This window comes from Sporosarcina sp. FSL K6-2383 (assembly GCF_038618305.1).
Lineage (GTDB): Bacteria > Bacillota > Bacilli > Bacillales_A > Planococcaceae > Sporosarcina.
In genome coordinates this window covers 3,188,556-3,417,500 of the sequence record NZ_CP152017.1, presented here as the reverse complement: position 1 = coordinate 3,417,500, position 228,945 = coordinate 3,188,556, and the positions used below count along the sequence as shown (strand labels likewise).

Genomic DNA, 228,945 nt, shown 5'->3' with positions numbered 1-228,945 from the left:
AAGTATAGGGGCTGACGCCTGCCCGGTGCTGGAAGGTTAAGAGGAGAGGTCAGCGCAAGCGAAGCTTTGAATTGAAGCCCCAGTAAACGGCGGCCGTAACTATAACGGTCCTAAGGTAGCGAAATTCCTTGTCGGGTAAGTTCCGACCCGCACGAAAGGCGTAACGATCTGGGCACTGTCTCAACGAGAGACTCGGTGAAATTATAATACCTGTGAAGATGCAGGTTACCCGCGACAGGACGGAAAGACCCCGTGGAGCTTTACTGTAGCCTGATATTGAATTCCGGTGCAGCCTGTACAGGATAGGTAGGAGCCTAAGATTCCGGAGCGCCAGCTTCGGAGGAGGCGTTGGTGGGATACTACCCTGGCTGTATTGGACTTCTAACCCATGCCCCTTATCGGGGCAGGAGACAGTGTCAGGTGGACAGTTTGACTGGGGCGGTCGCCTCCTAAAGAGTAACGGAGGCGCCCAAAGGTTCCCTCAGAATGGTTGGACATCATTCGTAGAGTGCAAAGGCATAAGGGAGCTTGACTGCGAGACCTACAAGTCGAGCAGGGTCGAAAGACGGGCTTAGTGATCCGGTGGTTCCGCATGGAAGGGCCATCGCTCAACGGATAAAAGCTACCCCGGGGATAACAGGCTTATCTCCCCCAAGAGTCCACATCGACGGGGAGGTTTGGCACCTCGATGTCGGCTCATCGCATCCTGGGGCTGTAGTCGGTCCCAAGGGTTGGGCTGTTCGCCCATTAAAGCGGTACGCGAGCTGGGTTCAGAACGTCGTGAGACAGTTCGGTCCCTATCCGTCGCGGGCGCAGGAAATTTGAGAGGAGCTGTCCTTAGTACGAGAGGACCGGGATGGACACACCGCTGGTGTACCAGTTGTCTTGCCAAAGGCATCGCTGGGTAGCTATGTGTGGACGGGATAAATGCTGAAAGCATCTAAGCATGAAGCCCCCCTCGAGATGAGATTTCCCATTACGCAAGTAAGTAAGTTCCCTCAAAGAAGATGAGGTTGATAGGTCTGGGGTGGAAGCACGGCGACGTGTGGAGCTGACAGATACTAATCGAACGAGGACTTAACCTTCTAGTAAAAAGGGCAGGTTGGCCCTGATTTGTGAAACACATTGTCTGTTTTATTCAGTTTTGAGTGCACAAAATTAATTATTTTGGAAAAGCGCTTGTAATAATTCACAAGTTTTGATACAATAATTATTGTCTTGTGAAAACAGTCTAGTGATGATGGCGAAGAGGTCACACCCGTTCCCATCCCGAACACGGAAGTTAAGCTCTTCAGCGCCGATGGTAGTTGGGGGTTTCCCCCTGCAAGAGTAGGACATCGCTGGGCTGTTATTCTCAAAGAACATACTGAATGTATGATCTATAGTATTATTCCGCAGTAGCTCAGTGGTAGAGCAATCGGCTGTTAACCGATCGGTCGTAGGTTCGAGTCCTACCTGCGGAGCCATTTAGGAGAGCTGTCCGAGTGGCCGAAGGAGCACGATTGGAAATCGTGTAGGCGGCTAACGCTGTCTCAAGGGTTCAAATCCCTTGCTCTCCGCCAGTTAAGCCTTTATAAGTATGGCCCCTTGGTCAAGCGGTTAAGACACCGCCCTTTCACGGCGGTAACACGGGTTCGAATCCCGTAGGGGTCACCATTTTATTTTAACAACTTTTAAAAAGCAAAGAAAACTCCCGGTAAAAGTGGGAGAAGCGAATAGAACAAAGAAACGATTGAGAGAACGAAGGAGCGTACATAAGTACGTGACTTAGTAAGCGAATGAAGTTGACGCAGTAATGCGAAGCTTATCGCACTTTTACCCAGGAGGATTAGCTCAGCTGGGAGAGCACCTGCCTTACAAGCAGGGGGTCGGCGGTTCGAGCCCGTCATCCTCCACCATTATCTTTTAATAAATAGTATTGTCGCGGGGTGGAGCAAGTCGCATAACGAAGAATGCGATTTGTATAATTTCCTGAAAGGAAATTATAGTGAAGTCCTAGATCAAAAATGAATTGCGTGTACTTTTTATTATTACGAATAGTATTGTCGCGGGGTGGAGCAGTGGTAGCTCGTCGGGCTCATAACCCGAAGGTCGCAGGTTCAAATCCTGCCCCCGCAACCAAATGGTCCCGTGGTGTAGCGGTTAACATGCCTGCCTGTCACGCAGGAGATCGCCGGTTCGATCCCGGTCGGGACCGCCATTTTTTTTGAAAAATGAATATTTGTATGGCTCAGTAGCTCAGTCGGTAGAGCAAAGGACTGAAAATCCTTGTGTCGGCGGTTCGATTCCGTCCTGAGCCATCGTTTCAATTCTATGTGCCGGTGTAGCTCAATTGGTAGAGCAACTGACTTGTAATCAGTAGGTTGAGGGTTCAAGTCCTTTCGCCGGCACCATTACTTCATATTGGTGGGGTAGCGAAGTGGCTAAACGCGGCGGACTGTAAATCCGCTCCCTCCGGGTTCGGCGGTTCGAATCCGTCCCCCACCACCAATTTACAGGGGCATAGTTTAACGGTAGAATAGAGGTCTCCAAAACCTTTGATGTGGGTTCGATTCCTACTGCCCCTGCCATTTTTCTCACATATTGTGGCGGTTGTGGCGAAGTGGTTAACGCATCGGATTGTGATTCCGACATTCGGGGGTTCGATTCCCCTCAGTCGCCCCATGATTTTGATAAATGAATAGTTATTATGGCGGTCGTGGCGAAGTGGTTAACGCATCGGATTGTGATTCCGACATTCGGGGGTTCGATTCCCCTCGTCCGCCCCATTTTTTTGGGGTATAGCCAAGCGGTAAGGCAACGGACTTTGACTCCGTCATTCGTTGGTTCGAATCCAGCTACCCCAGTAGTTTCGCGGAAGTAGTTCAGTGGTAGAATACGACCTTGCCAAGGTCGGGGTCGCGGGTTCGAATCCCGTCTTCCGCTCCATTAATCTACGGCGGCATAGCCAAGCGGTAAGGCATGGGTCTGCAACACCCTTATCACCGGTTCGATTCCGGTTGCCGCCTCCAATTTTATAAATGAATAGTAACATGCCCGAGTGGTGGAATGGCAGACACGTCGCACTCAAAATGCGATGCCGCGAGGCGTGCCGGTTCAAGTCCGGCCTCGGGTATCAAGTAAAAAAGACATGACTTCGGTTGTGTCTTTTTTTATGTATTCTTTTATCTAAGACGCTACTGTGCTACAGTAAAAGTTAGCATGGTGAGTGGAGGAATGGTCATGCCATTAATTGAACATCATGAATTTATTAAAGCACCAATAGAGCGCTGCTTTGATCTTGCACGAGATGTGGAGATTCATACGCAAACAACAGCGGATACACGGGAGAAAGCTGTTGGTGGAGTTACGACGGGTTTATTGCAGGCTGGAGATGTCGTTACGTGGGAAGCAGTTCATTTAGGTATTAGGCAAAGACTTACTGCTAAAGTGACGGTTATGAATAGGCCTTATTTGTTTGAAGATATTATGATAAAAGGAGCTTTCCATTCATTTCACCATATCCATGAATTTATAGAGCAGGATAATGGGACACTGATGATTGATCGTTTTCAATATCAATCCCCTTTAGGGCTGCTGGGGGATCTTGCAGATAGATTGTTTTTAGAAAATTATATGAAAAGGTTTATTGTTAACCGGGCAATTGCTTTGAAAGAGATTGCAGAACGTATGTAAATTAAACTGAGACGCTCCTTTTGTAATACGAAGGGAACGTTTTTTTGATTTTGGTGCTGTAATATTTTACGCAGTAAATCGTCTAATGAGTAAAGGAGGGGAGAATGAGTGACGGATCATAGAATCGAGGAATGGTTTCAATTGTATGAGAGGGATATTACTAGTTTTCTAATTTACTATACAGGCTCGATGGATGTTGAGGATCTTGTGCAAGAAACATTTATGATTGCTATAAAAAAGATACCCGGTTTTAAAGGCCAGTCACATCCGAAGACATGGTTGGTTTCTATTGCAAGAAATAAGGTTATCGACGACTATCGTAGAAAGAAAGTGTGGGAAAAGATTAAGCACTCGGTTTTTCGAGAACAGCAACTGTCGAATGAATTAGAAGAGAAAACGATTATGAATCAAGAAATCCTTCATTTATACAAAGCGATTCATCAGCTTTCTCCTCGCTATAAGGAAGTAGTTATCTTAAGAGGAATTTTGGAGTTAACACCAAAAGAGGCTAGCGAAGTATTGAAAAGTAATGTGAACCGCGTAAATGTCATGTTCCATCGAGCATTAAAAAGACTGAAGGAGATACTTGTAGAGGAGGGACTGGATTATGAAGGGTATGAAGACTTTACAAGAAAATCTAAGAAGCCTTCCTAAATATACATTGAGCGAAGAACAGAAACAAAGAGTCAGCATGGCTTTGCAAAAGGAAATGAATCCTAAAAAGAGAATAAAATTTGTTAAACCTTTCGTTGTATTTACCTTAATGTGTGCGACAGTATTTACCCTTGTTCTGTCGAGCGATAGTGATCGTTGGTTTAATGAGCTGCGGCAATCATTTCAGCCTCAGATAGAATTAACTGCACCAGAAGCAACTGTTTTTAAAAACCATTATGACGTGATTGGGGTAGAAGGGAAATTCGGGATATTAGTTTCCAATGAACAATTTGTAGCCGAAGATGCTAGGAGAGGTAGTAAATTGATGCTTTATTTCTGGGGTGATCCGTCGCAACTTATTGATAAAAATTTTCGGGTTGAAGCTAGGAATGGCTATAATGAAAATCTTGTCTTATCTGAAGGCGTTCTATCTACCCCACTGATTAACGAAGATGCGCATTCGTTAGCAAGTTTTTTGCCATTTCCTGCAGACGGTAAATGGCAGTTATCTATTTTTGTCGAGGATCGTTTATTTGAAGAATTTACGGTTGGTGTTCTACCCTCGTTTCCAAAAACGGAAGATTATTCGTTGATTAGCCATCCAATGGAGCTTGCGGTAGGAGAGGAGACAGAAATTACTATCGAAAGCTCAGTGGATAGCGAGAAGGGGATAGAAGTAAAATTATTAAATGAGCAAGGGAGTATTGTGTCTGAACATATTTTTAATCAGGATGGTTCATTTATCGAGGGCTCAGGAGGATATATATATCACTATAGTGGAAATATGATTTTCCCGGAAAATGGTACCTGGACATTGCTGATTGAAGGAGAGAAAACAAAGCCATTTAAAAATCGACCATAAATAAAATCGCTCCTTGCCGTCTAAGCGGAAGGAGCGATTTTCATAGGGGGGACTCGATGACACTCGTAAGGGTTGTCAATTGCAATTGCCTTAGTTGGTCATTGGGGATGGGTCACAAAGTAAATGGGGACTGGTTATTGGTTTGCCAGCAATTTAAATTGTGTCCCCGCTCTATGCCTTGGAAAGGAGTCTCACCTTGCCAAGGGATTAGAAATATTTACTATCATCAAAATCGAGCGTGATAGAATAGTTTTTAGCATTAATCGCATTGGACAACTTATGAGCATCCTTTTCAGCCTGCAATGATTTCACTCGATAGTCTTCTGGATCAAATAAGGCGACACGGTAGACAATTGTACCTTCGGAGTAACCGAATTGGATTTCTTCTTTTTGGGACATGGAAAGTTCCTTGTAAAATCGAGCTTTGGCACGTAATTGAGTCGCAAGTTCAATTGCTTCTACAATGGCTAGTGGTTGCCCTTGGAAGTCGATGCTGTGGTCAATATTGGCCCGATACATCAGACGGTCAAGTACGCGACTATCAGTACGCACTACATCTAGTTCCGCTTCTACAACTTGAAGGGAGCGAGGTCCTTTTATAGGTTCATTACCTTTTTCTACAGTCGTAAAGGCAGCGCGTCTCATTTCATCTTCCAGCTCATGAATGCGCTTCGTTAAAATACTTTTTAATTTAACTGCTTCAGCAAGTGTAATGTTAGCCATCTCATCAATCCCCCGATTCTTTAATCCAATTATTCAATTGTAATGGAAGTTTGTCCCTCATGTAAAACATACGAGCGAACGTCACCGCCGCTAATACTAGTGAACATATTACCACATGCAGTTGTTAGTTCAAGAGCTTCTTCTGCGTTCATGGATGGGCGGATAAAGAAGACATGAAGCGCTTCGGTCGTCTCTGTTGTGACAGCTGTTCGTACAGAATCGACGAATGGGCTACCAAACGGGCTATAATCATCCTTTAGGAGTAAAATATTGTGTAATGAATTGAAACGACCATTCAAGCCATCATAGCCAGTCTCTTCTGATCCAACAGAAATACGGACATTACCGACAATTTTGTTGAAGTCATAAATACCAGCCGGGATTTCATGTTGCAAAGAGAAGAAGTTATTTAAATCGACTGCAGAGTGAAATGGGTTAATATAGTTTTGTTTTTTTACACGTCGCATAAGCGCTTCTGTGGAGTGACGATAGCGATTAGGGTCTGAACCAAGCATTTTCCAAACTGCTCGCCATTCTTGAATGCCTAGAAAGTCAGTGACGGATTTGTCTTCTAGTTCAAAGAAAAGTTGTTCTTGGAATAATTGTAGTCGACCTTTTAGCATTTGAGGAGATTCTGATACGGTAATTTTGGTATAATGATTAATGCCTAATTTTAATCCGGGTACAGCTTGTACAATTTTTTCGGCCATTTCGATATACAATGACATCACCCTTTATATAATTTTAACATTCGCCGGAGGCTTAACTTGATTCGGCAGAAGAAGTTAATTCAATACTAGCATAAAGGAGGCGCTAGGGTGTGAATGCTGTTCAACTGCAACAGGCGGTGAGAGACTATGCGGCTTCGATTGGCATAGATAAGATAGGTTTTACAACTGCCGATCCGTTTAGTGAGCTGAAAAATCGCTTAAAGCGTCAACAAGAACTTGGCTTTCAGTCAGGGTTTGAAGAGAAGGATCTAGATAAGCGAACGGAGCCAGCGCTACTTCTTGATCAAGCAGAAAGTATTATTGCGATTGCAATTGCCTATCCGTCCAAGATGGTGAACACGCCCAAAGGTAAGAAAGGGCAGAGACGTGGCATGTTTAGCCGTGCATCATGGGGGATGGATTATCATACTGTTTTACGAGAGAAGCTAGGGCTTCTTGAAGAGTTTATCTTAACGAATGTGCCTAACGCAAAGCTTCGCTCGATGGTTGATACGGGGGAGCTTGCTGATCGTGCGGTTGCCGAGCGGGCAGGCATTGGCTGGTCGGCAAAAAACTGTGCGATTATTACACCAGAGTTTGGGTCGTACGTCTATTTGGGTGAAATGATTACGAATATACCGTTTGCCCCCGATGTGCCGATGGAGGATGAGTGTGGGGATTGTACGCTATGCCTAGACGTGTGTCCGACAGGGGCATTGATCCAAGGTGGGCAATTGAATGCACAGCATTGTATCGCATTTTTGACGCAGTCGAAAAAAACAATCCCTGAGGAGTTTCGTGAGGAGTTTGGAAATCGGGTATACGGCTGTGATACATGCCAGACCGTTTGTCCAAAAAATAAAGGGAAGTATAATATGCATCAGGCTGCTTTTCAAGCGGAGCCTGAGCTTGCTAAACCATTATTACAACCGATGCTCAGGTTATCGAATAGAGAGTTTAAAGAAAAATTTGGTCATGTAGCAGGCTCATGGCGTGGTAAAAATCCGATTCAACGCAATGCAATTCTAGCACTTGCTCACTTTAAAGAGGAATCTGCAGTGCCGGAGCTAGTAGTCATGCTAGAGCAAGATCCACGTCCGGTCATACGAGGAACGATTGCATGGGCACTTAGTCGAATTGGTACAGACGAGGGCTATCAAGCAATCCAAGAAGCATTAATGAAAGAGCAAGATGAGGAAGTACTTGTGGAATTAAAAAAAGCCGTAGATAATTGGACATATCAAGTGTAAGGGGAAGTGTTGAAATGGCAATACATGTTGCGTTATTTGAACCGCTTATTCCGGCGAATACAGGAAATATTGCACGGACTTGTGCAGGAACTAAAACGAAGCTCCATCTAATTAAGCCACTTGGATTTTCGACAGATGATAAAATGTTGAAGCGGGCTGGCCTTGATTATTGGGAGCATGTTGATATTACGTATCACGAAGGCATTCGGGAAATGTTTGGGGCTTATCCGGAGGCAGTATTTTATTTTTTGACGAAGCATGGAGACAAGCCCCATACTGCATTCGATTACTCGGATACGGCACAGGACATATTTTTTGTGTTTGGCAAGGAAACGAGCGGATTGCCAGATGATATTATCGAAGAGAACAAAGAACGCTGCTTGCGAATTCCGATGAATGACCATATTCGCTCGTTGAATCTATCGAATACAGCAGCGATACTTATTTATGAAGCACTCAGACAGCAACATTACCCAGGATTAGCCTAAAAAAACGGGACAGCCATAAAAGGCTAGTCCCGTTTTTACATTGTATTAGGTTGGCTGATGGCCACGGCTCTTCTTGCTTTTATGGCTATTGCCTTTGTCTTCATAGCCACCTGTAAGGATTGCAGAAAGGAATGCTACGCTAACACCCATGATAAGAATCAGATTCATCAGATGATACCTCCTGTAAAATCAGTAGTTCTTAGTACAGTATACCTTATTGACAATCAAATTGAAATGATGGCAAGAAAAAATTGTGACAAAAACGGTAACACCATTCACTTGATTCAGCAGAAGTCCACCATTTTTATAAGTGGCGGGATGAATGCCAGAAAAGCATTTCAATTAGAGGAAGTTCAAACTCCCTGTAGCTGACGCTTTGCTTTCAGTACAAATACATTTGCTGATTCAAGTTAAGCCTCCGACGTACAGGACGTGGCGTTATTGTCGGCCAGAGGATGTTAGGGATTTTAATGCGGCAAAAAGAGTAATTGATAGGTAAACAATACTGCGAAAATATATAAGAGAACCGGAACTTCTTTCCCTTTGCCTTTTACAACTTTCAACAAAGGATAGGTGATGAATCCAAGCGCGATTCCTGTAGCAATGCTAGATGTGAGTGGCATTGTTAAAATAACGAGAAAGGCTGGAAATGCCTCGTCAAATGAATCCCAGTCGATATGTTTGACCGTGCCAATCATCAAGCTACCAACGATAATCAAAGCAGGAGCAGTAATTGCAGCCACTCCTGAAAGTGCACTAACAAGTGGACCGAAAAATGCGGCGATGATGAATAAGATAGCTACCGTTAGTGTTGTTAAACCAGTACGTCCACCTACTGCGACGCCAGAAGACGATTCAATATAAGCGGAGGTAGGGCTTGTTCCGAACATGGCACCTGCTGCAGTTGCTACTGAATCAGCAAGCAAAGCATGACGTGCACGCGGTAGGGTATTTCCCTTCATTAAGCCAGCCTGCTTTGCAACACCAATCATCGTACCGGTCGTATCGAATAAGGTAACAATCAAGAATGCAAAGACAACACCATATAGACCATGTGAGATGACATCGCCGATTGCATGAACTGGATTCCAAACGAGAATACCTTCGGGTAAGTGAGGCATTTGCCACAGACGACCTTCAAATTTAAGCTGATCTGTAAAAAATGCTACAATCCCTGTTAGGATCATTCCGATAAAAATTGAACCATAGACGTTTAACGTCATTAAAATGATAGTCACAAGCAATCCGAAGAGTGCTAGTAGAACCGGTGGTGAAGTAAGATCCCCGAGCTGCACAAGATTCCCAGGATGTGGAGCAACAAGCCCTGAAAGGCGTAATCCGATGAAGGCGATGAACAAGCCTATCCCAGCAGTAATTCCTAATTTCAAGCTCTCAGGAATAGATTGGATTAATTTTTCACGGAACGATGTCAAAGACAATAAGACAAATAATAGTCCAGCGACGAATACCGCCGAAAAGGCAGTCATGTAGTCCAGTTGACCATCTGATGCAATGATGATAGATGTGAAATAAGCATTCAACCCCATACCGGGTGCAATAGCGATTGGATAATTAGCGAATAATGCCATCCAAAGTGTACCGATAACTGCCGCAATAATTGTCGCAAGGAAAACTTGGTCAAACGGTACGCCGGCATCAGCTAAAATAATTGGATTGACAATGACAATATAAGCCATTGTTAAAAAAGTGGTCACACCAGCTAATAATTCAGTTTTTACGGTTGTTTTCAGTTCTTTTAAATGAAACATCGTAGATCTCCTTTCAAAATACGAACAAAATTAAGTACATGTACAATAATATTCGTTTTTTGATTTGAATTCAACTGTTAATTTCATTATCCCCACAAATTTAAGTCTCCCATCACAACTCCGTACAAAATTTGTGACATCTCCCGAAAATAAAATATAAATCAGCGAATGTACGTAATCGTTACGAGCATGCAGTTGTCGGAAATTAATCCCTTTTGAGTGAATAGATTCTTTGATTGGGGAATTAGTATGATATAATTAAGAAAAGAAATTAGGAGGAATAGACTTGTTCTCAAACAAAAAAAAGAATATTCAAGATAATGGTTTGCAATTAGAAATTGAGCGCCTAAAAACGGCGTATTCAGATAAAGAGGTGCAAGATAAAAATCGCTTAACTGATTTGAAAAGTGAATTAAATGCAGCAGTTCATCAGCATGAGAAGGTTAATGCACAGCATAATACAATGGGAGAAGCGGTTAGTCAGATTGAAGTCAGGTTTAATAGAGTCGGAGATTTGAGTGAAAAAACGTCAGAGAAATCACATGAGTTGTTTGAAAAAGGACTTTCACTTGAGACAAGATCTCATAGTATGGTTGCTGAAGCATCAGAAGGTACGAAGGAAGTTAATGCGACAGCTGAAGTTATTAAGGATTTAGGGGTTCAGATTCAAGCGTCTGAAAAAAATATGACCAATTTGAGTGCTCGATCTGTTGAAATTCAGTCAATTGTTGGTGTTATTGAAGGAATTGCAGCACAGACCAACTTGCTAGCGTTAAATGCATCTATCGAGGCGGCGCGTGCAGGGGAATCGGGCAAAGGGTTTGCGGTTGTTGCACAAGAAGTGCGGAAACTTGCGGAAAGTACTTCTGATAGTACGGCTAATATCCAAACATTAACGTCTTCATTGCGTGATGAAATTGAACAAGCACTTGCCGCAACAAGGAAGAGTGCCGAACTTGTTGAAAAAGGCGTAGCCGTTAGTTTCGAAACAGCTGCTAAAATCGAAAATATTCTTGGGACGATCGAGCATAGCCAAGGAGATATCGGTGCAATTCAAGGGATGATTGAAGAACAGAAGCGCTTGTCCGAAGAAGTAAAGAGCGAGTTGCTAGGTGCGAAAGAACTTTTTGCACAAGCGCACGATTTGATTATTGAACATATTGAAGATGCTAAAGAAGTAGACGAGCGTCTTGAGAATGGAATTCGTCAATTGACGTTTTAATCAAAAATATGTTTTAATCAAAAATAAAATCCATGGAGATATTCTCTCCATGGATTTTTTAATTCATTTCAATAGTTGTCTGTTGTTCAGTAAATGGGTGAATGAAGCTTAGTGTGGTGGCAGTCAATCGATAGTGACCATCCGCCGTTTCACTGCCATCATACAATGTATCACCTGTAACGGGATTACCAATATGGGCTAAATGAACGCGAATTTGATGTGTGCGACCTGTTTCGAGCTGGGCTTCAACAAGAGTCGTGTCTTCTTTACGTTCGATGACCTTGAAGTGAGTGACAGCGGCTTGCCCGGACATGGACACTAGTCGTTTGGCAGGATGATGGCGATCGCGACCAATCGGCAGTTTAATAGTACCTCTAGGTCTTTTTAAATAACCATCGACCTCCGCAACATACTGGCGAGTGAGATTGTTCTGTTCAATCATTCGATCGAACAGTGATTTAGCAATCGGATGCTTGGCGATGAGTACAAGCCCGGAAGTCCCTTTATCCAAACGGTGAATATGCTCAGCGTAATCACCGCCATTGTTGCGAACATGTGCCATGACACGATTCATCAGCGTACCCGTTTCTGTCGGACCATCAGGATGGGTCGCTATACCAGCTGGTTTCACAGCAGCGAGAATATGTTCATCTTCGAACAGAACTGTCAGTTCATCTTTGTCATCTGAAATATACGTGGAGGCAGCGTCGGGAAATGTGAATACCAACTCTGTTCCTTCCACAAGTGGCGCACGCCAGTCGTCTACTGGATTACCCGTGGAATCGAGCACACTTTTTGCCATTCGCATGAGGTGAACTGTTTTTTTACCGCCTTGCCATTGTTCTTTCAGTAACTGCTCGACAGTTAGACCATCTTGTTGGGTTTTATAATGAAATAAAGCCATTTACGTCATTCCTTCCAGCTATCTTTCATTATTTAATTGCGAATTCAGTGAAGAATGCTCGTATCTCTTCAGCAGGGCGTTCACCGCCCATTCTTACAACTTCTTTTCCATCCTTATACTGGACAAGCATAGGCCATGATGCAACATCAGCAGGATGGGGGTATTCCATCATATTGTATTGTAATACGTCAACCCCCATCTCTTTAGCAATCGGCATCATAACAGGTGTCATCGCCATACAATACTGACATTCTGGGTGGAAATAGTATGCTGTAACTGATTCGCCAGAAGTAATTTTTTCGTTGAGTACTTCTGGTAGAACAATATTGTCGTAATGCTCATTGCCGATTAAAGCGATTGTAGATTTAGATAACTTATCTGTGTCATAAGGATTATCCTTTAGTTTTGCCTTATCTGATTGATTTGACAAAACAACGATGAGGATGAAGACGGCGACAATGGCACCGCCAATGATCAATAGTTTTTTCAAGTTACTTCGACTCCTTCTGCCATTTCATGATGAAAAGGCTTGTGATTAAGATGATGACAAATGCAACGAGTGCTAAAAAAGGGATCGTGATGAACCCAAGGTAGTTGATGTACTGTCCTGTACAAGATACTGATCCGCAAGAAGGTGCACTATCGCCTAAGATGCTTAGCTTTTGGATGCCGTAATGATAAAGGGAAATGCTTCCGCCAACTGTCGCAAAGACAGCGGTTGTTAGGGCGATTCGTGCATTTTTCTGGAACAAGGCGATACCTGAAATGAGGACGATTGGATACATCAAAATACGTTGGTACCAACAAAGCGTACATGGCTCATATCCGCGAACTTGTGAAAAGTATAGCGAGCCGAGTGTCGCAACAAGCGATACGGTACATATTAAAATGAGGCCGTTTTCTATCCGTTTATTCACATGACCAGCTCCTAAATCGTTAACTACTTATTTGATTATAGAGGGTCGACTGGAGCAAGTAAATAGTATTGACTTGCTTCAGTGAAGCAAGTTCTCCCCCGATGGCTGCTATAAAAATTGGACATAATTTCGCCTTGGCGTAATTGATTCATAAGGGTTGTACGATATAATAAAGAAAAAGGGGTGATTCGAGTGAGTGAAGAATTCGATTTGTCATCATTTGAAGTAAGCATGGTGATTCGCCAGATGGAATCGAGTGATATTAAGAAGCTATTAGCCATGCAGGAGCTTTGTTTCCCCGGAATGGAACCGTGGGAGGAAGGGCAGTTAAAGAGTCATTTGGCCATCTTTCCAGAAGGTCAGCTCATTGCAGAACTGGATGGTGAAATTATCGGTTCGTGTTCGAGTCTCATTATTAACTTTGATGAGTATGATGACCGGCATACTTGGGATGATGTCACGGATGAAGGCTATATTACGAACCATAATCCGGATGGCTATAATATGTATGGCATTGAAGTCATGGTACACCCCGGCTATCGGCGTATGAAGGTGGGTCAGCGTCTTTACGAGGCGCGCAAAGAGCTGGCTAGGGAATTGAATTTGAAGTCTATCATCCTGGGTGGGAGGATTCCAAATTATCATAAACATGCTAAGGAGATGTCGCCCCGTGAATATGTAGATTCTGTGTCACGCCATAAAATATATGATCCTGTACTGACTTTTCAGCTGATGAATGACTTTACGTTAATGCGTGTCAATCCTAATTATTTGCCGGATGATAAAGCATCGAAGAAATATGCGACACTGATGGAATGGAATAATGTCGATTATAAGCCACTAACGAAGCGTCATTTTAAGACGAGCTATCCTGTACGAATTTGTGTCGTACAATATTTGATGCGCAAGATTTCATCATTTGAAGAGATGGCTCACCAGTGTGAGTACTTTGTTGATGTTGCAGCAGATGCTAACTCTGACTTCGTTGTGTTTCCGGAAATATTTACAACGCAGCTGATGTCCTTTTTGGATGAACGATCGCCGAGTCAGGCAGTGCGTAGGATGACGGAGTACACGCCACAATATATTGAAATGTTTACGAATCTTGCAGTACGGTACAACATCAATATTATTGGTGGTTCTCATTTTGTCGAGGAAGAGAATGAGGAAATTTATAATATCTCTTATTTATTCCGCCGTGATGGTTCGATTGAGAAGCAATATAAAATTCATATTACGCCAAATGAGCGGAAGTGGTGGGGGATTAGTGCGGGAGATGCCGTTCGCGTCTTCGATACAGACTGTGGAAAGATTGCTATTCAAATTTGCTATGATATTGAGTTTCCAGAATTGGCACGCATTGCGACCGATATGGGCGCTAATATTATCTTTACCCCATTTTGTACAGAAGACCGTCAAGGCTATTTACGTGTTCGTTATTGTGCACAAGCCCGTGCGATTGAAAATCAAATTTATACCGTTATTTCGGGAACAGTCGGTAACTTGCCGCAGACGGATAATATGGATATTCAATATGCACAGTCTGCGATATTTGCTCCATCTGATTTTGAATTTGCGAGAGATGGCATTGTAGGAGAAACAAATGCCAACTTGGAAATGGTTTTAATTGGTGATGTCGACCTTGAAATTTTGCGTCGTCAGCGTCAGGATGGAACGGTCAAGCAGTTGAAGGATCGAAGGCATGATGTGTATCATATTGAGTATAAGAAAGATTGAAAAAGTAGCCGTGCCCACTGAAATAATCAGAGGACACGGCTACTTTTATTTCTTTTTAGAGGGATGCTTGCGCATACTCTTGGTGATACTTTTCCACTTATTCCGCTCTGCAGATTGCGCGGCACGATCCATTTTACGCTCCAAGAAAGCTAATTCCTTTTGCAGTTTTAAATAGCTTGCATAGCGGTCTGCAGGTAATGTACCTGTGGCAAGTGCTTCCTGTATGGCACATCCTGGTTCATTATTATGCTGACAATCATTGAATTTGCATGCGTCTGCAAATGCTTCGATATCTTTAAAGCCTGAATCTAGACTCTCGTTATTCTCCCAAAGCTGAAATTCCCGCATACCAGGTGTGTCGATGAGGACGCCTCCACTTGGGATTTTAATAAGTTCTCGGTGAGTCGTTGTATGACGACCTTTTGCATCATCTTCGCGAATCTCTTGTACAGCCATCATTTCATTGCCACAAATGGCATTTGTCAGCGATGATTTTCCGACACCAGAAGATCCAAGTAAGGCTGCTGTTTTCCCGCCAGTTAACAGTGCAGTTAATTCATCAATGCCTTCACCTGTTACATTGCTAACGGCAAATATATCCGCTCCAAATGCAATGTTACGAGCTTCTTCCATATAGGATGCAGGATCTTCGCAAACGTCTTTTTTCGTTAAGACAACAACGGGATTAGCACCCGAGTCATAGGCGGCGACCAGATAGCGTTCAAGTCTTCTAGCATTGAAATCCTTATTCATTGACATGACGAGGAAGACGACATCGACGTTTACCGCGATAATTTGTTCAACAATTGTTGTACCCGCTGCCTTCCTTGAAAAAAGGGATGTTCTCGGTAGAATTGCATGGATAACTCCGCGTTCTTCCCCAGGCATCTTTTCGACTGCAACCCAATCTCCGACGGCGGGGAAATCACGCCGTTCTAAAGCGTCATGTTGCATAGCACCAGAACAGACAGATAGCCATTCCCCGTCAGCTGTGACTACCCGATACATATGTTTATGTTCAAGTGTGACACGCCCAGGTGTACACTTCTTTATTTTTTCGTTGTCATTCATTGCTTCCCAGTTAGATTCATGGGATGTATTCCAGCCGTATTCTTTTAAATTAATCAATTTATATTCCTCCTGTTATGTGCGTGCTAAAAGTATATAAAAAAGCCGTGAGTCCTGATCGGACACCACGGCTTTCACGCGCATAACAGAATAAGCATACTTTTATCTTTATTCAGCAGAAGGCTATCATCTCCAAAGGAAGATAAGATGACTTTGATTATGCTTCCTGTTCAACGGGTGTTCGAATGCTTGCTGAACAAAGATAATGCCTCCGGCAGATGTCACAGATTTTGAAAGGAGTTTAGGAAGGCAACTCAAGTTACGCAGCGTCCTGCTGCAACGGTTGCATACCCGCATCCTGCGGGCACAAGCTCGATTCAAAATCTGGACGCAATTACGCCGGGGCGTAATCGATTAAAGTATGGCAGGTGAAAGTATGGGTCCGACCGAATTTGCAATAGGTACGATAATAATAGCCATAAAACTTCACCTTCTTTCTGTAAGATGGATTTACAATAACAAAGTTTGAGAAGTATGTCAATATGAACCTTAGTAAATATACATTTTTAGGATAAACAGGCGTTGCTTTCTTAGGAGTAAGCAACGTTATGGTGAAAGTAGACAACGTTTTCTGTGAAGTAAACAGCGTTTGCTGAAGTTCACAACGTATCGAAAGGAGTAAGCAACGTTATAAAGAAAGTAGACAACGTTTTCTGTGAAGTAAACAACGTTTGCAAAAGTTCACAACGTATCATGAGGAGTAAGCAACGTTATGGAGAAAGTAGACAACGTTTTCTTTGTAGTAAACAACGTTTGCAAAAGTTCGCAACGTATCATGAGAAGTAAACAACGTTATGGAGAAAGTAGACAACGTTTTCTGTGAAGTAAACAACGTTTGCTGAAGTTCGCAACGTATCATGAGAAGTAAGCAACGTTATGGAGAAAGTAGACAACGTTTTCTGTGAAGTAAACAACATCCTAGCAAATATAAAAACGGCTCTCATAGTGAGAGCCGCTCTTCATTAAGATTCGAATGACAATTCGGTCGTGTCGTTGGATTGTTCTTGTTCGAATTTGAATACTTCCAAGTAGAGAATATGGTGACCGTCGACATCTTTAACGACGAACTCATAGCCCTGCTCGATAATTTTTTCACCTTGAATGGCATCGAATCGCTGAGTCATAAACCAGCCGCCAATGGTATCAATATCATCTTCGTCGATGTCGATGCCGAGAATGTCATTGACATTTTCGATGAGCATCTTGGCATCTAAGATATAGTGATCCTCGCCTAGCTTTTGAAGTTCAGGTACTTCATCTATATCGAACTCGTCACGAATATCGCCGACGATTTCTTCCAGAATATCTTCAATTGTCACAAGACCCGAAGTTCCACCATACTCATCCATCAGGATAGCCATATGAATCCGTTCCCGTTGAATTTTTAGCAACAGGTCACCAATCGGCATTGTTTCAATAACATGAATAATAGGCTGCATATAGTTAATAACTGGTTGATGCTCCGTTTCCGGATTCTTAATAAATGCAGTTAGTAGATTCTTCATATTGACGAGACCAATAATATGGTCCTTATCTCCATCTGTTACAGGGTAACGCGTATATTGCTCAACACCAATCACTTCGAACACTTCACGCAATGTCATATCTTTTTCGATGGACATCATTTCTGTTCGTGGTGCCATGATTTCCTTGGCGATTCGGTCGTCGAACTCAAAAATCTTATTGACATATTTATATTCAGATTGGTTGATTTCACCGCTTTTCAAACTATCGGCTAAAATCAATCGAAGTTCTTCTTCAGTATGCGCAACTTCGGATTCTGACATCGATTTAAATCCTAAAAGTCTAATCAGGAATTGGGCAGTTCCATTCATTCCTCTAATAATAGGGTATGCCATGCGATAAAAGATAATAAGCGGTTTTGAAAAGAGCAATGTAATTTCTTCTGCTTTTTGTATCGCAATTGTTTTAGGAGCTAGCTCTCCGACGACAACATGTAGAAATGTGACGATTGAAAAGGCGATAATGTATGAAGCGATGCTTGTTGTACTAGCGGATAGACCTAAGCTTTCCCAGATAGGGGCTAACATGAGATTGACAGTAGGTTCACCGAGCATTCCAAGTCCAAGAGCGGTAATCGTAATCCCTAATTGACAAGCGGATAAGTATTCATCCAAATTACCAATTACCTTTCTAGCGTTGATGGCTTTGTGGTTTCCTTCCGCAACAAGCTGATCAATTCGTGATGTCCTTACTTTTACAATTGCAAATTCACTCGCAACAAAAAATGCGGTGAGGGCGATCAAGACAGCAAATGCTGCCAATCGTATGGGAATTTCCAAATAGTTACTTTGTCCCGCACCCGGATGAGGGGTAGAACAAAGTGTACACCTCCTGTAGGGTAAAATAGTTAGTTAAGACAATGATAATTTATTTACAAGAAAAAAACAAATAGTTTTGCTTGACCACTTGTCGATTCGATTTTGTATTGCGGCTGCATTCAAGCTTGAAGTCGATACGATCGCGGTCCTAGAAGGAGTTATTCATTTCAGTGGATTGTGAATGAAATATAATTTCTGAAAACTATTGACAGTCGGAAAATGGAAATGGTAACCTGTAATAGTTAGATACTCGAAATAGAAAGGGAGGTACGGAATATGAAAAAGCTATACATCACTCAAAACAACTTCATGATCGATCCGTCCTATCCTGCTTCTATTCAATTTTGAATGTGAATATATATGGAATGGAACGGATATCCGTTCCTTTTTGTTAAGCACACGCTTATGTTAAAAGGCGTGTGCTTTTTTGATTTTATGGTATACCATATTTTGGTGTTTTCACGCTTTGCGTGTTACATAAAGTTGGCCTTATTCAGTAGGGTGTTTTTCCCTACTGAATTTAGCCCCAACCAATCGGGCAATTAGAGATCGTTCATTGCCGCTTGAAAAGTGGTAATGTTACGAAGTCTTATTGCGGGATAAAAAAACTGAGAAAAGGAGTGCTGGCTATGTTAATCATGAAACAGCAAAGGAAAATATTGAAAAAGGAATCTCTTGAAAGTGGATAGTTGGTAGAGAAGAAGGAAGAGGGTAGATGGGGTTATGTTTTCGGTTTTATTCAAATTAAAGTGGTTTTTTAAAGAAAATCGTAAGAGGTATACAGTTGCACTCATCTTATTGATGATCACGAATGTGTTAGTTGTGATTCCACCTTGGCTCATTGGTGAAGCCATTGACTCCATTTATATGCAGACGTTGACGATGAAGTTATTAGTCGGATTTATTGGCGCCATGTTGCTCATTATGGTTGTTGGTTATGCATTTAATTTCGTATGGCAATACCAACTATTCGGTGGTGCTTATGTCATTGAAAGGCAGCTCCGTGGGAGACTAATGCGCCATTTCTTAAAGATGACGCCGACGTTTTATGAGAAAAATAAAACGGGTGATTTGATGGCGCGTTCAACAAATGACTTGCGTGCTATTTCTGAAACTGCAGGATTTGGGATTATGACGCTCGTTGACTCAACGCTGTATTTAATGACACTCGTTTTGACGATGGGTTTTCTTGTGTCGTGGAAATTGACGCTGGTAGCGATTATACCGTTGCCGATTTTGGCGTACATTATGCAGGTGCTTGGAAAGAAGATTCATGAGCGATATATGACAGCTCAGCAAGTGTTTGGTGATTTGAATGATAACGTCTTAGAAGCAGTGGCCGGTGTACGTGTCGTTCGTGCTTATGTACAAGAGCGTGCAACTGAAAATGAATTCGCGAAAATGACGGAAGATGTTTTTCAAAAAAATATGCATGTCGAAAAAATTGATGCTTTGTTCATGCCTATTTCAAAAGTGCTAACAGGGTTGACGTATATGATTGGACTCGGTTATGGGGCGTATCTCGTTTCTATAGAAGATATGACACTGGGGAATCTTGTAACGTTTAACGTTTACCTTGGGATGATTGTGTGGCCGATGTTTGCGATTGGGGAATTAATCAACGTTATGCAGCGCGGCAATGCGTCACTTGACCGGGTGACGGAGACGCTCGACTATGAGGAAGACGTTAAAGACCCTGAACAGCCCGTTACGCTGGAGCAACCCGAAAATGTTGGCTTCCGAGATGTTGTCTTTACGTATCCGATGTCGCATTCAGTCAACCTAGATGCGATTAAACTCCATTTGGATCGTGGCGATACACTTGGGATTGTCGGTAAGACAGGTAGTGGAAAGACGACATTTGTGAAACAGCTATTGCGTGAATACCCCGTTGGAGAAGGGGAAATTGTTTTCTCAGGTGTACCATTGCAGTCGATGACCAAAAATCAAGTGAGGGACTGGATTGGTTACGTTCCGCAAGAACATGTGTTGTTCTCACGGTCAGTAAGAGAAAATATTTTGTTCGGTAGACCAGATGCAACAGAGGCAGATATTGCAGAAACGATTCGTCTGTCCTATTTTGAAAAAGATCTTGAAATGTTACCAAATGGATTGGAAACGCTCGTTGGAGAAAAAGGTGTTGCCTTGTCTGGTGGACAGAAGCAACGAATTTCTATTGCACGTGCACTGGTGAAAAATCCAGAAATACTTATTTTGGATGACTCACTATCTGCTGTTGATGCTAAAACGGAAGCAAAAATTATTGAGAATATCCAAGCAGAACGTTCCGGTAAAACGACAATTATTACGACGCATCGACTATCAGCAATCCAACACGCCAATTGGATTATTGTCCTGGATGATGGTCGTGTGGTTGAAGAAGGAACACATGAAGAGCTGCTAGATATGAACGGCTGGTACAAAGAGCAATTCGACCGCCAGCAGATTGGGGAGGTTGAATAATATGGGTACTGGTAAACGTTTATTTCACTATGCGCTTGATTATAAAAAGTTATTGATTACAGGTCTGATTTTTCTTGCCATTGCAGTAGGTGCGGATCTGATGGGTCCGATGATTGCCATGAAAATTATTGATGACCATATTGCGAGTGCTGTAGATGGCGGTATCGATTTTGAGCCGATTATCAAACTGCTTGCTGTCTTTTTCGGGCTAGCAATTGTCACAGCGATTTTTAGGTATTTTCAATATTTATTGCTACAAAACGCTGCGAATCGTATTATCCAGAAAATGCGTAATGATTTGTATGAGCATATCCAAACATTGCCGATCAGTTATTTTGATAATTTACCGGCTGGGAAAGTTGTTGCGAGGATTACGAATGATACAGAAGCAATTCGGAATTTGTATGTGACAGTCGTTTCACAGTTTGCGATTAGTGGGATGTCTATTACGGGAATCTATATTGCCTTGTTTTTTTTAGACCCTAAAATGGGTGCGATTACGCTGTTCGTTTTACCCATTTTGTATATTTGGATGAAGATGTACAGGAATTTCGCTTCTAAGGTGAACCATATTATTCGTGGTAAAGTGAGTGATATGAATGCGATGATTAATGAATCGATTAATGGGATGACCATTATTCAGGCATTTCGTCGTGAAAAGCAGATGGAAGAAGAATTCCGCGAGCTGAATGATGAGCATTACCTCTATCAAAATAGGTTGTTAAAAGTGGAGGCAGCGACGTCACATAACTTGGTCGATATTATTCGGTCGTTGGCGTTTGTATTCTTCATCTGGTATTTCGGTGGCGCATCATTGACTACGGAAAGTGTGATATCAGCCGGGTTGCTCTATGCATTCGTGGATTACATTACACGATTGTTTAACCCTGTAACCGGGGTCGTGAATCAGTTTGCGCGACTTGAACATTCACTTGTTGCTGCAGAGCGTGTTTTCAAACTGTTGGACAGAAAAGGGGAGCCAGTCAGTGATGATAAAATCGCTCGGTACCGTGGAAATGTTCGTTTTGAAAATGTGTGGTTTGCTTATAATGAGGAAGAATATGTGCTGAAGGATCTTTCATTCGAAGCGAAGCAGGGGGAAACGGTGGCGCTCGTTGGTCATACGGGATCCGGGAAAAGTTCGATTATGAATTTGCTGTTCCGTTTCTATGATGCATCGAAAGGGAAGATAACGATTGATGGCATGGACATTGGCGATATGCCTCGTCAGACGGTTCGGGATCATATGGGGATTGTCCTGCAGGATCCGTATTTATTTAGCGGCACGGTTGAGTCGAATGTCAGTTTAGGGGATGCGCGTATTACACGTGAAAAAGTGCAGCAATCGCTTGATGCGGTTGGTGGAGAACGCGTGTTGAAGCATTTACCAGGTGGCATTGATGAGCCGGTTGTCGAGAAGGGTAGTACGTTGTCCTCTGGGCAGCGACAGCTGATTTCATTTGCACGGGCATTGGCATTTGACCCAGCGATTTTGATTTTGGATGAAGCGACGTCTAACATTGACACAGAGACGGAAGAAATTATTCAGCATGCAATGGACGTACTGAAAAAAGGGCGGACGACATTTATCATTGCCCATAGGCTTTCGACGATTAAGAATGCGGATCGGATTTTAGTATTAGACCGCGGAGAAATTGTGGAAAGTGGCTCGCATGATGAGTTGTTAGTGCTTGGCGGGCAGTATGCGCAAATGTATAAATTGCAGGCGGGAACTTCCCCTCAACCGAAAATTGGTTGAGGGGGGTTCCCTCTTTTTTGGTGGCGGGTGGGCTTACTGGTTTGCAAGCGTGGTTACTATCGTTCGAGGGGATTTTCTTCTAAGCTAGTTGAAAAACTATTCCGAAAGACGTATATTTAGTGTATCGAAATATCTGTGTGCGGAAAGTTGGAGTGCCATGGGGAAATGGTTGATGGATTGGAAGAGGAAAATTTCCTCGTTCAATCAAAATGTTAGGCTGTTCATGCTAGCGAATGTGCTCATTCAAATTGGAATGGGTGTTTTTATGGTCATGTACAATCTCTATATAAAAGAATTGGGGATGCCGGAAACCGTAAATGGTAAAGTCATTTCTATGACGGCGCTGGCATCGGCGATTATGCTTGTTCCAGCAGGTTTTCTGAGTGATAAATTTGGTCGAAAATGGATGATTATTGGCGGTGCGTTATTTGGGGCGATGACGTTGTTTTACCGCAGTGTTGCGATTGCGGAAACGCCGATTATTTACGCAGCATTTTTAACGGGTTTGTTCATGGCGTTTGTGCAAGTGTCGGGTGTCCCGTTTTTGGCGGAGAACTCGACGTCGGCTGAACGGGTGCATATGTTCAGCATCCATTTTGCTATGATGACTGTGGCTAATGTCGTTGGTAGTCTGTTTGGTGGTGTGATAGCAGATGTTCTTGAGATTGTTGGTGGCATGGATGCAGCGTCGGCGATTCGATGGGCGTTACTTGTAGGAGCAGCTATTTTTACAGTTGGTTTACTGCCGTTATTCAAACTGCGCAATAAGCCACCGGAGCCTGTGCAAGTGAAACATGATGAGCTAGAGAAAGTGGAGCGTGTTGATAGTAGCTTTAAGCGCAATATTATTCTAATCTTCCATTTCTCGTTTGCAAGTTTGTTGATTGGTATTGGGTCTGGGTTAGTTGTTCCTTATTTGAATTTATATTTCTCGAATCGTTTTGATGCGTCGAATGCTTATATTGGGCTCGTTTTATCGCTCGGATCTGCGATGACGGCGGTGGCAATGCTTATTGGACCGATGCTTGTGAAGAGAGTTGGAAAAGTAAAGGCTCTCATTATTTTTCAAATGCTGTCGATTCCGTTTCTCATCTTGACGGCATATACGACCTCGCTATTGTTGGCATCACTTGGTTTCCTAATGCGTCAGGCACTCATGAACGCAGGGAATCCCATTCAAAGTGCAATTGCAATGGAAATTGTTGCAGATAAATACAAGGGACTTGCGAACTCGGTGAACCAGATGGTGTTCAATATTGGCTGGGCGACGATGGGTCCGGTGGCAGCGGGGCTTGTTATTGCAAATGGCTTCTACTGGGGCTATGCCTATGCATTTACCATCACGGCAGGCTTGTACATTGTGTCGTCTACATACTATTTCTTTGTTTTTGGTAAGAGAAAGTTAGCGGAGGAATAGTAAAATGCCCTGCATAATTGCAGAGCATTTTGTCATTCACCATACCTAGGCTGTGTTTCCTTCCAAGCATTTTGCTCGTTTGGAACCCGGCTTTTATCCTCAAAGACATTTTCGGTTTTCTGATTTTGTACTTGTAACTGCTCTTTTTCCTTACGCAGTTCTTCGGGTGATTTTTCTTTTGTCATACTACGCCTCCTTATTGGTCATAGAGCATAGTATTCCCGAAACAATCGATAATCAATCATAGACGTGGAAAGTCATTAATTCGTGAATCATCTTTTTTACGTTATCTTCTTCGGGCGGCGTCTCTCCGTTCCAACGAATTTCTCCCTCCGGCATATAATCGCCCGTATACCTTGTATTGCGAAAGAAAAATGCAAAAGTCCAACCCGGCAATTTCGTATTGTCATACATGGGCTTATAACTGAAATGTTGTAGCATAGTGATACTCCTCTCATAAGATACTACCCCATCGCATAAAATCAGAGTAAAGATAAGCGAAAGGGTGCTGACTTGTTTGTAAATAAATTAAAGCAGGCCATTGAAGACGAGTACAAAGATTATTATTATTATAAATCAATGTACAGTCTGACGAATGATCCGCTCTGGCAAGATTTCCTCCGTCATATGTATGAAGATGAAAAAAGCCATTACGAAATGTTCCAACAGCTCTATTATATGATGACAGGGACATTTGTTCAAAATCCGAAGAAACCATTACCTTGTTATAACCTGAAAGAATGTGTCCAACGGGCGTTGGTGGATGAGTTAGAGGCTATTGAAACGTACAAGGAAATGTTGCTGACGATTCCAATTCAACAAGCCTATAATCCGTTATTTATCGCAATGAATGACGAAATGGAGCATGCGATTCGCATGTCGACGATGTACAATGCATTATCTTGAATTAACAAAAGACTTCGGTTTTATGGAGGGGTAAAATTGATGATAAGCCTTTGCATTTTTCCGTTTGGTTTCGTTCTGCTATAATTGGGACGTAAAGAAACGGGAAAAGGTGAAGCGATTGGATTTTTTATGGACATTGTTATTTATGACCTTAATTGGTGCGTTGATTGGTGGATTTACGAATCATTTGGCGATCAAAATGCTATTTAGGCCACATGAAGCAAAATATATCGGAAAATGGCGTTTGCCATTCACGCCAGGTTTGATTCCAAAAAGACGTGACGAATTGGCAAGACAGCTAGGGAAGACGGTTACGAATTATTTATTAACACCGGAAACTTTTCGAAAAAAATTATTGACACCTGACATGGAAAAAAAGGCAGAGAGCTTCATTCAACAAAAACTGGAAGAACATGTCCTTCATTCAGATAAAACCTTGAATGATTGGCTGGCGACTGCGGGTGCGACACAAGTTGCGGAAAAAGCAGAACAGCAAGTGTTGGAGTTGCTTAATGCCCAGCTTAACGCCGTGCGTAGAAAGCTGACGACCGGAACGGTGGAAGAGGTGCTACCGGAAAAGTGGCGGGTGGAAGCAGGAGAGCGTATTCCAACTGTGACAACGTACATTTTAAGTAGGTCAGAGCAATACTTCGCATCTGATGAAGGAAAAGCGATGTTCCGTAATCTTATTGATGATTTCTTGGCCTCTAAAGGAACATTGGGTAGTATGGTCAATATGTTTTTTGGCGAATCAGAGTCGCTAGTTGGTAAAGTGCAAAAAGAAGCGATTAAGTTTGTCACTGCGCCTGGTACGATTGCATTAGTGAACACGATTATTTATAATGAGTGGGAAAAGCTACAGCAGCGCCCTGTAGAGGAATTGTTGGCTGGCTTTGATTGGGATGGACTATTCGGGTCGATTTCAACGTATGCGAAAAATGAGTTGGCGTTGGAAGCGCGTTTGAATAAGTCGATTCGTCATTACTGGCCGAATGGGGCAGAATGGACAGCGGTTAATATCACGCCAAAGCTCACTGAATTTGCTTTTTATCAAGCAGAAGTACAATTGGAAAAATCGCTTGGAAAACTGAAATTAGATGATATGGTAAGAGAGCAAGTCGATACGTTTCCAGTGGCAGTGCTAGAGGATTTGATGCTAGGTATCTCCAAGCGAGAGTTTAAAATGATTACCGTTCTTGGTGCATTGCTTGGTGGAGTCATCGGAATCGTACAAGGACTTATCGTCTTTGCAACAAATTTATCGTAGGGGGAATTGGACATGACAGTGAATATTTATGATGACTTGAACAAATTGGAGGCAACGTTCCGTACAACGGTGGAATTTGCAGAAGTAGAGCAAGCAGTAGGCGAAGTGAAAGCGGATGAAGAAGCATTGGCGTTGTTCAAAAACTTCCGTAAAATTCAAATGACACTTCAGGAAAAACAAATGCAGGGTGAAGAAGTTGTTGCAGAAGAACTTGAATATGCACAAAAAACAGCACAGCTTGCACAACAAAATCCTAAAATCATGACGATGCTTGAAGCGGAAATGAAGCTCAGTGGCTTGATTGAAGAAGTGAATCGCGTGCTGATGAAGCCCGTACAACAGCTATATGAAACTATCTAAAAACCGGCATATGCCGGTTTTTTTCGGGCCAAAAGGAAGTCGGTCACGCAACCGTTGCTGTAGGACGCAGCGAACTTAGGTTGCGTTCCATCGTTTGGTACAATTGACGTTATGAGATTGATGAATAGAAAGTTGGTACACATACATGCAGAAAATTATTATTAAACAATCATTCGAGCAGGATTGGATTCGGATGTTCACGCATCTAGCTAATCTGTTTTTCGAGCAGTCGAAAATTATAGATGAAGACGAAGCAGAGGCCATTGCTGTAGTATTTTCACTCGAAAAAAATGCGGATAATCTACTGATAGGGAAAGCGTTTCTTACATGGAATGGCGCAGAGTATGCCGCTGAATTTTCGGAGCTAGAAGAGAATGAGGATGAAAAAATTCAAACACGTCAGCTCAAGCGAATTTATTCACATATTTTGCTAGAAGCACTTGAACAGGCGACGGGTATGCAGCAATCATGGGGGATTTTAACAGGAATTCGTCCGATGAAACTGTACCATAAATACCGTCGGCAAGGGCATAGTACGGAACAAGCGCAGCAATTGCTTATGGACCGTCATCGAATCTCGAGTGAGAAAAGTGAGCTCCTTGCAAAAATTGCAGACGTTCAACTTCGCTCAGTCCCCGATTTATATGACCTGAAAGAAGAAGTGAGTATTTATATCGGGATTCCCTTTTGCCCAACAAAATGTGCCTACTGTACGTTTCCTGCCTATGCCATTCATCGGAAAAATGGTCGGGTAGAATCCTTCCTTGATGGATTGCATGAAGAGATTCGCGAAATGGGCAAATGGTTAACGGAGCGCAATATGGCGATTACGACAATCTATTTCGGTGGAGGGACGCCAACTTCCATTGAAGCTGAAGAGATGGATGCATTGTATGAAACGATGTATGCCTCGTTCCCGAACATGGAAAACGTTCGTGAAGTAACGGTAGAAGCAGGTCGCCCAGACACCATTACGCCTGACAAAATTGAAGTATTGAAGAAATGGGGCATTGACCGTATTAGCGTCAATCCACAATCATATACAGATGAAACTTTAAAAGCCATTGGGCGTCACCATTCCGTGCAAGAGACTGTCGATAAGTTTTGGCTATCCCGAAATATGGGCATGAAAAATATTAATATGGATCTCATCATCGGCTTACCGAATGAAGGGATTGAGGAATTTCAACATTCGCTTGATGAAACCGCGAAGATGCAGCCAGAATCACTGACTGTTCATACACTGTCATTCAAACGGGCATCTGAAATGACACGCAATAAGGATAAATATAAAGTAGCGGATCGTGAGACGGTTGAACAAATGATGAAGCTTGGCGAACAGTGGAATGTGGAAAATGGTTATGAGCCATACTATTTGTATCGTCAGAAAAATATTTTAGGTAACTTAGAAAACGTTGGCTATGCAAAGCCGAATGAAGAGAGTATTTACAATATCGTCATCATGGAAGAAGTACAGACGATTATTGGCGTTGGCTGTGGGGCATCTAGTAAATTCATCGACCCGACAACAGGAAAAATTACGCAGTTTTACAACCCGAAAGATCCCGCTGCATATATCCTGACTTTTGAGGATGCGATTGAGAAGAAGCTAGAATATTTGAATGCAATTTTTCCGGAGACGGTAATTAAATAGAGGGTATATGGAAAAGACATCGAATATAATTAAATGAATGATCATTCATTTAATTAAAAGGGGTGTCTTTTTTATGTATACAACTGTCGAATTGAAAAAAGAAGGGCGTTTAGCAAACCTAACATTGAATAGGCCAGAGTCAATGAACGCGATGGATGATGTCATGATGAAGGAACTAGCAGACGTTTTTGAAGAGCTGAAGAGTGATACAACGGTGCAAGTGCTAGTGATTCAGGGCGCAGGTCGTGCTTTTTCTGCGGGTGGGGATATTAAAGCGATGGTGGACCCCGATAGCCCGCTAGATATCGGCAAGGTTATGGTCGATGTGTCGCGTCTTGCGAAAGCATTGTACACATTGCCGCAAATTACAATTGCGGTCGTTCATGGGGCTGCGGCTGGTCTTGGGTTTAGTGTTGTTCTTGGCTGCGACATTATTATTGCTGAGGAAGACAGCAAGTTGGCGATGAACTTTATTGGAATTGGTCTTGTGCCGGACGGAGCGGGCCACTTCTTCTTAAAGGAACGCGTTGGTGTGCCGCAAGCGAAAAAACTGATTTGGTCAGGTAAGGTGATGAATGGTTCGGAAGCCTTGGCTAAAGGTTTGATTGACGAAGTGACACCGGAAGGTAAGGCGGCTGAATATGGCGAGGCGTATGCACAGAAATTGCTTGCTTCACCTATTGCGTCGATGATGGCGTCGAAGAACATTTTACATGTGCAGAACATTGCTGAACTTGAAAATGTCTTGAAAATGGAAAGTGAGGCACAAGTAGCGATGCGTAAAACGGCTGACCATATGGAAGGCATTCAGGCGTTTGTGGAGAAGCGAAAGCCAGTGTTTACGGGGAAATAAAAGAAGTACCGGATGCTAACCTAATTGAAGGCGAGTAATTTGAACCAGCACTTATTAATATAAATTAGTTAAATTGAAAAACGATACACCTACTCGGCTCGCCGTTGAGTAGATGTATCGTTTTTTATTTATATTTATCGACCGTTTCTCGCCAAGCGAAATCCCCATTTTCGACAGAGCGGAGTAAAAGCTCAGCTGTTGCGATGTTCGTTGCAAGTGGAATACCATAGACATCGCACAATCTCAGTAATGCACTGACGTCAGGTTCATGTGGCTGTGCCGTCAATGGATCACGGAAAAAGAGAATGAGGTCCAACTCGCCTGTTGCTAACATCGCACCAATTTGTTGGTCGCCGCCTAAAGGTCCTGACATGAGTCGGTTAACGGAAAGCTTTGTTTCGTCCATTATTCTTTTCCCAGTCGTCCCCGTTGCATATAACGTATATTGTGAAAAGATATGTTCATAAGCGATTGTGAAATTCACCATTTCATTTTTCTTCTCATCATGAGCAATTAATGCGATTTTCATTTTGGAACACCCCTTTATTCTACTGGTAAGGACTAATCCTATTCACTTATAGATTATCACAATTTGACGATACGTGTATTAAATACTATTGGGTGCTACCAATTCAACCTTCATTCTATCTGGGTCTTCAAAGTAAACCGCGTAATGTTCAGGCCCACCGGCGAATGGATGCTTTTTAGTGTAAAGGATATGAATTCCTTTATGTTGTAATTTGCCTGTCAGCTCATCGACCTGTTGACGTGAGCTTGCGTGAAATGCCAAATGATTAAGGCCTACTCGGCATCTATGATAGGGCACATCCAAAAACCTGTCTTCGGCCTGTACAAAAACAAGATATGTTTCGCCTAATTTCCAACTCCGCCCACTTTCCCATTCCTGAAACGAGCTATAGCCTAATTCCTCGAGCAACCAACCCCAAAAATCAACTGTCTGTTTCAAGTCGGAAACATACAGTTCAATATGATGAATTAGCCCTTGTGTCATTTTTATCCCCCCTATTAGATAAAAAAAGTGCAACCAAGCTAAAAAATGTCCTTGGATGCACTTTTTGTTATGAATGAAACAATAATAATTTCCCAGCTGGGGATGCGAGACGATGTGTTTTTTCAACAAGGTCCTTCTCTTCAAGCAATGCCTGTCCTTGTACTTTTGCCGCCTCATCTGTTTCCGCCGTGAACGTCTCTTCTGTAATCAATGCCCCAGTAGGTTCATATGCAGTCAGTTTGTAAGTTCTCACAACATTCACCCTTCCCATTCTTTTTTATTCATTATACTACAATACTACAAAAGATTCTAAAAATAATTTGTAAAGGTTACTTGACATTTTATGGTTAGTAAAGTAACCTTTACGTAAAGCTACCTTTACTATTTGAAGGGAGGAGCAAAAAAATTGAATAACTTGATTAAGGATATGCGGACAGAGATGGGGTTGACGCAAGATGATCTATCGGAGAAATTAGAAGTTTCTCGGCAGACGATTATCTCGCTTGAAAAAGGTCGATATAATCCATCGCTGACGTTAGCCTTCAAACTTGCGAAGTTGTTCAATTGTCGCATTGAAGATATTTTTACACCGGAGGAGGAATGAAGATGCGGGAGGATTTTCACTTACTAGATTTTATGCTAGGTTTGCCGTTGGGGCTTGGAATCGGATTACTTGTTTGGTATTTCGTATGGAAAAAAGGGAAGAAAGAACGTCGCTATGACGAGCGCTATCAAAGGATTCAGGAGCAAGCAAAATCGCTGTCTTGGAATGTGACGGTATTGGCAATTTTAATTGCTTGGTCGATTATCATTGTTTTTGAAGGGCCTGGACTTTCATTCTTTTTGTTCACTGCACTTTATATAATTGCCATAACAGCTTATGGAATTGGAGCTACCATAGCAGACAAAAGAAATTAATATGAAACTTCAGCTTACTAGATACGTATATGTAGAAGGGTGAAAAACGAAAGGGGTAACAAAATGACTTTATTACTTGAAAACGTTACAAAGCGCTTCGGCGACTTTACTGCCGTTGATAATTTGACGCTATCCGTTGGGGATGGCACGATGTACGGGTTTCTTGGTGCCAATGGGGCGGGTAAGACGACGACGTTCCGTATGATTCTTGGACTTTTGAATGCGAATGAAGGGCGGGTTACTTGGAATGGTAAACCTATTTCTTATGCGACGAGTCCTGAAATCGGTTATTTACCAGAAGAGCGTGGCCTTTACCCGAAAATGAAAGTGGAAGACCAGCTTATATTTCTTGGACAGCTACGAGGCATGAGCAAATCAGATGCGAAAAAAGAGCTTCATAACTGGCTCGAACGTTTTGAAGTTCCGCATTATGCCAATAAAAAAATTGAAGAGCTATCGAAAGGGAATCAGCAGAAGATCCAAGTGATTGCATCCCTTCTGCATAAGCCGCAACTGCTCATTCTTGACGAACCGTTTTCTGGTCTTGATCCGGTGAATGTTGAAATGTTGAAGGCAGCCATTTTAGATTTTCGGAATGACGGTGCCACGATTGTATTTTCAAGTCATCGCATGGATCATGTGGAAGAATTATGCGAGCAGTTAAGCATCATTGATAAGGGCAAACAGATCGTCAGTGGTTCGCTTCGGGATGTTAAAAGGTCATTCAGTAAGCATAATGTTCGTATTCATTCAGATAATGATTTGTCGCAGCTTGCATCCATTTCGGGTGTTATGTCCGTCACTAAAACAGTAGAAGGTGCGGTTTACCAAGTAGAAGCAGAAGCAATCGCTAGCAAACTACTGACAGCTGCTTTGCAAACAGGTCCAATCCGTCACTTTGAAATTGAAGAGCCTTCACTGCAAGATATTTTCATCGAAAAGGTGGGGAAACAACATGCGTGAATTTATGATTATTTTTAAACAGGCATTCGTGACAAAAGCGAAAACGAAATCATTCATCATTACAACTGCTATTATGTTGGGTGCGGTTTTTCTGTTTGCCAATATGGGCAAAATTATTGATGGTGTAAAAAGTATCACGGGTGGCGACAATGAGTCGGCTCAAGTGCTACAAGTGATAGATGAGAGTGGTATTTTAATAGAGCGTTTAACTGCACAGTTTGAGGCAAGTGGCTCGGATATGAAAGTAGATAAAGCAAGTGAATCAGAAGAAGCACTGACTGATCAAGTGAAGGAAGGGGAAATCGACTCCTTTTTGACACTGAAATTGGATGATACCAATACGATTCAAGCAAACTATACATCGATGAGCTCGATGGAATTCTCACTTCCAATGATGCTACAGGAAGCTCTAGAGTCCATTCAAACAGAAATGAAAGCAGAAGAATTATCTCTGTCGGGAGAGCAAGTGCAGACATTGTTTACGCCGATTCAGTTTGACCAACATTCTGTATCACCGTCAGCGAAAACGGAAGAAGAGCTGAGTCAGGCACGTGGTCTTGTCTATGTGCTTATGTTCCTCATTTACTTTGCGGTTATTATGTATGCAAGCATGATCGCAACAGAAGTGGCGACGGAAAAATCATCTCGTGTCATGGAGATTTTGATTTCTAGTGTATCTCCCGCGAAGCATATGTTTGCCAAAGTGTTGGGGATTGGCTCGCTTGGTTTATTGCAAATGGTGCTGTTTGGTCTTGCAGGCTTCATAGCGTTGAAAACGTCCGCAACTGACATGGCAGATGGTTTCTTCTCTGTCTTTGGATTTTCAAATATGAATGTTGGAACAATCGTTTATGCCATCGTCTTCTTTTTATTAGGCTACTTCCTGTATGCGACGCTTGCGGCTTTATTAGGCTCGCTTGTGAGTCGAATAGAAGACGTGCAACAAATGATTATGCCAATGACATTGTTAATTGTTGCAGCATTCATGATTGCGGCGACAGGTCTAGGTAATCCAGAAATGGCGTATATCAAATATGCTTCCTTCTTCCCGTTTTTTGCACCACTCGTCATGTTCTTACGTGTTGGTATGCTTGATTTACCTGTGTGGGAGCCCGTGTTATCCATCGCGATTTTACTCGTAACGATTTTCATCCTCGGCTGGTTTGGCGCACGCGTTTACCGAGGCGGTGTTCTGATGTATGGTCCATCAAGGTCGTTGAAGGATATTAAGAAGGCCATTCAGTTGGGGAAAGAATAAATTTTAAGGTAAAGTCTTATCGCACATGAAATCTCATGCGATAAGGCTTTATTTTATGTGCGGAAAATAACTAACTATGATAAAATAAGAACAAGTATTCGTTGGGTGGGGGAGGAATTCTAGTTGTCGACTATTCGATTTATTCACACGGCTGATTTGCACTTAGACAGCCCATTTAAAGGTATGACCGGCTTGCCAATGGAGCGGTTGAACGACTTGCGGAACAGTACGTTTGTGGCATTCACCAACCTGATTGAACACGCGCTCAACACAAAGCCGGATTTCGTGCTAATTGCTGGAGACATTTACGATGGTGAGGATCGAAGTTTGCGCGCGCAAATGAAATTCCATGAAGGAATGGAAAAATTGAACGAGGTAGGCATACCTGTATTTATTTCACATGGTAATCATGATCATCTTGCTGGCAGATGGACCCGTTTTGCGCTACCACCGAATGTCCATGTTTTCCGTGATCAGGTGGAGGAAGCCCAATTCAGCGTCAATGGACAAGCTGTGTCAATCTATGGATTTAGCTATAAAGAGCGGCATATTCGTGAGCGGAAGATAGAGGAGTATCCGATGGCGCAGGATCAGGATGTATTTCATATCGGAATGCTTCATGGAAGTTTGGCTGGAGATGAAACACATGCAGTGTATGCGCCGTTTACGAAAAGTGATTTACTAGCTAAGCACTACGATTATTGGGCGCTCGGCCATATCCATCTGCGGCGACAGTTACATGAGCACCCTCCAATTGTGTACCCGGGAAATTTGCAAGGGCGACACCGTAATGAGCGCGGCGTGAAAGGCTTTTACGAAGTGGAGTTATCGAAAGTGAGTGCATCACTTCATTTCATCCCTGCGTCTGAGCTTTTTTTTGAACGTCTGGAAGTATCGTGTAAAGGAATCAGTCATGCTAATGAATGGCTGGTCGCTTGTCGAGATGTACTTGAGGCTTTCAATTCGCAGTTTGGGGCAGGCATTGTGGAGCTGTTGATGGTGGATATAGATGTCAGGGCTTCGGAGTTATTTCGGCAATCGATGGAGCAGGAATGGTTAGATGTGTTACGCGATGCGATGGGGGACAGTGAGCCGTTTATCTGGGTGCAGAAGCTGTCATTTGTTCAGTCAGCCACTCTAACAGCAGCTCAGGGAGCGCTTGGACAATCGGTTATCGGGATGATTGACGGATGGCAGGAAAATGACTGGAAGGACGCTTTGAAGGAGCTATATCAGCATACTCAAGGCGTGAAGTACTTAGATATTTTACAAGTAGATGACATAGAAGAGATTAAAGCAGCGGCAATGGCATTAATAGCGGCGGAAATGGAATGAGGTGATGAAATGAAAATTGATAAGCTAATCATTTATGGATTTGGCAAACATGACAATGCCGCAATCGATTTTGGCTTAGGTATGACGGTTTTATATGGGAAGAATGAGGCTGGAAAAACAACAATCCAGCAATTCATCCTGCATATCCTTTTTGGCTTCCCGCAGAAAAATAGTACCTTGCTACGCTATGAACCAAAATCAGGCGGCAAGTATGGCGGACAAGTGCATGTAGTAGATGAAAGATACGGCAAATGTATCGTTGAACGTGTTCGTGGGAAATCAGCTGGTGATGTCACTGTCCATTTTGAAGACGGAACAACGGGTGGCGAACAAGAACTTAGTATATTGCTGCGCCAATATGATCGAGCATCGTTTGAATCAATCTTTTCATTTTCCTTGTTGCAGCTACAAGGCTTCGACAAGATGGACGAGGAAGAGCTGAGTCGAACGCTGCTTGCCTCGGGGACGACGGGTGTAGAATCCTTATTGCAGCTTGAAAAAAGAATGGACAAAGAGATGGCGGAGCTGTTCAAAAAGTCTGGGAAAATTCCAGAGATGAATGTCAAGATGATGGAACTGCGTGAGCTGGAAATGGAGTTAAAAGATGCCCAAGGGAAAGTGGCAGAGTATGCACCAGCAATTCAACGACTGCAAGAAATCGACACGCAATCGAAGGATTTATATGCACGACGCGAAACACTTCAGCAACAGGCAGGGCAGCTAGCGATTACACGACAGCTTCTCCCTTTACATCAGAAGAAAGTGGCTCTTGAAGCAAAGTTAGTGCAATTGCATGTAACTGATTTTCCAGTAGACGGTATCCGACGTTATGAGGCGCTGGTTGATAAATGGACGGAAGCGGATGCAACAAAGCGGAGATTGTCAGAAGAACTGGCACAGTTAACGGCAACAATGCCGGAGCAGCAGGCGGCTAATCGTTTGGTGGATAGTGAGATTTTATTGGCAAAAGAGGCGGAGTGGCATGGTTGGTGTGTGGCAATGAGGTCTGCCACAGATGAATTAAAGCGTTTAACGGATGTGAAAAGCCGCTTGATGGGGAGATTAGGTGTACAGGGCGAACGGGCAGAGCAACGGCTTCTGCAAGCGAATGTCTCCTTACAGAAGGAGGAAGAGATCCATCGTCTATTAGCCGACCTCGCAGCATGTGAACAGCAAATCGGCTATTCAGAGCGTCAGCTTGCACAACTGGAAAATGATTTAGTTGTAGTTAAAACAAAACTCCACGACCTACAACAAACAGCGGCTTCGCCGGAGGAATTGGAGCGTGTCCAGCAATGGCCTACCATTCGCCAGCAGCTCGCGGAGGCGAAAGCTTATGTGGCGATGGGGGGACGGCAACGGGCTAACAATGTAGTTGTTATGCCTACCTTGCTAGTTGTGTTAGCTATCGCGTGTATGCTCATTGGTTTTATTCAAAAAGAATGGCTTATTATCATACTAGGAGCTGTTTGTGGGCTAGCTGGTGTATTTTTGTGGAAGCGTCAAGGCTCACAAGCCGGTGATGCACTGAAAATGCAGGAGATGGAACGTCTCGTCGCCTTGTATGAAGGGCAAGAACAGCAAATGGAGCAGCTGATGGAACGTATTGCAGGTGCTCGACGGGAAAAAGAGGGGCTGCAGCAGACTTTTGATGAGCTTGAACGCAAGCATCAGGTCTTTGTACAGGAGCTCGATAACGGTCATGACGATAGAAGACAGTTGGAAAATCAGCTGGGTCAATTTTTACAAGAGTACGGTTTTGAACGTTTGCCATCAGCTGAAATTATTCCAGAATTATTGCGCTCCATTCGCCAAATTCAAGAAGTAACGAGGGAAATCGAAGAAATTAATAGTGGACAAAAAATAACGCAAAACAATATCTCCATTCGTGTGCAGGAAGTTGAAAAAGTACTGCGAAAAAGCGTGCCACAAGCAGCATTATATGAGATGCTTAGAAGGGAATTTGTGCAGTTAAAGGAACAAACGGAAAGCTTCAAATCATGGCAAGTGAACACTAAGCATAAGAAAGACATGTTAGGTGAAGCAACTGAGCTAGCGGATAGGCTACAAGACCGAATTCAGCAATTACTCGTTGAAGCAGGGGTCGAAACGGTCGAAGCATTTTACGCAGCAAATCATATCGTGCAGGAAGTTGGAAGACTGACTGAGCAGTTGAATGATACACAGCTACAACTGAATGTGCATGGAACTATGGAAGTGCCAGAAGGAATGACTGAGGAGAATGTAGTAACGCAGCTGTCTGACAACGATAACGCGCAGTTGGTAGTCGATGAAAAACTCAAGGAACTCATCAATGAACAAGCGAGCCTCGTTCATAAAACAAATCATTTACTAACGGATGAAACCTATGGACGCAAACTTCAATTATTTGAAATGAAAAAGGCCGAGCTCGCTGAACTTGCAAAACAATGGTCTAAGCGCAAAGCGATTGCCGAGGCTATTAGGCGGACGATGGTGGAATTGAAGGAAAAAAAGCTACCAGAGGTGCTTACCGTTGCAGAAAAATTATTTTGTGAGCTAACAGGTGGGCGATATGAATCGCTAATTGTGACGGGGACTGGTTATTTCGAGGTAGTAGCTGTCGATGGAATGCGTTATCCGATTATAGAGCTAAGTCAAGCGACAAAGGAGCAGGCTTATATTGCACTGCGTTTGGCATTGGCTGCTTCTATACTAGAGACAGCACCATTTCCAATGATTATGGATGATCCATTCGTCCACTTTGACGGACAGCGACTTTCGCGTATGATTGAATTACTCAATCAACTACAACAGCGTCACCAGTTCATTTATTTCACCTGCCATAAAGAAATGACGGAACGCTGGCAGGATGCAACAATAGTAAACGTTTCCGACATCGGAAGCGAACAGGAGGTAAATATTTTATGAAAAAGCTGACAGATTATAAAGTAGGAGAGCCGCTAGATATCTATTTGCTTATCAAGCAATCTATAAAAGGAGTTACGACGCAAGGTAGCCCATTTATGACACTAATTTTGCAGGATAAGAGTAGTGATATTGAAGCAAAGCTGTGGGATACAACAGATGAGCTGGCAAAGACGTATGCTGCAGCGACAATTGTAAAAGTAGGTGGCGAATTACATGAATACCGTGGTAAAAATCAATTGCGTATTAAAAGCATCCGTCCCATTAAAGAGGATGAAGGCATAACAATTGCTGACCTCGTTCCTTCATCTGCTAAAAGTAAGGAAGTATTGTATGAGGAATTAATGCAGTATTTCTTTGAAATGCAAAATCCGCATATTCAACGAATTACCCGCCATTTATTGAAAAAGCACCAGACGGCTTTCATGACTTACCCGGCAGCGACAAAAAATCATCATGATTATGTGTCAGGGCTTATTGATCATGTCGTATCAATGCTTAAACTAGGAAAAGCATTGGCGGATCTGTATCCGTCACTTAATAAGGATTTGCTGTATGCAGGCATCATTTTGCATGACGTTGGGAAAGTCATTGAGCTGTCTGGGCCAATCGCTACGCAATATACAATCGAAGGGAATCTCCTTGGTCATATTACGATAATGGTCAATGAAATATCGAAAGCGGCAGATGAACTTGAAATCGTAGGTGAGGAAGTCATGCTGTTGCAACATATGGTATTGTCTCACCACGGCAAGGAAGAATGGGGAAGCCCGAAACGACCGATGCTGAAAGAGGCGGAAATTCTTCACTACATCGACAATATCGATGCGAAGATGAATATGTTAGATCGTGCGCTAGGGAAAACTGAGCCAGGTGAATTCACAGAGCGAATCTTCCCGCTTGATAATCGTTCATTTTATAAACCATCTTTTGAGTAACAATCAATACAAAGTAAACTTGTGGTTTTTGTCTACTCTTCAGCGAAGGCGCCTTACAGCGGGAGGCATCCGCAAGCGCCGAGCGTTGTTCGGAAGATTCTTTTATTCAATAGATATGAAGAAAGGGCTATCCAGGAAATCAGTTTTCACTGACTTTCCGGATAGCCCTTTCTATATGCGGAAAATATTATTCTTTATCCTTGAAAATGTCTAAAACAGCTTTTAAATCTGTATCTTTTACTTTAATATCTGCTTCTTTAATCAATTGTGCAACTTTTTCGAAGGCAGCGTTTTCGCCCGCTTTTTCAAGAGCTAGTTGTTGACGGATTTGGTCTTCATCTACTTTTGCTTCTTTATCTTTTTCAACATCGCGCTTGCCAAGTGTTTCGATGACGTGAAACCCGTGTGATGATTGTACAGGCTCGCTAATTTGGCTAGGCTCTAAATTGTAAGCAGCAGTCCAAAATTCTGGAACCATCTTGCCGAAACCAAACCATTCGTATTCGCCACCGTTATCTTTAGAACCTGGGTCAGTTGAAAATTCTTTTGCAAGATCGGAAAAGTCTGCTCCGCCTTCAAGCTTTTTGGTCACTTCAAGTGCTGTTTCTTCATCTTCAACTAAAATATGTCTAACATGTAATTCGGTGTTGAGTTCTTTTACGTGATTTGCAATTTCTTCAGCGGTTACTTCGATATCTTCAGTAACTGCTTTGTTATTTAACAGCTCAAATCGAAGTTGTTTTTTGAGGGTTTCCTTTGTTAGACCTTGTTGAGCAAGGACCATGTCAAGGCTTTCACCATACTGTTCTTCAATTTCTTTAAACTTATCTTCAACGTCTTGGTCCGAAACGCTATATTTATCGTTAAGTACCTTCTCGACAGTCATTTGTAGAAGGACTTGTTCGCCACCTGCGCTTTTCATTTCTTCATAAAATTCATTTTTTGTAATATCACCAATTTTAGAAGTGATAATTGCTTCATCAGTGGTATTTTTATCACTACATGCTGAAAGTGCAAGAACAGATGCGGCCATTGTAAGTGCCAAAACAGTTTTTTTCATTTTAAATTCTCCCCTAACTTTTATGTGCAACAGTAGACACTATATCATAAAAACGCATCGAAAACAAAAAGGTTCCCCCAGAGAATTTGCCTATAACAGCACAAAAGTGATGCATAGGATACAGAGAGAGAGAGGGGGTGCTCCAATGAGCGGATATAACCAAGGTTCTTCGGGCTTCGCGTTGATTGTTGTGTTGTTCATCTTACTAATCATTGTCGGTGCAGCCTTCCTGTATTAACATGATTCAGCAGAAGTCCGCCACTTCCATAAGTGGCGGGATGAAAGCCAGAAAGTATTTCAATCTGAGGGAGTCCAAACTCCCTGCTGATTCAAGTTAAGCCTCCGGCGGATGTCAGGGATTTTGAGGAGAGTTAATTGTGAATTGAACAGCAAAGGGTTCGATTTGCCGTGTTTCTGCGTTTTTTGCAGAAATTAAGGCACTTAGATATGCACAATTCAAAATCCCGACGCAATTACGCCGGGGCGTAATTGATACCAAGAGGCCTAAACAATGTAAAAAGTCCATTTCCCGAAAAAGGGAATGGACTTTTCTGTATGCATTATTTTTAGACATTCAATAGGATTTCGACATAGAAAGATAAAATCAAAATGGTGACAAGAATGTTAACCGTTTTATAGATCTTCGGCTGCTTCTCCTCGGGAATTTCCCGTGATTCACATAGCGCATATGTCATCTTATTGATTTGGAACAAGTAAAATAATGAGAACAGAATTGTTATTACAAGGATCAAGTCCATTCCTCCCCTTCAACTTAACAAGGTAATCATAGCAGAAGACTGTATGAAAAGAAATTATTTTTCATCGGAAGGAGTAGAGAGTGATGGGTTACTTTCTCTCTGTTGATCCGTTGGAGACGCCTCTCGTTGGTTATCAAACGAGTTTTCAAGATTTTTAAAGCCTTGTTCGAAAATCTCCATGAAATCTTCCCCGTAAATATTACGAATCACGGATTTTACTTCAAGAAACTCAGGGAATTTCCCGTAAAGCTCCTTAATAGGGAGCGAACCCTCTAAAATATCTCGTTCTGAGTTAAAATAATTATCATTCATTTCAAGGAGCAGTCTCTCTCCTTCTGCTGTTACGGAAACATATGTATTACGTCGATCTTCATCTTTTTTGTAGAAGACTAAGTATCCGCGTTGTTCTAGTTTTTTCGAGAAGTTAAATGCAGTTGAGACATGCATGACTCCAAATTTAGCGATATCAGAAATTGTGGCAGCCTGAAGATGGTATGAAATCCATAAAATATGGTGCTCATTAATATTCAAATCATAAGGTTTGATCCAATTCTGCCAATCTTTTTCGACTGCTTTCCAAAGCGCTTTTGACATTTGTGCAACGCGTTGGCTGAAAATCATTGCGTCCTTTTGGGAAAACTTTTGTTCTGGCACAGAGTCACCTTCTTTCTAGTTAGCTTCATTTCTTTTATTATAGCAGGAAAGCAAAGAAGAGAAAAGTAAGAATTGCAAAAAAACTTTTATCTGAGCTCAAATGGAACCAGAATTCCGACCGGATGTCACAGATTTTTTATTAATAAAAAAGGTTATCCAAGTAGATATGGATAACCAGTTGAATCATTTTTGTTGTGCAGCAAGTGATTGTTCAAGCTCTTCAAGTGCTTTTTGAATAGCCGCAATTTCTTTTTCCATTCGTTCCTTGTTCGGTTCAGTTGCTTGTTGCCATTGTTCAACAGAGCCTTTAATGCCGTCAATTGCAACTGGAATGGCTTCTTTGGCTTCCTTCGTTAGGTGGGCGATGGAATCCTTCAAATCATCGACGCAGCCTTTGACGTCTTGAAATTTGCTTTTCATATCAGTTGTTGCGTTTTTAACGGTTTTTCGCAGTTCGTTTCCCGATTGAGGAGCCGAATATAGTACGGTTACTGCGGCTGCAACAGAGCCTGCCACGAGTCCGAGGAAAAATGTAGATGCTTTCATTTGGAAGGCACTCCTTTCTTAGTGAATAGTATTTATCTTATATCATTATTAAAACATGGAAGCGCAATCTGGGCAATCCAGAACTGAAACTTTCATCAGTGAAACTTGCCGGAGGATGTAGTAAAAAATAAAAAAACTTTCCGCGTAAATTGCGGAAAGCTTGTAGATGGCTATTAATTGGATAATACTGTTTTGAATGAAGTTCGCTTCATCAAGCCTTTGACAATCGGATAGATGATGAAAAATGCGATACAATTCATAGCGATTGCCGGAAGGACAACGGCTACGAATAATGTTGTGAAAGCTACCATAGGAGATGCAAATCCAGGGATTGTTACACCAAGAAGAAAAAGTGCAACTGATAGGAAAATACTACCTGATAGAATAGTTCCTATGCCAGTCATGATAGTTGTAGCTATCATGTTACCAGTGAACTTTTTAAATGTAATAACAAGGGCATAAATCACAAATGCAGTGACAAATTTGTCAACGATATTAGGGACGAAACCACCAGGGAAACTGGAGAATAGACCAGATATCACGCCCGTTGTGACAGCTAGTAAAAATACATTCTTTGTTTGTGGGAAAAGTAATATACCGATAAACATCATCGTTAGCATGAAATCGGGCTTCATACCTTCACCGTAACCTGGAATGATTAAATACAATGCAGCACCTACCGCGACCAACAACGCCATTAACACAAGATTTTTCGTATTCATTTCTCATCTCTCCTCAACTCGACTAGTATTATGAGTTTTTCCTGACGTATCCTCGTGATCGACAGCGAAAAACTTACTATGAATCATACATTATATTCAGTCAGTTAGCAAGCTTGGATTCCTAGTTTTCCACGAATACCTACGGAAAATTCTGTGATTTGTTCAGCAGTATAGGCTGTGTCATTTGTTTTAACAGCCAAATTGAAGCCATCCGCTTCGTCGTAACGTGGGATAAAGTGCAGGTGGAAATGGAATACGGCTTGTCCGGCAAAAGCGCCATTGTTTTGTAGTAGGTTCATGCCTTTAGGATTGAATTCAGCTTGGATAGCATTAGCAATTTTAGGTGCAACCGCAAATAGTTGTGACGCTTGCTGTTCTGTCATATCATAGATGTTTTCACAATGTGTTTTGGGAACGAGTAGGACATGTCCTTTCGAGGCGGGCATAATATCCATGAAGGCATAGACATGATCGTCCTCATATACTTTCATGCTCGGAATGGTTCCTTCAATGATTTTACAAAAAATACATGCAGTCATTTTGGCACTTCCTTTCATTAATGAGACAAGTGTAGCATAATTTAACTTGAATCAGCAGAAGGCCTCTGCTGATTCAAGTTAAGCCTCCGGCGGATGTCACGGATTTTTAGGGGGGGCTTTTCGAGCAAGCTCGAAAAAAATCCGGACGCAATCACGCCGAGGCGTGATTGATCTTGAATCAGCAGATGAGTGGAAAAGCATTTTAAAACATTTTTTGTTAAACTAGAGCAAGATGAATGGGGGATGGACATGACAATTTTAGATATGAAAGATGTAACTGGCGGCTATACACGTAAACCTGTCCTGCATGATTTATCATTTAACATTGGAAATGGTGAGCTTGTTGGTTTAATCGGCCTAAATGGAGCCGGTAAAAGTACGACTATTAAACATATTATTGGATTGATGAATCCACATAGCGGCGAAATCCGTGTCAATGGCGTGACATTTAGTGAAGACCCTGAAACCTATCGCAAGGCGTTCACGTATATTCCTGAAACGCCAATTCTCTACGAGGAGCTGACACTGCGCGAACATCTGGAGTTAACAGCGATGGCCTATGGGGTGGACAAAGAAGTATTTGAAGCGCGTTCAGAAATCTTATTGCATGAATTTCGGATGGAAAAGCGTTTGAACTGGTTCCCGGCACATTTTTCAAAAGGGATGCGGCAAAAAGTAATGATTATGTGTGCATTCCTTGTCAATCCTTCGTTATACATTATTGACGAGCCATTCGTAGGTTTGGACCCCATCGGTATTAAGTCACTACTTGAACAGATGACGGAACGCAAAGACAGTGGAGCTTCAGTTCTCATGTCAACGCATGTTTTATCAACGGCGGAAAAGTATTGCGACAGAATTATCTTATTGCATGACGGACGGGTGCGCGCAGAAGGAACGATGGACGATTTGCGAAAAGCGTTCGGACGCCCGGGTGCATCGTTGGATGATTTGTATATTGCGATGACAGAGGAAGCCGACAATGAATAATTTACGTGAAATATGGGGGTCTCGGTTCGTCCATTATATAACTGAACTCCAAAAGTATTTGAAGTATGTATTTACAGGTCATTTGGCTATTGTTTTCGTTTTTACAATTGGAGCAGGTGGCTACGCCTACAGTGAATGGCTGAAAGAAGTACCAGCAGATTTTCCAGCGGCATTGCTGACAGCTATTGTACTTGGGGCTGCACTCGTTTTTTCGGCACCGGTGACGCTGTTGAAGCCAGCGGATACAGTTTATTTTTTACCTCTTGAAAATAAACTCGAGATGTATGTTACACAATCGTTGCGCTGGACGTTTTTCTCGCAGTTGCCTTTACCGTTACTACTATATATTGTCGCCTGGCCATTATTGGCTGCCACGGGGACAGGCACAAGGACAGAATTTGTAGCTATTGCCATTCTAATGGTACTCCTTAAGCGGGGATTTGTTGTCATTGAATATAATTTCCGGCATGCGCGTGAGGGAAGAAATGTTTGGGGAGACCGGGTGATTCGGTTTGTATTGGCAGGGCTATTCATTTTCAATGGACTTGTTGGAAATATGCTGCTCCTCCCAGTTATTGCTGTATTACTAGGCTTGTATAGCTTTCATTGGGCGAAACAGAAGAAAGAAAAACCGTTCCCATATGATCACTTTATCGAACTAGAACAGAATCGAATGATGCGATTTTACCGTTTTGCGAACTATTTCACGGATGTTCCCCATTTAAAAGGCTCTGTCAGTCGAAGAGGCTGGATTGGTTTCTTATTCGATAAACCAAAATTTGGACAAACTGTGCCACAGGCATACCTTATTAGACGGACGTTTATCCGAACGGATGATATTTTTTGGCTGTGGGTAAGGCTGACGGCTTTGTCCGCGCTAGGTGCATTATTCATTCCATTTCCAATTGTTGTCTTCGTTTTTTCTGGAGCACTAGCATTTGCTTCGGCGGTGCAGTTGATTCATGCGTTGCGTGCGGGAGATGAATTCCGGATGGATATGCTATTTCCTGAAACAGAAGATACACGTCCCGCAGCAATTAAGCGGCTGGTTCGCTCAGTACAATGGATTCAGGCAACAGTCGTTACGGTTACTGCACTGTTACTTTATGGAATAGCCACAACACCTTTTTTGATAGGAGCAGTCGTTGTTATCATTTCAGAAGCAACAATCCGTTTGACGGGGGAAAAGAAAGAATTTGATTGAAGGAAGCCGTTCCGATGATTGATTGGGGCGGCTTTTTTTTGTTGACCTCTTCCCAGTATATAAAATTAAAATAGAATATTCCCAAAAACCTTGCAACTTACCCCGGAAAGTAGATATAATAAATAAAAGGCATCGGGGTGAGTGAGATGGAAAATAATTATTCATATGCAGAGTTTTTAAAAGCCGTTGGGAAAAATAGTTCTTCACTCCAAGCGGAAAAACTGTTGAATGACATTTACATGGACCTATTCCTAAACCATATTCACCGGCAACAAACAATGGAACGACTCATGGGATTGATTGATCTTTCGCTTGACAGTCGTGACGAACAGGCATTTCTAAAGTACACAGAAAGCCTTAAAAAATTAGAAGAAGCTAATTGAAAAAGAGTAAAAACGCCGCATGGAGTTGAGCATGCGGCGTTTTTTTATTGTGTCGAAAAACGTACGTTCGTTTTTATTCGTGAAAATTAACCAGATGTGATAAAATGAAACTAATTCTTCATTGGGAGGGCATGACCACTATGGTTCGAAAATTTAACTTGCAAGCCCCTTATACACCTCAAGGCGATCAGCCTTATGCAATTGCTAAATTGTTAGAAGGACTTGACAAAGGCGAAAAGCACCAGACACTACTTGGTGCGACTGGGACAGGGAAAACATTCACGGTATCGAATGTCGTGAAGGAAATCAATAAACCTACCCTCGTCATCGCCCATAACAAAACGTTAGCAGGTCAATTATATAGTGAATTCAAAGAGTTTTTCCCAGACAATGCCGTCGAGTATTTCGTCAGCTATTATGATTACTACCAACCAGAAGCCTATGTACCACACACGGACACATTTATCGAAAAAGATGCCAGTATCAATGATGAAATTGACAAGCTTCGGCACTCCGCAACATCTGCGTTATTTGAGCGTAATGATGTTTTAATCGTTGCATCCGTATCCTGTATTTATGGCCTGGGTTCACCAGAGGAATACCGCGAGCTCGTCGTGTCATTACGCACAGGGATGGAAATCGGGCGCAACGAATTGCTACGAAAATTTGTCGATGTCCAATATGAACGAAATGATGTTAGCTTCACGCGCGGGACATTCCGTGTTAGAGGCGATGTTGTGGAGATTTTCCCAGCATCTCGTGATGTGCATTGTATGCGTATTGAATTTTTTGGTGATGAAATCGATCGAATTCGTGAAGTGGACGCACTCACAGGAGAAATTCTTGGTGAACGTGATCATATTGCGATTTTCCCTGCCTCCCACTTCGTCACACGTGAAGAAAAGATGGTCCAAGCAATTGATAATATTGAAGCAGAACTAGAAGAACGATTGAAGGAATTACGTGGCAATGACAAGCTATTAGAAGCACAGCGCCTTGAACAGCGGACACGCTATGATCTTGAAATGATGCGGGAAATGGGCTTTTGTTCAGGCATTGAAAACTACTCGCGTCATTTAACATTACGTCCAGCTGGCGCGACCCCATATACGCTACTTGACTATTTCCCTGACGATTTTCTAATCGTTGTCGATGAAAGTCATGTGTCGTTACCGCAAATTAGGGGTATGTTTAATGGTGACCAGGCGCGTAAAAATGTCCTTGTGGAACACGGTTTTCGATTACCATCTGCGCTTGATAATCGACCACTGACATTTACGGAGTTTGAGGGGCATGTCAAAGAAGCCATTTACGTTTCGGCGACCCCGGGTCCTTATGAAATCGAGCATACACCTGAAATGATTGAGCAAATTATCCGTCCAACGGGGCTCCTTGACCCGACAATCGATGTCCGTCCGATTGAAGGACAAATCGATGACTTAATTGATGAAATAAATGAACGAACGAAGAAAAATGAGCGTGTTCTCATCACGACATTGACGAAGAAGATGTCGGAGGATTTGACCGATTATTTAAAGGATATTGGCATTAAAGTACAGTACCTTCATTCGGAAATTAAGACATTGGAGCGTATCGAAATTATTCGTGAGTTGCGTATGGGTACTTATGATGTCCTTATCGGGATTAACTTGCTAAGAGAAGGAATTGATATTCCGGAAGTGTCACTTGTGACGATTCTTGATGCAGATAAGGAAGGTTTCCTCCGTTCTGAACGTGCGCTGATCCAGACAATTGGTCGGGCGGCGCGTAACTCCAACGGTCATGTCATCATGTACGCGGATCGAATGACGGACTCAATGACGAAGGCGATTGATGAAACGGATCGGCGTCGAGCTATTCAAAAAACTTACAATGACAAGCATGGTATTACACCAACGACCATTAAAAAAGAAATTCGTGAAGTCATTCGTGCAACACAAGTAGCTGAAGAAGTCGTATCTTATTTTGACAAGGTAACAAAAGGTAAGAAGCTGACAAAGGACGAAAAAACAACGCTTGTTGCCACGTTAGAAAAAGAGATGAAAGAAGCAGCGAAAGCGCTTGACTTCGAACGGGCTGCGGAGCTAAGAGATACGATTCTGGAACTGAAGGTTGAAAGGTGAGGAACTATGAGAAATAATGAAATCGTTATACAAGGTGCCAGAGCACATAATCTGAAAAATATTGACGTTACCATTCCGCGCGACCAACTTGTCGTGATGACCGGTTTGTCAGGGTCTGGGAAATCCTCATTGGCATTTGACACTATTTATGCTGAGGGACAGCGAAGATATGTTGAATCATTGTCGGCATATGCACGCCAGTTTTTAGGTCAGATGGACAAGCCAGATGTCGATGTCATTGAAGGCTTATCGCCAGCGATTTCCATCGACCAAAAAACGACTAGCCGTAATCCGCGCTCTACAGTCGGTACAGTAACGGAAATTTATGATTATCTTCGATTGCTGTATGCACGTGTAGGGAAACCGATTTGTCCAATTCATGGCACGGAAATATCTTCGCAGACAATTCAACAAATGGTTGATCGACTTTTGCAATTGCCAGAGCGCTCTCGTATTCAAGTTCTTGCACCAATCGTTTCGGGTCGTAAAGGGACACATGTGAAGCTTATTGAAGATATTAAAAAACAAGGCTATGTGCGTATTCGCGTCAATGGAGAAATTATCGATTTAGATGACAATATTGAGTTGAATAAAAACAAAAAGCATAATATTGAAGTAGTCATTGATCGGATTGTGATGAAAGAAGATATCGCAGCCCGTTTAAGTGACTCCCTTGAATCCGCGTTACGCCTAGCAGAAGGTACCGTACTCATCGACGTTATGGACGGAGAAGAATTGCTGTTTAGCGAGCACCATGCTTGTCCATTATGTGGATTTTCAATAGGTGAGCTGGAGCCGCGGATGTTTTCGTTTAATAGTCCGTTTGGTGCTTGTCAGGATTGTGATGGCTTAGGAACGAAGCAAGAAGTCGATCCAGACCTCATTATCCCTGACTGGTCACGAACGTTAAGTGAGCACGCCATAGCACCGTGGGAGCCGACGAGTTCTCAATACTATCCTGAGTTATTAAAAACAGTCGCTGATCATTTTGGCATTTCAATGGACGTACCTGTTAGTGAATTGCCTAACGATGAATTGGATAAGCTATTAAAAGGCTCGCAAGACGAAAAAATTCGCTTCCGTTATACGAACGAATTTGGGGGCACGCGTGATAGCAATATTTATTTTGAAGGGGTTTTAGCGAATATTGAACGTCGCTTTAAAGAAACGTCCTCCGATTATATTCGTGAGCAAATGGAAAAGTATATGGCGCAGCGCCCTTGTCCGACATGTGCGGGCTATCGTTTAAAAGAAGAGACGCTTGCTGTAAAAGTAGCTGGAGTCCATATTGGTAAGGTCACGGAGTTGTCAATTGTTGAAGCGGATCAGTTTTTCAAAAATCTTCAACTATCTGAAAAAGATGCTCAAATTGCCAAGCTGATTTTACGTGAAATTGATGAACGACTTGGTTTCCTTATTAATGTAGGACTTGATTATTTAACTTTATCTAGAGCGTCAGGTACATTGTCAGGCGGCGAAGCGCAACGTATTCGATTAGCTACGCAAATTGGTTCACGGTTAACAGGTGTCCTCTATATTTTGGATGAACCATCTATCGGCTTGCATCAAAGAGACAATGATCGACTCATCGAGACATTGAAAAGCATGCGAGATATCGGCAATACACTCATCGTTGTTGAACATGATGAAGATACGATGATGGCAGCTGATTATTTGATTGATATCGGACCGGGTGCTGGTGTTGCGGGCGGCGAGATTGTTTCCGCTGGCACCCCCGACAAAGTGATGAATGATCCGAAATCGTTAACGGGCCAATATTTGAGTGGTAAGAAGTATATACCACTACCTGTTGAACGCCGTAAAGCAGACGGGCGAAAAATCTCCATTAAAGGCGCTTCTGAAAATAATTTAAAAAATGTTAATGTTGATATTCCACTTGGGCAGTTCATTGCTGTTACGGGCGTATCGGGTTCAGGGAAAAGTACGCTTATCAATGAAGTTCTTTACAAAGTACTTGCCCAGAAACTGAACCGTTCTAAACAAAAAGCGGGTCAACATAAATCTGTTGAAGGCCTTGAAGAACTAGAAAAAGTAATTGAAATCGACCAATCGCCAATCGGACGCACACCAAGGTCGAATCCGGCGACATATACGAGCATGTTCGATGATGTCCGTGATGTCTATGCTTCTACAAACGAAGCGAAGGTACGCGGGTATAAAAAAGGACGCTTTAGCTTTAACGTCAAAGGGGGTCGCTGTGAAGCTTGTCGCGGAGATGGCATTATCAAAATTGAAATGCATTTCCTCCCGGATGTCTATGTCCCTTGTGAAGTATGTCATGGCAAGCGCTATAATCGCGAAACATTGGAAGTACTCTACAAAGGCAAGAATATATCTGAAGTATTAGGGATGACTGTTGAAGATGCACTTGTCTTTTTTGAAAACATACCGAAAATCAGTCGTAAACTACAGACCATCGTTGATGTTGGACTCGGTTACATCCAATTGGGACAACCTGCAACAACTTTATCGGGCGGTGAAGCACAGCGTGTGAAATTAGCTTCTGAGCTACATAAACGCTCGAATGGTAAATCATTTTATATTCTCGATGAACCGACAACAGGACTGCATGTACATGATATCTCTAAGCTTTTGATTGTCCTGCAAAGACTTGTCGATACAGGCAATACTGTTCTCGTTATCGAGCATAACCTAGACGTCATTAAGACAGTCGATCATATTATCGACCTTGGACCTGAAGGCGGCGATAAGGGAGGACAAATTATTGCGACGGGGACACCAGAAAAAGTTGCAGAAAGTGACAAATCATATACCGGATATTATTTAAAGCCAATACTTGAACGAGATCGTCAACGAATGGCAGTTGCAATTGAAGCTGCTGAATCAAGATGAAACCTTTTTGGATGCCAGTCGTATATATAGATAACAAAACGGAGCAATCCGTATTACGATAATACTAGGAGGCGCAACGATGCAAAATGAACGACAACGAATTTTAGCGATGCTAGAAAACGGAACGATCACGACAGACGAGGCACTAACACTTCTAGAAACACTGGGACAATCCAAAGAAACATCAAATCCAGGTGAGACAGAGGAAGTAACCCTAAAGAAAAAAGAGTCTTTCAAACAAGAACAACAAGCGGATCAACAGCAGTCGGCGAAACAGGAATTTGAATTTGAACAAAAAGAAGATGAAGGTCCTTCTATGGATGAATTTCTAGATGATTTACGCAAGGATTTTTCCAATGTCGGTGAGCGCTTCATGCAGTTCATGCAAACAGCTGTCCAGAAAGTGAAATCCTTTGATTTTGATTCGCCTTTTGGCAACGCGATTACATTCAATCACGCACAGACAAAGCCAGCTAGTGGTGTGGATGAAGTGATTATTGATATTGATAACGGTAAAGTGACCATTCATCATGATGAAGTAGATGAAATTCGCGCAGAATTCACGGTGAAAACGTATACGGGAGACTCAGAAGAAAAAGCGAAAGCTGATTTCCTGGAAAAATTATTATTCGTCAATGACGAAGGAAAAGTTAGAATTTCAAGTGATTTGAAAATGATCCAAGTAAACGTAGAATTATTTGTACCTAAAAAAGAGTACGCAAAAATATCTGCACGTCTCTTAAACGGCTCATTCAAGATGAAAGATGCAATCGCAGAAACAGTGCGAATTAAAACAGCTAACGGGAAGATTGAAGTTGCTGGATTGACGTTTAAAGATGGTGAATTTGAAACGGCCAATGGTTCTATCGCATTAAATAATGTGAAGGGGAACAGCATCGAAGCAGAAACGTTGAATGGTCGTGTTTACATTGACGGCGCTGTGAAGGATGTAGAAGCACATTCGTTGAACGGGCATGTAGTTGTCACAACGACGGATCCAGAAGCGGAGAAAATCGATGCTAAAACGATGAGTGGGTCAGTTGAAATTTATATCCCGAGTGGAGTTGCCCTATCGGGTGAAATTGCTTCGAATATGGGACGTCTCGATTTACAGCTAGATGATATTAACCGTACTGCTGAGCAAGAACAATTGCTGCAACGCAGCATTCGTTTTAAAAAAGATGTCGAAGGCAATACAAGCCCACTCCACATTTATGGCGAAGCAAAAACGGGATCTGTTCTCGTTTGTTATAATGCAAAGCAAGAAAAGTGAGCCTAGAAAAGAGACTGCCTCAACACCATTGGATGGTGTTGAGGCAGTCTTTGTTTATCTTCATTCAGCAGAAGACTCCGACCTCCCCATGTGGAGAGATGAATGCTGTTTTGTTTCCTTGTTCAGCGGATGTCCAAACACCCGCTGAATGAAGATAAAGCCTCCGGCGGATGTCTTAAACTTTACCCCGATACACCCATGCTGTAATTGCAAAGGAAATTGCTCTGGCACATTGCTGTCGATAGGCTTGGTTCAGCAATAACGCAGCTTCCTGCCGATTCGTCATGAATCCGCATTCGATAAGTACGGCAGGCATTCGGGTTTCGCGTAAAACAGCGAAGTTAGCCTTTTTCACACCGCGATCTGTTCGGTTGCATGCCGATATGAGTGATCGTTGAACTAGGGAGGCGAGCACTACAGACCCTTTACTGGCAGTCGGATAAATGTAAGTCTCAATGCCATTTGCGCTATTCCAATTAGTTCCATAGGCATTTGCATGGATGGAGATGAACGCGTCGACATTCATTTTGTTGGCATAACTCGTTCGTTCAGAAAGTGGGACATCTTTGTGTTCATTGTGTGCGAAGAAGACTGTCAGCCCTTCTTTAACAAGATATTGTTTAACAAGATTTGCAACAGCGTTATTGAAGCTAAATTCTCGTAATACTTCATCCGGCGACCGTTTACCTGCTGTTTCCGGACCATGGCCAGCATCAATCATTATTTTCATCATATCTTCCCCTCCTTACCCTTTATATAGAAAAAAGAGGAGAAAAATGGACTACTGTAGTGCAAAATTTTTTCATTTCCAAAAGGGCATGTTAAAATGGGGAATAGATGTTTGAAAAATAGAAAAAGGGGGCACTATTATGTCTTTTGTAACAGTAAGAGATGTTCAAGAAGCGTTATTTCTAGAATTGAGTGCTGGAGAATCTGGGCTTGACCAACCAATACATACGAGTGATATTTCAAGACCTGGCCTTGAGATGGCAGGTTATTTTAATTTTTATTTGGCGGAACGCATCCAACTCCTTGGTAAAACAGAATTATCATTTTTTGAGAAATTGACGGATGATGAACGACTAGACCGAATGCAAAGGCTTTGTTCACCTAAACCACCAGCTATTATTGTGGCACATGAGATGGAAATACCGGTAGAATTGTTAGATGCCGCTACTGAGAACGGTGTTCCTTTGTTATTTACGGATGTTCCAACGACTCGTTTCTCGGGTATGCTGACGAATTTTTTGGGTGGTAGACTTGCACCGATGACGGCGCTCCATGGTGTGCTTGTCGATGTCTATGGAATTGGCGTACTCATCACAGGTAGTAGTGGTGTCGGGAAAAGTGAGACAGCTCTTGAACTTGTTAAGAGAGGACATCGACTTGTAGCGGATGACCTTGTGGAGATTAGACAAGTAGCGAAGAATGTACTCATTGGAAGTCCACCAAAGTTGCTTGAACATATGCTTGAAATCCGTGGTGTTGGAATCGTTGATATGATGACACTATTTGGTGCAAGTGCCATTAAAAGTGACAAGCGGATTTTGATAGTTGTTGATTTAGAAATTTGGGATCCAACTAAAATTTATGATCGACTTGGTATTGATGAGAAGAAGTTGAAAATTATGGATTCGGAATTGACGAAACTAACCGTTCCGGTACGTCCAGGTCGAAATCTGTCTGTTATTATTGAGGTGGCTGCGATGGATTATCGGATGAAAAGACTGGGAGTTAATGCAGCAGAAGAATTCGCGAATAGAGTGAATAGCGCCATTGTCAATAATCCAGAGCAGCCTAATGTGGAAGGGGCAGAATAATTTATGTTTGATTTACTAGCCATTAACCCAGTTGCCTTTTCTTTAGGCTCAATCGAAGTCAGGTGGTATGGTATTTTAATAGCACTTGGTATCGTACTGGCATTTATCGTCGTTCAAAAAGAAATGGTCAAACGAGGAATGCATCCAGATTTTCTAACGGATCTACTTATCTGGGCAGTTCCCATTTCAATTATATCTGCGCGTATCTATTACGTTATTTTTTCATGGGATTATTATAAAGACCATCCAGGGCAAATTATACAAATTTGGCAGGGTGGAATCGCCATTCATGGTGCACTCATTGGTGCATTTTTGACAGCATATATATATACGAAACGTCGTGGGATTTCATTTTGGAAAACAGTTGATATTGCGGCGGCTGGACTATTGATAGGTCAAATTATTGGGCGTTGGGGAAATTTTATGAATCAGGAAGCACATGGTGGTCCTGTTTCTGCCAAATTCCTTGAAACGACAATTATTCCGGATTGGATTATGAATCAAATGACCATCGAGGGCGTCACTTATCATCCGACATTTCTCTATGAGTCGATGTGGAATATCGTTGGACTTATTATTATTTTGCTACTACGTAAAGTGAGCTTGAAGCGGGGCGAAATGTTTTTGTTCTACCTTGTTTGGTATTCAGCGGGACGTTTCTTTATCGAAGGAATGCGTACAGATAGTTTATATGTGATTGGTGAGCTGAGAGCTGCACAACTGGTATCTGTTGTGACGATTATACTAGGAATCGCTATTTTTATCGTCAGACGCTATGTTCAAAAAGTTAAAGTGACGTATCAGGATAAATAAAAGGGGTTTACGAAATGGGGACGCTTCAAAATGGTCTGAAAGCAGGGTTACGGACAACGTGGACATTAGGGAAAATTATATTCCCTATTACTATCCTCGTCGTTATTTTACAGCATACACCTGTTTTGCCTTGGGTTATTCAGTTAATTGCACCGATTATGGGGTTATTCGGTTTAAGTGGAGAAGCTGCGATTCCGTTAGTGCTTGGTAACGCACTCAACTTATATGCAGGAATTGCAGGGATTCTATCGTTGGAATTGACGGTGAAGGAAGTATTCATCATCGCTGCTATGCTGTCATTTTCGCATAATTTGTTTATCGAAACGGGTGTTGCGCTGAAAGTCGGCGTGAAGCTGTGGATTGTACTGGTTGTGCGTTTTGGATTGGCAGCATTCTCGGGTATTATCATTAATCTATTATGGCAAGGCGGAGGCGAAACAGCACGTTATGGGATGGCCCCTAAAGTGACAGAACTGCCCGATGGCTGGTTAGAAATCGGCTTGCTGGGTGTCCAAAAAGCATCTTTTGGTGTGCTGCAACTGGCACTTATCGTCATTCCATTAATGATTATCGTGCAATTTTTGAAAGATCGGAATTACTTGCAAAAGTTTTCGGAGAAGCTGGCACCATTTACGAAAGTCATTGGTGTACAACCAAATGCATCTATGACGCTTGTGGCAGGATTAGTGATCGGCCTTGCCTATGGGGCTGGTGTCATGATTCAAGCTGTACAAGAGGATGGCGTTAGTAAGAAGGATGCAACTTTGGCGTTCATTTTTCTTGTAGCCTGTCATGCAGTTGTTGAAGATACGCTGATTTTTATGCCGCTAGGTATTCCTATTCTTCCGTTGCTGATAATCCGCATTGTGACGGCGTTCGTCTTGACCATTATCATTGCGTATGTTTGGAAACGGACCGAATTACAGAAAGAGAAAGAGGTGTCAGTTGCAGATGGCTAAACCAATTACGACATTGTTATTTGATTTTGATGGAACGTTAATGGATACGAATGAATTGATCATGCAGACGTTTGAATATGTTCTTGGGAATCGTTATCCAGGGAAATATGACCGGGTAGATATTTTGCCATTTTTGGGGCCGACGCTGTATGAAACGTTCCACTCGGTTGATCCTGACAGGACAGAGGAACTCATTGCTGAATATAGAGCATGGAATAGAAAGATGCACGATGAACTTGCCAGTGAGTTTGACGGTGTCTCTGAAACGTTGAAGTTGCTAAAGGCGGCGGGTTTGAAAATGGCAGTCGTCTCGACGAAGAGAAATGATATGCTCTTCAAAGGACTCGATCTCCTCGAGGTAGATAATGTCTTTGACGCTGTAATTGGAATGGATGACGTAACAAAAACGAAGCCAGATCCAGAGCCGATTTTACTGGCGCTTGAACGACTGGGAGCTACTGCGGACGAAGCCCTCATGGTCGGTGATAATTACCATGATATTGAGGGTGGAAAAAATGCGGGGGTCCGTACGGCGGGTGTGGCGTGGTCTGCAAAAGGAGAAGCGTTTTTACAGACGTTTCAACCGGATTATATGCTACAGCATATTACGGATTTATTACGCATTGTAAAAGGTGAAGAGGTTTGAGACGTACTGAACGGCACCCGGCAAAAGGCGGAGCAAACTCACTGTGGCATATTTACAAAACAGTATCGTTTTTCAAGGTGGCAAAAAACTTTGCAGTGATTCAATTGTCTAGATATACACCCTTTATCCCGATGAAAAATTTTCTGTTTCGCACATTTTTAAAAATGGAAGTGGGACAAAAAACTTCATTTGCGCTCATGGTCATGCCGGATGTTATGTTTCCAGAGCGAATTAAAGTAGGAGATAACTCGATTATTGGTTTTAACACAACCATTCTTGCCCATGAATATTTGATCGATGAATATCGTATTGGCGATGTTGTAATTGGCAAAAATGTGTTGATTGGAGCGAATACGACGATTCTTCCGGGTGTGGAAATTGGTGACGGGGCAATTATTTCTGCAGCATCTCTCGTTAACCGAGATATTCCACCAGGTGTCTTTGCAGGTGGAAATCCGGTAGCTATCATCTTTACACAAGAACAGATGAGAGAGCGTCAGCAAAATAATTGAAAAAGAATTGCGTTGGTGTAAGTTATGTTATAATAGGCAACAATACGGGAAGGAACGTATAGCGCGTTCCTTCTTATTTTTTCGGGGGAATATGATTGGACAAACAGCGTAAGATGCAGGATAAAAAAATTATTTCGTTCATTCCAGACGGTGAATTTTATTATAATAAAGCACTTCAGGCGATGCAGCGTGACCGTTTTGATGATGCGCATAGATATTTGAAAAGAGCCACGGAATTGAGTCCGAATGATTCCGATATTCTTATGCAATATGGTGTGCTCGTCATGGAGGAAGGCCGTTTTGAGGAAGCCCATGAACTACTGATGACTGCACATACAATAGCACCATCTGAAGAGGAAATTATTTTCTATTTGGCGGAAGTGCATGCGCATCTGGGGATGTTGCGTGATGCTAGAATGTATGCGGAAAAGTATATAGAGCTCGATCCAGATGGTCCGTTTGCAGATGAATCGATGGAGATTATCGACTTTGCAGAACAAGAAGAACCCTTTAATAAAGAAGATGAAATGCCTGATGGCGAAGTCTATTTTCTTCAAGAAAAAGCACGGAGTCTTATGGAGTCAGGTAAGTTTGACGAAGCAGTAGAACTACTTGAGTCGATTATTGTGGATTACCCAGAGTTTTGGGCAGCTTACAATAACCTGGCGTTAGCTTATTTTTATGTTGGTAAAACGGAGCAGGCTAGTGTGTTGTTACATGAAATTTTAAGTAAAAACAAGGGGAATATACACGCTCTCTGCAATCTTGCGGTCTTTTATTATTATGAAAAAAAAGAAGAAGAGTTAGAGTCGCTTGTTGATTTGTTAGTGAAGATTAAGCCTTATCAATTCGAACATCGTTACAAGCTAGGAGCGACATTTGCGCTTGTAGGTAGACATAAAGAGGCTTATAACTGGCTGCGAAGTTTACAAAAGCGTGGTTTTCAAGGAGATGCAGGCTATTATTTCTGGTTATCGCATTGTGCTTACTTTTCCGGACATGAGGAAGTGGCAAGAGAAGCGTATGCAACATTAGTGGAGATGGATCCGACGAAGGTTGGATATGAGCCGTGGAAGGATGTCCAATCAGATATTCAAGCCGATTCACTTGAACAGGATCGGGAGTTTTTGTTGGACAAAATTCAAAATAGTTACAGAAGTGAGCGGATGTTTGGATTTTATTTGCTCGGTAAGTCAGGTCATAAGCAGGAAATTATCTCACATCCTTCTTATATTGATGTGGATAAATTAAGTGATTTGGAGAAATTGTTCTTGGCGAGTGGAATCGATTATGATTTCATGCCAGCAACGACTTTTGACAAATCGTTTTTAAGGGCACTTGAAACGACGGATTTGCTTTATGCCAAGTATCGGCCGTTGGATAAGCAAGCGACACATCTTTTCCAAATGTGGTTTACACTTTGTGAAACGGGACTGAGTCGTTATTATCTGTTCCGTAATCCAGCTGCACTTGCGGCTGCAGCCGATTATATGTTCCAATCATCGCGTTATTCGGGTGTTACGAAAAAGGCAATTGCGCAAGACTTTGGTATATCTGTTCCAACGTTAACGAAGTATGTGGAGGAATTAATCGAATTTCTGCCACATTTTGATGCGTAATCGACTACTTAACAAGCAGAAAAGTTGAACGAGGCTAGCCAATCTTATACGATTTGGAAAGAATCAATGTAGTCAAGGAGGAAATTTACATGACAACCGAAAAAATCTATGATGTCATTATTATTGGTGCTGGGCCTGCTGGAATGACAGCGGCTGTTTATACATCTCGCGGGAATTTGTCGACGTTAATGTTGGAACGCGGAATACCTGGTGGTCAAATGGCCAATACAGAGGAAATTGAAAACTATCCTGGATTTGAAACGATTTTAGGTCCGGATTTATCTACAAAAATGTTTGAGCATGCGAAGAAATTCGGTGCTGAATATGCATATGGCGATGTAACAGACGTAATTGATGGCGAAAGCTTTAAAACAATTGTTGCGGGTGGCAAAGAATATAAAGCGCGTGCCATTATTATTACAACGGGTGCGGAATATCGAAAAATGGGTATTCCAGGTGAGAATGATTTGACTGGCCGTGGTGTAAGTTATTGTGCGGTTTGTGACGGTGCATTCTTCCGCAAAAAAGAGCTTGTCGTTATCGGTGGTGGTGACTCTGCTGTTGAAGAGGGATCGTATTTAACACGCTTTGCAGACAAAGTAACGATTGTTCACCGTCGTGATGAGTTGCGTGCACAAAAGATTCTTCAAGATCGTGCGTTTGCGAACGACAAGATTGACTTTGTGTGGAATTCAACGGTTAAACAAGTGAACGACAAAGATGGTAAGGTCGGTTCAGTTACACTTGTTTCAACGATTGATGGTTCGGAAAAGGAATTTGAAACAGATGGTGTGTTCGTCTATATTGGAATGGATCCATTAACAGCTCCTTTTGAAAAACTAGGTATTCTTGATGAAAATGGCTATGTAAAGACGAATGACATTATGGAAACGTCTGTGCCAGGAATTTACGCTGCTGGGGATGTGCGTGAAAAATTGTTACGCCAAGTAGTTACAGCAACAGGTGACGGCAGTATTGCCGCGCAAGCTGTGCAAAAATATGTTGAAGAGCTGATGGAAAAACTAGGTGCTAAAGCCTAGTACTTTAGGGTAACTTATTTTAACGTAACCTTAATATGGTTGTAACAGGAATGCAACATCTTAAAGGTATACTAGAAGTATCAATTGACCCCCCTTTTGATATAGCTACTTACAAAAAAGGCCATCTACTAGAATTTCCTAGTAGATGGCCTCCTTTTTCGTTTTGTTTATCTCGAATCCGTTGTATAATGAATGTATGCGCTTAAAAAGGTGAGGATAGACAAATGCAAAAAATCGCAAACTTAGTCGTTGTGAAAGACGGTCAAGTATTATTATTAAAAAAACCACGTCGGGATTGGTATGTAGCGCCAGGAGGAAAAATGGACCCCGGCGAGTCGGTATACGAGTCTGCAATGAGGGAGTTCATGGAAGAAACAGGTGCTGAAGCTGTTGAGCCGCATTTAAAGGGCGTTTACACAATGGTTATGATGGATGACGCTGGGCAGCGCGTTTTGGATGAGTGGATGCTCTATACATTTATGGCACGTGATCTAATTGGGGTTCCCTTTGAGACAACGGCAGAAGGGGTGCTTGAATGGCATCCTGTTGCGAGTTTACAAACCCTTCCAATGGCGGAGGGGGATCGCACAAATTTACTGTTTGCTGTCACGCAATATGGCACGCAATATGGTACTTTTTCTTACACGGAAGACTTTAAATTATTGAAAGAAGAAATTCAACGATCAAAGGAAGGTGATGGACGATGACGGAAATAGAAACACCAAATAGCGATGTAGAAATTGTCATTATTACAGGCATGTCAGGTGCAGGTAAGACAGTAGCGATGCAAAGCTTCGAGGATCTTGGGTTTTATTGTATAGATAATTTGCCACCGGAATTGTTAGTCATGTTCCTTGACCTTATGATGAAGTCGGAAAATCGAATGAGACGTATCGCAGCTGTTATGGATACGCGGGGCGGCGACCTTTTCGATTCGCTCATCGGCGCGCTCGATGATCTGCTACGGATGGAAGGTGTATCTTCACGTATCTTATTCCTTGATGCAGATGATGAGACGCTTGTCCGGCGCTATAAAGAAACGAGACGCTCGCATCCTTTAGCGGAAGGTGGATTACTGCTAACAGGTATTCGCAAAGAACGCCTTTTGCTATCTGAATTGAAAGGAAGAGCACGCTCTATTTATCAAACCTCGAGCTTGAAGCCAAGAGCATTACGTGAAAAAATTATGGCTGAATTCTCTACAAAAGAAGGTGCTGGTTTCACTGTAAACTTTATCTCATTTGGCTTTAAGCATGGAATGCCAATAGATGCTGACGTCGTATTTGATGTACGATTCCTGCCGAATCCATTTTATATTCAGGAGTTAAAGGTGCAAACGGGGCTTGATAAAGATGTGTACGACTATGTATTGAAGTGGAGCGATACACAAATACTCATTGAAAAATTGTCCGATTTGTTTAAGTTTTTAATTCCGCAGTATAAAAATGAAGGCAAATCGCAAGCTGTCGTCGCGTTTGGTTGTACAGGAGGGCAGCATCGTTCAGTCACGCTAGCCGAATTTTTTGGAGCGAGATTTAAGGATGAATACCGGACTCTCATAACGCATCGAGATATTGAAAAGAGAAAGGAATGACATCATGTCTCGATCCGGTAAATTGAAAAAAGTAGTTGCCTTCGGTGGCGGAACCGGATTGTCTACACTGTTACGAGGTCTAAAGAGTCATCATATTGACTTGACGGCAGTTGTGTCTGTGGCTGATGATGGAGGAAGCTCGGGTAGACTTCTTGACGAATACGATATCCCCCCTCCGGGTGATATCCGTCAGGTCTTGGCAGCGCTTTCAGATGTTGAACCCCTTATCGAGAGGATGTTTCAATACCGTTTTTCATCCTCGGAAGATTTGAAAGGGCATTCACTAGGCAATTTAATGCTAGCTGCGATGACAGATATTACAGGTGATTTTGCCCGTGCTATCGAGCAAATGAGTTTCGTGTTGAATATTAAAGGAAAAGTGTTACCGGCTGCTAATCAAAGGATTACATTGCATGCGGAACTGGAAGATGGCACAATCGTAACAGGAGAGTCTAAAATTCCGGTATATGGTCGGAAAATCCGTAAGGTGTATATGTCTCCCCAAGAAGCAGAGCCACTCCCAGAAACTGTTGATACGATAATGGGTGCGGACTTACTTGTTTTTGGTCCAGGTAGTTTGTATACAAGCATTTTACCGACAATACTCGTTCCAGCGATACGTGAAGCCGTTCTAGCATGTAAGGCGAAAAAAATATATATTGGTAATTTGACGACGCAAGCAGGCGAAACGTATCGCTATACTGCCTCAGAGCATGTCCAAGCGTTATATGATCACGCAGGCGAAGCATTCCTAGATGCGGTATTATTGAATGGCGCCGACATTGCGGTGTTGTTAGGTAAGAAGGAGCAAACGGAACCACCGTGGTCTGTTATTAACGATTTGGAGAACATTCAACGACTTGTCCCTGATGTCATTGTGAAGAATATAGCGTTGGTGAATGGTAAAAATGTGATGCATGACTCTGATAAAGTTGCTAATTTGCTCATGGATTATATAGATAGTGCTATAAAAACGGATTAGACGTGATCGTCGCCGGGAAAGGGGACTTGAAAAATCATGTCTTTTGCTTCAGAGACAAAGAAAGAAATGACTCAAATTGAGGCGGATGATTGTTGTGTAAAGGCGGAGGTAGCAGCTTTCATTAGAATGAATGGTGCACTGTCCTTTTCAAACAAACAACTAAGCCTTGATGTGCAAACTGAAAATGCCGCGATTGCGAGGCGTTTGTATTCAAATTTAAAACGCTTGTATCCCTATAAGGTAGAACTGCTTGTGCGGAAAAAAATGCGTTTGAAAAAAAATAATGTGTATATTTGCCGAATAAGAGACGGTGCAAAGCCGCTTCTAGAAGATTTACTTATTTTGACCGGCACTTTTCAATTTAAAAATGAAATATCACCGGCAATCGTAAAAAAGAAATGCTGTCAGCGGGCATATTTAAGAGGTGCCTTTCTAGCGGGTGGTTCGGTTAACAATCCTGAGACATCCTCTTATCATCTTGAAATTTTTTCGATTTACAAGGAGCATAGTGAAGCACTTGTTGAATTGATGAATAAGTATCAGCTTAATGGCAAGTCGATTGAACGCAAAAAAGGGTATATTGCCTATTTGAAGGAAGCTGAGAAAATATCAGACTTTCTAAGCATTGTTGGAGCGCATGTCTCCTTGATGAAATTTGAGGATGTGCGAATCATTCGCGATATGCGAAATAGCGTAAACAGGCTTGTCAATTGTGAAACTGCGAATTTGAATAAGACAATTGGGGCTGCTCAGCGCCAAGTTGAAAACATAAAATTTATCGAGAGTACAATTGGTTTAGGGCAATTGCCTGATAGATTACAAGAAATTGCAAGACTACGTGTGGACAATCAGGATATTACATTGAAAGAGCTTGGCGAATTGGTTTCAGGTGGAACGGTTAGTAAGTCAGGCGTGAATCATCGTTTAAGAAAAATAGAGGAAATTGCAGAAAATCTCCGTAATGGGGGCATTGGAAGCTGACAAATAGACAGGAGTTGGGGAATTCATGGCAGAACAAACAGTGGAAGTGAAATTGAAATCAGGTTTACAAGCAAGGCAAGCAGCACTTTTTGTCCAGGAGGCAAATCGTTTTACATCAGATGTGTTTTTGAAGAAAGAAAACCGGCAAGTAAATGCGAAAAGTATTATGGGGATAATGAGTCTCGCAATCGCACGAGGCACATCGGTTACACTCATTGCTGAAGGCATTGACGAAGAACAGGCGTTAAGTACACTTTCCGTCCTTGTTGAAAATGAAAAATAAATAACAAACCTAGCCGTTTTCGTATCGTAATTTGATAGTTGGAGACGGTTTTTTATTATGAATAATGAGAGAAGTTGAGGGCTAAGCTTTTTGGGGCAATAAAATACCCGTCATTGCATACACAATGACGGGTGGGAATGCCCTCGGCGGGAGTCGAACCCACATTTTAAGCTTCGGAGGCTTACGTGCTATCCATTGCACCACGAGGACCCATTATTCATAAACTGCCTTGTAGCAGACAAACTCCATTATACTAATGCGGTTAGACGAATGCAATAGTTATTTTGGGAGCGTTATATTTGACCTTTGTTGACCATACTATGTATGATAAAATTACAGTTGAAGCGGAAGTGCGTTTCAACAGACTGACAACACTATCCACCTTGAAGGAGGAAATGGAATGAATCTAATACCTACAGTAATTGAACAGACGAGTCGTGGAGAGCGGGCTTACGATATTTATTCCCGTTTATTGAAAGACAGAATTATTATGCTTGGTAGTGCAATTGACGACAACGTGTCAAACTCTATCGTCGCACAGCTTTTATTCCTTGAAGCAGAAGATCCAGAAAAAGATATCTCGATTTACATCAATAGCCCAGGCGGAAGTATTACAGCTGGGATGGCAATTTACGATACAATGCAGTTCATCAAACCTGATGTACAAACAATTTGTATCGGGATGGCTGCTTCAATGGGTTCTTTCCTTCTTGCAGCTGGTACGAAAGGTAAGCGATATTCTCTTCCAAATGCGGAAGTGATGATTCACCAGCCACTTGGCGGTGCACAAGGCCAGGCGACAGAAATTGAAATTGCAGCGAAGCGTATTCTGTTCCTTCGTGAGAAGCTAAACAGCATTCTTGCAGAGCGTACAGGACAATCGATTGAAGTTCTTGCAAGAGACACTGATCGCGATAACTTTATGACAGCAGAACGTGCAAAGGAATACGGTTTGATTGACCACATTATTTCAAATAGCGATATGAAAGAAAAAAAATAATCACGTTGAAGCCGATCCATTGAATGGATCGGCTTTTCTTAGATTATTTTTACATATGAAGAAAGTTTAGTGTGGTTTTTAGTAATTGGTGTGTTGTGGAGACAATTATATCGGTTAGGAAAAAGTGAATTTATCCATTGGAAGCGCTTATTATCAATTCTCGGGTATTTATCTGATTTCAGCAAATGCTTTTGTACTGAAAGCGAAGCGTCAGCTACAGAAAACCCCCACTTCCTTAAGTGGTGGGATGAATGTGATGGTTTTACTGTGCAGTGGGGGTTCAAACCCCGGCTGAACTCAGATAAAGCCTCCGGCGGATGTCAGGGATTTTGAAAGGAGTCAAGGAAGGCAGTCTAAGACCGCCACATCCTGTGGCACGGTTGCATGACCAGCATCGTGCTGGCCTCAAGCTCAATTCAAAATCCCGACGCAATTACGCCAAGGCGTAATCGATAATCCGATATTATTCTCTTTTTTAGTGTATATTTTTTAAAATTCAGTTACGATAATGAGTATAGACAAAATTGAAAAGGGAGGTACGGAATTCGAATGAGTATGTTTCCGAAAGATGCAATGCGTGTACTAAAAGAGACGAGTCGTACATTTTATATTCCGATTACTTTTTTGCAGAAAGAGTTAAAGCATTCGGTTGCATCTGCTTATTTAGTATTTCGGGCAATTGATGAAATAGAAGATCATGAAGAATTGACCAATGATGTAAAAAGTACAATTTTAATGCAAGTAAGTGAATTATTTAAACAACCATTTGATAACGAAGCGTATCTAAGAATCCTTGGATCGACAAAAGATCAAATGCCTGAGGTTTCACTTCGTTTAGAAGATTGGCTACAGGCTTGTCCGAAAGATGTTTTGCCAATCGTGATGAATGCTGCGTGTGAAATGGCAACTGGAATGGCAAAATGGGCAAAAGCAAACTGGGAAATCCATACCCGTGAAGATTTGGATGATTATACATATTACGTTGCAGGGCTTGTTGGCGTTATGCTGTCGGACCTCTGGGAGCATTATGGAGAAGCACAAACAGACCGCGAACTTGCAATTGGTTATGGACGTGGGCTTCAGGCGGTAAATATCTTGCGCAATGAGAAGGAAGATTTGGATGAACGTAGTGTAAGCTTTGTTCCTGATGGTTGGAGTCGTGCAGAACTGTTCGAGTATGCAGATGAAAACTTGGCAAAGGCAGATGAATATATGAAATCTCTCAGTAAGAAAACTATTTTATTATTTTGCCGACTGCCGCTTGCCTTAGCTCATAAATCGTTAAAAGCGATGAAAGAGGGACGTGAAAAAATATCACGAGCAGAAGTAGAACAAACGGTGAAAGAAGTTCAACTCCATTAAAGTTTGTAATCTGCTGTATGCAACAAAGAACAACAGCGAAATTGCTTAGAATTTAGATGGTAAAGGCAGGTGTTGGCGTTGGCCAATTCAATCGAGCAAAGAAAATCGGATCATATTCAAATTACGCTAAACGAAAAGGTTACGGGGGAGTCAATCACCACGGGATTAGAGTCGTTTACGTTTATCCATAATGCACTTCCCGAAATCGCATTTGATGAAATTTCCATTGAAACGAAATTCCTCGGATTTGAATGCAAAACGCCGTTCCTTATCAGTTCCATGACGGGCGGGACGGCACTTGCCGAGACAATTAACCGAAACCTAGCAGTAGCGGCTGAAGAAAGGGGCTGGGCGCTTGCGCTGGGATCCACTCGTGCGCTGCTCGATAGTGATGGACATCCTTCTTCTTTCTTAATGAGGAAGTACGCCCCGAGTGTTCCGATCATTGCAAACCTGGGGGCTGTTCAGTTCAATTACGGATATAGTGTCGAGGAATGCAGGAAGATTATCGATATAACTGAGGCGGATATGCTTGTCCTTCATTTGAACAGCATTCAGGAAGTGATTCAGGAAAAGGGAGATACAAACTTTAAAGGGTTATTAAGGAAGATTGAACAACTATGCAGTACGCTAGAGGTTCCAGTCGGAATCAAGGAAGTCGGTTGGGGAATCGATGGTCAGACAGCTAAAAGCTTAAGTGAGGCTGGTGTTGCATTTATCGATGTTGCCGGAGCGGGAGGTACTTCTTGGAGTCAGGTAGAGAAGTTCCGCGCCAAAGATCCAATCCGGCGTGTTGCCGCCGAAGCATTCAGCGAATGGGGAATTCCGACGGCTGAATCTATTAGGTTAGTTCGCAGAGAGATTGGGAATCGTCCTCTGATTGCCAGCGGTGGGATGCGGACGGGGCTAGATGGTGCCAAGACCATTGCATTGGGTGCCGACCTTGTTGGATTCGGTCGATCCATACTGAAGGAAGCGACCCAAAGTCCGCAGGATGTCCTTGAAGTGATGGAAATCCGGGAAATGGAACTTCAGATGGCAATGTTCGGAATCGGGGCGCAGACGATTCGGGAATTGAAGAACACCTCGCGTTTGAAGGAACGATAAGATGAGGACCCTATTGACACTTGAGTACTGACAAACAGGAGTGTCTCTTAGTACCTTAATTTGAATGCAAATGAAAATAATCAAATCGTGAATGAAAATCAAAAGTAAGGTTGCATAATTTATGTAGCCTTTTTTGTATGGATTCATTTAGTAATAAATTCCAAGAGTGAAAATGCATTATCAGTGCATATTAATAGCGGAGGTGAGTATCATGCCAAATGTGGATGTGAAACATATGTAGTGCCTATCAGTCATTTTTCAATTATACTGGGGGTATTCTGAATATCCTGGGGTGTTTGACGATGCATGTAACATTCTATACAAAACCAAATTGTCATCTTTGTGAGGAAGCAAAGGCAATGATGAAACTCGTGCAAGAGGATTATCCACTTACGTGGGATGAGGTCAATATTGAAATGGATGATGAGAGCCATGAGAAATATATGTTGATGATTCCGGTCTTAGAAAAAGATGGTGACGTATTATTGTTCGGTTCGATTGGCTATGTAGAGATCATTAATTTATATGAATTCAGATAAAGCCCCGGCGAATTCTGAAAACAGATTGTTTTTGTTGATTAATGAGAGAAGATGGTATACAATTAGGTTGTAAATATTTTTTTGTTCTACGTGGGACATTTTTCAGTTCTATGGGACAGCATATGTCCTTGAGGCTGAAAGGAGGAACAATTGAACGCTATGATGGAAGCGCAAAGGAAACTCGTACCTGAAATGATGGAACTGATGCAACAAAGATACCGGATGTTGAAACTTATTAAGATGTCTGGTCCTATCGGAAGGCGTCCACTCGGTCAGATTGCTGGTCTTTCCGAGCGAGAAACACGAACAATGATGGATATTCTTCGAGCACAGAATCTGATTCATGTTGCGAAAGAAGGTGCATCGATTACAGTTGAAGGTAGCTCAGTGTTACAAACGCTTGAGTCTGTTATGGAAGACTGGTCGGGTCGCGCATCGCTTGCCAAAAAGTTAACAGAGTTTTTAGGCATTCGTTCTGTCAAGGTTGTTGCTGGAAATTGCGATATAGATGGAGACTCTACTGCTAAAAGTTTATTGGGCATGGAGGCTGCAAAGCAATTCAGCTCTAAAATCGGAGATGGCAAGATTGTAGCCGTTACGGGTGGGAGCACAATTGCAGCAATTCCCCAGCATATCGAAAAGTTTAGTGACACAACGGATCAGTTGTTTATCGCTGCGCGAGGCGGTGTCGGAGACGATATCGGCTTACAGGCAAATGTGATCGCAGCTTTCTTTGCTGAAGCATGTGGGGGAACGTATAGTACGTTTTATTACCCTGAGTCGTTAAGTGAAGAAGCACAAAAAGCGTTTCGCAATGAACCATTTGTTGTCAAGATGCTTAGCCTCTATGAAACGACAGATTGTGTTCTTCATGGAATTGGTGACGCAAAGACGATGGCTGTCCTGCGTAACACACCTGAAGAAGAGCAGCAAGTGCTTCGAAAGAGTGGAGCAATTGGTGAGGCATTCGGTTACTATTTCGATAAAAATGGCAACGTCGTTCATCGACTGCGTACTGTAGGTATTCAGACAAGTCATTTGGAACGGATTCCACTTATCATTTCGGTGGCTGGTGGAAGTAGCAAAGCAGAAGCCATCTTGGCTTATATGGCAAGCGCACCGAAACAAACGATTTTAGTTACAGATGAAGGTGCGGCAAATGAAATGCTGAAACTGCTTATCAATAAATAAATTTTAGGATTAAGGCTTCATTTTTTAGGGAATAGGTAAAAGTGGATAAATGTTTTAAAAAATATAAAAAAACTACTCGGAGGTAATTTATTATGGCTATGAAACTTGCAATTAACGGATTTGGACGTATTGGGCGTAAAGTATTCCGCGAGGCTTTGCAACAAGAGGAAATCGAAATCGTTGCGATCAACGATTTAACGGATGCGGCAATGCTTGCTCATCTTCTTAAATATGACTCTGTACACGGTGTGAACGAAGCGGAAATCAGCTCTGAAGGCAATAGCTTAGTTGTGAATGGTAAAAATATTAAAGTATACGCTGAAAGAAACCCTGCAGATCTTCCATGGGGAGAGCTTGGAATTGATGTGGTTATCGATTCAACAGGTGTATTCACAGACCGCGAAGGACTTAACAAGCACATTGAAGCAGGTGCGAAGCGTGTTATCTTGTCAGCACCAGCAAAAGGCGATATTCCAATGCTTGTTATGGGTGTTAACCACGAAACATACAATGCAGCAGATGATAAAATCGTATCGAATGCATCATGTACGACAAACTGTCTTGCTCCAATTGTAAAAGTATTGAACGACAAGTTTGGTATCGAGCGCGGTATGATGACAACTGTTCACTCTTATACAAATGACCAAAAAATCCTAGACTTGCCACACAGCGACTACCGTCGTGCACGTGCAGCTGCTGAAAACATGATTCCAACAACTACTGGTGCTGCATCAGCAGTTACAAAAGTTATCCCAGCATTGGCAGGTAAATTAGATGGTATGGCAGTTCGCGTACCAACTCCAAACGTTTCACTAGTTGACTTCGTTGCTGACCTTAAACAAAACGTAACAGTAGAAGAAGTAAATGCTGCTCTTAAAGAAGCATCTGAAAACGAATTAGCTGGCGTTCTTGTTTACAATGAATTGCCACTTGTTTCAAGAGACTATAACGGCAACACAGCATCTTCAACAATCGATGGCTTGTCAACAATGGTTCTTGCAGACAACATGGTAAAAGTTATTTCTTGGTATGATAACGAATCAGGTTACTCTGCTCGTTGTATCGACCTTGCACTTTACATGCACGGCAAAGGACTATAATCAGCTGACCTTTTCGCTGATAAATATAGCCAATAAAATAGATACCGCTTATAATAAAGTTGGGTAAGAGGAGCGGGGGATTACCCCGTTCCTCCTTTTTTTGAGATAAATAATATGGAGGTGGGCATGTTTCATGAAGTCAAAAAAGACGATGAAAGATATGCAACTGGAAGGACAACGCGTATTTTGCCGCGTGGATTTCAATGTACCGATGGAAAATGGACAAGTAACGGATGTTACACGAATCCGTGCAGCAATCCCAACAATTGAATACATGGTAGAACAAGGAGCAAAAGTTATTCTTGCCAGTCACCTGGGTCGTCCAAACGGCGAAGTGAACGAAGAAATGCGCCTGACTGTAGCTGGCGAAAAACTAGCCGAGCTAATTGGTAAACCAGTTCTTAAATTAGATACGTCTATTGGACAAGAAGTTGAACAAGCAATCGCTTCTATGAAAAATGGCGATATTGTCCTTCTTGAAAATGTTCGATTCCATGCTGGGGAAGAAAAGAATGATGCTGACCTTGCGAAAAACTTTGCAGACCTTGCAGATGTATTTGTTAACGACGCATTTGGTGCTGCACACCGTGCACATGCATCCACTGCGGGTATCGCGGACTATATTCCGGCAGTATCAGGCTTGTTAATTGAAAAAGAATTAGATGTGCTTGGCAAAGCATTGTCTACGCCAGAGCGTCCATTTACAGCGATTATTGGTGGAGCAAAAGTGAAAGACAAAATCGGTGTCATCAATCATTTGCTCGACAAAGTGGACAACTTGATTATTGGCGGCGGCTTGGCTTACACATTTTTGAAAGCGCAAGGCTATGAAATTGGTAAGTCTTTGCTTGAAGAAGATAAAATTGACTTAGCAAAATCATTTATTCAAAAGGCAAAAGATAACGGCGTTAAGCTATATCTGCCGATAGATGTGACGATTGCAGACGATTTTTCGAAAGATGCCAATACGAAAGTCGTGAAAAATGATGCGATTCCTGCAGATTGGGAAGGTCTCGATATTGGGACTGAAACAGCTGAATTGTATGCAAAAGTAATAGAAGAATCGAAATTGATCATTTGGAATGGCCCAATGGGTGTATTTGAGTTAGAGCCATTTGCAGGTGGCACGAAACGTGTTGCACAAGCAATGGCAGTCACAGCAGGCTATACAGTCATTGGTGGCGGCGACTCAGCTGCAGCTGTTGAAAAGTTCGGCGTTGCCGATAAAATGGATCATATTTCGACTGGTGGAGGCGCTTCTCTTGAATTTATGGAGGGTAAAGACTTACCGGGTGTTTCTGCACTAAACGATAACTGATGAGGGGGAATCGCTTTGCGTAAACGAATTATTGCGGGTAACTGGAAAATGTACAAAACTGTTGAGGAAGCAAGAAGCTTTGTTGAGGAAGTAAAAGGCAAGGTTCCGGTTTCGGATAACGTGGAAGCTGTTATTTGTCCGCCATCTCTATACCTTTCAGAGTTGGCACAGCTAACAAAAGGTTCAGCTTTAGGCATTGGCGCACAGACGATGTCCGATGTGAAAGAAGGCGCATTTACAGGAGAAATCAGCCCAGCGATGCTAGTTGGCATTGATGTTGGCTACGTCGTTCTAGGTCACTCAGAGCGTCGTCAATATTTCAATGAAACAGACGAGTCCGTCAATCTGAAAGTCCATGCAGCATTCGAATACAACCTAACACCACTTGTTTGTGTGGGTGAAACACTTGAACAGCGCGAAGCAGGCCAAACGGTTGAGCTAGTTGCTGCCCAAGTGAAGAAAGCATTTGAAGGCATCAGTGCGGCACAAGCGGAAAAAGCGGTTATCGCATATGAGCCAATCTGGGCAATCGGTACAGGGAAAACAGCAACTGCACAAGATGCCAATGAAGTATGTGGCGCAATCCGTGCAACAGTTAGCGAACTATACAGTGAAACAGTGGCGGCAAGCATTCGTATTCAATACGGTGGTAGCGTAAAGCCAGATAATATTGAAGAACTTCTGTCAATGGAGCATATTGACGGTGCACTTGTTGGTGGCGCAAGCCTTGAACCAGCATCATTCTTAAAATTGGTTGAGGCTGGAGCACATGAGTAAAAGTCCGGTCGCACTAATTATTTTAGATGGATTTGGGCTACGCGATGAACAACTAGGTAATGCAGTTGCGCTGTCGAAAAAGCCAAATTACGATCACCTATGGAATAACTTTCCGCATACTACGTTAACAGCTAGCGGAGAGGCGGTAGGACTTCCGGAAGGCCAAATGGGGAACTCGGAAGTAGGGCATCTCAATATTGGAGCTGGTCGTATTGTCTACCAAAGTTTGACACGTATTAACAAATCCATTAGAGAAGCAGATTTCTTTGATAAAGAAGCACTTTTAGGTGCGATTGCCCATGCCAAGCAACGCGGTACGGCACTTCATCTCATGGGATTGCTATCTGACGGTGGCGTACATAGCCATTATGAGCATTTGTTTGCGCTGTTACGTCTTGCAAAGTTGAATGGCATTGATAAAGTGTTTGTTCATGCATTTTTGGACGGACGCGATGTAGGTCCACAAACGGCTCTTGATTATATCGAGAAAACAGAAACAGTGATGCAGGAAATTGGCGTTGGAAAGTTTGCCAGTATTTCGGGTCGCTATTATGCGATGGATCGGGATAAGCGCTGGGAACGTGTGGAGAAAGCCTATCATGCAATCGTTGACGGCACAGCCTTAACAGCGGCGACGCCAACTGCAGGCGTGCTCGCGTCGTATGAGCGTGGTATCCATGATGAATTCGTCGTGCCATTCGTTATCGAAGAGCTAGGTAAACCTGTTGCAACTGTCGAGGATGGGGATGCGGTCGTATTCTTTAACTTCCGTCCTGACCGAGCGATTCAGCTATCTCGCACGTTTACAGACGCTACGTTTGACGGTTTTGACACAGGCGCTAATAAGTTTGCAGATTTGAAGTTTGTCACGTTCACACATTATAGTGACGAAGTTGCTGCGGATGTTGTCTTTAGCAGTCAAAACTTAGAGAATACGCTAGGTGAAGTGATTGCCCATAATGGATTAACACAATTGCGTATTGCAGAAACTGAGAAATACCCACACGTCACTTTCTTTATGAGTGGCGGTAGGGAAGAAAAGTTTGCGGGTGAAGAACGGATTTTAATTGCTTCGCCGAAAGTAGCAACCTACGATCTAAAGCCGGAAATGAGTGCCTTTGAAGTAACAGAAGCACTGATTGAAGGCATTGAGGCGGATCGTTATGACGCGATACTCTTGAACTTTGCCAACCCAGATATGGTCGGTCATAGTGGAATGCTAGAGCCGACGATTAAAGCGATTGAAACAGTCGATACTTGTTTAGGTAAAATCGTTACTGCTTTACATGCGAAGGGTGGTATGGCAATTGTTACGGCCGATCATGGGAATGCCGATGAGGTCATGACATTAGAAGGTTCGCCAATGACCGCACACACGACAAATCCGGTGCCAGTCATTGTGACAAAATCGGATATTGTGCTACGTGAAGGCGGTATACTCGCAGACCTTGCACCAACAATGCTAAAATTATTAGAGCTTGAACAACCGGTAGAAATGACCGGCACACCATTATTTTAAAAAGGGGAGACTAACATGCCAGTTATTACAATTGTCCAGGCAAGAGAAGTACTTGATTCACGAGGAAATCCAACGGTAGAGGTTGAAGTATTCACAGAGAGCGGCGCATTTGGCCGTGCAATCGTTCCATCAGGAGCATCAACAGGTGAATATGAAGCAGTTGAACTACGTGATGGCGACAAAAATCGTTACCTCGGTAAAGGAGTTCTAAAAGCAGTTGAACACGTCAATGATGTTATTGCTGACGACCTAGAAGAAATGTACTCTGTTTTGGATCAAGTAACAATCGACAAAGCGTTGATCGAACTTGATGGTACACCAAACAAAGGGAAATTGGGTGCTAACGCAATTCTTGGCGTATCTATGGCAGTAGCACGTGCAGCTGCAGATTACCTAGATATTCCACTTTACCAATACCTTGGTGGTGTCAATGCAAAACAATTGCCAGTTCCAATGATGAACATTTTGAATGGCGGAGAGCACGCGGATAACAACGTCGATATTCAAGAATTCATGGTGATGCCAGTAGGCGCAGAATCATTCCGCCACGGTCTACGCATGGGGACTGAAATTTTCCATAGCTTGAAAGCTGTATTGCAGGCAAAAGGTTTGAACACTTCTGTTGGGGATGAAGGCGGATTTGCTCCGAACCTATCTTCTAACGAAGAAGCATTGTCTACAATCATTGAAGCAATCGAAAAAGCAGGCTACAAGCCAGGCGAGGAAGTTCTTCTTGCAATGGACGTTGCTGCATCTGAAATTTACAATAAAGAAGATGGCACATACAATCTTTCAGGCGAAGGTATCGTGAAGACATCTGCTGAAATGGTTGATTGGTATGCTGAAATGTGCGAGAAATACCCAATCATTTCAATCGAAGACGGTTTGGACGAAAACGACTGGGCGGGCCACAAGCTATTAACAGAACGCCTTGGCAAAACAGTTCAACTTGTTGGAGATGACCTGTTCGTTACAAACACTGAGAAATTATCACGCGGAATCGAAGAAGGAATCAGTAACTCGATCCTTATTAAAGTGAACCAAATCGGTACATTGACGGAAACGTTTGATGCAATCGAAATGGCGAAACGCGCTGGCTTTACAGCTGTTATCTCTCACCGTTCTGGTGAATCAGAAGATACAACAATTGCTGATATCGCAGTAGCAACAAACGCTGGTCAAATCAAGACAGGTGCTCCGTCACGTACGGATCGCGTTGCGAAATACAACCAATTGCTTCGCATCGAAGATCAGCTTGACGACACAGCTGAATATTTAGGTGCTAAAACTTTCTATAACTTGAAAAAATAATTATGATGGAAATCCCACTTCGGGAGTCTGCAGGAGACTCTCAGGTGGGTTTTTTTGGGGGATCGGGAAACTACCGCATAAAGTGTGTTACTACCGCTCGGGGTACGGTTACTACCGTTCGGCGGGTGAATACTACCGCTCAGGGTACATTTACTACCGTTCAGCAACTAAATACTACCGCATAGCCCTGCTGTTCATTCATAAAAACGAATTGTAGAACAAAAGGTTGTGTCGACAGCTTATTTTTGGTAAAATGAAGTTTGTTGTAAGTTTTAATCAGGAGGTGGAACAAAATGCATGAAGTATTGATGGTACTACTTGTAATCGTATCGCTAGCTATGATCGCTGTCGTATTATTACAATCTGGAAAAAGTGCGGGTCTTTCAGGAGCCATCTCTGGTGGAGCTGAACAACTTTTCGGGAAACAAAAAGCGCGTGGACTTGATCTTGTTCTTCAACGGGTGACATTGATACTGGCTATCTTATTGTTTATCTTAGCCATTTTAATTATGAAATTCTAAAACTTATGTGAATAAACTACGAACGCCTGACCTTCCGACTGGTCGGGCGTTTTTTATCTAAGTTCAGCAAATCTTTTTGTACTGAAAGCGAAGCGTCAGCTACAGAAAACCTCTGCTGAACTTAGATAAAGTGGAAGGTAACCTAAGTACGCCACATCCTGTGGCAACGGTTGCATGACCGACATCCTGTCGGCCTGCGGATGTCACGGATTTTTTAGGGGATCTTTTCGAGCGGGCTCGAAAAAAATCCGGACGCAATTATGCCAAGGCATAATTGATAGAAAAAGTTCAACAGAAAGGAATACATATTATGCGAATATCTCAACCAAAACCATTTTTTATAGAAACAGGCAAGCGTGCAGTTTTGCTATTGCACGGATTCACGGGTACTTCAGCGGACGTGCGGATGCTTGGTCGCTTCCTGGAGAAGAAAGGCTATACATCGCTCGCTCCTCATTACAAAGGGCATGGTGTACCTCCAGAGGAATTGATTCGAACTGGACCTGCTGAGTGGTGGCAAGACGTCCTCGCAGGGTATAATCAATTAAAAGAGGCTGGCTACGATGAGATTGCAGTGGCAGGTTTATCGCTTGGTGGCGTATTTTCGTTGAAATTAGGGTATAACATGCCTGTGAAGGGGATTGTCACAATGTGTGCGCCTATGACGATGAAAACGACGGATATCATGTACGAGGGTGTCCTAGCGTACGCGCGGGAATACAAGAAGTATGAAGGAAAAGATGAGCAGCAAATCGAAGAGGAATTAGAAGCCCTTCAGCAACAGTCCATGCCAACATTGGCGGAGCTGCGAGCACTGGTTTATGATGTTCGCGAGCATATCGATCACATCTATGCGCCACTATTCGTAACGCAAGGATCATTGGATACTGTTATCGATCCGGGTTCAGCAAATGTTATTTTCGATAACACAGAATCCGACGACAAACAGTTAAAATGGTACAAGCAATCTGGGCATGTCATCACGCTAGGGCCTGAAAAAGTGCAACTACATGAAGATATTTTTGAATTTCTTGAATCACTGGATTGGCATGTGTGAAAAATATAACAAATGATAATGCTAGGTAAATGAAGGAGTGAGATATATGGATAATTTCGATCAAGATATGCAACAAAAATTGCTGTCCCTGATGAAAGACGAGTCATACAAGCCATTAACAGTCCAGGAAATCCAAGAGTTAATGGGCTTTGAGCAAGCAGCGGAATTCAAGGAACTTGTTAAAATGCTCGTTCATCTTGAACAAAAAGGGCAAATTATTCGTTCGAGAACGAATCGTTATGGTGTACCTGAGCGTATGAATCTAGTGCGTGGGAAATTTATCGGGCATGCGAAAGGTTTTGGCTTCGTCGCACCTGAAACGGAAGGAATGGATGATATTTTCATTCCACCGCATGAGGTGAATGGCGCGATGAACGGGGATATCGTCCTGGTGCGTGTCACAAATGGTACGTCGGGAGATCGCCGTGAAGGTACGATTAGTCGAGTCGTAGAGCGAAAAACAACATCAGTTGTCGGCACATATCAACATAACAAGGGTTTCGGCTTTGTTATTCCAGACAATAAAAAACTGCCAATGGATATTTTTATTGCCAAAGGTGACGCACTGGATGCAGTAGATGGGCATAAGGTCGTTGTTGAAATAACGGATTGGCCAAGTGAATTAAAGTCGATGACAGGTATGGTAACGCAAATACTAGGACATAAAAATGATCCTGGTGTGGATATTATTTCTATTATTCATAAGCATGGCATTGAAGTGGAATTTCCTGAAGAAGTGCTGCAACAAACGAATAATATTCCAGATGAAGTGCAGGAAAAGGATTTAATCGGCCGACATGACCTGAGAGAAGAATTGACGATTACGATTGACGGTGCGGATGCCAAGGACTTGGATGATGCCATTTCTGTTGTCAAAAATGATGATGGGTCGTATGTATTGTCCGTTCATATTTCAGATGTCAGTTATTATGTCACGGAAAACTCTCCGATGGATGACAATGCTTTCGATCGTGGGACGAGTGTCTATTTGACAGATCGTGTCATTCCGATGCTGCCACATAAACTATCAAATGGGATCTGTTCGTTGAATCCAGGTGTGGATCGTTTAACCTTGTCTTGTGTGATGACAATTGACCGCAATGGTAAAGTGACGAATCATGAAATTTTCGAAAGTGTCATTCGCTCGAAAGAACGCATGACGTATACAGAAGTTTATAAAATTATTGATGAAAAAGATGAAGAACTGAGTGCAAAGTACGCCAATGTCGTGCCAATGATCAACCATATGGCGGAGCTAGCAGCTATTTTGAAGCAGAAGAGAGTAGACCGCGGTGCTATCGATTTTGATTTCAAGGAATCAAAAATTTTGGTGGACGACAAAGGATGGCCGACTGACGTTGTCATTATGGAACGTACCGTGTCAGAGCGCCTCATTGAGGAGTTCATGCTTGCGGCGAATGAAACAGTTGCGGAGCATTTCCATTGGCAGCAAGTGCCATTCCTATACCGTATTCACGAAGATCCGAAAGCTGAGAAACTGCAACGCTTCTTCGAATTCTTAACGAATTTTGGTGTGGTCGTCAAGGGGACAGGCAATAAAGTACACCCACGTGCCTTGCAGGAAATTGTTGAATCAATTGCGGGCTTGCCGGAGGAAACGGTCATTTCGACGATGCTATTACGTTCCATGCAACAGGCTAAGTATTTAGATGAAAGTCTAGGTCACTTCGGATTGTCGACGGAGTTCTATACACATTTCACAGCACCAATTCGTCGTTATCCTGACTTAATTGTTCATCGATTGATACGCAAGTATTTAATTGAAAAAGATGTTTCGCCACAAACGGTTGCGGAGTGGGGCGGCAGATTGCCTGAAATCGCGGATCATACGTCTGAGCGCGAGCGTCGTGCAGTTGAAGCAGAACGTGAGACGGAATCGTTGAAAAAAGCGCAATTCATGTTGGATAAAATCGGCGAGGAATTCGAAGGTGTTATTTCATCGGTTACGAACTTCGGATTGTTTGTTGAATTGGAGAACACAATCGAAGGACTTGTCCATGTTAGTTATATGACGGATGATTATTATCGTTTTGACGACAGACAAATGATGATGATTGGCGAGCATACGGGCAAGCAATTCCGTTTAGGTGATGAAGTAACAGTGAAAGTTGCTGCCGTGAAGCCGGAAGAATCCGCGATCGACTTTGAAATTGTCGGCATGAAACAATCCTTCCATCGTGCACGTAGAGAAACACCGAAAGTGATCCACGCAGAGAAAAAGGGCCGTGGTGGCGGTAAGTCTGACGATAAGTCGAAAGACAAAAAGAAGACAGGCACGTATAATAAAAAGAAGAAGTTTTATGAGAGTGTTGCGAAAAAAGGTAAGGCTAAACCTAAGAAGAGAAAATGAACCTATACAGGTTGAAGTAAAGAATCCTACTAACAACGCTTGGCGCTTGGGCTACCCCAGTTAGGCGCCTTCGCTGGTTCGTACATAGGAATTATTACTTCAACCCTATACAGGATGGCATTTGATTAAGGGGTGAAAGAGATGGCGAAAGGCCAAGGGAAAGTTGTTGCGGTTAATAAGAAAGCGAATCATGATTTTGCGATTGAGGAAACGATTGAAGCGGGTATTGTGCTACAAGGAACGGAAATTAAGTCAATCCGTAACGGTAAAGTGCAGTTACGAGATGCCTTTGTGCGTATCCGTGATAATGAAGCGTGGATTTCCAATATGCATATTAGTCCATACGATCACGGCAACCAATTCAACCATGATCCAACACGTTCAAGAAAACTATTGCTGCATAAAAAACAAATTGCCAAATTATTTGTCGAAACAAAACAGCAAGGCGTTGCGATTGTGCCGTTGAAGATGTATTTAAAAGACGGCTTCGCAAAAGTATTGATTGGTGTTGGTAAGGGTAAGAAAGATTACGATAAACGTGAGGACCTCAAGAAGAAAGATGCTAAGCGTGAAATGGCTCGGGTCTTGAAGGATAGACAACGGGATTGATTTTTAGCTGAAAATGCGCTATACTGAGTACAGTAAGTTAGTTCAGAAGCCTTTTTTAGCATCGCTATTAAGGTCATCCTGACCTCCTCATAACGGGGGCGTTACGGATTCGACAGGGGTAGTCTGAGCTTGAGTTGCGCGTCGGAGGGTTCGGCTCCGTCAGAAACGACACCTTATAATAACAGGCAAAACAAACAACAACCTAGCATTCGCAGCGTAAGCTGTTGAATCTGCCTTGTAGTTCTATCGCCCATGTAGCATTGCAGGGCTCACTCTAAGTGGGATACGACAACTGTTGCCTTCTGAGGCAGTTGGAAGAGATTCGCAGAATAGCACACAGGACGCCCTGATTGCCGGCATACTGATGCGCGAAACCTAGTAGTCAATCTACACGCGTAGACGCTTAAGTGTTAGGGCCTTTGGACGCGGGTTCGACTCCCGCCGCTTCCATAGTAATATGGTGCAAATATGTTCGTGTTGAGTAAGATACCAGGTTCTGAAACAAATACAATTTGATGTCGAGCCTGGAATTCTTAGTTCCATCTGTTCATCCTGTATGAATGTAGTAAAATCAACATACAATAAGAAAAGCTGAACGTCTAGGAAACGTCCAGCTGATCTCAGTTACATTCCGCTTTAAGGGCGGTTAACCAAAGTTATTACAAGTGAAGATGTTTACTCAAAAAGAGTAACCCCCATTGAAAACCTCGGCGTGATGTGACCCCTAAAAGTTAGAGTTTTATATTACGCAACTAGTTGGCTGGTGTGAAGACGGTATTGAACCGGACTCATGCCAGCCAGTTTCTGTTTAATCCGTTTGTTGTTGTAATACTGGATATAAGTCTCAATTGCCCGTTTTAGTTCCTCGTACGTGCGCAGTGGTTCGCCGTAATACATCTCTTGCTTCAGTAAACCGAAGAAGTTCTCCATGGGAGAGTTATCCAGACAGTTCCCCTTTCGGGACATGCTCTGGAACACTTTGTGTTCTTTTAAGGTTACAACCCATTTTCCGTGCTGATAATGCCAACCTTGATCTGAGTGGATGGTAGTTCGATACTTTGCGTTCTTTACGATGCGAAGGGCTTCCTCTAAAGGGTTCATCACAAAGTCAAGCGTTGGACGCACACTGATACCGTACGAAAGAATCTCTCCATTATACATATCCATAATTGGACTAAGATAGAGTTTTAGGTCATCGGAACACTTGAATTCTGTAATATCCGTGGTCAGTTTCTGATACGGGATTGTAGTATTGAACCGGCGGTGAATACGGTTTTTCGCCACTGTACCGATGGTACCCTTATACGAACTGTAACGACGTGATTTCCGGATGAACTTATTGCCTTTCAATCCTAATTTTCGCATAATGCGTTGCACTTTTTTATGATTCACTATGATGCCACGGTTCTTCAATTCTAGTTGAATCCTACGATAACCATAATTTCCGTTGTGTTCATCAAAAATAGATTGGATCTTTTCCTCTAGCTCTTGGTGCGGATTTTCCCGGTTCATTTGTGCTACATGATAGTGATAAGAAGACTCAGGAATGTCGACAATCCGAAGTACATCCTTTAGTTGGAATTCTTCTTTGAGTTCGAGTGATAGCGCTGCTTGTGCTTTTCGAGATAACCGTCCGAATCCATCTGAAAAGCTCGTAACTTTTTTAGGTATTCCACCTCCAAACGGAGGAGTTCATTTTCCCGTTCTAATTTCTGTTCACGTGTCATTTCATCCTGTTGTGTTGGCTTCTGGTCCCTCTTGATATTCTTCGCTTTATCAGACATAACTGGCCGTCCTTTCGGATTGTCCAGGGCTTCAGCACCGCCTTCGAGGAATCTTTTATTCCAATCACCGATCATCGAAGGGTTCGTCAATCCGAAGTGAAGTGCCGTTTTTGCCTGCGAAGCGCCTGTCCTTTTCATAAAGCTTAATGCATCTAGCTTGAATTGAACAGAATAAACCTCGTGTCTCTTCTTTCGAAATAATCCCTCCACACCGAACTTCTTGTATACATTTACCCAATCAATGACTTGTTTCTTTGATTTTATGCCATGTTTTTCTGCCAAACTTTTATATCCTATCGTTCCCCTAAGGTATTCTTGCACCACCATCACCTTAAAGTCATCTGCATATTTAACCATAACAAAACACCCCGAAAGTTAGAATTTGACTCTAACTTTTGGGGTGCACTTCACGGTCAAGGTAATGGGCGGTTACTTCTTTTTGTTGGTAAGAAAGACAATCAATGCAATAATAGCCGTTGCCATAAGGGGAAGGCAGCCAAAGTTCGCCGCGTCCTGCGGCAAATGCTATAAAAGCTTGAAATAGCATATTCATTGCCTCGTAAGTTACCATCATATATAAACACCCCCTTTCTCAAGGGAGTGCTCACCGCCCACACGCTTTATGCAACTGATGTTCTTAGTATATCATGTTTTATCTGCTCTTTTATGGAAAAAATCATAGGATTTTGGATAGTTAAAACCCAATTGAGTATTTTTTCTTTTGGGCTGATTTATGATATCGGGTAAGTGGTGTACAATGTCAGATGCAGTGGTTCTTTTTCCAGGGTACTGATATATTGTGAGTTTACGCCGTGTCTATTTATGAATAGGGGGCGTATTCATGTGTTCCCACACTCACGGGTTTCAGTGACTGGCTTCCTCTTATTAAAGAAGACGCTCTTGAACAACTTCTAACGCACTTGATTCACTAATCAATGTAATCATGCATGAATAAGAAGCTTCCGATGGAATCCCAGCCAAAACTAGAAAACCGCAATCTACCTTGAGTCGTAAGTCTGTCTCGAAGCATTTTACTAGGTCTTTTATGAATGGGATACGTTCAGTGATTCGAATGATTAACGAATATGAATATAGCCATCTGAAACATGGCACGCGTGTCACTTTCGCATATTTTTATTCAATTTTATTTGAAATTTCATCTTATCGTAATTAGTGGAATACATATTTTAAAGATTTTCAAGTAACTTCTAAAGTTTAAGTGATTCCTATTGTATAAGATAAATGTAACAATAAAAGATGTAAACATTTTAATTTACATCTTTTATTGGGGGATTTAATATTAAACTACAGGACTAGACACTAACGAATCTAAATGTTTTCTGAAATTTACCTGAATCAATTTTCGATTGTCTGGTATACTTACATTGTAAGTTTGTATAGCTTCTTCTAGTTTATTTATAGCATTAATTACATCTAAATCATATTGAGATATTAAGTATATAATATAAAATACTTTTTGATCGGTTCTTTTATATTGAGGTAACTGAATATATTTTTGTTTGATATTTTCAAAAGACATAGCTAATTTATATGCATAATCTAAATCAAAAGTTTCTTCAGGGAAAATATCATCATAATAATCTGTAAAAAGTTTTTTCTTTTGACTACTTACTTTTTCAGGGTTACCTTTTGCGGAATAAATTACTTGTGCTAATTCATCCATCGCGATTCTAAATAAAGGATTTTTAATATCGCTACCAATTTCACCTGCTTTTCTTGCATATACAATATTATTAAGTTTAAAATGACCTTCAATTTTAATTTGTATTGTACTAATAGATTTTAAATTTAAAGCTGAAATAGCATTTTGACTATTTGTGTACTCAGCTATTAAATTTTTTAAATTGCTGCCTTGAGGTACTTTGAAAAGTCTTATTAATATTTGAGAGTTAAATAATGGAGATAGCACTTCGTGAATTTCTTCATCAGTAAAATCATTATCTTTAGATAGCTGTTTTAAAAATGCGAAAATTGTGGAAATTGTTTGTCCACCATTGACTATTTGATAATCTTGAAGAGCTATTTCAAATTTGTTGAAAAGCTTATTGGATTCTATTTTATCTGAAATTAAAGTAATTCCATTATTGAATAAAAAGAAGTTTTCTGGAGCAGTTTTTAAAGTTTTTAAGATATTTTTGTTATAATCAGTATCACCTAAATAGCCACGAACATTATCGTAAAGTAAAGACCTATCGAGTTCTACACTCAAAACACTTTTCCACTCATCCAGATTCGGATTTTTATTAAGTGGTAATCTTAGATGATCACAAGTTATTCGGATTAACTCATTTAGAGGGAGTTTAACTATAAATGATTGGTTAGAAGTTTGCCGGTCTAAAGTGAATGAAATCAAATCTTCTTGAGCAACAATAAAAGATGCTGATTTTGTTTGTTTTTTCTCAGTATAGAATTTAGCAATATTATCTAAAGTAATACTGTTAATTTCAACACCATATGATTTTTTAAGTTGATCAATATATCCATAACTATTTTCATGTAAACCAAAAGCTTCATTTGAAACCATATGGAGAGTAATATTACAGTTATATTTGCTGTCACTTTTTGTATAACTTTTTAATAAGTTAATTATCTTATGTACTAAAATATTCTCGGATTCATCTAAGGAATCATCATCTCCAAGTAACATAGTAAGAAACTTTGAACTCCTAGAAATATCTTTGTCTGATATATGATTTTGTTTGAAAGATTCTCTGTATTTAAAGTTGAATAAATCAATATTAACCTCAGAGCTAGATAGTTCTTCAATACTTACAACATCTACACCATAGTCATCAATTTTATAACCTGGATTATATAATTTCTCGAGGTAGTTTGTGTCAATAATTTTAGTCATTACACCGTCATTTAATTCAACATCATCATAATTATAGATATGAGCTTTAAAACCAAGAGTATTCTCAACTATGATATGATAAAAGCCTAAGCGAGCTTTATCAGCTTCACTAATAGTTGAAGTATCGAGTAAATCTTTGAATATTAAATCGAATATTCGTTCACTGGCTACTCTAGAAATTTTATAATCGTGTATCGTTGCCATTATAATCCTACTTCCTATAAAAATTATTGAAAATCAGATAATGAATCAGGGTTAATCCATATCTATACCAATTACTAATACTGGAATATCTAAATTAGAAACTCCTCGGTTTTCTAAGTCCCAAACAATTTGTTCAAAATAAGAAACACCTGTAGACATTTCATCTGCAAAAGTTTTCATTGGAACAATTTCAATTCCTACATTAATATATCCTTGTTGATGAAAAATCGGCATCTTACTACAAATGTCATAAGCCATAAAAGCGTACTTTCCGAATTGAACTTCGACACCTACTTTATTTTTTACGAAATCAATTTCTCGAAATGCCCTTGTTACTGACATTTTTGGATGGGGAGGATCATAGATTGCATTGTGTTTTAATTTATCCCATCCAAGTGGGTTTAAAACCTTTTTTAATGCTTTATTTAAATCTGTAGGGCTATATAATATTTTTCCGATACTTGTTTTTTCTTTACTTATTTTTGTCTTGTACTTAGAAGCATCGATTTGTTGGATAGCCCAATAGATTTCTTTAAGCTCCTTTGAGTAGTTGTTTTCGATAATATCTTTTCCGTTATTAAATGAATACACTGCACCTATTTTCATAATTAGTCATTCCCTTTTTTTAGTAGCTCGTGAACTGAAATTGATAGTATTTCTGCAATTGCTACTAATTCAATATCGGTTACTTCTCTTGTTAGATTTTCTATTTTTGATATCATAGGTCTATCTAAATTAGTCCCGGAAGTAAGTAATCGTGCAGAGAGCTCGTCTTGTGTGATATGCTTTTCTTTTCTAATTCTTTTTAGATTTCCACCTATTAAATTACGGTTATTTATATTCGTCATATTTAAAACACCTTACTTTAAAAGTTATATTTACTTGATTGTAGTACAAAAATAATGTTAAAATGTGTGGTAATCACACATTTGGAGGTTTTCTTAAAAATGCAAAATTATATTAACGGATTAGATATGGGAAAATTAAATGAATATATAAACGAAAGTTCATTATTTATAAAAGAATACTTCTCTAATCATGAGCCATTTGTTGATTTAATCGTTACTTCCCCGCCATATTGGGATATGAAAGAATATGGAGATGTAAAAGAACAAACAGGCTTTGGTCAAGAATATGAAGCTTATTTAGCGGATATAAGAAAGATTTTTGAAGGAGTACATCATATTTCTAAGGATAGTGCTACGATGTTTGTTATTGTAGACACAATGAAACGTGACGGGAAAATGGTAAGATTGCCAGATGATATGGCAAGAGAGCTTGAAAGTATTGGGTGGATACATCAAGATACTATTATTTGGGATAAAGGAAAAACGTTGCCTTGGTCTAGAAAAGGTCAAATGCGTAATGTGTTTGAGTATGTCTTAATGTTTACTAAAGAAAATTCTACAGATTATAAATATTATATTGATAGAATTAAATCCGCTGAACAATTAAAAGAATGGTGGATAGATTATCCTGAAAGATATGGTCCACAAGGAAAAGTGCCTGATAATATTTGGGAGTTTTATATTCCAACCCAAGGTAGTTGGGGAAGTAAAAAAGATTTTGGTGAAGAAGAGTTTAGACATGCTTGTCCGTTCCCGCCAGAAATGATGGCAAGGTTAATTTTACTTTCAACTGATGAAAATGATGTTGTATTTGATCCATTTGCTGGCACAGGAGTTTTCCTTGCTACCGCTGAAAAAATGAATCGTAGATATTTAGGATTTGATACTAACCCAGATTACAAAAAAGTTTTTGAAGTTGTAACTAAGCAATTGGTTGAAGAAAGGTGGTTAGAAATTGAAACTTATTATCAATACCAGGAACGTTTAAAAACAATTTTAGAAGAATCCATCTATAAATTAAGAGTGCTAAAATATCCAAAGGCAGTTGTAAAAAGACTTAGAAATGAGACTAAAAAAAATGTTGAATTAGTTTCTAATGACTTTGGTTTAATTATTGCTATTGAAAAGGAACTTGAAGAAAATGAAATTATTTTAAAGAATAAAACAATTGGAAAAGTAGATTATTATTTTGTTTGGAATAATTTGGCGACGTTAGATCGTGCTAGAACTCAAATTAATAATATAGTTTCTAAAGCTCCATTTACTAAATATGGATTGATTACTAACATAAATGTAGTTACTATAGATGAATTAATTGAGTTGAAGGATAATCTACCAACGAATTTAAGCTTATATTCTAATGGTGATACTTCAGATGAACATTCTAAAGTTGAATTAGATAAGATACTTTTACAACTACAATCTGATGGATTAAAATCGGCATTTGATAAAGATGTTCCTCCTGTAATAAGTAACATTTCAATTCAATATAGTGATTATGAAATGTTACCTGCTGAAAAGTATGAAAAAAAAGGATACAGTAAAGAGAATAAACAATTAAAACTAATTCTAAAATAAAAGGGGGCGAGAGCCTTCTTTTTTACCCCGAGTTATGAAAAGCCTTGCTTATCGAAAGACGATTTACAAATGGTTAGGGGGTTGTACCGTATACATTATGAAAAACACAAGTAACAGCTATGCATGAAGCTGGTGCTGGTGTTGCTATAATTGCAAAACAAATTGATCATAAAAGTTTAAATCCGAATTATCGAGGTTTGTTGGTTATACTCTGATAATAAGGAAAGGTGTGTTCTTGTATTGAGGTGACTTGATACACTCACACGAATTGAAGTAGCTCACGAACGATTCGACTTGATAAGTAATTGATATATACTGAAATCAGTAAGGCCTTTGTGAGTATTGCGGACAGAATGAGCCAGCTGTGTGGAGTTTTGAGCCACTTGCTAATAATGCACAAAATAAATAGCCATTGGAATGTTAAAGTTCCAATGGCTGTTTACCTTATCTGAGTCTTTTATTCTCTAATTGTTTGTGAATAACTTCATTACCCAACGAACAAGTTCACTAAAGTTGTTTTAAAGAAGATTAGTTTAAATCATGTAACATTATTGGATATATTTGGTGCGCATGTTAGTCTTGTACCAAAATAACGTGCTCGATTATTTGTGGTTCGACCTGAATTGTAGCAAGTTCATCTTCATGTATGAATCCCATCTTCATTGCGAAGCGTCCCCAATTTTGGAGAGCTTCATTTGGATTTTCCCCTTCAACTGCGAATTTGACCCCGGCGTTAGTAATTAAAAAGAGTTCCGTTTTCAATTCGCATGAATCGCAAATCTGTAAATCGTGCTCTTCCATAACCATAATGTCGGCTTCGCTAAATTGTATCCCGCATTTAATACATTTCATAGCGTTCTCCTCCTTCTATAGTCATAATTCGGTGAGAAGGGAAAAAGTCCTTTATAAATGTTTCGACAAATACTGATAAAAAGACATGCACATAAAAAAAGTGGGGAAGGGCATTGAAAAGAATTATTTAGGATAGTAAACATGCATTAGATAAAATCCTTGCTTCCACAGAAGGATTTTTCTTTTATTTAATATATTTTTAAATATGTATCCGATTTCCTCATTCCCCTCTATATAAAGAATAAAAGGGGCATGACCACCATGACAACTTACTTAAAAGCCTACGCACATTTCACAAATGCACAAGATATGGACGAGGCAACACGCCGTCACGTTAACAAAAATTGGAGCGAGATGAATCCAACAGATCGTGCTGTACTTGATATGATTCGTCGTTACTCCGTGAAATACGGTGCTGCACATTTAAAGCACGACACGATGGCAGACAAAATTGGCAAGTCCAACGTAACCGTTCGCCGTGCCATTCGTAAATTGGAAAGCCTCGGCATCATCGAACGTATCCATTATATTCGCCCCGTTACGAACGGACTTGGTGCTAACATTTACACTATTTTGCCCTTCGTTGACCAGTCGACTTTGACCATGCCGGCAACAGTGGACAAGCTTAGTGACAGTAAGGCTGACGACGTTGTTCCCGATGCTGAATCATTTTCTTTTGAAACTAAAAACATAAAGACCAATACTCTTACAGATACGTATCCTGCGGAGCCGATATCTACACCAACTACGTTGTTTGGAAGAATGAAAGATTTATTGTCCACGACGATTGGTGACAGCTCCATAGCCCGTCAATTGTTCGGGATTTATCGTGCACAGTCATTACGCATGTTGAAATTTAGTATTCACGCACACCAAGGAGAATTACTCGAACAATTAGCTATGCAAGCACTTCATATTGCTGTTCAAGCGACAAAGCGCAAAACGGTTCGAAATATTGCTGGTTATTTTGATGGCGTATACCGAAATTTGATTGATAAGGCGTTGTTTGCTGATATTTTTATGGAATATGATGTGTCGGTAGATGAGCTTTTATTTTAACAAACATTGCGATAAGAACATACATTCTTTATACTGAAGAAAAGAATGAGAACAGGTGTGCTTAACCGGTTAACGAGGTCAATGGATTGTGGTTCGCTCTTGGATATGATGTATATCGATAAAAGCGGTGTAGTCAGCAAAAGGAAGATAGTGGTCATCCAAGTTGGTGAAGTTTCTTTTCGAGCATATTGTCATCTACGGCAGTCTAGACGTACTTTTTTAATTGAAAACATATTGGCTCTTGTTCCTATCGTCAACAAAGAAAGGGATGCTATTTAGTGTTCGATTACAGCAAATTCCCAAACAGACAAATCGCTTGTATAGACATGATGAGCTTTTACGCAAGTTGTATAGCTACTTTGTATAATTTGGATGTACGAACTGTTCCGATAGCGGTTATTGGAAACCTGCAACAAAAAGGATCGGTCGTATTAGCAGCATCGCCAGCGATGAAAAAGCGATTCAAAATAAAAACTGGAAATCGGCTGTATGAAATCCCGAAACATCCAGAGGTTAGACTATACGAGCCGAAAATGGCATATTTTCTTGAGATTTCGATGTCTATCACTAGAATTTTGCATAAATACGTCCCGACAGAATCCATTCACGTCTACAGTATTGATGAATCTTTTATTGACCTAACAGGTACCGAAAGGTTGTGGGGAAATCCCGAACAGACCATTCGAGAAATCCAAAGTGAAATCTATGAGACGCTAGGTTTACCGTCAACGGCAGGGATGGGTCCCAACATGCTACTAGCAAAATTGGCACTTGATTTAGAAGCTAAGAAAAAAGGGTTTGCCAAGTGGACATTTGAAGACGTACAAACGAAGTTGTGGCCAGTGTCCCCACTCTCTCAAATGTGGGGCATCGGAAGCCGAACAGAAAAATCGTTGAACGCATTGGGGATATTTACAGTTGGGGAACTTGCCCACGCTTCGCTAGAAATGCTTGAAAAGAAATTCGGCATTATGGGCAACCAGTTGTATCATCACGCTTGGGGCATTGACTTATCAAAAATAAACGAACAAATGCCAGAAGGTCAGATTAGCTATGGCAAGAGCCAAATATTGATGCGTGACTACAAAACAATTGCCGAAGTTAGGGCAGTCGTATTAGAAATGTGTGAGGATGTTGCTAAAAGAGCGAGAGATGCATCCAAAGCAGGGCGAACAATAAGTTTAGGTATTGGGTATAGTAAAAATACATTGGGTGGGGGCTTTCAACGTTCTCGCACTATTAGTGAAGCGACGAACGAAACGATGAAAATTTATGAAGTTTGTAAAGAACTGTTAAGCGAAAACTATGATGCTCGATCAGTACGACAGGTGTCGATCTCGATTACAAAATTAGAAAACGAGCAATCCATACAGCTGAGTTTGTTTGAGCAGGATAACTGGCGTGGCAGAGAAGTTGGAAAGGTGATGGATCGCATTCGGAATCGATATGGTTCTACTGCGATACTTCGAGCAATCTCATTAACGGATGCAGGCACAGCCATTAAACGATCAACGTTGGTTGGAGGACACAAAGGGTAGGAGGAGCGATGTGATACGTGATAGTGGGAATATTAAGTCGGCAAGGCATGGTGCTTACAGAACATGTGCTAGTAGTGAAGGATTGGCTAGAAAGTGTCGGTCTTCTTGAACGTTGAGCAACTATAAATACACTTCAACCGGGAATGGACACCGATACACAACGACTGGGGGAGGTTAGCAATCCCTTTTCTTACAACTTTACATGGAGAGGCGGGCATGATTGCCTTTGCGGGGCAAGTCAGCACGTGTTGCTGATTTCCTGGCTTGGGACTCATGCCCGTAGAGGCTCCATGTCAAGTCGTTATCTAGCGCATACCGCCTTAAGGTCGTACTGAAACTGCACTTTCTCCCCAGCTGATATGCGTCTGCACATACTGGCACATACAGTGGCATTGCGTGGTAAGTTTCATGGCATTCAACGGTAAAACTATGGCAGTAGTGCTATATTCCCATGGCGGTAATCATCGCTGGCTCCCTTTCCCGCACTTACTGGCTCATTCCGTCTGCAATACTCATTCTCGGGAAAGGAACTTAATAAAAACAATCAAATAGGGAGCAATTCGAGAAAGGTTTTAAAGAAGTTAAGTATTTGTGGGCAAAATAAATACTAATTATTGAGCTATATCCAGAAGATTTAAAGGATATAGAGGAGATATTATTGAAAAAACTTTTAGAGGATAATGTGATTTAATTACACTAGGAGGAAATGATATCCAATATTGTTGGGAGGTGAACTTTACTTATATTAATAGACATTTATAGGGAAGCAGAAACATCTTTATTTGAGGTTTTTTTCTGCTCCTTATTCATCTAAAGCTTCCGTTACTTTAGATACAATAATGCACAAGGTTAATTAGTTTTACTATTTAGATATTTTATATAGGCAACTAATCTCTCTATATAATAAGTAACTTCCTCAATACCTAGTTTTGATATAAATTCATTGTTTCCATGCCTTACATCTAGAAGGTCGGTATTTATATGATTCCATACCTTTAAAGCATCACGAGTTATTATTGGATGGGCATATTTTTCTTTAGATATTCGTTGGTCAGCTATTTTAATGTCGTTTGTACCTGTTATTGATTTCACAAAACCTTCTACAGCCGATATACATTCCCTTAGAGCATTTTTTCGTGATTTTTCATCATTTTCTGCATCATTAAATAGTTTAATGGCATGTTCCAAACTTGCTATTGTATCTTTGTAAACGTTAGGTATTAAAGGAATGACTTCCTCTATTTTTTTATTGAAGAATCTACATCTTCTCTTAATTCCCAAAAAATCTCTCCGCTCGATAATGTAGCGGTATATCCGATGCTTGTTTCTTTAAAAAAATTATTAAATTCCACGTCACATCTAAGAAAAGCCAATATTAAAGCAAGCCCATCCATTAAGTTAGTAAAGCCCTTCTTCTCCAACTTTCTTAACGTACTTATTATCTCATCGAATATATACTCATAAGGTCCATTGGAAGCCGGGTCTAAACTAGCTATGGCAGCAAGTTTATGTTGTAATTCTAAAGCAATACCATTTGATTCATCAGGGTCTTCCTTCATAAATTGAGAATGAATAAATCCCTTTAAGTCAGAAATAAAAAAGAATGGGAATGTATTCATATTATAATCTTCGTGTGAATATGTCTTATAGTTTTGGTGTTGTTCCTCAAATTTCATATAGGTTTGTCCCTCTCGTTAATTAGATTAGTTATATAATTAAATTTTAATCTAACTTTTCATTCTTCTTGTTGAAATAACCTGTCCCCTAAGTTGAACAAGGGATGTCCTAATAACGATTTGTATTTAGGAACTTATAAATATCATATTGACCACTAATTAGACCCTCGCCTATTAATTTTTTCATTTCGCCTTTAATAGTGAATATTTAACTTTTATTATCTGTTATTATGGGAAATGGTTATAATCCTATACTTATTATACAGTTTAATAGTATAATAGGCATTAATTTAATGAATATATTGTAAACTTAACAGAAAGATGAAATAGGGGTGTATAAAATGAGTGAACTGCTATATTTTCGTGAAGAGACAGAAGAATTCGAGGATAAAATAATTGATGTAGAGATAGAGGATGATGAGGAAATCAATGAAATACCTACTGAGCAGAGAAAGCTAAGGGTACAGGCTTATGATAAAAGTGTAGGTGACCTAGTAAGAATGGTTAGGGAAAACGATATTATTTTAAATCCTGAATATCAACGCAATTATGTATGGGATAATAAAAAGGCTTCTTTATTAATTGAGTCTATATTGCTTAATATCCCTATACCAGTTATCTATGCCTCAGAAGAAGAAGATAGTAGTTGGAATATTGTTGATGGACTACAAAGGTTAAATGCTTTAAAGAGGTTCTATGAAAATAATTTTAAGTTAAGTGGTCTGAAAATCTTAAGTGAATTAAATGGAGAAAAATATGAAGACCTTAATCCAAAAGCTAAGAGAGTATTAAATAATGGGAGTCTACGAGTAATTTTAATTTTCAATGATTCGCATCCTGAAATTAAGTATGACATTTTTATGCGATTAAACACTGGTTCTGTAAAATTGAACGAGCAAGAACTAAGAAATTGTTTATATAGAGGCAGTTTAAATAATTTACTAAAGCATCTAGCTAAGAATCCAAAGTTTTTAAATATGTTAGGATTAAAATTGCCGCACAAGAGAATGGTAGATTGCGAAATGATATTGCGTTATTTTTCATTTTCAGAGAATTTCGATAGCGAAAAAAACTCAATCAGAAATTATAAAGGTGCTACAAAGACATATTTAAACTCTTATTTTGAAAGTAATCAAAACCTTAATATAGATATAATACAAAAACTTGAAGATAAGTTTAACAAAGTGATTGATTCTGTATTTGAAGTTTTTGGAGATAAAGCATTCCGAAAGCTGAGTGATGATGGCTTTGAGACAAAAATTAATAAAGCAATAATGGATGTAATAATGATTAGTTTTGAACAGTATACATTTGAAGAAATTCAAGCAAAAAAAACAGAAATATTAACATTATATATAGAGCTATTAAATAAACCAAGATTTAATCTGTCTGTTACCCAAGGAACATCTGACACTAAAGTTTTAGAGTACAGATTAAATGAATGGATAACTCATTTAGATAAAGTCATGAGGGTGTAAAAAAATGCCGAATCAACTCGAGAGTTTTACTAAATTTAACAAAGCTTTGGAAGAAGTGGGAAGACTAATGGGACTAGCAAGCATATGCGAAGATATGCAGAGTGAATATGCAGCTTTAAATAAAAGTGCATTGCTGCTTCTCACGGCTAAATTTGAGGTCTTTGTGGAAGATATTGTAGAAGAATATGTTGAAAATATAAATTCTATGAATGTAGCCAATCTTTTGATATCCGAACAGTTGAAAATAAGGCATTCTATTACCAGGATAAAGGAACTATCTTTGACTATCGAACATGTTCACAATGAGGAAAAGAGTATTCAAGTTTTAAAAGAATTAGCAGAATTATGGCAGGAGCAAGAAGCAACTTTTGTTGGATTGAATATATCTAATAAGTTTAATTATGGGAAACACGGCGCGAGGGAATTGAGGAAATTGTTTAGCAATATAGAAATAAGTAATGTGTTTGAGACAATTGTTCTGTATTCAGATAATGAACATTCATTACTAGAGAATTCCCAAGTAATTAATTTTGAAGTTATTTATAATAACATCGTAAATTTGAGAAATCAAATAAGTCATCAAGATAAAACTCCTAATATGACTCACAAGCAGATAGAGGGATATGTTGTTTATTTTAATAGGTTTTCTAAAAAATTGTGTTTGTACCTCGAAGAAAAACTACGTGGCTTAGGAGAACAATATGAGGCTTATAAGCAGACAGTAAGCACCACTTAAGGTGTGGTTTCACAAGAAGTTTGAATTGGTTTATAGTGGTTCTTATTAAGAAGTGAAGATAAGTGGTATATCTATAAAAAAATATGAGTGAACGGCTCTATAACTCGTTCTGCATTGTAAAACGCAGCATCCGTTGTAGCAATGTTTCTCACAACAGAAGTTTGTTATAGTCATAACTATGAATATATACTTAATGAGAGTCCTTATTTTGAGGATTCTCTTTTAATTATAATCATATGATATAATCGTCCTTAGAAGGTAATTGAACCAAGTTCGTTAATATGTAATACTCCCTTGTGAATAACATCGCAAAGTAAATAGGTATGGAAGCGCCACAAACACAGGACACCCTGATTGCCGGCTACTGATGTGCAAAACCTAATAGACAATCTACACGTGTAGACGCTTAAGTGTTAGAGCCTCTGGGCGGCAGGTTCGACTCCCGCCACTTCCATATTAAGATATGGTGCAAATGCAGTCGTATCAAGTAGGGTACCGGGTTCTGAAACAATCCTGATTTGTTTTTATAACCTGGTATTCTTCACTAAATGTGTTGATTCGGTATGAATGTAGTAAAATTAATATATAATAAGAAAAGCTGAACGTCTAGGAAGCGTCCAGCTGGTCTCAGTTACATTCCGCTTTAAGGGCGGTTAACCAAAGTCATTACAAGTGAAGATGTTTACTCAGAAAGAGTAACCTCCCATTGAAAACCTTGGTGTGAAGTGCATCCCAAAAGTTAGAGTCAAAATCTAACTTTTGGGGTGTTTTTCTATGGCCACATATAGCGAAAATTCAATTCGATTAGCGTTATATTCAGATTGTGCTAGGAATGAGTGTGACACCTGAGTGAATCCTTGTACTAGCTAAGTTTGAGGACGGCAATACGTCCGATAAAACTTGGAATCTTACTTTGATCAAAAAAATACGTGAAACGTTGAATGACCGTAATTCGTCGAACCTTCTATATTAAGCAGATTCTAGGTATTCATATTTGTACATAAGCGAGAGTGGTTAAGTGGTAAAATAAGAAAATAGTAGCCAATATTTAACTTGAATCAGCAGGGAGTTTTAAACTCTCTGCTGATTCAAGTTAAGCCTCCGGCGGATGTTAGGGATTTTGAAGGGAGCTACTTGTGCTGTGCACAATTCAAAATCCCAACGCAATTACGCCGAGGCGTAATTGATAAATTTAGTTGTAGGATATTTATTTGCGAGGGAGGAAACGTACTATGCATTATGATGTAATTGTAATTGGCGCTGGTTCGATGGGGATGGCGGCAGGATATTTTTTAGCAAAGAGCGGCAAAAGAATATTATTATTGGATTCCTTTAACCCGCCTCATGACAAAGGGAGTCATCACGGAGATACGAGAATTATTCGGCATGCGTATGGTGAAGGTGGGGAATACGTTCCGTTGGCGCTCAAGGCTCAAGAATTGTGGAACGACTTAGAGAAGCTGACGGGAAAACAATTGTTTATCCGAACAGGCGTTCTAAACGTAGGCTATGAAAAGACAGATTTTATCGAGAACATCATCTCAAGTGCAAAAACTCATTCACTGCCACTTGAGATTTTGGATTCAAGTGAAGTGAATAAGCGATGGCCGGGCATTAATTTACCGGACAATTACATTGGGTGCTTTGAACCAACATCAGGCATGCTGAAATGTGGGGAGTGCATTGGAGCTTATCGAGAACTTGCAGAGCAACACGGAGCTACCATTTTAACAAATAGCAAAGTGAAAGAATTAGTAGTGGATAATGATAGAGTAACCGTCAAAACCGAGGATCAAACTTTTACCGCTGGTGCATTGGTAGTTTCAGCAGGAGCATGGTCGAGAAATCTCCTTTCTACATTAAATTTAAATCTTCCTTTAAACCCAGTAAGAAAAACATTTGCTTGGTTTAATGCCAGTGAAGATTTGTATAATTATAAGCAATTTCCAGCCTTTGCGTTTGAGACATCTCAAGGACAATATTATGGTTTTCCAAGCATTGATGGTGCTGGTCTAAAAGTAGGCAGGCATGATGGAGGAGAGACAATCAATCCAGATGAAGCCATGCGCGAATTTAGTGAACTAGAGGAAGACGCGACAGATTTAAGACAATTTTTACATAGCTATATGCCATCTACACAGCAATTGAAGTACGGTAAAGCCTGCATGTATACACTTACTCCTGATGAGGATTTTATTATTGATTTGCATCCTACCTATTCAAATGTTGCCATTGCATCAGGCTTCTCAGGACATGGCTTTAAATTTAGCAGTGTAATCGGACAAATCTTAAGTGAATTGATTATTTTAGGGAAGACTGAAAAAAATATTACTCTTTTTTCGATCGATCGATTTACATAAACTTCAATACGCTTGTTTATGAAAAAGCGGTTGAATATAAAGTGAAAATCTTATAAATGTTGTTCAATTTAGTGTTGATATAAATCCAAAGGAGCGAATTCTCAATGATTAATGAGACAGATCTCAAGCATTTAGAGCGCTGTATAGAACTTGCAAAGCACGCATTAGATATAGGAGACGAGCCATTTGGTTCAATTCTTGTTTCAGCTAGCGGGGATGTGCTCAAAGAAGATCATAATCGTGTTTCAGGCGGAGATTATACCCAACATCCTGAATTTGCTATCGCACGTTGGGCTGCTGAAAATATGACACCTTTGGAAAGGAGCCAAGCAACGGTCTATACATCTGGCGAACATTGTCCGATGTGTGCGGCAGCCCATGGTTGGGTGGGATTAGGCCGTATTGTGTATGCGAGTTCTTCTACCCAACTCGCTGAGTGGCTACAAGAAATGGGAGTCCCTGCATCCCGCGTTCGTAATTTACCGATTCAAGAAGTTATTCGAGATATAGAGGTAGATGGCCCGGTTCCAAGGCTTGCAGAACAAGTACGGCAGTTACATCGGCAGTTGCATGAAGGGAAATAATGATTGGAATCGCTCATTCCAATCGTGAAGTTACTAAGTTTTTACTGATATATGCAAGGTTAGGCAGTACGCTAATAAAGTAAAGAGATTTACTACAGTAAAATAGGGTATATTATATTTGGTGAATAGATTCTCTTTAAGACAAGAAAAGTAGGTGAACAAAGTGGGAAAATATCAATTGGATAGCAAAGGTAAGATGGCTGTGACAAAGTATCATGAAAAACTCAAGCCTGCCAAATTTGATGAAAAACAGCAACTAGAAAAAATACGTACGGAGTATTTGAAAAAGAAGCAAAAACAAACAGATAAATAAAAGGAAGATATATCTCGTGAATTAAGTTTTGAAATTGCTTAAATTGGTTATGGGAAATCATTTTAAATTTCGTAAACACTGAACTGACGGACTTTATTTAAAACTAAATCTGTTTATTTGATTGACGGCTTTCTCCAAGGAAAGAAGAATTTGCTTTTATAGTACCAACTATATTGACCATAAAAAACAACCCATCCTTGAGTTAAGGCCTCATTACGGATGGGTTATCTCACCTTATAGACGCTAATCCCTTTGTAGGGAACCGCTATTACAGCTGGTCGTTCGATGCGCTAACATCGGGCGACCTTTTTTCATTCTATTCACTATATGCCTAGACAGCTTGATTTCAAGAATACAAGGGACACTAGGGATGGCTCCTTGCCATTCCTCCTTGTGTCATAGAACCTGTTATCATTCAGTGGTTTTATACCTATCAAAACTTCCTTTTGAAATAAGGTGTTTTTTTCAGCACGATACATACTGGAATTGCGATCAGCAAACCGACAACGTTTTGGATCATGTCACCTGGAATGGACGCCAATGGTGCGACCCAGTTATTGTACATGATTCCTTGCCCGATATAGTATACCGCCATCATCAAAGGCATTGAGAGAATGGCCGCTAAAATATTAAATCTAATGTTGTCGCCTCGTCGCCCATTCGACCAGGCGATTTTTCCGACGATGAAGCCTTGTAAAGCTCGAGCGATGATTGTCGTTGGTGCCCAAATAGCCCAGCCACCTAAGATATCGAATAAGCCCATTCCAATTGCTCCAGCAAGTGCCCCTTTTTTAGGTCCGAATAAAATCGCTGCCATGAAAAGCATAGATGTTCCTAAGTGAATGAGTCCGCCTTGCCCGATTGGTAGCTTAATATTGATCAGTGTTGCTACGAAAATAAGTGCTGCTAAAAATGCGGTTATGACTAAATCAAAAGTTTTCGTGCGTGTTTTTGTATAGGGCTGATTTTGTATATTTTGCATGTTGATCATCCTCACTATAAAGAATTCTTTGATAGTTTTAACTTTAGCAAAAGGCTGACCATTGTAAAAGTGTCAATTTAGTAAAATTGTTAGAGGTCAGATTGTTTTATAATTTATTGGAATAGAGAATCCTGCCAATAACGCTTGGCGCTTGGGGATGCCTCCCGCAATAAGCCTGACAGAAAACCGCTGTCAGTCTTTTTGCTTCGGCGACCCCAGTTAGGCGCCTTCGCTGGAGATTGTATAGAATCATTCGTTCAATATATGGTAATTTTAATAGCTCTACTACAAGTGAGTGTATTTCTGCGGTTGCGTACTTATGATACGATGAAGAGAATACAAGTGAGGATTAGGTAGGTGGAGAGTACGATGAAGAAAGTTGCTGTAATCCAAGATATGTCATCCTTTGGAAAATGCTCGTTAACAGCTGCAATACCTGTGCTGTCAGTGATGGGTGTTCAGGCAGTGCCGTTGCCAACTGCGATTTTTACGGCGCAAACAGGGTATTCGAGCTTTTATTGTGAGGATTTAACGTCAAAAATGGATTTCTTTGTGGATGAGTGGAGCAAGCTGGGTGCAACCTTTGATGGTATTCATACAGGCTTTGTGACAGGACAAGAGCAAATTGATAATATATTTCAGTTTTTGAATGTGTTTTATTCAAAAGAAACGACACTGCTTGTGGATCCTGTGATGGGGGATATGGGTGAAGTGTATAAAATGTTTACGGGCAATTTACTGGATCGGATGAAGGAACTCGTGAAGAGTGCAGATATTATTACGCCAAATGTGACAGAGTGCTGCTTGCTTACAGGTTTGTCGTTTGAGAAATTACAGAGCTATCATGACGAATTAGATTATATGCAGACACTAGAGGCGGCCGGTCACCAATTACAGCAGGCAACTGGTGCAAACGTCATTATTACTGGTTTGAATCCGCCACCAGCTGTTCCGAACAAGCGCTATGTAGGCAATATGTTTGTCGATGCAAATCGTTCATTTACGAGTATCCGTGACTATAATGGTGAGAGTTATTCGGGAACGGGTGATTTGTTTGCCTCTGTCATCATGGGTGGGATGATGCGCGGGCAGGATTTAGTAGAATCGATGAAGCTTGCGGAGACGTTTTTAGCTGCTGCGATTGAAGCGACATCGAAAGAGCAAATTCCGAGCGAGGCGGGCGTGAATTTCGAACAGTTTTTGCGAATGCTGCTTTAGTGATCTAAGTGAGTTGTTCGCAGGCACTGTATGTTCTTTTTCCAAGGGGTATTTCAAGTCTTATCATTCGATAAACAGTGGGCGCTTCTTTTTATTCCCACACGCCTATTAAGGGATAGGGATATTGAACGGGTTAACTCCTGGGCAATATCCTTTTTTCATTCTAAATTTTATAGAATTATAGGCGGCTACTACTATTTTCCCACAGTACCTACGTACTTCATTTTTACAAAACTACGTAAATCCCCTCGAACTTATTACATACCCCTCTCACTAAAAAAACATGTGAAAAGCTTTACGAATAATTTACGGAATACTACAAAAAGTCGCATAGTTTTCGACTAGTGACGGTGATACGATGGAATGGAAACAATTACTATCAAACTATCACGAGAAGGGAAGCGATTTTCTTTACGAATAATGGAGTGGATTCAAGACAATCTATAATTGGAGAGGGGAATTCATGCAATGCGTAAAGGAAAATGGAAGAAGCGTTTGAATGGTTTTTTGTCAGTTGGTTTGGTAGCGAGTTTGCTCGTTCCGGCTTTACCAGCGACGTCATATGCGGAGACAGCTTCACGGGATTTGTTGATTTCGGAGTATGTAGAGGGAAGTAGTTTTAATAAGGCGCTTGAGCTTTTTAATGGTTCGGAGGCTGCGGTTGATTTAAGTGACTATACGTTGGAGTTATATGCGAATGGAGCGACGGCGGCGACTTCGACGTTTGCTTTATCGGGCACTTTGGCGAGTGGAGAGACGTATGTGATTCATCACCGAGATGCGAGTGAGACAATTAAAGAAAAGGGAAATCTGGAGAATTCGAGTGTTATTAATTTCAACGGTGATGACGCGCTTGTGCTGAAGAAGTCGGGTGAGGTAATCGATTCTTTTGGACAAGTTGGGGTGCGGAGTAACTGGGGGACGGATGTGACGTTGGTCCGCAATGGCGCCATTTCTACGGGCGATTTGAATCCATTTGATGTGTACAATCGTGATGCGGAATGGGTCGTTTATCCAAAAGACACGTTCGATTATTTAGGGTCCCATGATGTGGGCGATTTGCCTGAGGAACCTGGTGAACCGGCGGATGTCATTTCCATCGCAGAGGCACGTTCCATGAATGTTGGGGAAACGGTGACGATTCAAGGACGGGTCGCCGCGACGTTGAAAAATACGATTTCCGTGCAGGATGAGACAGGCGGCATTGCGGTACGTCCGACGAGTTTAGATGCGGCGATTGGGGATGAAGTGACGTTAACCGGAACGCTCGCCGATTATCGCGGGTTACTTCAATTAGACGGTGCAACGATCCAGGCGAAAACTGAAAACGTTGGAGAACCTTCTCCAAAAGTAATCGCAGCCGCAGAAGTTGCGGAAGAGAACGAATCGCAGCTTGTCACAGTACAAAACGTTGAACTGACTGACATGCAATCAGGTACAGGCTGGGCCAACTACACAGCGACGGACTTTATCGTCCGTGATGAAACAAATGGGCTCGACTTAGCGGTCGGCACGATGTATGAATCCATCACTGGAATTGTGCAGCAATTCGATGCGGATTATCAAATTATTCCGCGTTCATCGCAAGATATTGTTGTGGATTCATCCATATTACAACCTGTTTCCGCGAATCCCGCGGGCGGCACGTTTGTCGGCAGCACGACGGTGACGCTATCCACAACGACTGCTGACGCGGAAATTCGCTACACATTGGATGGAACGGATCCAATTGAAAATGGAATCCTTTACGAAACACCAATCTATATTGCGAAAGATACGACGTTGAAAGCGGTCGTCCTAACGGTAGATGGACAAGCGAGTGAAGTATCCACGAATCAGTATGTGATTGCCGAAAGCCTTCAAATCCATGATATCCAAGGAGAAGGCCATGCCTCACCTTTTGACAATCAAACCGTTGAAGGGATTGAGGGAATTGTCACCTATACATTCACGTTAAATGGAGCGACGTATTACCATATCCAAACACCGGATGCACTAACAGATGGCAATCCACATACGTCGGAAGGAATTATTCTGTATAGCGGTCGCAATGCTTGGCCAATCCAAATCGGCGATCTCGTGTCTGTTACGGGGAAAGTGAGCGAGTATGCCATCGACGGATTTGCGGATCGTCAACAGACCGATATGAAAGTGACGCAAATCAATGTCCGGGATGATCAAGGCGGCAAAGTGACAGTCCTTGAAAGAGGCGTGGCATTGCCAGAGCCCATACTTCTTGATGAAAAAATGATACCAACAACCCATATCGATAGCGACCAATTGAGCGTATTCAATCCTGAAGTTGACGCCATTGATTTCTGGGAGAGCTTGGAGGGTATGCGTGTACAAGTTGGCAATGTGAAAGCGGTAGCGCCGCAAGAACATGGAGACTTGGTCACCGTGCTGGAAAGCGCATCGACGAATACATTGCACGGTGGTTTATTGTTAGAAAAAGACAATCAGAATGCTAATCGTGTCCAGTTTCGTTTAGAGCCGAATGGTCCAGCACGGGATTTCGAGGTGGCAACGGGTGATACCTTCGAAGGTTCGATTACGGGAGTCGTCGGGTACTCATTCCAAAATTATAAAATCTATGTGTCACTGGATGACATGCAAACTGCTCATTCAAAGGGGAACGCGACACCTGAACAAACGACGATCGTGAAAGAGGCAGACAAGTTAACAATCGCTTCGTATAACTTGGAAAATTTCTCGAACAACACGAAGTCAACGTCCGCGGATAAAGCGCGTAAATTGGCGAGAGCTTTCGCCCAGGATATGCAAAGCCCCGATATCGTAGGAGTGACGGAAGTCCAGGATAATAACGGCGAGGATGCGGGCGATTCTAAGGCTAATGAAAGCTATGAGCGTTTGATTGCTGAAATCGTCAAAGCGGGCGGCGTGCAGTATGAATATGTCAATATCGATCCGGCGAACAATCAAGACGGCGGTGCGCCGAATGCCAATATTCGTGTCGGTTTCTTGTACAATCCGGACCGTGTGACGTTGACAGAAGGGATTCCGCAAGGGGATGCAACAACAGCTGTCGGCTATGAAAATGGGAAGTTGACCCATAATCCAGGTCGTATTGATCCGAATCATCCGGCATTCAACAGTAGCCGAAAACCGTTGGCGGCACAATTCGATTTCCAAGGAGAAAGCGTCATCGTCATTGCTAACCATTGGAATTCCAAATCGGGTGATACGCCATTGTTCGGCTCCACGCAGCCGCCTTTGTATGGTAGCGAGGTGCAGCGCAAACAAATTGCGTCGATTGTTTATGATTTCGTTAATGACATCAACACGAAAAATCCAGAAGCACATATCGTCTCAGTTGGGGATTTCAACGACTTCCAGTTTGCCGACAGCTTGAAAATCCACGAAGGTAACTTGATGACGAATCTAATTAACCAAGTGGACGAAATCGATCGTTACACATATGTCTATCAAGGGAATTCACAAGTATTGGACCATATTCTTGTATCCAATCACTTAGTCGATCAAACAGAAATTGACATCCTTCATGTCAATGCTGACTTTACAGATATGGCCGGTCGTGCGAGTGACCATGACCCGGTTCTCGTTCAAATCGGATTTGAAGTGCCTGTCGTTTGGGAACCAATCAAAGTGAAAAAGGTTTATGATTTAGTTAATTTTAAAAAGAAGAAATTGAATATCGCTGAGCCGAGCGTTGCCGTGAAGATGGATGCCAAATCGAAATTGACGGAAGGCGTCCTATTGAAAGGCGACTATGCGGAATTAAGCGGTGAAGGCTTTAAAACGAATAGAGTCATCCTTCAGCCGAAGAAAAAAGGGTTAATCGTGGATATGAAAGGAACTGTCATGGGTGATATCCTCGTCGATGGCAAGCATCCACTTCAAATTCGCGGTGCTGAAAACATTCAAAGCATCGAGTTCATCAATGGTGCAAAACCAGAAGCTATCGAGTTTTACAATTCAAAAGGCAAACGTATCGGCGTTCCGACAGTAGAGGAAAACAAAGCGCCTGTCATCACGAAAGCGATTGGCAATCAAATCGTTAAGGAAGGAGAAATTATTTCCGTTGCACTAACGGAACATTTCTCCGATCCGGATGGTGATAAACTGACGTTTACGTCGACAAAAGGTACAGTCAATCCGACAACAGGCGTGCTGACGTTGAAACTTGGGAATGGAAACCATATCGTCGGTATCACAGCGAATGACGGCGGAAAAACGGTCACAATGAGCTTCTCTGTAATAGTTACAGCTGAAGAAATTCCCGCTGATGGCTACTACAAAAACGCAATCGGCAAAGAAGGGTTGGCTTTGAAAGCCGCTCTTCACGACATCATTTCCGATCACAAACAACTGTCCTACGCTGAAGTATGGGATGCGCTAAGGAAAACGGACGAAGATCCGAACAATCCGGACAATGTCATCCTGCTCTACTCCGCCGAATCACGCTCCAAAGCCCGGAATGGCGGCAACGTAGGCGACTGGAACCGCGAACACACTTGGGCGAAATCACATGGCAACTTCGGCACATCGAAAGGACCCGGAACGGACATCCATCACCTCCGTCCGACCGACGTCCAAGTGAACAGCGCCAGAGGCAACCTCGATTTTGACAACGGTGGCAGTACAGTGAGAGGCTGTGACGGCTGTTTCAAAACCGCCAACTCATGGGAACCACCTGATCGCGTAAAAGGTGACGTAGCCAGAATGTTATTTTACATGGCGACTCGTTATGAAACCGGTGACCGTGTCGACCTTGAGTTGAATGAAAAACTCAACAACGGCAGCGCCCCATACCATGGAAAACTGTCAGTCCTGCTTGAATGGCATGCCGAAGATCCAGTCGATGATTTCGAACGTAACCGCAACAACGTCATCGAAGAATGGCAAGGCAACCGCAACCCATTCATCGACCATCCAGAATGGGTGGAACTGATTTGGGAGACAGTGGGGGATATGAGAGAAGCTTCTTGATAGTTAACTAGAAACCCGTTTTCATCCGAGGTTTGGATGAAAACGGGGTTTTTGGTGTTGTTCTTCAATGCGCGGAAAAAGTAATGTTTTTACGAAAGAAAGCAACACTCTGTGCGAAGAATGCGACGTTTCGGCGCCTTGTCAAACGATTTACTAAATAGGCCATAAATCCATTATAGGCCACTAATTATGCTATTTTATTGGGGCGAAAGTTGAGATAATTAGGCATGAATATGAAGACAGGAAAATATCAAAAAGATATAGTGAATAATGGTTTATATGGATTTTGAAATCTGTCCATTTCATGATTGTTTTTTTCGTTCGAGACTAGAAGGAATAATTATTAAGTGGTATAGTGGCATCTATAATTAAATACTTTTAAAGGGTTATTTGAAAATGTTATAATGTGCTCAAGGTTAATCTGTTCATATCGCTCGATTAATGGATAGGAGGGAAAATCTTATGGGGAAAAGCGATACAATTATTTGCACGGGATATTCCCGGTTACCAGATGGTATGGCAGCGAAAAATTTGTATGGTGTTATGGGTGTTGGCTTTGAGGTGGATCCAAGTACAGATGAAATAATAAAGACGTCAAGTACGTTTATAACAAATATGTGCACAGACTTTCTAAATTCTATTTTTGAGGGCCATAGCCTTGCTCAAGGAATTGAAGAACAGGTAGAAATATTTGAAAGTAGATACTTTGGTTTAGGGAAAAAGGCGATTGTTATGGCAATAAAAGATGCTTACAATCAATATTTAATTTATACAAGCATGAAAAAGTAGTTGACGGATGTAAAACATTGAAGTATAGTCTAAATTAATAGAATATTCTGTTGCGCGAGCTTGAAGTTTTGTTGAGGAGAGTCCCTTCTTAACAACATACAAATTTTAAATCCTAGCGGAACTAAAAAATGCGAAAAGGCATTTTTTGGTTCTGCTTTTTTATTGGGAGGAATTCGATGGAGAATTTACAAAGTAGACTAAAAGGAACATTTCAAAGGATGAATGACTCCGGTTTTGATGTACTCATCGTAAGTTCAAATGCAAATATTCAATATCTGTTTGGACATACCTTAATTACTGGGGATCGATTGGGAGTTGCTGTCGTAACAGCAAGCGGCGATAGGCATATTGTACTCAACGAGATATTTTCAGATCAGATTGGACAGATCAGTAATGAAAAAGTTCACTACTACAAAGATGGAGAAAATCCACTTGAAAGAGTACTTGCTTTAATCCCTATGAGTAGTCGTGTAGGTATTGACAAGCACCTAAATATAGCGACCTTCTTGCAAATCACTTCTAAAAGAGATGATTTAAAAATTAGGCTATCGGATTGTATTGAAAGGCAACGAGAAATAAAGGGAATTGAAGAAATAAATATTTTACGTCAATCTTCTAGAATTACAGATTCCGTCATGCATCAAATTGGGCAGTTGCAACATTTCCCGACAACCGAAAGGGAGGTTGTCAAGACAATCCGAAGTTTTTATGAGAGTTCGGGTGTACATGATTTAACTTTTTTACCCATCATTGCGAGCGGTAACAATACAGCGAATCCACATCATCGAGCAGGTGATAAATTCATTGAGGAGCATCAGCCTCTTTTAATCGATATGGGAGGGAAGTACAACAATTACTGTTCAGATATGACAAGAATGTTCTCCTTTTCAAAGTTGCATGGCAAGTTCCTATCTCACTACGATAGTTTGAAAGAAGTTCAAAATGATGTCTTGGAAATAATGAAGCCTGGTATTGAGTTGAGGGAAATTGACTTGTTCATTAGGAATCGTCTAGAGAAAAGAGGGCTCGCGCAGTACTTCATACATGCGACGGGTCACGGGATTGGTCTCGAGGCGTATGAATATCCATTTATCAACAAAGAGAACAAAGAAACATTAAAGGAGGGGATGGTTGTTACGATAGGGCCTGGACTGTATTTCGAAGGGGAGTTTGGCATTCGGCTTGAAGATGTAGTTTGTGTCACTGAAACAGGCTGTGAAAATTTAAACAAATCACCAAAAGAGCTTGTAACACTAGAGTTTCAATAAGGGAAAATAGGAGGAGAAAACATGCTGAAGAAAAAGAAAATTAGTTTGTTGCTCGTTGCGACATTTATTTCAATCCTAGTACTTTCAGGTTGCAGTTACAGTTCAGAGGAGCCGGGCGATCAAGGTAAAGGTGGTAGTGCGAATTCGGAATATAAAAATGAAATTAAAATAGGATTGGATGTAGATGCGGGGACGATGGATCCTAGACTTGCAAATGATTCAAGTGGGAAAAGAGTGAATGAGCTTGTATATGATGGATTGGTTAGGTTGTCGAACAGCCTAGAGCCTCAACCATCATTAGCGGAGGAATGGAGCAATCCAGATGCAACGACATGGATTTTCAACTTAAGAAAAGATGTCACATTCCACGATGGTGAACCATTCACTGCAGAAGATGTAAAGTACACATTCGATAAAGTGTTAGACCCAGAATTTCAGGCGCCTTTTCTCGTACTATATGAACCGATTGAATCTATCGAAGTAGTTGATGAGCATACAGTGCAATTTAACTTAAAACAACCCTATGCACCTTTACTAAGTTACTTGGATTTAGGAATTGTTCCAAAACATATCGGTGAAAAAGATGACAATAGTTTAGCTGGAACCCCAGTAGGAACGGGCCCGTATAAGATGGTGAAGTGGGATAAAAACAGTAAAATTGCTTTTGAAGCAAATGAATCATATTGGGGAGGAAAAAGTAAAACAGAAAAAATTACTTACTTTATTATTCCTGATAATACAACACGGGTAGCCTCATTAGAGTCGGGAGATATTGATCTTGTTCACTCTCCGCTATCCCCTCAAGATATTGAAAGAGTGAAAGGGAATGACAAGTTTGAAGTAGTAGAAATGGAAGGACTTGGCTATACGTATTTGAACTTCAATATGCAAGGCGAGTGGACTTCAGATGTGAAAGTAAGACAAGCCATTTCACATATCATAAATAAAGAAGTCATTTCGAAAGATATTTATCGTTCGATGGATACTCCGGCACTATCTCCATTACTCCCAGCTTCTTGGGCGTATACAGAAGATGTACCTGTCTTTGAATATAATTCTGAAAAATCAAAAGAATTGTTTAACGAAGCGGGATGGGAAGATACGGACGGTGATGGTTTTTACGATAAAGATGGTAAACGATTTGAGATTACGCTCTCTACACATAGTGAAGATCCGAACAGAATTCAAACCGTTGAATATTTACAAAATGAATTTGAAAAAAATGGCGTTAAGGTAGAAGTTCTAACAAATGAGTGGCCGACTTTTAGCGCAAATATGATGGAAGGCAATTTTGATATTGCCTTACTCGGTTGGTTGAATCTGTTTGACCCGGACCGAGCAACTTATAACCAATTTTACTCTGGTAGTGGTAGTAACTACGGTAAATATAATAACCCGAAAGTGGACGAGCTTCTTGCAGCTGGACGTGCTTCATTGGAACAAGATGAGCGTAAAGAAATTTATAAAGAGATTGCACAAATTGTTACCGAAGAAGTGGGATATAACGTCCTTTTATACCAAGGATATGTCGCGATGTATAACAAAAACTTAGAAGGTTTTGAAACGTATTCCAATGGTAGTTTTTACGGATTGAAAGATGCAGTACTAACAAAATAATCATGATAGTTAATCGGGGGAAGGGTCTTCCTTTCCCCGCATTAGGAGTGATACAATGGCTACCTTTATCTTGAAAAGAATATTGCAGCTTATCCCAGTGTTGCTGGGGATTTCCGTACTTGTTTTTTTACTCTTGTATTTAATTCCCGGTGATCCGGCAATGACCCTATTAGGTCAGGATGCTTCTGCAGATGAAGTGGACAGATTCAGAGAACAAATGGGGCTGAACAAACCCTTTTTAGTTCAATTAGGTGTTTTTTTACTCAATCTTCTGAAAGGTGATTTAGGAGTATCAATTTTTCAACATATGCCAGTCATTGATATCGTATTAGGTCATTTGCCAGCTACATTGGAACTTGCAGTTGTTGCCTTGGTCATTGCCCTAATCATTGCGATTCCAATAGGGATCATATCGGCGGTTAAACAATTTTCATGGGTAGATTACATTAGTATGTTTTTTGCTCAATTGGGCGTATCTATCCCAGTGTTTTGGCTAGGTTTATTGATGATTTTATTTTTCTCTGTTGAACTAAATGTTTTACCATCATTTGGACGCGGGGAACCATTATGGTCTTCCATGATACAGACCATCAAAACAGGCAATTTATATTATTTGGTCGAAAGTCTAAAGCATATTTTGATGCCTGCCTTAGCCTTAGGATTAATGAGTGCGGCCTTTATTACAAGGATGGTACGATCATCCATGCTTGAAGTTTTAAAGGAAGATTATATTCGAACTGCAGAGGCAAAAGGCGTAAAAAACTTCTTTATTATTGTCAAACATGCTTTTAGAAATGCATTGATCCCGATTGTAACGATTGTTGGCCTTCAATTTGGAAACTTGTTGGGCGGGGCAATTGTTACTGAAACCGTATTTGCATGGCCGGGTATTGGAAGGCTCGTTATTACGGCGATCAGTCAAAGGGATTTTCCGTTAGTACAAGGAACCGTATTAGCAATCGCATTGGTGTTTGCATTGATAAACTTGCTAGTTGATATTCTTTACTCTCTAATAAATCCGAAAATCCAGCAATAGTAGGTGAGATGGAGATGGAAGCAAACAACAAAATAGAATTAGAGGATACGAAACCTCAAAAAATGAATGGACGTTTTCTTTTTATGAAAATGGGTCTTTTATGGCAAAGTAAGTCTGCTTTTTTTGGCGGCATCATTGTTGTATTGGTAGTGATTTGTGCGGTATTTGCCCCGTTTCTATCTACGCATGATCCATACGAAATGAATATGAGAAATGGCTTATTGAAGCCGGGTGAAGGTGGTCACTTTTTAGGGACTGATCAGTATGGCAGAGACCTATTCACAAGATTGATCTACGGAGCGAGGGTTTCTTTGGAAGTGGGGATTACTTCCGTTCTTATTTCAATGGTGATCGGCGTCACACTTGGTTTGATTGCCGGGTATTATGGTGGGCTTATTGACACTATAATTATGAGAATTGTTGATATTTTCTTGTCTTTTCCAGTTGTTTTATTGGCAATTGCTTTAGTCGCATCGTTGGGTCCGGGAATCGGAAATGTGATTATTGCACTTGGTTTGGTTTATTGGACGAATTATGCACGAGTGGTCCGAGCCAATGTGTTGTCCATAAAGGAAGAAGAGTACATTCAAGCTGCCAAAACAATCGGTTCATCCGATTTTAGAATCATATTTTTTAATATATTACCAAATAGCATTGCCCCAATTATTGTAATTGCCACACTCGGTCTAGGGGTAGCAATTGTCGCAGAAGCAACCCTGAGCTTTCTAGGGTTGGGAATTCAACCTCCGGAAGCCAGTTGGGGATGGACCTTAGCTTTTGGAATGAAATATATTCGAGAGTCTTTTCACCTGTCCTTATACCCTGGAATAGCTATTATGATTACGGTTCTTGGGTTTAATTTATTAGGTGATGGAATTAGAGATCTAACTGATACGAAATTAAAAAGAAGATAAGAGAGGAAGTTGAACATGGGAAGAACATACGAGGAAATTTTCGTAACACATTTATCGAATGGCGAGAAAGTGACATTGCCGATCCATACAATCGTTGGAGAGAAGCCAGGTCCGGTTTTAGGAATTTCAGCAGTTATACATGGGGATGAAATCATTGGCGCTGAGATTATTAGACGAATTTATAATCAAATAGATGAGTCCGAGTTAAGCGGCACAATTATGTTATTACCCGTAGCCAATTCATTAGCTTTTGAATCGTTAACAAGAAATACGCCACTAGATATGAATAATTTAAATCGACTATTCCCAGGTAAAGAAGATGGGTGGTCAAGTGAAATCCTAGCACATAGTATTACGAAGAACTTTTTGGACAAAGTAGATCACTACATTGATCTACATGCAGGTGGAGCCGTTCCGATTGTCGATTACGTATATATTCAAAACGATGAAGCGTTATCGAGAGCGTTTAACTTTCCTCTTCTTTATCGTCCGACAGATATTTATGAGGGGACAACGGCAACATACACAGTGGCTAAAGGTGTTCCGAGCGTAACCGTTGAAATTGGTGGTGGACCGAATTATAACGAGCATGTTGAAAGAGGCGTGCAAGGAATTGTGAATTGCCTCAAACATCTTCAGATGATTCCAGGCACAGCTGAGAAGAGAGAGGATCAGGTTGTCCTTTCAGAAATTACAATTATTCGCCCGAAAAATGGAGGAATGCTGGTGCCTGAATTTGATTTTGAAGCAGTTGGTCAGGAAATTAAAGGACAGCAAGTTCTTTGTAATATATATAATCCGAAAACATTTGACTTAATTGAAACCATAAAAACCCCATATGAAAGAAATATCGTTGTTCTAATGAGAGGGCTGATTGGCAAAGTAAATCCTGGAGATTATGGCTATATGATCGGTAATTTGGAAACAGCGGAGCCAAAAGCATGAGTATGCCGCTTATTAAATATGAATCATCGGATTTCATTGCCAGTGAAAGGTATGTCCGTATTGTTCAGGGATTGGATGATTATTTTAAAGCGAACAATACAAGTGGAACAGACGCGGTATTGAATGATGAAGGTCTAGTTCCCATTAATTTAACGACAATCACACCGAAGGTCTATTCTAATACAGCGGAAATTATTTTTGACTTGGAAGAATTAAAAAATGAATATAAAAAACTAAACAGTGAAATAAGAAGCTTCTATATGATGAAGCAGATCAATAGCCTAATTAGCTTAGTCAAATGGTCAAGTAATGAAAAATTTGATTTTCGTAGGCAGGTCAGGGAGTTTCTATACGTCAATGAAAATCCTTGGACAACCACGCAAGCCGGGTTATTGCATTTTACCCTACAGGAAAAATTTAAAAAGATTGGTCTTACGGAAGATGTCCACTCGAATTATATGAAGTGGAAACAAGATCGACTCATTCCTACAGAAGAAATCGAATCGACTTTAAATACATTATTGGAAATGGCGAAGGTAGATGTAATGGAGAAGATGTTTCCCGAAGTGGAAAGTGTTCAAGTGAAGGTGAAAATTGTTCACGATGTCCCCTACAGTGCCTATTGCGATTATGTCAATGAAACAATGATTATTAACGGCGATTTGGAATACACATATGAATCTTTAAAGCACTTAGCTACACATGAGGTGTTTCCAGGTCATACAACACATATGCATATAAGAGAATCCCAGTATTTAAAAGGAAATGTTCCTGCAGACGCTGCGTTAGTCATAACAAATACGGCATCCAGTCCAATTTTTGAAGGCATCGGTGATAATGGTATGGATTTTATTGACTGGAACCATACAATCAATGATGAAATCGGGGAGATTGTACAGACGATTAAGTCTGTTGCAGGCATGAACTCTTCGTATCAATTGAATGAATTACAGAAGGACCCAACTGAAGTTGCTAGTTTTCTACGTAACTTTGCTTTTGGACAAGAAGAGTGGATTGAATCAAGAATGAGGTTTATCAAACATCCACTTCGTGGACCTTTTATCTATTCTTATTTCCGAGGATATGAGGGTGTGCGTGAATCTTTTAAGCAAATTAGTAATGAGCAAAAACAAAGATACTTTGAATTTTTGTATCATAATATGCTGACGACAGATGAATTAAAATTGTTTAGATGAGGAGAATTGTAATGAAACTAATAAACTCAGAAAAGATATATAACGATATTAAGACGTTTGTACCAGGAGGAGTTCATTCAAATAGTAGATTTCGCCAACCGCATCCAATTTACTTTAAAACTGCAAACGGCGCTTATATGACTGACGTTGATGATAATAAGTATTTGGACATTATTATGGGAAATGGTGCTGTCATTTTGGGCCATGCGAATAAAGATTTTAATGATTTACTAGGAGATTACTTGAAGTCGGGTATTGTTACAGGAGTGGAAACGGAAATCAGCGTGAAAACAGCTAAGAAATTTTTGGACCTAGTGACAACGGCCGATCAAGTTAAATATACAAATACAGGCACGGAAGCTGTCATGCATGCTATAAGGATTGCACGCACGTATACAGGAAAGACAAACATTGCAGTAATTGAAGGTGCATATAATGGTTGGCATGACGCTGTTAACGTAAGCACTTGGCCACCGTTGGATATTGCGGGAGATGAAACAAATCCCAAATCTCTACCGGGTTCACTTGGCTTAGATCAAGCTTCCGTAGAAAGTACGCTTGTCCTTCCATTCAACAATATTGAAGTGACGGAAAAATTACTTGCAGAAAACCATCATCGGATAGCGGCTTTAATTATCGAGCCTACAATGATTGACATTGGCTATATTCCCGCGGATAAAGCATATTTACAGGCACTCAGGGATTTATGCACAACGTATAATATCGCTTTAGTTTTCGATGAATTATTAACGGGCTTTAGAGAATCGAAAGGCGGAGCACAACTTCGTTACGGAGTAACACCCGACTTGTCCACTTTCGGTAAGGCAATCAGTAATGGCTATCCTTTAGCAGCGGTGGCAGGGAAAGCAGAAGTTATGGGTAAATCTGCCCCTGGACCGGGTTCTTGTTCATTCGTAGGAACGTATAATGGACACCAAGTTTCCATGGCAGCCTCACTGGCTTTCATGGAGGTATATGAGAAGAAGAATGTACTGCAAGTGTTGGATGCACGGACTGAAACACTCATTAGTAAATTTAATGAGAGTGCAAAAAATAAAAATATAGCAGCGAATATGGTTGGTAAAGGTGGCCATTTCCATTGGTACTTCTCTGAAAAAGCACCAAGAAACTATAGAGAAGCCGCGGTTGCGAATAAGGATGCTTATCAAAAATTTACAGCAGCACTTGGAGAAAAAGGTGTATTTTGTTCAGGAAATTATTTACTGCATCATGCTATTTCCTTAGCGCATGGTGATCAGGAAATAAATGTTCTTGTGAAGTTGATGGACAGCAGTTTGGATGCCCTACTATAAAAACAATCTTGCGTTCAAGGAGTGATAAATTTGAAACGAAAAATATTAGACGTTAAGAATTTATCTACAAGTTTTAGAAATAAAAAAGAATTGACTGTAACCGTAGATAATATTTCCTTTGAAGTTTATGAGGGGGAAACGCTTGGAATTGTTGGAGAATCGGGATGTGGGAAAAGCCTAACATCCCTCTCGATTATGGGACTGGTCAAGCCGCCTGGCGAAGTAACGGCGGATTCGATTCTGTTCGATGATATGGATCTTGGTAAGTTAAGCAATAAAGAGTTTCGGAAAATCAGGGGCAAGGATATATCAATGATTTTCCAAGAGCCGATGACCTCTTTAAATCCTGTTTATAAGGTAGGAGATCAAATTGGGGAATCGCTTAAAATTCATGGAACACTGAGTAAAGCACAGAGATATTCGGTGATTATTAATCTGCTTGAGCAGGTGGGAATCGGAAGAGCCGAAGAAATTGCGAACAGTTATCCACACCAATTGTCTGGGGGTATGAGGCAAAGAGTCATGATCGCAATAGCGATTGCTTGTCGACCAAAAGTATTGATTGCGGATGAGCCAACGACGGCTTTGGATGTTACAATTCAAGCTCAAATCCTAGAATTACTAAAAGAATTGCAACAAAAAAGTAATATGGCAATGATCTTAATTACACATGATTTGGGTGTGGTATCTGAAGCTTGTGAAAGAGTTTTGGTCATGTATGCGGGGCGAATTGTGGAAAGTGGAAATGTGGAAAATGTCTTGGAGAACCCACAGCATCCCTACACAAAAGGATTGCTAGCCTCGTTGCCTAAAAATGCAACCCCGCAGTCAAGACTTCCCTATATATCCGGTCAAGTTCCACCCCCTAAACTTTGGGGAAAGGGTTGCCGATTTGCAGATAGATGCCCTTTTGCAATGGATAAATGCAGGGAGCAACAGCCTCCGACTTTCGTGAGGAATACTGAAAGTGAAGTGGCGTGCTGGTTGTTTGAAAAAGAAGGAGTCGTTTAAGATGACAAAAGGAGGAACCAAAGAAGTCATACTGCAGGTAACCGATTTAAAGAAGCATTTTCCAATCAAAAATAAGGTCTTATCGAAGGGAAGCACAGCGGTAAGGGCAGTGGACGGTGTAAGTTTTGAAGTGTTTAAAGGAGAAACTTTAGGCATTGTTGGAGAGAGCGGTTGTGGGAAATCGACAATGGCTCGGGTGATCATTCAACTTTTACAGAAAACAGAAGGTACTATTGAAATGGATGGAAGAAGAATTGATTCTCTAACTGGTAAAGAGCTCAAAAAGGTTAGAAGAGACATTCAAATGGTATTTCAAGATCCTTATGCAAGTTTGAATCCGAAATGGACGATCGGGAGAACTTTGCTGGAACCGTTAAAAGTTCATAAAATTGGAAGTAAAAAAGAACGAAAAGAAAAAATCACTGACTTGTTAAATGCGGTTGGCTTAAATGAAACGTATGCCGAGCGATATCCACATGAATTTAGCGGGGGACAGCGCCAGCGGATTGGAATTGCTCGGGCGCTTGTTCTAAATCCGAGGGTGATTGTTGCAGATGAGCCTGTTTCGGCATTAGATATTTCTGTCCAGGCACAAGTCATTAACTTATTAAAAGATTTACAAGATGAATTTGGCTTGACTTATTTGTTTATTACCCATGATTTGTCCGTCGTTCAGCATATTTCAGACCGGGTTCTTGTGATGTATTTGGGGAAAGTTGTGGAAATATCGACAACTGAAAACCTATTTAAAAATGCATTGCATCCCTATACGCAGGCACTCATTTCAGCAGTTCCCGAGGTTGACCCAAAAGCTAAAAAAGAACGGATTATTTTAAAAGGTGATGTACCAAATCCCGCGAATCCTCCTTCAGGTTGCTCGTTTCATACGCGATGCCCATTTGCCATGGATCGTTGCAAAGTAGACATTCCTGAACTACTTGAATCGGAACCGGATCAGTATGTGGCGTGTCATTTATACACAACAGATAAGGAGGAACTCCAGTGATTTTATCGATACCGAAAAGTGAATTGCATCAAAGGCAGAAGCGGTTTATTGAGAAAATTAAGTCTCAAAATGTTGAAGGAGCTGTGTTGTTTTCAAATGTCAATATTTTTTATTTGACGGGTTTTCACTTTTGGACTTCCGAACGGCCGATTGCGCTTATTGTAAATGAAGATGCTCGTTTTACTTTGCTTGTCCCGCGTTTGGAATTGGAACATGCCGAGGCCTTTGCACTCGTTGACCATGTAAAATCTTATCCGGAATATCCTGGTTTAAAGCACCCGATGCTTTATTTGAAAGAGCTATTTCTTGAGCAAAATAAGGGGATAAAAACTTTTGGATTTGATAGCAATGGCTACGGATCGCCAAGTGGTTATCACGGACCAAGCTTGACAGATTTACTTGCAGATTACTCCTGGCAATCGGTCAGCAGGGTTCTTGAAGAAATGAGATATGTGAAATCGGATAATGAAATTGCTTTAATTAAAGAGTCTATTAAGTGGACCACATTAACCCATGAGTTATTGCAAAAATACTCTAAAGATGGAGCAAATGAAATTGAAATCACCAATAGGGCTTCCATCGAGGCGACAGAGGCGATGCTTCAGGCATTAGGACCTGAATTTCTTCCTCATGGGCCAACAGCTTATATTGTATTTAGAGGCCAAATTGGACCTATGTCCGCATTCCCACATGCCGTCACGTCAAATTTGACGTTAAGAAACGGTGATACGTTAGTGACAGGCGCGGATGCAGCGATTTGGGGGTATCATAGCGAGTTGGAACGAACGATGTTTGTGAATGAATATACAAAAGAGCAACAACAGTATTTTCAAATCATGTATGAAGCTCAAGAAATTGCTTTTAAAGCCATTAAGCCGGGTGTAACCTGCTCTTCTGTCGAGGAACAAGTACAAGCCTATTTCCGTGAACAGAATGTGACGCATTTAACAAGACATCATACTGGACATTCCCTTGGTTTACTTAATCATGAAGGTCCATTTTTGGATTTAGGCGATCACACGATCATTGAAGAAAATATGATTTTTTCAATTGAACCAGGTATTTATGTTGAAGGTTTGGGCGGATTTAGACACTCAGAAACCCTAGTGGTGACTGAAAACGGTAGTGAAGTTTTAACGACCTACCCGCGAGAAATAGATGAGTTAATTTGTTGAGTCTCCAGGGGGAGCGGTGCCAGGCACTGCCACAATTCTAAGGGCATGAATGGTGTCAATGCCTAACTCCCGCCTATTTTTGGTCAATAAAATAAAAAATATATAGACAGCCATTGGAATGTTAGCGTTCCGATGGTTGTCTATTTAGTGTGTGGTGCCGGGTAACGTGTGTTCTTTTTAAAGCCCTTACTTTCCTACGTGTAAAATGACAAAAAAATCACCTCACAAAATCCTGTATAATGAAAGCACTACCTACTATTTTGAGGAGGATAACGATGAATATTGGTTTAATTGGTGCGGGGGCAATTGCTCATTTTTTACTGGAAGAATTAAATCATAATCAGCATGAAACTTTACGAATTAAAAGTGTTTTGGTACGGAGCAGAGAAAAATATCAGCTGTTGGAGTCAGAGTTTGGTGTGTCATTGTATACGGATCTCAAAGAATTTCTTGATTCGGAAATTGATATGGTTGTGGAAGCAGCAAATATCCAGGCGGTGAAAAGCTTGCTGCCATCTGTGATAAAGGCAAAGGATGTCGTGATCATCAGTGTTGGGGCGCTTGCGGATGAAGCATTGTTGATGGAAGTAAGCGCTCTTGCTAATGAGTACAAGTCCTCCGTGCATTTGCCTTCTGGTGCAATCGGCGGTTTGGATTTATTGCAAAATGCACACGCTCTTGGTACGGTGACAAGTGTTTCGTTGACAACCCGAAAACCTGCCAGCTCACTGATTGATAAGGAAATCGATGAAGCGGAGATTGTATTTGAAGGTAAAGCAGTCGATGCAATTAAGCAATTCCCGAAAAACATGAATGTCGCCATTGTCCTTTCATTGGCTGGAATCGGGATTGAAAAGACGAGCGTGTGCCTCGTAGCTGATCCACATAGTGATAAGAATATACATCAGGTGGAAGTCCTCGGCGATTTTGGAGAGGCTACATTTACGATTACCAATCATTCACTTCCGGAAAACCCAAAGACGAGCTATTTAGCAGCGATGAGTATTGTAGGGACATTAGAAAGAGTAAATCGGAAAATGAAAATCGGAAATTAGCCATTTGTAGCATTGTAGGGAGTCCGTGCGCGAAGCTTAACAGAATACGAGTTGAGAATAAAATCACCTTATTGTGATTAACCATTCAAACGACCAAACATAAAAGTTTGACAAAATGACATTACCGGACTTATTATAGATATTGAAGGTCCCTAATGGAGGTTAAGGCGTATGAAATATTCTAAAGCGACAAACTATGCTCTTCACATCATGGGTTATCTTGCAGTTACTTCTCCAAATCAACGGATTAGTGTGCAGCAGCTGGCAGAACAACAAAGGATCTCACCATCCTATTTGTCTAAAATTCTAACGAGGTTGGTCAAGGCAAGAATGATTGAATCTTCCCCAGGAGCCAATGGTGGGTATAAGCTAACGCCGGACTGGGAAAACATTTCATTTCTTGACGTCATTCATGCGATTGAAGGGTCGGCGTCTTTATTCGACGGTTGTTTGAACGGTAATCCCGATTGTCTCATTCAAAAAGTAATGATGTCGGCGGAAGAAAAAATGGAAGAGGAATTGCGACAACAAAAGATTTCTGATCTTGTTAAGGAATCAGCGCAGTTTTATAAATTAAAAGATGGAGGCTTATGACCTCCATCGCTTTTATTTCATTTAATTGCAGATATTAGGGGTCTGTTATAGGTGTGATGAAACGAAGAGATATTTTTGGCGAATTCGAGATGGGAGGATGATAGTAGTGGAAAAGGTATTTGATTGTGCGATTTTAGGTGCTGGACCTTCAGGGTTAAGTGCGAGCTTAATACTGGGAAGATCACGAAGAAGTGTCGCCTTATTTGATAATGGGACAAATAGAAATAGAGTTACACAGGAAACACATGGTTTTCTAACACGGGATGGTGTGAGGCCCGAAGAATTTAGAAATCTGGCATTGGCGGATTTGGAAAAATATCCTTCTGTTCATTTTTTTAAAGAAACTGTTTTACAGGTTACACGACAAACAACTGACGAACGATTTAAGATTGTGACATCTGAAGGGCATGAATACTTTGCGGAGAAAATCATTTTAGCTACAGGGATACAAGAGAACCACCCACAGATTCCAGAAATCGGCCAGTATTATGGCAAAAGCTTGTTTAGCTGCCCGTATTGTGATGGATGGGAATTAAGAGATCAACCACTAATTGTTATTGCGGAAAATGAAGAGGCAGCCTATCATATGGGGAAAAAAATTCAACATTGGTCTAGAGATTTAGTCGTAGCAACTAATGGCTATCAAATAGCTCCACATATTGAAAGTGATTTGAAGGAAAAAGGAATTACCGTCATTACTGAATCGATAGAGAGATTAGTTGGCGAGGAAGGATACCTAGAAAAAGTAGTATTTGCTTCAGGGCTTGAAATCAATAGAAAAGGTGGATTTATCGTATCATCACATTATCGTCCCAATCAATTTGCAGAAAGCCTTGGCTGTGATATACAGAAAAATGGTGAAATCGTCACAGATGGTTTTACCCGTACCACACAGAAAAGCATTTATGTTGCCGGAGAGAATACCCAAACAGCACCCTCCTCATTGCTGCTGACAGCTGCAGAAGGAAATAAAGCAGCGGTAGCGGTAAATACAGATTTAATAGAGGAGAGATTTTAACTTACTCAATCGCAATTGAAAATTCAGACGCAATCAGGATAGGCCATAATTGATTATAGAAAAGACCAAAATAAATCAAAAAAGGAAGTATGCGAAGATGACAAAAAATAATCAAGATAACTTAACAAGAAAAATCAATAGACTTGAAAATGCCGAAAGAAAAAATAACTTTCCAGCAGAAGATGTATTGAAATTGATTTCAATAAAGAGGGCTGACAATATCTTAGACTTAGGTGCAGGAACAGGTTATTTGACACTCCCGGCAGCTAAACAAACTGATGGTGTTGTGTATGCACTGGATTTAGATGGAGATATACTGAACTATTTGGATTCAAAAGCTCAGCTCGAAAAACTAACGAATGTTAAAACGTTAGAAGCCAGTTTTGCTCATATTCCACTGGAGGACAACACAACTGAAATAGCATTAGCGTCCATCTCATTACATGAAGTAAATCCTTTGTCTGATGCATTGAAAGAAATAAATAGAGTCATGACGAAAAATGGAACCTTTTTATGTGTAGAATTTGAGAAAAAAGAAGCATCTTCAGGTCCAAGGGTACATTCATCTGTCATGGAACAAGAGCTACGCAATGCGGGATTCGACATTATAGAAAAAATATTCCCTGCTATCAAAGTAGCAAATGAGGATTTGTATATGATTATTGCCCAAAAACAAGGCTAATGAAACAAATAATGCCCACTCTAGGCTGGTGTACTGTAGAAAAGCCCATAGGGAAGGCGGAGGGGAATACCCGAATCTAACACGTAGATATCATGATTCACTATCTACGTGTTAGACTAGAGGTATACAATCGGTTACATAGAAAATAGTAGGATGGTGCTTCCATGGTTGGTATGGGCTATCGGACGATAAAAACTGCTGTAGGAGCAGGGTTGGCCATTTGGATTGCAAGTTTATTGGATTTGGAATTTGCAACATTTGCAGCAATTATTGTGATTATGTGTATCGAGAAAACGAAGAAAAAAACATTAATTACAATGAAGGATAAATTCTTTGCCTCTCTTTTAGCATTGATTCTAGGTGCTTTGTTATTTGAAGTAGTAGGTTATAATCCCATTGTCTTTGCCTTATTTATTTTATTATTTGTTCCACTCCTTGTAAGAGTCTGCATCCAGGCTGGTTTTGTCACAAGTATGGTTGTCGTATTACATGTTTATACGGTAAAGGAAGCTAACTGGACGATGTTTCTGAACGAACTTTATATTATTTTCATCGGTATGGGAATTGCTCTTCTCGTCAATAGTTTCATGCCAAATTACAAGCGAGATATTGAAATTTTTAAGAAGGAAATTGAACAAAAGTTCGAAGTTATTCTCTTTGAATTCTCTGCTCATTTAAGGGACAGTATGCGAAACTGGGGAGGAAAAGAAATACTTGAAGTCGAAGATTTGATTAATCAATCCAAAAGTATTGCCATTCAAGATTTAGAAAATAATCTATTGCGAAAACAAAATAAAGATTATTATTATCTGGAGATGCGAGAGGATCAGCTGGAACTCCTAAAACATATGGTGAAAATCATTGCTATTTTCTCTTCATCCAGCCCAGACGTCAAACAGAAAGAAATGTTTGCAGAGTTCCTGGAGAATTTAAGTAGAAACGTTCATTCGGGAGATACAACGGATATTTCATTACATAAGTTAGAGGAATTAAATGATTTGATCCGTGAGATGGAGTTGCCAAAAACAAGAGAAGAATTTGAAGTACGGGCGAATCTATTTTATTTGATTTTTGAAATGGAAAACTACTTAAACATAAAGAAAAAACTTTTTTCGAAAAGAAGTCGATCGTGAAAGTGTAGTGTGCACGAAGTTGGACAATGGAAACATCACTAACTACAATTGAGATGGACAAACTATTAAGGAGTGGTTGAATATGTATCGTAAAGTAGAAGACTTTTTGGAGGAATGGACTGTTTCATCTGAAGGAACTACCAAGGTGTTTAAAGCATTGACAGATGATAAGCTCGACCAAGCAATTACTGAGGGGCATAGTACACTAGGCTGGTTGGCATGGCATTTAGTTGGAGCGGCGGGGGCTTTCGGTCAATTTGCGGGATTCCAAGTTCAGGGACCTGGACGAGACGTGTCACAACCAAAGAGTGCAGATGAAATTGCGAAAACGTATGAAACGCTCGCTCAAGCAATTAAGGAAGAGGCAGCAAAACTAACCGATGAAGACCTACTTGGTGAGGTTACTAGTTTTACAGGACCAACTGTACGAGGGAAACTACTCGGTGCACTCATTGACCATCAAACACATCACCGTGGACAAATGACTGTTCTTCTTCGTCAAGCAGGATTAACGGTTCCTCCAATTATGGGACCGACAAAAGAAATGCAAAAATAATATTGAAAGGGCTGTCCAGAAAATCAGTTTGTACTGACATTCTGAACAGCCCTTTATCTTCATTCAGCAGCATTCATCTCTCCACAGGTGGAGAGATGAATGCTGCCCCTGTTCAGCGGGTGTCCAAAATCCCACTGAATGAAGATAAAGCCTCCGGCGGATATCACAGATTTAGCAAGTAACAGCTAGCTATCCCTCAATCCAATTCACTATCCAAAACAGGTTGTATTAAACGACGTACCTCATCCGTTGTCTTCGTATCCATTAACTGGTTTCTAAGTTCCCCAGCACCTTTAAATCCACGAACATAGATTTTGAAAAAGCGAAGAAGTGGTTTAAATGGGCGTGGTTCGTCTTCTGTTGAGTATTTATCGTGAAGATCCAATTGTAAAAGCAGTAAATTGAGAAACTCCTTCACGCTATGTTCTTTCGGTTCTTTTTCAAAAGCGAATGGATTGGTGAAAACACCGCGACCAATCATGACACCATCCACGCCATATTGTTCGACTAATTTTAGGCCTGTTGCACGGTCAGGGATATCTCCATTAATGGTTAGCAACGTATTTGGCGCAATTTCATCGCGCAATTTTTTGATTTCTGGGATGAGTTCCCAGTGTGCATCGACTTTACTCATCTCTTTTTTTGTACGAAGATGAATGGACAGGTTCGCAATATCTTGTTTCAAGATGTGTGCTAACCAATCACGCCACTCGTCAATATTCGTGTAACCCAATCTTGTTTTAACACTAACGGGTAAGCCACCTGCTTTTGCTGCTTGAATGATTTCTGCAGCCACTTCGGGATGCTGGATTAATCCTGCACCTTTTCCATTAGCAGCGACGTTTTGTACGGGGCATCCCATGTTTAAATCAATCCCACGAAAACCAAGTTTTTTCATATCGATACTCATCTCTTCAAAGAATGCGGGTTTGTTGCCCCAAATATGCGCGACGATCGGTTGCTCATCTTCCGTGAACATCAATCGCCCCCGCACACTGTCTCTTCCTTTAGGGTGGCAATAACTTTCTGTATTTGTGAATTCTGTGAAGAAAACGTCGGGTTTTCCAGCCTCACCAATGACGTGGCGAAATACCACATCTGTGACATCTTCCATTGGTGCTAATATAAAAAACGGCTTTGGTAAGTCAAGCCAAAAATTGTCTTCGTTACTCATATTTATCTTCTCCTTTTGAAACGTCCTTTGCCCATCATAATATAGTATCATTTCTTGTCGCTTGATGCACAGAATTAATTGTGGGAGCGACTGTCATCTATGAATAATCCATAGAGTGTAGCGACAGACAGGGTTCATGTTTTCAACTGGTGTGTTACACGTATTTCAAAAAGGTCAAAATTCTAATTTGAAGTGTCTTGAGAACCGATAGAAAATAATAGGGGGCGGTAGGATTAAGCGGTATAACAACGGGTTTTTAGGTACCTACTTGCTGAGGGATTCTTGGTATTTTTAATCAAATACTCTTATTTTCCGTTGGTCCAATTTGAAATTCAACTCCAAATATTAGGCCAAAATGGAGTTATTCAACATTCTACACAATTTACTTAAAATCCCTTTCATTGTAGATTAGACGGAGTAATAAGAAAACTGTAGCGGAGGTGTTAAGAGGGTATGGTTGTTGCAAAAGTATTTGAAAAACCAGCGGGATACGAAAAGGCGCCAGTGGATCAAGATGGGTTGTGGAAGAAGGTGATTGGGGAGCTATTCGAGGACTTTTTATTGTTTTTTGCACCTAAATTTCATGCGCAAGTAGATTTTAGAAAGGAAGTAGACTTTCTAGATAAGGAGCTTTATAAGGAAGTTATTGAGGAAAAGAAAGGACTTCGCATAGCGGACCAAATCGTCAAGGTGCACCTGAACGGTGGCAAAGAAAAATGGGTATTGGTCCATGTAGAAGTGCAAAGCGAAAACCAGGAAGACTTCGCCAAGCGTATGTTCCAGTATTTCTATCGTATTTATGATCGATTTGAGCAAGAAATCATGGCACTGGCAATCATGACTTCACCATCTAAAAGTGAATATGCCGAGCAATTTGATTACAGTTTTTATGGTACAGAGCTATATTATGCGTATACGAATTGCAAGACTGAGGATTACGATAATGAACAATTAGAGCAATCTGACAAAATCTTTAGTAAAATAATCTTAGCGGTAAAATACATGAACGCGACGAAAGATGATGCGGACAAACGCTATGCATTCAAAGAAAAGCTACTGCGCTCTGTTATCAAAGACTTAGGTCATTCATTCACTACACTTCGTGCTGTATTTTACTTCATTGACTATATGATGAGATTGCCAGAGGAATTGTCCAAACAAATGACTGCAATAATTCAACCGATTTTAACAAAGGAGGCTAAAGGGATGGTTCAATTTAACAATGAAGATCTGTCGCCGACACTCGCAGGGATTTTCGAGCTTGAGCGGGAGGAAGGCAGAGAAGAAGGCAGAGAAGAAGGTAGAGAAGAAGGTAGAGAAGGGATAAAAGAAATTGCTCGTGCTCTTCTCGCGGATAGCATGCCTGTCGAGTCAATTGTGAGAATAACAAAACTTCAGCTTGAAGAAGTAGAAGCATTGCGAGATGAATTGAAGCATTGATTAAGACTTCAACCTAGCATCTTCTGATACGGCGAACTTAGAATACTTTCCTTAGAGCACGAATGATGTCGATATCAGACACCGTTTGTGCTTTTTCAGGGTGTGACGTTGGGTGTCTGATGTCAATAATGCATCGTTTGTATGTTCATTCAGCCCTATTTTGTTATAATGACAAGGTATGTCTGTTTTGAAGAGGTACACAAGCATTGTGGAAATAAACCTTCAATATTATGAATGGACTGTTGAAAGGGGAATCATTCCTTGACTAGTATAAAAGAAGAAACATTCGTCGCGGAAATTGACCATTTAGATGGGAAAGGCAATGGACGATCTGCGGTTTGGATTGAGAGTGATAAAGGTTTTAATCCTAGAAAGCTGAAGCTGACGATTCCACAAACACTCCCAGGGGAGTCTGTGCAGGTTGTCGTCGATCGGCCTGATAAGCGCACTAGAAAAGTAATGCCAGCAGAGATTCTATCTGCAAGTCCAGAGAGGACGGAGGCGCCTTGTCCCCATTTCGAGCTTTGCGGAGGGTGTGTATGGCAGCACTGGACGTATGAAGGTCAATTAAAGCACAAAACTGAGCAAGTGAAGAAGGCAATGGGAGCTGAAGGACATGATTCTGAACTGGTCCTGGATACAATCGGCATGGAAGACCCATGGCATTACCGTAATAAGATGGAGTTCACGTTTTCGCGAGAAGGGGATATCGGGATGCATGAACAAGGGAATTTCCGCAAGATTATTCCTTTGGAAACATGTCTGATTGCAGGCCAGAATATGGTCGATGGTATGTTAGAAGTCAGTGCATGGGTAAAAGAGTTCGGCCTTAAAGGCTATGACAAAGATACACATGAGGGGCTTCTTCGTCATTTGATGGTGAGGGAATCGTTTGCGACCGGCGAAATGATGCTGGCATTGTTCGCTACAAAAACCCCTGACGGTGAATTGGCATCTGCTGTTGAAAATCTTGTCGAGCGCATCACGCAGAAGTTTCCGAATGTGAAAAGCCTTCTTTGGCTTGTGAACACAGACTGGGCAGATATCACACAATCAGAGGATACGCATCTGTTAGCGGGGCGTGATTTCATTTATGATGAAATGGTCGGCTATCGCTATCGTCTCTGGTTCGATACGTTCTTCCAGACGAATCCAAAACAAGCCCAAAAGCTTGTGGACCTCGCGCTTGAGATGGGGAAACCACAGGAAGACGAGAAAATGATTGACCTGTTTTGTGGTGTTGGCACGTTTTCATTACCGTTCGCTGCTCGTGTGAAAGAATTAGCGGGAATTGAGATTGTCGAGACATCGATTGCATCGGCAAAACGCAACGCCGTTGATAATGATCTACCTAACACAACATTCCTTGCTCGTGATGCGCGCAGAGGACTAGACGAGATGCGTGAACAATTCGGATTCGCTGATATTCTGTTAGTTGACCCACCACGTTCCGGAGCTGGTGGAAAAGTGATGCGCCGCATTGGGCGCTCCCAACCAAAACGGATCGTCTATGTATCATGTAATCCCGATACATTCGTAACGGACATAGCTGAATTGTTGCCATTTGGCTACAAGTTACAAACTGTGCAACCTGTTGATCTATTTCCACATACGGTGCATGTTGAGTTAGTGGCTTTGTTGGTGTTGGAGAAATAAAGGAAGAACATCCCAAGAATCGATGCTTGATTCTTGGGATGTTTGTATAAGGAGAGATAGGCTATCAATTTTAATGTCTGCTTAAAAGTCATGTAAATACTGTATAGTAACAAACTTTAGCTGGATGACGGGAATGAGCAATGAAAGAACTCTCACTCGAAGATTTACTATACTCTTGGAAAGTTAAGTTCCAAAGGACGCCTTTATTCCTATTTTGCTTTTTTCGAATCATTCCATCCGTTTTGCCAATGTTTTCGAAAAGAAAGCGGTGTACTATCCACCCGGTCTTTAAATAAGTTAATAAAATGACTAACATTATCAATGCCCACTTGAAAAGAAATCGAGGAAATTGTTAAATTAGTATTTTTCAGCAAGTCTTTAGCTTTCGTTATTCGTCTATTTATTAAATATTCATTTGGGGTAATCCCGATATAATGCTTAAATTCCTTAGCTAATTGGTACTTGTTCACAGCGAAAAGTCTAGAAAGTTGCGTGAGGGTTATTTTTTTATCAAAATTAACTTCCAACTCCGTTTTCATTTGTTCAATATAATCAGGTGTAATTGCTTTATTCTTATTCAATTCGTTACTGTTCAATAAAACCTCCGTTAGTAGATTAAGGATGAGTTTAGAACTTATTATTTCAGTTTTCAGACTCGCTTTATCCAATTGATGAAGTTGAATAAGCTGTTGGATTAAATAAGGAACTTGAGATTCTTGATGGGAAATACTTACTGGCGAATTGCTTTTTGAGTAGTGTTTGTAATATTCAGCAGTCGTACTTCCTTTAATATGGATCCACAGTATTTCCCAGGAGTCTTCATTTGAGGTCTGATACAATTGATAGTTATTACAATCGATAAAAAATAATTCACCAGGGCCGAGAGAATAGGTTGTATTATTGTAGGTCAATTGTCCATTCCCGCTTAACGTATGTACAATTAAATACGAATCCAAATGTTGCCTTTCTGTAAAAAATGGATAAAAAGTTTTGAAATGACCAATCTCTTGAATATAAAAAAATGCAGAGCGTGCTTCTGCTGAAGGAGTAGAAATAAGTCGTACCGAATCCTCTGACCAGTGGCATTCAGCTTTTTCCCAATAATAATTCATAGGAATCCTCCTCGTAAAAAAAGGAATATAGCAACTTATCTATTCCGATAAGAAGAACAATATTCCCGATTCATTGATTATTCGTATGTTGAATTGATTATCGGTTTAATAAACGTCTTTCCATTCCCCGATATTGTCTGCGTCAAATTTATATGGATCTCCGAGCATAACCTGTGTGCCATCACCATCTTCTACGATGTCCAATTCTCCAAACACACCCGTTGCCACACTTTCACCTAACGCACCTGTAATATCACCAGCTACTAAAGCATGAGCAATGTATCCTGCGGCAGAGCCAACATCGATTGGATTCCACAGGTACATCCACGGAGAAACTCCATTTTCAAGATACGTTGCCATTTCGCTTGGAAGACCAAGCCCTGTTAATTTTACTTTGTCTTGTAAATTCTTATCCGTTAGCACTTTTCCAGCTGCTGCAATCCCAACAGTTGTTGGAGCAATGATAGCCTTCAAATCTGGATAAGATTTTAACAACGCCTCTGTTTCAGAAACACTTTTATCTCGTAAGTCATCACCGTATGCAACTTTTACAAGAGTAATATCTTTATATGCGGGTTCCTCTAACTCTTTTTGCATCCACTCAATCCAAAGATTTTGGTTTGTTGCTTGGGAAGTTGCACTTAACACTGCAATTTCTCCTGCGCCACCAATCATTTCAGCAACTGCTTCAATTTGAATACGTCCTATTCTTTCTGGGTTAGCCTGGTTGACGTGTAGAATACGGCTATCCGCGTTAACAGCAGAGTCTACAGAAAGAACTTTAATCCCCTGATTCATTGCTTTTTTCAATACTGGCTCCAAAGCATCGTTGTCATTTCCAGCAATGGCGATAGCAGTTACTTTTTGTTGGATGAGTTGTTCAATAATTTGAATTTGCCCCTCTGCTGTTGGTTGATCGGGTGAGCGTAAAATAACTTCCCCACCAAGTTCTTCAATTGCATCTTTAAATCCATCCATCATTTTCTCACCATAAGGATTTCCAGTATTTTTGAAAATGAAGGCATACTTGTCTTTTTCGCCGTTGTCTTTTTCTTCGGGCTTCTCCGTACCCTTAGCCTCATCTGTATCTTTGTTACTTCCACTGCTTGGCGGTTCTTGACTACAAGCGGCTAACATAATTAGCGCTAGTACCATTGTAAAAAAGAACATAGACATTTTTTTTAGATTACTCAACACTTTCTCCTCCTTTTAATGGGTGTTATATACAAAACAGTCAATACAACTGTAACGTAACAGAAGTTATTCTTTTTTTCTTGCTAAAAATGCGGGAACCTTAATTTTTGGAACGGAAACCGCTAGGATAAGCAGGATTCCAATTACGATAAGAAGTGTTTGAGCCGGAATATTAATCAATCCAAGCCCATATTGAAGATACCCGATGATGAATATAGCAATTACTGTGCCAAGTATTCTTCCTTTTCCACCTGCCGTGCTGATTCCGCCAAGTGCGGCCATAGCAATCACATCGAGTTCATACATTGTTGCGATATTTGGTCGAGCACTCCCCATTCGGGAAGTTAAAAAGATAGCAGTCAGTCCAGCCATTAGCCCAGTTAGTGTAAAGACAATAATTTTGATTTTATCTACTTTGACACCTGAGAAATGACTTGCAGTTGGATTTTTCCCCATCGCATACACTTCACGACCAAATGTTGTTTTATGAAGAAGCAAGCCGAATGTGATGGCAACGATAACAAAGAGCACTAGTATAAAGGGAACTCCGAACACATATCCCCATCCGAAAAAACCGAACCATTCAGGGAATTTTCCTGAAGCTTGATCTTCCAGAATGACATAAGCAATTCCTCTATACAAAATCATTGTACTTAATGTCACAATAACAGCGGACAACTCTTTGAACTTTACAATTAAGAATCCATTGATTAACCCACAAAGGGCACCGACTGCGAGACAAATGACAATGGAAACCTCCATAGGAAGACCTAATAAGTTATAAGAGGTTGCCATGACAACGGATGATAAAGCGACCGTTGACCCTACCGAAATATCAATGTCCCGCAAAATCATGACGAGTGCCATCGGGAAGACAATAAAGGCTTTATCCAAGAAAATCATTGTTCCGTCACGCAAACTGCCGTAGTTAAAGAAGTACGGCGAGATGTTGGAGTTGACTAAAAACACAGCCAAAAGAATGAGTATAAGCATCCATTCCCATTGGAAGAAGAAACTTTTAAGAGAAAATCTTTTTTTATCCAATAAAGTCCGTGGGATATACTCCTGCTGAGAAGTTGTTGTTTTAGGGCTCATAAGTTAAATCCTCCTTCTCATTAAATTATTTAAATCAACGCCTCTTTTAACAAGTGTGTTAAAGATGACAGCTATGAGGATGATTGCTCCCTGGATACTCGATTGCCAGAAAGGAGAAACGTTTAACAAAGGAAGCGCATTGTTCAATAATCCGAATAACATAGCGCCAAGAATGACTCCGGAAATTTTCCCGGAACCACCCGCGATACTGACTCCACCTAAAATACATGCTGCAATAACGGTTAACTCGTAACCAGCAGCGGTATCCCCTTGTGCTGAAGCAAACTTAGAAACCCAAAGGACGCCGGATAGACCCGCGAGTCCACCCATAATTGTATATACAAGCATTAAAATTTTCGTTTCATTAATACCACTTATAGTAGCTGAGTCAGGATTGCTTCCGACAGCATAGATTTGTCTACCTGTTCGTGTATGGTTTACAAAGTAGAAGAAAGCAAGATAGATGATAATCGCGATGACAATCAAATTGTTTAATCCTAATGTTTTTCCAGTTGCTATTGCAACAAAGCTTTCGGGCATTTGATAGGCACTAATCCATTCACCGCCACTTATTGTGAAAGCCATTCCTCTAAAGATATTCATTAGTGCAAGTGTAGCGATAATTGGAAGAATGCCTATTTTAGCTACAAGGAATCCATTGACAACCCCGCAAATAATACCCACGGTGATACCTAGTAAGATGGCGAGAAATGGATTTAACCCCTGATAGGTACTAACTACTTGGGCAGAAATCATGCCAGATAAGGCAATAATTGCCCCAATGGACAGGTCAATTCCTCGCGTGATTAAAACAAGCATCATGCCTAGAGCCAAAATACTCAAAATGGCTGTGTTTGTGAACATATCGTTAATATTTTCTCCGCTTAAAAAGCTTGGATTACGCAGCTGGACAACAAGGCTAATAATAACGATAAACCCGAGAAGTCCAAGCTCTCTAAATTTAGAAATGTTCGCAAGCATTGAGGTTTTCTCAGGCGGAATCTCGGGCTGGGCTGCTGCATTTAACGTGTTTTCACGCATTCATTACACTCCTTTCGGTTTATCACATGGTGCTATACTTTTAATATTTCCTTAGAAGGAGTCGTTTCACTGAGTGCTGCCTCAAGGATACGTTCTTGGGTTGCTTCTACCTTATTGAAAGTGTTTGCGATTCGTCCATCACGCATGACGATAATTCGGTCGCTCATTCCTAATATTTCCGGCATCTCTGAAGAAATCATAATGATTCCATACCCCTGTGCTGCCAAATCATTTATGATTTCATAAATCGCAGACTTTGCTCCAATATCTACACCTTTTGTTGGTTCGTCCAAAATAATGACATCTAAATCAGCCGTCAACAATTTCGCAACAGCCACTTTTTGTTGGTTTCCACCTGATAAAGAACTGACCAAATCGAAAATGGATTGTGCTTTAACATCTACTTTTTCGGCAAGTCTTTTTGCGATGGCTGCCTCATTCTTATTACTTAACCAGCCCATTTTGGATAGCTTCGTTAATGCTGGCAATGAAATGTTTTTCCCAATATCCCAATCAAAAACTAATCCTTGTAATTGGCGATCTTCAGGCAAATAACCGATACCCAATTTCATTGCCTGTTTGGGTTGCTTAATTTCAATTTTTTTATTATTTAAAAAAACTTCACCTTGATCATAAGGGGCTATGCCGAAGAGTGCTTGACATACTTCTGTCCGTCCAGCCCCTATTAGACCAGTCATACCAAGGATTTCTCCTTTGTGAAGTGTAAAGGAGATGTCTGCAAACAACCCCATTTTGGATAGGTTTTTTACTTCAAATAACTTATCCCCAATACTTCCTTTTTTATCGGGAAATACTTGTGTAATTTCCCTCCCAACCATTGCAACAATGAGTTGGTCATTTGAAATTTCATCGATTTGCCAGGATCCAATATATTTTGAATCTCGTAAAACAGTTACTTGACTCGCTAACCGGTAAATATCTTCGAATCTGTGGGAAATGAAGATAATAGAAGTTCCACTATCTCTTAGTTTTTCTGTGATTTTATAGAGTTCTTCGCTTTCCCTTGCTGTCAGTGCGGCAGTCGGTTCATCCATGATGATGATTTTGGCATTTGTCGATATAGCCTTTGCAATTTCAATAATTTGTTGTTGGGCAACACTTAGCGCTTGCATTTCCATTTTTGGATCAATCGTTGATCCAAGTTGTTGCAAGATTCTTTTTGCTTCGGCATGCATGGTACCCCAATTTAATCTTTTCGTTTTTGCATGTACTTTTTGATGACTCATAAAGATGTTTTCAGTAACACTTAAATCTGGATAGTTCGTTACATTTTGATAAATAGCTGCAATCCCCATGTTTTGGGCTTCTTTAGGATTGCTAAAAGATATTTTTTCTCCGTTTAAATACATTTCCCCGGCGTTTGGCGGATGCACACCTGTAATAATTTTAATGAAAGTAGATTTACCGGCGCCGTTCTCTCCCATAAGTGCATGTATTTCTCCCGGTTTTAATTTGAAGTGAACATTATCTAATGCCCTTACGCCTGGGAATTCTTTTGTGATTCCATTTAACTCAAGGATATATTCAGATTCAGACATGATACCCTTCCTTCCTTCAGATATGCTTTACCATGAGACATGCATTAAACTTTAATCAGTTCATTTGGTAATGTTTATAGGAATAGTGGACCATTCTTATAAACACGAAACCTATCTTTGCTTTCACTGGTATAGTTAGTAACTTTACTTTATAACCCTGATAATTTTCCGAGAAAGCGTTTACAAGTTTGGTTGATAGAAATATTAATGACGTATACATATGAGACGACAATCATTCCATATGTATAAATGATTGAAAATCTTTGTTTATTTACTATAAAGTTAACAGAAGATTTTTGTTATTCACATCTTAGCATATTAATTTCTGTTTGGGAACATCAATTTCGAGAATTTTTATTTTTAGTAATACGATAAATTGGTATTTATGTATTTAAAAGCGTGAAATCAAGAAAAAAAGACTTTTAAAAATAAATTTTTAAAAAACTAGTCACAATAGTCTGAAGTTGTGTATAATAAAAACAGACATAAACAAAGAAAAGCGGAGGTATGGAGATGGCGAATAATTTATGGAACGAAAATCAAGCAAGGAAACTTGAAAAAGGATTACCGGAATTAGTGTATCGTTCAAATTTATTAGGAACGGATCGCACTGTTTGTAATTGGGGTGGTGGTAATACATCTATGAAAGCGATTGAAAAAGATTTTCGTGGAAGAGATGTAGAAGTTATGTGGGTGAAAGGAAGTGGCTCTGATTTAGCAACAATGGGTGCTGAAAACTTTACAGGGGTGAGAATGGAAGATATAGCTCCATTAATAGAACGCAGTGAAATGAATGATGAAGATATGGTGGAATATTTGGGACACAGTATGATCAATAGCAAACACCCTCGACCTTCTATTGAAACGCTACTTCATGCTTTTTTACCGTATAAGCATGTCGACCATACGCACCCAGACTCGATTATAAGTCTTTGCTGCGCACATAATGGGAAAGAAATAGCTAAAGAGATTTTTGGAAATCGCTTTGTGTGGGTTCCTTATGTCCGCCCAGGGTTCAGCTTATCAAAGATGATTGCTGAAGGTGTAAAAGAAAATCCAAATGCCGAACTCGTGTTAATGGAGAAACACGGTTTAGTTACTTGGGGAGATACTTCAGAAGAGTGCTATGAAAAAACACTTTCTGTAATTAATGAAGCAGAGAAATATATTAATGATTGTAGCAACGATGAACAGGTGTTTGGTGGTCGGAAATACTTAGCGTTCTCCAAGGAGGAACGACGTAAATTATTAGCAAGAATCATGCCAGTTATTCGAGGTGCTGTTAGCGATGAAAAGAAAATGATTCTTACTTTTGATGATTCTGCTGACATCTTGCAATTTGTAAATAGTCATGATGCATCCGAATTATCTCAAGTTGGTGCTGCATGCCCCGATCATTTAGTCCATACAAAACGTACGCCGCTTTATATTGATTGGAATGTGGCAAAAGATAATATAGAGGGATTAATCGAACAAGTGAAAAGTGGTGTTGAAGAATTTAAGAATGAATATAAAGCCTACTTCGAAAGAAATAAGCATGAAGGAGACCGAATTTTTGAATCTGCTCCGCGTGTGATTTTAATTCCTGGAATTGGAATGGTGAATACGGGCAGAAGTTTAGCGATGGCTAATGGAAGCGGGGGGCTTTATCATCGAGCAATCGCTGTCATGAAGGGGGCTACATCATTAGGGGAGTTTGTATCCCTTAGTGAAAATGAGTCTTACAATATTGAGTATTGGCCATTGGAATTGTATAAGTTGTCGCTTGCACCACCTGAAGTGGAGTTTTCAAGAAAAGTTATTTTCATTACAGGCGGGGCAGGTGGAATCGGGAGTGAATCAGCTCGACGATTTGTTTCGGAAGGGGCTCATGTTGTTTTAGCAGATTTAAATGAAGAGGGCGTGCAAAAAGTTGCCGATGAAATTAACTCGCATTACGGAGAAGGTCGAGCAGTTGCAATAAAAATGGATGTAACGAGTGAAAGCCAAGTGAAATCCGCATTCGACTTTTCTGCTTTAACCTATGGAGGAGTCGACTCAGTTGTAAACAATGCTGGATTGGCAACATCTAGCCCGTTTGAAGAAACGACGTTACACGAATGGAACCTAAATATGGATGTACTTGGGACGGGCTATTTTTTAGTTGCTCGTGAGGCATTCCGTCAAATGAAGACACAAGCTATCGGTGGAAATATGGTTTTTGTAGGGTCGAAAAACTCTGTTTATGCTGGACGAAATGCAGCCGCATACAGTTCAGTAAAAGCGCTTGAAGTACATCTGGCCCGTTGTATTGCTGCAGAAGGCGGGGAATATGGGATTCGGGTGAACTCTATATTACCAGATGCTGTGTTACAAGGCTCTGCCATTTGGGGATCGAGCTGGCGTGAAGAGCGAGCTGCGGCTTATGGAATTGAACCGAGTGAGTTAGAGGAACATTATAAAAACAGAACGACATTATTGGTCAATATTTATCCGAGTGATATTGCTGAGTCTATTGCTTTCTTTGCTTCATCAAAATCAGATAAGACCACAGGTTGTATGATTACAGTGGATGGTGGAGTACCAGCCGCATTTACAAGGTAAGTACATGCAAAGGAGGCAGCGAGGGATGGTGCATATCGCAGTAGATATCGGTGCTTCAAGTGGTCGGCTTGTTATTGGCAAACTGAAGCAAAAAAAAATTGGAATTACAGAAATTCATCGATTTGAAAATGGGTTCTCAGCAAAAGATGGAACATTGTATTGGGACATTGACTACTTACTTAATGAAATCCTCTACGGATTACAACTTGCGAAACAAGCGGGCTATCGGGTAGAGTCTGTGGGAATCGATACATGGGCGGTCGATTATGTCCTTTTGAATAAAAAAGGGGAGCGAATGAAAGAAGTCGTCTCCTACCGAGATCATCGAACTGCTGAAACGATAGACAAAGTAACGGGACAGCTTGCTAGAGAACGAATTTATGAAAAAACAGGTATTCAGTTCCTACCGTTCAATACAATCTATCAGTTATATGAAGAAGATGAAAAAGTCATAATGGAACTCGATCAACTTTTGATGGTCCCTGATTATCTCAATTATCTACTTACAGGAAAAGCAGTAATGGAAGTAACGAACGCTTCTACGACACAGTTATTGAACATAGGCACGAGACAATTTGATCAAGATCTACTAGAAACTATTGGTCTTCGTGAAAATCAATTTGGCGAACTTATTGAACCAGGTCAACAGCTAGGTCCGCTCAAGAAAGAATGGTTTCCCGCATTCGATTTACCGGATTGCGAGGTCTATGTCGTCGCATCCCACGATACAGCTTCGGCGGTTGTCGGAACACCAGGAACTGGAGATAACTGGGCTTATTTGAGTAGTGGTACGTGGTCGCTACTCGGTGTCGAAACGGATAGCCCTGTCGTGACTAGGGAAGCTTTACAAGAAAACTATACAAATGAGTGGGGCGTGTTTAAGACTTATCGCCTGTTGAAAAATATAATGGGGATGTGGATGATTCAAGAGGTTCGTCGTCATTTGCCTGAAAAGTTATCGTATGAGGAACTCGTTGTGGAAGCTTCAAAAGTTGCTTCGTTCCAGCAGTATATTGATTTTAATGACGAACGATTTTTAAATCCAGAAAATATGATCGAAGAAATTCAAACGTATTGTCGAGAGACCAATCAACCAACTCCGATATCGGCAGGAGAATTAGCGGCTTGTGTATACAATAACTTGGCGATTATTTATACAATTGCCATCGAAGAATTAGAGAAGATGACTGAAAAGCAGATTCGTCATTTGTATGTCGTCGGTGGTGGAGCACAAAATAGGCATCTCAATCAATTAACCGCTAATTTAAGCAAAACAACTGTTTTCGCAGGATCTGCTGAATCCACAGCAATTGGAAATGTAATGATGCAAATGATTACGACAGGTAAAATAAAAGATTTAGAAGAAGGTCGGAATATCGTTCGAAGTTCTTTCCCCCTAGAAGAATTTATTCCGAAAAGTACGGATTCGAGTTTCATCATCAAAGAATTTAAGAAAATCATAAGTGAAGGGGGACGCATGGATGATTCGAAAAGCTTCGATTATGAAAGTTTATAAAGAGTGCTACAGCGAATATAAAGAGCGGCATGATCAACTATGGCCTCGAATGGAAAAAGAGATTAAAGAGCATGGTGCGCATAATTATTCCATTTTTCTCGATGAAGAATCGGGTACATTATTTGCTTATGTAGAAATTGAAAATGAGAAGCGATGGGGGAACATTGCGAATACGGATGTGTGTAAAGAGTGGTGGGCTTATATGGATCCACTTATGGAAACGAATCTTGATAACAGTCCAGTTGCCGTCGAATTAAAAGAGGTATTTCATTTAGGTTAAAATTAAAGGGGGTATTGGAATGACAATCAATGAAAATTACGCATTTGCAAAGAAGGAATATGAGCGATGGGGAATTAACGTGGAAGAGGTACTTAAAAAACTAGAAAATATACCGATATCTGTTCACTGCTGGCAAGGTGATGATATTAGTGGGTTTGAAGTGAATAAAAGTGAGTTGTCCGGTGGGATTGATGTAACTGGAAATTATCCTGGAAAAGCACGTACGCCGGAGGAATTACGGTTGGATCTGGATAAGGCACTTTCACTGATTCCTGGTAAGCACAGAGTGAATCTTCATGCAATCTATGCGGAAACAAATGGCGAAGTAGTGGATAGGGACAAACTAGAGCCAAAACATTTTGCGAACTGGGTGGAATGGGCAAAAAAGAGAGGCATTGGTTTAGATTTCAATCCAACATTGTTTTCCCATGAAAAAGCGGAAGATGGTTTGACGCTATCACATCCTAATCCAGAAATTCGGAAATTTTGGATAGACCATTGCATCGCAAGCCGAAAAATCGGGGAATATTTTGGGCGAGAGCTTGGGACACCTTGCTTAACGAATATATGGATTCCTGATGGCTATAAAGATACTCCGAGTGACAGACTGACACCAAGAAAACGTTTGAAAGAGTCGCTTGATGAAATTTTTGCGGTTGAAATTGACAAGGCATATCAAATTGATGCAGTTGAAAGTAAATTGTTTGGGATTGGGTCAGAATCATATGTTGTTGGATCACACGAATTTTATTTTGGATATGCGTTGCAAAGCGATGTGTTATGTCTATTGGATACGGGACATTTTCATCCAACAGAAACCGTTTCAAATAAAATCTCGACCATGCTTATTTTTGAAAATAAATTAGCATTGCATGTATCAAGACCTGTACGTTGGGATAGTGATCATGTCGTCACTTTTGACGATGAACTACGTGAAATTGCGCTGGAAATTGTTCGGAACGATGCGTTGGATAAAGTGATGATTGGTTTGGATTTCTTTGATGCAAGTATAAATCGTGTGGCAGCATGGACAATTGGAACGCGTAATATGATAAAATCGTTGTTATATGCATTGTTGACACCTAATGACTATTTAAAGAACTTGCAAGAAGAGGAGAATTTCACGGAACGATTAGCTTTAATGGAAGAGTTTAAAACATATCCTTTTGGTGCGATTTGGGATTACTACTGTGCCAAAATGAATGTACCTGCAAAAGAGACATGGCTTGAAAATGTGAAAACCTATGAAGCTGAAGTCCAGTCAAAACGAATCTAATAAAAAATACCGATAAACTGAACTAGGAGGTGGATTGGCCATGCTTGCAGCAGCAAGACATCAGAAAATCATAGAACTTCTCGATGTGCGTTCGACAGTTCGTGTGACAGAGTTGAGTGATATTTTTAGCGTGACAGAAGAAACAATCAGAAGAGACTTGGAAAAGTTGGAAAAGGAAAAAAAACTTTTGCGTAGTCATGGTGGGGCCATGCGTAATGAGCAACCGGACTCCGAAATCCATTTTTCCGAAAGAGAAATCCAAAATGTTGAAGCGAAAAGAGCGATTGCGGAGGAAGCAGTTAAGTATGTCGTAGAAGGAGATCGGATTATTCTAGATGCCAGTACGACAGCTTGGTATATGGCGAAAGCATTGCCTAATATTTCGATTGCGGTCATTACGAACTCCATAAAAATTGCTATCGAGCTAGGGCGAAAAGACAAAATCGAAGTGATTTCAACAGGAGGGAAATTGCTATCGAAATCATTGTCCTATGTTGGCCCTTTAGCAGAACGTTCACTAGATATGTATCATGTGAATAAAACATTTATTTCCTGTAAGGGATTCCATTTAGAAACAGGGCTTAGCGACTCCAGTGAACTTCAAGCGTTATTAAAAAAGCGCATGATTCAACACTGTGATTATGTTATTTTAATGGTTGATTCAACGAAGTTTGATACACAGGCATTTTCTTATATCGCATCAATAGGCGAAATTAATGAAGTGATTACGGATAATGGGATTACGCCAAAATCGATTCAAACAATTGAGGAAAAAAATATTAAGTTGACGATTGTGCCATGTAGAAACGAAGTGAGCGTATAAAGGCAAGGGGCTGTCCCAAAAGGGGTATTAGAGCCTGGAATGTACAAAATACAAAATGCTGAAACGTTGATTTAACAGCGTTTCAACATTTTCAAATTCAAGTGATTTTGTTGTAAAAAGGACTTATTAGACAGCCCCTTCTTTTATTTAGGAAATATGAAGCTGCAATTCGAAGTTAGTTAGATAACAACATAAGGAATATTTAATAATTTTGCGGTTTTAACAAATTGGTTGATGTTACTGCCGATGGACATAGCACAGTGGTGAGTAGGTGCTTCTTGGAACCAACGTTCATAGTAAGTGTCTGGGGCGACTGGAAATTTAACAGGTGTTTGTGTATTACCGATTTGCATTGTTTTTCCATTCGTCGAAATTCCTTCACTAATAATCAATTTGAGTTTGCCGTCTATTGTTTGTGAAAGACCGAGCATAGTAACTGGACCTATTTTCACTTGTGCCTCAACAGCGACACCACTACCTTGTTTTCCATGATAAATTCCCATCCCACGAAGGATAGGTTTTCCATCCGCAATTTTCAAGTGGAAAGGTCCGTCGTGTCCTAATAAGATGGTACCTTCAACATAATCCGTCGTGACAATTTCACAATAACTTCCACCAACGCCAAGGGTGTCGCAAATCTTCATAGCGATTGCTGTTTTTAAATCACCTTCGCCAGCACATGGAATGCCTTCAGCAGTCAAAAGCGATTGTCCAACAGTTAGGCCATTTTGCAGTTTTTCATAGTCATTCCCTGGTGCACCGTGGTAATAATAGGTAATGGCATCGAGTTGCCTTTCCTCAACGAGTTTATATTGCGCAGATGCAATTTTACATGCCCAATTCAGTTGTTCTTCGGACGGCTTTGTCGCTAGCTTTTCGGCAGGTGAATCTTCACTAATGATAAACATATCTTCAACTTGGGCTCTCTTTTGTTGGATGTCTTTATCTGTAACATCATCGATTAGTTCCGCTAGGTCACACATTTCCAACACTTCTACATGAATGCCCGTTTGTGCTTGAATCATTGTAAAATCACTATACAGATCAAGCATGCCATTATACGTATTTCCCAAAAATCCGATTTGTGCACTCGCCAAGTTTCTCTTTACTTTTGCGGCTTGTACCCATTCATTAATTTCACGCCATGCTCTTTTTGCCTCCGGACGTTCGGCAGTCGTTTCGTTTGCAAGAGAGATTTCAGGCGTGTAATCCAACCCCAACAGCCCACTAATTACATGGTAATCAATACCGGCTCGGTTGAAGGCATTTGCAAACTCAGGAACTGGACATGCCCCACATTGTGCAAGCCACTCACTAGTGTTCGTTTCTTCATAGTTAAGCTGTTCTGCTGGCTGTAAATTTAGCATAATCACTTTTGCATTGCAGCGCTGGTGAATAGGTAGAACAACGGAACTAACTGCATAGGTTGCTGCATGAAGGAATATTATATCGACATTATGCTTACTAAAATAGTCCCCTGCTGCACGTCCTTTTTCCACACTATCAATTAATCCAAAGTTAAAGACTTCAGCATCCTCGGATAGTTTACTTTCTATAAATGAACCATATTCAATTAATCTTTCTTCTAACCCCGGAAACTGCTCCCAATAAGTATTCAAGCCTGTTGAATATAAACCGATTCTTGCTTTTTTATAATTAGATTTTCTTTGCATGACTTATTCCTCCACCTTTCAAAATAATATCTTCTAAATTTACTATAAGCCTTAAACTTCATTTCTACATCCAATAATCTTGTTAAAAAATAATAGTTTCTTGTATATTTAGAAAAATTCGAAAGTTAGGTGGTTTGTTTGGAAGGAGATGTGTTAATATGAAGTCATCAGATGACCTTATGAGTAAATCATAATGCTGTTAGGGGAGTGTATAGTGGGAACGAGACGGATTCAAGCGAAAAAAATTTACGAAGAAGTGGCAGATTCACTTATCCAAATGATAAAAGATGGGGAATTAAACCCGGGAGATCGACTTGAATCTGTAGAACAGCTCGCACAAACTTTTGATGTCAGCCGTTCCGCAGTTAGAGAGGCACTGAGTGGTATGCGGGCGATGGGTTTGGTTTCGATGCGCCAAGGTGAAGGCACATTCGTCACGGAATTCGATCCATCTAACTTTACTTTGCCTGTAACGGTTGGAATGTTAATGAAAAAAGAAGACATTAAAGAATTATATGAAGTACGCAAAATTCTTGAAGTAGGTGCAGCAAGATCCGCAGCACTTTATCATCAAGATAACGATTTACTGTCGCTACAACAAGCGATTGGAGAAATGGAGAATGCTGAAAGAAGTGGGGATATAGGTGAAGAGGCTGATATGCGTTTCCATATGGCAGTTGCTGATGCAACGCATAATCAAGTCTTGATTCATTTAATGCGTTCAGTTTCAGAGGTCATGCTTACCGTATTGCGAGAAACTAGAGAAATCTTAATTCATTCAGAAAAAAAGACAGTTTCACTCATTAATGAGCACCACTTAATATATGATGCCATCAAAGAAAGGCAGCCTGACCAAGCCGAACAATATATGTTAGATCATTTGCGTAACGTTGAAAAGTCATTAGAGAAGTATATAGAATTTAGAAAATAATAGAGGTGAATCAGATGAAGGTCTCTTTATTTATTACATGTATGTGCGACATATTCTCTTCAAATGTGGGGAAAGATACGGTCGAAGTTTTGGAACGGGTAGGGTGTGAGGTTGATTTTCCAGAAGCACAAACATGTTGTGGTCAGCCGGCTTATAACAGTGGTTATTTAGAAAACACAAAAAAAACAATGAAACATATGATGAAAACATTTAAAGATGCAGAGTATGTTGTCGGACCATCAGGATCTTGCGTTGCCATGTTACGAGAGTACGAGACGATTTTTCGTGAGGATTCTGAATGGGCGGAGGAAGCTAAGAAATTAGCGGAAAAATCGTTTGAGCTGACCCAATTTCTTGTTGACGTGATGGGTGTTGTTGATGTCGGTTCTACTTTTAAAGGGAAAGTGACATACCATCCGTCTTGTCATATGACGCGTCTTTTAGGAGTAAAAGATGCACCACGTAAACTATTAGAATCCATACAAGGTGTGGAACTGGTGGACCTTCCACAAGGCGAAGATTGTTGTGGGTTTGGTGGAACTTTCTCTGTTAAGAATTCCGTTATTTCAGGGGAAATGGTGCAAGAAAAGGTAGACCATGTAGTGGAAACAGAGGCAGAGTATTTGGTCGGTGGAGATATGGCTTGCTTAATGAATATCGGTGGACGTTTGTCGAGAGAAGGGCGCAATGTTAAAGTGATCCATCTCGCTGAAATCTTAAACCATTGTTAGAAGGAGGGGAATTTGATGAGTATTCAAATTAAAAGTGGTTCATTCAATGAGCGTGTACAAGAAGGCATTGAAAATGATTTTATGCTGAACTCCGTCGCCTCCGCGCAGGGGCGTTTTAGAAGCCGGCGGGTGGATGCAGCGGAAGAATTAGGAAACTGGGAAGAGTGGCGTTCGTTGGGCGAAGAGATTCGTACACACACGTTGCAACATATCGATTTTTATCTACATCAATTAAGTGATAATCTATCCAAACGTGGTGGCCATGTATTTTTTGCCGAAACAGCAGAAGATGCGAATAACTATATTAAAGAAGTTGTGAAAAATAAACAGGCAAAAAAAATCGTGAAATCCAAATCGATGGTTACAGAGGAAATTGGTCTCAATAAAGCACTTCAAGAAGCTGGCGCAGAAGTCGTTGAAACAGATCTGGGTGAGTGGATTTTGCAATTAGATGGGGATGTTCCCTCGCATATTGTCACGCCGGCTTTGCATCTGAATAAAGATCAAATCAGGCAGTCCTTTGTTGAAAAAAGAGGCTATGATAAATCCAATTCCCCAGAGGAGTTAGGATTATTTGCTCGCGAGCAATTGCGAAAAGATTTTTTGTCGGCGGATATAGGAATTACAGGATGTAACTTTGCCGTTGCCGAATCTGGTGCAGTTACCTTTGTGACGAATGAAGGAAATGCCCGGTTGACGACATCATTACCGGATACACAAATTACGGTAATGGGAATGGAGCGCATTGTTCCTACGTGGGAAGAATTAGATGTGCTAGTTAGTTTATTAACAAGATCGGCTGTAGGACAAAAACTAACGAGCTATGTCACCGCGATTACAGGGACGCGTTTGGAAGGGGAAGTCGATGGACCTGAAGAGTATCATTTAGTCATTGTCGACAATGGTCGTTCTAAAATTCTAGGTACCGAATTTCAATCAGCGCTTCACTGTATCCGTTGTGCCGCTTGCATTAATGTTTGTCCGGTATATCGTCATATTGGTGGGCATGCATATGGCTCGATTTATCCGGGTCCGATCGGTGCAGTGCTTACGCCTTTACTAGATGGCTATGAAAAACATAAAGAACTTCCACATGCTTCTACGCTATGCGCGGCTTGTACAGATGTCTGTCCTGTGAAAATTCCACTTCATAATCAATTAATTCGCCATCGTGAAATTATGGTTGAACAAAAAAAATCCCCAGTGATAGAAAAAGTGGCAATGGACGGTTTTGTGAAATGGTCTTCCCATCCAGCAGCATACAAATTGAGCACAAAATTGGCGCGTAATGCACTTAAACCTTGGACAAAGGATGAAATGATAACGAACGGTCCAGGTCCCCTAAAGGGCTGGACAGCACAGCGTGATTTTCCGGCTCCAAGTAAACAAACGTTTCGTTCTTGGTTTAAAGAACGTCAAAAAGGAGAGGGGACGCAATGAGTATTCAAAACAGGGACACTTTTTTGGATAAATTAGCAAATAACCTTGGTAGACCTCGCATGACAGAAGGAGTCGTACGACCTACATGGAGCTTATCTCCCCAATGGGATGTTTATAAAGATTATTCTCAAGACGAACTGGTCGAAGTATTGGAAAAACAATGCAAAGTCATCCATACGCATTTTAAGCGGACGAATCAAGATGGTTTATCCAAAATGCTGAAAGAAGTAATTCAGGCGCATGAGGGGCAAAAAGTGATTGCTGCGACCGATCATCGGAATATGAAATTTGGACTAAATACAATATATGAAGAACTCCAAAACAGTGGTGTGGATGTACGACTTTGGGATGCTACTATTGGAAAGGAAAACCAGATGTTTGCTGAACAAGCTGATGTAGGCATCACATTTAGTGATATCACACTGGCAGAGTCCGGTACGGTAACTTTATTCAACGATAAAGACAATGGTCGTTCCATTAGTCTATTACCAAGGGTTCACGTTGTCATTATACCTAAAAGCACAATCGTTCCAAGAATGACACAAGCAGTGAAACAAATTCACGACGCCAGTCAACAAGGGCGGGAAGTCACGTCATGTGTAAGTTTTATTTCTGGACCAAGTAACAGCGCAGATATTGAAATGAATCTCATTGTTGGTGTGCATGGACCAGTGGAGGCAACTTATATTGTTGTGGATGATAAATAAATCAAAATAAGCAGTGAATCGGGTATGTACTCATATAAATATGGATCGATTAATTATAGCCATACCAACTGGGGCGCATGCAATACCCCAATTTGTAAGAACGCCAAATCACATGCTGTAGACTTGAATTTATTCCTGGAAATATAAGAGTCTAATGGCATAAAGGTATTTCCGATATCAGCTGTTCACCTTCAAGACTTTGCAATTTCCCTAAACCCTTCACCAAAAACGTCACGTACATCGTGAATGGCAACAAAAGCATCCGGATCTGCTACTTTGACGATTTTTTTCAAACGCACAACTTCAGGGCTGCTAATTACAATGTAAAGGATATCTTTTTTCTCCTTTGAATAGTAGCCGTGACCAGAATAGACAGTCACTCCCCGATCCATAATTTCGTTCACTTGTTGCGCAATTTTGTCTGGATTTTTGGAAATGATTGTGACAGCTTTCCGAGTGTTGAAACCTTCGATAATGAATTCCATCACTTTTGTACCGATGTACAGCATCAAAATCGTCAGCATCAGTTTTTCAGCACCGATAATAAAATAAGAAGAGAAAGCGACAATCAAGTCGAAAAATAGTAAGCCGTAGCTAATGCTCCAACCAAGATACTTATGGGTCATACTCGCAAGAATGGTAGAACCTGCTGTCGTGCCGCCGACTCGGATGATCAGGCCAATCCCAACTCCCGCAAATACACCACCAAAGATTGCATTGACAATGATTTCATCGGATGCGATACGCCAATCTGACGTTATATGTAAAAACAAAGAATTGAACAGTACAGCGATAATGGTATAGATGGTTGTGTTTTTACTTAAAAACTTATAGCCTACGACTAACAAAAGACTATTGAGGATTAAGTTCACAAGTCCTGGAGACCATTCAAATAAATAATATGCAATAATGGTTAGCCCGGTGACACCACCTTCTCCGAGGTCATTCGGAATAACAAAAAGGTTCACAGCTAATGCAAAAATAAAAGAACCTGCAATAATAAATAACAAGTCAATGATTCTTTTTTTCATAAAATCCCACCAATCTACAAGTGCACCAAGTTCTGAACACATTCAGAAATAGTTATTCATCCTATCATACACTAGTAGTAGTCCTTGTACTCATCTGGCTGCTACTAATTTGTACAGATACTTTTACTTTTTGTAATCGTCATCTTCACATTTTCACGCAATAGTCTGAAAGTATGGATTTACATGCCGATATAGAATGTAAGGAATCTAATAAATACAGATGAAGGAGGAAAAATGATGAAGATTACACCGAACCAATCTACTTTTAGAACACCTCAAATGCCAGAGTCTACTACTGTGAAACAAGATGCGGAGAAGAAAAATGAATCAACTGGTAAGCAGCCAGTGGACGAGTATATACCGTCTGACAAGGAACAAAGTGTTGCCTACACAAAGCCGACGTACAAAGCGGATATGAATACGATTGAGCGACTTAAAGCGGAGAGTAACATTGCTTATGAAAATCTGCGGAACTTAGTTCGTCAAATGCTTGAAGAACAAGGTTTGAGTTTTAAAGATGTGATGAATGGAGATAAAAAACTCGTTGTAGATGAGCAGACACGTTTGGATGCGCAGGCGGCAATCGGAGAGGGTGGGGAGTATAGCCCTGAAAAGGTTAGTGATCGCATTGTGGAGTTTGCCGAAGCTATTTCAGGAGGGGACAAAAGCAAATTTGAACTGCTGAAAAATGCGATTGAGGAAGGATTTAGTGAGGCGAAGAAAGCGTTAGGTGGGACACTTCCAGACATCTCACAAAAAACGTATGACCTCGTGATGGAGAAATTGAACAATTGGAAAGAAGAAGAGTGAAAAAGTATATAATGGACCAGAAGAACAGCATCCATTAGTCCTCTGTCATTACGCTGCAAGCTAACTAACAAAACAGTGTGTAGCAAAGGGTGCACACTGTTTTGTCTTCAAAATCATCTAATCAATCATAATTCCGTAATCGGGCCCCCATCTTTTTTATAAGATAAATACTCCAAAAATCTCTTGGCGGCAATTGTAAGGGATTTTTGCTCTCTCATCGCAATACCAATCGTTCGAAAGGCAGGAACTTCAAGCTCTTTCGCTATAATCTGATAAGGAATACGCCGTAAAATCAATTCTGGCAATATACTGATGCCTAGTCCGTTTTCCACCATAGACATAATCGCATAGTCATCCCATGTTGTAAAATGAACTTGCGGTGAAATTCCGTGCTGCTCGAATATCTCGGATATTTCTGCATTCCCTCCCTTTTCCAATAGCATAAATGGACTGTTTACTAATTCGTTGATTGGAAACTTATCGCAATTAGCAAGTGGATGGTCTTGAGGCATGACGACTAGCAAACGGTCCTGTTCTAAAAAGATCGTTTCCATTTTTGCTTTTGTTGGTAGTCGTAAAAATCCAAAATCAACACGTCCTTCGATAATCCAGTTTTCAATTTCTGTATAATCCCCTAACAGCAGTTCAAAATCAATATTGGGATAGTCCTTCTTAAAGAATTTAATCATATGAGGTAGCCAATGGGTTGCCACACTTGAAAATGTTCCAATGCGGATCATCCCAGATTGCAAATCATGTAACTCCTCGACATGCATCAGTAAAATTTCATGCTCATTACAGATTCGCTGTAACTGGGGCAGTAACTTTAAGCCATCAGATGTTAAACTGATACCTGCATGTCCTCTTTCAAAAAGCGAAACTCCCCATTCCGTTTCTAAATCGCCAATCATACGGCTAATGCCAGACTGCGTATAGTTTAATGCATCAGCAGCTCCTGTAAAGCTTCCATACTCTACCGCTTTGACAAATGCCAGATATTTTTGGATATTCATCATTTTACCTCCTGGACATTCCGTTTTATCATGCTTGTCATGACTAACATTCAATTCTGGAATACATACTTGCATGCTATGCTATTACTAAAGAAAAATCAATTTTGAACATGTAATAATCGTGCTGCGATTAAGATAAAAAATAGATCCGCGAAATAAAAGCTGTTTCGCAGATTTGAAGGAGTAGAAGATGAAAGCTAGTATACAGTTTATTTTATCAATGATTATTTTTGGGACAATTGGTTTAGTTGTCAGATACATTGATTTATCCTCAAGTGAAACAGCACTTTTCAGTAGCTCCATCGGTTGTCTCTTTTTAACAATTGTGTATATTAGTCAAAGAAATAAATTCTCTTGGAAAAAAATTAGGCAGTACGCAATTATCCTTTTTGTATCGGGGATAGCATTGGCTGGCAACTGGATTTTTCTTTATCAATCCTACGATTATACGACACTGACAAACGCTACGTTAGGGTATTATTTTGCCCCTGTTTTCGTGATGTTACTTTCACCTATCATTCTTAAAGAAAAATTGCCTATAAAAAAAGTGATATGCATTGTCGTGGCAGTTATCGGAATGATTTCCATTGTAGGGAATGGGTTTAGCGCAACTGGGACTGACGATTTACTAGGGATTACTTTTGGTATTACTGCAGCTGTCTTTTATGCTGCATTGATGTTATTAAATAAATTTATCAAAGAAATGAATCGTTTAGAAGTGACCATTATTCAATTAGGGGTAACAGCGTTAATTCTTTTACCTTATGTTCTTTTGACAGAAGGACTAAATATGCTAAGTGTATCCTCATCATCAATTCCTTTCATTTTATTTTTGGGGATTGTGAACACGGGTATTGGATTTTGGTTATTTTTCTCGGGTATGGAACATTTAAAAGGGCAAAGTATAGCCATGTTAAGCTATGTTGACCCCCTTGTGGCTATTTTAATATCAGGATTGATTTTGCAGGAGCAATTCACTTTACTACAAGTGATTGGTGGTTTACTGTTATTAGGCTCTACAATTGTTAGTGAAACAAGATTCAGAAGAACTACAGAAAAGGTGAACCGCAGTGAGTATGAATAAAAAACAAGTATTATTTATCGGGGCAGGGCGTATGGCTCAAGCCTTAATTAAAGGATTAGACAAAAACGAATTCGACATTGTTGTCGGGAACAGTGGAAATGAAGGGCGGCTACGTGAGGTGAAAGAAGCCTTTGACGTGGAAACGACCAATGACTGGTCAAACGAGATACGGAAGATGGATATCATTATTCTTGCGATGCCACCAGCATCTCATGATGACATCCTTGCAAAATTATCTGAAACGATTCGAGAGCAAGTCATCATTACAGTAGCGGCTGGAATCGATCCAACTCATCTTGAGTCCAAGCTTCCTAAGGGGACGCCTGTCGCTTGGGTTATGCCGAATACAGCGGCTAAATTAGGGAAGTCCATGACTTTGTATGCACTCGGTCAACATGTGAATCAAGAGCAACAAGAATGGATTGAGAAATTGATTTGTGGTATTGGTGAATTTGAAAAAGTGACAGAGCGGCAAATTCATGAGTTAACCGCCGTAACTGCAAGTGCCCCGGCATTTATTTATCGGCTAGCAGAAGCACTTGAACAAATAACAATAGAGTCAGGTGTCAGTGAAGCGCAAGCAAGAAAGCTAGTAGCCAACATGATTGCCGGTTCTGCAGAAATGCTAAAAACAAATGTAGCCCCTGCTGAATTGGTGGATGCGGTAGCGACTCCTGGCGGTTCAACAGCCGCTGGTTTAGAAGTATTAGATATAAACCATTTGGACCACTTAATGATTGACGCGATTGAAGCATGTCGCCAAAAGGCAATGGTGTAAGAGTAAATAGACAGATAGGGCTGTTTTGGAAATCATTCACTGATTTTCTGGACAGCCTTTTGTGTATGAAGAGATAGACTTATCACTACTGTTCCACAAACGGACCTTATTGAAGAGTGAATATATTGAAACATTCCGCCTCTTTGAAACGTATTACAAGTAGTAAGACTTTTAGAATGGAGGTGTTTTCTTGAAGAAAATTACCCTTTATAGTATTATTTTGTCTTTCGTTATTACGCTGATAGGGTGCAGTTCAAGTGTTCAACGGCATATAAAAGATTATAATGATAACGATATTGTGGCAATTGTAAGAGACAAGGAAATTACAGTAGGTGAACTACGATTTTTATATTCTGACGAAGATGTGTTAGAAAATATTGAAGGAACTATAAAACTGGAATTAATGCTTCAAGATGCTAAAAGAATGAATCTAGATGTATCTGACGACATACATTCACAAAGGGAAGCGATGCTAATGCTTCCGCTAAAAGATAAAGACGATCCAATCGGAAACTCGATAGGTAAGTTTGTTGATTCACAGGCTCAAAAATTCGGCATGAAACCTGAAGCGTATTATAAGGAGTACGTAGAAATTAGAAGTGAACAAATTGCATATATGAATGCCTATATGCAAAAAATGTTTGGTAAACCAAATGGATTCAATGAAGAAGAATTAGAGATATACAATAAAACAGCCAATGACTTCTTGAACGAATTAGTAAAGAAACATGAGACAGAAATTGAAATACGAATGAAGGAATTTTAACTACTCATTAAAGAATCGAGCGCAATTGACGGAAAGTCTAATTAGACCTTTCCTTCATCAATCAGGTCATATTGGTATCAAGTGAAAAATTTGTGGAGGAGGGTGGAAAATGAAGAGACGCTTAATAGGAATCGCATGCCTAGCAGGTATTCTTGTCGGGTGCACTGATCAGTCAAACGCAGATCAGCCCAAAGAAATTACTGAATTAAAAAATCAAATCGAGCAGATTAAGGTAGAAAATGATGCTCTGTTAAATACTCTAGCCGAGGAAAGAGAAGCGCATGAGCAATTAATGAATCAACAAGTAAATAATGATTACGCAATGATTATAGCAAAAGAAATTGAAACCTATCCACAAACGCTGTATAAGAAAACCGCTTTAGACATTGACGGAGATGATGAGGAAGAAATAATCGAGTTGTATGTGAATGCAGGAAAGTCGGAAAATGGCCTTTTTGCTTGGGACGATGGACAAAAATGGTTATTGGTAGTAAAAGACGGTGAGAAAACCTATCCACTTTTTGACGATTATGTTCAGTTAGGATCAATCGATTTTAGTATGACAACATTTGATGGAAAACCAGGGATTGTGATGCTCAAAACGCAACATTCGGATAGAACTGTTCAAAAATTCACATACGATAAGAATGAAAAAGGATATCAGAAAGAAACCGTATATAAAAAAGAAAATATGCAGAATCACTACAATCATCCTGCATCCTATGGCTTTTTCGAGGATGCCTACAACTTAATGGAAATGGCTTTTACAACTAAAACGTTAGTGGCTTTAGAGGCAAGTGAGACTACGCTGCAGGATTCTCAGGAGAGAATGACCATTATTGAGCCGATTTTAGTTGATGTTTTAAATGCTCAGGGATTGTTAGGGATCGTAGGGGAGTTGAATCAAGAGCTGAATGTTTCTTTAGATGGTGCAATTGATTTGCTTAACCAAATGGTGAATAAGCCACCAACAGCTGAGCAATTGAACCAGTTAACATCCATTCACAGTGTATTCAAAGAAATGGTAACGAGCGATTTGATCAGTGAAAAGGATAATCAGATGCATCCTGAGGTTAAGGAGAAGCTACAAGGACTTGATTTCATTCTGAATGAATAGCTGCATTAGTGTTTCTTGATGAAAATAAAATAGTGTGATTCCGGAAAGAAGGGATTAGAAATGGAAATCAAATTAGCGGAAAGTCCAATATGGAAAAGAAGTGCGATTATATGGTTTCTCTTTGCGGCATTACAATTTTGGGGTGCTGGATATTACAGTTCTTTCTTTTCTCTGATTGCAGGAATAACAGCCGCTATTGTTGGTTGGAGATTCCTGACAAGAATGCCAGACCAGACTTACTTAACTTTACAAGACGAAACATTAACGATACATCTTAGAAAGATATCCCTTGGTAAGAAAAGAATCAGATACAGTGACATAAACAAAGGTGAGGTAATCGGAAAGCAAATAATACTGTACTTAAAAAATGGGCGTACTGTTCCCCTAAGAAATGACTGGCTATCATACGATGACTTATCTAAAATCAAAAAAGAATCCATTTTGAAGATAATTTCTCAAAATGGATTCTTTACCTTCTTTAATTAGCTTCTTTTTTATCAATTACGCCTCAGCGTAATTGCGTCGGGATTTTGAATTGAGCTTGCTCAATTGACTCCCTTCAAAATCCCTGACATCCGCCGAAGGCTTTATCTGAGTTCAGCTGAGGGTTTCTGCTGAACTCAGATAAACAAAATAATCGAAATCAGCGTGTAGATTTTGACCTGATGTATCTTGGCACTGCATCCCGACGAATGCCCCGGTAAAGAATCCACCACCTTCGATATAATCATCAGACAGCTTGCGGGCTTCAAATTTTACAGGAATACTCGTCCAATTCTCCCCATCAAAAGAATAAGAATACTGGTACATCGTTGTTTTCACTTCAGCACGTAGGTAAACGTATTCGACATGATCAGGAATTACAATTTCTTCACCTTGAAGTGGTTCAGCGAATGTAAAGTTATCGCAAGTGCTCAGTTCGAGAATTCTTCCTTTCCCTTCATGCCAGGAAATCTGAAGAGACGTCCAGTTTTCTGTATTGTAGTAGTTCACTAAGCCGGCAGATTGTTGGAACGTGTCGGGATTAAAAGCTACCTTGGTTTCCGCTGTAAAATTAAAATGCTGCCAACGTCTTGCGATAAAAGCTTGAGTGAACTTTGAAGTCAGTGATTCTTTCCCATACAGGCGTAGGTGACCAGGATTATCCTTTAACGAAACAATTTTCTCACCTAATGGAATGCGCAACGATTGAAAATGAGCATTTAATGTATCTGCGTTAAAATCATCTTTTTCATCATAATCATTTTCCCATTTCACTTCTTCTATAGCAGGTCCTAAAATTTCAAGAGAAGGTCCATTGCCCCCCACAACATAAGGCCAACCGTCTTTCCATTCTAACCTTTGAATAGCCGTTTCCCGACCAAGTGGGCAATAGCCACGCACTTCTAATATCGGCTCCTGATCCTTTGGCAAAGGTCTTCCTGTTAAGTGGACTAAAAACCACTCATCCGTATGAGTTTTAACAATTGAGGCATGGCCGGATTTTTGAAGTGGATTTCTAGGATAAGGCCATGATGTAATTAAAGGATTCTCTGGATGTACTTCATAGGGGCCCCAGAGATTTTTTGAGCGTGCAATTGTAGCTGCATGATCATATTTCGTTCCACCTTCAGCGGTTAACAAGTAATAATAGTCATCGATTTTATAAATATGTGGTGCCTCGACTAATTTAAGATCCGTACCTTTAAAGATGATTTCTTTTTTGCCAATTAACTTTTGTAGTTTAGCATCAAATTCTTGTAGCACAATGCCATAAAAGCTATGTTTTTCATCACGGTGATCCCATAACATATTTGCTAAGTATTTCTTGCCATCTTCGTCATGATATAAAGATGGATCGAAGCCTGAGCTGTTTAAGTAAGTTGGCTCTGACCATTCTCCGTCAATCGTATCGGAAGTGACAAGGTAATTATGACAATCTTTCCATTTACCTTCCGTAACCTTTACATCAGTGTAGATTAGCCAAAACTTATCGTCACTATAGGATAGTTGAGGCGCCCACACACCACCTGAATTTGGATTCCCCATCATATTTAACTGACTGATTCGATTAAGAGGACGCGAAAGTAAACGCCAATTCTTCAAGTCCTTCGAGTGATAAATCCCGACACCTGGGAACCATTCGAAAGTAGAAACGGCAATATAATAGTCTTCTCCTACACGGCAAATACTTGGATCTGGATTAAAACCTGGCAAAATCGGATTCGTAATAATTGTCAATGTAATTACCCCTTTGCATATGTTTTTTAATTTTCTATTCAAATCATCGCGAAAATTAATTGAGTTACGGAAACATCAATGTATGAATAGTATTTAAACCAAGTTCCTATCTTGAATGCTAAACCTTAAAAAGTTTTCGATTGAGAAGGCAGCCATTCCCAAAGCTGTTGAGTGTGTTGATAATTCAGAAAAATTTATTTGCAAATCACTTTGTTGAAACCACAAGGCTTGATTGGTTACTCGTTTATTTAGTGATTTTGAGAGCCACTTTTGGGAAGTAGCCAATCGATTTCCAATAATAACTTGCTGTGGATTGAAGATGTTAATAATATTATTTATGCCAACACCTAAATAATCTCCAGTTTGCGCAAATAATTCAATGACCTCTTCATCGCCATTTTCAGCAAGCTCTACTAAGCTGGCTAAACAAAAATCTTCTTCAGATGGGGGAGAAAGCGTTAATTTTTTGGCGTTATTCAGTAAAGCTTTTTCCGAAGCATATAATTCCCAACATCCTTCATTCCCGCAGCGACATGGGGCACCGTCTACTTGTATGGTCATATGGCCAAGCTCGCCTGAAAACCCATTATTGCCTTTGTATAATTCACCATTTAAAATAAGTCCAACACCGATACCAATGCCCGCACTGACATAAATGATATTTTTAAAATCTTTTCCTACGCCAAACTTTTTCTCGCCGTATGCCCCTGCATTTGCTTCGTTTTCTACAATGACAGGCAAGTCGTACCTTTTTTCAATCACCGTTTTCAAATCTATATTTTCCCAGTTAAGGTTAGGCGCAAGCAATATTTCGCCATTTTTGGCGACAATCCCAGGTACTCCAATGCCGATTCCAATAATACCGTGAGGGCTTGCGGGCGCATTAGCGATGAGATAATCAATGACACTGAATAGTTTTGATTCAATATCGTTATACGTAAGATTTGTAAATGTGAGCATTTTTTCATGATGAACATTTCCATCTAAATCAGTTAAAACACCCAATAAGTAATTGACTCCTAAATCTAATCCTATGGAGTATCCAGCATCATTATTAAATAACAGCATGACTGGTCTTCTTCCACCGCTAGATTTGCCAGGACCAGATTCATAAATTAAGTGATCTTCGATTAATTCGCTCACTAATGATGAAACAGTTCCTTTATTAAGCCCGGTTTGGCTTGCGACCGTTGCTCTAGAAATAGGGGAACTATCTTTAATTTTATCAAGAATAAGTGACTTATTACCTTTTTTTACAACATGCTGATTCCAGGTTTCACTCGATTTTAATTTCACTATATCTAGTCCTTTCTCCCTTTAATTTTTGAAAAATAAAATGGCATTGAATAACAATTTCTTAGATATCTGATTGTCATGCTATAGAACAGGGGATATCTTGCCGTAACTAAAGCTGGATGTTACACGTAATCCTTTTATCAGCGATGTTATTTAGTGTACAGCATATTTAAAGAAAAAGTAGATAAGCACCATCTCTTTATATTTTATACTAAAAACTTAGTTTGTCCACTAGACGAACAACTTAAGTTTTGATATGATGAAAGCGCATCCAAAAATTGTTAGGGGGAATGAGGAATGAAAAGAAGGAATATTTTGACGACATTGATGTTAGCTTTAGTATTATCAGTTGTATTAGCAGGATGTTCAGATTCAGATTCGGGTAATTCATCTAGCGATAAAGAAGTTAAGTTTATGCATTTGTGGCCTGAAGGAAGCTCGAAGCAGCACCATGAAATTGTAACTGAAATTATTGCCGATTTTGAAAAGGAAAACGAAGGCGTAAAAATTGATGTAGAAGTGTTAAGTAATGAGCAGTACAAAGATAAGATAAAAGTTCTTTCAACTTCAAAAGAGCTTCCGGATGTGGGAATGACATGGGCAGCAGGATATTTAGAGCCTTATGTAGGTGGAAATATGTTTGCACCATTAGATGATTTAATTGAGAAAGAATTAAGTGATACATTCATTCCCGGAACAGCGGAGGCTTATGCACTGGACGGGGTCACTTATGGTCTTCCACTAGAATTGAACATAGCGACAATCTATTATAATAAAGCAATGTTTGAGGAGCGTAATCTTGAAGCACCGAAAACGTATGAAGAACTAGAAAATGTAATAAAAGTATTTAACGAAGATGGTATTCAGCCAATTGCTTTAGGGAACAAAGATGCTTGGACGGGTTCGTTGTGGTATATGTATCTTGCTGACAGAATTGGCGGCGCAAATGTTTTGAATGCAGCAATTGATAGATCTGGGACATTTGAGGACCCTGCTTTAATAGAAGCAGCAGAAAAAGTTCAAAACCTTGTGAATGAAAATGGGTTTATCAAAGGGTTTAATGGACTTACGAATGATGAAGCTAAAGGTATGTTTATGAATGAACAAGCAGCTATGTATTTAATGGGTACTTGGGAACTACCTAACTTCACAACAAATGAAGATGTTCCTCAAGAATTTAAGGATTCAATCGGCTACCTTAACTTCCCGACTGTAGATGGCAAAGGGGATATGGATAGCTTTGTTGGAGGAACTGGGGTTGGATTATTCGTCGCAGAAGATTCAGATGTAAAAGAGGAAGCTAAGAAATTCGCAGCATTTTTTGTGAAGGAATGGGGAGAGAAATCTGTTACGGATGCTGGTGTAATCTCAGCGTCTAAAATGGATATTTCATCCTTGGATCTTCCAGAAATGTATATCGACATTTTTGAAGAATTAAATTCAGCATCTAATATTACGTTGTTTGCAGACGTTCAAATGAGTCCGGGAGTAGCCCAAACACATCTAGACGCAATTCAAGCGCTCTTTGGCAATAGTATCACGCCAGAAGAATTTGCAAAATTGCATGAAGACGCACTATCGAAATAGTAAATTAGTTACGTGAGGCTTGACTTAACTTGATTCAGCAGAAGTTCAAATTCCCTGCTGATTCAAGTTAAGCCTCCGGCGGATGTTAGGGATTTTTGGGGAGTGAATTGTGCTGTGCACAATTCAAAATCCCAACACAATTACGCCGTTGCGCAATTGATCAATGAAGAGGACATATCCATCGCTTCGGAATGTCCTCTTCTACTTCATAAGATATGGGGTGAATGTAATGAATAAAGTAATGTCTAATAAGCTACATATTGCTTTGTATACCTTGCCAGCATTTTTGTTAATTACAGTATTGATATTCATCCCCCTGGTTTTGACAGGGTATTATGGATTAATGGACTGGGATGGCATTGGTGCCATGAAGTTCATCGGGTTAGAAAACTATATAAATGGAATTAAGGATTTAAAATTTTGGAGCAGTGCCTATCACTCATTTTTATTAGCAATATTTTCAACACTTAGCTTAGCGCTTTATTTGCTAGTTTCATTAATATTAGCTTCAAAAATAAAAGGTTCCGATTTGTTAAGAAAGATTTACCTCATTCCAATGCTGTTATCATCAGTTGCGATCGCACAATTATGGATTAAAGTTTATAATCCGTCAAATGGAATGTTGAATGAAATTCTTGTTAAAATCGGTATCGCCAATCCACCTGCATGGCTGGCAGAGCCTTCTATTGTGTTATTTGCAATTTTTATTCCGATTTTATGGCAATATGCTGGTTTTTACATATTAATCTACTATGCAGCGTTGAAAAACATCCCAGAGTCTATGATAGAGGCGGCTAAAATTGATGGTGCATCTGCTTTCCAAATTGCACTCAAGATAAAGCTACCTTTAATCAAAGAGGTTGTGAGTGTCACGGTTATACTGGCAATTGTTGGATCCTTGAAATACTTTGATCTAATTTATGTAATGACCGGTGGTGGACCAAACGGGGCAAGCGAGGTTATGGCATCCTATATGTATAAATTGGCATTTGCGAGTTATGATTTCGGCTATGGAAGTGCAATTGGTTTCTTATTGTTGATTATTACGATCATCGTAACGGTTATTGTTCGTAAACTCTCTACTTCTAAGGACCCAATAGAATACTAATCGTAGAAGGTGGTTAGAAAAATGAGACGTATAGGTTATTTTATTCTCTATGTATGTCTAGGAGTGGTGGCGTTATTTCAAATCCTTCCGCTAATTTGGCTCTTTATATTTTCACTGAAAAGTAATAAAGAGATATTTGCAGGCTCCCCATTTGCTTTGCCATCAGAATTCAGATGGGAAAATTATTTAAAAGTATGGGAAGGCGGAATTGGGACCTATTTCTTCAACAGTGTTTGGATTACTGGTTTGGCAATTGTCTTAACTGTGCTGTTTGCAAGTATGGCAGCTTTCGCGCTTACAAGAATGAAATGGAAGTTAAGTGGTTTTGTATTGGGGTTATTTATGGTTGGGCTCATGATTCCAATCCACTCTGCTTTAATCCCGCTTTTTAGTATGTTTCTAAGTGTAAATTTAATTGATAATCCTTTTTCGATTGTTATCACTTATACATCCTATAATTTACCAATCACAATGATGATTTTACTTGGTTTCTATTACACCTTGCCCCGTGAAATAGAAGAGGCGGCAATTATAGATGGTGCTTCTATTCATCGCTTGTTTTTCAGAATCATTCTTCCGATGACAACACCGGTTATGTCTACGACTGTCGTCATTAACATGATTTATAACTGGAATGAGTTTGTATTTGTCAATACGTTTATCAGTTCGGAAAGATATAAAACACTAACAGTTGGGATCCAAAACTTTATCGGACAATATATGACAGATTGGGGCGCAATTGGAGCGACACTCATTATTAGTGTATTGCCGATTATTATTGCATTCATCTTCTTTAGTAATAAAGTTGTTGAAGGGATTTCTGCTAGTGCAGTGAAGGGATAAAATCACAAGAAAAAATCAGGAGGTACTACTAATGACTTATTTTTCAAACGTTAATAAAATTAAATTTGAAGGTTCTTCATCAACAAATCCATTTGCATTTAAATTTTACAATCCTGAGGAAAAAATCGGCAATCAAACGATGGAGGAAATCTTGCGCTACGGTGTGTCATACTGGCATACATTCACGATGGATGGCTCAGATCCATTTGGGGCTGGAACTATGATGCGTCCATGGGATAAATTCAGTGGCATGGATTTGGCTAAGGCGCGTGTCGATGCTTCTTTCGAATTTTATGAAAAATTGGATGTTCCATTTTTCTGTTTTCATGATATCGATATTGCACCAGAAGGAGCTAATTTAAGAGAGTCTAATCAAAACTTAGATGTGATTGTGAGTATGATTAAGGATTATATGAAGGATAGTAAAGCGAAGCTCCTTTGGAATACTGCAAATAACTTTACGCATCCACGTTTTGTCCATGGTGCAGCAACATCGAGTCACGCAGATGTCTTTGCCTATTCTGCGGCTAAAGTGAAAAAGGGCTTAGAGATTGGTAAAGAGCTTGGTGCTGAAAACTATGTGTTCTGGGGTGGCCGTGAAGGCTATGAAACACTGTTAAATACAAATATGAAGCTTGAATTAGATAATTTAGCTCGTTTTTATACGATGGCGATTGATTATGCAAAAGAGATTGGCTTTGATGCGCAATTCTTAATCGAGCCTAAACCAAAAGAGCCAACAACGCATCAATATGATTATGATGTAGCGACTGCGCATGCATTCTTGCAAAATTATGGTCTTGAGAATCACTTCAAGTTTAATATTGAAGCAAATCACGCAACACTTGCTGGCCATACATTTGAACATGAACTTCATTATGCACGCATTCACAATATGTTGGGGTCTGTTGATGCCAACCAAGGTGATCCGCTGATTGGCTGGGATACAGATGAGTTCCCGACCGATTTATGGTCAACGACACTTGCGATGTATGAAATTCTTAAAAATGGTGGACTCGGTAGAGGTGGACTAAACTTCGATGCGAAAGTAAGAAGGGGTTCATTTGAGGCAGAGGATTTATTCCATGCGCATATTGCTGGAATGGATGCGTTTGCAGTTGGGTTAAGAGTGGCACAAAATTTAATAGATGATAAGGTACTAGAAAATATAGTGGAAGATCGCTATCAGACATTTACAAATGGTGTAGGTCTCGATATTGTCCAAGGGAAAACAGATTTTCATAAGCTAGAGGCGCACGCACTCGGTTTAACAGATATTAAGCAGTCATCTGGTCGCTTAGAACAAATTAAAGCAACCATCAATCAATATTTATTGAAGGCTTTCGCTGATTAATTGGTCTGGGGGTGTTGCTATGAAGTACGTAATTGGTGTTGATTTAGGCACAAGTGCAGTTAAAATCTTGCTCATTAATGAAAAAGGTGATGTCGTCCAGGAAGTTTCAAAGTCGTATCCTTTAATCCAGGAAAAGTCGGGATATAGTGAACAAAATCCCCAGGATTGGGTAGATCAAACGACTTTAGGGCTAGCTGAGCTCATGAATGCTTTTAAGGGAAATCCTGAAGAAATAGAGGGGATTAGTTTTTCTGGACAAATGCATGGGCTTGTTTTACTCGATGGAAACAACGAAGTATTACGTCCTGCCATTCTGTGGAATGATACCCGGACAACGGCACAATGTGAGCAGATTTATGATGTAGTTGGTGAGGAACGTTTATTAGCCATCACAAAAAATCCAGCGTTAGAAGGCTTTACTTTACCTAAAATATTGTGGGTGAAAGAACATGAGCCAGCTGTATATAATCAAGCAAAGACATTTCTACTTCCAAAGGATTACTTGCGCTACAAGCTTACTGGAAAGCTGCAAATGGAGTACTCGGATGCGGCAGGGACGCTGTTATTAAATATTAGTGAAAAAGAGTGGAGTACAGACATCTGCGAGTTACTTGAAATTGATCCAAGTATTTGTCCGCCACTCGTGAACTCTGATGAGGAAGTAGGCATGATTACTGCTGATTTTGCGGCAGCTACGGGTCTTTCGGACACTACACGTGTATTTGCTGGTGGGGCTGACAATGCCTGTGGAGCAATTGGCTCGGGCATTTTAGAGGATGGAAAAACACTTTGTAGTATTGGGACATCAGGTGTTGTTTTATCCTATGAAGCGAGTGATGACAAGAATTTTGAAGGCAAGGTTCACTATTTTAATCATAGTGCGCCAGATGCTTTTTATACAATGGGTGTGACGCTTTCGGCTGGCCATAGTTTAACGTGGTTCAAGGATGTTTTTGCAGCGGATGAATCCTTTGATGAGTTGCTAGCGGATGTCGGGTCTGTTCCTGTGGGAGCAAATGGGTTATTGTTTACCCCTTATGTAGTCGGTGAAAGGACGCCCCATGCTGATGCCGCGATTCGTGCTAGTTTTATAGGTATGGATAGTGCCCATCAACGCAAAGATTTTGTGCGTGCAGTACTTGAAGGTATCACATTTTCACTGAATGAATCCATTGCTATTTTCCGAAGTAGTGGGAAAGAAATCGATACAATTGTTTCCATTGGTGGCGGTGCAAAAAATGAAGTATGGCTTCAAATGCAAGCAGATATTTTTGACGCTACAATTGTAAGACTTGAAAGTGAGCAGGGCCCAGGCATGGGGGCCGCTATGCTAGCAGCCTATGGATGCGGATGGTTTGATTCGCTACAGCAATGTGCAGCTACATTTTTAAAGATCGACAAACAATTTGTACCCAACCAAGACAATGTGGCGAAATATCAAAAACTATTTACTCTTTATCAAGCTGTGTATGGTCAAACAAAAGATATTAACGACAAACTTGTAGCATTTCGAAGGTAATACTGTTAGGCGCCAGCTAATTAGTTGGTGCCTAATTTTATTTTCTAGTATTGTATCGTATGGTTTGTGCTGCTTCATGCATTTGAGAATAATATATGCTTACCTAATTGAATAATGGGAATATTTGTGCTAAATTATAGATAAGCTGTTCTATGAAAACTGAAGATAAGGGCTTCTAGCAGGAAATACATCCGTCAGATAAAATTTCTAACGCGTAATAATCGGTCTGGGACGCCCTATTATTACAATATCTAAACTAGGAATAGACAAAATGGAGAAAACAATAAACCCTATACGGTTTTCGGAGGGGCAGAGATATACGTTGCATCTTGAGTGAAGTGTTCTGTCTCGATGTACAATGATCGGAAAAATATTCGAAGGAGGAGTGAGTATGTTGAAAAGAATCCGCATAATTTTTACAAAATCCCAATTATCTTTACTATTAGCAATCGCAATGATCTTAGGTTTACTATCTCCACTTATGTCGCAACCCGCACAGGCTGAAATCGTAAGATCGGCGCAAATCGAGAAAGTAATCGGGGTTGTTCATATTCAAAAAGCTGGTGGCGTTAAGCAGATTCGTGCATACGAAGGTATGGTTCTGTACCGCGGAGATCATATTCAAACGGAGGCGAATTCAAGCATGGTTTTCCAAGTACCTGGCCGCGGGGGGACTATCACAGTTGAGGAAAACTCACGGCTGTATATCTCCGATTTGCGGAATGATTCAGGAAAGGTGAAAACAAGCTTTTTCATTTGGAACGGCTCAATATGGGTACAGGCATCTACTCTCACCAACTCGGAAGATGAATTCAAAATCGAGACACCAGATGCTTTCATGAACGTTAGAGGCACGACTCTGCTCGTAGGCGTGGATCCGACTACTGGGGAATCTAAATTTTTTATTGCTTCGGGTATAGGGGTTGTGAATAAGAAAGGTGAGGGACAGCCAGATAACAGTGTAACCTTATATCCAAATGAGCAAATCAATCTGGACAAAGATACCCATTCCGATGATTATGAAGACTATAAGAATATAGCAGATCTAAACGATTTAATAGCGAATACGAGCACTGCGATTATCGAAGCTATTATTGCCAGCAAAGCGGCAATGGACCAAGAGAATGAACAATATATCGAGAACCTTAGAGAGCAGCAAGGTGGCACGGGTGGAACAAACCAAGAGGTGATTGATCGAATCAATCAAAATCTTGATAATCTCGTTGGAAATATCATTAATAATGCGATTAAGCAAAATAAAGTAGATGAGGCAGCAATTAAAGCGTTCATTGAGCAAATTAATGAACAATTAGATAAGAAGCTTGATCTTGATAATATTAAGGCGCCGGAGCTATCGGCTCAGGAGAAGGCAAAACAAGCTCAGATCAATCTGTTAAATGAACAACGCAAGCAGAAACAAGAAGTGGAGAAGCTGAAGCAGGAAGCGCATAAGAAACAGAATGAAGAATTGCAGAAGAAATTAAAAGAGCAACTTGAGAAGCAGAAGGAAGCGAAGGAAAAGGCAGCAGAAGCCGCGAAGCAGAGAGCTGCCGAAGAGTTCGCGAAGAAGCTCGCAAATGATGCCGCCAGGTTAGCATTCCAAGCGAAACAGGAAGCCTTAGCCGCGGAGAAGGCAAAACAGGAAGCCGCCGCTAAAGGTGCAGTTGACGCACCCGCACCTGTTTCACAACCATCTAATGATACTGGATCAGATCCAGTTGAAGAAAATCCGGGTGAAGAAGATTCAGGTGAAGAAAATCCAACATTACCGCTATTAACGATTGTTAGCCCAACAGCTGCCATCTTTAGTAATAGCACTAGTCAAGATATAGTCGTGCAAACAAAGGCAGGGACGACACTACAGCTCTATAATGGTGATACACTCGTCGCCGTCGAGGCTGAGATAAGTGAAGGTGATATGACGACAATCTTCACTTTTACAGTCTCCGAATTAGAGGAAGGTATTTATAACTTTACTGTAAAGGCTATAGATGAAGCAGATAATGAAGTGGTTCAAATAGTCCCTTCCATTCATATCGACACAACAGCGCCAATCATCGAGAATGTTTGGGGTGACAACGAAAGCCCATTTCCTAGGCTAGCCCAAATCCACGTTACAGCTGAGAGGGGGGCATTTATTGAAATACTCAATGATAACATCTTCGTTGCATCGGGAACGGGTGATGGGGATAATCAGATTACTATCACCTTGCCCCAGCTAGATATAGGTAATTATCTTTTTACAATTCGAGTAACAGATGCGGCAGGTAATGTAACCACTTGGGACGAAGAATACCCATTAAACGTCTATTCTAGTGAGCCCTAAACAAATTAAAGTCTAATCAAAGAAGCATCCAGTTGACGACGTGGATGCTTCTTTTTTGGAACGTATAAGTAATTTGTCTCGTCCAGCACTGAATTCTGCTCTTGCTTATTCGTTATAAGAAAAGGGCAATTGGAACAAATTAATCCATACAAACTATAAAATCGGCTTTCACAGTAGCATTCAAGGGAAGGGGGCGGCTTCAAAAAATTCCTTGGGAAATAAAAGGGGTGAATTGTGTTCCTATTCCTATTCCTTCATCCCAATACAATCTCATTGCAACTATCAAAAACAGTCTTAACGTAAGGTGTTTCTTATTTCATTAAAAAAGTGAGGGTAAGCCATGAACATTTCGTATAAATTGATGTCTTCAGTAAGCTTTGAAGAAGCACATGTCCTATTTAATCGTGGATTTGAAGGCTATTTAGTGCCGATGAATTTATCTTTTGATACATTCGTCAGTCGTTTTGGGAATGATGGATTATCTCCGGCATTATCCATCGTTGCATATGATGGAACAGATCCAATTGGCTTTGTGCTCCAAGGAATTAGAGAAGTGGATGGTCAAAAGATTTCTTGGAATGGTGGAACAGGAATTATTCCAGAATATAGAGGCAGGAAATTGGGGTATTCCTTGATGGTGGAAGCGGAAAAAATCATAAAGGAACGTAATGTTTCTGTAGCGACCTTAGAGGCGCTTTCTGAAAATAAGGCAGCTATCTCTTTATATGAAAAATGTGGTTACAAAGTAGAGGACGATTTACTCTTTTTACGTGCAAATGAAATGTTAGATAGTAAGGAACCGGATCTTACTGGCTATGAAATGAAAAGAATTCCGGCTACCCAATCGATTGGCTCAGATTTATTTCCATCGATTGTCCCTTGGCAAACGGATGCTAGTAACACGCCGAAAATAGGTGGGGAAGCTGTGGTGATTTCAAAGAATGGAGAGGTGCAGGCAGCTTGTCTGATTCGAAAAAAATGTGTGTATGGCGATAAGGCGGAAAGCATTACGTTATTTCAGGTGAAGGAAAATGGGAATGAGGATGCACTAAGTAAGCTACTTGCTTATGCATTAGAATATGACCAATCGATCAATCGTACAACGTATAATTTTTTAAAAGGAAATGGTCGTGTCGTTTCGTCTTTGCTGGCAAGTGGTTTTGAAAAAACGACAATATCACAAGTTTTCATGACAAAATTTTACTGAAATAGCTAGTCGGTCACGCGAAATAATTGAAGCACCTATTCGTTCATGTTATGTTAATTGAATAGCAATAGACCCTTTTCGACTATACATACATTGGAGGAAATACATGGAGTTCATTAGTAACCAACTGTTAAAAATGGAAGTGGATCCTACCTTAGTTCGGTATCTTTCCACTATCATTATGATCTTTTTTATAATTATTGTTTGTGTGCTTGCCAATTTTATCGCAAAAAAGGTAGTTATCCAAATCATTACGCGCATTGTGAAAAACACGAAATTTAAGTGGGATGATATTCTTTTAGAGCGAAAGGTTTTCCATAGGTTATCGCATATTGTACCTGCGATTATCCTGCATTACTTTTCGTCAACCTTCCCAGCCTATCAGCAGTTGATTGAAAAAGGGGTAATTGCTTACCTCATTATCATGGGGTTAATCATTATCAATACCGTATTAAATGTGGTTAATGATATTTATCAAACGTATGAAGTAGCTAAGACCAAGCCAGTCAAGGGTTATATTCAGGTTGTTAAAATTATAATCGTCACTGTCGGGATCATTTTGGTGATTGCGAATTTGATGGATAAAAGCCCATTTATTTTGCTAAGTGGGATTGGTGCTCTTTCCGCCGTGCTCATGTTAGTGTTTAGAGATTCGTTACTAGGTCTTGTTGCAGGAGTCCAGCTGACGACTAATGATATGGTCCGCGTAGGTGATTGGATTGAAATGCCTAAATATGAGGCAGATGGAGATATTATTGATATTTCATTAAATACAGTCATGGTGCAAAACTGGGATAAAACAATTACGATGATTCCAAGCTATGCGCTAATATCCGATTCCTTTAAAAACTGGCGTGGAATGCAAAATTCGGGTGGGCGACGGATAAAACGATCGTTATTTATCGATACAACGAGTATTTCATTTTGCAGCGCAGAGACGATTGAGCATTTGAAAAATATCCATTACATTTCGGATTATCTCACGACTAGGGAACGCGAAATTGCGGAGTACAATATCCACAATGAAATTAATCAAAGCAATCCAGTGAACGGAAGAGCCCTTACAAATATTGGTGTATTTAGGGCGTATATCAGTAATTACCTCCAACATCACCCTGGTATTAATCAAGAAATGACCTTGATGGTGAGACAGTTAGCACCTAGTGAGCATGGGCTGCCCATCGAAATATACGGATTTACAAATGATATCCGATGGGCCGTGTACGAAACGGTTCAAGCAGATATTTTTGACCACCTTTTTGCCGTAGCTTCCGAGTTCGGACTTCGGATATTCCAGATTCCATCTGGGAATGATTTGAAATCTATTGGATTAGCTGATTCAAATCGATAATATATTCATGAGATTGAACATTACTGATGAATGCTAATGGCCACAATTACTGAAGAACATTTGGTGATTGTGGCTTTTTCGTTGTTTTCATTATGTTCCCTCAGCGTCTGTATTATCCGAATATACGGTTAACTTTCATGCGATTTTCATAAAAAATGCCAAATAAATTCTGATATAAAAAAATCATTGCACAATTCGGAAAGGTCATGCTAGAATAAGGCAACAATCTACTTCAAGGCGAGATAGACAAAGCCTTAACGGGGAGAAGTGATTGTACATTTTTTAGTAGGTAAGTTATTAGAAGAATCTGGGGGTAGTATGATGAAGAATTTATTTGCCAAATGGAACCAAATAAGCTTAGTAAAAAGGATTGTTATCGGTATTATTGTTGGTATTATTTTAGCTTTAATCGTTCCTAATGTAAGTGGAATCTCGATTTTGGGTTCTTTATTTGTCGGTGCATTAAAGGCAGTTGCACCAATCTTGGTTTTATTCTTAGTGATGCACGCGATTGCGGCGCATAAAAGTGGTACGAAAACGAATATGAAATCGATTCTGGGGCTATATGGGATAGGTACACTCCTAGCAGGAGTTGTCGCTGTTGCTGCAAGCTTTATGTTCCCTGTCACACTCACACTGACAACAGGAGCAGAAAATCTTTCTCCTCCAGAAGGTATTTTGGAAGTTTTACAAACATTACTATTTAACATAGTTGCCAATCCAATTGATGCATTAATCAGTGCCAACTATCTAGGAATATTAATGTGGGCAGTTGTTCTTGGGCTTGCATTGAAACATGCTAATCAAAATACGAAAGATGTATTAGGCAATTTTTCGGATGCCATTACTAAAGTCGTACAATGGATCATTAATTTAGCACCAATTGGAATTTTGGGTCTTGTTTTTGACGCAATTGTAACAACTGGTTTTTCTGCTTTAAAAGTGTACGGTGAATTGATTTTAATTTTAGTGGGATGTATGTTATTTATCGCATTTGTTATGAATCCGATAATCGTATACATCTATACGCGGAAAAATCCGTATCCACTTGTTTTAATGGTGTTAAGAGAAAGCGGTATCACAGCATTCTTTACACGGAGTTCAGCTGCAAATATTCCAGTAAACATGAAATTGGCTGAAAAACTTGGGTTGGATGAGGATACGTATGCAGTATCCATCCCTCTAGGTGCTACGATTAATATGGCTGGTGCAGCGGTTACAATTTCTGTACTAACGCTTGCAACTGTCCATACACTCGGCATTGAGGTTGACTTTATGACTGCACTTTTACTTTCTGTTGTGGCTGCTGTCTCTGCTGCAGGTGCTTCAGGTGTTCCAGGCGGATCACTATTACTAATCCCACTAGCATGTGCTTTGTTTGGGGTTCCAAGTGATATTGCGATGCAAGTCGTCGGTGTCGGCTTTATCATCGGGGTTATTCAGGATTCTTGTGAAACGGCATTGAATTCATCTTCTGACGTATTGTTCACAGCTACAGCTGAATATGCCCAAGAACGTAAAGAAGGTAAACCGGTTTCTATGATGACTTGGGGATTTAAACAAAAGTAAGAAATAATTGAACAGCCATGATTCCCGAAGATAAATTCGGTGATCATGGCTTTTTTCTATGAATGATTCTGGGAGCATTCTATTTAACAATCGTTATCGGACAGTCCACATGCTTCATGACTTTGTGACTGACGCTACCTAGTACCATTTCTTGCAGCGTATTTAAGCCGCGACTCCCGATGACAAGCTGGTCAATGTGCTCTGCATTCACGTACTTGATAATTTCTTGACTAGGATTTCCTTTTAACATGGTCATCTTCGTCTTCACTTCGGCATCAGCTGCTAGCTCTACAATAGGATGTATTTTTTGCTCGCGTTTTAATGTTAAGCTCTCAGGGCTTTGTGCTAACAGACGTTCATCTTTTGCTTTATTATAATCGGATACATAAATAATTTCTAAATGCGCATCAGGTAAGCATTTGCAAAGTGTAATCGCAAGTTTGGCTGCACGTAAAGCATTATCGGACCCATCAATGGCTACAGCAATTCTCATATGAATTCCTCCTTTATGTTAACTGCTCGTACAATTGTTTACTTGAAGAATTTAGGCCTTGAATCTGTACCTTCACACCTTTTTGCTCAAGCTTTTGTTTCACTTTAACGATTGCACCGACTGCCGATTCATCCCATAGCTGACTGTTTTCAAAATTAATGACAATGTCCTTTTTAGTAACATCATCAAATGACTGCATAAACTTTGTAGTGGAGGCGAAAAACAAAGGCCCTTTTACTTTATATTCATCCTCATCATATGTGACTGTCACACGAGAAATTTTGGCAACAAAAAATAATGCACTGAATACAACACCCATCACAACACCAATTGCTAAGTTATGCGTATATAAAATAATGACAACTGTCAGGAGCATAACGAGGGATTCCGATTTAGGCGCTTGCTTGAGGAACTTAAACGAACCCCAATTAAATGTTGTAAAACTCACCATAATCATAACCCCAACAAGAACAGGCATCGGAATTTTAACCACAACATCACCTAAAACGATAATTAAAAACATCAGAAATACACCCGCGGTCAATGTTGATAGACGTCCTCGTCCGCCTGACTTCATATTGATAATGGACTGGCCAATCAAAGCACAGCCTGCCATTCCACCGAAAAAGCCAGTGATAAAGTTGGCGATTCCTTGTCCACGCGCTTCTTTATTTTTATTGCTCGGCGTATCCGTCATATCATCCAATACTTGAGATGTCAGTAATGACTCCAATAAACCGACAATGGATAATGCCAAAGCATAAGGAAAGATAATTTTTAACGTTTCAAAGTTAAGCGGGATATCTGGGAGGAAAAATATCGGCAATGAATTTGGCATTGTTCCCAAATCGCCAATCGTTTGTAACTTGACACCACTTAGGAGTGCAATACTTGTCATCACGACAATTGCAATAAGAGGCGCGGGAATAGCTGTGAAAAATCGTGGAATTGCATACACTAAAATTAATGTAATCAGCGCAAATACATAGGTCATACTAGTTGACCCCAGTAAATAGGGCATTTGTGTTATAAAAATCATAATCCCCAGTGCATTCACAAATCCAAGCATGACGGAGTTTGGGATGAAGCGCATTAAATTCGCAACACCGAGTCCGCCGAGAATTAATTGAATAATTCCTGTTAAAATTGTGGCTGCTAGTACATATTGTAGGCCATGATTCGCCATTAAGCTGACGAGTACCAAAGCCATCGCACCTGTCGCAGCTGAAATTAAACCAGGTCGCCCCCCTACAAATGCAGTAATGACCGCAATCGTAAATGAAGCATATAACGCGACACGTGGATCTACACCTACAATGAATGCAAAAGCCAACGCTTCAGGAATGAGTGCAAGTCCCACAACGATACCTGCTAAAATATCGGCACGTATATTCCCAAACCATTGTTGTTTTAAAGTATACATACTGTTCCCCTTTCATGATGTTCGATCGCATAAAAATATGCTGTTGTTACTATCATAACATCTTTAATCCTCCTCATTAACAAATGAACTTTTTCTGTGTTTGAGTACTATCGAAATCTGCCTAAATGCTTTATTAACATAATTATGGTATATTTCAGAATATGAGAGGGGTGAGTGAGGGCTGTGTTAGTAAAGAAATCATCGGATTTTGGGGAGAAAAATGGCGTTTCTTTTTTGAATGGGAAAGTGAAATTCCAAGGTGTCTCCTTGAATGTATACAGTTATGTGGCAGATGGTGTGTTGATTGATACAGGATCGCAGTCTTTGCGTCAGCATTTTGAGCCTTTTATTGATAAGGCGGATTTTGACCAAGTGATGATCACGCATTTTCATGAGGACCATACGGGCTGTGCGGCCTATGTGGAAAAAACGAAGAAGTTACCGATTTATATTAATGAAAAAACAATTGACTACTGTGCACAACGGGCCAATTATCCTTTGTATCGCCAACTGTTTTGGGGAAGAAGAAAGCCGTTTCAAGCGAAAGTGATGCCTGACACATTTACATCTAGAAATGCGACATGGGATGCCATTGATACACCAGGTCATGCGTATGACCACAAAGCGTTCTTGAATCGGGAAACGGGCCAATTATTTACGGGGGATTTATATGTGAATGAAAAGACGAGAGTCATCTTGGAAGAAGAAAGTGTTCCTACTATTATTCAATCATTAGAGCGGGTGTTGACGTATGATTTTCAAGAGGTATTTTGCAATCACAAAGGTTTTGTTGAAGACGGACGATCTGCGCTAGAGAGGAAATTAAACAATCTATTAGCCCTTCAACAGGATGTGCTAGCTTTGCACGAACAGGGCAATCCAGCTACTGAAATTTGTAAGAAGCTATTTCCCCGGAAATACCCGATTGTCAAATTTTCAAACGGGGAATGGGATTCTATACATATTATTACATCGATTGTGAAAGAGCTTTAACTAATGCGTAGTAGCAGGAAAGAAAAAATGCCCAACGCTAAAACGAACTGTTGTAGCGTTAGGCATTTTTTAAGCTAGGAAAGGTAATAAAGAACCTCCGACAATTCCGGCGACCACGACAATCCAAGGCGGTAACTTCCAATACGCCAGCATACTAAACAAAATAGCTGCTAAAGCGAAGTCTGCAGGTACTAAGATTGCACTCGTCCAAATTGGAAAATAAAAGGCCGAGATGAGTATCCCGATTACCGCAGCATTGACACCCATAATAGCACCTTTAATGGTAGGATTGCTTCGTAATCGATCCCAAAATGGCAGTGCTCCTAAAATGAGCAGGAAGGCGGGCAAAAATACCGCAAACGTTGCGACCAAACCACCTTGCCAGCCCTTCATGACAGTTCCTAAATAAGCAGCGAATGTAAATAGAGGACCAGGAACTGCTTGTGTAGCCCCATATCCCGCTAGAAATGCCTCCCCACTCAACCAGCCAGTCGATACCAATTCCTGTTCTAATAAAGGCAACACGACATGCCCACCACCGAATACTAACGAACCAGAGCGGTAAAAACTATCAAACATAGCTACCCAATAGGAGCCAGAAATCTCCCGTAAAACGGGTAATAAAAATAGTAAACCAAAAAATAATGTTAGACAAATGATCGAAATAGTTTTTGAAATTGGAAATGTAGAACTGACTTCATGCTGGCGATCATGCTGTTTAAATAATAAAAATCCGACAAGTGCCGCAAGCAAAATGACAGCAATTTGGGTAAAAGCCGTTTGCCAAAGAAGTGTTCCTAGTAGAGCACATAAAGCAATTGTTTTTCGCTTTACATCAGGCGCCAAGCCTTTAGCCATTCCAATAATGGCATGGGCAACGATGGCTACAGCGACAATTTTTAAGCCGTGCAACCAGCCGGCATTTCCAACGTCAAACCCAGTAAGCAATAAGGCGAAAAGAATAAGTGCAATAACTGAGGGCATTGTAAAGCCAATAAAAGAGACGATGCCACCTAAGACGCCAGCACGCATTACGCCTATCCCAATGCCGACCTGGCTACTAGCAGGCCCAGGTAAAAATTGTGCTAACGCGACTAAATCCGCATAACTTTTTTCATCCATCCACTTTCTTCTGCGGACGTATTCCTCATGGAAATAGCCTAAATGCGCGGTAGGTCCGCCAAAAGAGGTCAGGCCGAGTCGTGTTGACACTAGTAATATTTCTAACAGTGTTTTGAATCGATTGGTTATAGTCATGGTAATCTCCTTTTATATTCATGTGAGTTACATGAATATAGCATTGTTCTCGCAAACCTCCAAGTATCATATAGAAATTTACACAATCTTAATGGTGTGCCGACTAGTATTTTATTAATTAGGAGGAAATTTTTCAAAGAGCAATATTTTTGACTATATACCTATAGGGGTATATAGTGGTGTCATAGTATTTTATCTTTATTCAGCAGAAGACTCTTATCGCTATAGGTGGTGAGGTGAACGCGATTTTGTTTTTCTGTTTGGTGGGTGTTAAAGGCCAGCTGAAGAAAGATAGGGCCTCCGGCGGATGTCACAGATTTTGAAAGGAGTTAATCGAGCTTGCTCGATTCAAAATCTGGACGCAATTACCGCCGAGGCGTAATTGATTATAAGGAAGGGGATGACGGAATTGAGTAAGAAAGTTGTAGTGATAGGAGGCGTAGCTGGAGGTGCCTCGACGGCAGCGCGTATTCGACGTATGGATGAACAAGCGGAAATTATCATGTTTGAAAAAGGACCCCATGTATCCTTTTCAAATTGCTCTTTGCCCTTTCATTTAAGTGGCATTGTTGAAAATAGTGAAAAGCTCATCTTGATGGATCCGGTCGCCTTTAAATCAAAATATAATATCGAAGCCCGTGTTCAGCAAGAAGTCCTATCGATTAATCGTGAAGCTAAGACAGTGACAGTGACAAATGTAGTCACAGGAGAAGAGTATGAGGAGCACTACGATACGTTGGTGCTATCACCGGGAGCGAGCCCGATTGTGCCTACTATAGAAGGTGTTCATGCTCCACATGTATTTACAATACGTAATGTAGTAGATATAGAGCGATTACATCAATTTGTACAAATGAATGATATTGATAATATCGCAGTGATTGGCGGTGGATTCATCGGTGTAGAAGTCGCTGAAAACTTACGGTTAGCGGGACGCGATGTCTCACTGATTGAGTTTGCGGATCAAATTATGATGCCATTTGATAATGATATGGTACAAATTTTGCATAAGGAAATGATGGATAAAGGTGTTGAGGTGATTGTTGGTGATGGGCTTACGAAAGTGGCGGACACGCATGTGGAGTTAAACTCAGGCAAAATAGTGAAAGCACAAGCGGTTATCCTTGCGGTAGGCGTACGTCCAGAGACAAGGCTTGCGAAAGAAGCGGGCTTGGAGATTGGGGAACTTGGCGGTATCAAAGTAGATGCGAATTATAGGACGAATGATCCTTCTATTTATGCCGTAGGTGATGCCATTGAAGTGTATCATCAATTATTACGTAAACCAACGCGATTAGCACTTGCTGGACCAGCTCAACGTCAAGCACGTGCAGCAGCAGATCATATGTATGGTATTCCTCATCAAAATATGGGGGTCATTGGTTCGTCAAGTATTCAAATCTTTGATTTGGCTTGTGCATCGACGGGGCTTAATGAAAAAGTAGCGAAACAGGCGGGGATTCAAGCGGATAGCGTGTATATAATTGCGCCAGACAAAGTTGGTTTGATGCCAAATAGTAACCCACTCCATTTCAAATTAGTATTTGAAGTGCCGACGGGTAAAATTTTAGGTGCTCAGGCGATTGGAAAAGGAAATGCAGATAAGCGTATAGATGTCATTGCGACACTGATTATGATGGGAGGAACGTTGGAGGACCTAAAAGAGCTAGAGTTAACGTACTCACCGATGTTTAGCACGGCAAAGGATGTCGTGAATCTAGCAGCACTTGTTGCTCTAAATGTTTTATATGGTCGCTTTAAGCAAATCCACGTATCCGAAGTCCGTGAATTGGTAGAACAAAACGCGGTTATTATCGACGTTCGTGAAAAAGGTGAATTTGCAAATGGCCATCTAGTGAATGCACGCAATGTTCCACTTAGTGAATTACGCGAGCGCATGGATGAAATACCAAAAGATGTACCTGTATATGTTCACTGTCGTTCTGCCCAACGTAGTTATAATGCAGTAATGGCACTACAGAACAGTGGGTATACAAGTGTCGTCAATATTTCTGGCTCGTTTTTAGGAATTTGTTTATATGAATATTATCATGATGTAACAACAGGTCGCGAACCAATTGTGACAGCATATAATTTTAACTAACTCAATTGGTGTGTAGTGAGAAAAGATAAAAATAGAAGCACCAGTTCATTCAATAACGGATAGCTGGTGTTTTTCGAATGGAAGACAATAAAAAAAGACAGCCTACTTTACGTAGAAGACCGTCATTCGACTATCAAATTATTGGTCTGGGCTTAATAAAAATACATCACGTTCAATTACAGCGACTTTATGTTTTAAGTATCTGATGTCCTTGGTCAAGTCATCTCGAACTTCAATTGTAAAGTTCCTCAAAGTGTTCAGCGAGCCCATACATGCGCATATCGATTGTATCGAGTCTTAAATCAACTGCATCGAATCTGCTATCAACAGCGTCGAATCGTTCATTCATTTGCGTTTGCATACCATCCATCTGTGATTGCATTTTTTCAAGCATTTCAATTATTTTGCTCTCCATGTAAAATCACCTTCACGTCTTTTAGTATACAATAGATTATAGAGATTCACACGTACAATATGAACAAAAACTAATTGCTGTGTAATTAGAAAGACGGAGGAATGATAATGAAGAAACGAAGGGAAGCTACGCCTAAATATTTAGCAGTGATGTCCATTATTTGGGGAATGCTTGTGATTATTCAAAGTGCACAAGTTATGTACACACCCTATCCATTTGTGAGAGTGATAAACTTAATAGCTATCATCTTTTTATCTGCAGCAATAGGTGCTTTTGTTAGGGAGATATTTGTTTTGAAGAATAAAGAAAAAATATGATTTTTCAAGCAGTATTTGATGTCTTTTTTGTTCGTTTAGTTTTATTTATTGACAACATACCTGCCGGGGTATAATATGTGGGTGTACAGAAGGGAGTGTGTGGGCAATGGAGTATGATAACAAGGTCACAAACCGTGTCAAACGTTTAGAAGGTCAGCTTCGAGGTATTCTACGTATGATGGAAGAAGGAAAAGATTGCAAGGAAGTCATTACGCAACTGTCAGCTGTACGTTCTGGCGTAGATCGTACCATTGGCGTTATCGTTAGTGAAAATTTAGTAGAGTGTGTGCAAAATGCAGAAGGTGATCAATCAAAAATGAATGAGTTCGTGCAAGAAGCAGTCAATCTACTTGTGAAAAGCCGATAATTTTCGGCTTATATTTTTAATCAATTTAATACCCATACGGGTATAGGTAAATGGAGATGACGGAATGGATAAGAAAAGAACAACCATCGTTTTATTTAGTGGAGATTATGATAGGGCAATGGCGGCGTATATTATTGCAAATGGTGCAGCTGCCTATGATCATGAAGTGACAATATTTCATACATTTTGGGGCATCAATGCACTACGAAAACAAGAGCATGTACCCGTGAAAAAAGGTTTTTTAGAGAAAATGTTTGGACGTATGATGCCGCGTGGAGCAGAAAAGCTGGGGCTATCGAAGATGCAAATGGCGGGTATGGGCCCTGAAATGATTAAGCATGTCATGAAAAAGCATAATGCATTGACATTAACGCAGTTAATTGAAATGGCACAGGAACAAGACATTAAAATGGTATCGTGCACGATGACAATGGATCTGCTAGGTTTACAACAGGAAGAGCTATTGGACGGCGTACAGTATGCTGGTGTTGCCGCTTATTTAGCGGATGCAGAAAATGGAAATGTGAATTTATTCATCTAAATAGACGAGGAGAGTCAAAATGGAAATAGCTATTGTAGTCGGCTTGGTCATTGTATTTATCGTTTGGCGCATGATGCCGGCAAAAGGGATTCAAACGATTTCAACGGACCAACTAAAAGGAATTGTTGGCGATCAAGATAAAATATTTGTCGATGTTCGAACGCCGGCTGAATATAAAGGGCGTAACATTCGTCAATTTAAAAATATGCCACTTGGCTCAGATTTTTCGAAGTTGCCGAAGGACAAAGGAATTATTGTCATTTGTCAAAGTGGTATGCGGAGCAGTCAAGCTTGTAAGCAATTAAAAAAATTAGGATATAGCAATGTAACGAATGTCCGTGGTGGCATGAGTGCATGGAGAGGATGAGTAGAGTGAAGGAAATTACAGTACAAGAACTGGCATTCAAAATGGTAAATGGTGAGGCATTAAACCTAATCGATGTACGCGAAGTAGCGGAAGTACAAGAAGGACATATTGAAGGAATTACTAATATTCCACTAGGTTTGCTCGAATTCCGTATGCATGAACTTGATAAAAAGAAGCCGTACATTCTGATATGCCGTTCAGGTGGACGAAGTGGTCAAGCGACTGCGTTGTTACAAGATCAAGGCTTTGACGTAACGAATATGGTAGGTGGCATGATGGCATGGGAAAGTGAAGCCGATCTTGATTAAATGAGGGTTGAGGAGGATTTCGCATGACAATTAAAGCAGATGTACAGGTGGATGCAAAGGGATTGGCTTGTCCAATGCCAATCGTTAAAACAAAAAAGGTAATGGCAACGCTAGTAGATGGACAAATTTTAGAAGTCATTGCAACAGATAAGGGATCAAAGGCAGACTTAGCTGCTTGGGCTGAAGCAGTGGGTCATCAATATATCGGTACGACAGAGCAAGGCGATGTGATGATGCACTACATCCGCAAATGTTCAGCCGATGAATTGATTGAAAAAACGTTTGAACAAACGATTTCTACTGATAAGATTGTTGCACGTGCAGCTAATGGCGGCATTATTTTAGATGTTCGCGAGGAAGCAGAATTTGCATTTGGACACATCGCAGGAGCGAAATCGATCCCGATGGGGGAATTGGAGGCGCGTCTGAGTGAACTAGAAAAAGGACAAGAAATTTATGTGGTTTGTCGTACAGGTAAACGTAGCGATTTAGCAGCGCAAAAATTAGAAAAAAACGGTTTTACAAACGTATACAATGTCCTACCAGGTATGGCTGCTTGGTCAGGCGATTTAATAAAAATAGTCTAATGACTATGAAAGACTGCGTGAAAGGGTGGAACAGCTCTTTCACTAAAAAATCTCGAAAATAATACCTACGGGGGTAAAAAGATGGCAGTAAATAAATGGACCGCGGCAGATGTTGCACGCAAAGTTATCGATAACAAAGAATTATTCATTTTGGACGTACGTAACGCAGATGCATTCGCAGATTGGAAAATTGAGGGCCATCAATTCGAATACGTCAACATTCCCTATTTCGAACTATTAGACGGCGTAGATGAGATTCTTCCTCAAATTCCAACCGATAAAGATGTACTTGTTGTCTGTGCGAAAGAAGGTTCGTCAATTATGGTAGCTGATATGCTAGCAGAAGAAGGGCAAGAAGTTAGTTACTTAGCGGGGGGTATGAAGTCTTGGAGCACGTACCTTGAGCCAATCAAAGTAGGCGATTTAGCGAATGGCGGCGAGCTATATCAATTCGTTCGTTTAGGAAAAGGCTGTCTTTCCTATATGGTGATTTCTGAAGGGGAAGCAGCAATTATTGATGCTGTTCGCTTTACTGAAGTATTTATAAACTTTGCGGCGGAGAAAAATGTCACCATCAAGCATGTGTTTGATACGCATTTACACGCAGATCATATTTCAGGCGGTCGCCATATCGCTGAAGCAACAGGTGCAACGTACTACTTACCATCGAAAGATGCAGAAGAAGTCGTGTTTGATTATACAGCACTTGAAGATGGTTTAACCGTACAAATTGGTACATCCAAAATGGAGGTAGGCGCCATTTATTCACCAGGTCATACGATTGGTTCTACTTCGTTTATAGTAGATGAACAATATTTGCTGACAGGTGACATTTTATTTGTCGATTCCATTGGTCGCCCTGATTTGGCAGGTCTGGCTGAAGACTGGGTAGGCGATTTACGTGAAACACTATATAGCCGTTACCGTGAATTGGCGGATGACCTAATCGTGTTGCCAGCCCATTTCATGATCATTGAAGAGTTAAATGAGGATGGAACAGTGGCAAAACGCTTAGGTGACCTATTCGTAGAAAATCATGGTTTAACTATTGAGGATGAAGTGACGTTCCGAAGTATGGTGACAGCTAACCTACCACCACAACCGAATGCTTATCAAGAAATCCGTCAAGTGAATATGGGGAAAATCACACCAGATAACGACGAGCAAACAGCTATGGAAATTGGGCCAAACCGATGTGCAGTACGTTAAAGAAATAGGTACACTGACAAAACTAAAATTTGAAATGGAGATTGTAAAAATGAATGCAAACAACATACTAGACGCAAAAGAATTAGCCTGTCCAATGCCAATTGTTCGTACAAAAAAAACAATGGCTGCAATGGCTTCAGGTGAAGTATTGGAAGTACATGTCACAGATAAAGGTGCTGCAGTCGATTTCCCAGCATGGGCAAATGCAGGTGGCCATGAGATTTTGGAGCAAACAGATGATGCTGGTGTACTAAAAATCTTTATTAAAAAAGCGTAATGGAATCGGCGGGTTTTCGAATTTCGAAACCCGCCATCTTTATAAGGAAGAAGGAAAGAATTGTGGATATTATATTTATAGTGATTATATTTTTAATAGGATTTATCGGCTCTTTTCTATCGGGTATGCTAGGCGTCGGTGGTTCCATTATTAAATATCCAATGCTGCTTTACATCCCACCCTTATTTGGCTTAGCCGCTTTTTCGGCGCATGAAGTATCGGGCATTAGTGCGGTCCAAGTATTATTTGCTTCACTTGCGGGTGTTTGGGCTTACCGTAAAGGGGGCTACTTAAATAAATCACTTATCATTTATATGGGTGGTTCGATTTTAGTCGGAAGCTTTATCGGAAGTTTTGGCTCGTCCTTTTTATCAGAACAAAGTGTGAATGTTGTGTATGGAGTGCTGGCAACAATTGCGGCCATTATGATGTTTATTCCGAAGAAACAGGTGGATGACAAACCCTTATATGAAGTAACATTTAATAAGCCGTTAGCTGCCATTTTGGCGTTAATTGTTGGCGTTGGGTCTGGTATTGTCGGGGCTGCAGGGGGATTTTTGCTTGTGCCTATTATGCTTGTCGTCCTGAACATTCCAACGCGTATGACAATCGCAACGAGTCTCGCTGTTACATTTATTTCTTCCATTGGAGGGAGTATCGGTAAGCTCATGACAGGACAAGTCGATTACTGGCCGGCGTTCATAATGATTATTGCTAGTCTCATTGCGGCTCCGCTTGGCGCGAAAATCGGGAAAATGTTGAATACAAAGATTTTACAAGTCATTTTAGCAGTACTTATTTTAGCAACCGCCGTTAAAATTTGGATTGATATTATTTGACTAGGGATAAAAAGGGTGGGACTGTCCAATAAGTACGAAGGAACTTTTTTTATAGAGGGATTACATTTGCTTACTGTTTATGATTGGAGTGGAGGTGGCGGCGACTCCAGTGGGAATAGCATGAGCTGAAGACCCCGCAGCGGGGCAGATGCCTTAATTTCCGCGAAGTACGCAGAAATACGGCCAATCGAACCCTTTGCTGTTCGATTGGCTGAAGCCATGCCCACGGAAAGCGTCCGCCACCGGAACGGAAATCATGATTCATACCATTGAAAAGGGCTGCCGACTTGTCATTTTGACTTTTCGGACAGCCCCATCTTTTTTATGAAAGAAATAATCTATTCACTTGCACACATAAGCAGTTGGTTATATGATAATTAAGAAACGGAGGGATGGTCCGTGAAGACAGATATGCAAAGAGCATCACAATTACTAAAATTGCTTGGCGATCAAACGCGTTTAACGATGATGAAATTACTGCAGTCGCATGATTGTTGTGTCTGTGAGTTTACTGCGATGTTCAATATGAGTCAACCAGCGATTAGTCAACATTTGCGAAAATTGCGAGATATTGAATTAGTGAAAGAAACGCGCAAAGGAAAATGGATTTTTTATTCGATTAATGAAGATCATGACGATTATCCATTTATACAAAATGTCCTTGAACAACTGCCTGGACAGGATGAAATGGTTATTGATTTGGAAGCGCAAGGTTTGCGCATCTGTTGTGAGTAAAGGGAGGACGTAAGGTGTTTTTAACGATAATGGCGGTATTGATTTTCATTGTTACACTTATATTTGTTATTTGGCAGCCGCGGAATTTATCGATTGGCTGGTCTGCTTGTGGTGGGGCGATTGTTGCTTTGCTAGTGGGTGTTGTTAATTTTCAAGATGTCATAGATGTCACGGGAATTGTCTGGAATGCGACGCTTGCTTTTGTTGCCATTATTATTATTTCTTTAATTTTAGATGAGATTGGTTTCTTTGAGTGGTCGGCTTTACATATGGCGCGCTTTGCGAAAGGCTCGGGCGTTCGTATGTTCATTTACGTGAGCATTCTTGGTGCGGTGGTGGCTGCTTTATTCGCGAATGATGGGGCTGCGTTGATACTGACGCCGATTGTGCTGGCGATGGTACGGAATTTGAATTTTAGTGAAAAGATGATTTTTCCTTTTATTATGGCGAGTGGGTTTATTGCAGATACGACTTCGTTACCTTTAGTTGTGAGTAACTTAGTTAATATTGTTTCCGCTGACTTTTTCGGCATTGGTTTTGTTGAATATGCATCGCGGATGATTGTGCCGAACTTATTCGCGTTAGTGGCGAGTATTGTCGTGTTATATTTGTTTTTCCGTAAAAGTATTCCTGGAAAGTACGATGTGGCAGATGTGAAAAAACCTAAAGATGCGATTAAAGATCATCGGATGTTTCGTTTATCCTGGGTTATTTTAGGGGTATTATTGGTTGGTTATTTTTCAAGCGGGCTGATAGGGATTCCTGTTTCAGTAATTGCGGGTACTGTGGCCATATTTTTCTTAGTAATGGCGCAAAGAAGTCCCGCCGTTGAGACGAAGCAAGTGCTAAAAGGGGCTCCTTGGGCCATCGTGTTCTTCTCGATTGGAATGTATGTTGTGGTCTATGGTTTGCGCAATGCGGGTCTGACGAGTGTGCTCTCGGATGTTATTCAATTGGCAGCTGACCAAGGATTATTTGTTGCCACGATGTCAATGGGCTTTATTGCCGCGTTTTTATCATCCATCATGAATAATATGCCGACGGTTATGATTGATGCCTTGGCGATTGCGGAAACGAATACGACTGGTACGATTCGTGAGGCATTGATTTATGCCAACGTGATTGGCTCAGATTTAGGTCCAAAGATTACGCCGATTGGTTCGTTAGCTACTTTGTTATGGCTACATGTCCTGTCGCAAAAAGGTGTAAAAATTGCTTGGGGTACTTACTTTAAAATCGGTATTATTTTAACGATACCTACACTTTTAGTGACTTTAATTGGGTTGTATATATGGTTGTTGATTATATAAATTAATTGCAGAAGAGGGGATTTAATCATGTCAAAAAAGACATTGTATTTCTTGTGTACGGGTAATTCTTGTCGGAGTCAGATGGCTGAAGGTTGGGGGAAAAAGGTTCTTGGTGATGAATGGCAAGTGCTTAGTGCAGGAATTGAAGCGCATGGCGTTAACCCTAGTGCGGTGAAGGCGATGAATGAGGTGAGTATTGATATTACGACTCAAACGTCGGATATCATTGATCCACAAATTTTACACAATGCAGATTTTGTCGTTACGCTTTGTGGCGATGCAGCTGATAAGTGCCCGATGACACCGCCTCATGTTAAACGTGCTCATTGGGGATTTGATGATCCAGCAAAGGCAGGAGGAACAGATGAAGAAAAATGGGCATTTTTCCAGCGTGTGCGTGATGAAATTGGTGTGAGAATTACGCAATTTGCTGAAACAGGGGAATAAGTAAATAAGAGATATTTTTATAGAGAACAGTAAGTAGATGTGTCTGGCTATCAAAAGACTTGGAGTTGGTTGATAGCCAGACACCTAATTATCCTTGGGCAGCTGTTAGGACAAGAGTGGCTAGAAAATTCTGGTGATATAGTTGAGTTATCTTGTACTACTTATTCTTTACCAAAAATTAAGACGTGTTCTTTATCATATGCATTTATCAATACTGGAAACTTCACCCCATCTTCAAAAACCTGGTACCATAGCAAGATTCTGTCAAATTTAAACATATTAGGCTGAATATCGTTATCACCAGTAATTAAAATCGAGTGAACATCCTCAGAAGCTAGTCCCCATAATAGCGTATTACCAGATGATACCCAACTTAATGGTATGTTATCATATGGAAACTCATTTAAAATTATTCTTCCCGCTTCAACTTCAACAATATTTAAGTCATCATCAATTTTTGCATACCTTAAATTTTGATTGTCTTTGAAGAACATTAAGTTATTATTGTTATCAATAAATAACACCTCAGTGCAAGTTACTCCCTTTGCACTTATATCTTCACAAATTTTTTCATGAAATGTAGAAGAACTATTTAATAAATATAGTGCTCCTAAACTGATTAATATCAATACTAAAAGTACCCACCATTTTCTATTTTTCAAACTCCCAACTCCTCACTTAAACTTGTTGTAATAATTTAATAAAGCCAACTTTTTCATTAATACTTTTTTAATAAATTTAGGAATGCGTCTTGAAATCAATGCAAATGCAGAGATTTACAATGAAAAAGCACATTAGAACTATGTCAATATCCTGCACATTTAAAGTCAAGTCTATTTCTGGTCGTCATCGATGTTGAAAATGAATAGCTTTTGCCCTACCTTAATTGTAAAACAAGAACGGAAGCCTAGTTAGAACAGCTGGCTCTAATTGTATTAAAACATGTAATACCCGCAAGCCATTTCTCATTGAGAATTGTCGTTTCAAACCCTTGTTCTAACAGGTTTTCACAAACTTCTACTTGTCACTGGAAGAGGATGATCGTAATATATTCACGATCGTCGAAAGAACGTCTAACTGTTTCATGATTCGCTTAACTTGATGCCTACCGACTTATACTCTCCACATTTTAACTGATTTGTGTACAAACTAGCAACAACCATCAAGAGAAATTATCCTCTTAATGGTTGTCATAAATTTTATTTACCTATGATTAGATTACTATACCTATGGACTAATTTAAACAACTATGTTAGAAACGAATTCCTGAATAATTTGTTGTAGTCCAGCCGCTACCCGAGGAGAAATTTAGTCCAATTCCTGATACACTAATACTAACTCCGTTAATAGTTACTTTATTCCAAGTATGGTCATATCGTGAATTGAAATTAACTAGTTTTCCAACAGGTTTAGCGTTATAGAATCGGAAAAACATCCACGATGTACCTTTATGAGCAGTATAAGTAGCCCCATTTGAATTATCGTCAAACACTATATGATATCCATGAGCAGATGCTTCGGTAGATTTACTTGGCCAATATTTATTTCCCCTAGTATCCCATGTACTAACATGAGTATCGAAAAGTGAAAGTACTTCCTGAGTAACACCAATTCCGACTCCATCTCTTCCTGTGTTATCGATGTCACCGTTAGCTTGATTCCAAATCCAGTTAGTTGTAGCAACATATGATTGAGAGTCATTGTCGTAATAAACGGTTGGTTTATCTATAGCTGCTTGGGTTTTACTTGAGAACGGTTGCATTAGTGGACTATCATTTTCATGTCCAATCTTTTCAAGTCCTACAATTTCAAGAGAGTTGTTATCGTAGTACTCTAATTTATTATTAACCTCATTAAACTTAGACAATATATTCATGGATACTACACCGAATTTTTCTTGTTTTTCAACCTCTTTCTTAGCTAATTCAGCTTTAAAATTTAATTCTTGCAGAACATCGAAATAATTATTAATCTCGTCAGTACGCTTGGACAATATTTCTTGAAATTCAATAGGTAATGTACTTAAATCCACTTTTCCAGCTGGTAACTCTAAGTCTTTATAACTATCATTTGCAAGAACTTGTGAAGGCAATAAGAGTGCCAATCCTAGTACGCCAGCTAATAGTTTCTTCTTCATAAATAATAACCTCCATTATGATTTATATTTTAAAACGTTTTAAAGGAATAATTATTTACCATCCATCCTTTACTAAGAATTGAAAAGGAGCCTCCAAATCCTGTGGCTCCAACAGAGAGTCCAGTTAGATTAGAACCCTCCCAATTATGAGCGTACTGGCCATTGAAGTTCACTGTTTTACCAAGAGGTGTACCATTGTAGAATCGAAAGAACATCCATGAGTTCCCTGTATGCGCCGAATAACCTCTGCCGATTCCATTCATATGCATATCCTCGAATTCTTGGTAATAACCGTGTTTCGAAGTTATTGAGTTATAAAGTGGGAAATATTTATTTCCATAATTGTCCCATGTAGTTACATGATCAGATATTACGGAGACCATTTCTTGATTTACCCTTAATCCAAAACCGTCGTCTCCTTTGTTGTTCCTATCACCGTTGATTGAAAGCCAATTCCAACCACTAGATAACACATAACTAGCTACATCATTATCATAGTAAAGTGTTGGAGCCTTTACACTTGCCTGCTTACTAGTTGATAAAGGCTGAATTAATAAATTTTGGTTATCGTTTACAATTTTCTTTAGTCCTACAATTTCTAAAGAATTGTTTTCATAGTATTCCAGTTTAGTAGAAATATCATTAAAACGAGCCAGAGAATGAGTTGTTGCTATTCCTTTTAACAACTCATTGCTTGCCAGTTCTTTTTGAATACGTAGTTCTTCTAGATTCTCCAGATAATCATTAACCTCTTTTGTACGCTTGGACAATTTTTCTTGAAATTCAACAGGTAATGTACTTAAATCCACTTGTCCAGCCGGAAATTCTAGGTCTGAAAAATCTTCATTCGCAAGAGCTTGTGTAGGCATCAAGAGTGTCAATGCTAATACACTGGCAAATATTTTTCTCATAGTCTCTTACCCCCATAATTTAATTTTGAATGATTCAGAGTAATTATTTACCTGTACCAATTAACCATAAATCTAATAACGAGATTAGTATTTCACTCATATTATCCCCTCCCTTTTTTTTACAGTATAATGTATAATCAAGTAGATGAAACGAAATATTCAGATATGAATATTTTTTAAGGGAGGGAATGTTCATTGGTTAAAGAAATAGGTCAAATAATAGGCAATATTCGTCGAAGTAAGGGGTATTCGCAAGAATATGTTTCAAGAGGTATACTATCTCAAGGTACTTATTCGAAGTTTGAAAACTATAACATTGGAATCCGAATAACAACTTTCAATAGAATTTTAGAGAAACTAGAAATATCCCCCGAAGAATTTGAATACATTAAAAATGGGTATAAATATACTTTTAGAGAAGAAATAATAAATAAAGTTTTTAATCTATCATATAATAATGAAGAGATTTTAGATGATATACTCTCCGATACTTCAGTATACTTGAAGGGGAATGAAGACCTTCTTATAAAGAATCTGTCGAAAATTTGTACTTCCCTAATTTTATTAAGCAGAACAAGTAACATTGAAGAAGCGCGAATTCCTTTAAAGAAAGTATGGGATATACTATCCAAGAGAAATCACTTTTATATCATAGATATTTATTTAATCAATTCAATACTATTTCTTTTTCCTCTTGAAACTGCTCTGGAAATTAGAAATTTCACTTTTAGAAGTATTGAACGCTACAAAAATTTTCAAGATGTTGAACGCCTGAAAATTAATATTTCTATTAATATCATGCTTCTTTTGATAAAAGAGAAAAGATTTAAAGAGGCCTATTTAGAATCAGAGCAAATAATAAATCTATGCAAACAGCATCAAGACTACTTTCGACTTGCCATTTGTTACGTTCGGAAAGGGATTTGTATGAATCATATAGAAATGTCGGGGAAAGAATGGATCCAGAAAGGAAAAAATATACTAACAGCTATTGAAGAAGTTGCAGCAGTTAAGCTTCTTGAAGATGAAATAAAGCTATATGGTTAGGATGGTATATGCTGCTAGTATGGAGGGCTGTATATTTAGTTGTTGATTATTTAAGTTAATTGAAGGATTAATTATATTAAAAAAGACATTTTACCGTAATTCTTGTCGTAGTCAGATGGTTGGGGAAGGAACTTTTTTGGTGATGAATGGCAGATACTCAGTGCAGGTATTGAAGAGCATGACATTAACCCACATGTTTTACACAATGCAGATTTTGTCGTCACGCTTTGCGGGGATGCGGCTGATAAATGTCCAATGACACCGCCTCATGTTAAACGTGCTCATTGGGGATTTGATGATCCAGCAAAGGCAGGAGGAACAGATGAAGAAAAATGGGCATTTTTCCAGCGTGTGCGTGATGAAATTGGTGTGAGAATTACTCGGTTTGCTGAAACAAACGAATAAGTAAAATAGGTGTCTGTTGCTTAAACAATACAGTTTGAGCAGCAGGCACCTATTTTTAATTTCCATTCATCAATTAGTCACATAACTATCACATATACTTATACAGGTTTCTGTTGACAATTTTCAAAAAAGTATCTAACATAATACGTGAGATTGATAATCGTTATCAATTACAATAATCATTATTATCTAGGAATTATTCAAATAGAGAGGAAGTCTAGAATGGCAGCTTTTACAATAGAACAAGCGGCAATTGGCTATTCGAATTCGCTTATTATAGATGATCTAAGTGTGTCCATTCCTGAGGGGAAAATTACGACGATCATTGGTCCGAATGGCTGTGGTAAATCAACGCTTTTAAAGGCTATCTCCCGCATATTAAAAATGAAAAGTGGCGCTGTTTACTTGGATGGGCAGGCGATACATCAGCTGGGAACGAAGGAAGTAGCGAAGAAGATGGCGATTTTACCACAAACAGCAGAAGCACCAAGTGGATTAACGGTGTTTGAACTTGTTTCTTACGGTCGCTTTCCTCATCAAAATGGATTTGGCTCTCTAAAAAAAGAAGACTATGACTATATTTACTGGGCAATCGAAGTGACTGGTTTGCAGGAGTTTAAGGATCGTCCCATTGAAGCATTGTCTGGTGGTCAACGACAACGCGTGTGGATCGCGATGGCACTCGCTCAGGACACTAAGATTCTTATACTCGATGAGCCAACGACTTATTTAGATTTAGCACACCAATTAGATATTTTACTTCTGTTAAAACGTTTGAATGAAGAAGAGGGACGAACGATTGTGATGGTGTTGCATGATTTGAATCATGCCTCTCGTTTTTCTCATTACATGATTGCAATGAAAAATGGTGCGTTAATAACAGAGGGAACGCCGGAAAAAGTGATGACTTGTTCAAATCTACAACTGGTATTTAATATAGATGCCAGTCTAGCGACTTGCCCATTCAGTGCTAATCCAATTTGTTTATCCTATCAATTATGTCAAAGAGAAAGGTAGTCCTTTCCTGGGAAATGAAATATGAAGGAGGAAAGGAATGTCTACTCCAGCAGAAGCAGCTACGGAAAGAGAAGAGTTAACAAAGATTAAAAAGCATTCCCGTCCCGTCATAGCTATTGCTGTGTTATTCGGAGGTATGTTTGCGTTACTGATGGCAATTGGTTTGTCGATTTCATTTGGAGCTGCAGACATTCAATTGGCGACCGTTTGGACAGCGGTGTTTCAGTTTAATCCAGATTTAACACCACATCAAATTATTCGGGAAATACGTCTGCCACGTGTACTAGGTGCGGCAATGGTCGGTGCATGTTTTGCTGTTGCAGGAGCGTTGATGCAAGGATTGACGCGAAATCCTTTAGCAGACTCAGGGCTACTTGGATTGAATGCTGGAGCTGCATTTATGCTGGCGATTTGTTTCGCTTTTTTGCCTGGTTTACCTTATATGTACTTAATTATGTATTCCTTCTTAGGTGCTGGTCTAGGTGTTGGAATCGTCTTTGGAGTTGGATCGATGTCCAGGGGTGGTTTGACACCTATGCGGCTTGTGCTGGCAGGTGCAGCAGTAAGTGCATTGTTAGGGGCGCTTAGTGAGGGAGTTGCTTTATACTTTCGAATTGGCCAGGATTTAGCCTTTTGGTATGCTGGCGGCGTATCGGGAACGAAATGGATTCATCTGCAAATTATGTCCCCATGGATTATTGCAGCCATGATAGGTGCCGTTATTTTATCTCGCTCTATCACGCTACTAAGTTTGGGTGAAGAGGTGGCCATTGGGCTTGGGCAACGCACAAAGTCGATTAAATTGATTGGTATGCTTATTGTCCTTGTTTTAGCAGGCGCAGCTGTTTCGGTTGTGGGTGCAGTCGGCTTTGTCGGATTAATTGTTCCGCATCTGACACGTTTTTTAGTAGGGCATGATTATCGCTGGATTATTCCTTGTTCGATTGTACTTGGTGCACTGTTAGTTGTTCTTGCTGACCTTGCCGCGAGAATGATTAATCCGCCATTTGAAACGCCTATTGGTGCATTGATTGCTTTAATTGGTGTTCCGTTCTTCCTGTATCTTGCACGAAAGGGAGGAAAAGAATTATGAAGAAAATTCAGATTCTACCAAAAGGGCAGCATCAGGCAAGAACTAAAAATCTAGTCATTATTGGCATTCTTAGTTTATTAATCGTTTTGGTTTTCATCATCAGTATGAATACCGGTTTTATTAAACTCACTCCGCTAGAAGTCATTCGTACACTATTTGGACTTGGGACAGACAAGCAACAACTCATTTTATTTGAATTTCGATTACCACGTATTATTATTTCCATTCTGGTAGGAATGGGACTTGCGGTATCGGGCTGTGTGTTACAAGGAATTTCCCGCAATGCTTTGGCCGATCCTGGCATATTAGGGATTAATGCAGGGGCAGGACTCGCTGTCATGCTATTCATATCTTTTTTTCCATCGACTACAGCTACACCCGTCTTTTTCCTACCCTTGTTAGCATTCTCGGGTGCAGGCGTAGCAGCTATTATCATTTACTCGTTAGCGTATAAACGACATGAGGGGATTACTCCTATGCGATTGTTACTCACTGGGGTAGCCGTTGCAGCTGGCATTAGTTCAGCCATGATTGTGTTAACACTAAGGCTTAGTCCAGAAAATTATCAATTTGTTGCGACTTGGCTAGCGGGGAGTATTTGGGGATCGAATTGGAAATTTGTCTTGGCTTTATTGCCATGGATTATGGTCTTAATGCCATTTGTTTTTGCAAAGGCGCGTGTCTTAAATGTGCTGAATTTAGGTGATTTAACAGCTACGGGTTTAGGTGCATCGATTGAAAAAGAGCGACGTGTATTGCTGGCGGCAGCTGTGGGACTCGCTGGTGCTAGTGTATCCGTCAGTGGAGGGATTGGATTTGTTGGACTGATTGGTCCGCATTTAGCGCGTCAACTAGTTGGCGCGAGACACCAATTTTTATTGCCGACAGCGGCTTTAACAGGAGGGCTGTTGGTGCTGATTGCGGATACAATCGGTCGCTGGATTTTACAACCATCGGAGATTCCAGCTGGGATTGTCGTGGCAGTCATTGGGGCTCCGTACTTCCTTTACTTACTGTCGCGTTTGAAAGATTGATGAGGATTTGAAATTTACTATCAAAAAAAGAAATCGGAGAGTGACATGATGTTTACGAATAAAAAAATGACTGTAATGATCGCTAGTTTTCTAGCGCTTGTACTGCTGTTAGTTGGCTGTAGTGATAAAAATAACGAGGCTACGGAGAAAGAAGTAGAGCAATCTGAGCCAGCAGTTGAAGAGACGGCAACAGAACGGACAGTAACGGACGCGATGGGACATGAAGTGATTATTCCTGCTAATCCGCAACGTATTATTGCTTCTTATTTGGAAGATAATTTAGTGGCGCTCGGGATTACGCCGGTGGCACAGTGGTCGGTTAAAGAGGGGGCAAGTATTCAAACTTATTTACAAGAGTATTTGAAAGATGTACCTACTATTCCACACGACTTACCATTTGAAGTTGTAACCAGTTTTACACCAGATTTACTACTTATGGAGGCAGCGCAGGCGGTAGAAGGGTCGAAATATGAGCAATATGCTAAAATCGCGCCTACCTATGTTGTAAAGGTAGAAAATAATAGCGATTGGCGAGACAAGTTATTAACTGTTGGTGAAGTTTTAGGGAAAACAGATGAGGCGAAACAAGTACTAGCAGATTATGATAAAAAAGCGTCTGAAGCGAAGCAAATTATACAGGATACTGTTGGCACTGAGTCTGCGGCTGCGATTTGGCTGGTCAGTAATAACTTTTATATCGTCAGTGAAAATGTCTCAAGTGGTGCCGTATTATATGGTGATCTTGGTTTAACAACGCCAAATGTCGTCAAAGAAATTTCGAGTACAGCGACGGCTAACTGGTCGGCAATTTCTTTGGAGCGACTAGCAGAGCTTGATGCAGATCATATTTTCTTAATCAATAGCGATATAGGGAACGGCGCTGAAATGTTAAAAGATCCTTTGTGGAGCAACATTCCTGCCGTGAAAAATGGTCGCATTTATGAATACGGTGCAGAGACTAGTTGGTTATATGCCGGAGCCATTGCTAACAGTCAAATTATTGAAGATGTAGTAGAATCCATGACGAAATAAAAAGGGGGTTTGATGATGAATTCAGAACAGCTCTATGATGTAACGATTATTGGCGGCGGCCCTGCTGGACTTTACTCTGCTTTTTATAGTGGACTGAGGGAAATGAAGACGAAGATTATTGAATTTCAGCCTTATTTGGGTGGAAAAGTGAATGTGTATCCTGAAAAAATGATTTGGGATGTAGGCGGGCTGACACCTGTTCCAGCTGCAAAATTGATTGAGCAATTGATTCAGCAAGGACTGACATTCAAACCTGAGCTTGTAGTAGGTGAAAAAGTGACATCAATTCATAAAGATGATAACGGACACTTTGTCATACAAACTTCTGCGAATCAACAACATCTATCCAAAACAGTCATTTTAGCTGTAGGCGGAGGGATCTTGCAGCCAACAAAGTTAGAGATTGAAGGCGCAGAGCGTTTTGAAGTATCCAATTTGCATTATACGGTAAAATCGCTAGCACGCTTTAAAGGAAAGACGGTATTGATTTCTGGAGGCGGTAATACGGCTGTTGATTGGGCAAATGAATTAGAGCCGATTGCCAAAAAAGTCTATTTGACGTATCGCAAAGATATGCTAAAAGGGCATGAAGCGGAAGTATCACGCTTATTTAGTAGTTCAGTGGACTGTTTATTGAACACTTCTATTGAGAGGCTAATTGCGGCAGATAATCATGAAACGATTGAAAAAGTGGAATTAATCAGTACTGAGGATGGTCAAAAGATTCAACTGGCAGTGGATGAAGTCATTATTAATCATGGCTATGATCGGGATAAAGAGCTGACAGAAAACAGCGGGTTGAATATCGAAATGATAGATGAGTATAGCGTTGCGGGGAGTTCAATGAGTGAAACGTCCGTACCTGGGCTCTATGCGGCAGGTGATATATTGAAACATGAAGGCAAGCTTCATTTGATTGCCGGAGCTTTTCAGGACGCGGCAAATGCTGTCAACAAAGCGAAGCAGTATATCACGCCAGAAGCGTATGGGCATGGCATGGTGTCCTCACATAATGATGTTTTTAAAGAAAAAAATCGTGAATTAGTGAAGCATTTGTATGCGGTGAAAAGTTAATTATCTTTCCAATTTAGTTGATACAGTTATTCATGGGTCCTCACCTGTGCGTAACTGTATTTTATTTATTACACTAAAATATGAAATAACGTGCTTAACAGATACCCCATGAGGATATAGGTTGAAAATGAAACCAGCGGCAAAGCTCGGCGATGCTGAAAGATAAATTCAAATAGACTGGTTACTGCCAGCAGGCAAATAGAAATGCCTAGCAAAATACTTTGTGCCTGGTTTGTTAAATTAATAGAATGCCCTAGCCAAATAAATAAAGTGAAACACACGGATAGGGTAATGAAAACAAGGAGCAGACCCCATAATTGCTTGCCTTGCGAGAGGAGTGCTGTTGTTAAAGCAAATCCTTCCGGGAGATGATGGAGAATGGTTGAAGCGGTAATGCTTACGCCGAAAGAGGAATTATCTAATGTATTGCCGAGCGTCATACTAAGCGGAATGGTGTGGAGTAATAGGGCAATTGTTAGTAGGTAGAGGGATGGTGCGTGAGCAGTTGTTAGGTAGGCTAACTGGTGAAGTAATTGAAATAATAGATAGCCAATCAAGGCGCCAAGTAGGATGCCGGAAGTTTGGTATATTTGTAAAGCAGATGGAATGATGTCGAGGGCTAGTAAGCCAACTAGGAATCCACCGCATAGTAGGGATAGACCTTGAGTAGTTTGTTGGAATAATTTAGAGACAATCCATGCAAAAATGCCTCCCACACTGACGCTTATAAAAAGAAATCCACCGAGTATCATGGCACTCAAATATATACCCTCCCACTGTGTAATCATTGCAAAATAACTATATGCACTGGGGAAGATGATTAAAATAGCGGTCAACAAAAAATGAACTCGTTGACCCACTCCAAGTAAAATGATATTATAGGGGTACGGGGTATATGCAGAACATTTATGTGGAGGGATAATCATGGAGGAAACAACTAAAAAAACAGTTCAACCAAATAAGCAACAGCTGCTCAATCGTTTAAAGCGTGTTGAAGGACAAGTACGAGGTGTTCATCAAATGGTGGAAAATGATCGTTATTGTGTCGATATTTTGCACCAGATTAGCGCGATTCAATCAGCGATGAACAAGGTTTCACTAGCATTATTAGAAGATCATACGCATCACTGTGTCGTTAAGGCTATTAAAGGGCAGGATGGTGACGCGGCGATTAAAGAATTAATGGATGTTATGAAAACAATGACGAAGTAAAAAACTTTAGTACTTGACATACCTGTTAGGGGTATAGTAAGTTGTAATTAACAACAAAACAGGAGGTTTTTAATATGAAAGAAATTTTAAAAGTAGAAGGCATGTCATGTAATCATTGTGTCAATTCAATTGAAACAAGTGTTGGTGAATTGACAGGTGTTTCAGCAGTTAAAGTGGATCTTAGCAGCAAAGAAGTGGCTGTAGAATTTGACGGTGCAGCAACATTGGCTCAAATTAAAGAAACAATTGAAGACCAAGGCTACGACCTAGCGTAATCTATCATCAACTGAATTTCCGCTTACACCATGTGGGGGTATAAAGCGGTGGAGGAGATTATACCTCTTGTTAGGTATAGTCCTTCTCTTTGAAAATATTATACCCCCACCAAGTATCGGAGGAGAGACAATATGGCTACAGCAGAAAAAACATTGCAGATTAACGGTATGACGTGTGCAGCCTGCGCGAATCGCATTGAAAAGGGTTTGTCTAAAATAGAAGGCGTGGAAAAAGCCAATGTCAACTATGCAATGGAACGTTCGACAATTGTTTACGATCCTGAGAAGACAAATGTCAATGAATTTAAAGCTAGAGTTGAAAAACTCGGTTATAGTGTTATACAAGACAAAGTCGATTTTGATATTACAGGTATGACTTGTGCGGCATGTGCGACAAAAATCGAAAAACGCGTTTCTAAAATGGAAGGCGTTTCGAATGCGAGTGTGAACTTTGCACTTGAAACTATCGCAGTTGAATATGATAGTAAGCAAGTCGCAACGACGGACATGATGACAGTCGTTAAGAAAATGGGCTATGAATTATTGGCTAAGCAAGATAGCAAAGACAAAATGGATCATAAAGAACAGGAAATTAAAAAGCAGCAGAATAAGTTCATTTTTTCATTAATTTTAACGATTCCATTGCTATGGACGATGGTGGCGCATTTTGAGTTTTTATCCTTTATTTATTTACCGAGTTTCCTAATGAATCCGTGGGTGCAGTTGGCATTAGCGACACCGGTTCAATTCATCGTAGGTGCGCAGTTCTATAAAGGAGCATTTAATTCGCTACGTAATAAAAGTGCTAACATGGACGTCTTGGTTGCACTCGGTACGAGCGCAGCGTATTTCTACAGTTTGTACCTATCCATTGAATGGATGAATGGTGGAAAAGTTGGTAGCCCGGAGCTATATTTTGAAGCATCCGCTGTTATTATTACACTAATTGTCCTTGGGAAATTATTTGAAGTGCGTGCCAAAGGAAAAACGAGTCAGGCGATTCAAAAGCTATTGGGCTTACAAGCGAAAACAGCAAGAGTGTTGCGTGATGGCGTTGAAATCGAATTGCCGATTGAGGAAGTTATCGCAGGTGATACGATTCTTGTGAAGCCTGGTGAAAAAATTCCGGTGGATGGCGAAATTATTGAAGGACGTTCGGCTATCGATGAATCGATGATTACGGGTGAAAGTCTTCCGGTTGATAAAGTAATTGGCGATGTTGTTATTGGTGCAACGATCAATAAGAATGGTTCATTGCAAATCAAGGCAACAAAAGTTGGGAAAGATACAGCACTAGCCCAAATTGTAAAAGTAGTTGAGGAAGCGCAAGGATCGAAAGCGGACATCCAGCGTTTGGCAGATAGAATTTCAGGTGTTTTTGTACCGGTTGTTGTTGTGATTGCGGTGGCAACGTTCTTCATCTGGTTCTTTATGGTGACACCGGGCGATTTCCGTTCGGCTTTGATTCCAACGATTTCGATTTTGGTTATTGCTTGTCCATGTGCGCTAGGTTTGGCGACGCCGACTTCGATTATGGCAGGGTCAGGCAGAGCAGCTGAAATGGGACTGTTGTTTAAAGGCGGCGAGCACTTGGAAAACACACGCTCAATTGACACTGTCGTGTTGGATAAAACAGGAACAGTAACAAAAGGTCAACCAGCTTTGACAGACATTACAGTGACAGAAGGCTTTACGGAGAATGAAGTACTGCAATTAGTAGCAACAGCTGAAAATCAATCTGAGCATCCATTGGCGCAAGCGATTGTGTTGGGTGTGAAAGAAAAAGGCTTGTCATTGCTTGAAGTGACTGATTTTGAAGCATTACCGGGCTATGGTATTCGTGCCACTGTTACCGGCAGAGAAGTATTAATCGGTACAAGAAAATTGATGAATGAGCGTAACATTGCGATTTTAGATTCGAATGCTGCAATGGAAAAAATGGAGGGTGAAGGAAAAACAGCGATGTTGATTGCTGTGGATCAACAACTTGCAGGCGTCGTAGCAGTCGCAGATACTGTGAAGGAAACGTCGAAAGAAGCAATCGCGAGAATGCAGGCATTGGGGCTGGACGTCATTATGCTGACAGGTGATAACCAACGTACGGCGGAAGCAATTGCGCGTCAAGTTGGTCTGACACATGTTATTGCAGAAGTGTTACCTGAACAAAAAAGTGATGAAATTAAAAAGTTGCAAGACCAAGGTAAGAAAGTGGCAATGGTCGGCGATGGTATTAATGACGCGCCAGCACTCGCCATGGCGAACATCGGGATGGCTGTCGGAACAGGGACGGATATTGCGATTGAGGCGGCAGATATTACGCTAATGCGCGGTGATTTGAATAGCGTGGCGGATGCGATTATTATGAGTCGTAAAACGATGCGTAATATTAAGCAAAACCTATTCTTCGCATTTTTCTACAACACAGTGGGCATTCCAATCGCAGCGATTGGTTTGTTAGCTCCTTGGGTTGCAGGGGCTGCGATGGCGTTCAGTTCGGTGTCCGTTGTCTTGAATGCATTGCGTTTGCAGAAGGTTAAATTGTAAAAGGAATGAAGGGAAGCCATGCGGGGGGAACTCTGCATGGTTTTTATTTCCGACGCGGTAAGCGAGTTATCTGTTTAGGTAGTTCAGTTCGCCGAAAAGGTAGCTCGGTTTTGTATGTGTTCTATTCGCAAAAGAAAGATTGTGAGTAGGACACTTATTTCATTTAGAAAATAAAATGTTGCGTTAGGGAAACTCATAGCATACAATGACATTATAATGAACAATGATGAATGTTAGTTTTAACTTGATTCAAGTTAAGCCTCCGGCGGATGTTAGGGATTTTGAAGGGAGCCAATTGTGCTGTGCACAATTCAAAATCCCAACGCAATTACGCCGGGCGCAATTGATATAGAGAGGAAGAACAGAATGGTACAATATTTTTTAGAGCTAGATGCAGTTTATCAAGCCCTAATAGCAACTTTATTCACCTGGGGGATGACGGCGATTGGAGCTGCGTTAGTATTTACGACGAAGACGGTCAACCAAAAACTGATGGATGGTATGCTAGGCTTCGCGGGCGGCGTGATGATTGCGGCGAGTTTTTGGTCCTTGCTAGGACCTGCGATTGAAATGGCGGAAACTGGACCATTTCCATCCTGGTTTCCAGCAGCTTCTGGTTTTTTGCTAGGTGGATTATTCCTGTGGGGTGCCGATAAAATCATCCCCCACGTGCATCCAACATCCCCGATGAAAGATGCGGAAGGTATAAACCCGGAAAAAAAGCGACGCAGTACACTTTTGGTACTTGCAATTACATTGCATAATATCCCGGAAGGTTTGGCAGTTGGTGTAGCATTTGGTGCGGTGGCTGCTGGGTTTCCATCGGCATCATTAGCAGCTGCCATTGCATTGGCGGTGGGGATTGGGATTCAAAACTTACCGGAAGGCACAGCAGTTTCTATGCCATTACGAAGAGATGGTATGTCGCGTAGAAAAGCTTTTATGTACGGTCAATCTTCGGGAGCTGTTGAACCTATTGCCGCCGTTATTGGGGTTCTCGCAGTTACATTGATGGCTCCAATTTTGCCATTTGCGCTAAGTTTTGCGGCAGGTGCAATGATTTTCGTTGTCGTGGAAGAGGTTATTCCCGGTTCACAGGAAAATGGCAATAAAGATCTGGCTTCCATGTGCTTAATGATTGGATTTACCGTCATGATGATATTGGATGTAGCATTTGGCTAAGTAAATATAGGTTAGGCGACTTCACTTCGGTGAGGTCTTTTTTTGTCGTGGATGAATGGAGGATTGTCAGTGGAACCAGCGAGATAGTCAGTGCAATCAGCACAAACTCTTATTATAAACTTCAGTATTTTGGTTCTGTCGCCCTATACTCCGTGAATACAATGGCGTAAGTGAGGTGATGTAGTCATTATACATTCAGAGTCAAAAATAGAGGGTGTAGGTGATCTTCGAATGGAGCAGCGTTTGACGTTCCGTACAGGAATAACTCGGCGTCATCCGTTGTGGAAAAGAGCATTTGATATTGTAGGTAGTCTGTTCATACTTGTCTGTTGCCTACCATTGTTCTTTGCCATTGCAATCATTATGATTGTTTTTTCCGAAAGACCGATTTTCTTTAGTCAGACGAGGACAGGCATGCATAACAAGAAATTTCGTATATTGAAATTCCGTACGATGAAGGTATCTATGCACAATAAAAACAGCCATACGTATGCATGGGAGGAAGGAGTACCGGATTACTTTCAGTTTAAGACAGAAAGTAATGAAAATGTTACGACAATCGGCAAGTTTTTACGAAAATATAGTCTGGACGAGTTGCCCCAACTTTTGAATGTATTGGTAGGTCATATGAGTTTGGTTGGCCCTCGTCCTGAAATTCCGGCAATCACAGACTTATATAGTCATAAGCAAGTACAAAGATTACTTGTGAAACCTGGAATTACAGGTTTTGCGCAAGTTAATGGACGATCGGATATAAACCACGGCAAGAAAATTGAATATGATTTGTACTATATACAACATCGCAGTTTGCGACTCGATCTAAAAATAATCGTAGCAACCATTATAGCTGTTATCAAAGCAAAGGGGGCTTATTAAACAAATGCAGCCAATTGAGATGACGACGGTAAATGTCCGATGAATGAGCAGATGAATCTGAAAGAAATCGTTGGACTAATAGGACAACATTGGAGAAAAATCACTTCTTTTTTGTTGTTAATTACATTATGCGGTGGTTTTAGTAGTTTTGCCATTTCACCAACATACGAGGCTAAAATTGATTTACTAATTAATAATCCGACGAATGAAGAGGGGAGTAAGGTATTAGAAACCTATGAAATTGATGTGAATTTACGCTTAATTGAAACCTATAAATATATTTTGAAAAGTGACCGCATGATGACGAACGTAAATGCCGAATTTAACAAGCCATATACAAATGAAGAGCTTACGGAGAAGATAAAAATTGAATCTACTGACGAATCTCAAATAATAACAATTATTGCCCATGAAAAATCACCAGAACAAGCAGCGCTACTTGTAAATACGTATGCCGCTATATTTCAGAAGGAAATTAAGGCACTGATGCAACTAGAAAATATCAAAGTGTTGAAAGATGTTTCGGCTGGAAAAGACACTAAGAAAGTTAGACCCAATCATTTATTTTATTTTATTCTATCGCTTGTCTGTGGTCTTCTCCTTTGCGTAATCATCATCATTACCCGGGAAATTTATTTCACTAAAATGGATAATGTACCGAAGACAGAGAAAGCAATGGACATGCCCAATTTAGGAACAATCCCATTTATGGATAAACGTCTATTGAGTCAGGTGCACAATGACGGCCCACCAGGAAGTCTATTTGCGCATATAAACTTACCTGACTGTGTAATTGAAGAGTATCGGAGGCTTAGAGGGAACGTAGAATATCTGTTAAAAGGACAAGATATGAAAACAATTATGATTACTAGCTCTTCTACTGGGGATGGAAAATCGACGATTAGTGGAAATCTAGCAATGATTATGGCCATGAATGGAAGAAAAACGATTTACATTGATGCAGATTTACGGAAATCTACGGGTAGAACCTTGTTTAATCTACCAAAAAGAAAAGGCCTTACTTCAGCCATTTCCGGGCATGAAGCATTCGATAGTATCATCCAAGAAACTGAAATAGACAATTTGTCTTTTATGAGCGCTGGTCCACTGCCGCTAAACCCGACAAAGTTTTTATCATCCAGCCAAATGAAAGAGTTACTTGAGCATCTAGCAAGAAAATATGATCTTATTATTATCGACTCACCGCCGTTACTCGTTTCTGATGCAGTCACACTGTCTTCTATTGTGGATGGTTGTCTATTCGTCATCGACGCAAAAAGTACGAAAGAAGAGCTAGCTGTGAAAAGTGTGGCGCAGCTGAGAAAAGTAAACGCACCTCTATTAGGAACAGTGTTGAATAGAACAGACCCCGCTAAAAGCGACACTTATTATTGAAGATGGAGAAAGGTAGTGGCAGCTATTGTAATTGATATACACAATCATATACTCCCAGGGATTGATGATGGTCCACAAACTGAAGAAGAAGCCATTGAATTAGTAAAAACTGCAGCTGCAATTGGAATTACGCATATTATTGCCACGCCACATCATCGGAATGGCAAATTCAATAATAACGCATCAAACATTCAGTACTTAGTAAATAAATTAAACCAGCAGCTAATCAGCCAAGGTGTCCCCGTGACAATTTTAGAAGGTATGGAAATTCAATTGTATGAAAATCTACTGAGTGAACTTACTGACAGCTTGCTACCACTTGCAGGGAGTAAAAAGTATATGCTCATCGAATTACCTAAAAATCAACTTCCACATTTTACAGCCCCTATTTTTTTTGAAATGCAACTTAGAGGATATATACCAATTATCGCGCATCCAGAAAGAAATACCATCATTAGAAGTGATCCAAGTCAACTGTTTGAATTAGTCAATCGAGGTGCTCTTGTACAAGTTAACGCGTCAAGCATTACAGGTGCGAACGGAGGCGCGCAGAAAAAATTCGCTTTGAAGTTATGTAAAAATCATTTAGTTCATTTTATTGCGTCTGATGCACATCATTATAAAAAAAGACCGTTCCTTTTACAATCTGCTTTTGAACGCCTTCAACGTAAGATGTCACCTGACTTTGTTGATTATGTGAGACAAAATGCACGACATGTAGTAAACGGTACTGAGTTTCACAGCTTACCTCCAATTCAACCGAAATAATGGAATTACTGTTTCATCCAGAGCTTATCACTCGCTAAGGTGGGGGGACCCTATATGAAAATTGTTCAAGTCATTACCCGGATGGATACGATTGGTGGGGCCCAACTACATGTGAGGGATCTTTGTATTGCTTTAATGGAGAAGGGACATTCCGTTTATGTTGTGACAGGAGGGAATGTGACACTTTATAAAGAGCTCGACACCATTCATTGTCAATCGCTAATACGCAATCTTAACGTCGTTGCGGATATAAAAGCATTTGTAAAAGTACGTCACATAATAAAAAACATACAACCAGATATAATTGCCACACATTCATCGAAAGCAGGAGTGATTGGTAGGCTTGCTGGCTGGTCGCTTCGTATCCCGACAATTTTTACTGCACATGGATGGTCGTTTACAGAAGGAGTAGAAGCAAAAAAGAAAAAAGCATATCGAATCATTGAAAGATGGATGGGACGTATAACGGGCGGAGTCATCACGGTTTCGGAATACGATAAGCAATTGGCTGTTAAGCATAAAGTTTTGCCGCAGGAAAAGCTACTGACGATTCATAACGGAGTGCATGAAACAGTACGATTAAGAGAGAGTAGACAGCCAGAAAATCGGTTAACGATGGTGATGGTTGCCAGATTCGCACCACCAAAGCGACAGCTTGAATTGCTAAAAGCCTTAACCAAATTACAGCAGTTTGAGTGGGAGATGTTGTTTGCGGGTGAGGGCCCAACGCTAAAGGAAGCACAATGCTTTGTGGACAGTGAGGGACTGAATGATCGGGTCCAGTTTTTAGGTAATCGGCATGATATCGCAGCGATTTTACAGAAGTCTGACATTTTTCTGTTGCTTTCTGATTGGGAGGGGCTTCCCCTTAGCATCTTGGAAGCCATGCAATGCGGTTTACCAATTGTTGCTTCGGATGTTGGAGGTGTGCATGAAGCAGTGAAACCTTCAGTGAATGGTTATTTAATTCCTCCAAAAGATGAAGTTGAGTTAGTACGTACACTCACTGCATTACTCACGAGTTCAACACTTCGATTACAGATGGGAGAGCAAAGTAGATTGCTTTATAAGCAGCATTTCACATTTGAACAAATGTATGACAAGACATTTGCATACTATGAAAAGATAATCGAATGATTATAGACTATCGCTAAGGAAGGAGATGTTGAGTATGAAAGTATTAGTGACGGGTGGAGCAGGATTTATCGGATCACATGTAGTTGAAGAATTAGTAAACCATCACTTTGAAGTTGTGTTAGTCGATAATTTAGTGACTGGATCTCTCGACAATCTATTAAATACTGTGAAAATATATCAGTTCGATATTAATGACCAAGAAATCGAGTATGTATTTGAAAGGGAAAGGCCGGACTATGTTATCCACTTAGCTGCGCAGGTCTCGGTTACAGCATCTATGAATAATCCTTTTTTTGATTTACAGACGAATATGGTTGGTACGGTTAAACTGATTTCTCTTGCGAAAAAATACAATGTGAAAAACTTTATATTTGCCTCTTCAGCAGCCGTCTACGGTGAGCCAGCTTATCTTCCAATTGATGAAAATCATCGTCTCCATGCGCTGTCCTTTTATGCACTTTCGAAATACTCAGCGGAGAAATATATTGAATTATATGATGCAATATATGGTGGGAATAGCTGTATTTTACGTTTTTCAAATGTTTATGGGCCGAGACAGAATGCCGATGGAGAAGCGGGTGTCGTCTCCATCTTCATTAGAAAATTAGTACGTGGGGAAAATGTTGAAATGTTTGGTGGCTACCAAACAAGAGATTTTATTTATGTGAAAGATGTTGCGAAAGCTTGTCGCCTAGCAATCGAGGGGGAGCATAAAGGAATTTATAATATTTGTTCAGGAATAGAAACGTCAATTGAAGGCCTGTTAACGCAGATTTTTGAGGAGACAGGGGTAACGAAAATACCAGTCTATCAACCAATAAGAGTCGGAGAGATTGAGAGAAGTGTGTTGGACAATAGCAAAGTGTCTAGTTCCTTTGACTGGTTTTCTCATTATTCTTTGCAGGAAGGTTTACATGAAACAGTTCATTATTATTCAACAGTCTCAAGTTCGAAGTTATCTATGAAGTGATAAAGGGAGGAAAAAATGAAACTCATTACAATTACATCGGTAGATCAACTGAAGGATTATAAAAATGATTGGTCTTTCATTTTGGAGAGTATTGACAATACAAATCCATTTATCGAATTTGAATGGTTGTATGAATGGTGGAGTTATTTAGGTGAGGGGAAAAATATTGAAATCATTGCTGTTCAACATAACAATCGTTTTGTTGCATTTTTTCCCTTTATGTATACCCAAAAAGGGCTCGGTTATGAATATAATTTTATGGCGCTTGGACAGGCCAATTACATGGATTTTATTGCGGATGCATCTATTTTGGATCAGGCAATTGAGTTAGTACTTGACTACCTGCTTGAAACGAAGAAACGGGTATTGTTCAACTTACACGGGTTATTAGAAAGTAGTCAGACACCTAAAAGTTTAGTGGCCTACTTGGAGAAGCGGGGCATAGAAAATCGTACTTATCGAATTGTAACCCCTTTTGTTGACTTGGAAAATATCCAACTCGATGACTATATGAAAGAGAGAAAGACACTACACGGTCTGGATAGAAGGCAAAAAAGACTACGGTCTTTAGGGACAGTTAAGCTTGAAACGAGTCGTCCCGAAGAGATGGATACGATTTTTCATCTGCATAATAAAAGATGGGAGAAGAAAAATGATACAAGTGGATTTACGAGTCAGGAGAAAAGGCAATTCTTTAGGAAACTAGCTGAAAATACGACAGGAGCTATGCGTGTACGAATTGAATCTCTTTACTTAGAGGATAGGCTCATTGCCTTCACTTACGGATTTAAATGTCGAGGAAGGTATATGGGGTATGTGCTAGGACATGACGATGCCTTCGATTATTTTAGCCCAGGTCGCATACTTGTTAAAGAGAAAATCAAGAAAAGTGTCAATAGTTCAACGAAAATTTTAGATATGAGTATTGGTTATGAGCCTTATAAATTCGAATGGAATACGGGTCTGGATCATACGATAAGAATGGCTTTTTCTTCAAATACTATACGAGAAAAAGGGAAAAGGAATCTCATATGGGGGAAAGAGTGGCTGCTCTCTGGGATTAAAAAAAGTAGGAAAGCCGTGTTGTTTAGACGTAATACAGTCGGGAAAATTAAATATATTTTGAGGAATCTACGCTCAACTAAAACGTTCAAGAAGGTGACACCCGACATCATGAACGGTATCAATTCCATAAGAAAATTCTTTTATGAACAGCGGCAGCATATGGTTTTAAAAATGAATGTACACTCGGATTCTGCGCTCGTCACTTATAAAACATTTACACCTTTAACGATAAAAATGGTATTTGCGAGTAACGATTTTGAAGATGATGAAATGAAGGAAATAGGAAATAGGCTGTACCGTGGATTTACCGGTTATTCTACCGAAAAACAGTTGTCTTTTGATACGATTTGTTGGATTAATCCAAATGTCTTGCGAATAGATGCAATCTCTTATCTTACCCAATTACGGAAGGGCAGTGTCTATATCGATAAGTGGAACTTAGATAATATCATGGATATATGTGCATTCGTAAAGAGTGATTATAAAGCAAAAACAATCGTTATAGACTTGGAAAAGCCAGATAAGAAAAGAGTGGCATTTTTAAGGAGTAAGGGTTTTTTCATAGATAAAGAGGTTTCGAACCGGACAATCTTCGGCTTTAGGTCATCTACTGTTGTAGATGGCAAGGGGTAAATGATTAAAAAACAACTAGCGGAGAAGGGGCAACTCATCGAAACGATAAAAAAAACAGCAGCACTATTAATGATCATAACGGTTCTATCCAAAGTGTTTGGGTTTCTCCGTGATATTACGCTGACCTATTTTTATGGAGCTTCTGTCACGACGGATGCCTATTTCATTTCCATTTCAATTACAACTATATTATTCAGTGTAGTGATGACGGGAATTTCATCAGGATATATCCCGCTCTACAAAGAAATTGAAAATACGAGCGGTGAAAAACAAGCACTGAATTTTACGAACAGATTACTGACGGTTATCCTGCTTATCACAACTGTACTTCTTCTTGTAGGTTTTTTATTTTCAAATCAACTCGTGACGCTATTCGCGTTAGGTTTTACGGAAGAAACAAAGAGAATGGCGGTTCTCTTCACGCGTATCAGCTTAGTGGGTATCTATTTTACAAGCCTTACCCAGCTACTTGCAAGTTATCTCCAGGTCAATGGGAAATTTACGACAGCTGCCATGCTAGGGTTTCCTTTCAATTTCATCATTATTCTCTCCATCGTCATCAGTGCACAAACACATAGTATTGGTTTAGCAATTGGTAGTATTGTTGCTGCACTGGCTCAATTGCTATTTTTACTGCCCTCCCTTTCAAAAATGAAATATCGGTATTCTCCTGTAGTTCCATTTCTAGATGAAAATATAAAGAAAATAGCATTATTTGTATTACCAATCACAATGGGGATGTCTGTTGATCACATTAATTCCATAGTAGATAAAACACTAGCATCCAAGATTGTAGAAGGTGGGATTTCTGCACTAACATATGCCAGTCGGTTAAATGATTTCGTTCATGGGATATTTGTTCTGTCATTTATCGCTATTCTATTTCCACATTTATCAAAAATGGCTGCTGAAAAAAGTATGGAAGAATTGAAGAGGTCGATGCGTGAGGTTCTTTCAAGTGTGATCCTGCTAGTCGTGCCGGCAAGTCTAGGCATCATGATCATGGCTAAACCAATTATTCAATTGCTTTTCGGTCGTGGACAATTCGATGAGCCAGCCATTTTGTTAACGTCAGAGGCATTGTTTTTCTATTCCATAGGTATGATAGGTTACGGCATCCGGGAAATCTTATTGCGTACTTTTTATTCACTCCAAGATATGGTAACCCCGATGGTCAATGCTGCTATTGCAGTGGCTCTGAATATCGTATTGAATATCATTTTATCGGCTTATATGGGGCTGAATGGATTGGCACTAGCAACAAGTATTTCGGCACTTATTAGTGTTGCACTCCTATGCACCAGTCTTCGAAGAAAGATTGGTCCACTGGGCTTGAAAAGTATGGCCATCACGTTTTCGAAAGTATTGATGGCGTCAGGAGTTATGGGAGGGGTCATTGTGCTATTGAATGGCTATGTATGGCTTCAGATGAACGATTTTTTGAAAATGATGGTCATTGGACTCGTAGGATGTAGTCTCTATTTCTTTTTATTGACAATTTTAAAAGTGAAGGAATCGAAAGAATTCCTTACTTTTATGCGAAGGAAGTTACGTTTATGAGAATTATGATGGCAAGATCAAATCCAGTCAATCCTGATCCACGCGTTGAAAAGGAATTGAACACGTTACTGACATATGGCTATGATTTAAGGGTTCTAGCATGGGAAAGAAATTTGGGACAAGCTATTGAAAAAAGAGATGTTGTATCGCTAGATAATGGACAGGTACAGATTGATTTATTCCACAAAGAGGCATTATTCGGGCGAGGAATTATTAATTTGTGGTCTCTGTTATTATTTCAACTTTTCTTATTAAAAAAACTGATTCATTACCGCAGGGATTACGATGTGATTCATGCATGTGATTTTGATACAGTCATTCCAGCATTTATTGTATCGAAAATCTTTCGTAAAAAGTATGTATATGATGTGTTCGATTATTATGTCGATGCGTTTAGGGTTCCAACAATCTTGAAGCCTGTCATTGAAGGTCTGGATATTCGGATGATTAACAAGGCAGATGCCGTCATTATTGTGAATGAAAGTAGAATCGAGCAAATACGAAAGAGCGTACCTAAGAGTTTGTGGATCATTCATAATTCTCCAGATAGGTTACCAATCGTAAATTGTGGATTTGTTCCTCTGGGTAATCTAAATAAGAAATTGAAGTTTGTTTATGTTGGCGTATTATCGAAAAGTCGTTTTCTACTCGAAATCGCTGAAGTAATCGCTAAGTGTAAGGATGTTGAACTTCATATCGGTGGTTTTGGCGATTTAGAGAGTTTTTTTAAAAAGCAAAGTCTGGCATATGACAATATTTTTTATTATGGCAAATTGGACTATGAGTCGACCCTCGCTTTAACCAAGCATTGTGATGTGATGCTGGCCATTTACAATCCTTTAGTGCCGAATCATCGTTTTTCATCACCTAATAAATTATATGAAGCGATGTTATTGAAGAAACCAATTATCGTTGCAGAACAGACAGGAATTGATGAAATCGTTACAGCCAATCATACCGGATTTGTTATTGCTTATGACAAGCTTAGTTTAATGAATCTGATCGAACAACTTCTTCAAACAAATCCCAATGAGTTTCTGGAAATGGGTATTCGATCGCATCGTTTATATGTAGAAAAATATGCATGGTCCATTATGGGAGAACGGTTAATACGTCTATATGAACAACTCTAAAAAGGAATGACAGCTGATGAAGATTTTAATTGTAGGATACAACTTATCAATGGGAGGAATTCAACGGGCCCTCATCAACACATTAGACATATTAGCGGCGGATCATCGCAATGAGATTGATTTATTTCTGTTTGCTCACAAAGGAGAGTTAGCGGAGGAACTACCTAAAAATGTGAATGTAGTTTCCAGTAACTACTTATTGATGCTGACAGCTACACCGTTCTCGGAAGTAATAAAGAATGGTAGCCTATTCGACAAAATGATGAGGATCTTATTAACGCTATTTGTTAGGCTCGTTGGATCGTCCTTCTATTTTAAAATACTCTTTTCATTACAGAAAAAAAAGCAACCGTATGAGGTGGCGATTTCCTATTTTAACGACGTCCCGCAAGGCTATTTTAATAGAGGGAGTAATCAATACGTCATCGAAAATGTCATTGCGGATAAGAAAATTGCTTGGATTCATACAGATCCGATTAAAGCGCAATTTAACCGAGAGAGTTGTCTAAATAGCTACCGGGACTTTGACACGATTGTTAACGTATCGAAAGCTGGAAAGGAGCAATTCGATCGATTTCTTCCCGAATATGAACACAAGTCGGCAGTAGTCTATAACTTTTTTCCATATAACCTGATTCAAAATCGAGCTGATGAGTTTGTGCCCATGTACAGATTGGATAGGACTCATTTCGTCACAGTTGCTCGCATTGATAATGCTACGAAGCGGATAGATCGCATTATAGAGGTCGTGCATCTCTTGAAGAGTGCTGGATACGTCGATTTTAAATGGTGGCTCGTAGGAGATGGCCCGGATTGGGATAAGAATTATGCACTTGCTGACAAGTATGGTGTATTGGATTTGCTTGTGTTTATGGGGGAAAAGATGAACCCCCTTCCCTATATTAAGCAGGCAGACGCTTTCGTCTTAGCGTCTGATTATGAAGGCTATCCTATGGTTGTTGGTGAGGCTCTTGCTTTAGGAATACCAGTCATCACGACTGCATATGCTTCTGCGGAAGAACAGCTTACTAATGGAGTGAATGGAATTATTGTTGAGACAGATACGCAAGCATTGTTTGATGCGTTGAAAGCGGTTCTTGACGATCAAAATATTCTCGTAGGCTTACAAGATGGGAGTCGGAAAAATAGAGGAAGCAATGAGGTCGCGATAGGACAGCTTCAGGATGTTTTATAGTAGGGACCTATTTTTTCGTGCGTAGACGGGGAGGAGGAAAAAGGTGAATCGGGCGATTCCAAGTAGCGTACTGATTATGGTAGCTGCATTATCCGTATTGGCCAAACTAATAAGTGGTCATAACTTATTTTTGGTCCTTTTTTTACTCGTGTCTTGCTATGGAATCATGAAAGAAAAGGTAGAAGGTAAAATTATTTTCCTGCTGTTTTTCTCTACATGGATATACGTATTGAAATTAGATGGAGATCGTTTTTCCTTTTTCCATATCATTCAAGTCGTCTACTTGATGTCCTGTTTATTTTCGATGCTGAACAATAAAATACGTGTTAGTCTAACTGTCATCATGGGATTTCTGTTTTTTGTTCTTTATATTTTGCTGACTTCAGGTTTCGCATCGAACAGCAATCTGCTTGTTATTATTGGATTCCTGCTGAATTTCTTGACGATAGCAGTAGCTACTGCGACGCTCACCGAGAATGCTTCTTATGAAAGATATGTGCTTTCCTATGCTTCAGGTCTTGTATTTTCCGGCTTTGTTGCCCTACTTGGTCGTTGGGTACCCCAAGTGGAACAATATATTCAAAATAGGGGTGAAACCTATACGTTATACGAGAATAATCACTTGTACACTCGATTTAGCGGACTGGATGTAGACCCTAATTATTTTTCTTTGCAAGTATTAGTTGCGATTGCGCTTCTGCTTGTTATTTCTGGATATAAAAAACAACTTTTAAAAGAAAGTGTCCTCATAATAGCTTTGACTTTTATGGGCTTACTTACACTGTCTAAAATGTTTTTGCTCATGCTGATTGTCATCTTGATTTACATGTGCCTCATATATGTCACGTCTAAATATAGAAGTGTTATGAAGTATTTATTTGCTTTGACGGTCATTATTTTCGTTGCCATGCCATTTGGATTACTTGATTTTATCGTTGTGACCCTTGCACGTTTTTCAGAACAAGGGGGCACGGTCGTTTCGGTCACAACGGGTAGATCATCTTTATGGTTAGCTTATATCCAAGAAATCATTACGAATCCACGTATTTTTCTAATCGGAAATGGTATTGGAACGGGTTTTTTAGACGGCTATGCTGCGCATAATATGTATTTGTCTTATTGGTATTTCACAGGATTTCTTGGCATTGTCGCATTACTTGTTTTTGTTGGCTATTCATATAAGCATATGAATAAAACAGCGGAGGGCTCCATTAAAAAGGCTAAGCGAGTGTTAAATAGCTTGCCCTTATTCGTAGTCATTGTGGCAAATTTCTCACTGGACTCCATTGTAATGGACTTTTTCCCGCTAGTTTTGTTCCTGTCTTTGTTATCCCTGATTCATGTAAAAGTCTAGATATGGAGGCGGTTTATATTTTATTATGTGGGAGGGAATTACTTTATCTATTGAAAGCCCAACATGCAATTATGCTTATCTTTACCTATACACAGGTTCAGCGACTGAAGCCCCTTTATTACCCTATATCTATTACAAATGGTGATGGTTTGATGAAAATATGAGTAAACAAGGAATCTTCATCGTTTCTCTAGATTTTGAATTAAACTGGGGTGTCCATGATGTTTACACGTCAGGAAAGTATCAAGAAAATATCTTAGGTGTTCGGCAAGCCATACCAAAAATATTAGAGCTGTTCCAGCATTTCGATATTCATGCAACATGGGCGACTGTAGGTATGCTTTTTTTTGATAACAAGAAAACGCTACTGGCAAACCTACCTAATCTCTATCCGAGTTATACGAATGTAGCTTTGTCGCCATATGACAAACTGGAGAGCCTTGGAGAAAACGAAGAACAGGATCCATTGCATTTTGGTGCTTCATTGATAAATGAAATCATGGATTACCCGAATCAGGAATTGGCAACCCATACTTTTTCACATTATTATTGTTTGGAAGCTGGACAGACTGCGGAGCAATTTGAAGCGGATGTAAAAGCTTCCGTACAGATCGCTGAAGAAATTGGACAGTCTACCCAATCAATCGTATTTCCGAGAAACCAAATTAACAATGATTATTTACACGTTTGCAAAGCGAACGGTATTCAAAGTTTTAGGGGGCATGAAGACAGTTGGGTCTATCAAGTTGGTCCGTATCATAAGGAAGGGATTTTGAAGAGAATGCTTAGGCTGGCTGACTGTTATATACCTATTTTCGGTGATCATACGTATCGGATTGATGAAGTAGCGACTGAACCCATTGTCAACTTACCATCGAGTTGTTTTTTAAGGCCATATCATGCTAGCCTGAAAAGTTTCGATTCATTACGTTTAAGAAGAATTAAAAAAAGTATAACGAATGCCGCGAAAAAGGGAGAAGTATTTCATCTTTGGTGGCATCCACATAATTTTGGTAAAGACATCGATAGCAATATTCGTTTTTTGTCGGAAGTCCTGATCCACGTGGCTGCAATGAGAGATCAATACGGTCTAACAAGCCTTACGATGGCGGAGGCTTCAACGCTTGCTTTACAGGTAAAGGATTCACTCACTCTCAAGGGCGATTAATTCGAGAATGGACATTGTTAATATACGAGTGATATTTTCTAATCGCTGTTCGCTCAATTTATCGATAGTGTCATTAGCTGAATGGTAGGCTTTCTCCAAAGGGAAATGAGTAAACATGACTGCGTCAATGGCTACATTATGGAAGGCTGAATGATCACTTTGAGCAGAAGATGCAAGAGATAAAGTTTCGCCAAATAGATCCACATTCGCTTTGTTGCCTATCTTCGTCGCGGTGTTTGGCATGCCGTCTACCGTAAACATCGTTAGAGGTCCGGCATCTGCGCTACCGACCATGTCCAGGTTAAACATAGCAATTGTCCGCTCAATTTCATCTGCTGTCATTTCATTGACATAATTTTGAGAGCCTGCTTGTCCATTTTCTTCCGAGCCAAAAAAGATGAAGCGAATTTCAGACTGGGTCGGTGTATCTTTTATGATGCGAGCGATTTCAAGCAATACAGCAGTCCCACTTGCATTATCACTTGCTCCTGGTGATAGAACGACGGAATCATAATGTGCCCCTATCACAATAATATCGTCAGTTGATGGGAGCCTATCAGTAGTTTTTTTTGTGACAATGAGATTTTGAGATTCGGGCTTATCTACTGTGGAACTTTGTAAAGTAAAGGTTTGTACATCAACTTCATACCCATACTGTTCAAGTTGTGTCGATAAGAATGCAGCAGCTATCCGTTCGGATTCCGTGCCAGCTATGCGAGGTTCTTTCGTTAGTTCTTGAATAGATGCATAGAGTTGTTCGCTATCTATAAGTCTTAACACAGCCGATTCTGTATCAGTTAACTGACGTCCGACTTCTGCTGGAGATGAACAGGCTGAAAGGATGAAGATGAGTGAGAAAAGCAGTATTTTACGTAGCAACCGAATCCCCTCCACTGTAGTTTAGGAAATTGTACCATGGTTTAAGGAAAAGAAAGAATGTAATCAAAAAGTGACAAAACTAGTGGAAAAAGAACAAGGCTAAGTGGATTACTTAGCCTTGACTCGTCATAATCTTCATTTTTTCTTCTTCGAATAAGGCCTCACCATTAATCCCATCTCTTTGCGTTCCTTATTGAGCTCCTTATAAAGTGAGACCATCATACAGATGATGACGAAGGAAAAAGGCAACGCGGCAATAATCAATGCATTTTGTAGAGCAGTCAAACCATTAGCTGATAGGAGGATGATCGCAATTGCTGCTTGCGCAATTCCCCACGTCAGTTTGACGACATTCGGTGGTTGAAGTGAACCGTATGTCGTTTGCATGCCGAGAACGAATGTGGCCGAGTCAGCCGATGTGATGAAAAAGATCGCGATGAGCAGGATGGCGATAATCGATAACAGCATCGACATAGGTAGTTCATGGAAAATAGCGAAAAGGGTCTCTTCGGTTAGGAGGTTGGTTAAATCCACGCCTTTTATTTGGACATCCATTGCAGTAGAGCCGAAAACTGAGAACCAGAAAAAACTGAGTAAAGTCGGCAATAACAGGACGCCTGTAAGGAATTCACGTATGGTTCGCCCGCGGGATACACGGGCGATGAATATGCCGACAAAGGGAGACCAGGAAATCCACCAGGCCCAATAGAAAATCGTCCAGTCATTAATCCATGCTCGGTTGCTATCATCGAGTGGTGCAGCGCGGAAACTCATACGTGGTAAGTTTTGAATGTAAGAGCCGATGGTATCCGTGAATGTATCGAAAATCAACAGCGTTGGTCCGAGAATAATCATTAGAATGAGCAGTATTGCCGCCAGTACCATATTCGCATTGGATAAATATTTGATGCCTTTACTGATACCTGACCAAGCGGAAGCAATAAAGAGAATGGTGACGACGATGATAATGATGAGTTGAACAGAGAAGCTGATAGGTAAGTCAAATAGATAAGCCAGACCACCGTTAATTTGAATGGCACCAAAACCAAGTGTCGTTGCTACACCTATGACGGTTGCGAATACGGCGAGTACATTGACGATTGTGCCGGACGTACCATCCATCCGATTGCCAAATAGCGGTTTCAACGTTGCAGATATTAACCCAGGCTCACCTTTGCGGAATTGGAAATAGGCGAGTGACATAGCAACGATTGCATAAATGGCCCAGGCGTGAATCCCCCAATGGAAAAAGGTGTAACGCATCGATTCACGAAAAGCGGCATCTGTACCAGGTTGTTCTGTTGCAGGATTTATTGCAAAGTGAGATAGCGGTTCAGCTGCGCCCCAGAAAACGAGTCCTATTCCCATCCCGGTTGAAAATAGCATCGCAAACCAGCTCATCCGGGAATACTCGGGTTTTTCATCTGGCTTACCAAGTGTAATTTGCCCCATTGGACTGAAGATAAAGAACAGGCAGAACAGAACGATACCTGTGACGAAAAGCAAATAATACCAGCCGAATGACGATGTGATAAAGTTCTTCATATTGCCGGTTACACTTTCAAAGCTTTCGGGTGCTAATGCCCCATACAACACTGCAATACAGACAAGCCCAAGCGTAATCCAGAATACATTTGAAGTTTTTTTCATCTGTCCACCCATATTCCCTATGTAATAATGATGCGAGTTGTACAGAGTAATCTTGTCCATTATTTGTAGTGGGTATGCACTTCTTTTTATTTCTATTTCTATTCTAAACAGGAGCTATGTTAAACAGCTATCAAATAATTAATTACAGCCAAAGCTCCTGAAGGAAGAGAGGCGACGATCTATCAAATTATAAAAGTTGATATGGAATATACGGGTATCAAAATCAGTTAGTCACAAGTCGGACACCTGATGATCTACCTGCGTTTAATCGTGAATCATTACAACGTAACTATATACTTGGCATTTCGAATTGGGCTTCAATGTGACAATCTTCTTATAAGATGAGTGAATTTAGCAATGGAGCGACAAAGGTGAGCAGGTGTAATCTTATTTATGTAAATCGGTCAGTAAAGTGTAGAGAAATGAAGAGAACAATCTTTTTAGGGGGGATTTCTATGGAAATATCTAGTATTATTGAGAGGTGTGAAATCAAACTTGATTGTTCATTAAAAGGGTAAATTTGGTGTATGGTGTTCGTGAAAAGGAAATACAATGAGTAATGCATAAAATCAATGTTATTTACATTTTGCTATGGAGGTACTTATGAAAACTCACTATTATTTAGGTTGGTTTGATCATTTTTTTTCGGAGAATCTGAGTAAGGTGTTACAGGAGGATATCACTGACAGAAAATCGCTTGCTATGATAAGCTCGAATCCATCTAATTATGAAGATGTTGGTGCGACCGAACGCTCATGGCTCGATCAGGTAGGCATTATGTTTGATAAGTATCATGTAATTAATGAACGCGTACAGAAGGAAGATGCTCAAATGATTATCCAAAATGCTTCCGTCATTTTCTTGTTGGGTGGCAATATTCTTAATCAAAATCGTTTTTTAGTGGAATATGAATTATCGGATTCGATTAAAAAAAGCAGTGCCGTTGTGATGGGCGCAAGCGCTGGAGCCATCAACATGTCCGCTAAATGGTTATGCTCGAAAAACTTTGGAGATGAAGTTGAAATAAGCACTGTTTACGATGGAATTGGTCTTGACGATTTTTCTGTCCTGTCTCATTTTGATTTTGAAAATAACATTGCGCTAGTTCAAAGTGAACTGTCTCCTTTATCGGAAGAAATAAATATTTATGCATCGAATAAAGATTGTGCTGTACGTGTAAAGGAAGGCAACATCGACATTTTAGGTGATGTCTATTTAATTTCCCACTCCAAGATTCAGAAATTGGATGAGACGCTTTAGTTGTGGTGAATGGCTATGGCTTAATGGAATGCATTTCTTTATGCAAAGCTTCTATTTAAAATTCTGCGAAGTTAATTATTCCGTTCAGTTGAGTTGTGCAAGATGTAAATTAAAGCACGAATTAGACCGCCAATTCGCATATGAATTAAACAAGCAAAAATAATTATTATAAGGTGAAAATACCGTATTAAAACTACTGCTAATTCAGTGGCCAAATTGAAGGGGAATGGAGATGAAAAGATGGGATTTATTCAATCGAAAAAAACACTGAAAATAATTCAGCGTTTTCATTTTTATAAGTACTATTTTCTTCGTCCTTCTTCAACTAAAGTACCCGTGAGTTGTAGAACTTAGGTTTTATTGTCCTAATTGGAGAAAATAATTCCTTATATCTTTTGGCAATTCATCGACTGCAAGCACTTCTAACTTTTTTGTACCTGGTGAAGTCATAATCGCAAAAGTTCTTTCATCATATTCAAAAAAAGTGAATTGACCTACACGATTTGGAGACGTATCCAAACTATTTATAAACTCAAAATCTGCTTCCTTAAAATTATCTTCATACCCGTCTAACATTAACTTCTTTACGTCTTCAAAGTCATTTGCAAATGAAATTGCTTGATATAGTTCTAACGAATTTTTAGGTGTATAGAAAACTTCATAATACGTTGCTCCACCAACTATCACTAAAACTAATAGTGAGAAAGCAATTCGATTTTTTAATGTATTTTTCTTAGAAATCTCCACGCTATTAACTTCCCCCTTCTAATCCCAACTGTACAACAAAAGTTACCTGTTCTTATTGAACTAAGCTGCTCCTTTAGTTCAATAAAGAAAAAGAGTCGTCAAAACAGTTCTGATCCCCACGTTAGTTTAAGAAAAATAGAGACGCTTATTCACAAATTGAACCAGTTCCCTGATGAATAAAACATTTCATTGTCCTGATTAATCAATAGTTTTGATGAGTTTACTTTCCTCTTTTTTGAAATATATCAATTACTGATACAACAAAGAGGTATAACGCAGCGAGGAAGAAGAGAAGTGGAAATGATTTAGAAATCAAAATATCTCTTTTTAGAAATTCACTGAATGAAATCCACATCGCTAACGCAGATAAAACTAAAGAAACCCAAGTTTTCATTTTTAAACACGGCCTTTCTCGTACATCACAAACTGGTCCGATTGTTGAACACAGGTTAAACAATTCTTCAACTAAACTGGCATGTGGGCTGAACAAGATAAAGAGCATTTTTAGCGCCACAATGATCTTCAAGTAAAGCCTCTGTTAGTTTAAGTTTAATAATTCACAAACTATTAAATACCCTACTTAATTTATTCTCCATCTGTTTCAACCGTAGAACGGGAACGGAGATTGAGATACTCTGTTGCTTGAGTAGCACCATCATTTCCCAAAGCCTGAATAGTAATGTGGTCGAGGAATATCCTATCACCGAATTCCCATGTAATGAACCAACCATCACTCCCATCTATGTCGTAACCAATAAGTGTTCTTTCAGCCCAAGTCCCTGTTCCCGTTTCAGTTATCCAAAAGAGTATTGTTTCAACATTTTCTACATCCGCAGAAATAGTCATTGTATTAATACCTTCTGGGACAAAATGCCAAACATGTTCCTTTTCTAAATCTGTATCAACCTTTAGAATTCGAGCTTCGTAATTTTCTATACTTTCTCCTAGTCGATTTTCTTCTTGAACGGATGAATCATCATCTATACTTTCTTCTTGTTGACCTTCGACGATATTACATGCAGCGAGAACTAGTATTACCAATAAAAATAGAACAAATATTATATTTTTTGTCATATTTATCCTCACCGAATTACTTTAGATAAGACATATATTCTTCTCGCACTAAACTGCTACGTAAGATCAATAAGAAATAATTTCTTTGTGCTATTATACCAAAAATACATATAAATTCCTTCCTATTTTAAAAATGAACCTCTTGTCTGATTAGGAATTGGAAGTCTTTTTATTATTTCGTCCAACAATGAACGTTCGTTGTTTTCTAGAACATAAAAAAGCACTGCGAATGAAGTGCTTTTTTATGTTCTAATATGATGTTATTTGGCTTGTTATTTGATCTGTTATTTTCTTTTTTATACGAGTGAACTGAACGGGTTAGTTGTAAATGGAATTACTTTTTTATGCCTTTTATTAAAAACAAGTGAACCGATCAATTTGACTCAAGCTAATCCCTGTATACTCCCATCTTCTTTGTCTACTGCGCCATCTGTAGCCTGCAACGGAAGTGCGCCCCACAAAGACTGGAAAGAACCAAAAGCCTTGTCTTCTGGATAACCACACATATGTCTGGCGATAGAGACAACCGCGAATGGCGCCTGGATCGACTGCGAATGTCTGTGTAGTCGGATAAGCAGGGATGGTGTTCGGTGGTGGGGATGTTGGACCTTGTTGACCGGGTGATTGACCTGGCGGACGTCCCGGAGGTCCAAACCCTGGAGGCCCTTGGTTAGGTGGGAATCCTGGCGGTCCAAATCCTGGTGGTCCTTGGTTAGGCGGGAATCCAGGAGGTCCAAATCCCGGCATTCCTTGGTTGGGCGGTCGACTCTGCATGGGGGCGAATGCCTGCATGGCGTGCCCGGACATATCTTGTTCTAGTGAAAGATCCCGCATGTCATAGCCCACTATACCCTGCTGAGGAGAAAATCCTTGCATATCATACCCCATCATTCCATGCTGGGGGGAGACACCTTGCATATCAAAGCCCATCATTCCCTGTTGTGGCGAGAATCCTTGCGTGTCATAACCCATCATACCTTGCTGTGGAGAGAACCCTTGCATTCCATATCCCATCATCCCGCTGCCAGCCCCGTATCCTGGCATGCTTTGAGCGTTATTTCCCTCATATCCCTCGGGTAAACGCGGAGACCATTGCTGCTCTCCTTGCCCACCCGGTTGCATGTTGACCATCTATTCACTCCTTCCAACTGATTCCATCTAGTCTATGCGACAATAGATGAAATGGAATGGACGCTGATTTTTTTCGCGAATTTCACGCAAACTTTTTCATGTTTCACAGGTCTAATGAATAACAGGAAATGAGGTGGGGTTTTGACAGACACGGAATTGGTAGAGCAGGCCATCACAGGAGATGATGATGCTTTCCTGTCGCTAATGTTGAAACATAAAGATGCGCTTTACCGAACGGCACTAGCTTATTTGAAAAATCGAGATGATGCACTCGAAGCGGTTCAAGAAGTGACATTTCGTGCGTATGAAAAAATTCATTCATTGAAAAAGCCAGAATATGCGAAAACGTGGTTGATTCGAATCATGATGAATTATTGCCGTGATGTTTTGTATAAGCAAAAGCGTCTGCTATTGGATGAAGACCTCGTCATGCAGCAAGGAATCAGTGAGGACTATACCTATCTAGAGGTTGAAGAAGCACTTGGGCAATTAACCGACGAGCAGCGTGAACTCATTCATTTGAAATACCTACAGGATGTCAAAATTAAAGAAATTGCCGAAATGACTGCGACTCCAGAGAGTACGGTCAAAACGAGATTGTATAAGGCGCTGAAGGTACTTCGTTCATTCATTGAAGAGAAAGGGGAGATCCGCCGTGTTTAAGGATGAGGAAGAAAAGTTGGAGAAATGGAAAGAGGAAATTGAAAAAGTAGGTGTGCTGGAGACTGAGTTGGAAGGGGCAATTCGGCAAGGTTTACAGCGTGCTCAGCATGCGAAACGAGTGAAAAAACGTCCTGTTGTTAAACGTGGTGTGTGGACGGCGGTTGTTGCGGTGATACTTCTCCTCGCACTCGTCACATCTGTACGAGTCTCTACAACGTTCGCGGGTGCCGTTGCCTCGTTGCCCGGAATGGAAGGACTAGTGGAGTTGATTCGCTATGATAAAGGCATTGCTGCAGCAATCGATAATGATGATTTTCAACGGTTGCATTTGTCTGCTGAAAAAGATGGTGTGACATTGACACTAGAAGGTGTTATTGCGGACGAAAAGGAAATGGTATTATTTTATACGGTAAAAGGGGAAAAATCAGATGAAATATTATTTATGAATGGGACCCCTGAATTAATCAACAACAATGGAAAAAACGTGGCCGTAGATGTGCTTGCTGGTGTGACTTTGGACGAACGCAAGTCGACGGAACGGGCAGCCTATCAGAGTGTTCGTATTGACAATGCGATTGATGAGACAATGTTTACGCTTAAGGCGAAGATGGAGTCGAAATTTCGCTCAATTGACTATGAAATACCTTTCTCTTTAGAGAAAAAAAGAAAGCCTGCTGAAAAGTACCCTATCCATCAAACTGTTGTGATTGAGGGTCAGGAAATAACCTTTCAATATGTGGAGATGGCGACGCTTCGCGTAGGTATTCATTTTCAAATAAACCCATCTAATACAAAAGAAATATTATCATTTGATGATTTTAAATTGGTCGATAACAAAGGAAAGAAGTGGACTTCTATAAACGAAAACGGTATTGGGTACGGGATTCGATCTGAGGGAGAAAACCAAGTAATGTATTTGCCGATTAACTATTTTAATCAGCCAAAAGAGCTGTATATGGAGTTCACGAAGCTCCAAGCGTTGGATAAGGATGAAACGCATGTATTGGTTGATATGGATAAGCAAATTATTTTGGAGCAACCGTCAGATGGCCGATTTAAAGAGGTAGGAATTATGGGAAATCATCTTAGATTTTTATTTGAAAGCGGAACCGAATTGCATACATCTGTTTTCTCAGGTGAGGTAGAAATTGTAGAGAGTGGTGAGATAATCGATCCAGTCACTAATGGAATGAGAGTGCTAGATGAAAGGCATTTGGAGACAAGTGTGGAATTACCGCCTGGCACTATTAAAGGGGTTATGAAGCTTGATATTGCGAGTTATCCGCAATGGATTAGAGAAGATGTGCGAATTAGAATTAAATAGTTAAAAAATTTCCTCGGTAGTGTAGGCTACTGGGGAACTTTTTTGTATTGGTAGTCGAGTTTTCATAATTGGTCGTCCAGTTTCGCGTTTAGGTATCTCAGTTTGCAAAATAGGTAGTCCAGTTTCCCAAAAATCTACATACTTCATCCCACTACAACAGCATCACGTTACCACGGACTAAATTTTCTGAATACCCTACAATAAAGCGCTTACATCGTGTACTCTAATAGTAGATTAGTCAGGAGGGGTTCCTAGTGGGAAAAGCAGCTGAACGGGTAATTCGTTATCGGGGGACGGAGTTAAATACGAAGGGGTGGCAACAGGAAGCGGCACTTCGTATGCTGATGAATAACTTGGATGCGGAAGTGGCGGAGCATCCAGATGAGTTGGTTGTATACGGGGGAATCGGTAAGGCGGCGCGTAATTGGGAGTCGTTTGACGCCATTGTTCGCTCGTTGAAAGAACTTGAAAATGATGAAACTTTACTTGTGCAATCGGGAAAACCGGTTGCGATATTCAAGTCACATACAGATGCACCAAAAGTATTGATTGCCAACTCGAATTTAGTGCCGGCCTATGCCAACTGGGAGCATTTCCATGAACTCGATAAAAAAGGTTTGATGATGTACGGACAAATGACAGCGGGTAGTTGGATTTATATTGGTTCACAAGGCATTGTACAAGGGACGTATGAAACGTTTGCTGAACTGGCGAAGCAGCATTTTGGGGAGTCATTGAAAGGAACTATTACATTAACGGCTGGACTGGGCGGCATGGGCGGCGCACAACCACTTGCCGTGACGATGGCTGGCGGTGTTTGTATTGGTATTGAAGTTGACGAAACGCGTATTGATCGCCGTATTGAAACGCGTTATACCGATGTCAAAACTGCTTCTTTAGATGAAGCCATTCGTCTGGCAGAAGAAGCGAAATCCAAGGGTGAAGCACTATCGATTGGATTGCTTGGTAATGCAGCAGAGGTGTTACCTGCTATGATTGCTCGCGGGTTTATTCCAGATGTGCTCACGGACCAGACATCGGCGCATGATCCGCTGAATGGTTATATACCAGTTGGCATGTCGCTGGAGGAGGCAACGGCACTTCGTTCATCCAATCCAGAGGACTATGTAAAACGTTCGAAGGCGTCGATGGGAAAGCATGTTGAAGCAATGATTGACATGATGGATAAAGGTGCCATCACGTTCGATTACGGTAATAATATCCGTCAAGTAGCGAAGGACGAAGGTGTCACACGCGCATTTGATTTCCCAGGGTTTGTTCCAGCGTATATTCGTCCGCAGTTTTGTGAAGGGAAAGGGCCATTTCGTTGGGTAGCATTATCGGGAGATCCTGAAGATATTTATAAAACAGATGAAGTGATTTTACGCGAGTTTAGCGAAAATAAGCATTTATGCAATTGGATTAAGATGGCACAAGACAAAATCCAATTCCAAGGATTGCCGTCACGAATTTGCTGGCTTGGTTATGGAGAACGTGCGCGATTTGGAAAAATCATCAATGATATGGTCGCTTCGGGCGAACTGAAAGCTCCTATCGTTATTGGAAGGGACCATCTCGATTCTGGCTCGGTAGCATCGCCTAATCGCGAAACAGAAGCGATGAAAGATGGTTCAGATGCTGTGGCTGATTGGCCAATTTTGAATGCGATGATCAATGCAGTCGGTGGTGCAACATGGGTTTCCGTTCATCATGGCGGTGGAGTCGGAATGGGCTATTCAATTCACGCAGGCATGGTCATTGTGGCAGACGGCACGAAAGAGGCGGAAGCTCGGATTGAACGTGTTTTAACGACAGATCCTGGTATGGGCATCGTGCGGCATGTAGATGCTGGCTATGAGTTGGCGGAGAAAACGGCTCGGGAAAAAGGGGTCAATATCCCAATGATGACTAAAAGGGAGGGCTCAGAATGACGAATATCGTATGGATTAAACATGCATCTCAACTCGCAACATTAGCACAACCGAGTAAGGGACCACGTGTGAAAGATGCTATGAATAATATATCCATCATTCGAGATGGCAGTGTTTGGATTGAGGATGGCATTATTCAAGCAGTAGGCACAACACGACAACTCGAAGTACAGTTTCAAGATCGCGCCCATGAAGCAACGATTACAGATGCCAAGGGTCGTTTGGTTACACCGGGACTTGTTGATCCGCATACGCATGTTGCTTATGGCGGTAGTCGCGAACGCGAATTTGAAAGGCGACTTCAAGGTGCTACCTACATGGAAATCATGAATGCTGGTGGGGGAATACACGCAACGACAACGATGACGCGAGAAGCAAAGGAAGAGGAATTGGTCGAGCAAACGAAGCGCCGACTAGATTCCTTTTTACAACATGGCGTCACGACAGTTGAAGGGAAAAGTGGCTATGGGCTCAATCTAGAAACGGAATTGAAGCAGCTACGTGTCATGAAACGCTTGCAGCAGGAGCACCCGATTGATATCATCCCAACGTTCATGGGGGCGCACGCTGTCCCGACAGAGTACAAAGGGCGCGAAGAGGAGTATGTCGATTATGTTATCAATGAAATGCTGCCAGCTGTCGCCAATGAAAAGCTTGCAGTCTTTAATGATGTCTTTTGCGAAGTCGGCGTTTTCACACCTGAACAATCAGCACGCATTTTAGAAGCGGGTAAAAAGTACGGACTCATGCCAAAAATCCATGCGGATGAAATCGAGCCATATGGTGGGGCAGAACTGGCAGCCAAAGTGGGTGCGATTTCAGCAGAGCATTTACTGAAAGCTTCTGATGAAGGCATTGCAGCGATGGCTAGTGCCGGGACGATTGCTTGTTTATTGCCAGCGACTGCACTTTTCCTGAGGGAACAAGCGGCGGAAGGTCGAAAAATGATTGATGCGGGTGTGCCTGTTGCGATTTCAACGGATTGTAATCCGGGTTCATCTCCTACGACATCGATGCCATTGGTTATGAATTTGGCATGTATTTCGATGCGTTTGACACCATCGGAAGCATTGACGGCTGCGACGTATAATGCGGCATGTGCTATTCAGATGGAAGATAAAGTTGGATCGATCGAGCCAGGAAAACAAGGGGATATTGTGTTGTGGGATATTGCTAATTACCAAGAACTGCAGTATCTATTTGGCGTCAATCACGTGAAAGCAGTATGGAAAAAGGGTGTCAAAGTTGTCGGTCATTAAGGAACAGAGGGTGGTTACTATGATTACATTAACGGGTTCATCTCTTCATTTGGATGAGATGAAGGCTATTTTATATAAAGAATCCGGGGTTTTATTGGACGAAGAAGCATTGGCGCGAGTGCGTAAAAGTCGTGCGGCAGTGGAGAAGATTGTGCGGGAAGATCGAACTGTCTACGGTATTAATACAGGATTTGGTAAGTTTAGTGATGTGAAAATTGATGAGAAGGATACGAAAGCCTTGCAATTGCATTTGATACGCTCACATTCATGTGGTGTTGGGGAGCCGTTTCCAGAAATGGTTTCACGGGCAATGGTTGTATTGCGCTTGAATGCGTTATTGAAGGGGTTTTCGGGTATTCGTGTGGAAGTGTTGGAGCGTTTCGCTTATATGGTGAACAATCGAATTCACCCAGTGATTCCACAGCAAGGTTCACTTGGAGCGTCGGGTGATCTTGCACCGTTATCGCATTTGGCGCTTGTTTTGCTAGGGGAAGGATTTGTCTGGCAAAAGGAGAAGCATGTTCCTGCGGAGGATGTTTGGAAAGAACATGGTCTTGCTCCGATTGTACTGGAGGCAAAAGAGGGTCTTGCACTTATTAATGGAACGCAGGCAATGACGGCGCAAGGTGTGGTCAATTATTTGGAGGCGGAAGCATTGGCCTTCAATAGTGAGTGGATTGCGGCGATGACGATGGAGGCGTTGCATGGCATTACGGATGCTTTGCATCCAGCGATTCATGAAGCACGCGGCTATCCAGAACAAGTGGATGTGGCAGCGCGAATGTTGGAATGGTTGGCCGGAAGCGAGTTGACGACTGTTCAAGGAGAAAAGCGTGTGCAGGACGCCTATTCCATTCGCTGTATTCCACAAGTGCATGGTGCGAGCTGGCAGGTGCTTGGCTATGTCAAAGAAAAGTTGGAAATTGAAATGAATGCAGCAACGGATAATCCGCTTATTTTCGATGACGGTGATACAGTTGTATCTGGCGGCAATTTTCATGGACAGCCAATTGCGTTTGCCATGGATTTTCTGAAGCTTGGTGTGGCGGAGCTGGCGAATATTTCGGAGCGACGTATTGAACGATTGGTAAATCCCCAGTTGAACGAAGGATTGCCACCATTTTTGAGTCCAGAACCAGGTCTGCAATCCGGTGCGATGATTTTACAATATTCGGCAGCAAGTCTTGTGTCGGAAAATAAAACATTGGCACATCCGGCGTCTGTTGACTCGATTCCATCATCAGGTAATCAGGAAGACCATGTGTCGATGGGGACAATTGGTGCAAGGCATGCTCATGCGATTATTAAAAATGCGCGACATGTCTTGGCGATTGAAGCGTTATGTGCGTTGACAGGGTGTTATATTCGGGGAGTTGAACAGATGGCGCCGAAAACACAGGTGAAGTTCGAGGAGTTAATAGCCATCGTACGTCCGATAGAAGAAGACCGGATTTTTACACCAGATATTGAAAAGTTAGCACAGTTTTTGGTGAAGTGAAGGAGGGAAAGCTGAGGCCGGGGTTATGGCTTCGGCTTTTTTGTTGTTCAAAGTGTCCAACCATTTCTCCAAAGTATCCAACATCGGCAGCGGTATCCATTAAAATCATATGTTATGATAGAACTAGTAATGATTTGAAAGGAAGTATTCAATGGACACTCAAGAAAAACCACATATTTTAATAATAGATGGAATGGCACTGCTATTTCGTTCATTCTTTGCAACGTCCGCCATGGGACATTATTTCCCGAATGCAGCAGGCATACCGACAAATGGGGTGCAGGGCTTTGCGCGTCATACAATGACCGCAACTTCATTATTCGAGCCCTCACATCTGGCAGTTTGCTGGGATATGAGTGCGCATACGTTTCGTAATGAGTTATTCGATGGCTATAAAGCGAATCGTCCTGCACCAGCACCAGAACTTGTACCGCAATTTGATATGACAAGAAGTGTTTCTGAGCTAATGGGCTGGAAAAACTATGGCATACAAGGCATGGAAGCTGATGATTTGATAGGGTCAATGGTCTCTACTTGGGACGGCAAAGCGGACATCACCATCGTTACGGGTGATAAAGATTTGCTGCAATTGCTCAGACCAGGCGTCCGCATTGCCTTTATGAAAAAAGGGTACAATGTTTATGACATCTATACATATGAACGATTTGTAGAAGAATACGACATTGAGCCGCAGCAGTTTATAGATGTAAAAGCTTTCACGGGTGATACGAGTGATGGTTACCCAGGTGTGAAAGGCATTGGACCGAAAACGGCACTGAAATTAATAAAGGAGTATGGTTCAATTGAGGGTGTTATTGAATCCTTACACGAATTAACGCCGGGAATGCGTAAGAAAATCGAAGAAGATATCGACATGCTTCATTTATCAAGAAAGCTGGCAGAAATTCATTGTGAGATTGACATGAATGATGCAATAGAGGATTTGAAGATACCTCTGTATGATGATAAGGTCCGAGATTTAATTGAACAAGAAGGTTATTCGATGATTGCTAGACAAGCCAAATCGCTTTCGTTGTAGATGAAAGATACATGAAAAAAGCTGAAATCCCAAGGGACTTCAGCTTTTATCTTTATTCAGCAGAAGACTCCCACCTCTGTAGGTGGCGAGAAGAATGCGGTTTTGTTTTCCTGTTCAGCGTGTGTACAAACGCCGGCTGAACAAAGAATGGAAGGCAACCTAAGTTCACCGCGTCCTGCGGCAACGGTTGCATAACCAACATCCTGTTGGTCCGCGGATGTCACAGATTTTGAAAGGAGTTGTGGAGGGGAAACAAAGAGCGCCGCGTCCTGCGGCAATGGTTGCATACCTGCATCCAGCAGGCACAAGCGCAATTCAAAATCTGGACGCAATTACGCAGAGGCGTAATTGATTATTATGTGAGTGCTGTGGTGAACGATGCAAGGATATTTTTCTTGCGTTCAGTCTGAAAGACGAGAACTTTATCTGTTGGTTCGTAGTGATCGCCATAAAATGTTTCATCCTTATACGTATGAATTTCTTCATACGTGTGTATCATTGCTTCGTAAGCACTTTGCTCATCCGCATCGGAGGGTGACCAAAACAGAATTTCCAATTCAGTTGGTTGACCTGTCGCAAGAGAGCGACGGCAATAGCCAATCCGCTGCGCATGATGAAATTGCTCACGTGCGTAAAACTTCAGACGTTTTTCAGTATCCGTGTCTTCATAATCGACAGGTTCAACTTCCAAAATAATCGGTTTACCTTTTTCTTTTAATGAAGTGAGAAGTTTTCGGCCAAGGCCGGCACCACGTGAAGCTGATGATACAAAGAGGTAATCGACAAATATGAATGTTTCTGTTTCGACATACATGAGTACGTGATGAGGTCCTTCCTCTTTCATATAAATGTTTTTCTTGTCGTTCAGCAATGCGTCCATGTGTTCCTTGGATTTCATTTCTTCAATCGGGAAATACTCGCTTAATTTCTCGTACCAATTCATAAGGTAAATCTCCTCCGGTGGTATCATTGTACCTGGAGCTTTTTGTTTGGGGATCTTACTTGAAGAGGAAAAAAGAGGTCATAAAAAAATCCTCATATGTAGTATATACCCCCACTACGCGTTTTGAAACCAATTATCACTAAATACTTTTAATTAATTGCATATAATTGGCATTCAGTACATTACATTTATTTCGGTTCAATCATCACAAACGACAACACGGCCTTATTCTTCTTATACGAAACCTGTCGTACCTGACTTGGTCGATTTCGAGCACCATTATCATGAATAATTAACTCAATGTCACCATCTTTTTTCTCATAGCCAATTACTGGCACCCAATGGTAATCAAATTCATAGCCCCCTCGCCAACGGAAATTAAACCATTTATCAAACTTCGCCGCAACAGGTCGTCCGTTCAAGATCTGCTTTTTCACATCATTTATATCACATTCGGTAACAATCCAAGCGCTACCTAATAATTTACGCATATTGCGAATGAAACGACTTTTGAACAGCCCGATTTTCGTCGTACCGAGAAGTATAAATAATTCGTTGATATCGTATGGGCAATCATCTGGTGGAAATTGGTCCATGATGATACGAGCGGTAACAGGTCCACATGCAAAGGGACGGAAAGCTTCGTTAATATCCTCGTCATATTGCGACTTACCATTGATAGTCAATATTTTTTTAATTTTGTCCACTGCCTTTCACAACAACCCAGTTCATTAAATTGAATGAAGTGATTTGTCATTGGAGTTAAAAAGGATAGCGAGTGCAGTGTTGAAGTTGGCGTAGGTTTCAATTTCATCATGAATTCCTGCTTGAACAATTTCTCGAACAAGCTGTATGTTAAATCCAACATAAATTGGTCGGATACCCATTAATTTTAAGGTAGAATTGAGTTGACTCGTTCCAATCGTAAAAGTATTAAAATCGAGTAGTTCGAGGTCCTTCATGTCAACACCTGTAAAATCAAAAATAGCACAATTCGTGTCGCGATGGTCTGCGCAGTAATCGAGCACGCGGTTACGAATAGATTTAAGGCGATTGTGGCCGATAGGACCTGCGATTGGCACAAGGATAGTATCTTCAAAGAGGGAAGGAATGATTGGGGCGGACAGTTCATGAATAACTAGCTCATAGTTGGCAATTTTAGCTTTTAATTGTTGAATCTCTTTTTCATTGTCCATTTTTACACCTCGCTACTATTTTCTACAGTGTATATCATTTTGGAAATAAACTCCATAATTAAACGGATAGATTTTTTATCTATCCGTTTAATGTTGAAATTATTTTCCTACACTATCTAGAAACTCGGTAACTTGTTCGGGTGATTTTGCATTAGCACTATGCAAATGGGCTTGCTTTTCTCCATCTTGGAAAATCAATAAGCTCGGAATACCCATCACATCATATTTTTCTGCGATTTCTGGTAGCACATCACGATCGATATCATACCATGTATACATATCGTATTTTTCAACGATTGGGTCGATGAACATATCCATTCGTGTGCAGTCAGGGCACCATCCTGCTTGGAATTTAATAAGCGCTTTAGAATCGCTTGCAATAATTTCGTTGAATTGTTCAGCTGTTGTAATTGGTTTCATCTTTTTATTCCCTCCTTCATATAGTAAGTGTACAATGATTGCAATCATACGGGGTAGTATAATGCTCTTAGAGGAAAATAGAGCAGAATGGAAGATTTTCAAATTAAATATTGCGAAAATGGCAATAATGTTCTACACTGAGAGATATAGAAACGCTTTCTATTTTTTTTGCCCATAAAATGAATGGTGGTTCATTCAAGAAAACAAGGGAGGCTTCTCACGTGGCTTATCAAATTAAAAAAGCAGCAGTTTTAGGTTCGGGTGTTATGGGATCAGGTATTGCAGCTCATCTCGCGAATATCGGAATTCCGGTTTTACTTTTGGATATCGTTCCTGGCAAGTTAACGGAACAGGAAGAAGCACAAGGACTTACATTAGAACATCCTCAAGTACGCAACAAGATTGCGGCGGGTGCTGTGCAAAATCTACTTAAACAAAAACCGGCACCATTGACAACGAAAAGTAATCTGTCTCTCATTGAAGCAGGCAATTTTGAAGATGACTTAGAAAAATTAAAAGACGTTGACTGGATCATTGAAGTTATCGTTGAAAGACTAGATGTGAAAAAAGGGTTATATGAAAAAATTGATGCTGTTCGCAAACCTGGAACAATCATTAGTTCGAATACATCAGGCATTAGCATCGAAGCGATGGCAGAAGGTCGTTCGGAAGATTTCCAAAAACATTTCCTGGGCACACACTTCTTCAACCCACCACGCTATTTGAAACTGTTGGAAATCATTCCAGCAAGTACGACAGCTCCAGAAGTAGTCGAATTCATGACAAGCTTTGGGGAAGATCGATTAGGTAAAGGTGTCGTCATTGCGAAGGATACGCCGAACTTCATTGCCAATCGGATTGGTACATACGGACTGCTAATCACACTGCGTGAGATGGAGAAACGTGGCTATTCGATTGGGGAAGTCGATTCTGTAACGGGTACATTGATTGGCCGTCCGAAATCAGCAACTTTCCGCACATTGGATGTCGTTGGTCTTGATACGTTTATGCATGTTGCGAAAAACGTCTACGATAAAACAGAAGGCGAAGAGCAGAAAGTGTTCGAACTGCCACCGTTTATGAAAAAGATGATCGACAATGGCTGGATTGGTGCGAAAGCAAAACAAGGCTTCTATTCGAAACAAGGAAAAGACATTCTCGAACTAGATACAGAGACGTTTGAATACGGTCCAGCGAAGAAATTGAAAACGCCTTCAATTGAAATGGCAAAGCAACAAAAAGGGCTAGCGAACAGAGTGAAGACATTGGTTTATGCCAATGATCGAATAGGTGAAATTTTATGGAATATCCTTGCACCAACGCTGTTGTACTCAGCAGAGCTAAATGGTGAAATCGCGGACGATATCGTTGCGATTGATAATGCCATGAAATGGGGCTTCGGCTGGCAACAAGGACCGTTTGAAATTTGGGACGCAATCGGCGTAGCAAAATCGATGGATAAGATGAAGGAAGAGGAAGCGGCAGTACCTGCTTTCGTTCAAAGTTTACTCGACAAGGGCTATGAAACTTTCTATAAAGAACAAGATGGAGATTTGTACTTCTTCGATGGGGAAGATTACAAGCTTGTCCCTGTGAATGAAAAAGCAATTGACTTGAAACGATATAAGCAAAAACACGGTGTTATCAAAAAGAATTCTGGTGCTAGCTTGATAGACCTCGGAGATGGAATTGCGCTTCTTGAGTTCCACTCACAATCGAATTCAATTGGGCCGGATATCATTCAGATGATCAATTATGCAGTGGATGAGGTTGAGAAAAACTACAAGGGGCTCGTCATTGGAAACCAAGGGAAAAACTTCTGTGTAGGTGCGAACCTTGGCATGATTTTAATGGAAGCACAGGATGATAATATTTTCGAATTGGATTTCATTATCCGGTCGTTCCAAAACGCTATGATGAAAATCAAGTATTCTACGAAACCAGTGGTAGCAGCACCATTTGGTATGACACTTGGCGGTGGAGCAGAAGTTTGCCTACCAGCAGCCCATATTCAAGCGTCGATGGAAACATATATGGGGCTCGTTGAAGCAGGAGTTGGCTTAATTCCTGGTGGTGGCGGTAACGTCAATCTGTATACGAAACATCTAAAAGGCTTGCCGAATGGTGTGCATACAGACTACCAATTCATTGCGAATAAAGTATTTGAATCAATTGCAATGGCGAAGGTGTCGACTTCTGGTGAAGAAGCACGCGGCAACAACTTCCTTGATTTTGCAGACGGCGTCAGTGTCAATGCGGATCACTTAATTTACGATGCGAAACAGGCGGCACTTGCTTTATATGAAAACGGCTATAAAGCACCGAAGCACGACAAGATTCCAGTAACAGGTGATTCTGGTTATGCAACAATGCTTCTTGGAGCAGAGGGCATGTTCTTGTCAGGGTTTATTAGCGAACATGATCTGAAAATCGCGAAGAAGCTGGCGTTTGTATTAGCAGGTGGAAAAGTGCCATATGGAACACTTGTGGATGAACAGTATATGTTGGATCTTGAACGTGAAGCGTTCCTTAGCCTTGTGGCAGAACCGAAATCACAACAACGTATGCAGCATATGCTCGTCAAAGGAAAACCGTTGCGCAACTGATAAGTATAAATAGACATTTGAAAAGCTACGGTGCGTTGTTCGGCAGTTAGGACGCTGGAAATGATTGCACCGTGCCTTTTTGAATGGTCGAAGTAGAGGAGGAAATTTTGATGCGTAAAGCAGTGATAGTAGCCGGTGCACGGACGCCGGTGGGGAAAGCGGGCAGAGGCTCACTTGTAACAGTACGTCCAGACGACTTAGGGGCGCTGACGATTAAAGAAACATTGAAACGTGCGGGCGGTTATGATGGCCCGATTGACGATTTAATTATAGGATGTGCAATGCCAGAAGCAGAGCAAGGGATGAACGTTGCTCGTAATATCGGTGCGCTAGCAGGTCTTCCAGATACAACGCCTGCCATTACAGTCAACCGATTTTGTTCATCAGGTCTTCAATCGATTGCCTATGCAGCGGAGCGTATTATGCTGGGGCATTCGCAGGCGATTCTTGCAGGTGGCGTTGAATCGATGAGTATGGTGCCGATGATGGGCAATACGATTCGACCGAATGCTCACCTGGCGGAAACAGCTCCGCAATATTATATGGGAATGGGGCACACGGCAGAGCAGGTTGCCGTAAAATACGGTATTACGCGTCAAGAGCAGGATGAATTTGCGGTACTTTCCCATAAAAAGGCAGGTGCAGCGATTGCAGCCGGGAAATTCAACGATGAGGTCGTACCAGTCGATGTCGTCAAACGTTCTGTAGATGATAATGGTAAATATAGCGAGAAAAACTTCACGTTTGAAATGGATGAAGGCGTTCGTCACGGCACAAGCGTAGAAGGACTGGCGAAACTACGTCCAGCATTTTCAGCGACAGGTACTGTTACTGCAGGAAACGCATCACAAACCTCGGATGGTGCAGGAACGGTTTTAGTAATGGACCGTGAAGTCGCAGAAGCACAAGGCTTGAAGCCAATCGCGAAATTCCGTTCATTCGCAGTAGGTGGCGTACCACCTGAAGTAATGGGGATTGGTCCGATTGTAGCCATTCC

Annotated in this window: 212 protein-coding genes, 17 tRNA genes, 2 rRNA genes, 1 other RNA gene and 2 pseudogenes (2 of these 234 running past the window's edge); 173 read left to right on the top strand and 61 right to left on the bottom strand. The window is 40.6% G+C overall.

Annotated features, from left to right (window positions below):
- From MKZ10_RS17300 to MKZ10_RS17200, 21 genes are all read left to right on the top strand, one after another.
- Positions 1–1,085, top strand: a 23S ribosomal RNA gene (locus MKZ10_RS17300); it begins 1,848 nt to the left of the window's first position.
- 145 nt (positions 1,086–1,230) lie between these two features.
- Positions 1,231–1,346 (top strand): 5S ribosomal RNA (rrf, locus tag MKZ10_RS17295).
- A gap of 45 nt (positions 1,347–1,391) precedes the next feature.
- Positions 1,392–1,466, top strand: a tRNA-Asn gene (locus MKZ10_RS17290).
- Positions 1,467–1,470: 4 nt separating this feature from the next.
- Positions 1,471–1,562: transfer RNA gene (locus MKZ10_RS17285), tRNA-Ser, on the top strand.
- Between the two features lie 19 nt (positions 1,563–1,581).
- Positions 1,582–1,656: transfer RNA gene (locus tag MKZ10_RS17280), tRNA-Glu, on the top strand.
- A gap of 166 nt (positions 1,657–1,822) precedes the next feature.
- Positions 1,823–1,898: transfer RNA gene (locus tag MKZ10_RS17275), tRNA-Val, on the top strand.
- Between the two features lie 148 nt (positions 1,899–2,046).
- Positions 2,047–2,121, top strand: a tRNA-Met gene (locus MKZ10_RS17270).
- A gap of 3 nt (positions 2,122–2,124) precedes the next feature.
- Positions 2,125–2,200, top strand: a tRNA-Asp gene (locus MKZ10_RS17265).
- 27 nt (positions 2,201–2,227) lie between these two features.
- Positions 2,228–2,300, top strand: a tRNA-Phe gene (locus tag MKZ10_RS17260).
- Between the two features lie 17 nt (positions 2,301–2,317).
- Positions 2,318–2,393: transfer RNA gene (locus MKZ10_RS17255), tRNA-Thr, on the top strand.
- Positions 2,394–2,405: 12 nt separating this feature from the next.
- Positions 2,406–2,490: transfer RNA gene (locus tag MKZ10_RS17250), tRNA-Tyr, on the top strand.
- Between the two features lie 6 nt (positions 2,491–2,496).
- Positions 2,497–2,570 (top strand) — tRNA-Trp (locus MKZ10_RS17245).
- A gap of 18 nt (positions 2,571–2,588) precedes the next feature.
- Positions 2,589–2,664, top strand: a tRNA-His gene (locus MKZ10_RS17240).
- 28 nt (positions 2,665–2,692) lie between these two features.
- Positions 2,693–2,768 (top strand) — tRNA-His (locus MKZ10_RS17235).
- A 6-nt stretch (positions 2,769–2,774) separates the two neighbouring features.
- A tRNA-Gln gene (locus tag MKZ10_RS17230) sits at positions 2,775–2,846 on the top strand.
- A 7-nt stretch (positions 2,847–2,853) separates the two neighbouring features.
- Positions 2,854–2,928: transfer RNA gene (locus MKZ10_RS17225), tRNA-Gly, on the top strand.
- A gap of 9 nt (positions 2,929–2,937) precedes the next feature.
- Positions 2,938–3,011: transfer RNA gene (locus MKZ10_RS17220), tRNA-Cys, on the top strand.
- A gap of 23 nt (positions 3,012–3,034) precedes the next feature.
- Positions 3,035–3,115: transfer RNA gene (locus MKZ10_RS17215), tRNA-Leu, on the top strand.
- A 107-nt stretch (positions 3,116–3,222) separates the two neighbouring features.
- The gene (locus tag MKZ10_RS17210) at positions 3,223–3,675 is read left to right on the top strand and encodes an SRPBCC family protein (RefSeq protein WP_342506275.1); all 453 of its coding nucleotides are present in this window, start codon (positions 3,223–3,225) and stop codon (positions 3,673–3,675) included.
- Between the two features lie 108 nt (positions 3,676–3,783).
- A complete protein-coding gene (locus MKZ10_RS17205) occupies positions 3,784–4,329 on the top strand; it encodes a sigma-70 family RNA polymerase sigma factor (protein ID WP_342506272.1) in 546 nt (181 codons plus the stop codon).
- Entirely contained in the window at positions 4,283–5,191 is a 909-nt protein-coding gene (locus tag MKZ10_RS17200; protein ID WP_342506271.1) for a hypothetical protein, read from the top strand. The genes MKZ10_RS17205 and MKZ10_RS17200 overlap by 47 nt, the downstream gene beginning before the upstream one ends.
- A gap of 207 nt (positions 5,192–5,398) precedes the next feature.
- Here MKZ10_RS17200 and MKZ10_RS17195 read toward each other — a convergent pair whose 3' ends face one another.
- On the bottom strand, positions 5,399–5,914 hold the full coding sequence (locus MKZ10_RS17195) for a hypothetical protein (RefSeq protein WP_342506269.1): 516 nt from the start codon (positions 5,912–5,914) through the stop codon (positions 5,399–5,401).
- Positions 5,915–5,943: 29 nt separating this feature from the next.
- Positions 5,944–6,642, bottom strand: a complete 699-nt coding sequence (locus MKZ10_RS17190; RefSeq protein ID WP_342506267.1) for a phenylalanine--tRNA ligase beta subunit-related protein — start codon at positions 6,640–6,642, stop codon at positions 5,944–5,946.
- 92 nt (positions 6,643–6,734) lie between these two features.
- Here MKZ10_RS17190 and queG point away from each other — a divergent pair, with 92 nt between their 5' ends.
- Positions 6,735–7,874, top strand: a complete 1,140-nt coding sequence (gene queG / locus MKZ10_RS17185) for a tRNA epoxyqueuosine(34) reductase QueG (RefSeq protein WP_342506265.1) — start codon at positions 6,735–6,737, stop codon at positions 7,872–7,874.
- 14 nt (positions 7,875–7,888) lie between these two features.
- The gene (trmL, locus tag MKZ10_RS17180) at positions 7,889–8,362 is read left to right on the top strand and encodes a tRNA (uridine(34)/cytosine(34)/5-carboxymethylaminomethyluridine(34)-2'-O)-methyltransferase TrmL (RefSeq protein WP_342506264.1); all 474 of its coding nucleotides are present in this window, start codon (positions 7,889–7,891) and stop codon (positions 8,360–8,362) included.
- Positions 8,363–8,407: 45 nt separating this feature from the next.
- On the opposite strand, the gene MKZ10_RS17175 is transcribed toward trmL, so the two are convergent.
- A complete protein-coding gene (locus MKZ10_RS17175; protein ID WP_322555731.1) occupies positions 8,408–8,530 on the bottom strand; it encodes a hypothetical protein in 123 nt (40 codons plus the stop codon).
- A 299-nt stretch (positions 8,531–8,829) separates the two neighbouring features.
- The gene (locus MKZ10_RS17170; RefSeq protein WP_342506259.1) at positions 8,830–10,131 is read right to left on the bottom strand and encodes an NCS2 family permease; all 1,302 of its coding nucleotides are present in this window, start codon (positions 10,129–10,131) and stop codon (positions 8,830–8,832) included.
- 286 nt (positions 10,132–10,417) lie between these two features.
- Here MKZ10_RS17170 and MKZ10_RS17165 point away from each other — a divergent pair, with 286 nt between their 5' ends.
- Positions 10,418–11,353 carry a methyl-accepting chemotaxis protein gene (locus MKZ10_RS17165; RefSeq protein ID WP_342506257.1) on the top strand — a complete coding sequence of 312 codons (936 nt, stop codon included), beginning with the start codon at positions 10,418–10,420 and terminating at the stop codon, positions 11,351–11,353.
- 58 nt (positions 11,354–11,411) lie between these two features.
- On the opposite strand, the gene MKZ10_RS17160 is transcribed toward MKZ10_RS17165, so the two are convergent.
- Genes MKZ10_RS17160 through MKZ10_RS17150 form a run of 3 tightly spaced genes read right to left on the bottom strand, consistent with a single transcriptional unit; the run spans position 11,412 to position 13,174 of the window.
- Entirely contained in the window at positions 11,412–12,257 is an 846-nt protein-coding gene (locus MKZ10_RS17160; protein WP_342506255.1) for an RluA family pseudouridine synthase, read from the bottom strand.
- A 28-nt stretch (positions 12,258–12,285) separates the two neighbouring features.
- A complete protein-coding gene (locus MKZ10_RS17155) occupies positions 12,286–12,747 on the bottom strand; it encodes a thioredoxin family protein (protein ID WP_342506253.1) in 462 nt (153 codons plus the stop codon).
- Between the two features lies 1 nt (position 12,748).
- Positions 12,749–13,174, bottom strand: coding sequence for a disulfide oxidoreductase (locus MKZ10_RS17150; protein ID WP_342506251.1), 426 nt, complete (start codon positions 13,172–13,174; stop codon positions 12,749–12,751).
- A 192-nt stretch (positions 13,175–13,366) separates the two neighbouring features.
- Here MKZ10_RS17150 and MKZ10_RS17145 point away from each other — a divergent pair, with 192 nt between their 5' ends.
- Entirely contained in the window at positions 13,367–14,911 is a 1,545-nt protein-coding gene (locus tag MKZ10_RS17145) for a GNAT family N-acetyltransferase (protein ID WP_342506250.1), read from the top strand.
- 45 nt (positions 14,912–14,956) lie between these two features.
- Here MKZ10_RS17145 and rsgA read toward each other — a convergent pair whose 3' ends face one another.
- Both rsgA and MKZ10_RS17135 read right to left on the bottom strand, forming a co-directional pair.
- On the bottom strand, positions 14,957–16,039 hold the full coding sequence (rsgA, locus tag MKZ10_RS17140) for a ribosome small subunit-dependent GTPase A (RefSeq protein WP_342506248.1): 1,083 nt from the start codon (positions 16,037–16,039) through the stop codon (positions 14,957–14,959).
- A 962-nt stretch (positions 16,040–17,001) separates the two neighbouring features.
- The gene (locus MKZ10_RS17135; RefSeq protein WP_342506246.1) at positions 17,002–18,342 is read right to left on the bottom strand and encodes a hemolysin family protein; all 1,341 of its coding nucleotides are present in this window, start codon (positions 18,340–18,342) and stop codon (positions 17,002–17,004) included.
- Between the two features lie 762 nt (positions 18,343–19,104).
- Here MKZ10_RS17135 and MKZ10_RS17130 point away from each other — a divergent pair.
- From MKZ10_RS17130 to MKZ10_RS17120, 3 genes are all read left to right on the top strand, one after another.
- Positions 19,105–20,844, top strand: a complete 1,740-nt coding sequence (locus tag MKZ10_RS17130; protein ID WP_342506244.1) for an ABC transporter ATP-binding protein — start codon at positions 19,105–19,107, stop codon at positions 20,842–20,844.
- Position 20,845: 1 nt separating this feature from the next.
- Positions 20,846–22,603 carry an ABC transporter ATP-binding protein gene (locus MKZ10_RS17125; protein WP_342506242.1) on the top strand — a complete coding sequence of 586 codons (1,758 nt, stop codon included), beginning with the start codon at positions 20,846–20,848 and terminating at the stop codon, positions 22,601–22,603.
- Positions 22,604–22,775: 172 nt separating this feature from the next.
- Positions 22,776–24,020 (top strand): MFS transporter, encoded by a 1,245-nt coding sequence (locus MKZ10_RS17120; protein ID WP_342506240.1) that lies wholly within the window; start codon positions 22,776–22,778, stop codon positions 24,018–24,020.
- Between the two features lie 32 nt (positions 24,021–24,052).
- On the opposite strand, the gene MKZ10_RS17115 is transcribed toward MKZ10_RS17120, so the two are convergent.
- Positions 24,053–24,205 (bottom strand): hypothetical protein, encoded by a 153-nt coding sequence (locus MKZ10_RS17115; RefSeq protein WP_342506238.1) that lies wholly within the window; start codon positions 24,203–24,205, stop codon positions 24,053–24,055.
- A 52-nt stretch (positions 24,206–24,257) separates the two neighbouring features.
- A complete protein-coding gene (locus MKZ10_RS17110; RefSeq protein WP_342506237.1) occupies positions 24,258–24,461 on the bottom strand; it encodes a YheE family protein in 204 nt (67 codons plus the stop codon).
- A 72-nt stretch (positions 24,462–24,533) separates the two neighbouring features.
- Between MKZ10_RS17110 and MKZ10_RS17105 the strand changes: the two genes are divergently transcribed.
- From MKZ10_RS17105 to MKZ10_RS17085, 5 genes are all read left to right on the top strand, one after another.
- Positions 24,534–24,926 (top strand): ferritin-like domain-containing protein, encoded by a 393-nt coding sequence (locus tag MKZ10_RS17105; RefSeq protein ID WP_342506235.1) that lies wholly within the window; start codon positions 24,534–24,536, stop codon positions 24,924–24,926.
- A gap of 109 nt (positions 24,927–25,035) precedes the next feature.
- Positions 25,036–26,193, top strand: a complete 1,158-nt coding sequence (locus MKZ10_RS17100; protein ID WP_342506233.1) for a DUF445 family protein — start codon at positions 25,036–25,038, stop codon at positions 26,191–26,193.
- Positions 26,194–26,205: 12 nt separating this feature from the next.
- Positions 26,206–26,553 carry a YlbF family regulator gene (locus MKZ10_RS17095; RefSeq protein WP_342506231.1) on the top strand — a complete coding sequence of 116 codons (348 nt, stop codon included), beginning with the start codon at positions 26,206–26,208 and terminating at the stop codon, positions 26,551–26,553.
- Between the two features lie 145 nt (positions 26,554–26,698).
- Complete coding sequence (locus tag MKZ10_RS17090; protein ID WP_342506229.1) at positions 26,699–28,207, top strand: coproporphyrinogen III oxidase; 1,509 nt, start codon at positions 26,699–26,701, stop codon at positions 28,205–28,207.
- 73 nt (positions 28,208–28,280) lie between these two features.
- Positions 28,281–29,060 carry an enoyl-CoA hydratase gene (locus MKZ10_RS17085; protein ID WP_342506228.1) on the top strand — a complete coding sequence of 260 codons (780 nt, stop codon included), beginning with the start codon at positions 28,281–28,283 and terminating at the stop codon, positions 29,058–29,060.
- Between the two features lie 124 nt (positions 29,061–29,184).
- On the opposite strand, the gene mgsA is transcribed toward MKZ10_RS17085, so the two are convergent.
- The 3 genes from mgsA to MKZ10_RS17070 form a co-directional block, all read right to left on the bottom strand.
- On the bottom strand, positions 29,185–29,589 hold the full coding sequence (gene mgsA / locus MKZ10_RS17080; protein ID WP_342506226.1) for a methylglyoxal synthase: 405 nt from the start codon (positions 29,587–29,589) through the stop codon (positions 29,185–29,187).
- A 78-nt stretch (positions 29,590–29,667) separates the two neighbouring features.
- Positions 29,668–30,072 (bottom strand): VOC family protein, encoded by a 405-nt coding sequence (locus MKZ10_RS17075; protein WP_342506224.1) that lies wholly within the window; start codon positions 30,070–30,072, stop codon positions 29,668–29,670.
- Between the two features lie 67 nt (positions 30,073–30,139).
- Complete coding sequence (locus MKZ10_RS17070) at positions 30,140–30,325, bottom strand: YhzD family protein (protein ID WP_342506222.1); 186 nt, start codon at positions 30,323–30,325, stop codon at positions 30,140–30,142.
- Positions 30,326–30,478: 153 nt separating this feature from the next.
- Between MKZ10_RS17070 and MKZ10_RS17065 the strand changes: the two genes are divergently transcribed.
- From MKZ10_RS17065 to yhaM, 7 genes are all read left to right on the top strand, one after another.
- On the top strand, positions 30,479–30,676 hold the full coding sequence (locus tag MKZ10_RS17065) for a helix-turn-helix transcriptional regulator (RefSeq protein ID WP_342506220.1): 198 nt from the start codon (positions 30,479–30,481) through the stop codon (positions 30,674–30,676).
- Positions 30,677–30,678: 2 nt separating this feature from the next.
- Positions 30,679–30,990 carry a DUF3796 domain-containing protein gene (locus MKZ10_RS17060; protein WP_342506218.1) on the top strand — a complete coding sequence of 104 codons (312 nt, stop codon included), beginning with the start codon at positions 30,679–30,681 and terminating at the stop codon, positions 30,988–30,990.
- Between the two features lie 63 nt (positions 30,991–31,053).
- Positions 31,054–31,953: an ABC transporter ATP-binding protein gene (locus MKZ10_RS17055; RefSeq protein ID WP_342506216.1), complete on the top strand. Its 900-nt coding sequence runs from the start codon at positions 31,054–31,056 to the stop codon at positions 31,951–31,953.
- The gene (locus tag MKZ10_RS17050) at positions 31,946–33,211 is read left to right on the top strand and encodes an ABC transporter permease (RefSeq protein ID WP_342506214.1); all 1,266 of its coding nucleotides are present in this window, start codon (positions 31,946–31,948) and stop codon (positions 33,209–33,211) included. The genes MKZ10_RS17055 and MKZ10_RS17050 overlap by 8 nt, the downstream gene beginning before the upstream one ends.
- Positions 33,212–33,334: 123 nt before the next feature.
- The gene (locus tag MKZ10_RS17045; RefSeq protein ID WP_342506212.1) at positions 33,335–34,546 is read left to right on the top strand and encodes a DNA repair exonuclease; all 1,212 of its coding nucleotides are present in this window, start codon (positions 33,335–33,337) and stop codon (positions 34,544–34,546) included.
- 9 nt (positions 34,547–34,555) lie between these two features.
- Positions 34,556–37,456 carry an AAA family ATPase gene (locus tag MKZ10_RS17040; protein WP_342506211.1) on the top strand — a complete coding sequence of 967 codons (2,901 nt, stop codon included), beginning with the start codon at positions 34,556–34,558 and terminating at the stop codon, positions 37,454–37,456.
- Positions 37,453–38,391 carry a 3'-5' exoribonuclease YhaM gene (yhaM, locus tag MKZ10_RS17035; protein ID WP_342506209.1) on the top strand — a complete coding sequence of 313 codons (939 nt, stop codon included), beginning with the start codon at positions 37,453–37,455 and terminating at the stop codon, positions 38,389–38,391. The genes MKZ10_RS17040 and yhaM overlap by 4 nt, the downstream gene beginning before the upstream one ends.
- 187 nt (positions 38,392–38,578) lie before the next feature.
- Here the strand turns inward: yhaM and MKZ10_RS17030 are convergent, their stop codons facing one another.
- On the bottom strand, positions 38,579–39,451 hold the full coding sequence (locus tag MKZ10_RS17030; RefSeq protein ID WP_342506208.1) for a peptidylprolyl isomerase: 873 nt from the start codon (positions 39,449–39,451) through the stop codon (positions 38,579–38,581).
- A gap of 145 nt (positions 39,452–39,596) precedes the next feature.
- Here MKZ10_RS17030 and MKZ10_RS17025 point away from each other — a divergent pair, with 145 nt between their 5' ends.
- The gene (locus tag MKZ10_RS17025) at positions 39,597–39,689 is read left to right on the top strand and encodes a YjcZ family sporulation protein (protein WP_192598653.1); all 93 of its coding nucleotides are present in this window, start codon (positions 39,597–39,599) and stop codon (positions 39,687–39,689) included.
- Between the two features lie 328 nt (positions 39,690–40,017).
- Here the strand turns inward: MKZ10_RS17025 and MKZ10_RS17020 are convergent, their stop codons facing one another.
- From MKZ10_RS17020 to MKZ10_RS17000, 5 genes are all read right to left on the bottom strand, one after another.
- Positions 40,018–40,203: a hypothetical protein gene (locus tag MKZ10_RS17020; protein ID WP_203248685.1), complete on the bottom strand. Its 186-nt coding sequence runs from the start codon at positions 40,201–40,203 to the stop codon at positions 40,018–40,020.
- 60 nt (positions 40,204–40,263) lie between these two features.
- Entirely contained in the window at positions 40,264–40,863 is a 600-nt protein-coding gene (locus tag MKZ10_RS17015) for an HTH-type transcriptional regulator Hpr (protein WP_342506201.1), read from the bottom strand.
- Between the two features lie 183 nt (positions 40,864–41,046).
- Positions 41,047–41,409, bottom strand: coding sequence for a YtxH domain-containing protein (locus MKZ10_RS17010; protein WP_342506200.1), 363 nt, complete (start codon positions 41,407–41,409; stop codon positions 41,047–41,049).
- Positions 41,410–41,582: 173 nt separating this feature from the next.
- On the bottom strand, positions 41,583–42,131 hold the full coding sequence (locus MKZ10_RS17005; protein WP_342506199.1) for a tryptophan transporter: 549 nt from the start codon (positions 42,129–42,131) through the stop codon (positions 41,583–41,585).
- A 104-nt stretch (positions 42,132–42,235) separates the two neighbouring features.
- On the bottom strand, positions 42,236–42,670 hold the full coding sequence (locus MKZ10_RS17000) for an HIT family protein (protein WP_342506198.1): 435 nt from the start codon (positions 42,668–42,670) through the stop codon (positions 42,236–42,238).
- A 249-nt stretch (positions 42,671–42,919) separates the two neighbouring features.
- Between MKZ10_RS17000 and MKZ10_RS16995 the strand changes: the two genes are divergently transcribed.
- The 6 genes from MKZ10_RS16995 (at position 42,920) to MKZ10_RS16970 (ending at position 51,517) form a co-directional block, all read left to right on the top strand.
- Positions 42,920–43,660, top strand: coding sequence for an ABC transporter ATP-binding protein (locus tag MKZ10_RS16995; protein WP_342506197.1), 741 nt, complete (start codon positions 42,920–42,922; stop codon positions 43,658–43,660).
- On the top strand, positions 43,653–44,864 hold the full coding sequence (locus MKZ10_RS16990) for an ABC transporter permease (protein ID WP_342506196.1): 1,212 nt from the start codon (positions 43,653–43,655) through the stop codon (positions 44,862–44,864). The genes MKZ10_RS16995 and MKZ10_RS16990 overlap by 8 nt, the downstream gene beginning before the upstream one ends.
- A 146-nt stretch (positions 44,865–45,010) precedes the next feature.
- Positions 45,011–45,247, top strand: a complete 237-nt coding sequence (locus MKZ10_RS16985; RefSeq protein WP_342506193.1) for an IDEAL domain-containing protein — start codon at positions 45,011–45,013, stop codon at positions 45,245–45,247.
- Positions 45,248–45,387: 140 nt separating this feature from the next.
- Positions 45,388–47,370, top strand: coding sequence for an excinuclease ABC subunit UvrB (uvrB, locus tag MKZ10_RS16980; protein ID WP_342506191.1), 1,983 nt, complete (start codon positions 45,388–45,390; stop codon positions 47,368–47,370).
- A 6-nt stretch (positions 47,371–47,376) separates the two neighbouring features.
- On the top strand, positions 47,377–50,244 hold the full coding sequence (gene uvrA / locus MKZ10_RS16975) for an excinuclease ABC subunit UvrA (RefSeq protein WP_342506188.1): 2,868 nt from the start codon (positions 47,377–47,379) through the stop codon (positions 50,242–50,244).
- Positions 50,245–50,323: 79 nt separating this feature from the next.
- On the top strand, positions 50,324–51,517 hold the full coding sequence (locus tag MKZ10_RS16970; protein WP_342506186.1) for a DUF4097 family beta strand repeat-containing protein: 1,194 nt from the start codon (positions 50,324–50,326) through the stop codon (positions 51,515–51,517).
- A gap of 175 nt (positions 51,518–51,692) precedes the next feature.
- Here the strand turns inward: MKZ10_RS16970 and MKZ10_RS16965 are convergent, their stop codons facing one another.
- Positions 51,693–52,250, bottom strand: coding sequence for an N-acetylmuramoyl-L-alanine amidase (locus MKZ10_RS16965; RefSeq protein WP_342506184.1), 558 nt, complete (start codon positions 52,248–52,250; stop codon positions 51,693–51,695).
- Positions 52,251–52,386: 136 nt separating this feature from the next.
- Between MKZ10_RS16965 and hprK the strand changes: the two genes are divergently transcribed.
- The 12 genes from hprK to MKZ10_RS16905 all read left to right on the top strand — a co-directional run bounded on the left by hprK (position 52,387) and on the right by MKZ10_RS16905 (position 62,766).
- Positions 52,387–53,337: an HPr(Ser) kinase/phosphatase gene (hprK, locus tag MKZ10_RS16960; RefSeq protein WP_342506182.1), complete on the top strand. Its 951-nt coding sequence runs from the start codon at positions 52,387–52,389 to the stop codon at positions 53,335–53,337.
- A gap of 3 nt (positions 53,338–53,340) precedes the next feature.
- Positions 53,341–54,150, top strand: coding sequence for a prolipoprotein diacylglyceryl transferase (lgt, locus tag MKZ10_RS16955; protein ID WP_342506181.1), 810 nt, complete (start codon positions 53,341–53,343; stop codon positions 54,148–54,150).
- A gap of 14 nt (positions 54,151–54,164) precedes the next feature.
- On the top strand, positions 54,165–55,109 hold the full coding sequence (locus MKZ10_RS16950; RefSeq protein ID WP_342506179.1) for a nucleoside recognition domain-containing protein: 945 nt from the start codon (positions 54,165–54,167) through the stop codon (positions 55,107–55,109).
- Positions 55,102–55,755 carry a pyrophosphatase PpaX gene (ppaX, locus tag MKZ10_RS16945; protein ID WP_342506177.1) on the top strand — a complete coding sequence of 218 codons (654 nt, stop codon included), beginning with the start codon at positions 55,102–55,104 and terminating at the stop codon, positions 55,753–55,755. The genes MKZ10_RS16950 and ppaX overlap by 8 nt, the downstream gene beginning before the upstream one ends.
- Positions 55,752–56,267, top strand: a complete 516-nt coding sequence (locus MKZ10_RS16940) for an acyltransferase (protein WP_342506175.1) — start codon at positions 55,752–55,754, stop codon at positions 56,265–56,267. Before ppaX ends, MKZ10_RS16940 begins: the two co-directional genes overlap by 4 nt.
- 95 nt (positions 56,268–56,362) lie before the next feature.
- Entirely contained in the window at positions 56,363–57,886 is a 1,524-nt protein-coding gene (locus tag MKZ10_RS16935) for a tetratricopeptide repeat protein (protein WP_342506173.1), read from the top strand.
- An 89-nt stretch (positions 57,887–57,975) separates the two neighbouring features.
- Positions 57,976–58,926, top strand: a complete 951-nt coding sequence (trxB, locus tag MKZ10_RS16930) for a thioredoxin-disulfide reductase (protein WP_203248703.1) — start codon at positions 57,976–57,978, stop codon at positions 58,924–58,926.
- A gap of 224 nt (positions 58,927–59,150) precedes the next feature.
- A complete protein-coding gene (locus MKZ10_RS16925) occupies positions 59,151–59,633 on the top strand; it encodes an NUDIX domain-containing protein (protein ID WP_342506167.1) in 483 nt (160 codons plus the stop codon).
- The gene (gene rapZ, locus MKZ10_RS16920) at positions 59,630–60,520 is read left to right on the top strand and encodes an RNase adapter RapZ (RefSeq protein ID WP_342506165.1); all 891 of its coding nucleotides are present in this window, start codon (positions 59,630–59,632) and stop codon (positions 60,518–60,520) included. The genes MKZ10_RS16925 and rapZ overlap by 4 nt, the downstream gene beginning before the upstream one ends.
- 4 nt (positions 60,521–60,524) lie before the next feature.
- Positions 60,525–61,502 (top strand): gluconeogenesis factor YvcK family protein, encoded by a 978-nt coding sequence (locus MKZ10_RS16915; RefSeq protein WP_342506163.1) that lies wholly within the window; start codon positions 60,525–60,527, stop codon positions 61,500–61,502.
- 36 nt (positions 61,503–61,538) lie between these two features.
- Complete coding sequence (gene whiA, locus MKZ10_RS16910; protein ID WP_342506161.1) at positions 61,539–62,483, top strand: DNA-binding protein WhiA; 945 nt, start codon at positions 61,539–61,541, stop codon at positions 62,481–62,483.
- A gap of 25 nt (positions 62,484–62,508) precedes the next feature.
- The gene (locus tag MKZ10_RS16905; RefSeq protein WP_342506159.1) at positions 62,509–62,766 is read left to right on the top strand and encodes an HPr family phosphocarrier protein; all 258 of its coding nucleotides are present in this window, start codon (positions 62,509–62,511) and stop codon (positions 62,764–62,766) included.
- A gap of 138 nt (positions 62,767–62,904) precedes the next feature.
- Here the strand turns inward: MKZ10_RS16905 and MKZ10_RS16900 are convergent.
- Positions 62,905–62,976, bottom strand: a tRNA-Arg gene (locus MKZ10_RS16900).
- Positions 62,977–63,166: 190 nt separating this feature from the next.
- Here MKZ10_RS16900 and clpP point away from each other — a divergent pair.
- From clpP to ssrA, 15 genes are all read left to right on the top strand, one after another.
- Positions 63,167–63,766 (top strand): ATP-dependent Clp endopeptidase proteolytic subunit ClpP, encoded by a 600-nt coding sequence (gene clpP, locus MKZ10_RS16895; RefSeq protein ID WP_342506158.1) that lies wholly within the window; start codon positions 63,167–63,169, stop codon positions 63,764–63,766.
- Positions 63,767–64,315: 549 nt separating this feature from the next.
- On the top strand, positions 64,316–65,128 hold the full coding sequence (locus MKZ10_RS16890) for a squalene/phytoene synthase family protein (RefSeq protein WP_342506156.1): 813 nt from the start codon (positions 64,316–64,318) through the stop codon (positions 65,126–65,128).
- A 78-nt stretch (positions 65,129–65,206) separates the two neighbouring features.
- The gene (gene fni / locus MKZ10_RS16885; protein ID WP_342506154.1) at positions 65,207–66,235 is read left to right on the top strand and encodes a type 2 isopentenyl-diphosphate Delta-isomerase; all 1,029 of its coding nucleotides are present in this window, start codon (positions 65,207–65,209) and stop codon (positions 66,233–66,235) included.
- A 302-nt stretch (positions 66,236–66,537) separates the two neighbouring features.
- A complete protein-coding gene (locus MKZ10_RS16880; RefSeq protein ID WP_342506152.1) occupies positions 66,538–66,774 on the top strand; it encodes a glutaredoxin family protein in 237 nt (78 codons plus the stop codon).
- 159 nt (positions 66,775–66,933) lie between these two features.
- Entirely contained in the window at positions 66,934–67,965 is a 1,032-nt protein-coding gene (locus MKZ10_RS16875; RefSeq protein ID WP_342510264.1) for a sugar-binding domain-containing protein, read from the top strand.
- Positions 67,966–68,057: 92 nt separating this feature from the next.
- Complete coding sequence (gene gap / locus MKZ10_RS16870) at positions 68,058–69,065, top strand: type I glyceraldehyde-3-phosphate dehydrogenase (protein ID WP_342506150.1); 1,008 nt, start codon at positions 68,058–68,060, stop codon at positions 69,063–69,065.
- A gap of 133 nt (positions 69,066–69,198) precedes the next feature.
- The gene (locus MKZ10_RS16865) at positions 69,199–70,383 is read left to right on the top strand and encodes a phosphoglycerate kinase (RefSeq protein ID WP_342506147.1); all 1,185 of its coding nucleotides are present in this window, start codon (positions 69,199–69,201) and stop codon (positions 70,381–70,383) included.
- 15 nt (positions 70,384–70,398) lie between these two features.
- Positions 70,399–71,160, top strand: a complete 762-nt coding sequence (tpiA, locus tag MKZ10_RS16860; protein WP_342506145.1) for a triose-phosphate isomerase — start codon at positions 70,399–70,401, stop codon at positions 71,158–71,160.
- Positions 71,153–72,679 carry a 2,3-bisphosphoglycerate-independent phosphoglycerate mutase gene (gpmI, locus tag MKZ10_RS16855; protein WP_342506143.1) on the top strand — a complete coding sequence of 509 codons (1,527 nt, stop codon included), beginning with the start codon at positions 71,153–71,155 and terminating at the stop codon, positions 72,677–72,679. The genes tpiA and gpmI overlap by 8 nt, the downstream gene beginning before the upstream one ends.
- Before the next feature lie 15 nt (positions 72,680–72,694).
- Entirely contained in the window at positions 72,695–73,990 is a 1,296-nt protein-coding gene (gene eno / locus MKZ10_RS16850) for a phosphopyruvate hydratase (RefSeq protein WP_342506141.1), read from the top strand.
- A 293-nt stretch (positions 73,991–74,283) separates the two neighbouring features.
- Positions 74,284–74,511 carry a preprotein translocase subunit SecG gene (gene secG / locus MKZ10_RS16845; RefSeq protein WP_342506139.1) on the top strand — a complete coding sequence of 76 codons (228 nt, stop codon included), beginning with the start codon at positions 74,284–74,286 and terminating at the stop codon, positions 74,509–74,511.
- Between the two features lie 310 nt (positions 74,512–74,821).
- Entirely contained in the window at positions 74,822–75,568 is a 747-nt protein-coding gene (locus tag MKZ10_RS16840) for a carboxylesterase (RefSeq protein WP_342506137.1), read from the top strand.
- 46 nt (positions 75,569–75,614) lie between these two features.
- Positions 75,615–77,939 carry a ribonuclease R gene (rnr, locus tag MKZ10_RS16835; RefSeq protein ID WP_342506135.1) on the top strand — a complete coding sequence of 775 codons (2,325 nt, stop codon included), beginning with the start codon at positions 75,615–75,617 and terminating at the stop codon, positions 77,937–77,939.
- 141 nt (positions 77,940–78,080) lie between these two features.
- Complete coding sequence (smpB, locus tag MKZ10_RS16830) at positions 78,081–78,548, top strand: SsrA-binding protein SmpB (protein ID WP_342506133.1); 468 nt, start codon at positions 78,081–78,083, stop codon at positions 78,546–78,548.
- A 94-nt stretch (positions 78,549–78,642) separates the two neighbouring features.
- Positions 78,643–79,001: a transfer-messenger RNA gene (gene ssrA / locus MKZ10_RS16825) on the top strand.
- 291 nt (positions 79,002–79,292) lie between these two features.
- Here ssrA and MKZ10_RS16820 read toward each other — a convergent pair.
- The 6 genes from MKZ10_RS16820 to MKZ10_RS16795 form a co-directional block, all read right to left on the bottom strand.
- The gene (locus tag MKZ10_RS16820) at positions 79,293–80,219 is read right to left on the bottom strand and encodes an IS3 family transposase (protein ID WP_342510263.1); all 927 of its coding nucleotides are present in this window, start codon (positions 80,217–80,219) and stop codon (positions 79,293–79,295) included.
- Complete coding sequence (locus tag MKZ10_RS16815; RefSeq protein ID WP_342506131.1) at positions 80,120–80,689, bottom strand: helix-turn-helix domain-containing protein; 570 nt, start codon at positions 80,687–80,689, stop codon at positions 80,120–80,122. Before MKZ10_RS16815 ends, MKZ10_RS16820 begins: the two co-directional genes overlap by 100 nt.
- A 31-nt stretch (positions 80,690–80,720) precedes the next feature.
- Positions 80,721–80,906 (bottom strand): hypothetical protein, encoded by a 186-nt coding sequence (locus tag MKZ10_RS16810; RefSeq protein WP_342506129.1) that lies wholly within the window; start codon positions 80,904–80,906, stop codon positions 80,721–80,723.
- 726 nt (positions 80,907–81,632) lie between these two features.
- Positions 81,633–83,411 carry an AIPR family protein gene (locus tag MKZ10_RS16805; RefSeq protein ID WP_342506127.1) on the bottom strand — a complete coding sequence of 593 codons (1,779 nt, stop codon included), beginning with the start codon at positions 83,409–83,411 and terminating at the stop codon, positions 81,633–81,635.
- Positions 83,412–83,462: 51 nt separating this feature from the next.
- The gene (locus tag MKZ10_RS16800) at positions 83,463–84,017 is read right to left on the bottom strand and encodes a BglII/BstYI family type II restriction endonuclease (RefSeq protein WP_342506125.1); all 555 of its coding nucleotides are present in this window, start codon (positions 84,015–84,017) and stop codon (positions 83,463–83,465) included.
- A gap of 2 nt (positions 84,018–84,019) precedes the next feature.
- Positions 84,020–84,259 carry a helix-turn-helix transcriptional regulator gene (locus MKZ10_RS16795; protein ID WP_342506123.1) on the bottom strand — a complete coding sequence of 80 codons (240 nt, stop codon included), beginning with the start codon at positions 84,257–84,259 and terminating at the stop codon, positions 84,020–84,022.
- 99 nt (positions 84,260–84,358) lie between these two features.
- Between MKZ10_RS16795 and MKZ10_RS16790 the strand changes: the two genes are divergently transcribed.
- Positions 84,359–85,837: a site-specific DNA-methyltransferase gene (locus tag MKZ10_RS16790; protein WP_342506121.1), complete on the top strand. Its 1,479-nt coding sequence runs from the start codon at positions 84,359–84,361 to the stop codon at positions 85,835–85,837.
- A 573-nt stretch (positions 85,838–86,410) separates the two neighbouring features.
- Here MKZ10_RS16790 and MKZ10_RS16785 read toward each other — a convergent pair.
- Positions 86,411–86,689, bottom strand: coding sequence for a hypothetical protein (locus MKZ10_RS16785; RefSeq protein WP_342506119.1), 279 nt, complete (start codon positions 86,687–86,689; stop codon positions 86,411–86,413).
- 261 nt (positions 86,690–86,950) lie between these two features.
- Here MKZ10_RS16785 and MKZ10_RS16780 point away from each other — a divergent pair, with 261 nt between their 5' ends.
- Positions 86,951–87,748 (top strand): helix-turn-helix domain-containing protein, encoded by a 798-nt coding sequence (locus tag MKZ10_RS16780; RefSeq protein WP_342506117.1) that lies wholly within the window; start codon positions 86,951–86,953, stop codon positions 87,746–87,748.
- Between the two features lie 326 nt (positions 87,749–88,074).
- On the top strand, positions 88,075–89,286 hold the full coding sequence (locus MKZ10_RS16775) for a UV damage repair protein UvrX (protein WP_342510261.1): 1,212 nt from the start codon (positions 88,075–88,077) through the stop codon (positions 89,284–89,286).
- Between the two features lie 849 nt (positions 89,287–90,135).
- On the opposite strand, the gene MKZ10_RS16770 is transcribed toward MKZ10_RS16775, so the two are convergent.
- Both MKZ10_RS16770 and MKZ10_RS16765 read right to left on the bottom strand, forming a co-directional pair.
- Positions 90,136–90,567: a hypothetical protein gene (locus MKZ10_RS16770; protein WP_342506116.1), complete on the bottom strand. Its 432-nt coding sequence runs from the start codon at positions 90,565–90,567 to the stop codon at positions 90,136–90,138.
- Positions 90,525–90,962: a hypothetical protein gene (locus MKZ10_RS16765; RefSeq protein ID WP_342506114.1), complete on the bottom strand. Its 438-nt coding sequence runs from the start codon at positions 90,960–90,962 to the stop codon at positions 90,525–90,527. Before MKZ10_RS16765 ends, MKZ10_RS16770 begins: the two co-directional genes overlap by 43 nt.
- Positions 90,963–91,303: 341 nt before the next feature.
- Here MKZ10_RS16765 and MKZ10_RS16760 point away from each other — a divergent pair, with 341 nt between their 5' ends.
- The 5 genes from MKZ10_RS16760 (at position 91,304) to MKZ10_RS16740 (ending at position 96,433) form a co-directional block, all read left to right on the top strand.
- Complete coding sequence (locus tag MKZ10_RS16760; RefSeq protein WP_342506112.1) at positions 91,304–92,440, top strand: DUF262 domain-containing protein; 1,137 nt, start codon at positions 91,304–91,306, stop codon at positions 92,438–92,440.
- Positions 92,441–92,444: 4 nt separating this feature from the next.
- The gene (locus MKZ10_RS16755; protein WP_342506110.1) at positions 92,445–93,176 is read left to right on the top strand and encodes an MAE_28990/MAE_18760 family HEPN-like nuclease; all 732 of its coding nucleotides are present in this window, start codon (positions 92,445–92,447) and stop codon (positions 93,174–93,176) included.
- 1,232 nt (positions 93,177–94,408) lie between these two features.
- The gene (solA, locus tag MKZ10_RS16750) at positions 94,409–95,536 is read left to right on the top strand and encodes an N-methyl-L-tryptophan oxidase (protein ID WP_342506109.1); all 1,128 of its coding nucleotides are present in this window, start codon (positions 94,409–94,411) and stop codon (positions 95,534–95,536) included.
- A 104-nt stretch (positions 95,537–95,640) separates the two neighbouring features.
- Positions 95,641–96,120, top strand: a complete 480-nt coding sequence (locus MKZ10_RS16745) for a nucleoside deaminase (RefSeq protein ID WP_342506108.1) — start codon at positions 95,641–95,643, stop codon at positions 96,118–96,120.
- A 163-nt stretch (positions 96,121–96,283) separates the two neighbouring features.
- The gene (locus tag MKZ10_RS16740) at positions 96,284–96,433 is read left to right on the top strand and encodes a hypothetical protein (protein WP_342506107.1); all 150 of its coding nucleotides are present in this window, start codon (positions 96,284–96,286) and stop codon (positions 96,431–96,433) included.
- A gap of 433 nt (positions 96,434–96,866) precedes the next feature.
- Here the strand turns inward: MKZ10_RS16740 and MKZ10_RS16735 are convergent, their stop codons facing one another.
- Positions 96,867–97,415 carry an ECF transporter S component gene (locus tag MKZ10_RS16735; RefSeq protein WP_342506105.1) on the bottom strand — a complete coding sequence of 183 codons (549 nt, stop codon included), beginning with the start codon at positions 97,413–97,415 and terminating at the stop codon, positions 96,867–96,869.
- Between the two features lie 369 nt (positions 97,416–97,784).
- Here MKZ10_RS16735 and MKZ10_RS16730 point away from each other — a divergent pair, with 369 nt between their 5' ends.
- The 19 genes from MKZ10_RS16730 (at position 97,785) to MKZ10_RS16640 (ending at position 120,912) form a co-directional block, all read left to right on the top strand.
- Positions 97,785–98,633 carry a pyridoxamine kinase gene (locus MKZ10_RS16730; RefSeq protein WP_342506103.1) on the top strand — a complete coding sequence of 283 codons (849 nt, stop codon included), beginning with the start codon at positions 97,785–97,787 and terminating at the stop codon, positions 98,631–98,633.
- A 468-nt stretch (positions 98,634–99,101) separates the two neighbouring features.
- Positions 99,102–103,604 carry an endonuclease gene (locus MKZ10_RS16725; protein WP_342506101.1) on the top strand — a complete coding sequence of 1,501 codons (4,503 nt, stop codon included), beginning with the start codon at positions 99,102–99,104 and terminating at the stop codon, positions 103,602–103,604.
- Positions 103,605–104,066: 462 nt separating this feature from the next.
- Entirely contained in the window at positions 104,067–104,393 is a 327-nt protein-coding gene (locus tag MKZ10_RS16720; protein WP_342506099.1) for a DUF3870 domain-containing protein, read from the top strand.
- Positions 104,394–104,569: 176 nt separating this feature from the next.
- On the top strand, positions 104,570–105,661 hold the full coding sequence (locus MKZ10_RS16715; RefSeq protein WP_342506097.1) for a Xaa-Pro peptidase family protein: 1,092 nt from the start codon (positions 104,570–104,572) through the stop codon (positions 105,659–105,661).
- A gap of 21 nt (positions 105,662–105,682) precedes the next feature.
- On the top strand, positions 105,683–107,278 hold the full coding sequence (locus MKZ10_RS16710) for an ABC transporter substrate-binding protein (RefSeq protein ID WP_342506095.1): 1,596 nt from the start codon (positions 105,683–105,685) through the stop codon (positions 107,276–107,278).
- Between the two features lie 55 nt (positions 107,279–107,333).
- Complete coding sequence (locus MKZ10_RS16705; RefSeq protein WP_342506093.1) at positions 107,334–108,314, top strand: ABC transporter permease; 981 nt, start codon at positions 107,334–107,336, stop codon at positions 108,312–108,314.
- 14 nt (positions 108,315–108,328) lie between these two features.
- Positions 108,329–109,228, top strand: a complete 900-nt coding sequence (gene nikC, locus MKZ10_RS16700; protein ID WP_342506091.1) for a nickel transporter permease — start codon at positions 108,329–108,331, stop codon at positions 109,226–109,228.
- Positions 109,229–109,243: 15 nt separating this feature from the next.
- Positions 109,244–110,173: a succinylglutamate desuccinylase/aspartoacylase family protein gene (locus tag MKZ10_RS16695; RefSeq protein ID WP_342506089.1), complete on the top strand. Its 930-nt coding sequence runs from the start codon at positions 109,244–109,246 to the stop codon at positions 110,171–110,173.
- The gene (locus tag MKZ10_RS16690; RefSeq protein WP_342506088.1) at positions 110,170–111,369 is read left to right on the top strand and encodes a hypothetical protein; all 1,200 of its coding nucleotides are present in this window, start codon (positions 110,170–110,172) and stop codon (positions 111,367–111,369) included. The genes MKZ10_RS16695 and MKZ10_RS16690 overlap by 4 nt, the downstream gene beginning before the upstream one ends.
- An 11-nt stretch (positions 111,370–111,380) precedes the next feature.
- Positions 111,381–112,682: an aspartate aminotransferase family protein gene (locus MKZ10_RS16685; RefSeq protein WP_342506086.1), complete on the top strand. Its 1,302-nt coding sequence runs from the start codon at positions 111,381–111,383 to the stop codon at positions 112,680–112,682.
- Between the two features lie 21 nt (positions 112,683–112,703).
- On the top strand, positions 112,704–113,693 hold the full coding sequence (locus MKZ10_RS16680; RefSeq protein ID WP_342506085.1) for an ABC transporter ATP-binding protein: 990 nt from the start codon (positions 112,704–112,706) through the stop codon (positions 113,691–113,693).
- 1 nt (position 113,694) lies between these two features.
- Positions 113,695–114,699, top strand: a complete 1,005-nt coding sequence (locus MKZ10_RS16675) for a dipeptide ABC transporter ATP-binding protein (protein WP_342506083.1) — start codon at positions 113,695–113,697, stop codon at positions 114,697–114,699.
- The gene (locus tag MKZ10_RS16670) at positions 114,696–115,874 is read left to right on the top strand and encodes a Xaa-Pro peptidase family protein (protein ID WP_342506081.1); all 1,179 of its coding nucleotides are present in this window, start codon (positions 114,696–114,698) and stop codon (positions 115,872–115,874) included. The genes MKZ10_RS16675 and MKZ10_RS16670 overlap by 4 nt, the downstream gene beginning before the upstream one ends.
- 275 nt (positions 115,875–116,149) lie before the next feature.
- Positions 116,150–116,929, top strand: coding sequence for an aspartate dehydrogenase (gene nadX, locus MKZ10_RS16665; RefSeq protein WP_342506079.1), 780 nt, complete (start codon positions 116,150–116,152; stop codon positions 116,927–116,929).
- A 171-nt stretch (positions 116,930–117,100) separates the two neighbouring features.
- Positions 117,101–117,523 (top strand): Rrf2 family transcriptional regulator, encoded by a 423-nt coding sequence (locus tag MKZ10_RS16660; RefSeq protein ID WP_342506077.1) that lies wholly within the window; start codon positions 117,101–117,103, stop codon positions 117,521–117,523.
- A 97-nt stretch (positions 117,524–117,620) separates the two neighbouring features.
- Complete coding sequence (locus tag MKZ10_RS16655) at positions 117,621–118,541, top strand: NAD(P)/FAD-dependent oxidoreductase (RefSeq protein WP_342506075.1); 921 nt, start codon at positions 117,621–117,623, stop codon at positions 118,539–118,541.
- 97 nt (positions 118,542–118,638) lie between these two features.
- Positions 118,639–119,223, top strand: a complete 585-nt coding sequence (locus tag MKZ10_RS16650) for a methyltransferase domain-containing protein (protein ID WP_342506072.1) — start codon at positions 118,639–118,641, stop codon at positions 119,221–119,223.
- A gap of 164 nt (positions 119,224–119,387) precedes the next feature.
- Positions 119,388–120,356, top strand: a complete 969-nt coding sequence (locus MKZ10_RS16645) for an aromatic acid exporter family protein (protein WP_342506070.1) — start codon at positions 119,388–119,390, stop codon at positions 120,354–120,356.
- 82 nt (positions 120,357–120,438) lie between these two features.
- On the top strand, positions 120,439–120,912 hold the full coding sequence (locus MKZ10_RS16640) for a DinB family protein (protein WP_342506069.1): 474 nt from the start codon (positions 120,439–120,441) through the stop codon (positions 120,910–120,912).
- A 196-nt stretch (positions 120,913–121,108) separates the two neighbouring features.
- On the opposite strand, the gene MKZ10_RS16635 is transcribed toward MKZ10_RS16640, so the two are convergent.
- On the bottom strand, positions 121,109–122,086 hold the full coding sequence (locus MKZ10_RS16635) for a tRNA-dihydrouridine synthase (protein WP_342506067.1): 978 nt from the start codon (positions 122,084–122,086) through the stop codon (positions 121,109–121,111).
- Positions 122,087–122,539: 453 nt separating this feature from the next.
- Here MKZ10_RS16635 and MKZ10_RS16630 point away from each other — a divergent pair, with 453 nt between their 5' ends.
- A complete protein-coding gene (locus MKZ10_RS16630) occupies positions 122,540–123,526 on the top strand; it encodes an Rpn family recombination-promoting nuclease/putative transposase (RefSeq protein WP_342506065.1) in 987 nt (328 codons plus the stop codon).
- 261 nt (positions 123,527–123,787) lie between these two features.
- Entirely contained in the window at positions 123,788–125,182 is a 1,395-nt protein-coding gene (rlmD, locus tag MKZ10_RS16625; protein WP_342506063.1) for a 23S rRNA (uracil(1939)-C(5))-methyltransferase RlmD, read from the top strand.
- 209 nt (positions 125,183–125,391) lie between these two features.
- Here the strand turns inward: rlmD and MKZ10_RS16620 are convergent, their stop codons facing one another.
- The 5 genes from MKZ10_RS16620 to MKZ10_RS16600 all read right to left on the bottom strand — a co-directional run bounded on the left by MKZ10_RS16620 (position 125,392) and on the right by MKZ10_RS16600 (position 131,183).
- A complete protein-coding gene (locus MKZ10_RS16620) occupies positions 125,392–126,294 on the bottom strand; it encodes an AraC family transcriptional regulator (protein WP_342506061.1) in 903 nt (300 codons plus the stop codon).
- A gap of 105 nt (positions 126,295–126,399) precedes the next feature.
- Entirely contained in the window at positions 126,400–127,488 is a 1,089-nt protein-coding gene (gene rhaS, locus MKZ10_RS16615) for a rhamnose ABC transporter substrate-binding protein (protein WP_342506059.1), read from the bottom strand.
- A 66-nt stretch (positions 127,489–127,554) separates the two neighbouring features.
- On the bottom strand, positions 127,555–128,583 hold the full coding sequence (locus tag MKZ10_RS16610; protein ID WP_342506057.1) for an ABC transporter permease: 1,029 nt from the start codon (positions 128,581–128,583) through the stop codon (positions 127,555–127,557).
- Positions 128,584–128,586: 3 nt separating this feature from the next.
- Complete coding sequence (locus MKZ10_RS16605; RefSeq protein WP_342506055.1) at positions 128,587–129,624, bottom strand: ABC transporter permease; 1,038 nt, start codon at positions 129,622–129,624, stop codon at positions 128,587–128,589.
- 32 nt (positions 129,625–129,656) lie between these two features.
- Positions 129,657–131,183 (bottom strand): sugar ABC transporter ATP-binding protein, encoded by a 1,527-nt coding sequence (locus tag MKZ10_RS16600; protein WP_342506053.1) that lies wholly within the window; start codon positions 131,181–131,183, stop codon positions 129,657–129,659.
- A gap of 513 nt (positions 131,184–131,696) precedes the next feature.
- Here MKZ10_RS16600 and MKZ10_RS16595 point away from each other — a divergent pair.
- From MKZ10_RS16595 to MKZ10_RS16575, 5 genes are read left to right on the top strand one after another with little or no spacing between them, the layout of a single operon-like run.
- A complete protein-coding gene (locus MKZ10_RS16595; protein ID WP_342506051.1) occupies positions 131,697–133,766 on the top strand; it encodes a bifunctional aldolase/short-chain dehydrogenase in 2,070 nt (689 codons plus the stop codon).
- 25 nt (positions 133,767–133,791) lie between these two features.
- Complete coding sequence (rhaB, locus tag MKZ10_RS16590) at positions 133,792–135,282, top strand: rhamnulokinase (RefSeq protein ID WP_342506050.1); 1,491 nt, start codon at positions 133,792–133,794, stop codon at positions 135,280–135,282.
- Positions 135,248–135,562 (top strand): L-rhamnose mutarotase, encoded by a 315-nt coding sequence (rhaM, locus tag MKZ10_RS16585; protein ID WP_342506048.1) that lies wholly within the window; start codon positions 135,248–135,250, stop codon positions 135,560–135,562. The genes rhaB and rhaM overlap by 35 nt, the downstream gene beginning before the upstream one ends.
- 19 nt (positions 135,563–135,581) lie before the next feature.
- Positions 135,582–136,838 carry an L-rhamnose isomerase gene (gene rhaA, locus MKZ10_RS16580; protein WP_342506046.1) on the top strand — a complete coding sequence of 419 codons (1,257 nt, stop codon included), beginning with the start codon at positions 135,582–135,584 and terminating at the stop codon, positions 136,836–136,838.
- 40 nt (positions 136,839–136,878) lie between these two features.
- Positions 136,879–137,661 (top strand): DeoR/GlpR family DNA-binding transcription regulator, encoded by a 783-nt coding sequence (locus MKZ10_RS16575; RefSeq protein ID WP_342506044.1) that lies wholly within the window; start codon positions 136,879–136,881, stop codon positions 137,659–137,661.
- A gap of 179 nt (positions 137,662–137,840) precedes the next feature.
- Here MKZ10_RS16575 and MKZ10_RS16570 read toward each other — a convergent pair whose 3' ends face one another.
- Positions 137,841–139,334, bottom strand: a complete 1,494-nt coding sequence (locus MKZ10_RS16570; protein ID WP_342506041.1) for an L-fucose/L-arabinose isomerase family protein — start codon at positions 139,332–139,334, stop codon at positions 137,841–137,843.
- A 214-nt stretch (positions 139,335–139,548) separates the two neighbouring features.
- Between MKZ10_RS16570 and MKZ10_RS16565 the strand changes: the two genes are divergently transcribed.
- Genes MKZ10_RS16565 through MKZ10_RS16550 form a run of 4 tightly spaced genes read left to right on the top strand, consistent with a single transcriptional unit; the run spans position 139,549 to position 143,143 of the window.
- Positions 139,549–140,265, top strand: a complete 717-nt coding sequence (locus MKZ10_RS16565; protein WP_342506040.1) for a FadR/GntR family transcriptional regulator — start codon at positions 139,549–139,551, stop codon at positions 140,263–140,265.
- A gap of 14 nt (positions 140,266–140,279) precedes the next feature.
- Positions 140,280–140,996 (top strand): (Fe-S)-binding protein, encoded by a 717-nt coding sequence (locus tag MKZ10_RS16560; protein WP_342506038.1) that lies wholly within the window; start codon positions 140,280–140,282, stop codon positions 140,994–140,996.
- A gap of 15 nt (positions 140,997–141,011) precedes the next feature.
- Positions 141,012–142,436: a LutB/LldF family L-lactate oxidation iron-sulfur protein gene (locus tag MKZ10_RS16555; RefSeq protein ID WP_342506036.1), complete on the top strand. Its 1,425-nt coding sequence runs from the start codon at positions 141,012–141,014 to the stop codon at positions 142,434–142,436.
- Positions 142,433–143,143, top strand: coding sequence for a lactate utilization protein C (locus MKZ10_RS16550; RefSeq protein WP_342506034.1), 711 nt, complete (start codon positions 142,433–142,435; stop codon positions 143,141–143,143). Before MKZ10_RS16555 ends, MKZ10_RS16550 begins: the two co-directional genes overlap by 4 nt.
- Before the next feature lie 191 nt (positions 143,144–143,334).
- On the opposite strand, the gene MKZ10_RS16545 is transcribed toward MKZ10_RS16550, so the two are convergent.
- A complete protein-coding gene (locus tag MKZ10_RS16545; RefSeq protein ID WP_342506032.1) occupies positions 143,335–144,174 on the bottom strand; it encodes a YitT family protein in 840 nt (279 codons plus the stop codon).
- A gap of 234 nt (positions 144,175–144,408) precedes the next feature.
- Between MKZ10_RS16545 and MKZ10_RS16540 the strand changes: the two genes are divergently transcribed.
- Positions 144,409–144,984 carry a hypothetical protein gene (locus MKZ10_RS16540; protein WP_342506030.1) on the top strand — a complete coding sequence of 192 codons (576 nt, stop codon included), beginning with the start codon at positions 144,409–144,411 and terminating at the stop codon, positions 144,982–144,984.
- 125 nt (positions 144,985–145,109) lie between these two features.
- Here MKZ10_RS16540 and MKZ10_RS16535 read toward each other — a convergent pair whose 3' ends face one another.
- Positions 145,110–145,997: a LysR family transcriptional regulator gene (locus tag MKZ10_RS16535; protein WP_342510259.1), complete on the bottom strand. Its 888-nt coding sequence runs from the start codon at positions 145,995–145,997 to the stop codon at positions 145,110–145,112.
- 190 nt (positions 145,998–146,187) lie between these two features.
- Here MKZ10_RS16535 and MKZ10_RS16530 point away from each other — a divergent pair, with 190 nt between their 5' ends.
- From MKZ10_RS16530 to MKZ10_RS16510, 5 genes are all read left to right on the top strand, one after another.
- Positions 146,188–147,081, top strand: a complete 894-nt coding sequence (locus MKZ10_RS16530) for a DMT family transporter (protein ID WP_342506028.1) — start codon at positions 146,188–146,190, stop codon at positions 147,079–147,081.
- Entirely contained in the window at positions 147,068–147,859 is a 792-nt protein-coding gene (gene proC / locus MKZ10_RS16525; protein ID WP_342506026.1) for a pyrroline-5-carboxylate reductase, read from the top strand. The genes MKZ10_RS16530 and proC overlap by 14 nt, the downstream gene beginning before the upstream one ends.
- A 190-nt stretch (positions 147,860–148,049) precedes the next feature.
- The gene (locus MKZ10_RS16520; RefSeq protein WP_342506025.1) at positions 148,050–148,625 is read left to right on the top strand and encodes a hypothetical protein; all 576 of its coding nucleotides are present in this window, start codon (positions 148,050–148,052) and stop codon (positions 148,623–148,625) included.
- Between the two features lie 109 nt (positions 148,626–148,734).
- Positions 148,735–149,742 (top strand): hypothetical protein, encoded by a 1,008-nt coding sequence (locus tag MKZ10_RS16515; protein WP_342506023.1) that lies wholly within the window; start codon positions 148,735–148,737, stop codon positions 149,740–149,742.
- A 60-nt stretch (positions 149,743–149,802) separates the two neighbouring features.
- Entirely contained in the window at positions 149,803–150,228 is a 426-nt protein-coding gene (locus tag MKZ10_RS16510; protein ID WP_342506021.1) for a hypothetical protein, read from the top strand.
- Between the two features lie 111 nt (positions 150,229–150,339).
- Here MKZ10_RS16510 and MKZ10_RS16505 read toward each other — a convergent pair whose 3' ends face one another.
- Positions 150,340–151,962, bottom strand: coding sequence for a glycoside hydrolase family 43 protein (locus MKZ10_RS16505; protein WP_342506019.1), 1,623 nt, complete (start codon positions 151,960–151,962; stop codon positions 150,340–150,342).
- A 93-nt stretch (positions 151,963–152,055) separates the two neighbouring features.
- Positions 152,056–153,258, bottom strand: coding sequence for an ROK family protein (locus MKZ10_RS16500; protein ID WP_342506017.1), 1,203 nt, complete (start codon positions 153,256–153,258; stop codon positions 152,056–152,058).
- 297 nt (positions 153,259–153,555) lie between these two features.
- On the opposite strand from MKZ10_RS16500, the gene MKZ10_RS16495 reads away from it, so the two are divergent.
- The 9 genes from MKZ10_RS16495 (at position 153,556) to sstT (ending at position 166,122) form a co-directional block, all read left to right on the top strand.
- Positions 153,556–154,845, top strand: a complete 1,290-nt coding sequence (locus MKZ10_RS16495) for an extracellular solute-binding protein (protein ID WP_342506015.1) — start codon at positions 153,556–153,558, stop codon at positions 154,843–154,845.
- A 229-nt stretch (positions 154,846–155,074) separates the two neighbouring features.
- Complete coding sequence (locus tag MKZ10_RS16490) at positions 155,075–155,953, top strand: sugar ABC transporter permease (protein ID WP_342506013.1); 879 nt, start codon at positions 155,075–155,077, stop codon at positions 155,951–155,953.
- A gap of 21 nt (positions 155,954–155,974) precedes the next feature.
- Entirely contained in the window at positions 155,975–156,796 is an 822-nt protein-coding gene (locus tag MKZ10_RS16485; protein WP_342506012.1) for a carbohydrate ABC transporter permease, read from the top strand.
- A 31-nt stretch (positions 156,797–156,827) separates the two neighbouring features.
- Positions 156,828–158,150, top strand: coding sequence for a xylose isomerase (gene xylA / locus MKZ10_RS16480; RefSeq protein WP_342506011.1), 1,323 nt, complete (start codon positions 156,828–156,830; stop codon positions 158,148–158,150).
- A 19-nt stretch (positions 158,151–158,169) separates the two neighbouring features.
- Positions 158,170–159,669 carry a xylulokinase gene (gene xylB / locus MKZ10_RS16475; protein WP_342506009.1) on the top strand — a complete coding sequence of 500 codons (1,500 nt, stop codon included), beginning with the start codon at positions 158,170–158,172 and terminating at the stop codon, positions 159,667–159,669.
- Positions 159,670–160,060: 391 nt separating this feature from the next.
- Positions 160,061–161,995 (top strand): FecR domain-containing protein, encoded by a 1,935-nt coding sequence (locus MKZ10_RS16470; RefSeq protein ID WP_342506007.1) that lies wholly within the window; start codon positions 160,061–160,063, stop codon positions 161,993–161,995.
- 340 nt (positions 161,996–162,335) lie between these two features.
- Positions 162,336–163,202: a GNAT family N-acetyltransferase gene (locus tag MKZ10_RS16465; protein ID WP_342506005.1), complete on the top strand. Its 867-nt coding sequence runs from the start codon at positions 162,336–162,338 to the stop codon at positions 163,200–163,202.
- A gap of 106 nt (positions 163,203–163,308) precedes the next feature.
- Complete coding sequence (locus MKZ10_RS16460) at positions 163,309–164,553, top strand: mechanosensitive ion channel family protein (RefSeq protein WP_342506003.1); 1,245 nt, start codon at positions 163,309–163,311, stop codon at positions 164,551–164,553.
- 321 nt (positions 164,554–164,874) lie between these two features.
- Positions 164,875–166,122, top strand: coding sequence for a serine/threonine transporter SstT (gene sstT, locus MKZ10_RS16455; protein ID WP_342510257.1), 1,248 nt, complete (start codon positions 164,875–164,877; stop codon positions 166,120–166,122).
- A gap of 79 nt (positions 166,123–166,201) precedes the next feature.
- Here sstT and MKZ10_RS16450 read toward each other — a convergent pair whose 3' ends face one another.
- Positions 166,202–166,615 (bottom strand): universal stress protein, encoded by a 414-nt coding sequence (locus tag MKZ10_RS16450; protein WP_342506000.1) that lies wholly within the window; start codon positions 166,613–166,615, stop codon positions 166,202–166,204.
- 13 nt (positions 166,616–166,628) lie between these two features.
- Complete coding sequence (locus MKZ10_RS16445) at positions 166,629–168,038, bottom strand: SulP family inorganic anion transporter (RefSeq protein WP_342505998.1); 1,410 nt, start codon at positions 168,036–168,038, stop codon at positions 166,629–166,631.
- Between the two features lie 183 nt (positions 168,039–168,221).
- Between MKZ10_RS16445 and MKZ10_RS16440 the strand changes: the two genes are divergently transcribed.
- Positions 168,222–169,031: an MBL fold metallo-hydrolase gene (locus MKZ10_RS16440; RefSeq protein ID WP_342505996.1), complete on the top strand. Its 810-nt coding sequence runs from the start codon at positions 168,222–168,224 to the stop codon at positions 169,029–169,031.
- 69 nt (positions 169,032–169,100) lie between these two features.
- On the opposite strand, the gene MKZ10_RS16435 is transcribed toward MKZ10_RS16440, so the two are convergent.
- On the bottom strand, positions 169,101–170,288 hold the full coding sequence (locus tag MKZ10_RS16435) for a chromate transporter (protein ID WP_342505994.1): 1,188 nt from the start codon (positions 170,286–170,288) through the stop codon (positions 169,101–169,103).
- Positions 170,289–170,697: 409 nt separating this feature from the next.
- Here MKZ10_RS16435 and MKZ10_RS16430 point away from each other — a divergent pair, with 409 nt between their 5' ends.
- On the top strand, positions 170,698–172,392 hold the full coding sequence (locus MKZ10_RS16430; protein ID WP_342505992.1) for an FAD-dependent oxidoreductase: 1,695 nt from the start codon (positions 170,698–170,700) through the stop codon (positions 172,390–172,392).
- Between the two features lie 232 nt (positions 172,393–172,624).
- Here MKZ10_RS16430 and MKZ10_RS16425 read toward each other — a convergent pair whose 3' ends face one another.
- Entirely contained in the window at positions 172,625–172,807 is a 183-nt protein-coding gene (locus MKZ10_RS16425) for a hypothetical protein (protein ID WP_342505991.1), read from the bottom strand.
- A 107-nt stretch (positions 172,808–172,914) separates the two neighbouring features.
- On the opposite strand from MKZ10_RS16425, the gene MKZ10_RS16420 reads away from it, so the two are divergent.
- The 12 genes from MKZ10_RS16420 to arsC all read left to right on the top strand — a co-directional run bounded on the left by MKZ10_RS16420 (position 172,915) and on the right by arsC (position 180,111).
- A complete protein-coding gene (locus tag MKZ10_RS16420; RefSeq protein WP_342505989.1) occupies positions 172,915–173,124 on the top strand; it encodes a hypothetical protein in 210 nt (69 codons plus the stop codon).
- 106 nt (positions 173,125–173,230) lie between these two features.
- The gene (locus MKZ10_RS16415; RefSeq protein ID WP_342505988.1) at positions 173,231–173,491 is read left to right on the top strand and encodes a metal-sensitive transcriptional regulator; all 261 of its coding nucleotides are present in this window, start codon (positions 173,231–173,233) and stop codon (positions 173,489–173,491) included.
- Between the two features lie 64 nt (positions 173,492–173,555).
- Positions 173,556–174,032, top strand: a complete 477-nt coding sequence (locus tag MKZ10_RS16410) for a DsrE/DsrF/DrsH-like family protein (protein ID WP_342505987.1) — start codon at positions 173,556–173,558, stop codon at positions 174,030–174,032.
- 19 nt (positions 174,033–174,051) lie between these two features.
- Positions 174,052–174,399 (top strand): rhodanese-like domain-containing protein, encoded by a 348-nt coding sequence (locus MKZ10_RS16405; RefSeq protein WP_342505986.1) that lies wholly within the window; start codon positions 174,052–174,054, stop codon positions 174,397–174,399.
- A 5-nt stretch (positions 174,400–174,404) separates the two neighbouring features.
- Positions 174,405–174,707: a rhodanese-like domain-containing protein gene (locus MKZ10_RS16400; protein WP_342505985.1), complete on the top strand. Its 303-nt coding sequence runs from the start codon at positions 174,405–174,407 to the stop codon at positions 174,705–174,707.
- Positions 174,708–174,730: 23 nt separating this feature from the next.
- Positions 174,731–175,294, top strand: coding sequence for a sulfurtransferase TusA family protein (locus tag MKZ10_RS16395; RefSeq protein WP_342505984.1), 564 nt, complete (start codon positions 174,731–174,733; stop codon positions 175,292–175,294).
- Between the two features lie 81 nt (positions 175,295–175,375).
- Positions 175,376–176,503: an MBL fold metallo-hydrolase gene (locus tag MKZ10_RS16390; RefSeq protein WP_342505983.1), complete on the top strand. Its 1,128-nt coding sequence runs from the start codon at positions 175,376–175,378 to the stop codon at positions 176,501–176,503.
- A gap of 49 nt (positions 176,504–176,552) precedes the next feature.
- On the top strand, positions 176,553–176,780 hold the full coding sequence (locus MKZ10_RS16385) for a sulfurtransferase TusA family protein (protein WP_342505982.1): 228 nt from the start codon (positions 176,553–176,555) through the stop codon (positions 176,778–176,780).
- A 62-nt stretch (positions 176,781–176,842) separates the two neighbouring features.
- On the top strand, positions 176,843–177,619 hold the full coding sequence (locus MKZ10_RS16380) for a sulfite exporter TauE/SafE family protein (RefSeq protein ID WP_342505981.1): 777 nt from the start codon (positions 176,843–176,845) through the stop codon (positions 177,617–177,619).
- Positions 177,620–178,030: 411 nt separating this feature from the next.
- Positions 178,031–178,354 (top strand): metalloregulator ArsR/SmtB family transcription factor, encoded by a 324-nt coding sequence (locus MKZ10_RS16375; protein WP_342510255.1) that lies wholly within the window; start codon positions 178,031–178,033, stop codon positions 178,352–178,354.
- A gap of 14 nt (positions 178,355–178,368) precedes the next feature.
- A complete protein-coding gene (locus tag MKZ10_RS16370; RefSeq protein WP_342505980.1) occupies positions 178,369–179,664 on the top strand; it encodes an arsenic transporter in 1,296 nt (431 codons plus the stop codon).
- Between the two features lie 27 nt (positions 179,665–179,691).
- Complete coding sequence (arsC, locus tag MKZ10_RS16365; RefSeq protein ID WP_342505979.1) at positions 179,692–180,111, top strand: arsenate reductase (thioredoxin); 420 nt, start codon at positions 179,692–179,694, stop codon at positions 180,109–180,111.
- A 161-nt stretch (positions 180,112–180,272) separates the two neighbouring features.
- Here the strand turns inward: arsC and MKZ10_RS16360 are convergent, their stop codons facing one another.
- From MKZ10_RS16360 to MKZ10_RS16350, 3 genes are all read right to left on the bottom strand, one after another.
- Positions 180,273–180,773 (bottom strand): hypothetical protein, encoded by a 501-nt coding sequence (locus MKZ10_RS16360; protein WP_342505978.1) that lies wholly within the window; start codon positions 180,771–180,773, stop codon positions 180,273–180,275.
- A gap of 590 nt (positions 180,774–181,363) precedes the next feature.
- On the bottom strand, positions 181,364–182,248 hold the full coding sequence (locus tag MKZ10_RS16355; RefSeq protein ID WP_342505977.1) for a hypothetical protein: 885 nt from the start codon (positions 182,246–182,248) through the stop codon (positions 181,364–181,366).
- 29 nt (positions 182,249–182,277) lie between these two features.
- Positions 182,278–183,159 carry a hypothetical protein gene (locus tag MKZ10_RS16350; RefSeq protein WP_342505976.1) on the bottom strand — a complete coding sequence of 294 codons (882 nt, stop codon included), beginning with the start codon at positions 183,157–183,159 and terminating at the stop codon, positions 182,278–182,280.
- 195 nt (positions 183,160–183,354) lie between these two features.
- Between MKZ10_RS16350 and MKZ10_RS16345 the strand changes: the two genes are divergently transcribed.
- The 7 genes and pseudogenes from MKZ10_RS16345 (at position 183,355) to MKZ10_RS16315 (ending at position 189,861) form a co-directional block, all read left to right on the top strand.
- Positions 183,355–184,206 carry a helix-turn-helix domain-containing protein gene (locus MKZ10_RS16345; protein ID WP_342505975.1) on the top strand — a complete coding sequence of 284 codons (852 nt, stop codon included), beginning with the start codon at positions 183,355–183,357 and terminating at the stop codon, positions 184,204–184,206.
- A 70-nt stretch (positions 184,207–184,276) separates the two neighbouring features.
- Positions 184,277–184,611: pseudogene (locus MKZ10_RS16340) on the top strand (arsenate reductase).
- 222 nt (positions 184,612–184,833) lie between these two features.
- Positions 184,834–185,628, top strand: a complete 795-nt coding sequence (locus MKZ10_RS16335) for an ABC transporter ATP-binding protein (protein ID WP_342505974.1) — start codon at positions 184,834–184,836, stop codon at positions 185,626–185,628.
- Positions 185,629–185,665: 37 nt separating this feature from the next.
- A complete protein-coding gene (locus MKZ10_RS16330; RefSeq protein ID WP_342505973.1) occupies positions 185,666–186,721 on the top strand; it encodes an iron ABC transporter permease in 1,056 nt (351 codons plus the stop codon).
- Positions 186,718–187,755, top strand: coding sequence for an iron ABC transporter permease (locus tag MKZ10_RS16325; protein ID WP_342505972.1), 1,038 nt, complete (start codon positions 186,718–186,720; stop codon positions 187,753–187,755). The genes MKZ10_RS16330 and MKZ10_RS16325 overlap by 4 nt, the downstream gene beginning before the upstream one ends.
- A 45-nt stretch (positions 187,756–187,800) precedes the next feature.
- Complete coding sequence (locus MKZ10_RS16320; protein WP_342505971.1) at positions 187,801–188,787, top strand: iron-hydroxamate ABC transporter substrate-binding protein; 987 nt, start codon at positions 187,801–187,803, stop codon at positions 188,785–188,787.
- Positions 188,788–188,802: 15 nt separating this feature from the next.
- On the top strand, positions 188,803–189,861 hold the full coding sequence (locus MKZ10_RS16315; protein ID WP_342510254.1) for an NAD(P)/FAD-dependent oxidoreductase: 1,059 nt from the start codon (positions 188,803–188,805) through the stop codon (positions 189,859–189,861).
- 68 nt (positions 189,862–189,929) lie between these two features.
- Here the strand turns inward: MKZ10_RS16315 and MKZ10_RS16310 are convergent, their stop codons facing one another.
- The gene (locus MKZ10_RS16310) at positions 189,930–190,613 is read right to left on the bottom strand and encodes a zinc transporter family protein (protein WP_342510251.1); all 684 of its coding nucleotides are present in this window, start codon (positions 190,611–190,613) and stop codon (positions 189,930–189,932) included.
- A gap of 172 nt (positions 190,614–190,785) precedes the next feature.
- Between MKZ10_RS16310 and MKZ10_RS16305 the strand changes: the two genes are divergently transcribed.
- The 15 genes from MKZ10_RS16305 to MKZ10_RS16235 all read left to right on the top strand — a co-directional run bounded on the left by MKZ10_RS16305 (position 190,786) and on the right by MKZ10_RS16235 (position 208,328).
- A complete protein-coding gene (locus MKZ10_RS16305) occupies positions 190,786–191,073 on the top strand; it encodes a metal-sensitive transcriptional regulator (protein WP_342505970.1) in 288 nt (95 codons plus the stop codon).
- 74 nt (positions 191,074–191,147) lie between these two features.
- Complete coding sequence (gene copZ / locus MKZ10_RS16300; RefSeq protein ID WP_342505969.1) at positions 191,148–191,348, top strand: copper chaperone CopZ; 201 nt, start codon at positions 191,148–191,150, stop codon at positions 191,346–191,348.
- Between the two features lie 132 nt (positions 191,349–191,480).
- Entirely contained in the window at positions 191,481–193,892 is a 2,412-nt protein-coding gene (locus MKZ10_RS16295) for a heavy metal translocating P-type ATPase (protein ID WP_342505968.1), read from the top strand.
- Positions 193,893–194,258: 366 nt separating this feature from the next.
- Complete coding sequence (locus MKZ10_RS16290; protein ID WP_342505967.1) at positions 194,259–195,074, top strand: ZIP family metal transporter; 816 nt, start codon at positions 194,259–194,261, stop codon at positions 195,072–195,074.
- A 231-nt stretch (positions 195,075–195,305) separates the two neighbouring features.
- A complete protein-coding gene (locus tag MKZ10_RS16285; RefSeq protein WP_342505966.1) occupies positions 195,306–195,950 on the top strand; it encodes a sugar transferase in 645 nt (214 codons plus the stop codon).
- Positions 195,951–195,989: 39 nt separating this feature from the next.
- Positions 195,990–197,345: a polysaccharide biosynthesis tyrosine autokinase gene (locus MKZ10_RS16280; RefSeq protein ID WP_342505965.1), complete on the top strand. Its 1,356-nt coding sequence runs from the start codon at positions 195,990–195,992 to the stop codon at positions 197,343–197,345.
- A gap of 15 nt (positions 197,346–197,360) precedes the next feature.
- Positions 197,361–198,113 (top strand): CpsB/CapC family capsule biosynthesis tyrosine phosphatase, encoded by a 753-nt coding sequence (locus MKZ10_RS16275; protein ID WP_342505964.1) that lies wholly within the window; start codon positions 197,361–197,363, stop codon positions 198,111–198,113.
- 54 nt (positions 198,114–198,167) lie between these two features.
- Positions 198,168–199,250 carry a glycosyltransferase family 4 protein gene (locus MKZ10_RS16270; protein WP_342505963.1) on the top strand — a complete coding sequence of 361 codons (1,083 nt, stop codon included), beginning with the start codon at positions 198,168–198,170 and terminating at the stop codon, positions 199,248–199,250.
- 34 nt (positions 199,251–199,284) lie between these two features.
- Positions 199,285–200,220 (top strand): NAD-dependent epimerase/dehydratase family protein, encoded by a 936-nt coding sequence (locus MKZ10_RS16265; protein ID WP_342505962.1) that lies wholly within the window; start codon positions 199,285–199,287, stop codon positions 200,218–200,220.
- Positions 200,221–200,235: 15 nt separating this feature from the next.
- Entirely contained in the window at positions 200,236–201,918 is a 1,683-nt protein-coding gene (locus MKZ10_RS16260; RefSeq protein ID WP_342505961.1) for a GNAT family N-acetyltransferase, read from the top strand.
- The gene (murJ, locus tag MKZ10_RS16255; RefSeq protein WP_342505960.1) at positions 201,919–203,478 is read left to right on the top strand and encodes a murein biosynthesis integral membrane protein MurJ; all 1,560 of its coding nucleotides are present in this window, start codon (positions 201,919–201,921) and stop codon (positions 203,476–203,478) included.
- The gene (locus MKZ10_RS16250) at positions 203,475–204,611 is read left to right on the top strand and encodes a glycosyltransferase family 4 protein (protein WP_342505959.1); all 1,137 of its coding nucleotides are present in this window, start codon (positions 203,475–203,477) and stop codon (positions 204,609–204,611) included. The genes murJ and MKZ10_RS16250 overlap by 4 nt, the downstream gene beginning before the upstream one ends.
- Before the next feature lie 16 nt (positions 204,612–204,627).
- A complete protein-coding gene (locus MKZ10_RS16245) occupies positions 204,628–205,806 on the top strand; it encodes a glycosyltransferase (RefSeq protein ID WP_342505958.1) in 1,179 nt (392 codons plus the stop codon).
- A gap of 43 nt (positions 205,807–205,849) precedes the next feature.
- Complete coding sequence (locus MKZ10_RS16240; RefSeq protein ID WP_342505957.1) at positions 205,850–207,160, top strand: hypothetical protein; 1,311 nt, start codon at positions 205,850–205,852, stop codon at positions 207,158–207,160.
- 160 nt (positions 207,161–207,320) lie between these two features.
- On the top strand, positions 207,321–208,328 hold the full coding sequence (locus MKZ10_RS16235) for a polysaccharide deacetylase family protein (protein WP_342505956.1): 1,008 nt from the start codon (positions 207,321–207,323) through the stop codon (positions 208,326–208,328).
- Here MKZ10_RS16235 and MKZ10_RS16230 read toward each other — a convergent pair.
- Complete coding sequence (locus MKZ10_RS16230) at positions 208,305–209,207, bottom strand: M20/M25/M40 family metallo-hydrolase (protein ID WP_342505955.1); 903 nt, start codon at positions 209,205–209,207, stop codon at positions 208,305–208,307. The genes MKZ10_RS16235 and MKZ10_RS16230 overlap by 24 nt on opposite strands.
- Positions 209,208–209,342: 135 nt before the next feature.
- Positions 209,343–210,857, bottom strand: a complete 1,515-nt coding sequence (locus tag MKZ10_RS16225; protein ID WP_342505954.1) for a BCCT family transporter — start codon at positions 210,855–210,857, stop codon at positions 209,343–209,345.
- A gap of 132 nt (positions 210,858–210,989) precedes the next feature.
- On the opposite strand from MKZ10_RS16225, the pseudogene MKZ10_RS16220 reads away from it, so the two are divergent.
- Both MKZ10_RS16220 and MKZ10_RS16215 read left to right on the top strand, forming a co-directional pair.
- Positions 210,990–211,183 (top strand): annotated as a pseudogene (locus MKZ10_RS16220) (hypothetical protein); the annotation flags it as partial.
- A gap of 277 nt (positions 211,184–211,460) precedes the next feature.
- A complete protein-coding gene (locus tag MKZ10_RS16215) occupies positions 211,461–212,117 on the top strand; it encodes a Type 1 glutamine amidotransferase-like domain-containing protein (RefSeq protein WP_342505953.1) in 657 nt (218 codons plus the stop codon).
- Between the two features lie 357 nt (positions 212,118–212,474).
- Here MKZ10_RS16215 and MKZ10_RS16210 read toward each other — a convergent pair whose 3' ends face one another.
- From MKZ10_RS16210 to MKZ10_RS16195, 4 genes are all read right to left on the bottom strand, one after another.
- Positions 212,475–212,864 (bottom strand): hypothetical protein, encoded by a 390-nt coding sequence (locus MKZ10_RS16210; RefSeq protein ID WP_342505952.1) that lies wholly within the window; start codon positions 212,862–212,864, stop codon positions 212,475–212,477.
- Positions 212,865–213,084: 220 nt separating this feature from the next.
- Entirely contained in the window at positions 213,085–213,390 is a 306-nt protein-coding gene (locus MKZ10_RS16205) for a hypothetical protein (RefSeq protein ID WP_342505951.1), read from the bottom strand.
- A gap of 59 nt (positions 213,391–213,449) precedes the next feature.
- Positions 213,450–213,938 (bottom strand): hypothetical protein, encoded by a 489-nt coding sequence (locus MKZ10_RS16200; RefSeq protein ID WP_342505950.1) that lies wholly within the window; start codon positions 213,936–213,938, stop codon positions 213,450–213,452.
- Positions 213,939–214,292: 354 nt separating this feature from the next.
- Positions 214,293–215,069 carry a hypothetical protein gene (locus tag MKZ10_RS16195; RefSeq protein ID WP_342505949.1) on the bottom strand — a complete coding sequence of 259 codons (777 nt, stop codon included), beginning with the start codon at positions 215,067–215,069 and terminating at the stop codon, positions 214,293–214,295.
- A gap of 141 nt (positions 215,070–215,210) precedes the next feature.
- Between MKZ10_RS16195 and MKZ10_RS16190 the strand changes: the two genes are divergently transcribed.
- The 6 genes from MKZ10_RS16190 to MKZ10_RS16165 all read left to right on the top strand — a co-directional run bounded on the left by MKZ10_RS16190 (position 215,211) and on the right by MKZ10_RS16165 (position 222,783).
- A complete protein-coding gene (locus MKZ10_RS16190; protein ID WP_342505948.1) occupies positions 215,211–215,732 on the top strand; it encodes a sigma-70 family RNA polymerase sigma factor in 522 nt (173 codons plus the stop codon).
- Positions 215,725–217,056, top strand: coding sequence for a DUF4179 domain-containing protein (locus tag MKZ10_RS16185; RefSeq protein WP_342505947.1), 1,332 nt, complete (start codon positions 215,725–215,727; stop codon positions 217,054–217,056). The genes MKZ10_RS16190 and MKZ10_RS16185 overlap by 8 nt, the downstream gene beginning before the upstream one ends.
- A 254-nt stretch (positions 217,057–217,310) precedes the next feature.
- A complete protein-coding gene (gene hutU / locus MKZ10_RS16180; RefSeq protein WP_342505946.1) occupies positions 217,311–218,987 on the top strand; it encodes a urocanate hydratase in 1,677 nt (558 codons plus the stop codon).
- The gene (gene hutI, locus MKZ10_RS16175) at positions 218,984–220,246 is read left to right on the top strand and encodes an imidazolonepropionase (RefSeq protein ID WP_342505945.1); all 1,263 of its coding nucleotides are present in this window, start codon (positions 218,984–218,986) and stop codon (positions 220,244–220,246) included. Before hutU ends, hutI begins: the two co-directional genes overlap by 4 nt.
- Before the next feature lie 19 nt (positions 220,247–220,265).
- A complete protein-coding gene (hutH, locus tag MKZ10_RS16170; RefSeq protein ID WP_342505944.1) occupies positions 220,266–221,744 on the top strand; it encodes a histidine ammonia-lyase in 1,479 nt (492 codons plus the stop codon).
- A 151-nt stretch (positions 221,745–221,895) separates the two neighbouring features.
- Positions 221,896–222,783: a 5'-3' exonuclease gene (locus MKZ10_RS16165; RefSeq protein WP_342505943.1), complete on the top strand. Its 888-nt coding sequence runs from the start codon at positions 221,896–221,898 to the stop codon at positions 222,781–222,783.
- Positions 222,784–223,138: 355 nt separating this feature from the next.
- On the opposite strand, the gene MKZ10_RS16160 is transcribed toward MKZ10_RS16165, so the two are convergent.
- From MKZ10_RS16160 to MKZ10_RS16145, 4 genes are all read right to left on the bottom strand, one after another.
- A complete protein-coding gene (locus MKZ10_RS16160) occupies positions 223,139–223,726 on the bottom strand; it encodes a GNAT family N-acetyltransferase (RefSeq protein ID WP_342505942.1) in 588 nt (195 codons plus the stop codon).
- Positions 223,727–223,914: 188 nt separating this feature from the next.
- The gene (locus MKZ10_RS16155; protein ID WP_342505941.1) at positions 223,915–224,433 is read right to left on the bottom strand and encodes a C39 family peptidase; all 519 of its coding nucleotides are present in this window, start codon (positions 224,431–224,433) and stop codon (positions 223,915–223,917) included.
- A 24-nt stretch (positions 224,434–224,457) separates the two neighbouring features.
- A complete protein-coding gene (locus MKZ10_RS16150; RefSeq protein ID WP_342505940.1) occupies positions 224,458–224,922 on the bottom strand; it encodes an STAS domain-containing protein in 465 nt (154 codons plus the stop codon).
- 99 nt (positions 224,923–225,021) lie between these two features.
- A complete protein-coding gene (locus MKZ10_RS16145) occupies positions 225,022–225,342 on the bottom strand; it encodes a thioredoxin family protein (RefSeq protein ID WP_342505939.1) in 321 nt (106 codons plus the stop codon).
- 221 nt (positions 225,343–225,563) lie between these two features.
- Between MKZ10_RS16145 and MKZ10_RS16140 the strand changes: the two genes are divergently transcribed.
- On the top strand, positions 225,564–227,948 hold the full coding sequence (locus MKZ10_RS16140) for a 3-hydroxyacyl-CoA dehydrogenase/enoyl-CoA hydratase family protein (protein WP_342505938.1): 2,385 nt from the start codon (positions 225,564–225,566) through the stop codon (positions 227,946–227,948).
- A gap of 110 nt (positions 227,949–228,058) precedes the next feature.
- Positions 228,059–228,945, top strand: the 5' portion of a protein-coding gene (locus MKZ10_RS16135; protein WP_342505937.1) for an acetyl-CoA C-acetyltransferase. 289 nt of this gene lie beyond the right edge of the window; 887 of the gene's 1,176 nt are visible here — the first part of the coding sequence; the start codon lies at positions 228,059–228,061; its stop codon lies beyond the right edge, outside the window.

Coding starts and splice junctions, on each gene's coding strand:
- MKZ10_RS17210 (WP_342506275.1), top strand. CDS start 3,223: ATGCCATTAATTGAACATCATGAATTTATTAAAGCACCAATAGAGCGC.
- MKZ10_RS17200 (WP_342506271.1), top strand. CDS start 4,283: ATGAAGGGTATGAAGACTTTACAAGAAAATCTAAGAAGCCTTCCTAAA.
- MKZ10_RS17195 (WP_342506269.1), bottom strand. CDS start 5,914: ATGGCTAACATTACACTTGCTGAAGCAGTTAAATTAAAAAGTATTTTA.
- MKZ10_RS17190 (WP_342506267.1), bottom strand. CDS start 6,642: ATGTCATTGTATATCGAAATGGCCGAAAAAATTGTACAAGCTGTACCC.
- trmL (WP_342506264.1), top strand. CDS start 7,889: ATGGCAATACATGTTGCGTTATTTGAACCGCTTATTCCGGCGAATACA.
- MKZ10_RS17175 (WP_322555731.1), bottom strand. CDS start 8,530: ATGAATCTGATTCTTATCATGGGTGTTAGCGTAGCATTCCTTTCTGCA.
- MKZ10_RS17170 (WP_342506259.1), bottom strand. CDS start 10,131: ATGTTTCATTTAAAAGAACTGAAAACAACCGTAAAAACTGAATTATTA.
- MKZ10_RS17160 (WP_342506255.1), bottom strand. CDS start 12,257: ATGGCTTTATTTCATTATAAAACCCAACAAGATGGTCTAACTGTCGAG.
- MKZ10_RS17130 (WP_342506244.1), top strand. CDS start 19,105: ATGTTTTCGGTTTTATTCAAATTAAAGTGGTTTTTTAAAGAAAATCGT.
- MKZ10_RS17125 (WP_342506242.1), top strand. CDS start 20,846: ATGGGTACTGGTAAACGTTTATTTCACTATGCGCTTGATTATAAAAAG.
- MKZ10_RS17120 (WP_342506240.1), top strand. CDS start 22,776: ATGGATTGGAAGAGGAAAATTTCCTCGTTCAATCAAAATGTTAGGCTG.
- MKZ10_RS17115 (WP_342506238.1), bottom strand. CDS start 24,205: ATGACAAAAGAAAAATCACCCGAAGAACTGCGTAAGGAAAAAGAGCAG.
- MKZ10_RS17110 (WP_342506237.1), bottom strand. CDS start 24,461: ATGCTACAACATTTCAGTTATAAGCCCATGTATGACAATACGAAATTG.
- MKZ10_RS17095 (WP_342506231.1), top strand. CDS start 26,206: ATGACAGTGAATATTTATGATGACTTGAACAAATTGGAGGCAACGTTC.
- MKZ10_RS17090 (WP_342506229.1), top strand. CDS start 26,699: ATGCAGAAAATTATTATTAAACAATCATTCGAGCAGGATTGGATTCGG.
- MKZ10_RS17085 (WP_342506228.1), top strand. CDS start 28,281: ATGTATACAACTGTCGAATTGAAAAAAGAAGGGCGTTTAGCAAACCTA.
- mgsA (WP_342506226.1), bottom strand. CDS start 29,589: ATGAAAATCGCATTAATTGCTCATGATGAGAAGAAAAATGAAATGGTG.
- MKZ10_RS17075 (WP_342506224.1), bottom strand. CDS start 30,072: ATGACACAAGGGCTAATTCATCATATTGAACTGTATGTTTCCGACTTG.
- MKZ10_RS17060 (WP_342506218.1), top strand. CDS start 30,679: ATGCGGGAGGATTTTCACTTACTAGATTTTATGCTAGGTTTGCCGTTG.
- MKZ10_RS17055 (WP_342506216.1), top strand. CDS start 31,054: ATGACTTTATTACTTGAAAACGTTACAAAGCGCTTCGGCGACTTTACT.
- MKZ10_RS17050 (WP_342506214.1), top strand. CDS start 31,946: ATGCGTGAATTTATGATTATTTTTAAACAGGCATTCGTGACAAAAGCG.
- MKZ10_RS17040 (WP_342506211.1), top strand. CDS start 34,556: ATGAAAATTGATAAGCTAATCATTTATGGATTTGGCAAACATGACAAT.
- yhaM (WP_342506209.1), top strand. CDS start 37,453: ATGAAAAAGCTGACAGATTATAAAGTAGGAGAGCCGCTAGATATCTAT.
- MKZ10_RS17030 (WP_342506208.1), bottom strand. CDS start 39,451: ATGAAAAAAACTGTTTTGGCACTTACAATGGCCGCATCTGTTCTTGCA.
- MKZ10_RS17025 (WP_192598653.1), top strand. CDS start 39,597: ATGAGCGGATATAACCAAGGTTCTTCGGGCTTCGCGTTGATTGTTGTG.
- MKZ10_RS17010 (WP_342506200.1), bottom strand. CDS start 41,409: ATGAAAGCATCTACATTTTTCCTCGGACTCGTGGCAGGCTCTGTTGCA.
- MKZ10_RS17005 (WP_342506199.1), bottom strand. CDS start 42,131: ATGAATACGAAAAATCTTGTGTTAATGGCGTTGTTGGTCGCGGTAGGT.
- MKZ10_RS17000 (WP_342506198.1), bottom strand. CDS start 42,670: ATGACTGCATGTATTTTTTGTAAAATCATTGAAGGAACCATTCCGAGC.
- MKZ10_RS16995 (WP_342506197.1), top strand. CDS start 42,920: ATGACAATTTTAGATATGAAAGATGTAACTGGCGGCTATACACGTAAA.
- MKZ10_RS16990 (WP_342506196.1), top strand. CDS start 43,653: ATGAATAATTTACGTGAAATATGGGGGTCTCGGTTCGTCCATTATATA.
- MKZ10_RS16985 (WP_342506193.1), top strand. CDS start 45,011: ATGGAAAATAATTATTCATATGCAGAGTTTTTAAAAGCCGTTGGGAAA.
- uvrB (WP_342506191.1), top strand. CDS start 45,388: ATGGTTCGAAAATTTAACTTGCAAGCCCCTTATACACCTCAAGGCGAT.
- uvrA (WP_342506188.1), top strand. CDS start 47,377: ATGAGAAATAATGAAATCGTTATACAAGGTGCCAGAGCACATAATCTG.
- MKZ10_RS16970 (WP_342506186.1), top strand. CDS start 50,324: ATGCAAAATGAACGACAACGAATTTTAGCGATGCTAGAAAACGGAACG.
- MKZ10_RS16965 (WP_342506184.1), bottom strand. CDS start 52,250: ATGATGAAAATAATGATTGATGCTGGCCATGGTCCGGAAACAGCAGGT.
- hprK (WP_342506182.1), top strand. CDS start 52,387: ATGTCTTTTGTAACAGTAAGAGATGTTCAAGAAGCGTTATTTCTAGAA.
- lgt (WP_342506181.1), top strand. CDS start 53,341: ATGTTTGATTTACTAGCCATTAACCCAGTTGCCTTTTCTTTAGGCTCA.
- MKZ10_RS16950 (WP_342506179.1), top strand. CDS start 54,165: ATGGGGACGCTTCAAAATGGTCTGAAAGCAGGGTTACGGACAACGTGG.
- ppaX (WP_342506177.1), top strand. CDS start 55,102: ATGGCTAAACCAATTACGACATTGTTATTTGATTTTGATGGAACGTTA.
- trxB (WP_203248703.1), top strand. CDS start 57,976: ATGACAACCGAAAAAATCTATGATGTCATTATTATTGGTGCTGGGCCT.
- MKZ10_RS16925 (WP_342506167.1), top strand. CDS start 59,151: ATGCAAAAAATCGCAAACTTAGTCGTTGTGAAAGACGGTCAAGTATTA.
- rapZ (WP_342506165.1), top strand. CDS start 59,630: ATGACGGAAATAGAAACACCAAATAGCGATGTAGAAATTGTCATTATT.
- MKZ10_RS16915 (WP_342506163.1), top strand. CDS start 60,525: ATGTCTCGATCCGGTAAATTGAAAAAAGTAGTTGCCTTCGGTGGCGGA.
- whiA (WP_342506161.1), top strand. CDS start 61,539: ATGTCTTTTGCTTCAGAGACAAAGAAAGAAATGACTCAAATTGAGGCG.
- MKZ10_RS16905 (WP_342506159.1), top strand. CDS start 62,509: ATGGCAGAACAAACAGTGGAAGTGAAATTGAAATCAGGTTTACAAGCA.
- clpP (WP_342506158.1), top strand. CDS start 63,167: ATGAATCTAATACCTACAGTAATTGAACAGACGAGTCGTGGAGAGCGG.
- MKZ10_RS16890 (WP_342506156.1), top strand. CDS start 64,316: ATGAGTATGTTTCCGAAAGATGCAATGCGTGTACTAAAAGAGACGAGT.
- MKZ10_RS16880 (WP_342506152.1), top strand. CDS start 66,538: ATGCATGTAACATTCTATACAAAACCAAATTGTCATCTTTGTGAGGAA.
- MKZ10_RS16875 (WP_342510264.1), top strand. CDS start 66,934: ATGATGGAAGCGCAAAGGAAACTCGTACCTGAAATGATGGAACTGATG.
- gap (WP_342506150.1), top strand. CDS start 68,058: ATGGCTATGAAACTTGCAATTAACGGATTTGGACGTATTGGGCGTAAA.
- MKZ10_RS16865 (WP_342506147.1), top strand. CDS start 69,199: ATGAAGTCAAAAAAGACGATGAAAGATATGCAACTGGAAGGACAACGC.
- gpmI (WP_342506143.1), top strand. CDS start 71,153: ATGAGTAAAAGTCCGGTCGCACTAATTATTTTAGATGGATTTGGGCTA.
- eno (WP_342506141.1), top strand. CDS start 72,695: ATGCCAGTTATTACAATTGTCCAGGCAAGAGAAGTACTTGATTCACGA.
- secG (WP_342506139.1), top strand. CDS start 74,284: ATGCATGAAGTATTGATGGTACTACTTGTAATCGTATCGCTAGCTATG.
- MKZ10_RS16840 (WP_342506137.1), top strand. CDS start 74,822: ATGCGAATATCTCAACCAAAACCATTTTTTATAGAAACAGGCAAGCGT.
- rnr (WP_342506135.1), top strand. CDS start 75,615: ATGGATAATTTCGATCAAGATATGCAACAAAAATTGCTGTCCCTGATG.
- smpB (WP_342506133.1), top strand. CDS start 78,081: ATGGCGAAAGGCCAAGGGAAAGTTGTTGCGGTTAATAAGAAAGCGAAT.
- MKZ10_RS16815 (WP_342506131.1), bottom strand. CDS start 80,689: ATGGTTAAATATGCAGATGACTTTAAGGTGATGGTGGTGCAAGAATAC.
- MKZ10_RS16810 (WP_342506129.1), bottom strand. CDS start 80,906: ATGATGGTAACTTACGAGGCAATGAATATGCTATTTCAAGCTTTTATA.
- MKZ10_RS16805 (WP_342506127.1), bottom strand. CDS start 83,411: ATGGCAACGATACACGATTATAAAATTTCTAGAGTAGCCAGTGAACGA.
- MKZ10_RS16800 (WP_342506125.1), bottom strand. CDS start 84,017: ATGAAAATAGGTGCAGTGTATTCATTTAATAACGGAAAAGATATTATC.
- MKZ10_RS16795 (WP_342506123.1), bottom strand. CDS start 84,259: ATGACGAATATAAATAACCGTAATTTAATAGGTGGAAATCTAAAAAGA.
- MKZ10_RS16790 (WP_342506121.1), top strand. CDS start 84,359: ATGCAAAATTATATTAACGGATTAGATATGGGAAAATTAAATGAATAT.
- MKZ10_RS16785 (WP_342506119.1), bottom strand. CDS start 86,689: ATGAAATGTATTAAATGCGGGATACAATTTAGCGAAGCCGACATTATG.
- MKZ10_RS16780 (WP_342506117.1), top strand. CDS start 86,951: ATGACAACTTACTTAAAAGCCTACGCACATTTCACAAATGCACAAGAT.
- MKZ10_RS16775 (WP_342510261.1), top strand. CDS start 88,075: ATGATGAGCTTTTACGCAAGTTGTATAGCTACTTTGTATAATTTGGAT.
- MKZ10_RS16765 (WP_342506114.1), bottom strand. CDS start 90,962: ATGAAATTTGAGGAACAACACCAAAACTATAAGACATATTCACACGAA.
- MKZ10_RS16760 (WP_342506112.1), top strand. CDS start 91,304: ATGAGTGAACTGCTATATTTTCGTGAAGAGACAGAAGAATTCGAGGAT.
- MKZ10_RS16755 (WP_342506110.1), top strand. CDS start 92,445: ATGCCGAATCAACTCGAGAGTTTTACTAAATTTAACAAAGCTTTGGAA.
- solA (WP_342506109.1), top strand. CDS start 94,409: ATGCATTATGATGTAATTGTAATTGGCGCTGGTTCGATGGGGATGGCG.
- MKZ10_RS16745 (WP_342506108.1), top strand. CDS start 95,641: ATGATTAATGAGACAGATCTCAAGCATTTAGAGCGCTGTATAGAACTT.
- MKZ10_RS16735 (WP_342506105.1), bottom strand. CDS start 97,415: ATGCAAAATATACAAAATCAGCCCTATACAAAAACACGCACGAAAACT.
- MKZ10_RS16730 (WP_342506103.1), top strand. CDS start 97,785: ATGAAGAAAGTTGCTGTAATCCAAGATATGTCATCCTTTGGAAAATGC.
- MKZ10_RS16725 (WP_342506101.1), top strand. CDS start 99,102: ATGCGTAAAGGAAAATGGAAGAAGCGTTTGAATGGTTTTTTGTCAGTT.
- MKZ10_RS16720 (WP_342506099.1), top strand. CDS start 104,067: ATGGGGAAAAGCGATACAATTATTTGCACGGGATATTCCCGGTTACCA.
- MKZ10_RS16715 (WP_342506097.1), top strand. CDS start 104,570: ATGGAGAATTTACAAAGTAGACTAAAAGGAACATTTCAAAGGATGAAT.
- MKZ10_RS16710 (WP_342506095.1), top strand. CDS start 105,683: ATGCTGAAGAAAAAGAAAATTAGTTTGTTGCTCGTTGCGACATTTATT.
- MKZ10_RS16705 (WP_342506093.1), top strand. CDS start 107,334: ATGGCTACCTTTATCTTGAAAAGAATATTGCAGCTTATCCCAGTGTTG.
- nikC (WP_342506091.1), top strand. CDS start 108,329: ATGGAAGCAAACAACAAAATAGAATTAGAGGATACGAAACCTCAAAAA.
- MKZ10_RS16695 (WP_342506089.1), top strand. CDS start 109,244: ATGGGAAGAACATACGAGGAAATTTTCGTAACACATTTATCGAATGGC.
- MKZ10_RS16690 (WP_342506088.1), top strand. CDS start 110,170: ATGAGTATGCCGCTTATTAAATATGAATCATCGGATTTCATTGCCAGT.
- MKZ10_RS16685 (WP_342506086.1), top strand. CDS start 111,381: ATGAAACTAATAAACTCAGAAAAGATATATAACGATATTAAGACGTTT.
- MKZ10_RS16675 (WP_342506083.1), top strand. CDS start 113,695: ATGACAAAAGGAGGAACCAAAGAAGTCATACTGCAGGTAACCGATTTA.
- nadX (WP_342506079.1), top strand. CDS start 116,150: ATGAATATTGGTTTAATTGGTGCGGGGGCAATTGCTCATTTTTTACTG.
- MKZ10_RS16660 (WP_342506077.1), top strand. CDS start 117,101: ATGAAATATTCTAAAGCGACAAACTATGCTCTTCACATCATGGGTTAT.
- MKZ10_RS16655 (WP_342506075.1), top strand. CDS start 117,621: ATGATAGTAGTGGAAAAGGTATTTGATTGTGCGATTTTAGGTGCTGGA.
- MKZ10_RS16650 (WP_342506072.1), top strand. CDS start 118,639: ATGACAAAAAATAATCAAGATAACTTAACAAGAAAAATCAATAGACTT.
- MKZ10_RS16645 (WP_342506070.1), top strand. CDS start 119,388: ATGGTTGGTATGGGCTATCGGACGATAAAAACTGCTGTAGGAGCAGGG.
- MKZ10_RS16640 (WP_342506069.1), top strand. CDS start 120,439: ATGTATCGTAAAGTAGAAGACTTTTTGGAGGAATGGACTGTTTCATCT.
- MKZ10_RS16635 (WP_342506067.1), bottom strand. CDS start 122,086: ATGAGTAACGAAGACAATTTTTGGCTTGACTTACCAAAGCCGTTTTTT.
- MKZ10_RS16630 (WP_342506065.1), top strand. CDS start 122,540: ATGGTTGTTGCAAAAGTATTTGAAAAACCAGCGGGATACGAAAAGGCG.
- MKZ10_RS16620 (WP_342506061.1), bottom strand. CDS start 126,294: ATGAATTATTATTGGGAAAAAGCTGAATGCCACTGGTCAGAGGATTCG.
- MKZ10_RS16610 (WP_342506057.1), bottom strand. CDS start 128,583: ATGAGCCCTAAAACAACAACTTCTCAGCAGGAGTATATCCCACGGACT.
- MKZ10_RS16605 (WP_342506055.1), bottom strand. CDS start 129,624: ATGCGTGAAAACACGTTAAATGCAGCAGCCCAGCCCGAGATTCCGCCT.
- MKZ10_RS16600 (WP_342506053.1), bottom strand. CDS start 131,183: ATGTCTGAATCTGAATATATCCTTGAGTTAAATGGAATCACAAAAGAA.
- MKZ10_RS16595 (WP_342506051.1), top strand. CDS start 131,697: ATGGCGAATAATTTATGGAACGAAAATCAAGCAAGGAAACTTGAAAAA.
- rhaB (WP_342506050.1), top strand. CDS start 133,792: ATGGTGCATATCGCAGTAGATATCGGTGCTTCAAGTGGTCGGCTTGTT.
- rhaM (WP_342506048.1), top strand. CDS start 135,248: ATGATTCGAAAAGCTTCGATTATGAAAGTTTATAAAGAGTGCTACAGC.
- rhaA (WP_342506046.1), top strand. CDS start 135,582: ATGACAATCAATGAAAATTACGCATTTGCAAAGAAGGAATATGAGCGA.
- MKZ10_RS16575 (WP_342506044.1), top strand. CDS start 136,879: ATGCTTGCAGCAGCAAGACATCAGAAAATCATAGAACTTCTCGATGTG.
- MKZ10_RS16570 (WP_342506041.1), bottom strand. CDS start 139,334: ATGCAAAGAAAATCTAATTATAAAAAAGCAAGAATCGGTTTATATTCA.
- MKZ10_RS16560 (WP_342506038.1), top strand. CDS start 140,280: ATGAAGGTCTCTTTATTTATTACATGTATGTGCGACATATTCTCTTCA.
- MKZ10_RS16555 (WP_342506036.1), top strand. CDS start 141,012: ATGAGTATTCAAATTAAAAGTGGTTCATTCAATGAGCGTGTACAAGAA.
- MKZ10_RS16550 (WP_342506034.1), top strand. CDS start 142,433: ATGAGTATTCAAAACAGGGACACTTTTTTGGATAAATTAGCAAATAAC.
- MKZ10_RS16545 (WP_342506032.1), bottom strand. CDS start 144,174: ATGAAAAAAAGAATCATTGACTTGTTATTTATTATTGCAGGTTCTTTT.
- MKZ10_RS16540 (WP_342506030.1), top strand. CDS start 144,409: ATGATGAAGATTACACCGAACCAATCTACTTTTAGAACACCTCAAATG.
- MKZ10_RS16535 (WP_342510259.1), bottom strand. CDS start 145,997: ATGAATATCCAAAAATATCTGGCATTTGTCAAAGCGGTAGAGTATGGA.
- MKZ10_RS16530 (WP_342506028.1), top strand. CDS start 146,188: ATGAAAGCTAGTATACAGTTTATTTTATCAATGATTATTTTTGGGACA.
- MKZ10_RS16515 (WP_342506023.1), top strand. CDS start 148,735: ATGAAGAGACGCTTAATAGGAATCGCATGCCTAGCAGGTATTCTTGTC.
- MKZ10_RS16510 (WP_342506021.1), top strand. CDS start 149,803: ATGGAAATCAAATTAGCGGAAAGTCCAATATGGAAAAGAAGTGCGATT.
- MKZ10_RS16495 (WP_342506015.1), top strand. CDS start 153,556: ATGAAAAGAAGGAATATTTTGACGACATTGATGTTAGCTTTAGTATTA.
- MKZ10_RS16490 (WP_342506013.1), top strand. CDS start 155,075: ATGAATAAAGTAATGTCTAATAAGCTACATATTGCTTTGTATACCTTG.
- MKZ10_RS16485 (WP_342506012.1), top strand. CDS start 155,975: ATGAGACGTATAGGTTATTTTATTCTCTATGTATGTCTAGGAGTGGTG.
- xylA (WP_342506011.1), top strand. CDS start 156,828: ATGACTTATTTTTCAAACGTTAATAAAATTAAATTTGAAGGTTCTTCA.
- xylB (WP_342506009.1), top strand. CDS start 158,170: ATGAAGTACGTAATTGGTGTTGATTTAGGCACAAGTGCAGTTAAAATC.
- MKZ10_RS16470 (WP_342506007.1), top strand. CDS start 160,061: ATGTTGAAAAGAATCCGCATAATTTTTACAAAATCCCAATTATCTTTA.
- MKZ10_RS16465 (WP_342506005.1), top strand. CDS start 162,336: ATGAACATTTCGTATAAATTGATGTCTTCAGTAAGCTTTGAAGAAGCA.
- MKZ10_RS16460 (WP_342506003.1), top strand. CDS start 163,309: ATGGAGTTCATTAGTAACCAACTGTTAAAAATGGAAGTGGATCCTACC.
- sstT (WP_342510257.1), top strand. CDS start 164,875: ATGAAGAATTTATTTGCCAAATGGAACCAAATAAGCTTAGTAAAAAGG.
- MKZ10_RS16450 (WP_342506000.1), bottom strand. CDS start 166,615: ATGAGAATTGCTGTAGCCATTGATGGGTCCGATAATGCTTTACGTGCA.
- MKZ10_RS16445 (WP_342505998.1), bottom strand. CDS start 168,038: ATGTATACTTTAAAACAACAATGGTTTGGGAATATACGTGCCGATATT.
- MKZ10_RS16435 (WP_342505994.1), bottom strand. CDS start 170,288: ATGACTATAACCAATCGATTCAAAACACTGTTAGAAATATTACTAGTG.
- MKZ10_RS16425 (WP_342505991.1), bottom strand. CDS start 172,807: ATGGAGAGCAAAATAATTGAAATGCTTGAAAAAATGCAATCACAGATG.
- MKZ10_RS16420 (WP_342505989.1), top strand. CDS start 172,915: ATGAAGAAACGAAGGGAAGCTACGCCTAAATATTTAGCAGTGATGTCC.
- MKZ10_RS16415 (WP_342505988.1), top strand. CDS start 173,231: ATGGAGTATGATAACAAGGTCACAAACCGTGTCAAACGTTTAGAAGGT.
- MKZ10_RS16410 (WP_342505987.1), top strand. CDS start 173,556: ATGGATAAGAAAAGAACAACCATCGTTTTATTTAGTGGAGATTATGAT.
- MKZ10_RS16405 (WP_342505986.1), top strand. CDS start 174,052: ATGGAAATAGCTATTGTAGTCGGCTTGGTCATTGTATTTATCGTTTGG.
- MKZ10_RS16395 (WP_342505984.1), top strand. CDS start 174,731: ATGACAATTAAAGCAGATGTACAGGTGGATGCAAAGGGATTGGCTTGT.
- MKZ10_RS16390 (WP_342505983.1), top strand. CDS start 175,376: ATGGCAGTAAATAAATGGACCGCGGCAGATGTTGCACGCAAAGTTATC.
- MKZ10_RS16385 (WP_342505982.1), top strand. CDS start 176,553: ATGAATGCAAACAACATACTAGACGCAAAAGAATTAGCCTGTCCAATG.
- MKZ10_RS16375 (WP_342510255.1), top strand. CDS start 178,031: ATGCAAAGAGCATCACAATTACTAAAATTGCTTGGCGATCAAACGCGT.
- arsC (WP_342505979.1), top strand. CDS start 179,692: ATGTCAAAAAAGACATTGTATTTCTTGTGTACGGGTAATTCTTGTCGG.
- MKZ10_RS16355 (WP_342505977.1), bottom strand. CDS start 182,248: ATGAAGAAGAAACTATTAGCTGGCGTACTAGGATTGGCACTCTTATTG.
- MKZ10_RS16350 (WP_342505976.1), bottom strand. CDS start 183,159: ATGAGAAAAATATTTGCCAGTGTATTAGCATTGACACTCTTGATGCCT.
- MKZ10_RS16335 (WP_342505974.1), top strand. CDS start 184,834: ATGGCAGCTTTTACAATAGAACAAGCGGCAATTGGCTATTCGAATTCG.
- MKZ10_RS16330 (WP_342505973.1), top strand. CDS start 185,666: ATGTCTACTCCAGCAGAAGCAGCTACGGAAAGAGAAGAGTTAACAAAG.
- MKZ10_RS16325 (WP_342505972.1), top strand. CDS start 186,718: ATGAAGAAAATTCAGATTCTACCAAAAGGGCAGCATCAGGCAAGAACT.
- MKZ10_RS16320 (WP_342505971.1), top strand. CDS start 187,801: ATGATGTTTACGAATAAAAAAATGACTGTAATGATCGCTAGTTTTCTA.
- MKZ10_RS16315 (WP_342510254.1), top strand. CDS start 188,803: ATGAATTCAGAACAGCTCTATGATGTAACGATTATTGGCGGCGGCCCT.
- MKZ10_RS16310 (WP_342510251.1), bottom strand. CDS start 190,613: ATGATACTCGGTGGATTTCTTTTTATAAGCGTCAGTGTGGGAGGCATT.
- MKZ10_RS16305 (WP_342505970.1), top strand. CDS start 190,786: ATGGAGGAAACAACTAAAAAAACAGTTCAACCAAATAAGCAACAGCTG.
- copZ (WP_342505969.1), top strand. CDS start 191,148: ATGAAAGAAATTTTAAAAGTAGAAGGCATGTCATGTAATCATTGTGTC.
- MKZ10_RS16295 (WP_342505968.1), top strand. CDS start 191,481: ATGGCTACAGCAGAAAAAACATTGCAGATTAACGGTATGACGTGTGCA.
- MKZ10_RS16290 (WP_342505967.1), top strand. CDS start 194,259: ATGGTACAATATTTTTTAGAGCTAGATGCAGTTTATCAAGCCCTAATA.
- MKZ10_RS16285 (WP_342505966.1), top strand. CDS start 195,306: ATGGAGCAGCGTTTGACGTTCCGTACAGGAATAACTCGGCGTCATCCG.
- MKZ10_RS16280 (WP_342505965.1), top strand. CDS start 195,990: ATGAATGAGCAGATGAATCTGAAAGAAATCGTTGGACTAATAGGACAA.
- MKZ10_RS16270 (WP_342505963.1), top strand. CDS start 198,168: ATGAAAATTGTTCAAGTCATTACCCGGATGGATACGATTGGTGGGGCC.
- MKZ10_RS16265 (WP_342505962.1), top strand. CDS start 199,285: ATGAAAGTATTAGTGACGGGTGGAGCAGGATTTATCGGATCACATGTA.
- MKZ10_RS16260 (WP_342505961.1), top strand. CDS start 200,236: ATGAAACTCATTACAATTACATCGGTAGATCAACTGAAGGATTATAAA.
- murJ (WP_342505960.1), top strand. CDS start 201,919: ATGATTAAAAAACAACTAGCGGAGAAGGGGCAACTCATCGAAACGATA.
- MKZ10_RS16250 (WP_342505959.1), top strand. CDS start 203,475: ATGAGAATTATGATGGCAAGATCAAATCCAGTCAATCCTGATCCACGC.
- MKZ10_RS16245 (WP_342505958.1), top strand. CDS start 204,628: ATGAAGATTTTAATTGTAGGATACAACTTATCAATGGGAGGAATTCAA.
- MKZ10_RS16235 (WP_342505956.1), top strand. CDS start 207,321: ATGAGTAAACAAGGAATCTTCATCGTTTCTCTAGATTTTGAATTAAAC.
- MKZ10_RS16225 (WP_342505954.1), bottom strand. CDS start 210,857: ATGAAAAAAACTTCAAATGTATTCTGGATTACGCTTGGGCTTGTCTGT.
- MKZ10_RS16215 (WP_342505953.1), top strand. CDS start 211,461: ATGAAAACTCACTATTATTTAGGTTGGTTTGATCATTTTTTTTCGGAG.
- MKZ10_RS16200 (WP_342505950.1), bottom strand. CDS start 213,938: ATGACAAAAAATATAATATTTGTTCTATTTTTATTGGTAATACTAGTT.
- MKZ10_RS16195 (WP_342505949.1), bottom strand. CDS start 215,069: ATGGTCAACATGCAACCGGGTGGGCAAGGAGAGCAGCAATGGTCTCCG.
- hutI (WP_342505945.1), top strand. CDS start 218,984: ATGACGAATATCGTATGGATTAAACATGCATCTCAACTCGCAACATTA.
- hutH (WP_342505944.1), top strand. CDS start 220,266: ATGATTACATTAACGGGTTCATCTCTTCATTTGGATGAGATGAAGGCT.
- MKZ10_RS16165 (WP_342505943.1), top strand. CDS start 221,896: ATGGACACTCAAGAAAAACCACATATTTTAATAATAGATGGAATGGCA.
- MKZ10_RS16160 (WP_342505942.1), bottom strand. CDS start 223,726: ATGAATTGGTACGAGAAATTAAGCGAGTATTTCCCGATTGAAGAAATG.
- MKZ10_RS16150 (WP_342505940.1), bottom strand. CDS start 224,922: ATGGACAATGAAAAAGAGATTCAACAATTAAAAGCTAAAATTGCCAAC.
- MKZ10_RS16145 (WP_342505939.1), bottom strand. CDS start 225,342: ATGAAACCAATTACAACAGCTGAACAATTCAACGAAATTATTGCAAGC.